Raw genomic sequence first — 230686 nt, 5'->3', positions numbered from 1 at the left:
TGATTTCGCTGCCTCTGCTTTGATTTCGTCATTTAATGGTGAATCAAAGGATACGAGCAGCAAATAAGGAGCCTTTTTTCCTGAATTTGATCGAATCGTCCATTTTCCAGGAACGGGTTTATTGATTTGCACATGGTGCGAAAATGCGCCTTCATATGGGAAAGATGCTTCCGATGTCTTCAGATTTGTTAAGACGTCTCCATTTGGGGCGATGATTTCCGGCCGCGCCTCATGCCTTTCATTTAACCACTGAATCGATAAGCCATTCGTTCCTTCCTCTACATAGAACGCTTCTGTTTTATCCTTTTCACTTTCACCGCCTTTCACATAAACATCTGTATTCAGCTCAGTAGAGTTCGGGCTCTCTTTATTTTCTTTTTCAGCGCTTGCGGCATTTGCCAGCAGCTGATGCTGAAACACAGGGAACATGCTTGTGCCGTTTTTAATGGAGTTGTGATCCCATTTCCCTGTTAAAATATTGTTTGCATATGATAGTCTTGTGCTGCTTACTGTGACGGCGCCATCGTTTGCGCCAAAGCTCTTTAAATACATGCCGCCTAAGTACAGCACCCCGCCAAATGTTCCCCATTCCGATCCCGAATACGTGATGTATTTTTGAGGAAACTTCTCCAGCTTGTCGGTTTCACTTCGAAAAGCCGCCATGAGCCCCGTTTGCAAAGAATAGAGCGCGTCGCTTTTTTGTCCAAGAATTTCTGCGAGCCAGCTTCCGCCCTTGCTATACGCTAAATCTGCCAGCGGCGTCCCGTAATGAGGGGAGCCGAGTGTGATGACTTTCTCTACATATGGATGGGCATCGTGATACACGAGTGCGGACTGGGTATCCACCCCGCCTTTACTATGACCAATCACAATAAGTTTTCGACCGAACACATCATAAATTTCTTTTAGCTTTTCTGCTAATAGTTTGCCATTCTTTTTCGTATCCTGATCTGGATACAAATCTATGAATGCGCTTTCGTATCCGTTCAGAACAGCTTGCTTTGCCATGTCGTTTCGGTCGAACCATGTGGAGGAGGAGCTGTTAATGCCGTGAACAAAAACAAGTGGTGGTTTTGACTCGTCTTTTTGAACCGGCTCTTCTCCTTTAAACCACTTTCCTGGTGTCCCAGGTTCATCTCCAATTGATCCTGCATACGCATAACTTGCAAAGGAAAAAAAGAGCATGACAGCAGCGAGACAGATGAGTTTTTTCAAGATCATTCACCTCTTCAAATGATTTAAGTTGTTGGCAGCACCAATCTATTATACTTCCAAAAGATGTAAGATTAAATAAAATGTTAAAATATGGTATTTGAGTTGTAGGTTTGCCTGAGTGACATTCACATGGGTCATTGCATACGATGTGGGTAAATACACAAGTAAAGGGGCAGGTAGGATGGCACAACAAGGAAGTCCGCAGCTTGTTTCATTAGTTGATCCATATGTTTATCAAACATTGCAGAAAGTGATCGGTATGAGATTGATTGTTCAAACAGTGAAAGATACAGTGCGCGGAAAATTGAAGGAAGTCATGCCGGATCATATTGTCATTGAGGCGGGGACAAAATCAGTTTTTTATGTGCGGATCCAGCAAATTGTATCGGTGATGCCTGATCACAGTGAAAGAGTGTAACAAGCAGACGCAAAGGTGTCTGCTTTTTTCACGCTTATAGAATGTATATCTGGAAAAAGTGCATGATATACCAATTGTTCTTTTTTTTACAAAAAATAAGGTTCTAAAACAAGAAGCAGTTGACAGAAGGTGGGTGGAATAGTAGTTTTTTAATAAGATCAATACGTAACAGGAGGAGCATCTTTGTTAAAATCTAAAGTTCATTTTTGGACATTCCAAATATTACTTGTTTTACTCATTGTTTATGTATCTACAAAGGTTTCGTTTTTATTTCAGCCAATTATTTTATTTGCATCTACCTTGTTTGTTCCCATCTTGCTGGCTGGAATTCTCTTTTTCATCTTTAATCCAATTGTTCGATTTTTGTCCAGGAAAATTCCTAGGACACTTGCTATCCTGATCATTTATCTTTTGTTCATCGGACTCATCACGTTCATTGTGAATGCTGCGGGACCGGTTATTGTCACGCAGGTTGGTGGACTTGTCAAAAGCTTCCCTGGTTATGTGACGGATATGCAGAAATTTATCAACGACTTCTCGCATTCTAAAACATTTACTTGGATGATGAACCAAGATTATGTCTCCGTCTCGAAGTTTGAACAGACAATTGTTTCGACATTAAAAGGTTTGCCGGAAAATATTGCTTCAAGTATGTCTGCTGTGTTTGGTGTGATTGCCAATATTGCTTTAGCTGTGATCACAGTTCCGTTCATTTTGTTTTATATGTTGAAAGACGGACATAAGTTTCCGGACAAGCTCGTTCAATTTTTGCCAATGCCTTACCGTAAGGAAGGATTGAAAATCTTTAAAGAATTAAACGATACGCTTGCAGCTTACATACAAGGGCAGATTGTTGTCTGTTTGTTTGTTGGAGTGGCTTGTTTTATCGGATACTTATTAATCGGTGTGAAATATGCGCTCATTCTCGGCATTATCATTGCGGTCACAAATGTGATTCCGTACCTTGGGCCATATCTTGGCGCGGCACCAGCTGTGCTTATTGCGTTTCTTGATTCGCCTGGAAAAGCGGTGGTGACAGTCATTGTCATTCTTGTCGTTCAGCAAATTGACGGAAATGTCATTTCTCCATTGATCATTGGGAAACGCCTCAACACACATCCTTTGACCATCATCCTGCTATTAATTGGGGCAGGAAGCTTTGGCGGAATCCTTGGCATGATTTTTGCGGTCCCTGTCTATGCACTGCTCAAAGCCATCACCTTGAATATTGTCAGATTGGTGCAGCTGCGTCAGCGATCTCGCAAAGAACAGCATTTAAACGTCTAGGACAGATGCACACCTTTTCCCTTCTTGCATAAGATGATTGAGATAAGCAGATAGGGGGAGATTCTGATGCCTGCAATCGTTGGACCTATTCATATCGAGTCGTTAGGAGGAAACGGTGCAGCTACTTTCGGTGATGTCCTGGCCATTGCTCCTTTGGCTGTAGACCACTCTACTGGCGGTGCGGGAGCCTTTAATTCAGGTGATTATATGTCACTTACAAGTGATCCGAATGCCACGATGCTTTGGGACTTTACATTGTTTGGCCAGCCTCAATCATTTAACGCATAGAAAGGCAGCTGATGGTCACAGATCAGCTGTCTTTTTTATTTTTCATACACGTATTTTTGAGCTGGGCATATGATGTGGGGAGAAAAGGTGGTGGAAAGATGCCAGCGATTGTTGGGCCTATTCATATTGACCGTGTGATTGGAAATGGTTCTGCACATTTCGGTGATGTTTTTGCCATTTCGCCAAAAAGTGTCGATCACTCCGCCGGTGGATCAGGTACCTATAATGCAGGGGACTTTGTCCAATTTTTTAGCAGTCCAAACGTTACGTTTATGTGGGATATAGACCTGATCAGCCAGCAAAAGAGCTTTAATGCATAGCCAGCTTTGAAAGAGAATTCCTTTTCAGAAGCTGTCTTTTTTTATGGTACAATGGATATGGATGTAAGAAGAAAAAAGAGGTGTGAACTGAGTCAAATGAAAATTAGAAAAGCACACATCACAAGCGGACAACCAAAGACCTACAATGTATATTTACATGAAAATAAAAAAGAATATAAAACGCTTGTAGCCGTACCTGACATTGAATGGAGTATGTCCATTGCGTATGAGGACGAAAAGGAGCAGCTCAACCATACGCTTGAACAATCCTTAATGGAAAGAGTAGAAACAGACGAAGCCCGTGACCTCGCACTCAAGATTGTGCACTGGGTCACAGAAATGTAAATTTAGAAACCAGGAGTGAACACAGCGATGAAAGAAGAATCCGTAGACTTTTATTTGCAGCAAGGGATATTTGGACATGCTGAAACAAAACCTGATGAACGAAGAATGTTTCTTGGTTCATTAAGGGAACGAGCGCTTCTCGCCCTGACAAAGGGACAAGTATCAAGAAATAAACCGTATCAAGAAGTCGAACAAATATTGAAGGCCAATCGCCAGGCCACAGTTCTATTAAATGGTGAACTTTCCTATGCTTCTTATTCTCAATATGTCAAAATGGCAAATGCCGCTGGATGTTCCTTTAAAGTGGTGAATCATCACGAAGCGCACTCTCCTTTTGGTCTTGTCATAGAGATGCCTGATGCGGTCAATCAGGAGCATATCTATATAGAGGATGAGCTGTTTCAAAAAGCTTTTTCTCATGAATCTGTTGAATAGGTTTCCCTAGTGAAATGAATAAGCTATAATGATTCAAAAGAGCATATGGGAGAGATGCGGATGGGCAAAGCGTTGATTTGTATAGATTATACAGTTGATTTTGTTGCAGACGATGGAAAACTGACATGCGGAAAGCCTGGACAGGCGATTGAGTCTAAGATCACAGAAATCACTTCTTCATTTATTGATGAAGGCCACTTTGTCGTCTTTGCTGTCGATCATCATGAAGAAGAGGACCCTTATCATCCAGAGACAAAGTTATTTCCGCCCCATAATATTCGCGGAACAGAGGGTATTGAACTTTATGGACAACTAAGTTCACTATTTCACACGTCAAAACATTTAAAACATGTCTACTATATGGAAAAAACAAGATACTCTGCTTTTGCAGGCACTCAATTAGAAATGAAACTGCGCGAGCGCGGCATCACGGAACTTCACTTAGCCGGCGTATGTACCGATATTTGTGTACTTCATACAGCTGTTGATGCGTACAATAAAGGCTTTGAACTTGTGATTCACCAAAATGCTGTGGCGAGTTTTAATGAAGCGGGGCACGAGTGGGCACTTTCTCACTTTGAGCAGTCGCTTGGTGCGAAAGTGGTTAAGTAAGGGAAGGAGAATGGAAGTTGGAGCATCGGTTTAATGACGACAGTTTATCACTACATACAGATCTTTATCAAATTAACATGGCAGAAACGTATTGGAGAGACGGCATTCATGAGAAGAAGGCAGTCTTTGAACTCTTCTTTAGAAAGCTTCCATTTGACAATGGCTTCGCTGTATTTGCTGGCTTAGAGAAAGCGATTGAATATTTATCGGACTTTTCCTTCACCGAAAGCGATCTAGCGTATTTAAAAGATGAACTCGGTTATAAAAGCGATTTCATTGACTATTTAAGCGGATTGTCCTTTACAGGTACACTTCATTCAATGCGAGAAGGGGAAATTGTCTTTGCGAATGAACCGATTATGCGCATCGAGGCAACGCTTGTTGAAGCTCAGTTAATCGAAACGGCATTGCTCAATATCGTGAATTTCCAGACGCTGATTGCAACAAAAGCGGCCCGGATTAAAGGAATCATAGAAGATGAGACAGCATTAGAATTCGGAACAAGACGTGCGCATGAAATGGATGCAGCGATGTGGGGAGCAAGAGCGGCACTCATCGGCGGCTTTCAGGCGACAAGTAATGTTCGTGCTGGGAAACGCTTCAACATACCAGTATCAGGAACGCATGCCCACGCACTTGTACAAGCATACCGCGATGAATATACGGCATTTAAAAAATATGCTGAAACACATACAGACTGCGTCTTTTTAGTCGATACGTATGATACCGTCAGATCAGGTATTCCGAATGCGATTAAGGTAGCGAAAGAATTTGGAGATAAAATCAACTTCATTGGTGTCAGACTTGATAGCGGAGACCTTGCATACTTGTCTAAAAAAGCTAGAACAATGCTTGATGAAGCAGGTTTCCATGATGCTAAAGTCATTGCATCAAGCGATCTTGATGAACACACCATTATGAATTTAAAGGCACAGGGCGCCAAAATTGATGTGTGGGGTGTTGGGACAAAACTGATCACAGCATTCGATCAGCCAGCCCTCGGTGCAGTATATAAGCTGGTGTCCATTGAAGAAAACGGCAAAATGAATGATACCATCAAAATTTCATCCAACCCAGAGAAAGTGACAACACCAGGCCGTAAACGTGTGTACCGGATTATCAATCAATTGAATCATCATTCTGAGGGCGACTACATTGCACTTGAAGAGGAAGATGTTCATAGTGAGGATAAACTAAAAATGTTCCATCCTGTGCATACGTTTATTAGTAAATTCGTGACAAACTTTGTGGCGAAAGATCTTCACGTCCCGATTTTTGATCAAGGAAAACTTGTCTATGACAATCCAGATATTCAAACGATTCAAGCCTACGTGCAGGACAGTCTTGGACTCTTCTGGGAGGAATACAAACGAATCAGCAAACCAGAAGAATATCCAGTCGATTTGAGTCAAAAATGCTGGGATAATAAAATGCAGTTTATCCATGATGTGAAAAATAAAATCAAAAAAGAGCTTTATGAAAGCGAATGATTTGAAGAAAGGGAGACCATCAAGCCAGGTGGTCTCTTTTTTTTATTTTGACCGATTGAAATTGAACTAAAACCGCAATCATTTGGTATACTGAAAGCACATCTTGTTTGTCATGGCATAAAGGAGGATTGGAGCAGTTGAGGGTGTTTGTTGCGAGACAGCCTATTTTTAACAGAAAAGAACAAGTCGTATCATATGAGCTGCTTTATAGAGATAGTGAAACCAATACATATAGCGCTGAAGACGGTGATCAAGCGACAACGGACCTCATTATCAACAGTTTTCTAAATATCGGCATCGAAACACTGACAGAAGGAAAACGATGCTACATTAATTTCACCGAAAGCTTGCTTTCATCTGATCTGCTCACCTATTTTGATCCGCATCAGCTTGTGATCGAGATATTAGAAAATGTACCGATTACCCCGGCACTTATTATGAGATGTAAGCAGTTAAAAAAATGGGGATATACGATTGCACTCGATGATTTCTTCCTAAACGGAACACATTATAGTGACAAGCTGCTTGAGGAACTCCTCTACTGCATAGATATTTTAAAAATTGACTTTCTGAAAACCACAACGCAAGAACGAAGAGATATTCTGCATTCGTATAAAAAGTATCGCCTTCGATTCCTAGCAGAAAAGGTAGAAACGAGAAGAGAATATGAAGAGGCGCTTGAAGCGGGCTTCCACTTGTTTCAAGGGTATTTCTTTAGTGAGCCGCATGTGATATCGGGACGAGCATTATCGACCAGCTTCCATGCGTACCATCAGCTTTTAAATGAGTTAAGCAAGGACCAGCCGAATATCCAGACCGTGACCCATTTTATTGAAAGTGACCTTTCGCTATCATATCAATTATTAAAAATGCTGAATTCAGGCGGCATGAGACGTCTTTATCAAATTAAAAGTATCCGGCAGGCGATTATCCTGCTTGGGTTTAATGAAATTCGGCGCTGGATCTTTATCCTTTCATTTAAAGAACTGAATGTCCAAGCTAATTCTAGCCAAAAAGAAATCATCAAAATGTCATTCATTCGTGCCAAAACGTGTGAACTGATTGCTTCTCGTACTGAACGAGAGCACCCCGCCTCTTATATGCTGACAGGTATGTTTTCTCTGATTGATACGCTTGTCAGGGCAGATATCACAGAACTTGTGAAGGAACTGCCGCTTTCTGATGAAGTTGGCGAGGCACTGCTTGGCTATGAAAATGATTATTCTTTTGTACTAGGTGTGGCCAAACGTATTGAACGAAATGAATGGGATGATGAGATGTTAGATGGAAATCTCTCGAAACAGGAAGCCTATGGCTGTTATATAGAAGCCATTGAATGGTGCCATAAAATGTTTGAATCTTAAGAAAAGCCGCTCGCGTGAGAGCGGCTTTTTCTTTGTCATGCCCACTTTAAAAGAAGGAAAAGTCTGCTGGAGGCAAGAGACAAGTAGATTCGAATCCCTTCTGGACTAAAGCGGATATCAATGCCGCTTTTCACACCGATTTGCTTCAGCATTCGGATGACACTTGTTGAATCAGAGCGCTCAGCAGCCTCCATGATGCGCTGCGCAAACGGAAGGGAGCTGGAAATTTGCTGTGTGATGAGTGAAGCATCAGCAACGAGGCGGGCTGATTCTTTTGCGGCTCGTTGAAATGAGTGGGCATCTACTGGAGGAAAAGTCATTGGCGTGCGCGGCGGGTATGCGCGGCTCATTGCGGGAACCTGCAAAGCAGGATAAGGAACATAGTAAAACACATGGTCACCTCTTCTCTCATTGACGTGAAATTGGACGGATATCTGTTCTAAATGTATGTAGAAAATCAGAATAAAGAATCAAAATGATCTTTCTATCTTTGTAATTCCAGCATAAAAATAGGTACTTTTGCGGTCAATTTCGGTGAATGTCGCCAAAAAATTGCGGTGTCCACAATAGCATCTGTCGTCTGACCTATGACACGCAAAACCGAAGATACAGAGGGGATCGTACGTTCTACCGGGAGAGAAGTGTGACGAATGATGCCTATTCCTGTCGCAAAAATGACGCAATTCCTTTGAAATTGAGATAAAAGTATGATTTGAAAAGTCAGAAAATGATGAAAAAAGACCTATTGAATTTTGCGGTATCGCGCACACGTTTTGTGCATACTTTTCGGTGAAAAAATACTCAATTACATTTACACTGTTAGTAACAGATCAAATACTTATGACCCAATCACCATACACAAATACATTGATCTTCCAAAAAAGGAGAGTGGAATCGATGGAAAAGTATGAAATCGAAGAACTTAAACAATTATTATGGAAACTTGAAAACGAAATCAGAGAAACAACGGCTTCTCTTCATAACATTAACAAAAGCATTGATCAATACGACAAATATGAATATGTGAAAATTTCTTAAAGACTTGATAATCATCAAGTCTTTTTTTTATCCAAATACATACAAAAAAAGGATATATTATTATATAATTGTTAAATAGTGATGTCAGTGGACATTTGCTCATGTCTTTTTAGTAAAATAAAAGGCGGAAGGGTGAGGTACAAGATCGAGTATGCTAAACTATCTAGAGAATACAAAAATCAAGCAGAATATGTCTGATTTTATTCAACATGCAGTCAGGCAGAATGATTTACAAAAGCTGCTTTTGAAATTTACAGATAGAAAAAAAGAATTTCCTCTTGGTCAATTAGCTTATCAGCATTATGAGGCATTTGACGGACAAGACAAGCAAGCGATTACAAAACTGGCAGCAGGGATTGAACTTCTCATCTTATCTGCCGATATATTAGATGATATTGAAGATCAGGACAATGATTCGTATCCTTGGATGAACGTCGACCAAGGAGTGGCCATCAATGCTTCTACGTATTTGTATACGGTGAGTATTCAATTCATCACGTCAATATGTGAAAATAATTCTCAACTAGTAGAGAAACTGTTCCATTTCATCAAAATGTCAATGGAAGGTCAGCACGAGGATTTGCGACATTTGCATGGAACAGAAGAAGAGTGTGTAGAGGTTTTAAGGAAAAAATCAGGATCTTTAACAGCTCTTTCTAGCGTACTGGGTGTTTATTTAGCGACAGGAAAAATAAACGCTACTGTGGAATCTTATTCGATATATTATGGTGTTGCTGAACAGATCAGTAACGATTTTTTTGCGTTATTTTCAAAATCAAACGGAGATTTTCAAAAAAAACAAACACTGGCATTCAGTTATTTACAAAGACGTTTTAACGATGCCAGTCAAGAGCTTCTTTCCTTCTTTTCTAACCGGCTGGAAGAGTCAGAGCAAAAGCCGTTTCAATTGAAGCAGAAGTTACTTGAAGCTGGTTTGACTCAGTACATGGTATCGATGAGAGAGATTATGCTGTTAAAAATGAAGCGTGGAATGGAACAACTTGATTTACCTGGGAAGAAGAAGGAACAATTATGTGCATTTATGACAAAGGAGGGCAATGATTGAACATTCAAAATGTTATTGCATATTTAGTCAAAAATCCTGGTGTTGTGAATGAATTGGACTTAGGGAATGCAAGTTTAATTCACACAGATGAGCAAACCATGCAAGCAATCATTCAGGGGATTAAAAAAGGGCAAATGTCTGCAGATTATATATGGTACTATAAATGATACTATTCATTTAAAAATGATTTAAAAGTTCTCCAGTTAAGGATGTTTTATACATGAAGATAACTTATACGAAACTATCTGCTTTTTTGGTTTTTCTGTCTTTTTTATTTGTGATCTATGTTTCATATATTTATGTATTTGATATTTTTAATGGAGCACGTGTAGCGGAGAACAAGAACGGTCAAGCAGAAGTTGTCAAAGTTGAATATCTTTCTTTAGCCTACACATCAGGATTAGAAGAAGGAGATATTATACTTAAAATCAATGGGGAACCTGCTAACAACAAAGATCATTTGATCAATGGTGAGCTTAGGAATGTGCAAAGAATTGATATTCAAAGAGGCAACCAAATGATCACCCTAAAAAATAAGACATTGATTGGTCAAGAGAGTTTATTTGTCTATATAATTCCTCTCATCCTGTATTCAATTTGTTTATTTTGTATCTTCTTTATCATTCGAATTAACAAAGAGGCTCAACGAAAATCAGCATTTCTTTTAGTTGTATTTTTATTAACGATTTGTATCGGATATCTTAGTGCAGGTACTTCAGGTATTGGTGAGAGATTTAGCCATTATGTGATCGTATTTTGTTTATCAAGTGTATTTATCTTTTATATTCACTTCATTTATCAATATTTCAAAGAGTTTGACCTGCATATTACGACTCAAAAAACGATTCGCTTTTTATATAGTCTTCCTATAATTAATCTAGTAATAGAGTTATTTGTTCCAATTGATTCGGCGTTAGCCAGATACATGCCAAGTTTAAATCTTTTATTCTTTTTCGCTTCTATTATCATGTCATTCAAAGTGATTATCAATGGAATGCGGAAATATAAAGAGACAGAGCAGGGGTCTGTTTTAAAGTTTTTTGTCATGATAAACATCATAGCATTTTGTCCATTTATCTTTTTGTTTGCAATTCCATATGTTTTGTTTCGTATTTATGTGGTAGATCCCTTTTTCTTAACTTCTTTTGTCTTGCTCATTCCTTTTTCACTCGTGTATCAATTTATGACGAACAAGCTTTACAATATGGATTTTTTGATAAGCAGACTGAAATACTATGGGTTTCTTGCCATTACACCGACCGTTTTTGTTGTTGTCACGTTTTACATTCTGCAAAAGCCAGAAGATTTGAAGTACACACTGAAGCTCGCATTAATCACCTATACACTCATGCTGGCTGTATTCTATTTCAAAGAAATTCTAGATTTCCGCTTCCGTCTGAAGCGTTTTTCAGAAAAGTATAATTACCAAGACAGCGTGTTTAAATTTACACAGCTTATTCGTGAGGCGTCATCACTTCATCAAGTGCTGTATCATTTGAAATACACCATTTTAGAAGTGCTAGTTGTGAATAAAGCCTTTGTGCTTGAGGTGAAGGCTGATGGACAAATTATTGAAATTGATGAGTCAACAAATGATAGTAAGCTATGGAAAGAATACGTGGATCAATTTCAAGATATTTTAGGTGAAGTTGGTAAAATCATCGAGCTTGATAAAGGGTTTATGATGAAAATTGGCGAGCGGGGCGGTCACTCGTTTATGATTTGCTGCTTATCCAATATACAGACACCGAAATTGACCCGCGATGAAATCTCATGGCTGAAAACATTGGCCTTTTATACAAGTGTCAGTTTAGAAAATGTCGTCAAGATCGAAGAATTGATGGAGCACCTTGACGATTTGAAACAGCGCGAGGCCAATCCTGCATGGTTGAAGAAAATCATGTTTGCTATGGAAGAAAAGCAGCGTTCAGATTTAGCGAGAGATCTTCATGATTCCGTGCTGCAGGACTTGATATCACTAAAAAGGCAGTCGGAGATGTTTTTAACGAATTTCCAAAACAACCAATGCCCGACATCTATTGAAAATTCGCTTATCTCATGGAATGATCAAATGTCCAAAGTGATTCAAACGACGAGAGAAACGTGTCATGAGCTTCGGCCGCAGCTGCTGTATGATTTAGGTTTAGTAAAGGCGATATCGAAGCTGACTTCTCAAATCCAAGAGGAAGCACCGTTTCATATTAGGCTGAATACGACACGCTTTGATAAAGAATTGGACATTGATATTGATTCACAGCTGAATATTTACCGAATTGTTCAGGAGCTGTTATCCAACGCCCTGAAGCACTCAAAAGCCACTCAAGTGTTAGTGATGCTGATTTGTATTAAAGATCAGGTTGTTCTTCACTATGAGGATGATGGAGTCGGTTTTGATGCCAGTCATCTTGATCAGCATACAATGAGCATGGGTCTGTCGGGAATTAGAGAAAGAGTGAAAGCGTTAAATGGAAAGCTTCAAATTCACACAGCCCCGGAAAAAGGGCTCAAGGTGAAAATTGAAATGGAATTGTAACGATTTATTAAGGATTAAGACTTGGCATCAGCCAAGTCTTTTATATAAAATGGAAGTGAGTGATTTAAAGGGAGGAAGACATGAAGAAGATATTGGTCATTGATGATCATCCGGCTGTCATGGAAGGGACAAAAAGCATATTAGAATCAGACCAGCAGCTATCAGTCGATTGTTTAAGTCCTGATGCAGAAGCCGCTTTTTTAAAGACGCATGACTTTTCCATCTATGATGTGATTTTAATGGATTTAAATCTCGGGGATATCAATGGAATGGACATTGCGAAACAAATTTTAGAAACCAACCATCAAGTGAAAATTATCATTTATACAGGGTATGAAGTAGATGATTATTTTGAAGAGGCTATTCGGGCTGGATTACACGGTGCAATTAGTAAAACAGAGACGAAAGACAAAATTATTGAATACATACACCGCACATTGCAAGGGGAAGTTGTCATTCAGCTGTCCTATTTAAAGAAATTAATTTCACAGCAGCAAGAAAAGCCAGAACAGGCGCAGCAGACTGATCACGAGCTCTTAACCGAACGGGAGTGTTTGATTCTTAGAGAAGTGGAAAAAGGATACACGAACCAGGAGATTGCCGATGTGCTTCATTTGAGCAAACGGTCAATTGAGTACAGTTTGACATCCATCTTTAATAAACTGAATGTTGGATCTCGTACAGAAGCGGTGTTAATTGCCAAGTCTGAAAGTGTGCTGTAAACGTGTGAAGGGAGAGGGCCTTAATGGATGTGAGCGGATCAAATACACTGCTTGAGGCACTAGGCATTGAGATTGTAGAGTGCAATAAATCACGATGCGTTGCAACAATGCCAGTCGATCACAGAACAAAACAGCCATTTGGACTGCTGCACGGAGGAGCATCTGCTGCTCTAGCAGAAACAGTGGCGAGCATGGGGGCTGCTGCTCATTTGGACTTAACGCAGCAAGTTTGCTCAGGTATTGAAATCAATGCCAATCATTTAAAATCTGTACGCGATGGAGTGGTGACAGCGACAGCTGTTCCAGTACATGTAGGACGGCGTACAATGGTATTTCAAATCGATATAAAAGATGATCGAGACCGGCACATCTGTACGTCAAGATGCACACTTGCTGTCATTGATCGCATATAAAAAAGCTCCCGGTGCAGCGGAAGCTTTTTTTGTATGCTGTTGCGCGATAAAAAAAGAATGGCCCAACATGGCAGGCCATTCTTTTTTTGCTTTTTATAAATAAGAATCTTCTTTTCGCTTAATCACAAAGTTACGGAAACCGCCATAATCATCTTGAACACTGCGTTTGTCGAGCTTAACACCAGTATTGTAGGCGGCTCTTCCGATTAAGTGTGCGCCGACTGGTGCTGTCAGGAAGATAAATACGATGCCGAGAAGGATTTTTGCAGAAATAACGCCTGCAAGAAACCATTCGTGAAAAAACACACCTACTAAAATCAGAACAACGCCAAGGGTCGATGCTTTTGATGCAGCATGCATACGTGTGTAAACATCCGGCAGGCGAAGGACACCAATGGCTGAAATCAAACAGAGGATAGCGCCTAGCAGGATAAAGAAAATCACGATGGCTTTAGCGATGACGATCATTTTCAATCACTTCCCCTTTCTCAAGGAATTTGGAAAAAGCGACAGTACCAATAAAGGCAAGGATGCCGAGCAGTAAAATAATCTCAAAGAATGCAGTGGTTTTCAGTAAAATTGAAACGATGGCTGTCATCCCAATTAAATTGATTCCTATCGCATCAAGTGCACTTACACGATCAGGAATAGAGGGACCTTTGATCACTCGTATCACAAAAAGCAAAGTAGACAGTGCCAGAATGCCAAGTGACATTTGCAAAATGAGTTCCATTACTTACCGCTCACCTCCTGAATCGCTTTTTCAAATGAAACCCGGATATCGTGAATGGCTTTTTCAGCATCTTCAATATCCATCGCATGAATGTATAAAATGGACCGATCATCGGAAATATCAATCACTAGTGTACCTGGTGTCAATGTAATCATATTTGCTAGTATGGTGATTTCCCAATCTGTTTTCAAGTCCGTACGAAAGGCGAAAATACCGGGCTTAATCGTGAGCTTTGGAGATAATACGGTCTTTAATACACTTAAATTGGCAAGAAGCAGCTCGCGAATAAAAATGATGATCAGCTTGAAAATCGCATAAAGGGCATAGCCGTAAAAACGCTGCGGGAAAAATCGACGCAGCATGAAAATGGCGATCATCCCTAATGCAAAACCTGATACAAAGTCTGCGGCTCTGTATGTATCATTCATAAACATCCATGTAAAGGCGAGGAGTGCGTTTAGTAATATTTGAAAGGCCATGTTCATCTACTCCTTCAGCACAGCTTGAATATATTTTTCTGGTGTAGAGAGCATTTCCGCTGCTTGATTGATATAAGGGGCAATGAACTCTGTCCCTAACCCAATGGAAAGCGATAGGACGACAAGCAGTACGCCAGGGTACACCATTCCTTTAATTGACGGCTTTCTTCTTCGCATATCCTGTTCCTCGCCCCAAAATGCGGACATGAAAATCTTCATAATAGAGTAGAGGACAAGGAGACTGGACAGTAAGACCAGGATAGAAAACGTCATGTGTCCAGCAGAAAATCCACCTTCCACAATTTTTAGTTTTCCAACAAAGCCACTTAGCGGCGGAATTCCTGCAAGCGATAAAGCCGATATGAAAAACATCCATCCTAATAGAGGCTGGGATTGAATCAGTCCGCCCATTTTTTTCAGTTGATTTGTACCAGCATACACAAAGAGGGCACCTGCCAGCATAAATAAAGCCCCTTTGATCACCATGTCGTGAATGAGATAATAAATGGCACCTTGGAGTGATGCAGGTGTGTTGGCTGCAAATCCAAACAAAATGACCCCAACAGCTGTGACAATGTTATAAATCACGATCTTCTGCACATCAGAATAGGCGATCGAGCCTATCACACCGAATATCACCGTCAGTGCGGCAAGCCACGCCATGAGTGTATGGGTGAAGCCTGTATCGTGTATAAAAATTAATGTAAAGACTCTTGCAATCGCATATAAGCCAACCTTTGTCAGCAAAGCCCCAAATAGAGCTGAAATCGCTGCTGGCGGCGCATGATACGATCCTGGCAGCCAGAAATAAAGCGGGAAGATCCCAGCTTTTAAGCCGAATACAATGAGGAACAGGATGGAAATAACAGTGATTAATCCTGTTTGCCCTGATTCAGCTATTTTCACACTTAAATCAGCCATATTGAGCGTACCCGTCACTGCATATAAACAGGCGACTCCGACAATAAATAATGCCGACGAGATGATATTAAACACAATATATTTGAGTGATTCACGAAGCTGAGGCTTTGATCCTCCTAATACAATAAGCATATAAGATGCCATCAGCAGTAATTCAAAGAATACAAACAGGTTGAAAATATCTCCCGTTAAAAAGGCTCCGCTCACGCCAGCTAACAAAAACTGTACGCCAGAATAATAGAAGAGCTGCTCTCTTTCTTTCCCAATCGTTTGAAAGGAGAAGAGGACTGTCACAAGCCCGACAACGGAAGCGGTCAGCACAAGGAGTGCAGCAAATTGATCGGCCACAAGGGCAATCCCAAATGGCGCTTTCCAGCCGCCCAAATAAAGGGTTTGTATCCCATTTGTGAAAATCGTTTGAACCAAATATGCATTACATATAATGGCTGAAAGAGATGCCAAGACACTAAAGACTCTTGACAGCATGATGTTTTTATTCATAAAGATCAATAGTGTAGCAGCTAGTAATGGAATTAATATAGGCAGGATCACGAGATTATTCATGCTGATCATTTCCTCTCATTTGATCCATGTCATCTGTTCGCAGCTCTTGGAAGGCACGGAAGGCCATGACAAGTAATAAGGATGTCACACCAAAAGCAATGACAATGGCTGTTAAAATTAATGCTTGTGGCAATGGATCCACATAGGATGTGATCCCCTCTTTTAGAACGGGAGGCGCTCCTTTTTTTAAACCGCCCATTGTTAAAAGAAGCAAGTGGACGCCGTGACTCAAAACAGCAGTACCGACGATGACCCGCAGAAGGCTCTTTGACAGCATCAAATAGGTCGCCGCCATAAAAATAATTCCGACGATAATAGACATTAGAAATTCCATTATTCCTTCTCTCCAATCATTTGAATAATGGTCATGGTGACACCGACAACAACCAAATACACACCGATATCAAACAGGACAGCTGTCGCCAGTTCTGTTTTCCCTAAAAACGGTAATTGGAAATAATCAAATGCATGGGATAGAAAAGGTGCACCGAATAGAAAGGATCCCATACCTGTCAGGATCGCAACGAGCAAACCGGCTCCAGTTACATAAATAAAGTCAAATGGCAAAATGCGTCTTACTGTCTTCAGATCATAGGCTAAAAGCAGAAGAACGACAGCCGCAGCACTCATCAGGCCGCCAATGAATCCGCCGCCAGGATTGTTATGTCCCGCAAGAAATAGGTGAAGGGAGAAAAGCAAGATGATGAATGCTGTGATTTTTGTTGTGACTTGCAAAAGCATATCATTCGTATCAATCTTTCTCATCGCCGCACACCTCTCTTCCGTTTTGCTTGTGTTTTTAATAACCCATAAATACCAAGTGCCGCAATGGCGAGCACGGTAATTTCAAAAAGGGTATCAAAGCCCCTGAAATCTACTAGAATGACATTGACAATATTGTCACCGCCAGCAAGTTTGTAGCTGTTTTCAATAAAGTAAGTTGAGATGGTGTCAAGTGACTGCTGACTTGTGGAAGCGAAAGCTAGACAAGTGACAACAACCCCAACGCCTAATGAAATGATGAAATTGGTCATTTTGAATCTTCTTGTTTTTTGCTTTAAGCTCAGCTTCGGCAAATGATAGAAGCAAAGCAAAAACAGTGCGACAGAAATCGTTTCAATAATCAGCTGCGTCAGCGCAAGGTCAGGTGCTCTGAAAATCACGAAGAATAATGACAGCGTGTAGCCCATGACACCTAGTGCAATAATAGCTGTTAATCGTGAACTTGCGAATACTGTGGCAATCGTCGCCGCCACCATCACAAGTGAAAGAATCACCTCATACGTGCCAATTGAGGCAGCCTGATCAGTTTGAAATGAAAAGGCCTGCTGATAAAACATCACGCCGCCAATAACGATAATCATGAACCCAAACACATAGACAAGATAGTCACGAAGAAAACCAGTCATATAACTGTTTGTCAGGCGGTATGAACCTTTTTCTAAACCGATAAGAGAGCGGTCGTATAAAGCATTAAATGACCACTTTTCCTTAAAGATGTTGTACATTGGACGCCATTTTGAAAGCGTCAAGTAGCCGATTGTGCCGAGTACAACAACACCTATTGTCATATAGAGTTCTGGCTGGAAGCCATGCCATGCTTCAATTTTCACAGAAAAACGGCTTCCTGTTTCAATCGCTTCAGGAATGATCGCCGCAATTGCAGGTTCAATGACAGAATAGGCAAGAATATTAGGGAAAAAGAAGAAGGTGACCACAAGTGCAGCTAGAATGATGGGCGGAATGAGCATGCCGATCGGTGCTTCATGCGGTTTTTTCTCCAATTGGTCTATATTCAGACGGCCTCTAAAAGTTTTAAAGAGGAGCATCATACTATAAATAAACGTAAAGACACTAGCGAGCCAAGCGAGTGCTGGGAAGATGGCACCCCATGTTGAAACGTCCGTAAAGCTGATATCAGAAATCCGTATCATACTTGTGAAAAATAGCTCTTTACTTAAGAAACCGTTAAATGGCGGTAATCCGGCCATTGAAAATGTACCGATTAACGTAATTGTGAAGGTAATCGGCATGATCGTCATTAATCCGCCTAATTTCCGAATGTCACGAGTTCCTGTTTCATGATCGATAATACCAGCTGCCATAAAGAGACTGCCTTTAAACGTAGCATGGTTAATGAGGTGAAAAATAGCTGCAAGAACGGCTGCGCCAAAAAAGGCAGGATTGTTTTCATGAATCGCAGCTGCGCCGACGCCAAGCATGAGCATAATCATGCCGAGCTGACTCACTGTCGAGTAGGCCAGAATGGCTTTCAAATCGTTTTGCCGGACGGCGTGGAATGATCCCCAGAATAATGTGACAAGTCCCACGATGGAAATGGTCCAGAACCATACCTCTGATATAGCAAAGATTGGACTGAAGCGGGCAACAAGATAAATACCGGCTTTCACCATCGTAGCAGAATGCAGATAACTGCTCACAGGGGTCGGTGCTTCCATTGCATCAGGCAGCCAGATATAGAATGGGAACTGCGCTGATTTCGTAAAGGCACCTAGTAAGATTAGGATCATGGCAGGGATAAAATAAGGTGATGCCATAATGAGCTGAAGCTGATTCACTGCTTCACGAATACTGAATGAATCAGTAATCAGGTAAATGAGGATGAAGCCGCCAAGCATAGCTAATCCGCCAAAAACAGTAATAAGCAGTGATTTTGTTGCTCCATACCTAGAGCGGTCCCGCTTATACCAATACCCAATTAAGAGGAAGGAAGAGATACTCGTTAACTCCCAAAACAAGTATAGAACGACCATGTTGTCAGAAAGAACGACACCCAGCATCGCGGTCATAAACATGAGCAAATACGTGTAGAAAGAGCCAAGCTGTTCTTTTTCCTTTGATAAGTAGAAAATACTGTACAGCACCACTAGTGAGCCGATACCTGTAATTAATAAAGTAAATAACAGGCTGAGACCATCGACATACACAGTGAAATTCATCCCTAAAGATGGAATCCATTCAGCCTGTGAGAAAAGCGTTCGTCCATTCGAAGTGATGTGTAACATTTGGATGAAATAGGTAAATAAGAGAATCGGCAAGATGAGAACAAACCATCCTGTATGTATACGTCTCACATATTTGTAAAGGAAAGGTACAACAAAAGCGAGTAAAAAAGGTGATAGGATGGCGAAGTGAATAAGCTGCAAGAAAATGAACCTCCTTTGATCAATATAAATTCACGTTCTAAAGAACTGGTAATTAAAATTATAGCGTAAATACAGCCATAGTGCATTGGTTTGAAACGATTTCAAGCAAACTGTATTTGTTTTAGGTTCTTTTGACCACAAAATAATTTTATCAAAAATGATACTCATTGTATATTGTTTTGTTTTTCGTACATGCTTTTCTTAAAGGAGCTGATCAAATGAAACGAAAGATCGCCATCAGCTTAAGCCTATTCTGCACGATTTTAGGAGGAGCATTCTTGATCGACCGAAATGATCAAAAAAGGTGGCAGGCCGGGAGTGAATGGCCGCTGTTTTCTGAGCATCTTCTTCACATGAGCTATCAAGAAACCAAGCTGTATCCTTTTCAGCCCAGGGAATATTTACGAATTGTATTAGCTGATGAATAAGATCCTATAGGATAAAAGAAATATAAAAAAAGCATGGGTCCATGTGAGAGCCCATGCTTTTTATGTGTGAATGTTTAACTAAACATTCTGAGTAAGATCGTTGCACAGATGACTGTTGCTGCTCCGCCAAGTCGTGTAGATACTTGTGCGAAAGGCATAAGACCCATTCTTCCAGAAGCTGAAAGAATGGCAACGTCACCAGTACCGCCAAGTCCGCTGTGACAGCCAGTGACAATAGCTGATTCTACTGGATACATGTTCATTAGTTTTCCAACGAAGTAACCAGAACCAACCATTGCGAGTACAACAGCGATACATACGCATACGAATGGAATGGAGATGACAGTTGCTACATCATCAAGTGGAATGTACAGAATACCAAGACCAACCATTAGCGGCCATGTAAAGCTTCTTGATACAAACTTGTAGAACTGCTGTGAGCCATTTTGAAGATGCTGAGGCATCACGTTTAAGTATTTGATTAAAGCGGCAAGAACAATCATCAAGATTGGACCTGGAATATGAACAAAGCTTTCTAACAAACCACCAAAGATGAAGGTTGTACAAGCAACGAGTACACCAGCACCCATTAACCCGAAATCAACTTTTGCATCCAGATCTGGCTGTTCAAATATTTCGTTTGCTTCTTTTGATTTCACAAGACGGCCATTTCCGTTTAGTTCAGGACGTTTCTCACCAAGCTTCTTCATTGCGCCAGCACAGATAATGGCAATGACGTTCCCAATGACAGCTGCAGGAATTAATTGAGAAATTAATGACTCTGCTGACACATCAAGAATTTGTGAATAAGCGATAGATAATGGCAAAATCCCTTCACCAACACCACCGGCAATAATCGGTACAATAATAAAGAAGAATGAATGATGCGGTGTGTAACCAACTAAAAGGCCAACAAGGATACCAGCACTCACAGCTGCAATTGTACCTGCAACTAGAGGAACAAACATACGAATAAGGCCTTGTACTAAAACAGTTCGCTGCATCCCAAGAATACTACCTACTACAAGAGCAGAAATATAGAAGTAAAGGAAGTTCGACGTTTTCATAAGAGACGTAACCGCTTCCAATGAGTTCGGATTCAGAACATTAAAAAAGACCAGGAACGATGGTACGAATAAAGAAAGAATCGCCGGTCCACCAATATCTTTTAAGATTGGAATACGTTGTCCTACATCTCCAAGGAAAATCCCCAAAATCATAATAACAGCGAAACCACCAAGCATATTTGCTGGAATTTTATTAAAATAAGCGGCAGTTAAAATAATCGCTGCAAGTACTAAATACACAGGTAGATCAATAACACCAATTTTCCAAGACATGATCTTACGGAAAACGCTTTTATTATTGTCAGAATCGTCTGTAATCGATTTCAATTGTTGTGCATTAGCCACATAAACACCCCCAAATGCTATTTGTCTCAATTGTAGAAGATTCAATGACACTCTTCTATTTATTAAACTAAAATAAGTGTAATAAAAGTAAAATAAACAGGGGTTTTTGAGTTTTTTATCATACAAAAATCCCCTGAAGGTAGTTTGTCCTTCAGGGGATTGATCATACATCGTATTTATCGTTTTCCTTTTAGATAAGGCGTACCAAGTGCTTTCGGTGCATCGGCACGTCCGATGAAGCCAGTAAGTGCTAAAATGGTGAGCACATATGGTGCTATGAGCATATACACATTCGGTATATCTTGGAACAGCGGCAGGAGAGAGCCAATGATGCTTAAACTTTGAGCAAATCCAAAGAATAAGGCGGCGCCCATTGCGCCAAATGGATGCCATTTACCGAATACAAGCGCAGCTAGTGCGATGAAGCCTTGTCCAGTAATGGTGGCATGTGAGAAATCAAGCGCGATCGTTGAGGCATAAACAGCTCCGCCAAGACCGCCAAACAGTCCACTAATGAAAACAGCGATATAACGCATCCGATACACTTTGATACCCATTGTATCAGCTGCCATTGGATGCTCTCCGACTGCACGAAGACGAAGACCAAACGGCATTTTAAATAAAACAAACCAAGCAACAACCGCAAGAGCTAAGGCGAGTATAGACGTATAATAAACATCTTTAAAGAAAATATCACCAATGATCGGAATGTCACTTAAAAGGGAGATATCTCCTTTATAGAAAGGCTCTGTAATTTTATCAGTTTGTGCTTTTCCATAAATCAGTTTGACGACAAACAATGTAGCGCCAAGTGCCAGCATGTTAATCGCCACACCACTGACCGTTTGATCAGCTCGGAAGGTAATGGTCGCCACTGCATGAATCAGTGAGAACAAACCGCCAACAGCCATTCCGACGAGAAGCCCAAGCCACGGGGTCAAGGCTCCAAACGTATCAGCAAAAAATAAGTTAAAAATAATGCTTGAAAATGCTCCGACGACCATCAACCCTTCAAGACCGATATTGACGACACCTGATCTTTCTGAAAAGACGCCTCCAAGAGCGGTTAAAATAAGTGGTGCAGCATAAACAAGTGTAGCTGGGACGATGATTTCAAGTATTTGCAGAAATCCCACTTATTTTCCCCCCTTTTTCTTCATTTGTTGAATCACAAGACGGATAATATAGCTTGAGGCGACGAAAAGAATGATGATCGCAATGACAATATCAACAACCTCAGTCGGTACGCCTGATTCAAGCGGCATATTTAATGCACCGACCTTCAATCCACCAAGCAATAATGCAGCAAGGACAACACCAACAGCCGTATTTCCACCTAATAAAGCGACGGCAATTCCATCAAAACCTACGCCTGTAAACGAGCCTTTAATAGAAGCATATTCAAATGTACCAAGGCCTTCCATAGCGCCTGCAAGACCTGCAAAAGCACCTGAAATGAGCATCGCATAAATGATATTGCGGCGAACGTTCATACCAGCATATTGTGATGCCTGCTGGTTCATACCAACTGCTCGTAATTCAAACCCTTTAGACGTTTTTTGAATAATGATCCACATTACGACCGCAGCAATAATGGCAACAAAAATACCGTTATGCATTCGGGAAAAATCAGTGATCTGCTCAAAAAATCCAGAGCGGAGCGACGCAGTGGCATCGATTTTATCTGTTTTATCTTTATTATCTGTTAAGACATTTGAGATTAAATAGTTTGTGACATGAAGGGCGATGTAGTTCATCATGATAGTAACGATGACCTCATGCACATAAAAACGAGCTTTTAAAAATCCAGGAATAAAGCCCCATAAAGCACCTGCAGCAGCTGCGGTGATGAGTGCAAGCGGCAGATGAATATACATAGGTGCATGGACAGTTGTTCCAATCCATACAGCGGCTACCCAGCCAACAAGCATTTGACCTTCTACACCGATATTAAACAGGCCTGTCCGAAATGCAAAGGCAACAGCAAGCCCTGATAAAATATAAGGTGTTACTTGTCTGATGGTTTCTCCCATATAATAGGTTTCACCGAAAACGCCATTCCAAAGGGCGCTATAGCCTTCGATGACACTATAACCGCTTGCCATCATAATAATGGCCCCAACCAAAAGACCAAGTACAATGGCTATAAGCGGAATCAGCAGATTTGTTAAGCGATTAGACATTTGCTTCTTTCCCCACTTCCTGTTGCGTACTTCCAGCCATTAATAGACCAAGCTCTTGCTCTGTTGTTTCTTTTGGATCAACAATGGCGACAATGCTGCCTTCGAAAATAACAGCGATCTTATCACTGACATTGATAATTTCATCAAGCTCAAAGGAGATGAGCAAAACGGCTTTGCCTGTGTCTCTTTGCTCGATTAGACGTTTATGAACAAATTCAATCGCACCAACATCAAGTCCACGTGTCGGCTGAGCGGCAATTAATAAATCAGGATTGCGGTCAACTTCACGGCCGATAATGGCTTTTTGCTGGTTACCGCCTGACAGAGCGCGCGCTTCTGTATATTCACTCGGTGTTCTGACGTCATATTCCGCAATGATTCGTTTTGCTTTTTGATAAATATTTTTCATATTCAATAATCCGAATTTTGAATAAGGACGCTGATAATACGTTTGTAAGGAAATGTTTTCTCCAATTGAAAAATCGAGTACAAGTCCATGTTTATGACGATCCTGAGGAATATGTCCAATCCCGGATTCGGTCACTTTACGAGGCGGGAGATTTTGAATGGCTTTCCCGTTTAGCATGATCGTGCCAGATTCTGATTTCTTTAGACCGGTAATGGCTTCAATTAATTCAGACTGGCCATTGCCATCTACCCCAGCAATTCCGACAATTTCGCCAGCCTTCACTGAGAGGTTCAACTGTTTGACCGCTTCAATTCCTCTGGCGTCTTTTACTGTGAGGTCTTGAATTTGAAGAACCTCCTCAGCAGGAGAAGCCGCTTTTTTATCTGTTTTAAATGACACTTCACGGCCAACCATGAGGCTTGCCAGTTCGTCTTTATTTGTACTTGCCACATCAAGTGTACGAATGCCTTGGCCTTTTCGGATAATGGTCACGCGATGACAGGCATCCATAATTTCTTTCAGCTTATGGGTGATTAAAATAATGGATTTGCCTTCATTAATTAAGTTTTTCATAATTTGTATGAGTTCTTTGATTTCTTGAGGTGTTAAAACGGCCGTTGGTTCGTCGAAGATCAAAATGTCAGCGCCGCGGTAAAGTGTTTTTAAAATTTCTGCACGCTGCTGCATGCCGACAGAGATGTCAGATACTTTTGCGGCAGGATCTATTTTCAAACCATAGCGGTCAGAAAGCTCTTGTACTTGCTGTATGGCTTGTTCTTTGTCAATCTTTCCAAACTTCTTTGGCTCTTTACCTAAAATGATGTTTTCAGCGACAGTGAAGGTATCGACAAGCATAAAGTGCTGATGCACCATTCCGATGCCTAAATCACTAGCATCATTTGGACTAGAGATGGTCACAGGTTTTCCGTGTACCTTGATTTCACCTTTTTCAGGCTGGTACAGTCCAAAAAGCACGTTCATGAGCGTTGATTTTCCAGCGCCGTTTTCACCAAGCAGCGCATGAATTTCGCCCTTTTTTAGCTGCAGCGTAATGTTGTCGTTTGCTACAATGCCAGGGAATTCTTTGCGTATATTCAACATTTCAATGACATAATCCACAGGTTTAACCGCTCCTTTTTTAGGGTGCTGATGAAGATAAAAACTAGCAAAAGAAAAGCTGCAAAACGAGGCTGCAGCTTTTCTTTTACCACCTTTTACGAATAAAGAGGAGGTAAAGGAGAGGCAAGGGGATAAGGCGCGCTTATCCCGATGCTCAAATTAAGCTTTAAAATCTTTTAGTTCATCACGTGTTGCAGGGATTTTCACTTCACCCTTGATGATTTTTTGTTTCCATTCTTCAACTTTCTTTAATACATCTTTATCAAGGTTTTCCTTAGATGGAGAGATGTCAAGAGCGCCTTCTTTCAGACCGTATGTGATCACTTCACCGCCAGGGAACTTACCTTCTTTTGCTTTCGTTGTTAAGTCTTGTACCGCTGTGTCTACTTTCTTAACCATAGAAGTAAGGGTGACACTTTGTTTTGTTCCAGGTACTTTTCCTTCGTCATACTGGTCTTTATCTACACCGATAACCCAAACTTTACGGTTAGGATCTGCTTTTTTCAGGTTTTTCGCTTCTGTGAAGACACCAGTTCCAGTGCCGCCAGCAGCATGATAGATGATGTCGACGCCAGATTTGTACATGCTTTCAGCTGTTGCTTTCCCGATGTCAGCCTTATCGAATGCACCGGCATATTTCACTTCAACTTTTGCTTTCGGATTAGCTGCTTCAACACCTGCGCGGAAGCCAACTTCGAATTTTCTGACTAATTCAGAATCAACGCCGCCTACGAATCCAATTTTGTTTGATTTTGTAGAAAGAGCAGCCGCAACACCCACAAGGAATGATCCTTCGTTTTCGTTAAATACAATGCTGGCTACGTTGTCTTTTTTCACGACTGCATCAACGATCGCAAAGTGGTTTTTCTTACGTTGATCCGCAATTTCAGAAATAGCATCTTCCATTAAGAAACCAATTCCGTAAATCAGGTCGAATTTCTCACGAGCAAGTGTGTTTAAGTTTGTTGTATAGTCAGCATCTGATTTAGATTGTAAGTAATCAAAGCCGTTTTTACCTTTTTTTAGATTGTTGTCTTTCCCAAATGCTTGTAAACCTTCCCAAGCTGATTGGTTAAACGATTTGTCATCGACACCACCGACATCAGTTACCATTGCAACAGTGAATTGATCTTTATCTTTTTTGCTTTCACCGCTGTTTGAGCCAGAGTTGCCGCATGCTCCAAGGATGGTTCCTGCTGCTACGACTAAGGACAATGCTAGTCCAATTTTGCGCTTCTTCAAAACATAACCCCCTATAAAATTTAAAAGTTTCAGAAAAGTCTCGCGAAAAAAGACCGATCTATCTCTTCTCACCCTTCTGAAGAGGGTATTTTATCCTGCTTTCTCATGAAACTTATGGAGGGCAGGAGAGAAGATGTGAGACATCAGACTTATATCTCGTTGAACTAATCAATCATAATTTATCATTTCCGATCGAATAAATAAATAGAAATTTGTTTTATTTTTAAAAAAATGTTAAATGGGTTTATTTGATGTCTTTTTATCTGCTGAAATATGATATAATGCCGCTTTTGTGATGTGCTTCGCTACAGCAGAACTACTGATATCAAGGGGTTTGTTACATCGTATGCCATAAAAAAACATCTGGCCTTTGTGAAAGGTCAGATGTAGCAGTTTAAAGATATTGCTGAATCAAATTCATATTGCTCGTGTTCAATTTATATTGGAAAACAGGACGTCCAATTGTCCCATACGCCATTTCAACATCCACCACTTCGATATCCTCAAGGAACTTCAAGTATTTTCTAATGGAGACTTGAGAGATTTCTGTATGATTGGCTAGGTCTTCGGTTGTGAAAGCCTGCTGGCCAAATGATTGAATGCTTGTCCAGATGAGTTTAAGTGTGCTTTTGGTCAGTCCTTTTGGCAAGAGGACTTTTTCCGCCTCTGCTTTTTTATGAAAAAGCTTCGCATCTAAATCATTTTGCGAAATGCTGTTCATGGATTGATACAGGGCGTGTTTCCGTTTGTACTCTGCCAGTGCTGATTGGAATCGTTCGAACTCAAAAGGCTTAATTAAATAATCAACTGCTCCGTTTCGCATCGTTTGCTGTACAACATCGACTTCATTTGCAGCCGAAATGACAATGACATCAACGGCATGATTTTGCTGGCGAATTTCTGTTAGTAATGCCAGTCCATTTTGACCAGGCATATAAATATCGAGCAGGACGAGGTGTATGACTTCTGTTTTTAACACTTCAAGTGCCTGCTGAAAGGAGGTGGCAATCCCCTTTAACTCAAAGCCGTCGATTTGGGTCAGATAGCGTTTGTTCAGCTCCCCAACCATTGGATCATCTTCTACTATTAACACATTAATCATGTGAATCCTCCTTTTGTTTATATGGAATGCGGAGACTAAAGGTCGTTCCTTCTCCTTTTTCACTCGTGACAATCATATGTCCGTTCAATTTCTTGATGCTTTGGTCAACGAAGTAGAGTCCGAACCCTCGGTCTTCTCCTTTAGTTGAAAAGCCTTGATCAAACATGATGTCTTGTTCTTCTTTCGTGAGACCAACACCTGTGTCCGTGATTTCAATGTGAAGCTGCTCATGGACGTATCTGAAGGAGATCGAGATGTTTTTCGTGTCAGTATGTGAAACAGCATCGAGTGCGTTATTTAACAAGTTGCCAATCACGGTAATGAGATCATGCGTCACTGCCGGGTCCTCCGTATTTGGCACTTGTGTGCTGCAAATAACCTCCAAGGCAGCGCCTTGTTCCCTGATATAGCTTTGTTTTCCTAGTAAAAATCCTGCTAAAACAGAGTTTTTCACATGGTTGATGATTTCATTTGTTTCCGTTTGCTGATAGATCGCAATATCTTTGATATAGGTGCCAAGATCATCGTAGTTTTTGAGCTGAACCAATCCTAAAATGACATGCAGCTTGTTCATAAATTCATGTGACTGGGCACGGAGCGCATTCGCATACATTTTGACCCCGCTAAGCTGTTCAGCCAGATGTTTCACTTCTGTTTTGTCACGGAAGGTGGCGATGGCTCCGACAATTTCACCTTTTACCGTAATTGGCACTTCATTAAAGACGAGCTCCAGTCCATTCATTCTCACGTCACGATCAAGCAGCGGCTTGCGTGTTTCAATGACCTGTTTTAAGCCGCTTGAAGGGAGGAGAGTTTGAACATCTTGTTCTCTAGGATCAACCATAATGCCCATATTATGAAAGAGCCGTTTTGCCTCTGCATTGGCCAGTTTGATTTTACCGTGCTGATCGACGGCAAGAATCCCTTCTTTTGTTGATTCTAGCATGGCGCTTCGTTCTTTTAACAATGTGGCGATCTCATCCGGCTCAAGTCCAAACATAATCTTCTTCACTTTTCTTGCCACAATGAGTGCTCCAATGATGCCAGATAGAAGGCTGAGTGATGTGACGAAGTAGAGTGGAAGTAAGCTTTGATGAATAATCAAGTCAATTTCCTTTAACGTAATCCCGACGGCCACAGCCCCAAGCTGCTTTCCATTTTGATCATAAACAGGAACAAAAGCACGCATGGATCTGCCGAGTGTTCCAGAAGCCGTACTTATATGTTCTTTCCCCTGTAATGCTGCTTTTTCATCACCGCCGGCAAACCGCTTTCCAATCTTCTGCGGATTCGGGTGTGTTTTGCGGATACCGTTCATATCCATGACGACAACGAATTCGGTTTTGGTGATTTGCTGAACACTTGTTGTATATTTTCGTAATGCGGAATATGAATGATTTTCTAATGATTGTGCGGTGATCGGTGCCTCTGCGACCATTTTGGCAGTAGAGAGAGCAATGTCACGTTCCTGCTGATGGATGTTCTTGGCTGTTTCCGACCATATCGTAAAGAATGTGATACAAAGGGAGATCAGGACAACGATGCACACAAAGATCGTCAGCCGTGTTTGCAGTCTTAAAGTTTTTTTCACGAGTATACCCCTAACGCACGATTTTTTTCGTAACAGTAATACTTTAACGGGAAAATGTAAGTTTGTGAAGGAATGTACGTGCAAAATCATAAATTTGATTTTGCTGTCAGTTTACTTTGAAAGCATCTTGTCAATCCGTTTTAAGTGAGCCATAATAAATGTGAGCTTATGAGAAAGGATCTATTTATGAAAAATACATATTTGACTGGATATTTTCCGCTGATTTCAATTTTACTATTCAGCTCTGCTTTTTCGATTTTCACAGTAGGTATCACGACTGATTTCTTGACTCAAGCAGGTATTTTAAAAGGAATGCTGGAATTTTTCTCTGAACAGGGCATTCGTCTTGCTCTCTTTGCTGCTTTTGCACTTGTTTATTTTATGATCTTATCTGCCTTAAAACTGATTGCAGATACGGTATTAGAGCTGGCGCTGCTCTTTTTCGCTAAGGACCCTGAAGGGGAGAACTTAAAGAAAATTCGGATTGCATCCGTTGTTTATTTATTTGCCAGCTTGCTAGCATTTCTGTTGACGCAGCAGCTCATTCTGCTTGTTGGACTTTTTGCATTAGCAAGTCTTGTCTATTTTATCTGGGTTGTGGTTCGCATTTATCAATCGCTTTCTATGCTGAATTTGATTGGGTTTATGATGTTTATTCTGCTGTTTTGGGCGACGTTTTTGATCGGTATTTTGTACTTATTTATTAAGCTTTATAACAGTGTGATGGCAAGTCTGCCTTCATAAGCAGACAAAGAAAGCATCCTCCAATGATGAGGATGCTTTTTTTATGAAAGAAACCGCTTTTGAATATCGGGTGTAGGCATCATACAAGATGTTTTTTGACCAAACCATTTATAGCGATTTTTTGCCATCAGCTGATAAAACCAATCACGGATTGGGCGAGGTATGGCAAGGAGTAAAAAGCTCCATCTGTAGATTCCTTTTAAATGCCGCGCGGCTTTTAAGATGCCTGTCGATTTCGTATAAAGGGTCCCTTTTTCGATATAAATGAATGAATTGAACTCATCTAAAGGCAAACCGTTTTCCTTTAAAATACGCTGCCCTGTATCTGATTGTAATGAAGCGAACATCATCCGTTCATTCGGATCGCGCTTAATCACAAACTGAACAGCGCCGCTGCACACGTTGCAGACACCGTCAAATAAAATTAAATGGGGTGGATGTGTTGAATGCATCGCAATCAAACCTCCTGTTTATCTGGCGTATTGCATCGTATTTTTCCAAATACGTAAGTGCGGGCTTGAATTGTAAATCGATTCGACCGTTCCTCTATCTCTTCCGACCCAGACACCCATTGTGTACTGATCTGTCAGTCCCACAAACCAAATATCTTTGTAGTCATTGGATGTCCCTGTTTTACCACCGATGTAAGGGGCATTGAAATTCGCTTTTTTCCCTGTCCCACTTTTCACAACGGAGGTAAGCAGCTTACGCATCGTTTCATTTGTACGCTGAGAATATACTTGCTTTGGCGACTCTTTCCACTTGTAAAGGGTCTTACCGTTTAAGTCTGTCACTTTTGTGATCGAATGACTTTGTGTGTAGGCTCCTTGGTTGCCAAAGACGGTATATGCATCTGTTATTTCTAGCGGTGAGAAGCCTTTCGTAAATCCGCCAAGTGCAGAAGGAAGGCGGTAATCATCCGCTACAATATGCTCAAATGAGAACTTCTCTAAATAGCTGAAGCCTTTTTTGACACCTACTGTATCCAGCATTCGGATCGCAGGGGTATTGTAAGAATGTTTAAAGGCTGTTTCAAGTGTGACTGTTCCATACGTTTTATGATTATAGTTCTGAGGACAGTATCCGCTGCTGCAAAACTTGCCGGCACTGATGGTGCTTGAAGCCGTTGCGCCGGTTTGATCAATATAAGGTGCATAGTCTAAAAGCGGTTTAATTGCAGAACCAGGCTGTCTTTGCGCTTGATAAGCGTAGTTAAAATCAAATTTCTTATAGTTTTTCCCGCCAGCAAGTGCAACAATTTGATGCGTTTCATGATTAATGACGGCTGATCCGCCTTCCACACCTTGGTAAGGCAATTGAGCATTGAGCTGATAGACGGCTCTTTGCTGTAAGGAAGGATCAAGCGCCGTATAAATTTTCACACCATCCTGGAGCAGGGCACTGACCTTTTCAGATAATTCCTTTTGAATCGCCTTTTTCGCTTCAGTTGTTTTGGCTTTCTTCAATCGTTTTGTAAAGCCCTCCTGATCAGACACAAGATCGGTAAACTCTCCATTGGCATATGTCACATAGTCAGGGTATAGGTTTTTCTTTTCACTTAAAGAAAGGCTGATTTTTTCTTTGACGGCTTTTTTGTATTGCTTTTTGGTGATGACGCCATCTTTCTTCAAAATACCAAGCAGTCGTTCTTGGCGTTTCTTTGTGTGCTTGAACTGCTTTAATGGGTCATACAGTGTTGGGTTGTTTGGAATAGCAGAGATAAATGCCATTTGTGCAAGTGTTAAAGAACTAAGCGGCTTATCAAAATAGTAATTAGCCGCAGAACCGACACCGTAAACACCATTACTGAAATAAATCGTATTTAAATAGCTTTCGAGAATTTCATCCTTCGAGAATTTCCGCTCAAGTTCATAGGAATAGAGCAGCTCCGTAAACTTTCGGCTGAACGAACGTTCATGGCTTAAATATAAGTTGCGGGACAGCTGCTGTGTGATCGTACTCGCTCCTTGGCTGATGCCATGGTTTTTGACGTTTGCAGCAAGGGCACGAACAACCCCCATAAAGTCAATTCCCTTATGGTCATAAAAGTTGCGGTCCTCTGAACGAAGGAACAGCTCCTTCACAGGTTCAGGGATTTTATCGTATTTCACGAACACCCGGTTCTCATCGTTTGAGACGATCTCGGAGATAAGAGAACCATCCCGGTCATACATATAACTGTTTTGGGAAAAATCTATCTTTTCCAGCTTGATTTTTTGATCAAGCACTTCGTTAACAGGCTTTACACTTGCAGCTTCTTCCTTTGATAGATAAAAAGTCAGAACAAATAGTGGGATGAGGGCAGCAAGTAATAACCAACCAATGATTGCACGAAACATGAGGTCACTCACTTTCTTCAATTTTCTAGCCATATCGTACCATTGTTTTGCGAATACGAGAAGGTTATTTTTAGAAAAGAATGGGCGTGAAGTCTAGTGAATAAGGCTTTTACGCAAGAAAAAAGAGTATCTGAAGATGATCAGACACTCCTTTCATTCGTCTTCGCATGCGAGCGGACCGCCCATAAAAATAACGCACCAAACAGAAAAATGCCGGCAGTGACATAAAAGACAGCTGGAATCCCGTAATGACTCGCCACAATGCCGCCGATCACCGGACCGACGACATTCCCAAGAAAACGGAAGCTGACATTGTATCCGAGCACTTCCCCTTGCATAGAAGCAGGTGCTTTGATCCGGATATACGCCGTCGTACACGGAATAATTCCGCCAAGTGCCATCCCGTATAGGAAACGGAAAATGACTAACATGACGTATGAATCCGCCATCGCTTGCGGGATGAATAAAATAGAGGAGAGGATGAGAAGGGCAAGCAGCACCTTGTCGTGACCAATTCGATCTCCGAGATCCCCCCATTTTCGCGTGAACAGCAAATTGCCAAGTCCAGTTGCAGAAAAAGCAAGCCCCGCATAAAAAGCGAGATTGACAGGACCATGTAAATCATGAATGTATAAAGCCAAAAGCGGCTGTATGCTAAAGTTCCCTACCTGCGTAATAAACGTTAAAAGCATCGTGACCACAAGCAAAGGCTGTTTGAAAATGTGAATGAGTACATCCTTCCGTGAGTAAGAAACTCGCTTTGCTTCATTTGACCGGATCGGCTGTTCCTTTACTCCGAAGATAATCACAATAGCTGACACATAAATGACAGCCGCTGTGAGGAAAAACGTATAAATAAATCCGACGCTGTCTGCCATGAATCCGCCCATTAACGGACCAAACAATCCTCCGGCGACATTACTCATCTGCATCGTTCCGAGGGTTTTACCGGCAGTTGCCTTTTCAGTCTGTGCAGAAATCAGTGCCATTGAAGTCGAGATAAAGCCTGTGACAAGCCCCATGAAGAGCCTTAGTGCAAATAGCTGATACACGGTGTGCACAAGCCCCATTAATAGAATACTTGTGGCGATGCCAATACCGTTAATTAATAATATCTTTTTATAGCCATGCCGGTCGCCAATCCGCCCCCAAATCGGAGAAATCAGGAAGGCTGTTAAAAACGTGACCCCAAAGACATAGCCGCTCCATCTTTGAACAAATTCATTTGAATAGCTGCTATCAAGAGATTCTATGTAAAGTGATAAAAAAGGGACGATCATTGTAATACTCGCAGATACAAAAAAGTTCACAAACCACATGATGTACAAGTTTTTCTTCCTGTTTGTGATAGAGACCACCTTCTTTATTTATTTCGTGTTCCTTAATAATTATAAAGGAAAATAAACGATCTTTCATCAGATGAATAGGTTGGGCATAGTGAATCTGCATTATTTTCACGAAAATGAAGTGATTTCAAGGTCCGTCTTAATATAATGGTATGAGAATGAAAAGCTGACGAAAAAGTGAGGTGAAACTGGTGGAACAGAAGACGGTGCTTGTGGTCGATTTTGAATTTACGATGCCTGATGGAAAATATCATCCACAAAACTTTTTTCCTGAAATTATTGAAGCTGGGGCAGTGAAAGCAGCAGATGAAACGATCATAGACACATTCTCTAGCTACGTCAAACCGAAAAAGTTCCCGAAGCTGACGAAGCGCTGTAAATCTTTCCTCGGAATTACGCAGGAGGATGTAGAGAGCGGGATTTCATTTGAGGCGTTTATCGAGAAGCTCGTGTCACTTGATGGGGGAGAGAATTGTGAGATTATTACGTGGGGCAACATGGACATGAAGGTACTGAAGCAAAATTGTATGCTCAATCATATTACCTTTCCTTTTAAGGGGAAGCTGAGGGATCTGGCTTTTGAATATAAAACCTTTTTTGGTGACCGCACACTGACAGGGCTTCGAAAAGCGGCAAAGGAATACGGCAGTGAAGGAGCTGGTAAGCATCATAAAGCACTCGATGATGCCATGACGACTTATCAGCTGTTCACCCTTTTTGAAAAAGACAGAGCCTATGTGGAAAATCCGCAAACAACCAAAATTGGTGAGCTGATCGATTTCTCACATTTTTTTGATTCGGCTGATTAGCGGATGTCTTCTGGAAAATAATCTTTTTCAAGAGAAGATAGGCACGCTCTTGATTTTTCAGCCCATTTAGAATCATCCGCACGGAGTGCTTGTTTCAATTTATCTACAGCTTCTTTCAGTGACTCTTCATAATCAGGTATATCGCCATCATAAGGCTTCACCATATGATGAGGGATATTTGTCTGTTCTCTATAGGCCAAAGCCCGCCTCTCTTGGAAAAAAGGCACGTCTGCTTCTTTCGGATGATGCAGGTCGCCTTGAGTGGGATGTGTCAGAACGGCTTTTACTTGAACGAGATAGGTCGATGGTTTCACTGCTGTCACTTCCCCAACATATACACCTGTTTTATAAAAACCTTTCACAACTTGTCCAATTTGAATGTCTGTCATGTGAAATTCCTCCATTTCCTTCTCATCGGAAGGTATTTCATTTCTTTTAGCCAATATAGTGAAGTAAACGAGCAAAAGGGGGGGAATGGCGAATGATGTCGTTCATCGTACTTTTTCTACTATATTTTCCTGAAGATAAAAGGGAGTACATCCCAGCGGCTATCACCACGGTGATTTTCTTTATTGCTGCATTTATTTGTTTTCGGCTCATCGTTCGTGCATCTAAGAAGCAGGAGCGCATAGATGAAAAAAGAACAAAAAAAATGGATTAATCATTTTCTTCTTGTATCTTCAGGAAATTTCACGGTGACGGTTGTTCCAGATTGCAGCGAGCTTTTGAAACGAATGGTTCCATGGTGATTTTCAATAATAGAAAAAGTCACTGTCAGCCCAAGCCCAGTCCCTTTATTTTTCAAGGTGTAATAGGGTTCGCCAAGCTTTTTCATTTGGCTTTCTGTCATACCTACACCGTTATCAACGAAATAAAGGCAGATCTTATGATTTTCTTTTGAAGCAAAAAGTTCTATTTTCCCTTCATGTTCAGGAGCCGCTTCTATCGCATTTTTGATTAAATTAATCATGACTTGCTTGATCTTCGTTACATCCCCTTGAATGTATAAGTCAGGTTCAATGGATTGATGAATTGTGACCGATTTAAAATTCGCATAGGATGTCATCAGTGATGCACATTCCTCAAGTAATTTAGAGAGATTAAGAGATTCAATTTGATAATAGTTTTGTTTTGCAATGTCAAGATAGCTCGTGATAATGTCCTGCGCACGGTCTAACTCGGACAGAACGAGATTCTTATAATCTTTATTAGCAGGTGGTTCTTTTGTATTATCACTCGAAAAGAGCAATTGAATAAAGCCTCTCACAACTGTCAGCGGATTGCGTACTTCATGGGCAACGCTTGCAGCAAGTTCACTTACAATGGTCAGTTTTTCTGACTGGACAAGCTGTGATCTCATTTCCGCATTTTCTTTCACGAATTCAATGGAATAGATACTGAGCACAAGAAAGAATATGTAGTAAAGAGTTGAGAAAAATAACTCAAGGAGCTTTTGCTGCATAATAAAAGCTGGGTTGTATGCCATTAAGCTGACCGCAAGCAGGCCAATGTAAATAAAGAATCCTTTGGATAAACCGATAAGCACTCCGTAAAACAGCTTATTTGGCTTCGAATATTGATGCCATTTTCGGTAGAACAGGAATGGGATGAAAAAGTAAATTGGGACAACGATGAGCCCAATCCATAAGAAAGAGCCGTACATCACGAATTTGACAATGATGCTTATCAAGATGGCAACGATCCCCGCCATGTATCCTCCGTATAAAATAGCAAGCACAAGGGGAATGGATTGAAGCCCAGTCTGCAAATCTAAAATCGAACCAACTGGATACATAATACATAGTGCTGAAGAGATGGATGCGAATACTGTGATGAGCAGTTTATTCGTTTTTGGGAAATGAGCAGGGGTCCGGCTTAGCCATAGCGCATGATATAAAAAGATTGGAAATAGAATAAAAGATACATGGAGCAGAAAATCCTTGAACATTTCCATTTAAATGCTCTCCTCGTAAATAATTGTAATTCCTCTCATTATATCATTTCATGTACAAAGTAGATATGATAAAAGGAGGGTTTTTTTCTTTAAAAAGAACACCCGTTAGGATGTTCTCAGATTGTTGACAAAGGGCTAAAATGATCTTGATTTTAGCCCTTTGTCTTCTTTTCAGCGTGATAGAAAACCTTTGCAGTCTAGGAAGGACGAGTACTGGCGCGGAGCGAATTTGACATTCGTGGGCACCAGCACGCAGGACTGACAAAGAATGCGAGGGTTTGTCTACGCGCTGAGAACACCCGTTAGGATGTTCTTTCTATCGTATAGGTCTTATTCAGCTGATAGCGTGAACGCTTGGTGGAGACGTTTCAGTCCTTCTTTGACTGTTTCAGCAGGACAGCCGAGATTCATCCGAATAAAGCCGTCTCCTTCGTGTCCGTACACGTGGCCAAGCTCTAGGATCACTTTCCCTTTTTTCAGCAGATTCCGTTTCAATTCCGCTTGACTGAATTGATAATCCCGAATGTCCAGCCACAATAAATACGAAGCATCTGGTTTCATATAACGCATATTTGGAAGATTTTCGTCGATATAGTCCATCGCCGTTTTCATATTGCCTTCGAGATAAAGAACAAGGGCATCAAGCCACTCATCCCCGTGGCGGTATGCTGCTTCCATCGCTGGAATCGCAAAGGCATTCAGTTTGGAAAGTCCGTTTCTTTGCACTTCATTCGTGAAAAGGGTTCTTTTTTCTTCATCTGAAATGATAATAGCAGATGCCTGGAGCCCTGCTAGATTAAAGGTTTTACTCGGCGCAATACACGTTACCGTGATATGTGCAATGTCGTCAGAAAGGCTGGCGAAGGGCACATGCTGCTTCCCGTAAAGCATCAAATCCGAGTGAATCTCATCTGAAACGACTGTGACTCCATGCTTCACACATAGGTCTCCGACTCGCTTTAATTCCTCTTTTGACCATGCTCTTCCGGACGGATTATGCGGATGGCAAAGGAACATGAGCTTTGCTTGTGGTCTGCTCAGTTTTTTCTCTAAATCATCAAAATCCATCATATAGCGGTTGTTTTCTATTTTTAAAGGATTGGTTGAGACTGTACGTCCATTTCGTTCAATCATTTGATAAAAAGGTGTATACACTGGTGACTGTATAACTACTTCGTCGTGCGGTGCTGTAAAGGCTTGAACAGCAAAACTAAGTGCCGTTACGATTCCTGGTGTGAAGGTGACGGCATCTGTCTGAATTGTCCATCCATGTCTTCTTTTGAGCCATCCAGCGACTGCCTGCTGCGTATCCTGATCTTGAAATGCATAGCCAAATACACCGTGGTCTAATCGCTCTTTCAATGCATCAAGGACGACCTGCGGCGCTTTAAAATCCATATCAGCCACCCACATCGGGAGGGCATCTGTTGTCAGGAACAAAGACTCTGCTTGATCCCATTTCACTGATTTTGAACCTTTACGTATGATCTGTTCGTCGAAATTCATGAAACCCACCTCTAGCTGTTTTTCAACCATTCTTGGTTGTGCTAAAATAAACATCACAAAATTTATTATAAGCGGTGATACCGATGAAAGATAGTCAAGCTGTAGAAGAGATGATTCAATTCATTAAGGCATGGGACCCTTTTCATTATGGAGAGGATTTTTATGAAACGGAGCCTGCTGACGTCATCAGTGCATTATACGACGCAGAAGACCCATTATCTTTAGCAAAAGAGATTCAAGCCATCTACCATCACTCATTTGAACAGCTTCTTCCGATAGAGAGCTGTCAGCATACAGCGAATCAGCTTTTTGCCATAAGAGACAGCAGCTCCTGTTCACGCTAAGACAGGCTGAACTGTCCGATTTGATCAGACACAAAGACCGGATTTTCCTCAGGAATGAGGTGCCCGGTTTTTTTTAATGCATGCAAGGTTGAATTTGGCAGATCTTTGTGCAGTCTTTCGCCTATTTGAATGGGAACAATTCGATCTTCCTCGCCCCAAATGAGCAGCACGGGTGTTTCCATTTTCTTTAAAACGTCCGAGGTCAAATCTCCTTCCCGGTGCCGAATCAAACGAAATATCCCCCGAAAGATTTGATCATCTGAAAACGGCTTTAAATAGCCGTCGACCATCTCTTGATCAATGATGGAATGATCATGCACAACAGCCGTTAAATTTTTCATAATGCCCTGTTTTAAAAGCTTTCTTTTTAGATACAGATAAAAATAAGGAATATATGTGCTGTAAACAAGTGATCTTTTTGACTTATTCAAATAGCCAGAGCTGCACAATAGAACCGCCTTTTCAAATAGGTCCGGCCGTTCAGATGCAGCGTATAAGGCGATTTGTCCACCCATTGAATGACCCACTAGAATCGCATGCCGAATCTGTAAATAACCAGCTAGCTCTATAATAATTTTTCCCATGTTGCGATAGCTGTAAATAAACGTTTTCGACTTCTCGGACTGTCCAAATGGCGGCAGATCAATTGCAATTAAATTGAAGTCCTGTTTCAGAAGCGGGATGAGCTTTCGATAGCTGAAGGTAGAAGAGAAGAGACCGTGAATTAAGATCAATGTCTTTTTGCCTTCATTTGGATAGTGCTCGTAATAGATATCTAAACCGAATGTACTTTTCATATAAGCTGGCTGAACAATGTCCACATTCTTCACTCCGATACTTGATACTCTCTCTGTTAGGTGACTGTATTGTACCCTAAAAAGTGGATTTTAAGCTATTAATAGAATCTTTTCCCTGCTTAGCATAATGGGAAAAACGTGCTATAATGTTCAGAAGATTTTTTAAAACTAGCTTTTATAATCTGAGGTGTGAAATCAAATGAAACTAACAGAAAAAGAAACTGAAATATTAGAGATTTTAGATGAAAACAGCCGCGCCGATTTAAATACAATTGCAAAAATGGCAGGCGTGACAACAGAAGAAGCCGAAGCCATCATTCAAAAACTTGAAGATCAAAAAGTCATTATTGATTATTCAACCATGATTGACTGGCGAAAAGTGGATGGTCATGAAGGCGTTACAGCAATGATTGATGTAAAAGTGACACCAAAAAGAGGCGTCGGATTTGATGAAATTGCTGAACGGATTTATCGGTTTCAGGAAGTGGAGTCTGTCTATCTCATGTCAGGTGTTTACGATCTTTCCGTTGTGATCCGCGGAAGATCAATGTCTGATATTGCCCGCTTCGTATCTGAAAAATTATCGACACTTGATTCCGTTGTTTCAACAACTACCCACTTTATTTTGAAAAGATATAAACATGATGGGAAAGTGTTTGAAACAGGAGACGATGACAAAAGAATCGTGGTGTCTCCTTAAATGAAAAAGTCTTATTTATCTGAAACGGTACAAAGCATTCAGCCGTCAGGTATTCGGAAATTCTTTGATTTGGTTGCCACAATGGAGGGGGTTATCTCCCTTGGTGTCGGCGAGCCAGATTTCGTGACAGCTTGGAATGTCAGAGAGGCAAGTATTATGTCATTAGAACAAGGGCTGACCTCTTATACGGCGAATGCAGGTTTAATTTCTTTGCGAAAAGAACTGAGCCACTATTTATATAAGCGGTTTCACATTAACTACAGTCCAGAAGAAGAACTCATTATCACAGTTGGCGGAAGCCAGGCACTTGATTTGGCCTTTCGTGCGATTTTAAACAGCGGGGATGAAGTGATCATTCCAGAGCCTTGTTTCGTAGCATACGGGGCACTTACGACACTTGCAGGCGGCGTGCCTGTCTATTTAAGTACAACCGCTGAAAAAGATTTCAAAGCAGATTCTGCTGATCTTCGCACAAAGCTGACGCCGAAGACAAAAGCCATTTTGCTTTGCTCGCCATCAAATCCGACTGGGTCTGTTTATTCAAAGGAAGAGCTTGAAGATATTGCTCAATTTGCGAAAGAGCATGACCTGCTCATTATTACGGATGAGATTTATGCAGAGCTGACATACGATGAAACTTTTACAAGCGTGGCGGCTATTCAAGATATGAAGGAAAGAACGATCTTGATCTCAGGCTTTTCTAAAGGGTTTGCCATGACGGGCTGGCGTTTAGGATATGTGGCAGCACCACCTGTACTGCGCGATGCCATGCTGAAAATACATCAATATTCTATGATGTGCGCGCCGGCGATGGCACAATATGCGGCAGAAGAAGCATTAAAAAATGGACTTGAAGATGTGGAGAAAATGAAAAAAAGCTACAGAAGGCGCCGTAATTTGTTTGTCGGCTCCCTTAATGAACTAGGACTCACATGCCACCAGCCAAATGGAGCGTTTTACGCGTTCCCATCGATTAAAAGCACAGGCATGACGTCAGAACAATTTGCTGAGGAGCTGCTCCTAAGCGAAAAAGTGGCCGTTGTTCCTGGGAATGTATTCGGACCGAGCGGTGAAGGTCATATCCGCTGTTCATATGCTTCGTCACTTGATCATCTTCAGGAATCACTTTCAAGAATTCAGCGCTTTTTGCAGGCTCGACAAGTGAAGGAAGAAGCATCAGCCATCTTAAAATAAAAAAAGGCATCAATCCAAATGGACTCATGCCTCACAAATTAGGGGGGAATACTAGAAAGCATTCTTGTTTTCAGGTATTCCCCCTTTTGATCTCATCTAAACCCATTTAAAAAATATTTTGCGTAACTGCCTGTTCTGTGATATAGTTTTTAATTGCGTATAAACGAATATTAAAACATTTATTTAGGAGTTGTTATCATGGCGACAAAGTTTGAAGTAGGCAGTGTTTACACTGGTAAAGTAACAGGATTACAAGCGTATGGTGCGTTTGTTGCATTAGATGAAGAAACTCAAGGACTTGTGCATATTTCTGAAGTAACACATGGCTTTGTAAAAGACATCAACGAGCACCTTTCAATTGGTGACGAAGTACAAGTAAAAGTTCTTTCTGTTGATGAAAATGCAGGTAAAATCAGCCTTTCTATCCGTGCGACACAAGATGCACCTGAAAGAAAAGAAAGCAAACCAAAGAAACAAAGACCACAGCAAGTGAAAGAAGAAGCTGCTGCACCACAAGGTTTCAATACGCTTAAAGATAAACTTGAAGAGTGGATTGAGCAATCAAACCGTAAAGACCTTATCAAGAAATAATAAAAAAGCACCGCTTCAAACGGTGCCTTAGATTGTTGACAAAGGGCTAAAATGATTTTTATTTTAGCCCTTTGTCTTCTTTTTCAGCGTGATAGAAAACCTTTGAAGTCAAGGAAGAGCGGCTACTTTTGCGGACGAATTTAGAATTCGTGAGCACCAGCGCGCAGACCTGACAAAGAATGCGAGGGTTTGTCTACATGCTGAGGCTGCCTCATGTAGGCAGCCTTTTTTATGTCTTTTTATTTAACGAACTTCTGGGTTCGGCTCGTCACGGCGAACAGCTTCTTCGCTTGGTTTGAACAACAGACCAAGGTTGACAAGACCTGCAATTCCAACAAGACCATAAATAATACGTGATAATGCAGAACCTTGTCCGCCAAAGATCGCTGCTACTAAGTCAAATTGAAAAAAGCCGATTAGTCCCCAGTTAATAGCACCGATAATCGTGAGCACGAGGGCAATACGCTGAATAGCACTCATCGTGATTCCTCCTTTCGCTACAGCATCAATACATTTATATTTTGCAGATTTTTAGCCAAACTATGCGTAAGAAAATGGATGAAAGCAAATTACTTTACTTTTGGAATGAATGAGGCGCATAATGTAGCGCGAGGAGGAGATCACATGGATCGATTTACTTATTGGAACCCAACGAAATTAATTTTTGGAAAGGGAGAAGTATCAGCCCTTTCAGATGAACTCAAACACTACGGAAAAAACGTATTACTTGTATATGGTGGAGGCAGTATTAAACGAAACGGCCTTTATGACCAAGTTGTCAGCATCCTAAAAGAATCAGGAGCTGCAATCACTGAACTTGCTGGTGTGGAGCCTAACCCGCGCTTAACAACAGTAAGAAAAGGGGTCGAACTTTGCAAAGAGAACGACATTGATTTTATTTTGGCAGTTGGCGGCGGCAGTGTCATTGATGCGACGAAAGCAATCGCAGCTGGTGCGAAGTACGATGGAGATGCTTGGGATATCGTGACACGCAAGCACGTCCCAATGGAAGCTATTCCGTTCGGTACTGTGTTAACACTTGCCGCAACAGGCTCTGAAATGAACTCTGGATCAGTCATCACAAACTGGGAAACAAATGAGAAGTATGGCTGGGGAAGTCCAGCAGTTTTCCCGAAATTCTCTATTCTTGATCCAGTCAACACATTCACTGTGCCTAAAAATCATACGATTTATGGCATGGTTGACATGATGTCACATGTGTTCGAACAATATTTCCATCACACAGAAAATACACCTTACCAAGATCGTATGTGTGAAGGACTTCTTCGCACTGTCATTGAAACGGCACCGAAGTTGATCAACGATCTAGAGAACTATGAGCTCCGTGAAACGATTTTATTCACTGGCACAATTGCGCTTAATGGCATGCTTTCAATGGGGGCACGTGGTGACTGGGCTTCTCATAACATTGAGCATGCAGTATCAGCTGTTTATGATATCCCCCATGCAGGCGGTCTTGCAATCTTGTTCCCGAACTGGATGAAACATGTGATTCAAGAAAACCCAGGCCGTTTTAAACAATTAGCGGTCCGTGTATTCGATGTAGATCCTGCGGGCAAAACAGATGAAGAAGTCGGCTTAGAAGGAATTGACAAGCTGTCAGCTTTCTGGACAAGTCTTGGTGCACCAAGTCGTTTAGCGGATTATGACATCAACGATGAGAAAATTGATTTAATTGCAGACCGTGCAATGGCACGCGGTGAATTTGGTCAATTTAAAAAGCTGAACAAAGAAGATGTTTTAGCCATTTTGAACGCTTCTTTATAATTGAACAATAAAGGGATAGCTGCTTGCGGGCAGTTATCTTTTTTTGAGTTCATCGTGTACATATGTTACAGTAGTCTTTCATGTTTTTGGATATATTCGTTGTAAGGAGATGTTTCAACAGATGGAGAATTTTATTTACTATAATCCAACAAAATTGATGTTTGGAAAAGGACAGCTAGAAGGACTCAAAAGCGAACTCGCTCGTTATGGAAAACGAGTGTTACTTGTATATGGCGGAGGGAGCATTAAGAAAAATGGTCTTTATGACAATGTCATCAGAGCGTTAAATGAAGCAGATGCAGAAGTGTTTGAGCTGTCTGGCGTTGAACCAAACCCGCGCCTCACAACAGTGAAAAAGGGAATCGATATCTGCCAAAAGGAGAACATTGATTTCTTATTAGCCGTTGGCGGCGGAAGTGTGATCGACTGTACAAAAGCAATTGCAGCCGGAGCAGAGTATGACGGTGATGTGTGGGATATTATTTCAAAGAAAACAACCGCTCAAAAAGCACTGCCGTTTGGCACAGTGCTGACACTTGCAGCAACTGGTTCAGAAATGAATCCAGACTCTGTCATCACAAACTGGGAAACGAATGAAAAATATGTGTGGGGCAGCTCTGTCACTCACCCTGCTTTTTCAATTCTAGACCCTGAGCATACGTATTCTGTGCCAGAAAACCAGACGGTGTATGGTATGGTCGATATGATGAGCCACGTTTTTGAGCAATACTTCCATAATGTGAAAAACACGCCTTTACAGGACCGGATGTGTTTTGCTGTTCTTCAAACAGTCATCGAGACAGCACCAAAACTGCTGGAAGACTTACAAAACTATGAGCATCGTGAAACGATTCTATATGCAGGAACGATTGCTTTAAATGGCACGCTGCAAATGGGTTACTTTGGCGACTGGGCGTCCCATACGATTGAGCATGCTGTATCGGCTGTCTATGACATTCCGCATGCAGGCGGGCTTGCTATCCTCTTCCCAAACTGGATGCGCCACACGCTCGATCATAATGTAGAACGTTTTAAAAACCTTATGCTGAACATGTTTGACATCGAAACAGACGGAAAGTCAGATCGTGACATCGCATTAGAAGGGATCGACAAACTGTCAGCGTTCTGGACAAGTCTCGGTGCACCAAGCCGTTTAGCGGATTATGATATTGGTGAAGATCAGCTGGACAAAATTGCCGACATTGCAGCAAAAGAAATGGAATACGGTGGTTTTGGTAACTTTATGAAACTTAACCGTGATGATATTCTATCCATTTTGAAAGCTTCTTTATAATTCAGATTGCCGCTTCTCATCAAGAGAAGCGGCTTTTTGCCATGCCAGTGACGATCACTTGATTTCAAAAGCTAGTTCCGCTAAAGTGAAAGGGACAGAACTAACGTAATGGAGGGCTTACAAGCGATGACACATATTCAATTTGACTACTCGAAAGCGTTACCTTTCTTTCAAGAACATGAGCTTACATATTTAAAAGATTTTGTGAAGGTAGCCCATCATAATATTCATGAACAAACGGGTGCAGGCAGTGACTATTTAGGCTGGGTGGACTTGCCGAAGCAATATGACCGCGAAGAATTTGCCCGCATTAAAAAAAGTGCAGACAAAATTAAATCTGACTCTGACGTCCTGCTCGTTGTCGGAATCGGCGGGTCATATCTAGGGGCACGTGCCGCGATTGAATTTTTGAACCATTCTTTCTATAACACTTTGCCAAAAGGCAAGCGCAAGACACCGCAAATCATTTTTATTGGAAACAACATCAGTTCTTCTTATTTAACAGATGTAATGGATCTATTGGAAGATGCAGATTTCTCCATTAACGTGATTTCAAAATCTGGTACAACAACAGAGCCAGCCATTGCGTTCCGCATCTTTAAAAAGCTCCTCATTGAAAAATACGGTGCTGAAGAAGCGAAAAAACGTATTTATGCGACAACTGACAAGGCACGCGGTGCACTTAAAACATTAGCAACTGAAGAAGGCTACGAATCATTTATCATCCCGGATGATGTTGGTGGACGCTATTCAGTATTAACAGCAGTCGGTCTTTTGCCAATCGCTGTGAGCGGTGCAGATATTGATCAGATGATGGAAGGTGCAGCAAAAGCAAGCGAAGACTTCGCTTCATCGGAGCTTTCTGAAAATGCGGCTTACCAATATGCTGTCGTCCGCAATGTCCTTTACAATAAAGGCAGAACGATTGAAATGCTGATTAACTATGAGCCAGGTCTGCAATATTTCGCAGAATGGTGGAAGCAATTATTCGGTGAAAGTGAAGGGAAAGATGAAAAAGGAATCTATCCTTCATCTGCTAACTTCTCAACAGATCTTCATTCACTTGGTCAATATGTTCAAGAAGGAAGAAGAGACTTGTTTGAAACAATCGTGAGTGTAGACAAGCCTCGACATGAGCTTGTAATTGAAGCAGAAGAACAAGACCTTGATGGCTTGAACTATCTGGCAGGAAAAACGGTTGATTTCGTCAATAAAAAAGCATTTGAAGGAACGATGCTTGCCCATACAGATGGAAAAGTACCGAACCTTATCGTGACAATTCCTGAGATGGATGCTTATACATTCGGATACCTCGTGTACTTCTTTGAGAAAGCATGTGCGATGTCAGGATATTTACTAGGCGTCAATCCATTTGATCAGCCTGGAGTAGAAGCTTATAAAGTGAATATGTTTGCTTTACTAGGAAAACCAGGCTTCGAAGAGAAAAAAGCTGAGCTTGAAAGCCGTTTAAAACAATCATAAGAACAAAAAGCACACCTTTTCATAAAGGTGTGCCTTTTTTGTTTTCTTCAGGTTCCTGTGCAAGCTTTCCTGTGTGCTGTACATAGAATAATGAATGGAGGAGGGTGAAAAATGAGGACGAATCATATATATATTCATGATATTTCTGGGCAGGCGATCGTTAACTTTGGCAATGTCGGACGCATTTGTTCTAAGAGTGCTACGAAGGAAACAGCGGGTTCCGGCAGTGATAACGAGACGAATCAATCATCCAATCAAAGCCTGTTTGATGCCGCGTTTACAAACAATGTACAAATCACGAGGGGGAAATGTATGAATTCCTCTCTTTAACGAACCCTATACAAAAAGGAGGGTTTCGTATGATTCATGTACCATCCAGGCTGCCTGGTGATAGCTTTTCACTTTACCATTTAGAAGAAACGATGAAGCCGCTCGGTTATGTCATTAATGGCAACTGGGATTATGATCACGGGTATTTTGATTATAAAATTGATAACCGTGATGGCTATACCTTTCTCAGAGTTCCTTTTACAGCCGAGAAAGGCCAGCTCGATCAGCCAGGTGTTGTGGTGAAAATGGGACATCCATTTCTCTTAAAGCATGTCTATCAAGATAAGTTAGATGATCATGCGATGGTTGGAAATGTGGGTGCATCCTTTAATCAATTCCAAGAACCAAAAGAGAAAGATGGGGATGTATCAAAGGCTTATGCTGAGATTGGCTTTTCGCTCGTCAAGGAATTAGAAGACGCACTGCTTTAAAGGCTGATCAATTCATCCTCTGGATGAAGCTCATAGCCAAAGGGAGGATTCATCATGGGTCCTTCTTTTTTTTGTACGCCAACGATAATTACATGATGCTCTAGAAAGTGATGGAGCGCCGTTAAGAATGTTTCTCCAGCCAATGAAGCCGGTACAGGTATGATGGTGACGTGTTTATGCAGCGTCATATGTCGTTTTTTCTTAAACGCCGTAAGCTGTTCCTTTATCAGAAAATGTTCAACCATTAAATGATTGACAGCATCAGAGGTATGAATGACTTGGTTGGCGCCAGCACGCTCGGCATTCTTCACGTAACGATCTGTTAAGATTTCAATTAAACAATATAGAGAAGGGTTTAATCCTTTTGCTGCAAGTAAGGTTAAAACACTCTGCATATCGGCTGTCACTTCATTTTCATGCTGATCTGCGGTAATCATGATTGCATCTGCACCGGTAATGTTGGCTTTACGAAGTGTGACATCTTCGGTCCCATGTCCTTTAATAAAATGAACATTTTCCAAAAGAGGCCCTTCTTTCAAGGAGTCATCAATCAGCACAATCGGCATGGCTGGATCAATCGTTTGAAACGACTGAAGCAGTTTGTTTGTCTTCTCATTCCAGCCGACGATAATGAGGTGTCCATTCCCCTTAAAGGCTACCTTGCCCTCAACATAATGGTGCTGCTTGCTGAATACAGCGGCGGCAAGTGTGGCGAAATAAGCGGTGACAAAGCTGGCTCCGATAAAAATGAGCGCCATACCTGCCACCTGCCCTGGCATGGTTTGCGGCACAAAATCACCGTAACCAACCGTAGAGACTGTAATAAGCGCCCACCAGATCCCATCAAAGATCGTATGATATTGCTTCGGTTCAAGTAAAACGATTAATTGTCCAAAAAAGAGAAGCAAGAAACAGATGATAATGGCAATTCGAAGATAAAGTGGCCACCTTAGCCAAGCGATAAAGATACGGTTTGATTTCATCGGACTCTTCCTTTCAGGAGGCTGCTAATGTCAGTATGCCCGATTGAGGAAACATTTTTTCATCTTCGTCATGTATTGAAATAGAACCCATATCTTAAAATAAGGGAGAAGAAGGAGGGAATTCGAATGTCGTTTGTTCAAAAGACCGTACTTCTTTTTATTGGTGTGCACTTTTTATCATCAGCTGTCATCTTACTCGTGTTTGATTTAAATGCTGTGAATCATTTTATGAATGATTTTTCATGGCTGCACTTTTTTCAAGACCTTTATGGTACGGGAACCTTTTATACAGCTTGCTTAGGTGTGTTCTTCTTTTTCGTTGGTGCGGTTATCCCCCTAAAAAAGACCTAGTGCTTTTTGCTGTACATGGTACATAAAAGTCATTAAAATTGTAAATAAATATATAAAATAAAAGGAAGCTGATGAGCATGCTGTTTTTTTATTTTTTAACATTTGCCGCATTGGGATTATCATTTTGGGCACAATTTAAAGTGAAGAATAATTTTGAAAAGTATTCAAAGGTGGAAGCATCCAGTATGAAAACAGGTGCTGAAACCGCTCGATATATTTTAGATCGCAACGGGTTATACGACGTGCCTGTTGAACCGGTAAGAGGAACTTTGACTGATCATTACGACCCGACGCAGCGTGTGGTTCGTTTATCTGAACCTGTGTACTACGGCCACTCCATTTCGGCCATTTCAGTCGCATCACACGAGGTTGGACATGCCTTGCAGCATCAGGAATCCTATGGTGCGCTTGTTTTGAGACATAAGATCTTTCCTGTCGTGAACTTTGCATCTGGTGTTGCTCCGCTTCTTTTCCTTGGTGGAATTTTGCTCAGCAGCCTTAACTTAATCGGGCTTGGGATCATTTTGTTCTCAGCAGCTGTATTCTTTCAGCTTGTGACATTGCCTGTCGAGTTTAATGCAAGTTCTCGTGCAAAAGATATCATTGTTTCAGAAGGAATCATTAGAAGCAGTGAAGAAAGAGGCGTGAACAAGGTGTTAAATGCTGCAGCTCTGACATACGTAGCAGCGGCCCTTGTCTCCCTGTTTGAATTGCTCCGTTTTGTAATGATCTTCCTAAATGGCCGTAATGATTAATTGATGCCAGAGGAGGTGAGCCCTTACCATTGTTAGGTAAGGGTTTTTTTGTACATTTTAAACGTATTTTTAGTCATATTACTCATTGCTGCGACAGCATTTTTTGTTGTCACTGAATTTGCGATTGTGAAAATTAGAGGCTCTAAAATCAACCAGCTGATCGAAAGCGGGGATAAGAGAGCCATTCATGTTCAAAAGCTAATATCAAATCTTGACGAGTATTTATCCGCCTGCCAACTTGGCATTACGATCACGGCTTTAGGTCTAGGGTGGCTGGGTGAGCCGACGGTGGAGCATTTTCTGCATCCGCTGTTTGAAAAAATCGGGCTTCATTCTGCATTGACTGACATCCTTTCGTTTATCATCGCATTTGTGATCATTACATTTTTACATGTCGTTGTGGGAGAACTCGCGCCTAAAACAATTGCCATTCAAAAGGCAGAGGCGGTCAGCCTTGTGACAGCAAAACCACTCATCTTTTTCTATAAAGTCATGTACCCGTTTATTAAGGCATTAAATGGGGCTGCACGAAGCATCGTGAAATTATTTGGTTATCATTCTGTCAAAGAACATGAAGTGGCGATCAGTGAGGAAGAATTGCGTCTCATTTTATCTGAAAGCTATGAGAAGGGTGAGATTAACCAATCTGAGTACAAATATGTGAATAAAATCTTTGAATTTGATAACCGAGTGGCAAGAGAGATCATGATTCCGCGTACAGAAATTTCAGCTATAGAGATTGAACAGACCTTAGAAGACGTGACCCATTATATGCTGAACGAAAGGTACACACGCTACCCTGTTATTAAAGAAGACAAAGATCATGTGATTGGTGTTATTAACAGCAAAGATGTATTTAAGGCCAGCTTTCTAAATCAAGATGTATCGATTGAAGACTTAATGCGTCCGGTGATCCGAGTGATTGAAAGCACCCCTGTTCAAGAATTGCTCATTTTGATGCAAAAGGAACGGATTCATATGTCAGTGCTCGTAGACGAATACGGAGGTACAGCGGGACTTGTCACAGTGGAGGACATATTAGAGGAAATTGTCGGAGAGATTCGAGATGAATATGATCAGGATGAAACACCTCACATCGTTAAAAAAGGTGATTTTCATTATGTGATGGATGGGAAAGCATTGATTGATGAAGTAAATGATTTATTGGATTTAGCCATTGAGAATGATGATGTTGATACAATTGCTGGCTGGATGATGACGCATAAATTTGATTTTGACATTGGGGATACGATTGAAGCAGAAGGCTGTGAATTTACGATCATTGATGCTGAAGACCACCATATTCGAACCATTGAAGTCAAAAAGGTTCACTTTTCTTAAAAACCTCGCATTGCTTGACGAGGTTTTTTTGCTTGGTAAACTTTAGATAAGAAGATTTGTTTCACATAAAAAGGGTATGGTTTTTATAGAAACGTGAAAAAGGAGCAGCTCATATGAAAAAAATCAATCTACAAACAGACAGACGCGATGATATGATCGACGTCACACATGAGGTTCTCCAATATGTCAGGGAAACAGGCATACAAAACGGAACTGTCATCGTCTATTGTCCACATACGACAGCAGGGATCACCATTAATGAAAATGCGGATCCAGATGTGAAACGAGATATGCTTCGCCGGCTTGATGAAGTTTTTCCGTGGGAACATCCAAAGGATCGCCATATGGAAGGAAATACGGCTGCACATATGAAAGCGAGTTATATGGGGGCGTCTCAGCATGTTCTCATTCATGATGGAGATCTTGTGCTTGGCACGTGGCAGGGAATCTATTTCTGTGAGTTTGACGGGCCGAGGCATCGTCATTTTTATGTACAAGTGTCGTCAAACGAGTAAGAGATGGGGGAAATAAATGGGGGACATCAAAAAGTTACTGCAAATCGAACATGGAATCATCCAAGCACCAATGGCAGGAGGAGCTGTGACACCGCAGCTGGCAGCCGCTGTTTCAAATTACGGAGGGCTTGGCAGCTTGGCAAGTGGATATGTGCAGCCTGACGATTTGAGACAGCAGATTAGACAGGTCAAACAGCTGACATCTCGCCTGTTTCAGGTCAATGTGTTTGTACCAGAGCCAATTCCAGATGTGAAAAAAGAGGATGTGGCGTTTTGGGAGAAGAGACTGCCTGTATGGCCCGAAGCTCATAGGATGCCAAGCGAAGAAGAGTTGTGGGATGATTTTGAACGGAAAATCAACATTCTTCTGGAAGAAGACGTTCCGATCGTTTCCTTTACATTCGCCTGTCCAATTGAACAAACGATTCACCACCTAAAACAAAAGGGAATCTTTTTAATCGGAACGGCGACAACAAAAGAGGAAGCACTGCTTCTAGAGGAAAAAGGAATGGATGCCATTGTGCTGCAAGGAAGTGAAGCAGGGGGACATCGCGGCACATTTTTACGTGCAAAAGGAGACGCCTTGGTGGGGCTGATCAGTCTGATCTCTGACGTCAAACCGCTCTGCCGTGTGCCTTTGATAGCAGCAGGAGGCATCACGGACCGATTAGGTATGAAAGCAGCGCTAGCGCTTGGAGCGGATGCGGTTCAAATCGGCACACGATTTTTAGCCAGCCAGGAAAGTGCTGCGGCAGAGGTATACAAGAAAGCCATTTTACAGGCAGAAGGCAGTGAAACGAGGGTGACAAGGCTTTTTTCTGGGAAAAGAGCGAGAGGTATTGTGAATCAGTGGATGGAGGATGAAAGTCTGCATGAAGATAGGGTTCTTCCCTATCCAGTTCAGCATGTATGCACAACACCGATGCGAAAAGCAGCTGCTGCCGGAGGTAACCCTGATCAAATGGCTCTGTGGGCAGGACAGGGCGTTGGACGTATTCACTCGATTTTAAGCGTTGAAGACATTATGCACGAACTGACGCAGACATAAAATCATGATGGGTGGTGTGACAGGATGGACATCTTAAAACATTCCTACCGAAAAAAAGGCCAGATTGAATTTTGGTTTGATGATTTCCCTCATTCTCCTGCTGTCCTTACGCCCATTCGTCATTACTATTTTGTTCGATACGTGAAATGGAGCCGGCACGACTCGCCGGTCACAAGAAAAGATTTAGAAGAAATGGAGGTCCTTGCGAACACGATGCTTGGCACACTCCAAAATTATCGTAAACGCAAGGCATACAGAAGCCCCTTGTCATAACCAATAGACAAGAGGCTTTTTTTAGCTGCCAAACATTTGCCTGAGATAAATTACATCCATCCGGGTAGTCTGCGGTAATAAATAAGCGGATTGAACCGCACCTGGCCGTCTTCTCTTATTCAGTTTGTCGATAATTTCTGCTGCTGTTAAAATTCCAAGTCCATGACCGTAATATTGATCTTCTCCTAAGTAAATCACATTTTCCCCGCGCCATTGCGACTGCTGATAGCTAAACTCTGGATTTTCGAAATATAAACAATCCCCATAGATAAAATCATTCCCGCGCTCTGTATAAATCGACAAAGTATCATAGTGCCAGTCATACAGTGTTAAACTGCGAAGTCTTCGATTAAACTTCTCCTCTCCTACTGTTTGCAAAACCCCCATATAAAACACAATGACAATCGCTGTTGCGCATTCAAATGCATATTTTGAACCATTTTCAAAAATGTCTTTAATGCCTCTTGATGGCTCCACTTGATAACGCAGCTCTAGTGCTCCTGCTTCCGACACACGCCAAAACGCATCATTTGCACGCGACCTTTGAAAGATGGCGAATGAGGCACCGCTTTTATTCAAATCTCTTGCAGCATTCATAATGTTCGATCTTAAAGTGACCTCAAATAACAAATCAGATGCTTGCCTATAGCGGAACGTATCATTCGAGGCCTGTAACTGCATCAAAATGATCCGCTTTTGTCCCTCTAGCTGAAACGATGCCAGCTGCTCATTTGTCACTGGCTGTCCTGAAAGGATAATCATATGAAAAGCGCCCCCTTTTGTATTAGCGTATGCAGGGTGCTTGGGCAAGGAATCAATTTGTGAAAATAAACAAAATAGCATCCTTTTTATTTGAAAAACATGAAAATACTATGAAGATGTCCGATATAAAACATATCGTTTAAAAGGAGGAAAAACATGAAAAGTGCAATAAAATGGTTGAAAAAACCATCGATTTCCAAAAGACTGATTATTTCATTCACACTTGTTCTCGTCTTGCCAATCATTACACTCAGTACGATTTCATATCAGATTGCCAAAGAAGAATTAGATCATGAAATCATGTACGGAGCAAAAGCAAGAGTCAATGATATGAATGACATGATCGAGCAAAAGCTTTTGAATAAAGAAAACGCGGTGAAACTTTTTACTCAAACAACAACTGCTGCAGACTTTAAAAAGAAAAACCAGGACGAACTGTATGAGCATTTTGAAATATACAGCAAAATCAACGAAGATGATGTAGTTGGATTTTATGCAGCAAGTAAAAATCGTGATTTCATTCAGTTTCCTAAAGTAGACATGCCAAAAGGCTATGACCCAACAACACGCGATTGGTATCAGCAAGCGATGCAGGATGAAAAAGGTGAGCCAGTTGTCACCAATCCATACATTTCTGCTACAACAAACGGCATGGTGGTCACGATTGCCCAGCGCCTGAAGGACGGGTCGGGAGCGATCGGAATCGACATTGATGTGCAAGACATTGTTGATAAAATCAAAGAAATTAAAATTGGACGAGAAGGATATCCAATTATTGCAAATAAAAGCAAACAAATTGTAGCCCATCCAGAAGAAAAGTCAGGATCTGAGGTCACAGGAAATATTTCATCAATCCTTTACAGCGGCAAAGAAGGAACATCAACTTATGAGAATAAAGGAGAACAAAAACGTATCGTTTTTGTCACAAATGATTTAACAGGTTGGAAAATTGCTGGAACGATGTTTGTATCAGAAACAGAAGAAGCAGCACAGCCAGTTTGGAATTCTGCCATTATTCTTTTAATTTCTTCATTTATCCTTGGCGGTGTCGCTATCTTCTTCATTGTTCGCTCGATTACCATTGGACTGAGAAGGCTTGTTGATTTCTCAGAAAAGGTGAGTGAAGGGGATTTAACAGAAACCCTCGAAACCAAATCGAAGGATGAAATAGGAGATCTCACAAGAAGCTTCAGCAAGATGAGTGAATCTCTTCGTGACGTCATTCGCGCTGTACAGCAATCTGTCGACAACGTGGCTTCGGCTTCAGAGGAGCTGACGGCAAGTGCCAGCCAAACGAGTCAAGCAACAGAGCATATCACGATGTCAATTGAACAATTTTCAAATGGAAATGAAGCACAAAACGAGAAAGTCGAATCTAGTACGAATCAGCTTGTGGCAATGAACGAAGGATTACAAGATATGTCACAAACCTCATCTGAAGTGGCTGCTGTCTCTATTCAATCAACAGAAGCTGCTGGTCAAGGCGGCCGAATTGTTGAAAGCACAGCAAGCCAAATGAAACATATTGATACATCTGTACAAGAAGCAGAGCAGGTCATGAAAGAATTAGAATACAAGTCTAAAGATATTACGAGTATTTTAAATGTCATTAATGGCATCGCGGATCAAACGAATTTACTTGCGCTTAATGCAGCAATCGAAGCAGCAAGAGCAGGTGAATCAGGACGCGGCTTCTCCGTCGTTGCAGAAGAAGTGAGAAAACTAGCTGTCCAATCCGCAGATTCAGCGAAAGAAATTGAGAAGCTCATCCAAGAAATTGTACTAGAAATTGCTAAATCTCAAGATATGTTCAAAGCAGTCAATCGAGAAGTAAACGCAGGACTCGGTATGACAGAGGAAGCAAAAGAAAGCTTCCAGCACATTTATGAGGCAGCAGAAGGAATGTCGAAAAAACTGTCGCAATTAAACGATACAGCCATTGACCTATCAAGCGGTTCAAAGCTTGTTTCACAAGCGATGCAGGAGATGCGCCAAGTCTCGAGAGAAAGCGCAGCAAACATTCAGGACATTGCGGCTTCTGCAGAAGAGCAGCTAGCATCTATGGAAGAAATTACGTCTTCTTCTGTGACACTTGCCAACATGGCAGAGGAACTAAAAGAGCTCACAAATCAATTTAAAATTAATTAAATAATGATGAAAAAGTATCCAGAATTGTCTGGGTATTTTTTTTATTTTTAAACGTCATTTCCAGCCTCTAAAAATACACCTTTCATCCGATAATAACTTTAGAGAAGTAAAGGGGGAAAGTTAAAATGGGAAAAATGATCCAATGGTTCAAAAAACCATCCATTTCAAAGAAATTAATCATTGCCTTTTTGGTCGTCCTTATTCTGCCAACTGTGGCACTGACAATTAGTGCGTTTTTTACATCAAAGACAGAGCTAGACAAACAGATTATGGGCAGTGCGATGAGTCAGGTTAATGCATTTGATACCTTAATCAATGAGAATATTGGCAACAAATCAGATGCTGTGACACTGTTTTCAGATTCACTCAAAGCGTCTAATCTTCAAGAAAAAAATAGAAATGCGACCATTAAAGAATTACAGCAATTTGGAAAAATTAATGAAAAAGATGTATCCGCAATCTATGCAGGCTCTGAAAAGGGATTGTTTATGCAATATCCAGTTCAAAAGATGCCAGATGGCTACGATCCAAGAGAACGTCCATGGTATCAAGAGGCATTGAAAGCAGAAAACGGCAAACAAGTCATCACAAAACCATATGTAGCAGCATCCACAGGCAAAATGGTTATCACAATTGCCCAAAAAATGAAAGATGGTTCAGGTGTCATTGGTCTTGATATGGAAATTGACAGCCTGCTCCAAAAACTAAAAGAAATCAAAATTGGGCAAAAAGGCTATGCTTTCATCATGGAGAAAGATAAAACAGTTTTAGCAGATCCAACCCAAAAGCCAGGAAGTCAAGTCAATGAAAATCTAGCCAGTATTATTTTTAAAAATAAAGAAGGAAGCGGCAGCTATACCCTCAAAGGAACAGATAAAAAGGTTGCATATGTCACCAATGAATTAACTGGCTGGAAAATTGGTGGAACGATGCTCGTATCTGAAGTAGAAGAAGCGGCAAAGCCCGTTTTCAATACAGCCATTATCGTATTCAGTGTCACACTCATTGTTGCAGGAACCCTCATTTTCTTTATCGTCCGCTCTATTTCAAAAAGATTATCCAATCTTGCCCGCTTCTCGAAAAAAGTCAGCGAAGGTGATTTACGCGATAAGCTTCAGATCCAGTCAGATGACGAAATTGGACAAGTTGGTAAAGGCTTTAATACGATGATTGACTCATTGCGATCTCTCATTGGAGCCGTTCAAACTTCAGTCGAGAATGTCGCATCTTCATCAGAAGAACTGACTGCCAGCGCAGGACAAACAAGTAAAGCAACAGAGCATATTACACTAGCCATTGAACAATTCTCCAGCGGAAATGAAAGCCAAAATGATAAAGTCGAATTGAGCTCAGAAGAGTTAGAGGAAATGAACCGCGGTCTTCAGAATATGAATGAATCGGCTGAATCCATTACTGCTTCATCGATCAAATCAACAGATATCGCAGGGGAAGGCGGCCAGCTTGTTGAAAAAACCGCTTCTCAAATGAATGTCATTGATCAGTCCGTGAAAAAAGCAGAGAATGTCATCAGTGCACTTGAAAGTAAATCGAAAGACATTACCCAAATTCTGGGTGTCATCAATGGAATTGCCGATCAAACGAATTTACTTGCGCTAAATGCAGCGATTGAGGCAGCAAGAGCTGGTGAATCTGGCAGAGGCTTCTCCGTTGTAGCAGAAGAAGTAAGAAAACTGGCGGTTCAATCTGCCAACTCGGCAAAAGAAATTGAGAATTTGATTAAAGAAATCGTGCAAGACATCGACGTATCACAGGAAGTATTCACTGCGGTGAATCGAGAAGTTCAATCAGGCCTAAGCTTCACTGAACAAACGAAAGTAAGCTTCCACAATATTTTCGAAATGACAAAAGAAATTTCTGACCAGCTTCAAACAATGAATCAAACCGTTGTTCAGCTTTCAAAAGGCTCGGCACATGTGTCAGAGGCTGTTCGTGAGATCGCAGACGTATCACGTGAAAGCTCGGCAAATATTCAAGACATTGCTGCTTCAGCAGAAGAACAGCTGGCATCAATGGAAGAAATCAGCTCGTCCTCTGCCACACTCTCTTCTATGGCAGAAGAATTACGCGATTTAATTAGCAAATTTAAGGTTGAATAGACAGGAAGAAAAGAGCCTCCAGATAGAGGCTCTTTTTCATTGAGTAAATCAAAAGAAATGGGTAATTATACTTATTTTTTGGATTTTTTGAACATTATTCCTTGAAAAATAATTCATATTACCTAAGAATAGAAGAGGAAGACCACAAATCATAAATCAAAAGGAGTAGAGTCATGAAAAAAATCAACTTTTTTAAGCACTTTACGATGTCGAAGAAATTAATTACTGCATTCTTAGCGATTCTCCTAGTGCCAATTCTCGTATTGGCTGCATTTTCTTATGAAGTGGCATCAAAGTCTCTTAATGATGAGATTATGTCTAGTGCTGCAAATGGTGTTCAACAATTAAACGAACTCATTAATAAAGATATACAGCCTAAAATTGACATGGTTTCATACTTATCTAAATCGATCAAAAAGGGTGAATTGACTGCTAAAAACAAAGATTTACTCAAAGTGAAATTAGAGCAATTATCGGAAACAGATGACGATGTAGTAGAAGTATTTGTTGCAGATCAAAATGGTAAACTAACTGAATATTCGGAGATTCACAAAGGTAATGCAAAGAGCGCAAAAAATGAAACTTGGTTTCAGAAATCGATGGAAGAGAAGAAACTCATCATTTCAGATCCTTTTGCCGATAAGTCATCAGATGACCTGCTCATCACAATATCAGAACAGCTAGCAGATGGATCTGGTGTGATCGGGGTGAATGTACGCTTAAATACGGTTGTAAAAGATACAAACAGCATCAAAATTGGCCAAGAAGGCTATGCGTTTATCGCCACATCAGATCAGCGTTATGTGGCCCATAAAACCGATAAGGCTGGGACAAAGCTGACTGGTGACTTCATCTCAAAACTATATGATAAAAAAGAAGGCAGCTTTGAATATGAATACAATGGCCAGCCGAAGCAAATGTTTTTTGACACAAATGAAGCAACCGGCTGGAAGCTTGCTGGAACGATGTATGTGAATGAAGTAAAAGAAGCCGCACAGCCAGTGCTCGACTTAACAATGATCATTCTTGCGGCTGCGATTGCCATTGGCGGAATCGCGATTTATTTTATTATTAAATCGATTCGAAAGCCACTGATAGAGCTCTCTGAATCGGCTGAAAAAATCAGTCAAGGTGATTTGACCCAGCATATTGAAGTTCGTACGCACGATGAAATTGGTAAGCTAGCGCAGAGCTTTAACGACATGTCAGCAAAGCTGAAGCAAGTCATTCAAGCTGTCCAAAATTCCATTGAAAATGTTGCTGCTTCGTCTGAAGAGTTAACGGCAAGTGCAGGACAGACAGCTCAAGCGACCGAGCATATCACATCATCTATTGAACAGTTCTCAAACAGCACTGAACATCAAAATGATATGATCGAAAAAAGCTCAGTTCAGTTAAACGAAATGGATCGGAGCTTATCGCATATGGTCGACACAACCTCTCATATGATGGAATCGTCGATCGAATCGAGCAAAACTGCTCAGGCTGGAGGAGAACTCGTTCAAAAAACAGCAGGTCAAATGCAAACCATAGAGCAGGCAGTAAAAGAAGCAGAGCTTGTCATTGCAGGCTTGGAGCAGAAATCAAAGGATATTACAAACATTCTTGGGGTCATCAACGGTATTGCGGATCAAACGAATCTCCTTGCTTTAAATGCTGCGATCGAAGCCGCACGAGCAGGTGAAGCAGGCAGAGGTTTCTCTGTTGTCGCAGAAGAAGTCCGCAAGCTGGCAGAGCAGTCAGGAAGCTCTTCAAAAGAAATTGAAAGCCTGACGAACGAAATTGTGGAGGAAATAGAAAAATCGCAGAAAATGTTTAAACAAGTAGCAGGTGAAGTACAATCTGGATTAAACATTACAGATGAAACGAAAGTGAGTTTTGAGAAAATCACTGATAAAACATCAGAAATGACAGAACAAATGAAACAAATGAACAGATCAGCCGAAGAGCTATCGCATGGCTCAAATGATATTTCTCATGCGGTGAATCAAATCAAAGAGCTCTCAAGAGAAAGCTCAGCAGGCTTCCAAGATATCGCGGCATCAGCAGAAGAACAGCTTGCATCTATGGAAGAGATCAGCTCATCCTCTGCCACTTTATCTCAGATGGCAGAAGAACTAAGGGAGCTTATTAAACAATTTAAAATGTAAGAGAGTAGCGAAACACCTGACGGCAAAACGTCAGGTGTTTCAGCGTGTAGACAAACCTTCAAATTTGGTGTCAGGTCTGCGCGCCGGTGCTCACGAATCTTTTATTCGCTCCGCTCCGGTACTCGTCCTTCCTAGACTGCAAAGGTTTTCTATCACACTGAAAAAGAAGACAAAGGGCTAAAATCAAGAACATTTTAGCCCTTTGTCAACAATCTTAAGCACCTGACGCCAAAACGTCAGGTGTTTTTCCATTCGATGCATATAAATTGGGTAATTTGGACTTATTTAGACTTTAATAAGTTAAAAAAGTAAAGAACCTAGTAGTACTTCCGATATATATACTATCTTACTAAAAGGAGTTTTCTTTTTTATGAAATTCATACAGTATTTCAGAAAGCCATCTATTTCAAAAAAGCTCGTATTCTCTTTCTTATTTATTCTTTTATGTCCAATCATTGTATTGGCATTCTCTTCATACCATACGGCAAGCACCTCATTAAATGATCAAATTATGCAAAGTGCAAAGGAAAACGTAGAGCAGCTAGATAAAAATATTACGAAGGTTGTCAAAGTGAAAACAGACGCAGCCGATTTCTTTAGCAAATGGATCACGGAGAAAAAGCTCAAGCAAAAAGGAACGACCGATATTCAAGGACGCTTTGAGCAGTTCATGAGTATGAATGATGACACAGAAGGCATTTTTGTCGCTTCAAGTGACGGCAAAGTGTTTTCAAGATATCCTAATCAAAAAATGCCTGCAGGTTATGTCGCAACTGAGCGGGATTGGTACAAAGACGGCTGGGCGAAAAACGGTGAGCTGTCTGTTTCAGCCCCATATGCAACGGCTTCAACCGGTACACTTGTGGTAACCATTTCTAAAAAACTAGAGGATGGATCAGGCGTCATCGCGATGAACCTAGACATTGCGAATCTAGTTAAAGAGTCCAATAGCATTAACATTGGGAAACAAGGCTATGCCTTTATTGGAAGTCCAGATCGTACATATGTGGCACATCCAACGAAAAAAGCGGGAACAAAATTATCTGGTGAATGGTTAGAAAAGCTGTATTCACAAGATAACGGATCTATGAGCTATATGTTTGAAGGTAAAGAAAAGCAAATGGAGTTCACCACAAACAAGGCGACTGGCTGGAAGATTGTCGGGACGATGTTTGTCAGTGAAGTAGAAGAAGCTGCACAGCCAGTCTTTAACATGGCCGCCATCATTTTAGCCGGCGCGCTTATCATTGGCGGGATTCTGATCTTCTTTATCATCCGTTCCATTACAAAACCACTTTCCACTCTTGTCTCTTCTTCGAAGAAGATCAGTCAGGGAGATTTAACAGAAAAAATTGATGTCCGCTCAAAAGATGAAATTGGACAGCTTGGCACAAGCTTTAATGAAATGAGTGAGTCCCTAAGAGATGTCATTCAAGCAGTACAAACATCTGTTGAGAATGTTGCTTCATCATCTGAAGAACTGACGGCAAGCGCAGGTCAAACAACTAAAGCAACCGAACATATCACATCATCTATTGAAACATTCTCAAACGGCAACGAAAATCAAAGCGAAATGGTGGAACAAAGCGCGGTTCATTTAAAACAAATGAATGAAGGACTGAACGAAGTTGCCGAAACGTCTGATGTCATCACAGCGTCATCTGTTCAATCAAAAACAGTCGCAGAAACAGGCGGACAGCTTGTGGAGCAGACTGTTGGCCAAATGAAGACGATTGACCATTCAGTGAAAGAAGCTGAAGGCGTGATCAACGGGCTAGAGCATAAATCAAAAGATATCACAAACATCCTAGGCGTGATTAACGGCATTGCGGATCAAACGAATTTACTTGCACTAAATGCTGCCATTGAAGCAGCACGCGCAGGTGAATCAGGCAGAGGCTTCTCTGTTGTTGCGGAAGAAGTGCGTAAACTAGCGGTTCAATCATCGGATTCAGCAAAAGAGATTGAAAAGCTTGTGAATGAAATCGTTACTGAAATCGAAACATCTCAAAATATGTTCAAAGCAGTGAATGAAGAAGTGAAAAGTGGTCTTACTATTACAGATCAAACGAAAGAAAGTTTCTCACAAATAAATGAGCAAACAGCGGAAATCGCAGCAAGAATGAATGAAATGAATACAACGGTGCGCGAGCTGTCGAAAGGATCTGAGCAAATTTCTAAAGCAGTAAATGAAATTGCAGATGTATCAAGAGAGAGTTCAGCAAGCATCCAAGATATCGCAGCATCTGCTGAAGAGCAGCTTGCTTCTATGGAAGAGATTAGTTCTTCATCCACAACTCTTTCCCAAATGGCGGAAGAATTACGTGATTTAATTAAAAAATTCAAGATCAGCGAATAAGGTCAAGTGGTTCTCCTCAAGGGGAACCGCTTTTCTTTTTAAGAGGACATCTCGTACAATAGAGGAAATCGAAAGAAGAGGAGAGATAGTATGCGTTTATCAGATAAGAAGGTCATTGCATTTGTCAGCGATGATTTTGAAGATTTAGAGCTATGGTATCCGGTTCTGCGTTTAAGAGAAGAAGGGGCGACTGTCCATCTTGTAGGTGAAAAAGCAAATCATGAGTACATCGGGAAGTATGGTGTGCCGGCGGTATCTGATGCAGATTTTTATTCCATTCAAGCTGATGATTATGATGCTGTGCTAGTCCCTGGCGGATGGGCGCCTGATAAACTGCGCCGTTATCCAGAAGTATTAGACATCGTCCGTACATTTGATGCGAAGGCAAAACCAATCGGACAGATTTGTCATGCCGGCTGGGTGCTGATATCAGCAGGAATCCTGAAAGGCAGACAAGTGACAAGTACACCTGGTATTAAAGATGATATGACAAATGCTGGTGCGGACTGGTTCGATGAGGCAGTTGTCACAGATGGCCACCTCATCTCCAGCAGACGCCCGCCGGACCTTCCGCCGTATGTGAAAGCATTTGCGGATGTGTTAGCCGCAAAATAAATGACTGACACGAAACGTAAAAAACAAAGGGCGAACAAAAAAATTTCGCCCTTTGTTCATCATTTCATGCCCTATACATTTTGTCTGTCGGCAGGATACAACACGCCCATTTGTCTTCTCGCTTCGTCCATGACGGACATGGTTTGAACAGATAGGGCAAATGTATTGACAGGAGACTGCCCCATTCCTTGCTGAATACACTCAATAAAATGATTGATTTCATAAGACATAGCTGGCTGATCATCTTTGAGAGAGATGTCAGTTTGATGTCCGTCACGGTCGTGTATCGTGATTCGTGAAGGACGGTGGAATTGATCAATCACCATGGTGGCATCCTCGCCTTGAATTTCAGCCGATAAATGAGACGTTGAAATTTTAGAATGAAAAAGAAGTGCTTGATGCCCGTCATACTGTAAAAGGACTGAACCGTTCCCATCCACACCAGAAGAAAGCTTATAGCCTCTTGCGGTGATTTGATTCGGCAGACCAAATAAGTATATGACTGGGTAAACGAGGTACACCCCGATATCCATTAAAGAACCGTTGGATAGCTCAGGCTTAAAGGCATTTGGAAGCTCGCCGCTTCGATAATCATCGTATCTTGAAGAATATTTACAGTAATGCGCGACCACTTGCCTGATAGGTCCAAGCTGATCAAGATGCTGTTTGATTTGAAGGAAATTAGGCAGAAATGTCGTTTTCATCGCTTCCATCAAACACACTTGATGTTTTTTCGCTGCGGCAATCATTTCTTCCACTTCTTTTCGATGAGAGGCGAATGGTTTTTCGCATAAAACATGCTTTTGATGCCCCATCATCAACATGGCTTGCTCTTTATGAAGGGCATTTGGACTCGCAATATACACGGCATCAAACGTATCACTTTCCGCCATTTGTTGTAAGTTCGTAAAAACCGTATCAATCCCATATTTTTCGGCAAAGGCCTGTCCTTTTTCAGCGGACCGTGAATAGACGGCTGTACATGTAAAATCAGCTAGTTCTTCACCAGCTTGTAAGAACCGATCTGTAATCCAGTTCGTTCCGATGACAGCAAATCGAATCATGTGATTCCCTCCTTCTGCTTTTCTCTGATTATACATGCTTTGAAAGCGTTTGTATGAAAGAATATTCTTTTTATTGCAAAGCGGATGAAACCTTTATATAGGCTGATGCGTCTTACATAAAGGATATAAATGTACGAAAAGTGGGTAGTTTCTTCCTTCTTCGGGTAATACTCAGGATAGAAGGGAGAGGAGGAAACATGAAGCGCGTCCTGCATATAGGAAGTACATACATCTTTGCGCTTTTATTCATAGCGGCTGGTATTTTTCATGTGATAGAGCCGAGCGGCTTTGCCCGCATGATGCCAGGCTGGCCATTTCCATATGTAATGGTCTATGCGACTGCATGTCTTGAATGGCTGCTGGCCGTGCTGCTGCTTTTGCCAAATGTCAGGATTGCAGCGGCAAAATCCATTGCTGTCTATCTTGTACTCATTTTCCCTGCAAACTTATTTGCTGCTCGTGAGGGAGTACCATTTCCAGGTCAAGAAAATACAGAACAAGCCTTGCTATGGATAAGGCTTATTGGACAGCCGATTCTCATTGTATGGGCAATGTCCATTGCAAAATGGGAAAAAAAGCTCAAACAATGACGACCATAATCATGATCAAGTAGTGTACAATTTACTCATAAAATAGCCCGTGTTTGGAGGAACAATATGAATTCTATGCAAATGTGGAGCAGTCGATTTAGAAAATTTTTTCTTGATAACAAGTTTGTTCTCTTTTTACTCGTCCTGTTATTAATTGGATTGAATATCCTTGTTTTCATGAAAACATCATTTATTTTCACACCGCTCATTGTACTCGTCAAAACCATTGCCTTACCGATTATTTTAACGGGAGTCGTGTATTATTTATTAAATCCAATTGTTAACTTGTTAGAGAAAGCAAGAATCAAGCGGATCTATTCCATTTTGCTTTTATATATTGTCATTATTGGGATTATTACAGTGACCATCGTGTCCATTATTCCTTTTTTACAAGCTCAAACCATGAGTCTATTTCATAATCTTCCGAAATACGTCGATACGGTAGAAGATCAAATTAGACAATTAACAGGAAGTAACTTTATTAATCAAGTGCAAAACTCGATGAACTTTAACGTGTCTGAATTGGTAAGTAAAGCATCCAGTCAAGCGACGAAGATTTTGGAAAGCACCTTTACCGGTGTAGGAACATTCTTAGGGGCGCTCACAGAAGTCATTATCTCGATCGTGACTGTGCCGTTTATTCTGTTTTATCTATTAAAAGACGGCAAAAAGCTGCCTGACTATCTATTGAAATTTTTCCCAAGTAAAATGAGGGAACATACACATATCATGCTTCACGAAATGAACCACCGTCTAAGCTCGTATATTCGCGGACAGATCATTGTCAGCTTCTGTATCGGTGTTCTTCTGTTAATCGGTTATATGATCATTGGACTTGACTATGCGCTGCTGCTCGCTATCATTGCTGCATGTACAAGCATAGTGCCTTACCTTGGTCCAACAATTGCGATTACACCAGCGATTGTGATTGCACTTGTGACGTCACCAGTAATGCTGCTAAAACTTATTATAGTCTGGACAGTGGTTCAGCTCGTTGAAGGGAAATTCATTTCTCCTCAGGTGATGGGGAAAAACCTTCATATTCATCCCATTACGATTATTTTTGTTATATTAACAGCTGGTAAATTGTTCAACGTGGTCGGCATCATTGTCGCTATTCCGACGTATGCCGTTCTGAAGGTCATCACGACTCACTTATTTGATTGGTTCAAAATGCGGTCCAATTTGTATAAAGAAGAAAAGGTTTGATGTCATAATCTTTTTTTGAAAAAAATATAGTATCATAAAGACGAGCTTTCGATGAAGGAAGCTTGTCTTTATGTGGACATAGATGTTTGGCGTGTTCAAAAGATCAGAATTGAAAGGAAAGAAAATCATGAATCTATGGGATTTATTCGTGGCACTGGTTTTAGGAATTGTCGAAGGATTAACAGAGTACGCACCTGTTTCATCTACAGGTCACATGATCATTGTCGATGATCTTTGGTTAAAATCAAAGGAAATTATTACGCCAGAAGCGGCCAACACATTTAAAGTCGTGATTCAGTTAGGCTCAATTTTAGCTGTCATGATCGTGTTTAAAGATCGTATTTTAAACTTATTGGGCTTAAAGAAAAATATCACCGAAGAGCAAAAGCGCAGCGGGCATAAACTGACCATCGCCCAAATTGCAGTTGGACTTGTTCCAGCCGTCATTTTAGGATTTCTATTTGAAGATTATATTGATAAATACTTATTTGACGTCAGAACAGTCGCTGTCGGTTTGATTTTAGGGGCAGTTCTGATGCTTGTCGCTGACTGGATCAATAAACGGAAATCAGAAACAAGCTCTGTCGATAACATGACTTACAGACAGGCGCTTTATATTGGACTGTTTCAATGTTTAGCATTATGGCCAGGATTTTCGCGCTCAGGTTCGACGATCGCAGGCGGGGTTATTCTTGGTTTGAATCACCGTGCTGCGGCAGACTTTACATTTATCATGGCGATGCCGATTATGGCAGGAGCAAGCTTGTTAACCCTTGTGAAAAATGCCGAATATTTAACACCGGATATGTTGCCATTCTTTATCGTCGGCTTTGTGAGTGCGTTTGTTGTGGCTCTCTTTGTTGTTCGATTCTTCCTAAAACTGATCAATAAAATCAAACTGGTGCCTTTTGCGATATATCGAATTATCCTAGGTGTGATTTTATTTATCCTGTTCATGTAATACTGTAAACTACTCTTTTATAAGAGTAGTTTCAGCGTGTAGACAAACCCTCGCATTCTTTGTCAGTCCTGCGCGCTGGTGCTCACGAATGTCAAATTCGCTCCGCGCCAGTGCTCGTCCTTCCTAGACTGCAAAGGTTTTCTATCACGCTGAAAAAAAGACAAAGAGCTAAAATAAACATCATTTTAGCCCTTTGTCAACAATCTGAAAAAACTACTCTTTTATAAGAGTAGTTTTTTTGTGATTTCGCCTAATTAAACAGTAAAAATACCCTCTTAATTGGTAGAATAAGAATTTTTTTCATAAATTAGTGTTTAAGAGACAGATGAAGGGGTAGTACATAAACATACCAATTAAAGGAGGAGTTAGAAATAATGAGAAAAACAAGCAAAATGTTTGTTGGTTCTGTCATCGCTACGTCAATGATTGCTGCCCCTCTATCTCTTACGACTTTTGGTCAAACGGCTGAAGCTGCTACAACAACAGGTGTTGATGGAAGTGTCTCAATTGATCCAGTAGCCATTGCCGATAAAATTGAACAAGCAGTAAAATCATCTCAAAATCGTGATGGATTCGTAAAAAATGCGGCATACAGTGCGTTCTATGAAGCAGGTCAAAACTACAACGTAGTTGTCCAAAACTTAAGCCAAGACCACGACTTTAGCGGTCTGAACAATGTTGTCTACTATGATAGTGTTGAATATGATGGTATTACGTTTGGTATTTGGGTATTTGAAGATGGTACGTTTGTCAATAATGGAGACGGTGGATATATTAACTGGACGTTTGTGGGCAGCTTTGACCGAGAAGATGGAAGCGGAACTGTCGATTTTCATAAAAGATTCTAATCTTAAAAGTCTGCCGGTGAATCGGCAGACTTTTTTTATAACGCACATTCTTCTATTTCAAACCCTAAATCCTCAATGATGTGATGATCCGTTTGGACTTGCTGGCCTTTTGTTGTTAAATAATCACCAACAAAAATGGAATTTGCGGCATACAGTGCGAGCGGCTGGAGTGTCCGTAAATTAAACTCTCTGCCTCCAGATACCCGAATTTCTTTTGTTGGGTTGACAAATCTCATCATTGCCAGCACTTTCAATGCTTTGATCGGGTGTGTTCGTTTTTGATGCTCAAGCGGTGTTCCTTCGATGGCATGAAGAAAGTTGACTGGAATTGAATCCGCATCAAGTGCTCTGAGCGCAAAAGCCATTTCAACAATTTGCTGATTGGTTTCACCCATTCCAATAATGACCCCTGAGCAAGGTGACATGCCAGATTGTTTGACCTGCTCAATGGTCGACACGCGGTCATCGTATGTATGAGTTGTCGTAATGTGAGCATGATGATCATGATGTGTATTGATATTGTGATTATACCGATGAACACCCGCTTCCTTCAGCCGCTTCGCTTTTTCTTCATTTAATAACCCAAGACAGGCACACACTTTCAAAGGCATCGTTTCAGTGATTTCCTTGACTGCTGCTGTGACTTCATCTAATTCCCTATGAGAAGGCGCTCTCCCGCTTGCCACAATACAATAAGTCCCGGCTTTTCTTTTGAGAGCCTCACGCGCACCAGCTACAATGGTCTTTTGATCAAGCATTGTATATCTTTCAACTGGTGCTTTTGAAATCATCGACTGTGAACAATATCCACAGTTCTCAGGGCAATATCCACTTTTTGCGTTAAAAATCATATTTAATTTCACCTTTTTTTGAAAAAAATGAAATCGCACTTGATAGGCTGCATGCATAATAGGTAACAATTCTCTATCGTCAGCTTCAAGAATGTCTAGACCCTCTTGCACCGTGATCGGTTCATTTTTCATCGCCTTCTCCGCTATTGCTTCCCAAGACAAAGACAGCTGCTCTCTCATCATTAATGCCTCCTTAATATGTTAACTTATTTTTATTAAAAGTTAACATATCGGGCGGATGTTGGCAATCATGATTCAGATGAAACCAACTCTAAACACCAAAAGGCGATGACTTCATGTCATCGCCTTTAGATATGTAAAGCTAGATTACTTATCGAACAGTAATATAGTTAATCACAAGCTCGCCTAGTGAATTATAGTAGGAAACTGTCACAGAACCGCGTTGTACAGCGCGAATCCAAGTGAAGTTTGGAGCCGTTTGATCTAATTGAATCGCATACGTTGCACCCGACACAGAAATTTGGCTTGCTGGAAGAGAGACGGCGATTGAAGAACCTACAGAAAGCGTACGGTTCACCGTAATTACTTTATTCATAATAGGAGCTTTTGCTTTGACTGGTTCTTTTGGCTGTGCAGCTGCATGAGCACCTTCAGTTTGAGAGAATGTAAGAGCACCTACAGCAGCTAAAGACAATGTACAGATTTTCATGAATTTTTTCATCGGTAACACTCCTTTTTTTGGTATATACATATATTAATAATAATAGAATTATTTGTCAATTAAAATATGTGAAAAAAAGAGTAATTATGGCGAAAATTGTCACATATTATGTTGGAAAAGACATGATTTTTTATTCATATGCTATTTCTTTTTTAAGGGAAAAAGAGGTATAAAAAAAAGCTGGGTTCGTCCCAGCGTAAAGCAGATGAAAAGAGATGATCAATTGTCGTCTCGCTTTTTTGGCTGACGACCTTTTTGCTTCTCTTTCTCTCTAATGTAGTTAATAAAATCGATGGTTTGTCTTCGTGCTTCTTCGGAAAAATCTGATGCTGCTTTAAACGCAATTTGCAAATCAGGATCGTCTGCAAGATCGTCATCGGGCCTGCCTTTGTCCTTACCTGTGAGAAGATAATCGGTTGAGACCCCATATAATTCGGCAATTTTCACAATCATTTCACCGTCGGGTTTTCTCAAGCCGTATTCCCAGTTTGCATAAGTGGACATCGCCTTTAATCCGAGTTTTTTAGCAACTGTTGACTTGCTCCATCCATTCTTCTCTCTTAATTCAGTTAGAATCTTCCCAGTCAAATTATCCATCAGAAACACCTTTTTTCATGTTATGAGTAAATTTTATCATGAATTACACGGAAAAGATAAATAAATACACAAAAAGAATAAAAATGTGGTTGACTTACTCGTTTTGTGTATATTATCATAATGAATATAACTTACACATATTGAGTAAGAGGTGGAAAGATGAAACTTGAAAATTTACGAGAAGAGCGCATATTGCAAGGAAAAACACAAACCTATATGGCGAAAAAATTGGGATATAAGTACACAAGCGGCTATGCGAATATCGAAATGGGCAGAACGAAGCCTAGCTTAGAAATAGCAAAGCATATTGCAGATCTGCTGAATACCGGGGTTCAAGAGCTTTTTTTTGGCCAAAAGTTACACGAAAAGAGTAATTGTTTAAGAGAAGATCGGTTCTTAGAAAAGGGGAGACGAACAGAATGAATATTGAACATCCAATGGTGACTCAGATAAGTGACTTTGGTTATCCAAAAAGTTATTGGTTATATGACATGAAACGATATGGATACCAAACAGAAATTGAGGACAGCTTGGAGGGAGCTGAAGAAGATGAGACATCAGCTGACGTTTGATGCTAGAAAAGAAGCGCAGCTTTGTTTAGACCGAGCTGGCGGCTGGATCGCCTTTCATCATCAGACACCGATGTTTGTTTTTGCCACATCAGAAGAGAAAGAGACATATATGACCCTCCTGGAAGCTAAGGTTGATGATACAAAAAAGGAGGAATCAGGTCAACGTGAAACGATGGAAGCAAATCATGACATTTTTGAAATGCTTGCTCAAAGCGAGTAAAAACGAACAAGACATCCGCCAGTGGGCAAAGGATGACGGGAGATCATAACATGGTCATCCATTTAATCATTGAACATGAGCATTTGTTAACAAAAGAGACATTGATGAAAAGAATACGATCAGCTGCAAAAGGGCAATGCCCGCAAAAATTAAAAGGCGCACTATCACTTGAAATTCGTTTATTTGATCACATGCCGTTTGACATAGCTGACTGCCAAAAAAAGCGTACATACGCAGAAAAAGGGTTGATACGCCCGGTACACGTCAGCATCTTACAGCCAAGTCTACAGCATATTCAAGAAGCACTTCATTCTATAGCTGATGAAGTCCCTCTGCAGATGGTCGATTTAAGAGTTTCTCAGTTTTATAGTATGTGTCCAAGAGTTGAAATCATTATCAATACGGTAGGTGGTGGCACGAGGCTATCACCAAAAAAGGAGACAAGCATATGAACGAGCCAAAACAACTATTCATTCAAGAAAACCAAACATTTGTCGGTGAGATGGAAAAAGGAAAAATTCAAGTCATCGTGTTAGATGGGAATGTAGGAACGGCTTATAAAATGGATGTACCTGAACATGGAAAAACCATTATTCAAACGGCAAAAGGTCATTTTGCAAGAGTAGATCACGAGATTGGTTTTAAAATCAGCTAACTGACTGAACACATCAAAGCACAATATGTCCAAGACGGAAAGCCTGCGGACACTGATCAAGACCCTGCTAAAAGGGGACTTGATTGGTGTCCGTTTTTTATTTTCTTAAAAAGGGAGAGAGCCAATATGCAAGATTTACTCATTGAATATAAAAGAGCTTTAAAGAATGCTAGAAAACAATATGAACCATTTAAAGAAAAAGAAGAACATCAGCTGTCCGTTCAAGACAAGCATGATAAAAAAATGATTGCCAGTATGGTAAGCGATCTGGAATACGTAGTAGAATGGCTTCAAATCGGAAGAGAGCCAGGCGCGCGCAGAGGATTAGACAGACGTTCAGTCTATCAGCGTACCATTCTCGCAAATCCAGAAGTGTTAGAGGCTTTATCACATGAATATACCCTTATTCAAGAGAAAGAAAGAGAAGTCAGTGAGAGAGACAAAAAAAGAATTGATGACGCTTTGTCTGTTTTAACAGATCGAGAAAAGGACGTATTCTTTATGCACACAACACAAGCGTTATCGTTTAGCGAGATTGCGGACATGCTGGATGTCAAAAAAGGAACTGTGCAAAAACATATGGAAAGAGCGCGGACGAAAATGTCCAAAAAAGTACAAGAACGCCTATTCAGAGCTGCTGAATAGGTGTTTTTTCTGTTCAAAAATAAATCAGCTAAAGCTTGTCTTACAGTTGCCACCTATAGTTAGAAAGACCAAACGAATGTTTGCTAGCCCTACACAAATGATTCCTTCAGAGGGAATCATTCGAATTAAAAGGAGGCGGCAGGTGAATGTAAATGAAAGATAAACGGATAGAGGCCAAGCAGGATTATATGAAGGGGATGACGTACCAGCAAATTGCTGATCATTACAATGTCTCGATCCATACCGTCAAATCGTGGAAAAGACGATACGGATGGCAAAGACAAAAAACTTCGTCAAAGCAAGCACACTCGATTTTCAATCAATTTCTTTCAGATGAAACGATTGAAATCATGGAGAAAATGGATGGACGCACATCGCTTGATTTAATCTGGGACCAAATTCAAATTCAATATGCAGCCATTATTCGGGCGCAGCGAATCATGTATGTAGCAGATCAAGAGGACATGATCAAAGAGGTGAAAAAGGCGGCATACATGCCTTCTTCATTAGAAGAAACAGGCGAAGGCATTCAGACAGAACTAGACATGACCTCAGAAGAATACTCGTTTCAATTTTCATGGGATCGGCATGCGACGTTTTTAAATGCACAATCCCGTGCAATGGGTGAACTCAGGCGTTTAATAAAACAGTTTGAAGAGCTCGCACATGCGAAGGATGAACGAAGATTAAGGCTGAAGCAAATTGAACTGACGATCGAAAAAACAAAAAAAGCAGTGCGTGAAGAAAAAGAGGAAGATCTTCAAATCATGATCAAGCGAAAAGAGGAAGACTCATGACGCCATTGATTGAAAAAGAAGTCAATCCTCACTTTGAACACTTTCTATTCGATTGGAATCAAAAGTTTCAATTTTTAGTAGGAGGCTATGGCTCATCCAAAAGCTATCACATTGCTTTAAAGCTTGTCTTAAAACTGCTGGAAGAAAAGCGGACAGCACTTGTCATTCGAGAGGTGTATGATACGCACCGCGAATCAACCTTTTCTTTATTACAAGAAATCGTTAGCGACCTCGGCATCGACCACGTGGTGAAGTGCCGAAGTTCGCCGCTTGCACTAACGTTTCGAAACGGCAGCAGCATCTTATTTAAAGGACTGGACAAGCCTGAAAAATTGAAATCGATCAACAACATCTCGATCATTTGGATTGAGGAATGTTCAGAGGTTTCTTATGAAGGTTTTAAAGAGCTGCTTGGAAGGCTGAGGCATCCATCCTTACCGCTTTATATGATGTTATCGACGAATCCCGTTGGTCAGGATAATTGGACGTACAGACATTTTTTTCGAGATGAACAGCTGAAGCGATTTGTTTTAGATGACGAAACATTATACAAAAAGCGAACCGTTGTCATCAAGGATACGTATTACCATCACTCCACGGCGGAAGATAACCTATTCCTTCCTAAAAGCTACGTGAAGCAGCTGGATGAGCTGAAAGAGTATGACCCAGATCTCTATCGTATTGCGAGGAAGGGGTATTTCGGCATTAATGGCACAAAGGTTTTTCCTCAATTTGAGGTGAGAAGCCATTCTGATGTATTAGAAGCCATTCAGCAGATTGACAGACCGCTGAAACGAGCAGGCATGGATTTTGGATTTGTTGAATCATACAATGCGCTCATTCGGTTAGCTGTCGATCATGAAAAAAAGTACTTATATATTTATTGGGAATATTACGACCGCGGGAAAACAGATGATGAAACAGCCACTGACCTGCAAGAGTTCATTGAATCACAGGAACTGATTAAAGCTGACGCAGCCGAACCTAAAACCATTCACTATTTTCGGCAGCGCGGATTTCAAATGGTAGCGGCACATAAGTTCCAAGGCTCACGTTTGCAGTATACAAAAAAAATCAAACGGTTTAAGAAAATTATTTGTTCTGATGCTTGTCCATATACCATCTATGAACTTCAATCACTAACCTATAAGGCAGATAAGGATGGACGTCTAGAGGAAGATGAATTTCAAATCGATCCGCACACTTTATCAGCCATCTGGTATGCGCTGGATGATTATGAAGTGACAGATTTGAAACAGACCGCCTCAGAGCGTGTCCGTCCAAACAGAGAGAGGAGGTCCATACAATGAAACAATTGAAAGCAACCATTATGAAGGCAAACATGTCTGATCATACAAAACAAATGTATGCAGATGAATTTTCCTACGAAAAAGATGACATTGTTCCCCCGCCTTACAATATCAATGAATTAAAAAGCATGGCAGAATATTCAACCATTCTTCAGCAATGTATTGATGCGTATAAGACCAATATTTTAGGCTTTGGTTTTGGCGTAGAATATGCCTTTGACTTTAATGCAGAAGGTGTGAAACCGGCAAAAAAGAAAGCAGCAGAGAAGGAATGGACAAGACTTGAAGAGTTTACGAAATACATGAACTATGATGAGTCTGCTGATGTGGTGCTTGGCTATGTCATCGAAGACCGGGAGAAAACGGGAAATGGTTTTTTAGAGGTTCTCCGAGATGGTCAGGGAAAGCCGGCAGGAATCGAGTATTTAGATGCGCTCCATATCCGTATTTGCAAGCTTAGTGAGCCAGTTGATGTTGAATTCCGGTATACAGAAAACGGCGAATTGAAAACAATGAATCGAAAGAAACGATTCCGTAAATATGTGCAGGTGATCAATGAAAAGAAAGTCTTCTTCAAGGAGTATGGTGATCCGCGCATTTTACATTGTGAAACAGGCAAATACGATGACACCACCCCAGAACCGCTGCGCGCAACAGAAGTGATTCATTTTAAAATCGGCAGTGGAACGTATGGGATTCCCCGCTGGATTGGCAACATCGTCAATATGTATGGGGCACGCAAGGCAGAAGAGTTGAACTATCTTTATTTTAAACAAGGGCGGCATGTACCTGGTGCCATCATTGTCGAAAATGGAATGCTCTCTGAGTCTTCCTATCAGCAGCTTCAGGATTATATGGACGATATCGAAGGCTCTGATCATGCACATAAATTTCTATTGCTTGAAGTCGAAGGTCTCCCGACGGAAAAAGGATTAACTGGAGAAGAAGATGTCTCAAATGTCAAAGTGAACTTCAAATCTCTAGCAGAGATCTTGCAAGAAGATGCACTCTTTTTAGAATACGATGAAAAAACAAGAAACAAAATCCGCTCTGCTTTTCGCCTGCCGCCTATTTACACAGGTGAGTCTCAAGACTATAACAAAGCGACAGCCGATACGGCGCGAAAAACAACAGAAGAACAGGTATTTCAGCCTGAACGGCATCTCATCACAGGAAAGCTCAATACCCTTTTCCTGCCGGATCTTGATATTTGGCATGTTCGTTTCCTATTAAATGGTCCTGACTTTAGAGATCCATTAGAGATTGCCAAGGTTCTGACACCGTTTATTCAGGCTGGGGCAGTGTCACCAAACGATTTGCGAGATCTAGCAGGACGTATCCTTGGGAAAACGTTAGAGGAATGGCCGGAGGATCTCTATCACAGACCTTTAGAAAGCCGCATGACATCAGCCGAACAAGAGCCTCAACGAGAGGCGAATCAGCTGAAGAAATAAACCGAAGCGCATGCGCTTTTTTGAAAGGGGGTGAACATATGCCAAGAGAATTAAAAAACGCAAAAATTACGCATGTTTCCTATGTGGACAGAGCCGCAAACAAAAAGAAATTCTTTTTGATGAAGGCAAAGAAAAGCCAGCCTGACTTTCAAAAGGAGGTTAGTGTGCTGACAAAGGCAGAAGATGCTCATCGTCTTGTGTATGGTGTCGTGTATGAACCGAATACACCTGATGCACACCAAGACTTTATGTCTGCCAAAGAAATTGAAAGAGCGGCACATGGTTTTATGAAGGATGCCCGCCACATTGACAAGCAGCATGATTTTCAACATGGTGTGGGCGAGGTTGTTGAATCATACATTGCCCCCGCTGATTTTGAGGTAGGCGGTGAGCTGATTCGAAAAGGATCTTGGGTACTTGTAACAAAGGCTTCCCAAGAGATTTGGGATCAAATCCAGAAAGGCCACATTACAGGGTATTCAATGGCTGGAACGGCGGACATCGTAGCAATAGAAGAACAAGATCAGCTCCTATCTCAAAGCACAAATGAGAGAGGGCTTTTTTCTTTGCTGAAAAATTTCTTTTTGAAAGAGGAAGGTGCAAACATGTCACAACAATTTTGGAGCGTTTTAGACCATCTGCTGGAAGCCTTACAGTCAAGTGATGGTGATGAGGCGGGTGTAAGATCAGCGCTTGAGCAATTGCTGCCAATCGTGCAGGACATTTTGAAGACAGAGGATGTGCTTCAAACGATTGGTGAAAGGCCAGCCTCCGTACAAAAACAAGATGCCGCTCTGACAACGGAGCAAGTACAAGAGCTTGAAAAAGCAAAAATGGCCATTGAAAACGTCTTACAGCAGGCAGAACAGCAGGAAACAGATCAAACAGAGGAAGAACCTGTCCAAAAGGTGCTTGAGCAAGTCGTTGCACCGATTCGTCATCAGCTTTCTTCCTTAGAGAAATCAGCCAGCAGAGAAAAAGCAGCGCTTGAGCAAGTGCTTCAGCAGCAGCTTTTGCCTATTTCAGAGCGGATTCACATGCTTGAAAAAGCGCGCGGTATGTCAAAACAAACAATCCACGATACACAAAATGACAGTACAAAGCCCATATGGGATGGCTTACTATAAGCCTAAATAAGGAGGAACCAGTGTGAGAAATCAAGAGTTGATTCGCAAGGCCGAAATGACACTTGCCAGCTTAAAAACCGGCGGTCTCATGAACGCAACCCAATCCAACACATTCATTAGAATGATGCAAAATACACCAACCGTTTTAAATGATGCACGTATCATTCCAATGGAAAGTGATTCACAAAAAATCGAAAAAATCGGCTTTGGCCAGCGTATTTTGCGCCCAGCAGAAGAAGGCAAAGCACTTGATGCGAAAGACCGTGTTGTCCCAGCGACAAGCACTGTCCAGCTAAATGCGAAAGAGGTCATCGCAGAGATTCATATGACCTACGACAGCATTGAAAACAATATTGAGAAAGACGGAATTCAGCAGACGATTATGCAAATGCTAGCTGAACGAGCAGCCGTTGACATTGAAGAGCTCATCGTCAATGGCGATACGACTTCAGCAGATCCATTTTTAGCTCAAATGGATGGCGTGAGAAAACAAGCAGTTTCTCATATCGTAGATGCAAACGGAGCGGAAATCAGCCGCCAAATGTTTAAGCAAGCCTATAAAGCGATGCCGTCAAAATATTTACGTGTACCTCAGGATTTCCGTTTCTACACATCCCCAAGCTTAGAGGTTGAGTGGAAGGATCAAGTAGCAAACCGTCAGACAGGCCTTGGAGATGCGGCCATTCAAGGCGGACTTTCTTCTGCATTTGGTGTGCCGGTCAAAGGTCTTGCCAATATGCAGCCATATGACGAAGCGGGAACAGACGTATCAGATATTTTGCTGACACACCCTAAAAATATTATCGTAGGTTTCTCTCGTAATATTCGAATTGAAGTAGAAAAAGATATTCGCAGCCGTAAATTTATTATTGTCCTCACAGCGAAGCTAGACAGCAAATTTGAGGAAGAGGATGCTGTAGCAAAAGTGATGAAAGTGAAAGAGTAGGTGACGGCAGGCCATGATCATTTCTGCTGAAGAACTGCAAGCCTATTCTGTCTTTGATCGTGTGAAAAATCGATCTGTGGAAAGACTGACAGCAGATATTATCGAAGCAGAAGCTGCGGTATTTCAGATCGTAGGTCACGATTTCTCAAGCGAAAAATATCAGCCCCTCCCTGAAAAAGCAAGAATCGCATTATTAAAAATGGCCCAATATTTTGCCATGCTGAATGATGACGAATCTATGATGAAAGGCTTTACGTCAGAGAAAATGGGCGATTATTCATATGCGAAGGCAGCTGATCAAGTGAAAGGCAGACCCTATGTATATGCCCTGCTTGTAGATTACATTGAACCAACATTGACCGGCGGTAGTGCCAAGTTAAAGGTGAGGTCATTATGAGCTATCAATCTCTATTAACAGATCGCTGTGATCTTTTTCACCTTGAGCATAAGGAGTCTGCCCGCGGGAAATTTGGAATTCCAGCTGATGATTTACAAATAACACTTTCCTATCCCGATGCTCCCAGCCTGACCGATCTTGCTTGTTATGTCATAGAAAAAAACCAGTCACTTGTGCAAGAAGAGCCGAATACAGTCATTTATCAATCCTATCTTGTCCATTTTCCTTTAGCAACTGATATTCGTTTGCATGACAAAATGGTGTGGAATGGCGTGTCACTCAAATTACAGCAGCCTAAAAAAGTGAAAAATCATCACATCGAAGTGATGGCAGTCAGGAAGGAAAATCTATGAAAATTGATGGACTTGACCGGCTGATTTCACAGCTGCAGACAGCGGGTGATGGCGGCTTAAAGGCAGAATATCAAGATTGGCTGAAGGACATGGGCCTGCAGTTTTTAGACATCATTCAGGATGAATTAATCAAGGAGAATGCTGTTGATACAGGCTGGCTTCTAAGATCCTTTACACAAGGCGATAAGGAGAATCATTTTCTCATTTCAAAAGGCGGTCTCACACTTGAAGTGGGAACGCAGCTTGAATATGCCTCCTATGTCAATGATGGACATGCCACTTCTTCAAGTGGAGAGCGAAGATGGGTGCCTGGCAGATGGACTGGCAGCCGCTTTGAATATGATCCGAATGCAAGTACAGGAATGATGCTTGCCTCTCAATGGATTGATGGCAATGGCTACTGGGATCATGCTGTCATGCTCTATGAGCAAATGTTTGACCAGTCGCTGGATCGAAAGCTGCAAAGCTGGTTCGATCGACATTTTGGGAGGTGATGGAATGAATCAAGAAGTCGGGGCAATCATGCATTATATCTACACACACTTTCCTGTGACAATGTATGATCGTCTTTTGCCAGAACGCTTTCAAGTGCCATCCGTTTACGTGCCGCCTGTGACAGTGATCAGTGGTCCAGATACGGTCTCTACCTTTATGAAATCTTATTCGCTGCAAGTGAAAGTCTTTCATATTGATACAGAAAAAGCACATGATGCGGCAGAATCAATCGTTGATGCATTGCTTGCTGATCGTCAAATCATTCAGATGATGAGTGAAGACGGAGAGGTGCTTGATGATTATGTCCGCATAAAAAGAGTGGAAACAAGAATGATAGATCAAGGCGTAGCAGCGATTGTCCTGACGTGGGATAGCAGCTATTGGTATAACCGTGACAAACAGGCAAGCCTTGAAGATATCAACTTTTCAGATGGGGTGATCAAACGTGAGCAAGACTAAACATGCTCAGCCCGCTCAAACAGCCGGCGAAGAAAAAGAATTTGGCTTTTCATTTGAAGCCTTAAAGGAGCACAGTAAGGATCTTTTTGGGGTCAAACCAGAAATCCTTGAAGGGGCTCTTTTTTATATCAAACATCAACCAATTACAAAAACAGAAGCGAAAAAGCACATTGATGCTTTTTTGTCCAAGGAGGTTTAAAGGATGAACGGAGGCACTTTTACACCAGGTACAGAGAAAAAGCGTCCTGGTATTTACTTTAATTTTAAAACAACAGCAGAGCAGCGAATTACTTTAGGCGATCGAGGTACAGTGGCACTTCCCCTTGTGATGAGCTGGGGAGAACCCAAAACCTTTATTTCCGTTTCAAACATGGAAGATTTAAATAAAAAGGTTGGACTCAACATTGATGATAAGTCACTTCTTCTTTTCCGTGAAGCAAAGAAAAAAGCCCAAACGGTCTTGCTTTACCGCCTAAATGAAGGAGAGCCGGCCAAAGCCGAAATTGCTGAAAATTTTGTCGTCACAGCAAATTATGGCGGCCTAAAAGGAAATGAGATCACAGTACAAGTCGCAGAAAATGTACTTGATAGCACAAAACGCGATGTGATCACTTATCTTGGAACAGATATTGTGGATAAACAGGTCGTCACTGATGTCAAAGACCTTGTGAAAAACAAATACGTTCAATTTTCTGGTGAAGGTGAAGCCGTCATCACAGCAGGTGTGGCACTAAGCGGCGGGAAAAACGGCGTGGCAAGTGTCGCAGATTATACAGCTTTCCTAGAAGCAGCAGAAACAGAATACTTCGATGTCATTGCCCTTCCAGTCGATAATAGTGAGCAATTAAAAGCAACCTTCGCTTCATTTATCGAGCGTCTACGTGATAAGCAAGGACGTAAGGTGCAAGGGGTTGTGGCGAATTATGCAGCGGACCAAGAAGGAATCATCAATGTGACAAGCGGCGTTGTCCTCGAAGATGGAACAGAACTAACACCTGCCCAAACAACAGCATGGGTCGCAGGTGCAAGTGCCGGAGCAAATTTCAATCAGTCATTGACCTTTGTTGAATACGAAGGAGCAGTCGATACATTAGAACGCCTTGACAATGATCAAGTAGAATACCGATTATCACAAGGGGAGTTCCTTTTCACCTTTGATGCGAGAGATCGTACCGTGAGTGTTGAAAAAGATATTAACTCCTTGACTAGCTTTACAGCTGAAAAGAACCAGCAATTGGCGAAAAATAAAATCATTCGTGTGCTTGATGCGATCAACAATGATTTAACATTCGAATTAAAAAATCTGATTAAATTACGTAAAGCCAATGGCAATGACATTCCAGCATCAGATGATGGTGTGCAGCTTGTGAAAACACTGATTACTCAGTATCTTACACAGCTTCAAGATGGCAGCGGCATTACAGGCTTTAATTCAGAAACAGATATCGTGATCGGTCTCAATGAAGATCGTGATGGATTTATCATCGATTTAGCGGTTCAACCAGTAGATGCAGCAGAAAAATTCTATTTCAATGTGGAGGTGAAGTAAGATGGCTTTTAAAGCGCAAAATACAATTTCAGGTAAAGAAGGTCGTCTTTTCTTAGAAGGTGAGGAGCTTGCATTTATTAAAACCTTCGAAGCAAACGTGGAGAAAAACAAATCAGAAGTCAACGTCATGGGCCGCCGAATGACTGGACATAAAACAACTGGAGCAAACGGAACAGGAACGGCAACATTCTATAAAGTTACGTCCCGTTTCGTTCAATTAATGCTCAATTATGTGAAAAAAGGAGAAGATCCATATTTCACTCTTCAAGCTGTCATTGACGATAAATCATCAGGCCGTGGCACTGAGCGTGTGACATTATTTGATGTCAACTTTGATTCTGCTAAAATCGCTGGATTGGATGTTGATTCAGAGGCGCTTGAAGAAGAAGTTCCTTTCACATTCGAGGACTTTGATCTGCCTGAAAAGCTGAAGAATACATTCTAAGAAAAGTGGAGGAAATTAGCTAATTAATTAGCAAAATAATAACTGAATATGCTATAATGCAGTTGTAATACAACCGTCTTGAAGCCGTCTTCATTTCTTCTGGTGACGTCTTGTATTCGATTCATTAAAATATGTTTACATGCAAAGCGATTTGCATAAAATAAAAAGAAGCCAGGATGCTCTAACATCCCGGCAATGTACAATGAGGCCCTTCAAGGGGCTGGCTTTTCGAATAGGTTCTTTAGGTAGACTTCCCTTTAACCTTCCACAGCTCAAGGGGAGTCTATTTTTTGTCTATATACGTCAACAAAGTAAAGATAAACATCCCGAATAAAAGCATAAGGGAAATCGCTTCAAATGTTGACATATGCATCACCCCCTTCCTATCGGGGATGAGCCAGACGCCCTTGAGCAAGCCGTTCAATTGTACAATTTAAATTATACATGAAAAGATTGGAAAGCACATTCAAAAAATGGATGTGCTTTTTTGCATTCAAAAAAACATAACAAAGGGAGTTTTTAAACATGAGTGAAAAACAAACATTTGATCTTTCATTTTTTATGCCGGGACAAACAGTAGAAGCGGAAGAAGTCAAAGTACCGATTTCTAAGCGTTTTGTTGATAAAAAAGGGAATGTCATTCCTTTTGTCTTTAAAGCCATTACAACTGAACGTATTGATGAATTGGAAAAAGAAAACACAACCTTCAAAAATGTCAAAGGCAGAGGACGTGTGAAAGACTTAGACAGCCAGCGCTTCTACGCACGTATTGCGATTGAATCGACGATTTATCCAGATTTCCGCTCAAAGGAATTAAGAGAAGCCTACAGCACACAAGATCCAGTTGAAGTAGCAAAACGTGTTCTGTCAGTCGGCGGTGAATATGCGAACTGGTTAAACAAAGCGATCGAAATCAACGGATTCGAAGATGAAATTGAAGATTTAGAAGAAGCAGCAAAAAACTAATAAAAGATGGGGATAAAGAAGCGGTGTTTTTATATTACGCGATGCACGAACTTCACTACTCCCCATCTGAACTCCTAGAATTATACGAATCACCAAGACCGTTCAAAGCATTCCTTTTCGGACTCATCAGCTACAAGCTAGACATGCTAGAAAAAGAAGCAAAGAAAGGAGGTAAATAAATGGCGAAACTTACAGCGCGATTTGAATTAGAAGACCGGGTGTCGAAGAAGTTATTACGCATTCAAAAACGATTTCAAACGTTTGAGAAGCAGCTCAAACCATTTAGAAAACCAGTAAAAATAAGTCTGGAAATGGATGAAAAGAAGTTAAGAAACTTCACTTTATCTCTACGGAAAATGTCAGTATTTTCTATGAGGCTGGATCAAGGAATCTATCGTGATCTAAAAGCATTGAACAATCAGTTAAATACGATCCCGAATCATTTCGTCATATCCATTCAAGCGAAGGGGCTGGATGTCATTAAATCCAGCATAGATCGTTTGAAACAAATGGGGACAAGTCCCATTATGCTGACGTTTAAACTAAACGATCAATTGTCAGCGAAAATGTCATCGATCAAAAAATCAATTCTTCAGCTCATCAACAGAACGTACTATATGAAATTAAACATGGTTGACCAAGCCACCGCTGCAATTCAACGAATCAAAAAGACACTCAAAAGCTTGACGATGTCCAAACACGAAATCAGAGTGTCTGTTCAAGACAATGCAAAAAGTAAGCTGAAAAAACGAGATCAGGCAGAGTCTGTTGTGAAAGAAAAGAAAGTAAAAAGGCAACCTAATGCAACAGCTGCTACAAAAACGAATGAAAACAAACAGAGCTGGTTGGGTAATTTGAGAAATAAGGCCCTAAAAGAAATTGAAAAATATGCAGGTGACGTTTCAGATAAATTGAAGGAAAAATTGAGTCCTAGAAACTTTTGGGATAATAATGCACTCCCTTGGATTGAAACGAAAATCGACGCATACAAACAAGAAGTGATCGGACGAATTAGTGAGAAGATTAAAATCAATCCTGAGGAGTATTTAGATAAATGGTTTAACAAAGGCTTAGATTTGATCCTTGGCCCGAAAAATCCATCAAGCGAGAACAACAGTAACTCTTCAGCTCAAAGTCCAACGACTGAAGCATCAACAAATCCAACTCCTAATACGCAGCCAAATAAACAAAAAGGAAAAGGTTTGTTTCGTAATAGCTGTTGCCCTTGTTGTGCTCGAGGTTTAAGCAGGCGTGGTTCTAATAGAACTAGAAATAGAAATGGCCGTGCTCAAAGGCAGCCCACAAATCCTACCGCCACTTCTAGAGCTGAAAGAAATAGAAGACCTCCAGGTAGACTAGGAAAACTGAAAACAAATGCAGGTAAGATTTTTGAAAAAATCCCTAGTGGATTGAAGAAAACTACAGGCATAGTAGCCTCCGTTGCGGGACTTGCTGGACTGATGAAAGGTAGCGGCGGGTTAAGTAGTTTAGGCGATTCATTAAAAAATATAGGTAGAGGAAGTAGTAAGTTATTAAAAAGAGTGCCTGTATTAGGGAACTTATTAAGTGCAACAGATTTAATAGGAACAACCAAAGAAAACGTTGGGGAAAAAGTAGGTGGTTTCTCTGGAGGTCTTGCAGGAGGAGTTAGTGGAGCTGCAATTGGTCAGGCTCTAATTCCAATACCATTTGTAGGAGCTGCAATCGGTGGTGTTGCTGGAAGCATGGCTGGCACTTATGGTGGATCAAAATTAGGGGAGATATTTGATACTTCAAAACTTAAAGAGAATATTTCAAACACTTTATTTAATGGCGAATGGTGGAGTGAAAAGTGGGGGAGTGTTAAAACTTCTGCAGAAACGTCTTTAGGAAACTTAAGTGAGAAATGGGAAGATATAAAAACTACAGCATCGAATACACTGTTCAATTCAGAATGGTGGGCAGAACAAGCTGGATACGTTACAGGAGTTTTAGAATCTACTGTCTTTAATGGCGAATGGTGGAGTGAAAAATGGGATGCTATCAAAGACTGGACTCAAGAAAAGTGGGATAGTGCAGTCGAAATATGGGATTCTATTAAGGGGAAACTTAGTGAGACCGTTTTCAACGGAGATTGGTGGGAAGAGAAGTGGGATAATGTAAAGGAATGGACCAAAGAAAAATGGGATGGTGCAGTCGAAATATGGGATTCTATTAAGGGGAAACTTAGTGAGACTGTTTTTAACGGAGATTGGTGGGGAGAGAAGTGGGATAATGTAAAAAAATGGACCAGAGAAAAATGGGATGGCGCAGTCGACATATGGAATTCAATTAAAGGGAAAATTCGTGAAACGGTCTTTAACAAAGATTGGTGGGGGGAAAAGTGGGATAACGTAAAAAGTTGGTCAAAAAGTAAATGGGAACAATCAAAAACAATTTGGTCAACTGCAAAAGCAACTATTTCTTCAACTCTATTTAATAAAGACTGGTGGTCAAGAAAGTGGAGTAATGTTCAATCTTGGGGTAAAAATATTTTAGGAGATTCATGGGATTTAATCAAAAGTGAAGGCGCAAAATTCGTTGGTAGGCATATTGTGAAATTTGAAAAAGGTCGAGAAAACGGGAAAAAAGATTTTAAACCTGGTAAAAAAGCCACAGGCGGTTATATCACCCAGCCAACCTTATCATGGGTCGGTGAAGCTGGTAACGAATTTGTTATTCCAACTCAAAATAACCGAGGACGCGGAAAAATGCTGTTGGCACAGGCAGCTTCTCAACTTGGAATGTCTGTTGTACCAAGCGGAGCGGCAGGAAACTCAGTGTCAAGCTCTCCAGCTCCTACAGCAGTAGCTTCATCATCTTCTGTCGGTTCAATAGATGGATCGGTCTCGATGACTGGGGACATTCAAGCCTCTAGCATTGGCGAGCAATTTAATAACGATTTTGAACAAGGATTAAATCGTAAAGTCATCTCTCTTGATCAATGGAAACAAAAGAATATTCAGCAGCCTTTTGGTCAATTGACATCAGACTCAGGAAAGTATGGTCAGCAAACGGTTTCTGCCTTTGCAAACGGTCAGCAGATGACACCAACTGGAACAGATAGCTTCTTGCAAAGTCGTGTAAAAGCACCCTACCAACAAGTGATGACAGCATCACCCACTTGGGGTTCTGGAACGGTTAGTGATTTTGCAGCAGGCCAAAATGCCACATCAATTGGCACGAGCCAATACGTAGATCAAAACATCAAACAACCATTCCTGCAAGCAAAACAAGAATCACCAGGCTGGGGTTCTGGAATGATTGACGCCTTTAACAGCGGCATGCGTTCCAAAGGAAGCGAAGTCACGCAAGCAGCCAAAGAAATGGCGAAGAAAGTAGAGCAGGCGTTTAGAGAGGAATTAGACATTCATTCCCCTTCACGCGTCATGATGAGTCTTGGGAAATTTGCATCGATCGGTGTCGTCAAAGGGCTCGACTCAGTTGATGTGAAAAAATTTGCTGAAAATCAGGCTGGTTCATTAATCGGTGCCTTCAGCGGTATGGGAGCTTCAGGTCTTAGTGTTCAGCAATGGCTCATGGCAGCTCTCATGGCAACTGGCACATCTATGAACTGGCTTCCAGGTCTGATGACTATCGCGCAACATGAATCAAATGGAAATCCGAGAGCAATCAACTTATGGGATTCCAACGCCAAAAAGGGAACCCCTTCTAAAGGCTTAATGCAAACCATTGGAACGACGTTTAACGCCAATAAAGGCAAGGGCATGAATGACATTTGGAACCCAATTCATAATGCCGTAGCAGCCATTAACTACATTAAGGGAAGATATGGAACAGTCTTCAACACACCGGGATTACGAAGTATGAGAAGAGGCGGACCTTATAAAGGCTATGCAAATGGCGGATTGATTACTCAAGAGCAGGTGGCTAGAGTCGGTGAAGGAAATAAACGCGAATGGATCATTCCAGAGGAAAGAGGCATTCGCGGAAGGTATTTATTGACGCAGGCAGCCAAGGCACTTGGGATGCAAGTATATGATCCATCAAATGCATCTGCTCCTTTACCGAAAGCACAGATGCAGCAAGTTACCTCAGCTCAGTCTACTGGCAGTACAACATCGCCAGGTAATAAACAGATTACGATTCAATTCAATGGAGATCAGCATTTCCATAATGGACAAGATCAGCAATCGCTAGTCGAAAAAATTAAACAAATGCTTGTAGATGAACTAGAAGTAGAGCTTCATACAGGAACGAAGGGGGTCGTAATTGATGGGTAAATCAGTGTATCAATTGTGGATTTCCCAAGGAAAGGACAAGTTGCGATTCCCTGTCCTTCCCTCCGAACTCGAAATCACTAACAACGTACAAAATGAAACAGTAAAGGTCGCCTCTTTTGGAGAACTGACCTTTATTGACGTACCATCGGCGAAACAAGTATCATTCACCTCATTATTTCCTAAGAAATATTCGCCGATTGCTGAATATAAAAGCATTCCATCACCAGAGAATGCGATCGCGAAAATTGAACGAATGATGCGTTCAAAGAAATCCGTGCGGTTGATTGTAACTGGAACAAAAATCAATATGACGTGCAGCATTGAAAGCTTCACCCACAAGGAAGGGTCATATGATATTGGAGATCGTGAATTTACGATCGAGTTAAAGGAATACAAAACTGCATCTCCTAGGAAAATAAAACGTAAGAAAAAAGCAAAACAAACGAAAAAGAAACGACCTTCAAAAACACCACCAAAAATGTACACCGTCAAAAAAGGGGATACGCTATGGGCCATTTCTGGCAGGTTTTATGGCGACAGTACAAAATGGCGGCGTATTTGGAATGCCAATAAATTAGCGATGATTAAACGTAGCAGACGCAATATTAAGCAGCCGGGGCATTGGATTTTCCCTGGACAAAGGTTGAAAATACCACAATAGGGGGGCTGGCATTGATCGAGCTTTTTGCCATCAGAAGCGGCACCATGTATGAGCTTGTCACAGAGAGTGTGACACTTCAGGGGCAAAGGTATCAAGCCCCTCGCTCAATTCAGGCAAATATTATCACAAAACAAGGCAGTCAAACATATTACCGTGTCTCGGAAGGGGACACGGTTCTTTTTAAATGGAAAGGAAAAGAGCTGTTTAGAGGCATTGTTTTTTCGCGGACGCCGGTTGAAGGAAAGCTGACGTTTACTGCATACGATATGCTCCAATATTTGGTGAAAAACCAAGATGTCTATGTTTTTTCAAATCAAAGAGCAGATCAAATCTTAAGGCGGATTGGAGCCGACTTTCAAATTCCAATGACTTCTATCTCCAATACAGGACATGTCATAAAATCACTAGTCTTTAAAAATGACACGAGCCTGTATGACATGATATTGAAAGCATTGAAAGAAACGAAGCGGCAAACAGGAAGAAACTATCAAATCTTTTCTGCTAAAGGCAAGATGGGGCTGAGAGCCTGGCCTGATCCAGAGGACGTCTGGGTCATTGAATCAGGCGTCAATCTCATCAGTTATCAATACAGCACCTCGATTGAAGAGACAGCCACTCGAGTCAAGATGCGTACGTCTGCTGATGAACAGGGGAAGAATAAGAAAAAAGGCAGTAAATCCGAGATTGTGGTGATTGAACAGGATAAAGCCGGTCAGAATAAATACGGTATTTTACAGCATGTTGAGACAGTCACAGGGCAAATCAACCAGCCGCAGCTGCAAAAAAGAGCCAAAGTACGGCTGGCAGAGAAAAAAGGCGTCAAACAAGAAGTCAAAAGCATACAAGCGTTAGGAATTCCAGAGCTGCAAAGCGGTCTCCCAATCTATTTGAAAATTCCTGAAATCAACGTGAAAAAAACTTACTGGATCGATCAAGACAAACATGAATTCAGTGGGGTGAAACACACCATGACCATTGATGTTGTTGAGAAAAATTCCATGCCAAAGGGTGATCAAGCGTGAGATTAAGTGAAGCGATTAAACGATTGGCAGTGAATGCAGTAGACGCAGAATCTCCAATTGATCTTGTCATCGGAGAAGTCACGGCAGTTTCCCCTCTGAGCATCCGATTAAATGAAAATCATAAGCTGATCATTCCAGAAGAATTACTGATTTGGCCGAAGCGCTTAAATAAGGGTGAGGATGATGAGCTGAAAAGGGGAGACAGTATTATGGTGCTTGCAATGGCAGGAGGCCAGTCCTTTTACATCATCGACAAATTGTAAGGGAGGTGATGAACGTGGCACTTTCACCAGAGGAAGAAATCGAGGAAACAGAAGAAGATGAAGAAGTCGAAACCTCGACGACGTATCGAATAGATTTTGAAACTGGCAGGCTGACAGGCGAAACCATTTCAGGCATCGAGGCAATTCGGCAATTCGTTTATATGACACTTAGGACAGAGCGGTATGCACATCCTATCTACAGCCACGACATTGGTACTGAAATTCAGGAGCTGTTGACGGATACAGAAGCCACGGATGAATACAAAGAAATGGAAATTCCAAGGCTGCTAGAGGAAGCACTGCTCGTTGACGAGCGGATTGACCATATTGAAGAGTTAGAGGTCACAAAACAAAATGCCTCGTTTCATGTCAAACTAGCGATTGTCACAGATGAGGGCACATTAGAAATAGAGGAGGTGATGGAGGGCGATGTTTGAGGAACAGACGTACGAAGCATTAATGGAAAGAATGCTGGATAGACTGCCAGATGATATAGATAAAAGAGAAAACAGCGTCATTTGGAATGCCTTGGCACCTGCTGCCGCTGAATTGGCCCAGTCCTATATTTGGCTTGATCAAGTGTTTGAGCTGGTCTTTGCAGACACAGCACAAGGAGAGTTTCTAGATCGGCGGGCTGCTGAAGTAGGGATCGAAAGAAAACCAGCCACTAAAGCGGTTTGGTCAGCGGTCATTCAGCCAAACAATATCAACATTCCAGCTGGCTCACGTTTTTTTATTGAAGACGTTTATTTCCAGTATTCGAAGGATGGTACGCTAGAATGCGAGACACCTGGTAAAGCCGGCAATGTTCAATTAACAGATCAGCAGCTGCTGTCACTTGATACAATTCCAGGACTTGAATCGATTAAGATGAAAGAACTGGTGATACCAGGTCAAGAGGAGGAAGATGACGCTTCTTTATATGATCGATATTTAATACGTGCGAGGCGGGAGGCTGTCAGTGCCAACAGGGCGCATTATAAAAAATGGGCTGAGGAAGTGCCCGGTGTTGGCAGAGCGAAAGTGTTCCCGCTTTGGAACGGAGAAGGGACAGTCAAAATTGTCATCACAGATGGCAATCTAGATGTTGCATCAGACCTTCTTGTCAAAAGGGTACAGGAATATATCGACCCAGTGCCAGGTGAAGGAGAAGGACAAGCGCCTATAGGCTCGAAAGCAACCGTTGAAAGCGCCAAATGGCTGGATATCGACATAGAAGTGGCTGTCGAACTTCAAATGGACTGGACCCTTGAAGGAGCTCAGAAAGAAATAGAAGAAAAGGTCAAGACGCTGTTGAAATCCATCGCATTCGAAAAGAGTACCATTCGAATGTCCGGCTTAAATGATATTCTGTACCATTCAGAAAGTGTGTCAGATTATGCAGATGTGTTATTGAATGGCGAGTCGAAAAACTTAGTATTACAGGACATTGAGATTCCGCGTCTTAGGCAGGTGAAGGTTATTGAGCAAACAGGATGAAATGAAAAACTATTTGCCGCCATATTTTACAGAAATTTATGAAGTGGATCACCTGCTCAAGACAGAGGCACCGGAATTTGAGCAATTGGACGAATCTATTTTCGACTTAACGGATCAGTTCTTTCCTTTAACAGCGACATGGGGATTGAATAGATGGGAAAGAATGCTGAAGGTGCAGCGGGAATCAGATGATTCAATTGAACTGCGCAGGGCACGCTTACTCAATATGATGTCAAATATTCCCCCAATCACGTATCTTTCATTAGAGAAATCAGTGAATCGCTTTCTCAAGAATCCAAGTGCTGTCATCCGTCTCACAACCAATCGCTATCACTTCGCTTTACGTGTGAACCTAGATGATCTGCAAAACACGAGATATATTGTAGAAATACTTGAAACGTTAAAGCCCGCACACTTGGCTTATACGTTCACAGCTTTTCATCATACCGACGTACATGAAAAAAATGATCATCACGGGAGGCTCACACTGCGCAGCAGAGTGGGTTTTTTCGATCATATCCCGATTTTACTCAATGGTGAATTTGTCTTAAATGGTACGTTTTATCTCAGCGGAACACGAGGTACAACGGATGTGCCTGCTCGTTTTCGGCATTCATTAAACATGAGAATGCGGCTTCAACATCAGTCAGAAACAGCATATCGCATGAACTATATCATGACTGGAGCGGTACATGAAACGAAGCAAGGAGCGGCATTGACTTTACGCACAAAAAATCAGCTCCAGCATCAAACCAAGAAGAAGATGACGTTCCGTCTGCCAGTACATGTCCAAACTGAGCAGGGTGGAAGCTTACTGATCAAAGATCATTACTGGATTCTCGATGGATCTGTTCCGCTGGACGGATCAAAAATGCTAGCAGCAACTTCTAAAAAAATAGATTTATAAGGAGGATCACAATGGCTGATCAATTAACCGTAACAACACTGTATGCACGTCAACAAATGGCAAAGGCAAGAGCCGAAGGAACAAAACTCACAAAAGTCGTCAAAATGGCATTTGGAAATGGGGGAACGAAGGATGGAAAACCGATCTCACTAGACGGCACTGAACAAAAACTCAAAAAAGAACTAGTCCAAAAAAATATTGATTCGTTTACCTTCATGGAACCAGCAAAAATCCGCTACACCTGCACGATCGCCGAAGGAGAACTGGCAGGAGAAGTGATCAACGAACTAGCACTTGTCGACGAAGACGGCAAATTCACCGCCATTCGCACCATGACAGACAAACAAAAAGACGGCGACATCGAATTTGTTTTTGAGATTGATGATATTTATTAATGGAGGGAAAAGAAGTGGAGATAAAATCACCTTTACCGTTTGAAACCACTGACAAAGCCCATGCCAACTTGTTTAACCAGATGGTCGACACACTTGTAGAGAATGACAATGCGCTGAGTAAACAAATTGCAGGGATCACAAATGAAAGCTTCTTCAAACTAACAGGGGATCAAGCCATTCAAGATGCAACAGTCAGCGGCGAGGAATATCCAATAGGTATTACATTCATGGATATTGGTCAAGCCAATGATACGGGATATCCTACAAGATTCGGCTTTGTGAAAAATGAAAAATATAGCAACTTTCGATTTGTTCAATATTACTATGGGACTGGAAACGAAGCAGGCAGCTATTTTGATAGCACAGGGACGTGGTGCCGTCATTGGTGGACAGGATCGGGTTGGACCGACTGGCATAAACTCTCTGGGTTCTGTCATGCCAATATAGGTACAACTGGGAAGCAGTTATTAACCAAGGGAGAGTATCAAAAAGTCCTTTTTAATCGAAAGATAAAAGACAGTCATAACAATTTTGATATTAAAAATAATCGCTTCATCTGCCCTGAAAACGGAATGTATTCAGTGAATGCTGGTGTGTATATTGAAAGCTTTCAACGGTATGCAAACTTTGAATTATCGATCTATTTAAATGGAAAAAGATATAAAAATATTTCACATCAAAGACAAAGTCCGACAAGCCCCTCTGATACGTTGAGTTTTAGTATGGGACTTTATGGTTCTGCCAATGTACCGGCTAATAAAGGGGATTATTTAGAAATTTACATGTACGCAGGATATGATGGAGACGTTAGTCGTTATATATCAGATAACTCAGGCTGGTACAACTATTTTGACATTACAGAAGTAGGCGGCCGAAATTTCCCGCGAGTATAGGAGGGTTTTGATGATTTTATATGAAGCCATTAAATATAAATATCCCGATGCGGATCCGCAAAAGGATTTTGAACTAAGAAATGACGGCGCTGGTTCGTATATAGATGAATGGTATCTTGATGTGCCCAAACCAACAGAGAAAGAGTTGAAAAAATGGTGGGAGGAATCACAAGCCAATCCAAGGTATCAACCACCGCTCCCGCTAGATTATCTAGCACAAGAAGTAGCAAAAGAAAAGCTGATGAGAAAACAGCTTGAACATCAATGTGATCTTCTATCAAACGAACTAAAAGCGCTAAAAAATGACATCCTTTTCATTAAAGGAGAGAGTACAACATGAATTATTGGGTAATGGCATTATATTTCCAATGGATAACACCTGAGTTGGTCAAACAAGCAGTTGAACTAGATGATTGTTCGATGGAAGATCTAAATGCAGGATACGAGCAAAGGATACTCACTTTAGAGCAGCTGCAAGAGATTGAACCAAATTTCAAGGCAAGGGAGTGAAAACCGAATGGAAATAAAAGAACCAAAACTTTTTAACGTGAATGATAAAGCGCATGCAGATCTGTTTAATGACATGGTCAGAGTACTACTTGAAAATGATACTGGATTATTAGAGCATCTCTTAAAACATACAAATGATGGCGGAGTACACGCATCTGAAACAGAAAAGAAAAAATGGAATGAATCCCAGAGTTATAAGATCACGGCTGATAGTGGAAGACAGCTTATCAATGTGTCAGCCGGGGGAAGTATATTTGATGCGATAAAAGACAAAGGAACATGTACATTTTATGCAGCTGCTGGTGTGGAGGATTCACCTGCCTTACCGAATGTATCAATAAGAGGGCTGCAGACAGTAGGCCAAGACAATATTGGCTCTGGCTTTGCAATTGATATGTCAGGTAATGCTTATTTTTTCTATTATGATGCCGGACATACGTCGATTACATGGACAAAGCTGCCTACAGAAAGTGATAGGAACAGATGGGATAACGGTCAATTAGTAAAAATCACACAAGATAATGGAAAGCCCATTTATCATGGATTTGCTAGCGAAACAGACTATAACACCCTCACTCAGACAGGAATGTACCTCATTTATAACCAAGGTATAAACGGTCCATCATCCTTTAATCGAGTGTTTTTATTGGTCATGAGTTATGGCAGTACATTAGTGCAAATAGCATACGAATCTGTTTATGGGAAGAACACATACTTTAGAGTTCTTAAACACAATGCAGAATCATGGACACCATGGGAGAAGCAAATCACGCTATCAGATCTATTAGAAGGATCTTGGGAAACACCTAAAGAGATTAAAAGCAATTGGAAGGAATATGACCCTATTAATTTACCAGTAAAATATCGCAAGAATCTCCTAGGTGAAGTTGAGATAGTAGGAGCTGTAAAAGGTGGGACATTAGGAAATAATGCAGTGTTTAATTTGCCTGAAGAATATCGGCCGAAACAGGCAATGCATTTTGTAGGAGTCGCTTCTAGTATAGGGACGCCAGGAGTACCACAATTCCATCGTACCTTAATAGATAAAGAGGGTAATGTATGTGTACAATCATCTTCAAATAACGCCAATCCCACTGAGTTTATTACATTTGGTTTTAAGTTCAGCACAAGGTGAAACTAATAAAACCAATATTTAGAGCTGAAATATAAAAGGAGAATGTTCATGGAGATAAAGACATCTCGTTCTTTTAAAGTCAGTGACAAAGCCCATGCAGATCCGTTTAATGACATGATCAAGGTTATTCTTGAAAATGATGTTGGACTTTTGGATCAAATCAATCAACACAAAAATGATGCAACATCTCATGCATCTGTAACAGAAAAGCAGAAATGGGATCAATCTCGGTTATATAAAATGACAAATGATAACGGGTCCCAGTTGGAGAATATCCCTGCTGGCGGCAGTATTTATAACGGGATTAAATCGTTAGGTGCCTGCTCGTTCTATGCTCCGGGAGGTTCTGGAGTAGTCGATTCTCCTGCTATAGGTAATGCTGCATTAAGAGGCTTTCAGCTTGTAGGTCAAAATAATATTGGCGTAGGAATCGCGATTGACACATCAGGCAATGCATTTTGTTTTTCCTATCATGTGAATGACGTCGGAATTAACTGGCTCCAATTGCCGACACAAAATGAAAAAAACAAATGGGACGCAGGACAACTATCTAAAATCACTGCTGACGATGGAAAAGCTTATGAAAGAATTAATGCAAACGATCCTAGTATTTTAGATAAACTTATCAAATTACCTGGCGTGCATTCTTGGTATATTCATGAAGCACACCCCGATCTGCCTACAAAAAGTTCTATGAGGGCCTTATCAGTCTTTAGTGAAAATACTTATGGTTGGATCATTGGGGCGAATAATACAGGCGATGTATACATCAATCGATCGACGACAGATGTTACCGGTACTCAGCAAGAATGGAGCGGCTGGAAGAGGTTGAACGAGCACCCATTATTGAAAGCGAATGGAAATAGAATGCTTATTCCTACTGGTACAGATATACTCACTCTGCCTTCTGGTTTTTATTATGTCTCTGGAACGAATGCAGTAAATATGCCATCAACGACCGATGCTTCTTGGTTTAATGTAGATATTTTAGAAACGGGAAATAACCGCAAAACTTTTCATGTGAGTCGAAGCTATGATAACAGCCATTGGTACGGAACTACTCATACTGATGGAATCTTCAGGGGCTGGAAACAGCTAGTGACAAATGCTGAGTTTGAACATGTCACGTGGCTTAGTGTTACCTTAGACAAAAGTTCATCTATAGGGGATAGACCCGTTGAATATGTGAAATGGGGAAATTTGTTGTTGCTGAGAGGTCATCTAAAAGCAAATAGAGAAATCATCTGTGGACGGATTCCAGCCGAAGGTTTACCAGAGAAAGGTCTTGTGGTGTCAGTTCCCGTATCAGGTACAACGGGTCATAGTAAATTACTTATATATAAGACAGGAGAACTAAAGCTAACTGGTTTACTGGCAGCGAATGAAAGTGCAGTAACTGGCTACTATTTAGACACAGTCGTCCCATTAAATTAAGGAAGTGATAGTATGATACAAGTTTATGAGTACACTCATCAAAATGAATTGGTCAGACCTATAGTAGTGTTTGAGAGGGATGATGAAGGAAATTATATCATTCCAGATCAATGCACAACAATTGCTCCACCCAATAATCCTTCTTTTTATAAAGCAGCTTTTGATGTGGAAAAACAACAATGGTATGAATCTGCGACACAGGAGTATATAGATAGCCTAAAACCAGCCCCTCGCCCGCCAAATGATATAGAACTATTAAAGAAACAAAATGCTTTATTATCAAAACAATTAACGCAGCTATTTGCTATCTTTAAAGGAGCTGAATCAAAATGATGTTTCCAACTGTAGCAGATATCAAACAATTTTGGGACTGGCAATGTTACGGCCCAGAGGACATTGCATTTTATGTAAGCATCGGCTGGATCTCAGCAGACGACTATCAAGACATAACAGGAGACAAATACGAAGCCTAATGGCTTTATTTTTTTGTCGGAAAGAAGGTGATTCCAATGGAAGTAGATGTTGTTCAAAACTTAATGACCCAAGGCCCATTTGCCGTTCTCTTTTGCTGGATTCTGTTCTATGTTCTCAACACCACAAAGGAACGAGAAAACAAGCTCAATGAGCAAATCGAGGCGCAAAATGATGTGTTAGCAAAGTTTAGTGAGAAGTATGATGTCGTGATCGACAAGCTTGACAAAATTGAACGGAATTTAAAATAGGAGGTAAATATCATGAAAACATTCGACAAAGGCACTGTGATTCGCACAGTGCTTCTTTTTATTGCTCTGATCAATCAAACGCTTGTCATGTTTGGACAGACGGTGCTGCCGATTAGTGAGGAGCAAGTACAAACCGCAGGTGAGGCACTATATGTGGCAGGTTCTACAATTTTCACTATGGTCACAGCGGTAATAGCTTGGTTTAAAAACAATTATGTGACCTACAAAGGCCAATTACAAAAAGATGCTCTGAAACAAAGAGGGCTAACAAAATAATACTTGAAGGAGAAACGACATGGTAAAAATCATTCAAGCATTGATTCCAAAACAACATCGCAACAGACCAGGAAACACGATGAAGCCGCTCTATATTACAGTGCATAATACGTCTAACAGTGCAAAAGGCGCTAATTCGGCCAGTCATGCAGCGTTTGTTGCACGTTCAAGTACCGGGGTGAGCTGGCATTACACCGTTGATGATCAGGTGATTTATCAGCATTTACCGTTAAACGAAAACGGCTGGCACGCAGGGGATGGCAGAGGCACCGGCAATATGAAATCAATTGGTATTGAAATTTGTGAAAATGCAGACGGCAGCTTTGAACAAGCAGTCGAAAATGCTCAATGGCTCATTCGAAAGCTGGTGGAAGATTTCGGAATTCCTTTATCAAATGTAGTGCCTCATAAACATTGGAGCGGGAAAGAGTGTCCAAGGAAACTTCTCGGACGATGGGATCAGTTTAAAGCTGGAATAGCCACAGCGTATACCGGCAGCAAAAGCACAAGAAAACCAGTTCAGACAGAAAGCTTGAACCATAAAGCACCCATTTCCAAAAAGAAATCGTCAAATCTGCCATCTGGCATTTTAAAAGTAACCAAGCCCTTAACAAAAGGCCCTCAAGTCACAGCTGTGCAAAAAGCCTTATCTTCTCTCTTTTTTTACCCAGACAAAGGGGCAAAAAATAACGGGATTGACGGCTATTATGGGCCAAAAACGGCGAATGCGGTCAAGCGGTTTCAGCTCATGAACGGCTTAGCTGCAGACGGAATTTATGGACCGAAGACGAAGAACAAAATCGAACAACTGCTGAAGAAGTAATGATTTGATAAAAAGAGCTATCAGCAAGTGAGGAAATGCTTCCTTGCTGATAGCTAACTAAAATTGACTTCATTTGTGATATAATCGGCCAAATCACTATTATGAAAAAAGAACTGTTCCAGATCATCATGCTGTCAGTGCTGCTCATCTATTTCATTTATCACGGAATGACGAGCGACTTCCCTGTGTCCTATACAATCATTCTCATCCTAACTTATCTTTCTGTGATCACATACCGCATCATAAAGTTATTAAGAAAAAACAAAGAACAAACAGAACTGTAAGAGATATGTACATAAAAAAACCATCCTTGATTTTACAAGAATGGTTTTTCGTATGGAGCATAGCGGGATCGAACCGCTGACCTCTACGCTGCCAGCGTAGCGCTCTCCCAGCTGAGCTAATGCCCCGGGATGTTTCAACAAATATTATTATATTTAATTCCCCCTTAGAATACAAGGGGGAAGGCTATTTTTTTATTTTTGATGAAAAATCTCTCAAATTTGTATTATGCATTATTTTTAACCTTGGGGACGACTTGGGGACGGAAATTTCCTATCTCTGTTTTTGTGTTTCTCAGATGTTTAGGATCAAACTTGTTAAAGTGATTCGCTGCACTCTTTTTCATTTCATCTGTTACATGGCCATATATATCAGATGTTGTTCTGGCGCTAGCATGTCCAGCACGTCTTTGAATAGCACTTATGCTTTCACCAGCTTCCATCAATAAAGCAACCATAGTGTGACGCAAATCATGTAAACGGATATTTTTTATTTTATATTTTTGTGTGATTCGTTTCCATTGGGTAGTTGGTGTTGTGTAATAATAGGGCTTTCCAAACCCACTATGAAAAATGTATTGGTGATCCCCACCCTCCCAGGCATCCTTTAGCTTTTCCTTTTCTCTTTTCCACATATGATAATAAAGAGACAATTCATTCATATACCAATCTGGCATCTGCACAAATCGTTTTGAACTTTTGGACTTAGGTTCTTTCACATGTGGTTTGCCATCAACTGTCTTTGAAAGTGAACGATTAATTTTAAATCCACCAGCATCCCAATCTACATCTAAATGCCATTCGAGTGCAAGACCTTCACCGCGTCTCAATCCTCCTATCATCGCTGCTAAGAAATAAAGTCTCCATTTGATATCAACTTCTTCATATAGAACCTTGATACATTGAGCAGCTTCATCAGCTTCAAAATAGTTCATTTCCTTCTTCTCGTTGATCGGCAAGGGCAATCCCTTCATTGGATCAATCTTGATAATCTTCCATTCTTCAGCTGCGGTTTTAAAAACCACCTGTAGTAATTTAAAAATATCTAATATTGATCTTTCTCCTAATCCTCCTGGCTTACCATCTTTTCTTGCACCATCCTTTGATAAATCATCTAAAAAGTCTACGATATGTAAACTCTTTATTCGTTCTATTCTCATATGTCCAAAAACGGGGAGAATGTGATTTTTTAAGAGACTCCAATAAACATCCGATGTTGTCAAAGAATAAGGTTTTCCACTCTTTTGGTAGAGCTTTTTTTCTTTCCACTTATAGATGAAGGATTCGAAGGTTAGTTTTTCTGGTTCGATATATTCTCCAGAATTCACTTCCATCTTGAACTGATAGAGTTGATCTGAGAGGTAGTCCTGTAATTTTCTTTTTGTTTTTAACAGTTTATGATCTTCTATACGAATAGTTTTATATTTTCTTAACCTTTTGCCATTAGCATCATATCCAATTTCAACAACTAATCTAAAAGAATTACTGCCTCTTTTTTCAATGCTAGCCATATAAAACGCTCCTTGTCTGAGAAAAAACTTTTTGATTGTAAAGGTTTAATCGATGCTTCGCAAATGATGGAGTAACTTTAAAAGTTTTAGTTAAAAATTGAATTGCTAGGTCAGGGTCTACAGGTATATTTACTGATCTCAACATAAAAGTTGGTACTGCAAAATGGTACATAAAATTATTCGACTTCCATTCTTGATATAACCTAAATGAATCGGGCATCATCAGTTGATTTCCTTTATGAAAAAGAATGTGGCCAACTTCATGACAAAACTTTTCCCATCTAATGCTTTTATTCAATCTCTTATCTAAGATAATAATTTGGCTATCCTGTGTAATTATGGCTCTTGATGAAATTTCTTTATAACAAACTTCAATCCCTAATTTTTCAGAAATAGTATCAATAGATTGTTCAGAAGGATTTAAGATTTTCATTTCTGCATATAGTCTATTAACGTTATCTTCTAAATGAGTATAGTTATATTTCAATTTAATAAGCTCCTTCAAGTTAGTTTTAGGAACTGGTGTTCTGTTTTTGGGTAAAAATAAATACTCTTATCGAGCATTTATTTTAAATTAACTGTTAATTCTTTTGGTTTGGAAACGCTATTCAAATTTTCGTCAAATGGTGCACTCATAACAATTCTAACGCTTTTTATTTTAGAAACATCAGATTCTATGGGTACAGCGATTTGATAATCTCTTTTCGCATTACCAAAAAGTTTCATATCATATTGTTCAATGTCAGTATAAAGGTTATTACTACTGACCTTAATTTGTTCTTTATTGTCTAAAATTAAATGACTAATACCAGAAAAATTCATAGTTTCTTTATCAGTATTCTCTACAGAAAATTTTATATCAATAAAATGAAAAGGATTTGATAATTCAATATCCGTTAAACTTTGATAGTCACTTAGGCGATCATCAGGAATATTTGACAACTTCATTATGTTGACATGTTCAAAATTTATATTGAGCGGGCCCATTTTCTGTGATTCAATTTTTTCTTGGCTTTTTAAGTAATTAAATAATTCTCCTGTTTCATCATCTTTATAACTGTCATTTGTCTGTTCTTCATTAGTTTCTTTTTGCCTTTTCTCAGAAACTTTTTCTTGTGAGTTTGCCGAAGGTTCATCCGTCGTCTTAGTTGAGTTACATCCAGCTATGAGAACGAATAATAATAGGCAAATTACAAATAATGTTTTCTTCCCCATAATTGCCCCCTAAAGAAATCATTTATTCTGTTTTTTCTCTCTCTCTTTTCTCTTTTTAAACAACTCGTAGACCACTTCAAATTCTTCAATTAATTCTTCTACATCTTCTGGTTTGCTATCAAAGAATAATCCGTCATGGGATTTTGCCCACTCATAAATCTTTCTTTGATGCTCAGTAAGTTTAGGACCTTCAGAATTACTTGTCTCATTCTCATCGATGTAACCAGCTTTGATCATTAATTCTTCGTAATCACATTGATATGCTTTAGAAATTAATTTGAGTGTTTCGGGAGTTGGTTTGATGTCTTTACCTGTTCTTGGGTCTTTTCCGTTTTCAATTTTTCCAAGGTAGGTATGACTTATGCCAATTCGTTTGGCAGCTTCTCTTTGAGACAGTTTTCCTCTTGCTTTTATCAAATATTCTCCAAGTTTGGACATTAGCATCACCTGTAATACGTAGTTTACATTATATTTAAATTCTTTAAAACAGAAAATGTGTAAAACATGATTGACACTACTGTAAACCTTGTGTTACTATTTGTTCAAGGAGGTGTAACATATGGTTTTCACTAACAGATTACGTGAGATCAGAAAAGGTGTTGGAATGTCAATATCTGAATTAGCAAGAAGAACTGAAATGTCTCGCGCAAACATTACAAAAATTGAGCTTCATGGACAAGAGCCATCTGGTTTCACTATGCTGAGAATTGCAAGTGTTTTAAATAAAGATCCAAGGGATATTTTTTTTGAGTCTAGTGGTACACAAGAGTTACAAAATGAAAAAGAGAATAGCGGCATGAGATCAAAAGGAAGCGAAGTGATACAACCAGCAATAATGAATTCATCACAGTGCCTGAGCAAGCAGCATTTTTCCGCGGCTTCTCACCTTGGAATGTCTGTTATGCCAAGCGGTGAGCACAGGAAACGAGTTTCCGAGCTTTAGTAACGGCATTGAAGAAAGATATGCCGAACTACAAAAGAACAAGAGGTCATAATGAGTTTCCGGGCTATTCTTGGAAAGCGTGTCCTGTCTTTGATTATAAGGCAGTTTTAGCTGGTACAGTAAAGCAAACAATTACAAAACCAACGAAGGCATCACCAGCACCATCCAAAAAACCAGCTTCCAAGCCTTCTAAAAAGACATACAACCTGCCTTCTGGCATTTTAAAAGTGACAAAGCCTCTTACAAAGGGATCAGCAGTAAAAGCCGTACAGCAAGCCCTAGCGGCGGTTTACTACTACCCGGACAAAGGAGCGAAAAACAACGGTGTTGATGGCTATTACGGACCGAAAACAGCGGATGCGGTCAAACGGTTCCAATTGATGCATGGACTTGCTGCCGATGGCATCTATGGTCCAAAGACTAAAGCGAAGCTCGAAAAGTTATTAAAATAAAAAGGGCAGGCGGTTATGCCTGCTCATTTCCAAAAAGTTTTATATCTTTTTTACCATTACTTTCTCGCCGTTAAAGTCCAGTTCACCATTAAATTGAAATCCGAATTTTAAATATAGATTTTTAGCAGGTTTATTTTCTTCATATATACTTAAGTAAATTTTATTGCATTTATAAATTATAGTAAGGTGTCGAATCAGGGCATCAAGCATTTTCTTACCCAAACCTCTTCCTTGAAAACGTTCATCAATAAAGAACCGATCAAGCCAAACTCTCCCATCTTCGTTTGTTTTTGAATCCCCTGGAAATAAACCATACATCGCAAAACCGATTAGATCACCTTGATAGTAAAGTGCTGCTGGTTGATAATATTCACATTTTACAGCATCTTCTAAACAAACTTTTGATGACTCGACATAAGATTTTTGTTGTCCACTTACTTTTAAATCCAATACTGCCGCACGATTATGATCAGTTACCGGCTTTATTTCTATATTCATTACATATTCCTCCAATGTTGTTGTGTTTAGTATCGACTAGCGACTCTTAAAATTTTCTTATCCAAGTACATAAATCATAAAGTATACTGTTACCATATAGTCAAGGAGGATGTTATTTTTGAATAAAGATTTAAAGAAGTATTTCACAACAGGAGAGTTTTCAAAGCTTTGCGGCATAAAAAAGCAAACTCTTTTTCATTATGATGAGATAGGCTTATTCTCACCAGAAATTAAAAGGGAAAACGGTTACAGATATTATTCATATCATCAATTTGAAATTTTTCAAGTCATTAGTCTATTCAAAGAACTTGGTGTTCCATTAAAAGAAATAAAACGATTAATAAAGCAAAGAACACCAGTAAAGATATTGGAAGTTCTTAAAGAAAAGTCTATTGATATTGAAAAGAAAATTCATAAATTTAATCAGTTGCAAAAAATTCTAAAAACTAAAATGCAATTAATTGAACAGGCACTTGAAACTGATTTTTCATCGATTTCTTTAAAATTTTTACCCGAAGAAGAATTTATGTTAAGTAGAAAAACATTAAATTTATCTGAACGAAAATACGTGGCAGCAATTTCAGAGCTCATCCATCTTGCTCAACACTATGAGCTAGATGAAGGATATCCGATAGGAGGTATCCTTTCGCAAGATCAAATTCTAGGACAAGACTTTTATAATTACAGCCATTTCTATATGAAAATAAAGGGTTATTCAGAGAAAATAAATTATTTTATACGCCCAAAAGGTATGTATGCTGTAGGTTATGAGATTGGTGGTGAAATTGAAGATGCGTACCGTAGAATAATGGAATTCGTTGAAAATAAGGGATTAAAGATCGGTAAGAATGCATATGAAGAATATATGTTAGATGAGATGACAGTAGATGGTTACGAAAATACTTATGTTAAAATTCTTCTTCAAATTGAAGAGAGATAAACAAATGCAATTCAAACTCAATACGTCAAACAGATTAATAAATAAGAATTATGCAATGTGAAGTGCATGAAAATATTAAACCCCTTTCCTTAGTGGATTGGGGCTTTTTTATTTGTCTTAAATTACATACTTTACTACTAATACACCATTTGACATTCGGTCATTTGTAACTATGGAAATTACTGTATATTTTAAGTTATGCTTGATGGGATTAAAAAGGGGAGGGTTTGATTTGAATAAAAAATGGATAACAAGAGTTTCATTATCCATTGTAGCTGCGTTGGGTATCTCCTGTACGCTTGGAGAGTTTGCAGATGCAAAAGCTAATCAGCCACAATATGAACAAAAAACACCGTCTGAATCATTTACAAAAAACGATGCTGAATTATATCAAGGCGCGTTAGATCTTGGTCTAACTGACAATGACATCTTCAAAATCGACAGTCTTTTCGACAAAGAAGATAAAGCCACAGTACATAATGCGTTTGTTGTAGTGATGAGTATAATCACAGGCATAGCTGCGGTTATTGGTACCGGTTACGGTGCAGGTCGCTATATTGCAAAACAACTGTACAAACGTAAACAGCTTTCAAAGGCATATTATAAAAAACATAGATGGAAATTCAGAGCCGCTTTGGTGCCGGTCATCGGCATTCCTGGAACGTTTGGCTTTGATGACTACTACATGGACATATGATTATGTTTGAATATATTTTGATTTTACTTATAGTTGCAACTTTGTTACTAACCGTCGTAGAGGTTTCAAAACTCAAGAAAGAAAATAAAATCCTCAAAAATGAAATTGAGGATTTAAAGAAAAACATTAACAAATGAAATTATTGGCCGCCTAGAAGGACGGCCTTTTTATTTAAAGTATTTTTACATTAAGTATATCTGCAAATTTTATTAAATTTGTATCAGAACGGCTATCTTTTACATGAAACAGTTTCTTTATGTGGTCCACGTATACAACTCGCCCCGAAATTTCTCTGGAAAACCCATTATCGAATAACTCAAAATTGAGGGGCATGTCCTCTCTCATTGCGGTTGCAATGGTGTATTCAAATTCTTCTAATTGCTCAGGACTTAGAATCGGCTGTTCAATTTTCTTTTTTGAAAGATGCAGTTGTCTTAATGCCTCATTATGTTCAGGCAAGATGAATTTCATTTTCCACCTGTTTTGATCCTTCCGATCATCCCACATACTATCACCTCAAAAGGAATTATAACCGAATGTTTGTTCTGTGTCTAAGTTTGAGTTATAATAAATTTATATACGGTTTACCCTGCGGAAACAGGGGAGAAAAATTCGTATATTTCAATGATTTACTTCTTTATCAATCCACTATTACTCATGTATTACTCACACGGCTCCTTTGCAGGAGCTCTTTTTTTGTTATTTTTGCGGTATCTTTTCGGTGCTTTGTAAATTTCTGTATGTAATAATATATGTAATATAAGGGAAATTCGTGGAAGGGGAGTAAGGGATGGAGAAAGTTCTTTCTTCACATGTTGGTGTGAAAATAAATGAATGGTATAAAATGATTCGGCAATTCAGTGTTCCAGATGCTGAGATTTTGAAAGCAGAGGTAGAACAAGAAATTGAACGAATGGAAGAAGACCAGGATTTACTGATTTACTATCAATTGATGTGCTTTCGTCATCAGCTTATGCTTGATTATATTAAACCCTCAGAGCAGCGCTCTATATCCATTGCAGACTTAGTTGATAAAATAGAAAATTCCAACCATAAATTGTCCGGCATGCTGCAGTATTACAACGCGTTTTTTCGTGGGATGTATGAGTTCAGTATAAAAGAATATGTACAGGCCATCCAATACTATAAAATGGCCGAGAAACAACTTACGCTAGTTATAGATGATATTGAGCAAGCCGAGTTTCACTTCAAGGTGGCTGAAGCCTACTATATTATGAAACAAACTCACGTTTCTATGCATCATATTTTAAAAGCGCTTGAAATCTACGATCAATACGATCTGTATAAAGTGAGAAAAATTCAATGCTTATTTGTAATAGCAGGAAATTATGATGATTTGGCTCGACACGATAAATCAATTCCTCATCTAAAGAATGCAATTAAAATTGCAGAGGAAATTGGAGATCAAAAAATCCTAACTAAAGCATTTTTGAATATTGGCCATACATTTGATAGAGATGGTCAATGGGATGAAGCTATCAATTATTTTGAGAAGGCTATTCAAAAGGCAGATGATGATTCTGAGCTTCTTACCAAATTGTATTTTGCGATTAGCTGTACGCAATTTAAAGCAGGAAGACTTAAAGAAGGAGAAGCATCTTTAAAACAAGGAACTAATATACTTGAGGAAGCCCCTAATAAGCTTTATGAAAATCTATTTACCTTCTTAGAAGCGGTTTATGTTAATAATATAAATGAGGAGCAGCTGGCCGAAGTGTTTCAGTATCTAGAACAGAAACAGCTTTTCGCTTACGCTGAGGCATGCTATATAGTGTATGCAGATGAGTATGGGAAACAAGGTCAATTTGAAAAAGCAACAGCTGCTTATCAAAAGGTATTAGAAACACAACTCAAAATTCAGAGAGGGGATTGTTTGTATGAGTTTTAAGAAGGGTTTTACGATGATTGCTCTTACTGTGGTTGCAGCTGCAGGAGTGTACACTATTGCAACTGATCGAAACACTACATCGATAGAAATACAAAAAATCGATCGAAACACGACTATGATCGATCGAAACACAACTTCTCAAAACGTATAGGCAAAATTAAAACAGACCCTGCATGGTCTGTTTTTTTATGGGGACGGATTGGGGACCAACCCTTTCAGTTTTGTTCAGAAATGAAAATATTTATTCAGAAAGGCTCATCATAGAACCTTGTTAAATCAGTCTTTTTCAGAGAACGTCTGTTTGCTTCGGGTGATGTCGTTCACCCTGCCAGCGTAGCGCTCTCCCAGCTGAGCTAATGCCCCGAGGTATGACGACATAATTTATTATAATCAATCCTCCTGTGAAATTCAAGCTGTAAAACATAAACACATCGTCTATTTTTCTTTCTGTTCAATCGGAATATAGTCAAATATTTCACCAGAATGAACGGAATGGGCTAATCGTCTCAGCCAGTCATAATAGGCCTTTGAGCTTTCAAGCTGCTCAATGAGCTGCTGCGCTTCTTCTCTTACATGTTCCTCCAGCTGATCATCACGCGACACCTCTTGAAGCCGCTCTTGCGCTTCTTCGATTGCAGCTAAATTGACCTCGACCTCACGTTCCCATTTTTGCGGAAAGAAGTTCGTGAAAAACTTAAAAAAGTCTTTTTCCGCAACAAAGCTGTGTTTTCTTCGGCCACGGTGAAACGTCTTTTTGACAATATTCATGTCTTGCAGCTTTTTCACACCCGTGCTCATACTTGGCTTACTCATTTGCAGCTCTTCACGCATTTCATCCAGTGTCATTTCCTCATTTAAATACATCGTTCCATATAGAATACCTGCACTTCGTGTAATGCCATAGAGATCCATCGTTTCAGCTATGGAATCAATGACTAGATCTTTAGCAGCTAAAATACGATCTTCTGCTTGCGGCTTTTCCTGCTTTTTCATTTTGTCCCTGCTTTCTATTAAGAAAATTCAATCCGTTCAAAAAAATCTTTATGGACTATATGTTAACGAAAGAATACAAAATGTCAAAATAAATGAAGCATATCTCCCTTTGACAGAAAAATTTGAACATGATAAGTTAATTATGTTCAAAACGTTAAATTTTTATTTAACAAACTTACCAAAGAGAATCAGAGGAGGTTCCTTCTATGAGTCAAACACTATTTATAGACGGACATTGGGTTGGCGCTAAAAGTAGCGACACACGGGATATCATCAATCCGTTCAATCAAGAAGTGATCGCGACAGTCAGCGAAGGATCTAGAAATGACGCGCAGCTAGCCATTAAAGCAGCGAGAAAAGCCTTCGATCAAGGGGACTGGGCAAACATGCCTGGACTTGAAAGAGGAAATATTGTGTTTAAGATAGCTGAATTGATTAGACGTGATCTTGATGAACTAGCCAAATTGGAATCGCTTGATACAGGCAAAACATTAGAGGAAAGCAAAGCAGATATGGACGATATTGCGAACGTGTTCCAATATTACGCAGGTCTGGCTGATAAAGATGGCGGGGAAATCATAGCATCGCCAATTCCAAACTCGAAAAGTGAATTAGTCAGAGAGCCTGTCGGTGTATGCGGACAAATCACTCCTTGGAACTATCCATTGCTTCAAGCAAGCTGGAAAATCGCTCCTGCACTTGCGGCGGGAAATACAATCGTTTTAAAGCCAAGTGAAATCACACCACTCACCACAATAAAAGTATTTAAACTCATGGAAGAAGCGGGCGTTCCAGCAGGCGTTGCAAACCTAGTGCTTGGACCTGGGGCAACCGTTGGAGATGAGCTTGCTGTAAATGATCAAGTAGATCTGATTTCATTTACAGGCGGTATTGAAACAGGGAAAAAAATTATGCAGGGAGCCAGCGGGAATGTGAAAAAAATAGCCCTTGAGCTCGGCGGAAAGAATCCGAATATTGTGTTTCAAGATGCTGATTTAGACGTAGCGGTTGACCAGGCGATGAATGCTGTGTTTTTCCATGCAGGGCAAGTGTGTTCAGCAGGTTCACGTTTGCTGGTGGAAGAATCCATTCATGATGAATTTTTAGAAGAACTGGTGAAGCGTACGGAAAAAATCAAGCTAGGCAACGGCTTTGATGAACACACCCAGAGCGGGCCGCTCATCTCAGCTGAGCATCGAGAAAAAGTCGAAAAATACGTCAGCATCGGTTTAGAAGAAGGCGCTAAGTTAGAGACAGGCGGAAAAAGACCTGACGCAGAGGAGCTGCAAAATGGGTTCTTCTACTTGCCGACCATTTTCTCAGGCTGCACGTCAGATATGCGGATTGTACAGGAAGAAGTCTTTGGACCTGTCCTGACAGTCGAATCCTTCCGTACAGAGGAAGAAGTCATCAAGCTGGCAAATGATACGATTTATGGATTAGCAGGAGCTGTGTGGTCTTCTGATATCAGCAAAGCCGAAAGAGTGGCTCGACAATTAAGATTGGGCACGGTTTGGATCAATGACTTCCATCCTTATTTCGCTCAAGCACCTTGGGGTGGCTACAAGCAATCAGGCATTGGGCGCGAATTAGGACGCACGGGACTTGAAGAATATACCGAACTGAAGCATTTATATCGAAATACAAAACCTGAAGCGGTTCATTGGTTTAAATAAGCATTTGGAGGAGATTCTTTATGACACTAAATATGAAAATTGAAAGCATGCAGAAATTCCATACATTTGAAATTCCAACTGTCATCAAACATGGCATTGGTGCAGTGAAACATGTTGGGGAAGAAGTAAAAGCATACGGCGTTTCAAAGGTATTGCTTGTAACAGACCCTGGTATTTATCAAGCCGGCGTGGTGGACCCAGTAATTGCTTCATTAAAAGAAGGACAAATCGATGTCGTTCTATTTGATAAAGTAGAGCCAAATCCGCCAGTCCGTCTAGTGAACGAAGGATCTGCTTTATATGAAAAAGAAGGCTGTAATGGATTAGTCGCAGTAGGCGGCGGCAGTTCAATGGATACAGCAAAGGCAATCGGAGTAGAGGCGACTCATGAAGGCTCAGTCCTTGATTACGAAGCGGCAGAGGGAAAAAAAACGCTAGAAAACAGAATCCCTCCTTTAACCACTATTCCGACAACAGCTGGTACAGGTTCAGAGGTAACGCAGTGGGCGGTCATTACTGATGAAGAAAGAGAATTCAAATTCAATACTGGTGGACCTCTCATTGCAGCTCATCTAACAGTCATTGATCCAGAGCTTCATGTGTCCATGCCGCCTCATGTGACAGCAATGACTGGAATTGACGCGCTTGCTCACGCGATTGAATGCTATACGATGAAATTTGCTCAGCCGATTACAGATGCGGTAGCGCTCATGGCAATTGAATATGCAGCTCATTATATTCGCCGTGCCTTTGCTGATGGTGAGGACTTAGAAGCAAGATATGGAATGGCACAAGCTGCGATGCTTGCCGGGCTTTCTTATGGAAGTGAATCAGCTGGAGCTGCACATGCGATGAGTCAAACACTCGGAGGTATTATTCCTGTCGCTCACGGTCAGTGTGTTGCAGCGATGATGGGACCAGTGATGGAGTATAACTGGAAAGGGTATCCGGAAAAATTCGCTCGAATTGCGCAAGCGTTTGGGATTGATACAAGCAGAATGACAACAGAGGAAGCAGCCAAAGCAGCTGTGAACTGGATGTATGATTTAGTAGAGGATTTAGAAGTTCCTTCATTAGAAGAACAAGGTGTATCAAAAGATATGATTGATCGTTTATCTAAAGAAGCAATGAAAGATCCGCAAACAGTTGGAAACCCAAGAGATTTAAACGAAAAAGCGTACAAATGGATTTATGCTCGCTGCTTTGAGTTAACACCTAAAACGGTGTAACAATGAAAAAAGGCTCCCAAAAGGGAGTCTTTTTTATGCCTATAGTTGTTCTTTAATTTCTTTGATTTGATGAATATGGCGTTTTTCGTGTGCGCCGATAAAATCAAGGTATTGCTTAAGGGATAGCTCTTTAAACACAGGATGTGCAATGACGCGTTTGAAATCTTCCTCAGTAAATGTTGATAAAATTTGATTGAGCTGCTCACGTGCAGTATCGAGCTCATCCTTTAAATGTGTAGGTGTTACATGCTTGCGTTCAGGCTCAACAATACTAGGCGCAGTGGCTTTTTTCGAACGGTCCTCTGCCATTTCTACCGGCTTTGGTTCATATTCTTTAATCGGTGCTTTTTTACCCTCAGCAGCTAGATGTTTTGCTGCAACTAGGTCCATTTTCTTTAAATGATCTGCTACCTCTTGAATACTCCAAGTATCATCAGATAATTTTTGGTTCAATTGTTCTTCGCTCAAACCTTGCAGCTCGTGCCACAATTCTTGTCTCGCTTCATGTAATATACTCATTTTCTCATCACCTCAAGATCAAATTTTAACATAATGGTACATGACAATCATTCTTGAGCTATCCGAAAATCCCTTTGAAGAATTGTGATGAAATATGAAACCTTTACAAAAGTGGTTCGTATTACCTGTTAGAAGGAATACATTGGAGGTGGGTGTGGTCTAAATGAAACAAAAGATGTTCATTTCATGAAGAAAGGATGAGGAAGATGGATGTGTTCGGGCTGCCTCTTCAGACGCTGTATTTATACATATTAATGATATCAGGAATCCTGACACTTGTTTTCGTCTTTTTCGGCGATGTATTTGATGGATTATTTGAAGCGATCCCTGTTCCATTCCTTCAACCAACATTGATCCTCGCATTTCTTACCTTTTTTTCGGCTGGAGGGTTTATTTCTGAAAAAACAGCAATTGTAGGAAGTGGACTTGGCGCAGGATTATCTGCCGTCCTCGCAGTGATCCTTGTGACCTGTTTGAATGTATTTGTATTAGTCCCGCTTTCCTCTGCTGAAGAATCTCTCTCTTATACGGAGGCCGATTTAAAAGGAAGAACTGGGGAGATCATTGTATCTGTTCCAAAAGACGGATTTGGAGAAGTGCTGTTAATCAGTAATAGTGGGAAAATCTCAAAGCCAGCTGTCAGTTTCGACCAAGAGGAGATTCCATATGGAACCCGTGTGCTAGTTGTCGAAGTGAACAAAGGCGTCTTATCTGTTATACCAAATGAAGAAATCTAGGAGGGAATGCTATGCCAGGAACAACTATTTTAGTGATCATTGGAATTGTGCTTGTGATTCTTATTGCACTTATTGGTGTATTTGTTTCTAAATACCGGACAGCAGGTCCAGATGAAGCATTAATCGTTACAGGAAGTTACCTAGGAAGTAAAAATGTCCACGTGGATGAAGGTGGAAACAAGATTAAGATTGTAAGAGGCGGCGGTACCTTTGTACTTCCAGTCTTTCAACAAGCAGAGCCGCTCAGCTTACTATCTAGCAAGCTAGACGTTTCAACACCTGAAGTCTATACCGAACAGGGTGTACCGGTAATGGCGGATGGAACAGCCATCATTAAAATTGGCGGATCGATTGAAGAAATCGCGACTGCTGCAGAGCAATTTTTAGGGAAAACAAAAGAAGACCGCGAAAACGAAGCAAGAGAAGTATTAGAAGGCCATCTTCGTTCCATCTTAGGATCAATGACAGTTGAAGAGATTTATAAAAACAGAGAGAAATTCTCTCAAGAAGTACAACGTGTCGCTTCTCAAGATTTAGCGAAAATGGGTCTTGTCATTGTATCGTTTACGATTAAAGATGTTCGTGATAAAAATGGCTATTTAGAATCTCTAGGTAAACCAAGAATTGCCCAAGTAAAACGCGATGCAGATATTGCAACAGCTGAAGCAGATAAAGAAACACGTATCAAACGTGCCGAAGCAGATAAAGATGCGAAGAAATCTGAGCTTGAGCGTGCTACTGAAATCGCTGAAGCAGAAAAGATCAATGAGCTGAAAAGAGCAGAATTTAGACGTGAACAGGATACGGCGAAAGCAAGTGCTGACCAAGCGTACGATCTAGAAACAGCTCGTAACCGTCAGCACGTAACTGAACAAGAAATGCAAGTCAAAATCATTGAGCGTCAGAAACAAATTGAATTAGAAGAAAAAGAGATTCAGCGTCGTGAACGTCAATACGATTCTGAAGTGAAAAAGAAAGCAGATGCGGACCGTTATGCTGTTGAGCAGTCGGCTGCGGCGGAAAAAGCGAAACGCCTTGCTGAAGCAGATGCGAAGAAATACAGCATTGAAGCAATGGCCAAAGCAGAAGCTGAGAAAGTTCGTATTGACGGACTTGCCAAAGCGGAAGCGGATCGTGCAAAAGGGGAAACAGAAGCGGAAGTCATTAGACTAAAAGGACTTGCAGAAGCGGAAGCGAAAGAGAAAATCGCTGAAGCATTCGAACAGTATGGTCAGGCAGCGATCCTTGATATGATTGTGAAAATGCTACCTGAATATGCGAAGCAAGTATCTGCACCACTTTCTAACATTGATAAAATTACTGTTGTGGATACGGGCGGTAACGGGGAAGGCAGCGGTGCCAATAAAGTTACAGGCTATGCCACAAACCTCATGTCCAGTCTGCAAGAAAGCCTGAAAGCATCCTCTGGAATAGATGTGAAAGAAATAATTGAGAACTTTTCCGGCAAAGGAAATGTGAAGCAAAGCATTCAAGAGCTGACAAACGAAATCAAACAGCCAAGAAAAAAAGAGATCGCTGATACTCAAATAGAAGAATAAAATCAATAGACACCTTCCAGCAGAAGGTGTCTATTTTTTATAGAAGAAGTTTTAACCATTGAAATACAGACCATTGAATTCTACGTAATAGGAATTTATGATAATGAAGATAGGGTGTAAAAAACTAAAAGGAGTGGTGCGGATGAAGGTGAGACATGCTGTACATCAAGATATTCCTAAAATCGCCGAAATACATGTGAAGAGCTGGCAAACGACTTATCAAGGCATTATTAATCAGGATTATTTGGATGGTTTAAATATAAAAGGTCGGAAAGAGAGCTGGAGAAAAAGATCGCTTGAAGGCACGTTTGTCGCAGAAGATGCGGATGGCGTATTTGGTTTTGCTTCTTTCGGAAAACAACGTGACGAACGTTATTCTACATATGATGGAGAGCTGTATGCCATCTATTTATTACAACAGAAACAGAAATCAGGTGCGGGTATTGCTTTAATTGCTAAAGGTGTCGATTATTTAATAGAAAAAGGGTATCAGAGGTTGATGCTATGGGTGTTTGAACAAAATTCGGCAAAACAATTTTATCAAAAACTTCAACCTAGTTTTGTCGTTACCAGCCAGTTCGAGCTGGCTGGCGAGAACCATAATGAAATAGGGTATGGATGGGAGCTGTCTATATTGAATAACCGTGTACAGCGGATTAAATCGTCAGCTTCCAGTAATAATGAGAGAAAAAAGTGAAGAGCACAGCAAGCAGCATGTAAGAAATAAACGGTGAAGCTTCTACTTTTCCTTTTACGCCTGCTATTTTTAAAGCTTCATAGAAACCTGCCAAAAAATAAGCAAGACTGAGAATATAGCAGCACAGCATAATGGAGTAAGGGCTCATTGTCGTACCTCCAGCATGAAATCTTCTATTATTAATAGATTCCATAGAGCAGCAAATTATGCATAAAAAAATAACCAGCTGAAATCAGCCGGTTATTTTTGACGAGGGAAAACCAAACGAGATGCACTTGGGATGAGTATACAAAGAACGATACTGCAAATAATAAATGAAGGAACCATATATGTGCTGTTATAAATTAAAGAGTAGACCCATCCTGGTGTTCCTTTCGGTGCATATTGAGAGAAGAAAACGACGCCAGAAATAAAGAACGTCAGCAGCCTGAATAAACTAGCAACAAAAACAGCTAAGGTAATATAGAAGAATTGCTGTTTTCGCTTTTGATCCTGAATGGCTTTTTTGATCAGTCCAGAAAACAGGCCGCTTAAAGAAATGACAACAGATGCAACGAAGTAATCGAGGAATCCTTGAACAGGTGTAGCGATGATCGGGCTATTCATCAGCTGAAGACCTGCGATTAACACACCGATGATAAATCCGGTAGATATCCCCCATCTAATAGACATGAGAATAACGGGAATCATAATCAGCGCAAGAGAACCGCCATTGGGCATTCTTAAAAAGAGACCTGATAAGTAATCTAATACAAGAGCAAGTGAAGTCATAATCGCGATTTCCATCAGTCGTACCAATTGATTTGATTGCTGCATAAAAAAATCTCCTTTTTCATGAATTGAGCAAGGAGAGACCGTGTAAGGATGAGTATGTTATTCATAGAAAAACATATCGATTTGAATACACCGTATGTATTCAAGTGATGCCACATTCCTACTTCAGTATTAACTGACAGGTTCAAAGGGTCAGAACAACGAATGTTCACTCTCAGCACAAAGCTCCCCCTGCGGTTATTTAGTTTCAATCTATTATAAATATACTAAAGACCTGCAGGATCAACAATAGACAATTCCCGAGATAAGCAGCATTTGTATCAATATATAGGAAGAGATAAGGAAAAATAAATTATTTAGAAAAAATACTTGTTTCTTCTTTCAAAAGGTGTTATATTTGTATTCGCCGCTGAAACAGCGCGGTTGATAAATAACATTAAGAAAAAAGTTGTTGACTTTATCTTGATAGAATGTTATATTAATAAAGTCGCCTCTGAGAGACGACGAAGATGATCTTTGAAAACTAAACAAGACAAAACGTACCTGTTAATTCGAGTTTTAAAAAAAATCCTATGATACTTCATAGGTAGTCAGTCAAACTGGCGAGGCAGGAAATGATCACATGCTAAGTTCGCTACATCGTGTAGCAACGCATGTGTGATATGCATCCTGCATACCTCGGAGAGTTTGATCCTGGCTCAGGACGAACGCTGGCGGCGTGCCTAATACATGCAAGTCGAGCGGACAGAAGGGAGCTTGCTCCCGGATGTTAGCGGCGGACGGGTGAGTAACACGTGGGTAACCTGCCTGTAAGACTGGGATAACTCCGGGAAACCGGAGCTAATACCGGATAGTTCCTTGAACCGCATGGTTCAAGGATGAAAGACGGTTTCGGCTGTCACTTACAGATGGACCCGCGGCGCATTAGCTAGTTGGTGGGGTAATGGCTCACCAAGGCGACGATGCGTAGCCGACCTGAGAGGGTGATCGGCCACACTGGGACTGAGACACGGCCCAGACTCCTACGGGAGGCAGCAGTAGGGAATCTTCCGCAATGGACGAAAGTCTGACGGAGCAACGCCGCGTGAGTGATGAAGGTTTTCGGATCGTAAAGCTCTGTTGTTAGGGAAGAACAAGTGCGAGAGTAACTGCTCGCACCTTGACGGTACCTAACCAGAAAGCCACGGCTAACTACGTGCCAGCAGCCGCGGTAATACGTAGGTGGCAAGCGTTGTCCGGAATTATTGGGCGTAAAGGGCTCGCAGGCGGTTTCTTAAGTCTGATGTGAAAGCCCCCGGCTCAACCGGGGAGGGTCATTGGAAACTGGGAAACTTGAGTGCAGAAGAGGAGAGTGGAATTCCACGTGTAGCGGTGAAATGCGTAGAGATGTGGAGGAACACCAGTGGCGAAGGCGACTCTCTGGTCTGTAACTGACGCTGAGGAGCGAAAGCGTGGGGAGCGAACAGGATTAGATACCCTGGTAGTCCACGCCGTAAACGATGAGTGCTAAGTGTTAGGGGGTTTCCGCCCCTTAGTGCTGCAGCTAACGCATTAAGCACTCCGCCTGGGGAGTACGGTCGCAAGACTGAAACTCAAAGGAATTGACGGGGGCCCGCACAAGCGGTGGAGCATGTGGTTTAATTCGAAGCAACGCGAAGAACCTTACCAGGTCTTGACATCCTCTGACAACCCTAGAGATAGGGCTTTCCCTTCGGGGACAGAGTGACAGGTGGTGCATGGTTGTCGTCAGCTCGTGTCGTGAGATGTTGGGTTAAGTCCCGCAACGAGCGCAACCCTTGATCTTAGTTGCCAGCATTCAGTTGGGCACTCTAAGGTGACTGCCGGTGACAAACCGGAGGAAGGTGGGGATGACGTCAAATCATCATGCCCCTTATGACCTGGGCTACACACGTGCTACAATGGACAGAACAAAGGGCTGCAAGACCGCAAGGTTTAGCCAATCCCATAAATCTGTTCTCAGTTCGGATCGCAGTCTGCAACTCGACTGCGTGAAGCTGGAATCGCTAGTAATCGCGGATCAGCATGCCGCGGTGAATACGTTCCCGGGCCTTGTACACACCGCCCGTCACACCACGAGAGTTTGCAACACCCGAAGTCGGTGAGGTAACCTTTATGGAGCCAGCCGCCGAAGGTGGGGCAGATGATTGGGGTGAAGTCGTAACAAGGTAGCCGTATCGGAAGGTGCGGCTGGATCACCTCCTTTCTAAGGATATATGGAGCAGCGTACGTTTTCGTCTTGTTTAGTTTTGAAGGATCATTCCTTCAAAACATGTCTCTAGCGAGACAGGATTGTTCTTTGAAAACTAGATAACAATAAGTAATACATTCACATTGAATGCAATGCAAAGTTCATCACACATAGTGATTCTTTCTAAAGTAAGAAATGGTTAAGTTAGAAAGGGCGCACGGTGGATGCCTTGGCACTAGGAGCCGATGAAGGACGGGACGAACACCGATATGCTTCGGGGAGCTGTAAGCAAGCTTTGATCCGGAGATTTCCGAATGGGGAAACCCACTGCTCGTAATGGAGTAGTATCCATACTTGAATACATAGAGTATGAGAAGGCATACCCGGGGAACTGAAACATCTAAGTACCCGGAGGAAGAGAAAGCAAATGCGATTCCCTGAGTAGCGGCGAGCGAAACGGGAACAGCCCAAACCAAGAGGCTTGCCTCTTGGGGTTGTAGGACACTCTATACGGAGTTACAAAGGAATGATATAAGCGAAGAGGTCTGGAAAGGCCCGCCAAAGAAGGTAACAGCCCTGTAACTGAAATGTCGTTCTCTCCAGAGTGGATCCTGAGTACGGCGGAACACGTGAAATTCCGTCGGAATCCGGGAGGACCATCTCCCAAGGCTAAATACTCCCTAGTGACCGATAGTGAACCAGTACCGTGAGGGAAAGGTGAAAAGCACCCCGGAAGGGGAGTGAAATAGATCCTGAAACCGTGTGCCTACAAGTAGTCAGAGCCCGTTAACGGGTGATGGCGTGCCTTTTGTAGAATGAACCGGCGAGTTACGATCCCGTGCAAGGTTAAGCAGAAGATGCGGAGCCGCAGCGAAAGCGAGTCTGAATAGGGCGCATGAGTACGTGGTCGTAGACCCGAAACCAGGTGATCTACCCATGTCCAGGGTGAAGTTCAGGTAACACTGAATGGAGGCCCGAACCCACGCACGTTGAAAAGTGCGGGGATGAGGTGTGGGTAGGGGTGAAATGCCAATCGAACCTGGAGATAGCTGGTTCTCTCCGAAATAGCTTTAGGGCTAGCCTCAAGGTAAGAGTCTCGGAGGTAGAGCACTGATTGGACTAGGGGCCCCTACCGGGTTACCGAATTCAGTCAAACTCCGAATGCCGATGACTTATCCTTGGGAGTCAGACTGCGAGTGATAAGATCCGTAGTCGAAAGGGAAACAGCCCAGACCGCCAGCTAAGGTCCCAAAGTATACGTTAAGTGGAAAAGGATGTGGAGTTGCTTAGACAACCAGGATGTTGGCTTAGAAGCAGCCACCATTTAAAGAGTGCGTAATAGCTCACTGGTCGAGTGACTCTGCGCCGAAAATGTACCGGGGCTAAACGTATCACCGAAGCTGCGGACTGTTCTTACGAACAGTGGTAGGAGAGCGTTCTAAGGGCTGTGAAGCCAGACCGGAAGGACTGGTGGAGCGCTTAGAAGTGAGAATGCCGGTATGAGTAGCGAAAGACGGGTGAGAATCCCGTCCACCGAATGCCTAAGGTTTCCTGAGGAAGGCTCGTCCGCTCAGGGTTAGTCGGGACCTAAGCCGAGGCCGAAAGGCGTAGGCGATGGACAACAGGTTGATATTCCTGTACCACCTCCTCACCATTTGAGCAATGGGGGGACGCAGGAGGATAGGGTAAGCGCGGTATTGGATATCCGCGTCCAAGCAGTTAGGCTGGGAAATAGGCAAATCCGTTTCCCGTAAAGGCTGAGCTGTGATGGCGAGCGAAATTTAGTAGCGAAGTTCCTGATTCCACACTGCCAAGAAAAGCCTCTAGCGAGGTGAGAGGTGCCCGTACCGCAAACCGACACAGGTAGGCGAGGAGAGAATCCTAAGGTGATCGAGAGAACTCTCGTTAAGGAACTCGGCAAAATGACCCCGTAACTTCGGGAGAAGGGGTGCTTCTTAGGGTGTTAAAGCCCCGAGAAGCCGCAGTGAATAGGCCCAGGCGACTGTTTAGCAAAAACACAGGTCTCTGCGAAGCCGTAAGGCGAAGTATAGGGGCTGACGCCTGCCCGGTGCTGGAAGGTTAAGAGGAGCGCTTAGCGTAAGCGAAGGTGCGAATTGAAGCCCCAGTAAACGGCGGCCGTAACTATAACGGTCCTAAGGTAGCGAAATTCCTTGTCGGGTAAGTTCCGACCCGCACGAAAGGCGCAACGATCTGGGCACTGTCTCAACGAGAGACTCGGTGAAATTATAGTACCTGTGAAGATGCAGGTTACCCGCGACAGGACGGAAAGACCCCGTGGAGCTTTACTGCAGCCTGATATTGAATGTTGGTACAGCTTGTACAGGATAGGTAGGAGCCTTGGAAACCGGAGCGCTAGCTTCGGTGGAGGCATCGGTGGGATACTACCCTGGCTGTATTGACCTTCTAACCCGCTGCCCTTATCGGGCAGGGAGACAGTGTCAGGTGGGCAGTTTGACTGGGGCGGTCGCCTCCTAAAATGTAACGGAGGCGCCCAAAGGTTCCCTCAGAATGGTTGGAAATCATTCGCAGAGTGTAAAGGCACAAGGGAGCTTGACTGCGAGACCTACAAGTCGAGCAGGGACGAAAGTCGGGCTTAGTGATCCGGTGGTTCCGCATGGAAGGGCCATCGCTCAACGGATAAAAGCTACCCCGGGGATAACAGGCTTATCTCCCCCAAGAGTCCACATCGACGGGGAGGTTTGGCACCTCGATGTCGGCTCATCGCATCCTGGGGCTGTAGTCGGTCCCAAGGGTTGGGCTGTTCGCCCATTAAAGCGGTACGCGAGCTGGGTTCAGAACGTCGTGAGACAGTTCGGTCCCTATCCGTCGCGGGCGCAGGAAATTTGAGAGGAGCTGTCCTTAGTACGAGAGGACCGGGATGGACGCACCGCTGGTGTACCAGTTGTTCTGCCAAGGGCATCGCTGGGTAGCTATGTGCGGACGGGATAAGTGCTGAAAGCATCTAAGCATGAAGCCCCCCTCAAGATGAGATTTCCCATTCCGCAAGGAAGTAAGATCCCTGAAAGATGATCAGGTTGATAGGTCTGAGGTGGAAGCGTGGTGACACGTGGAGCTGACAGATACTAATAGATCGAGGACTTAACCTATATTCTAATGTGAAGCATGAACATTGTTATCTAGTTTTGAGAGAACATTCTCTCCATCAGGTTTGGTGGCGATAGCGAAGAGGTCACACCCGTTCCCATACCGAACACGGAAGTTAAGCTCTTCAGCGCCGATGGTAGTTGGGGGTTTCCCCCTGTGAGAGTAGGACGCCGCCAAGCTTCTATTAGGATCAGTTCCAGTCGGAACTGGTCTTTTTTGTGCAAGTTGAGGGTACATACATTCACTTGTTTGATAAAAGATCATGGCTTCATTTTATGTCCACAAGCAGCGTGTAAAATACTTGGATATAAAGAGAAAATGAGCCTATCGCATAAAACATATCTATAAAAAACAATAGAGAGACAGAGTATCAGCTTATATAGGGAAATTAAAGATGTGTAAGCCACTATGATTTTTATAAATGCTTACGGCTAAAGAGATACATATATCATTAAAGTATAAAAATGAGGGACTGCTAATATTTCTGAAGGAATCGAACGTTTTAAAAGAGAATATAGAAGAGAGAAGTTCAGCTGCTGAACGTGGAACAGCAGCTGTTTGAATAGGAGAAATGACGATCATTTGTTAAAAGAAATACGCAATGAAAATTGAAATAAAATTTTTTTAATATAGCCTTTACAAATGATTAAAACCTGTATATAATAATCTTTGTCGGATCGAGAGATTCCTACATAGTGGAGGATTAGCTCAGCTGGGAGAGCATCTGCCTTACAAGCAGAGGGTCGGCGGTTCGAGCCCGTCATCCTCCACCATATTTATTCTTACATAATGTTAGGATAGATAAAGCCGGTGTAGCTCAACTGGTAGAGCAACTGACTTGTAATCAGTAGGTTGGGGGTTCAAGTCCTCTTGCCGGCACCACTTTCATATGGTAAGATAGACAAGTCGCTTTTAAAGCGAGCCATTAGCTCAGTTGGTAGAGCATCTGACTTTTAATCAGAGGGTCGAAGGTTCGAGTCCTTCATGGCTCACCATGTTTCATGCGGGTGTGGCGGAATTGGCAGACGCGCTAGACTTAGGATCTAGTGTCTTTATGACGTGGGGGTTCAAGTCCCTTCACCCGCATTGCCAAATAAAATAAAGAAATCCTGTAATGCGGAAGTAGTTCAGTGGTAGAACACCACCTTGCCAAGGTGGGGGTCGCGGGTTCGAATCCCGTCTTCCGCTTATACCATCCACGCCGGGGTGGTGGAATTGGCAGACACACAGGACTTAAAATCCTGCGGTAGGTGACTACCGTGCCGGTTCAAGTCCGGCCCTCGGCATTATAAATAAGCGCCCGTAGCTCAATTGGATAGAGCGTTTGACTACGGATCAAAAGGTTAGGGGTTCGACTCCTCTCGGGCGCGCCATTAAGATCGGGAAGTAGCTCAGCTTGGTAGAGCACTTGGTTTGGGACCAAGGGGTCGCAGGTTCGAATCCTGTCTTCCCGACCATCTTTTATGGGGCCTTAGCTCAGCTGGGAGAGCGCCTGCCTTGCACGCAGGAGGTCAGCGGTTCGATCCCGCTAGGCTCCACTTTTTAAAAGATTATTTTGATCATGGCGGTGTAGCTCAGCTGGCTAGAGCGTACGGTTCATACCCGTGAGGTCGGGGGTTCGATCCCCTCCGCCGCTATAAAGGACCTTTAGCTCAGTTGGTTAGAGCAGACGGCTCATAACCGTCCGGTCGTAGGTTCGAGTCCTACAAGGTCCACCATCTATACGGAGGAATACCCAAGTCCGGCTGAAGGGATCGGTCTTGAAAACCGACAGGGGTGTCAAAGCCCGCGGGGGTTCGAATCCCTCTTCCTCCGCCATATTTTTTAAAACCCATATCATCGCGGGGTGGAGCAGTTCGGTAGCTCGTCGGGCTCATAACCCGAAGGTCGCAGGTTCAAATCCTGCCCCCGCAACCAAAATGGTCCGGTAGTTCAGTTGGTTAGAATGCCTGCCTGTCACGCAGGAGGTCGCGGGTTCGAGTCCCGTCCGGACCGCCATTTTTCAAAAGAATACTTGGCTCGGTAGCTCAGTTGGTAGAGCAACGGACTGAAAATCCGTGTGTCGGCGGTTCGATTCCGTCCCGAGCCACTTTTATCAAAATATTCATAGTATGGCGGTTGTGGCGAAGTGGTTAACGCACCAGATTGTGGCTCTGGCACTCGTGGGTTCGATTCCCATCAATCGCCCCATACATATTTTTGCGGGTGTAGTTTAGTGGTAAAACCTCAGCCTTCCAAGCTGATGTCGTGGGTTCGATTCCCATCACCCGCTCCATTTGTATATCTGTTCATGGGCCTGTAGCTCAGCTGGTTAGAGCGCACGCCTGATAAGCGTGAGGTCGGTGGTTCGAGTCCACTCAGGCCCACCATGATCTTCCGCAGTAGCTCAGTGGTAGAGCTATCGGCTGTTAACCGATCGGTCGTAGGTTCGAATCCTACCTGCGGAGCCAAATGGAGAAGTACTCAAGTGGCTGAAGAGGCGCCCCTGCTAAGGGTGTAGGTCGCGTAAGCGGCGCGAGGGTTCAAATCCCTCCTTCTCCGCCATTGATCTGGCCCGTTGGTCAAGCGGTTAAGACACCGCCCTTTCACGGCGGTAACACGGGTTCGAATCCCGTACGGGTCATTTTTAAAAGAGATCTTGTCAAAGATCTCTTTTTTATTTTCTCCAAAACGAAAGACCGCATCATGGCGGTCTTTTTTTACATATTCATGGAATAGATCGTATAAGACAAGTATGTGGCAAAGAAGCCCCATAAGACATAAGGAATCAGTAAAATTGGAATGACTTTGCTTAGTTTACGTGAGACGATGACAAGTGCAAGTGCTGTCAGTGCGACGAGCAGGCAGTCGATTGTAGCTGCAAACAAATCCTTTTGTGTAAATTGAAAAAAGCTAAAGGCTTGATTGAAAACATAATTTAAAAGGAAAAGAATCCAAAATGGTAAAGTGATTTTTTGGAACCCATATTTTCCATAAATGATCGCTGCGGACAATGAGATGAGTGCAAATAAGACAGCCCACACAGCAGCAATGACACCGCCACCAGGCGTCCATTCTGGTTTATTCAATGCGTCATACCATTCTCTGTCGATCGGGAACAAGAATCCGGCAATAGAGAATAGTGCGTATGTAATAAAGAAGACGACAATCGCCCAAATGATACTTTTTCTAGCCATCAAGAATCTCCTCCAATCAAATTCACTCTTAAAATGATTTCCCAATAATTACATGATATAAACATAAAGCCCCCAATATGAGGGGACTAATGATTTTCTTCTGTATAAGGTTCTTCCTCGTACGGTTTCAAGTCACCAAATACCGTCATGACACCTTCTTCGTCTAATGCTTCTTCATAGGCCTCGTGTGCTTTGTTCGGATACACCTTGCTGGCTTTTCCTTCAATATCAGCAGCTGCGAATCCTTCGTAGTCCTCCACATAATCTTCATCTTCTGATTGTGTATACACATCATCGTATGTTAGAGGAGGGAATTCCATATCAGACGGGGTCTCAGAGTTTCCGTAGCGTTCTACGTCTTGGTAGGCATCCTCTCCATCGTACGCAGCACTTTCTTCATTTTCAAATTGTCCCGCGGGAGGACTTAATAAATCCTCTTCAATCGGACGGTTTTGTGAAACGGTCTGTCCTTTTGAATGCTCTGTGCATGTGACGGCAGTAGGCAGGGCTTCTAAGCGTTCCTTTGGAATAGGGGCTTTACAGACCTTGCACAGACCATAAGAGCCGTCTGCAATGGCTTGGAGTGCTTCATTGATGTCTAACATATGTTCATGTTCCAAGCTGTTTAAAGCAATATCTTTCCCCCGCTCGAACAGCTCTGTCCCTTGATCACCCGGGTGGTTATCATAGGCAGACAATTCACCGATCGAATCGTAAGGAAAGGATACTTTCTGTTCATCGTCATGGCTTTTGGCTTCAAGTTCTTTCTTTTCATCGAGAAGGCGCTGCTTCAAATGATGTAATTCGTCTTTAGACAACAAAGCGATCATCCTTTCATATCAAACATATTGTTAGTATGAGCAATTTTGTATGTAAGACTAGTTCCAATTTGAAGCAATTCCTTATTAAAAAAACGCCTGCGGCTGCAGGCGTTCTTTGTTACGCGATATAGTATTGTAAGATCAAAGCGATCGTCAGCAGAAAACCAAAAAATGTATTGGTTTGAGCTGTAGATTTCATGGCATTCATTAATTCAATCGGTTTTTCTTTTTGTTTAAACTCTTTAATGGCTGTATAGGCTTTTGGCACACTGAGTAAAACAAGAAGACTCCAAAGGCCGACGATATCTGTGAAGATATAAACAAAAATGAGTACATATGATACCAAAAACATGGAAAGTAAAATGTTCACTGCAGCTTTGCGTCCAGCAAGAATGGCAAGTGTTCTTCGTCCATTTTCCTTGTCCCCGTCTAAATCACGGATATTGTTCGACAGTAAGATGGCACCAACTAAAATAGAAATTGGTAGTGAGACGAGAACAGCTTTAGACGTCAGTGTGCCTGTTTGGATATAGAAACTAATCAGGATGATTCCTAATCCCATAAAAGCACCTGAAACAAGTTCTCCAAACGGTGTATATGCAATTGGTACAGGGCCGCCAGTATAGAAATAGCCTGCTGCCATACAAATAAGACCTATTAGTGCAATCCACCAGCTAGACATCATGCAAATATATACCCCAAGTAATAAAGAAACCGCAAATAGTGCATAAGCGAGGGTGAGGACTGTCTTTGGCTTCACACCGTTTCTTACAATGGCTCCGCCGATGCCGACAGATTTCTCGTTGTCCAGCCCGCGAACATAATCAAAGTACTCATTAAACATGTTTGTTGCGATTTGGATAAACATAGATGCAAACAGCATGGCTAAAAATAGCCCAACATGTATTTGACCACTTGGAAGTGCTAAAACAGTTCCTAAAGTAACGGGAATAAATGCCGCTGTTAGTGTATGCGGTCGTAGTAAATTCCACCAAATTCGCCAGTTTTTATCAGGCTTTATTGGTGAAAGCTGATCTGATATCGATTGATGCTGCATAAAATATACTCCTTTAAATAAAAAAATACGTACACGTCCAAATTCCAGTTTAGCAAAGTTCAAAAAGGTGTCAATATATTGATGCGATGAATCGGGAAAAAGATGTTTGCTAATCGTTGCCATATCGAAGGAAAGCTTGATTTTAGAAACAGGTCCTGCCATTTTACCTTAGATGCTCTCGTTTCAATAAGCAGGAGCGAAAAAATCTTGAAAGCGTGATATAATAAGGATTCGAGGTTTTAAAAGCTGTTTTCTTTACTAAGTTCATCTGTTAAGGTTTATAATAGAAAAGCAGGTCATTCGACATATTCGAATGTTCATGTATTTTTTCATTATGGGTTTTATTTTTTTATGTTATTTCATGGATTTTGGAGGAATGTATCATGGTGACAACAGTGCAAAGTACTTTCCGGCAGGAAGCGCTCGCGACATTAGAAGAAGCGAATAACGTCAACCATGCTGTTTTGATAAGCTACTCCAGAAGAGTTGACGATCTGGATCCTCTTGCCTTTTTCCAAAGCGGCGAAGCGGATTTTTTAGGCGAGCGGTTTTTTTGGTCTGATCCAGAAAGCCAAATGATATTTTCTGGACTTGGCAGAGCGGCCGTCATTAAATCATCTGAGCAAGACAAGGAACGATTCGATATAGTCCATCAAGAATGGGAACAGCTAAAGCAGCACATGTTCCATTTTCATGATGAGAAGGAGTTAAAGCAAGCGGCTGTTGGTCCGCTTTTATTTGGAGGATTCTCGTTTGATCCGCACGAAGAGAAGGCGCGTCATTGGGAAGCATTTGGCGAGGCTCATTTTTTTGTGCCATCGATCATGCTGACTGTTTCAAAAGAAGGCAGCTTTCTTACGATCAATGAGTGGAAGCAGGTGGACGGGAATGTTCATCAGCTTATTCAAGAATTAGAACAAAAGGCCTCTCGTTTCGAGACATTACCAGTACGGACTGGTGGACAAGCTGAACTTGTTCATATGGAAGAGCTGGATGTGAACGAATGGATGAAGGCGATCCAAGAAGCGACAGACCACATTCGTGCAAACGAATATGAAAAGGTTGTTTTAGCAAGAGAAGTCTTGCTTCACTATAAAAATCAAATTGAACTTGCTCCACTATTAGCAGAATTATTAAAGCATCAAACAACAAGTTATGTATTTGCGGTTGAACAGGGAAGACAAGCATTTGTCGGAGCAACGCCGGAACGCTTAGTGAAAAAAAGCGGCGGAGAGGTCTTTTCATCCTGTTTAGCAGGTTCCATTGTTCGCGGAAAAGATGAAGCGGAGGATCACGCATTAGGCGAGGAACTGCTGCATGATGAGAAGAATTTGATTGAACATCAAATTGTCGTCAATATGATTGAGCAAGCATTTAAAGCGAATTGCCTTCATGTGCATAAACCAAATCAACCAATTCTTTATAAAACAAAAAACATTCAGCATTTGTTTACACCGATTGTGGGAGAAATTAAAAGCAGCTGTTCCCTTTTTTCATTAATTGAGCAGCTTCATCCGACGCCGGCACTAGGCGGATATCCGAAGGAAAAGGCTATAGAAGTGATTCGTGAAATCGAACCGCTTAAGCGCGGCTGGTATGCAGCGCCGGTAGGCTGGATTGATTCTCAGGATAATGGAGAATTTGCTGTAGCCATTCGGTCAGGTCTTATTGAGGAAGATCATGTTCGTTTATTCGCTGGCTGCGGAATTGTAGAGGATTCCCTTGCAAAGCAGGAGTATGAGGAAACACAAGTGAAGTTAAGACCAATGCTGTCTGCTCTTGGAGGTCATCCTATTGAATAATCACATCATGACAACATATATAGGCAGATTGATGGATGAATTCGTCCAAGGTGGTGTGAAAGAGGCAGTTGTCTGTCCAGGTTCTCGTTCAACTCCGCTTGCGATGCTGGCTCTTGCTCATCAAGACATCCATGTCCATGTTTTAGTGGACGAACGGTCTGCTGCTTTTTATGCGCTTGGTCTTGCAAAAGCAAGTCAATCACCAGTGCTGCTTATTTGTACATCAGGTACAGCAGCTGCTAATTTTTATCCAGCCATTGTAGAGGCGCATTATTCTCGTGTACCTCTTATTGTTTTAACTGCTGATCGGCCGCACGAATTGAGGGAAGTTGGAGCACCTCAAGCGATTGATCAGCAATTCTTATTCGGTAAGTTTGTTAAATGGTTCACAGACTTAGCTCTGCCAGAGGAAAGTCAAACAATGCTGCGATATGTTCAGACAGCAGCTGCGAGAGCAAATCACATGTCGATGCAGGAACCAAAGGGGCCTGTACAGATTAATGTACCTCTGAGAGAACCATTGCTTCCTGATCTGTCTATTGATCCTTTCGCGAGAGAAGAATCAGACACGAAAAAGGTATTAGCATCAGGTCAGACTTTCCCAAATGATCGAGTGATGTCTGAAATCGTAACCGTCATGAACCATTCCAAAAAGGGACTGATTGTGGCTGGTGAACTTCATACACAGGAAGAAAAAGAGGCAGTTTTACGCCTTTCGAAAGCTCTGCATTTACCTATTTTAGCTGACCCGCTGTCTCTTTTGCGCAACGGACATGAAAATGAAGATCTGATTATCGATGCGTATGATTCTTTATTAAAAGATGAAGCATTACAGCAGCACCTCTTGCCGGATATGGTCATTCGCTTTGGACCGATGCCTGTATCTAAGCCCTTATTCAAGTGGCTGGAAAACCATGCGGAAGTGAAGCAGATTGTTGTAGATGCAGCCGGAGGTTTTCGTGATCCTGGGTTAAGTGCTTCATACGTCATTGAAAGTACTGTGTCTGCTTTTGTAGAAGCAGCATTAAATCAAGCAGTACAACGTAAAGAGACAAGCTTCTTAAACTGCTGGCAGAATGCTAATTCTTCATTCAGAACGCATGCAGCCCGCTATTCAGATGAGGATTTGTCCTTTGAAGGGAATGTGTACCGTCAGCTTCAGCACCTCTTGCCAAAGGAGAGTGTCCTTTTTATCGGAAATAGTATGCCGATTCGTGATGTAGATACATTTTTTGAAACTCAGTCCAAGCCTTTTCGAATGATGGCCAATCGCGGAGCAAATGGCATTGACGGCGTTGTGTCCACAGCACTTGGCACGTATGCAGCATTGAAGCAGCCAGTCACTTTAGTCATTGGAGATTTATCATTTTACCATGATATGAACGGTCTGCTTGCAGCTAAGCTGATGGACATTCCGCTGACAGTTGTTTTGATAAACAATGATGGGGGAGGTATCTTTTCTTTCCTTCCGCAGGCGTCTGATGAACCGTATTATGAAAAGCTCTTCGGTACGCCGACAGGACTGAATTTTGAGTATGCATCGAAGTTATATGGGGGAACCTATTCGAAACCGGCAACGAAACAAGAGTTACATGATGTGTACAAGGCGCATATCGATGAACCTGGTCTTCATTTAATTGAAATTGAAACAGATCGTCATTCCCGTGTAGACAAGCATCGTCAAATGATGGATGACATATTGGAAGAAGTGAAAAAAGAATGCCTTCTCTCATCATAAGAATGCGTGATGGGGTAGCGTACGAAGTGGTGGACCAGAACCCTTCGGCAGCAAATGCTACACTATGCTTACACGGATTCACTGGAAGTGCAGCGTCTTGGACGTTCTTGAATGCTTATTTGGAGAATACAAGACTGATTCAGGTCAGCTTGCTCGGACATGGGCGTACGGACTCGCCAGAAAGTGTGAGAAGATATGCAATGTCTCAGCAGCTGGCAGATCTTGTAGAGATTTTAAACCAATTAAAGCTTCACAAAGTGAATATTCTCGGATATTCTATGGGAGGACGTATTGCTTTATCATTTGCCGCTCGTTATCCAGATCGTGTCAATAAATTGATCCTTGAGAGTACGTCTCCTGGGCTTCGCACTTTTAAAGAGCGGATGGCAAGACTAAAGCATGATCATCAGCTTGCTCAAAAGATTAGACATGAAGGCTTAGTGAAGTTTGTGGATTTTTGGGAAAGCATTCCTTTGTTTGCGTCTCAGAAAACTTTATCAGCTGAAAGGCAGACTGAGCTGAGAGAGGGAAGACTCAAAGCCAATCCTCTTGGACTGGCTCGCAGCTTAGAAGGAATTGGAACAGGTTCACAGCCGTCTGTTTGGAAGGCGTTAAAGCATATTCATTTGCCTGCTTTGTTCATTTGCGGAACGCTTGATGAAAAGTTCTGCCATATCGGCAAACGTATGCAGCAGGAGCTGAAAGGAAGTCAATTCATTTTGGCTGAGCATGCCGGGCATACAGTTCATGTGGAACAACCACATTTTTTTGGTAAAATAGTAAGTGAGTTTATTTTAGAGCAAGATTAGAGGAGGAAATATTGATGGCTATTGAATGGCAAACAGAGCGTCAGTATGACGAAATTTTATATGAAACGTACAATGGGATCGCAAAGATTACGATTAATCGTCCACACGTACATAACGCGTTTACCCCAAAGACTGTTAGTGAATTAATTGATGCATTTTCACGGGCTCGTGATAATTCAGAAGTTGGTGTAATTGTTCTTGCAGGTGCTGGCGGAAAAGCATTCTGTTCTGGTGGAGACCAAAAAGTTCGCGGCCATGGCGGTTATGTAGGAGACGATCAAATTCCACGTCTAAATGTATTAGATTTGCAGCGTTTGATTCGTGTCATTCCAAAACCAGTTATCGCAATGGTAGCAGGTTACGCGATTGGCGGAGGACACGTTCTTCACGTTGTGTGTGACCTGACGATTGCAGCAGATAATGCGATTTTTGGACAAACAGGTCCAAAAGTAGGCAGCTTTGATGCTGGTTATGGTTCAGGCTACCTTGCACGTATTGTTGGTCATAAGAAAGCAAGAGAAATCTGGTACTTATGCCGTCAATACAATGCACAAGAAGCGCTTGATATGGGACTTGTTAACACAGTTGTCCCATTAGATCAGCTTGAAGAGGAAACGGTGAAGTGGTGTGAGGAGATGCTAGAAAAGAGCCCGACTGCTTTACGATTCTTGAAGGCTGCATTTAACGCAGATACGGATGGATTAGCTGGAATTCAACAATTTGCAGGAGATGCGACACTTCTTTATTACACAACAGATGAAGCAAAAGAAGGACGCGATTCCTTTAAGGAAAAACGCAAGCCGGACTTCGGCCAGTTCCCGCGTTTCCCTTGATTCAATGATATCAATGAACAACAGCTTAGTGCATCAGACTAAGCTGTTTTCTTTTACAAAAAGGAGGTGTCATGATGAAGCAACCTAATTGGCTGCTGCACCGTGCCTATTTAACGCCAGATCGAGTCGCACTCATTTATCAAGAGAAGGAGTGGACATTTCACGAATTAGCTCAAGAAGCGGAAGTGCTTTCAAATAGACTTGCTCAGGCATCATTGAAAAAAGGGGAAACGGTTGCGCTTTTGATGAACAATCATCCTCATATGGTGATGCTTGTACATGCCTGTTTTTTATTAGGGTTAAAAATTGTGCTATTAAATAATAAGCTGACAAAAGCTGAAAGGCGCTATCAGCTAGAAGATGCAAAAGCCGCGGCGTTATTAACAGAATCTAGTTATGCAAGCGATCATGAGGGTGATTTACCCGTTTATACAATGGAAACTTTACCTGAACCAGGGCAAGGCCATATCAACAAGATCGAGAGTGAATTTGATTTGAATGAAACAGCAACCATCATGTATACATCTGGGACAACAGGACGTCCAAAAGGGGTAGAGCAAACGTATGGCAATCATTTTCATAGTGCTGTATCCTCTGCACTGAATCTGGGTCTCAGAGAGGATGACCGCTGGCTCATTGCCCTGCCTCTTTTTCATATTAGCGGCTTATCTGCTTTATTTAAGTCTGTGATATATGGAATGACAGTCGTGCTTCATCAGAAGTTTGACGTCGATGAAGTAAAGGATTCTATTGAAAGGCATCGTGTGACGATGATTTCCGTTGTGCAGACGATGTTATCTCGTTTATTAAGCAGATTGGCAGAATGTCCATCTTCTTTGCGCTGTCTTTTATTAGGAGGAGGCCCTGCGCCTTATGCGATGCTCCAAGAAAGCAAAGAGAAGGGCTTTCCTGTCTTTCAATCGTACGGGATGACGGAAACCTGTTCACAAATTGTGACCCTTGCGCCCGAATTTAGTGTAGAGAAGCTTGGTTCAGCGGGAAAACCTCTTTTTGGGTGTGAGCTGAAAATTCAAGACGGTGATCGCATTTGCCGTCCTTTTGAGCATGGCGAAATTATGGTGAAAGGTGCAAATGTGATGAAAGGATACCTTTACCGTGAAGAAGCGACCGCGGCTGCCTTTGATGAGGGCTGGCTGAAAACGGGTGATATTGGCTATGTGGATGAGGAAGGGTTCTTATTTGTGCTTGACCGCCGTTCAGATTTAATTATTTCTGGCGGAGAAAATATTTATCCTGCGGAAATTGAAGCGGTTCTGCTAACACATCCGCATGTAAAGGAAGCCGGAGTAACGGGTATGTATGATGATAGATGGGGAGAGGTACCTGCTGCTTTCCTTGTAACAGATGATAAGATACCGGAGAATGAGCTCTATGCTTTATGTGGGTCGCATTTAGCCAAATATAAATGGCCCGCCGCTTTTCACTTTGTGGACGAGCTGCCAAGAAATGCGTCGAATAAATTGCAAAGGCATAGACTCAGATCAAAGGGGTTTTCAAATGATTCAAATTGAACGAGTAATTTTATATCATGTCACGATGAAGCTTAAACAGCCATTTACAACAAGTCTTGGAACCATTTCAGAGCGTGAGTTTATTATTGTTGAAGTCAAAGATCAGACAGGATTGACTGGATGGGGAGAAGTATCTGCTTTTTCTTCTCCGTGGTATACAGAAGAAACAATTGAGACTTGCTATCATATGCTGAGGGCTTTCTTTATCCCGAACGTGCTGACGCGCACCTTTACACATCCTTCAGAAATCCCTGACAGTCTGTATCATTTTAAAGGCAATAGGATGGCGAAAGCAGGCATTGAAGCGGCTGTTTGGGATATTTATGCGAAGCGTGAGAATAAGTCTTTACGCGATGTATTAGGCGGTACAAAAGATAGAATACCATCTGGTGTTGTGGCGGGGTTAGGCCCTATTGACGATATGCTTGAGCAAATTCAGCAATTTGTTGATCAAGGCTATCAGCGGGTGAAGGTGAAAATTAAACCGGGACAAGATATTGGACTTCTTCAAAAGATCAGAGAGTCTTTTCCTGATCTGCCATTAATGGCAGATGCAAACTCTGCTTATGAATTAAAAGATATTAGCAAGCTTAAGCAGCTCGATGATATTCGTTTATTAATGATTGAACAGCCTCTAGCTGCAGATGATATTGTGGACCACCGCCATTTGCAAAAGCATTTAAAAACGCCGATTTGTTTAGATGAAAGTATTTGTTCTTTAGATGATGCTAGAAAAGCTGTAGAGCTTGGCAGCTGTCAAATTATTAATGTGAAGCCTTCACGAGTTGGCGGACTGACAGAGGCTCTTAAAATTCATACGTTTTGTAAGGAGAATCAAATTCCATTATGGTGCGGAGGGATGATTGAAACAGGTATTTCCCGAGCGCAGAACGTGGCACTTGCTTCGCTTCCTCAATTTACGATTCCCGGTGATATTTCAGCTTCGTCAAAATTTTGGGAGCAGGATATCATTTTTCCTGAAATTAAGGTTGAAAATGGGTTTATTGAGGTGCCTCGCTCCCCAGGAATGGGCGTGGAAGTTGATTACCAAGCGCTCCGTTCGTTTTCAGATAAAATCGACGTGTTTACAAAACATGATTTTGTGAGATAAAAACGAAGGAATCACCTTTTGCATCCACAATAGAATCTAGGTATAGTGAGAGAAAGTTTTTCCTTCCTGTCTGAACAAAAAAGAAAGAGCGGTGATCCGCTCTTTCTTACTCTTCAACCAGCTCGCTGTCATAAGCAAGCTGTCCGATATACTGATGAATTTCATTTGGCATGTTTGATGCATGTCCATATTCATAATCCCAAAGATTTAAAAAGGAGTGAGCGGCTTGGTGGAATGCGTCTTCATCCGCGTCATGAATTTCGTCAAAAAACGTTTGAAGCAGCCGATCATGTTTCAAAATGAAGCGCCTCCTTTAATGAGACTTAAAGGTCTTGTGGTTTAAACGTTTTACAATCCGTTTCTTCGCTTTTCTCAGCCGTATTTCCTGTGTGGCTGACGACATAGATTGCATCTGCACCACAGCGGTTTCCAGCATTCCAATAGGAACAGTTATTGACTTCACAAAGGATTTTTTGACTCATACAGATGACCTCCTTTTGAGTATGTCTTTCATCTATAATGTAACCGAAATGAAGCTCGTCCATTCATGTTAATCTTCCTGACGAATATAGCGCTTATCCTTCATAAATAATTTCCAGAAGAAATAAAATCCGGGAAACAAGATGATAAAACCTACAATATAGGTGATAAATAATGCCCTAAATGTGACAGGGTCTGTAAATCCAGACATGATTGTAATATCTGGATAAGCCATGTAAGGCAAATGGGCACGTCCATACACATAGCTTGCTAAGAAATATTGAATGGTAATCGCAATGACGGCAAGGCGTGGTCTTCCTTTCCGGTGCTTAAACCGGCTGTTTGGTAAAAATAGAGCCAGTCCTGCGAGCAGAAACATTAGGAGAGATACAAGAAGAATAGGGATGTTCTGCATCATTTTTGTGAACAGCCAATTGGCCTCGCTTCGTAATGTCAGCATGATAAAAAAGGCCATCATAAGTGAAAGTGGACCCGTAATGAGCGCTCCTCTTCTATAAATGCTGTAAGCTTCATCTTCATCAGCTACATTAGAGAAATCAGCTAAAAGCAAGGACGAAAGGAAAAGGGTGCTGAAAATGGCAAAGCCGACAAAAGAATAGACATTTGCACTTGTAAAGACCAGTCCAAGATCTAATGAGTAGGCGTTGTTCTCCTGAAAGATAAAGCCACCATGGGTGATTGGGAGAACCATGATCAGGATGGACGGAATGATAAAGCCGCTGATCCCTGAAATATACGTCACCGCTTTTCGGTATTTCTTAGGCAGTGAATGAGAAAACACGAGAAACCCGCTTCGCAGTGCAAGAAGTAATAATATGATGCTGCCGGGTATTAATAAAACGGTGCCAAGTACAAAGGTCGCACCTGGAAACAGGCTGAACAATGCGACAACGATGGCGACAATAAAGACGTTTGTCACTTCCCATGTTGGAGAAAGGTACTTATTTGCGATATTAGCGGCTTTTGTTTGTTCTCTATTCATATAAATCATCGACCAAAATCCTGCTCCGAAATCCATTGATGCCATCACTGCATAGATAAAAACGAATCCCCATAAGATGGTGATTGCAATGAGCGCATCAGTTGTAACATCCATTTGCATCAAGATCGCTCCTTTTTTAAGATTCTGTTAACCGTAGGTCTTCTTCAATCGTATTTTTTCTAAAGTAGTACGTCAGCACAATAACGGTTGCTATGCCTAAGATGAGATAGACAATGGCAAAAAGGATAAAAAGTGTTCCGATCGAGCCAGATGATGTGACAACCTCGGAGGTTTTGAGCATTCGATAAATGACCCATGGCTGGCGGCCTGTACAAGCAAAGATCCAGCCAAATTCAATAGCCAAAAGACTAAGAGGCCCGCCGAATAAGTAAAGAAAAAGAAGCCACTTCGGAAATTTGTCCCGTTTTAAAATTTTACGGTAAAGCAGGGCTAATACCGCAAATAGAATGAGCACCGATCCAATAATGACCATGCCGTTAAATAATGTGTGTATAAATAAAGGCGGCCACTCGTCACGAGGAAAATCATTTAAGCCTTTGACCACTGTATCAAAGCTATTTCCTGCCAGAAAACTGAGCGCCCAAGGAATTTCGATCGCACCTTTAATTTCCTGCGAATCAGCATCCGTAAAACCACCTATTGCAAGAGGCGCATGTGATTGCGTTTCAAATAAACCTTCAGCTCCAGCCAGCTTTTCAGGCTGATATTCATACAGAAGCTGAGCGGATTCGTGGCCATTTAAGGCTGTTAGAAAGGAGAAAAGTCCTCCTACAATGAGTCCAAGAAAAAGGGCTTTTCGATGAAATGTATAGAGCTTCTCATTTTTTCTCGTTTTGAGCATTTTAAAAGCTGCAACTGAAGCAATCACAAAAGCACCTGTTGTAAAAGCAGACAGCACAACATGTGTAGCAGTTACAGCAAAGCTTGGATTGAAAAAGGCCTTCCAAGGCTCGATATTTGTGATTTCTCCATTCACCATCTGAAAGCCAGCAGGTGTCCCTTCAAAAGCATGTACGTTTGTAATTAGAATCGCTGATGCAGCTGCACCAATGACGATAAAAATAACGGTAATGATGCGCATTGCATTTGATAGGCGATCCGCTGCGTACACATAAATAGACATAAATAATGCTTCTATAAAGAACGCATAAATTTCAATCTGGAATGGCAGTGACATGACCTTTCCGATAACCTCCATAAAACCTGGCCATAAAAGGGCAAGCTGCGTACCAGCAATTGTACCTGTTGGAATGGCGACCCCTAACAGAACAGCCTGTGCTTTTGTCCACCGCTTGGCCATGATGGCATAATGAGGGTCCTTCGTTTTTTGAAAGATGAGTTCAGCTAACAAAATCATTAGCGGGATGCCAACGCCAAGCGAGGCATAAATAATATGAAAGCCCATGGTTGTGCCGAACAGGCTTCTAGCTAAAACGAGATCAGTCAATTTTTTCTCCGCCTTTCTTATCGCTTCTCTTTTTCATGATGCTTATTATTCTCCACCATTTTTAGATTATTCTTCCTGACTAAGAAAGCTTGTTTTTTGACAAGTTGTAAAAGAGGGAGTAGAATATAAATATAAAACGTAACCATTACGTTTTATTAACGAAAGGAGTTTTGACATTGAAAAGAGATATTCATCCAACCTCACATGAAGTTGTATTTATGGACGTAAACAGCGGTTACCGCTTCTTGAGTAGATCAACAAAGACATCAAACGAGACAGTAGAGTGGGAAGATGGGAAAACGTATCCTGTCATTAAAGTAGAAACAAGCTCTGATACGCATCCTTTTTATACAGGGCGCCAAAAATTCGGAGAAAAAGGTGGAAGAGCCGAGCAGTTTAAGAAAAAATATCAAATGTAATCAAAAAAGCACGCCTGATAACGGTGTGCTTTTTTTGACAGTAAAAAACCCCGGGTGATCAGCCGGGGTTCAAAGCATTAATCATTTAAAGCGGTGTTTAAGGTCTTTAAGTTTTGTTTCATTAAGCTGACGTAGCTTTCGCCGTTTTTGGCATCATCTTCAGTAATGGATTCTAGATTTTTAAGGGTCAAGCTTTTTGCCCCAATTTCACTGCGGATTGTATCTGATACTTTGCTGCTGACGTTGTTTTCAAAAATAACGTATTGAATGTGATGCTTTTCCGCTTTTTGTACAATGTTTTCGAGCTGTTTTTGTGATGGCTCTTCAGAAGCGGATAACCCTAAAACACTGATTTGCTCAATGCCATAGCGCTTTTCCCAATAACCATAAGCTGCGTGAGAAACTAGGATTTCTTTATGTTTCGCTTTAGATAACGTTGTTTTGAATTCTTGATCTAATGATTGTAAATCTTTTTTTAGATGTTCATAGTTTTTTGTGTATTCATCTTTATGATCTGGATCTAATGAGACGAGTGTGTCTTTAATGTTTTTCGCCATTTGCTGCGCATAAACCGGGTCTAACCATGCATGAGGGTCCTTATCTCCGTGATCGTGCCCGTCATGATCATGGTCTTCAGCTTCATGGTCATGATCTTCGCCTTCTTCATGTGCATGTTCTTCATTTGTCGATAACAATTTGATGCCTTCGGCTGCTTTGACTGTTTTCACACCTTGGTCTTTTAAAGTGGCAGCAGTTTTGTCTGCGAATGCTTCAGCCCCTGTGCCGCTGTAGATAAAGGCATCACCTTCAGCCATTTCAACCATTGTTTTTGAACTTGGTTCAAAGCTGTGAGCATCTGCATTTGCAGGATACACGCTTTGAGCATGAACGTGAGAGCCGCCAATTTTTTCAGTAAAATCTTGGATTGGGAAGATCGTGGTGTAAATGATTAGTTTCCCGTCTGCCTTACCTTTTGAAGCATTCGTGCCCGCACTGCTTGAGCAAGCGGCAAGACCGATCGCGAATAAAGCAGCTGTTAAAATAAAAAAGATTTTTTTCATGTAGAAAATGTCTCCTCTCAATCTAATAGATAGAAATGATTACGATTTAATGTCCTGAGTTATTGTATCGTAATAATTACGATTTGAAAAGAGGAAAATAAAAAATTTTCGTCAGCAGATGTTTCCTCTAAAAAAAATAAGCTGCAAAACGTGACGAAATTTCTTACATTGTGCTATATTTATTTTTAAAAAAAGATAAAGGAATGGACAAACGTATGAAACTTTTAGATGAAATCATCGAATATAATCAACAATTTATTGAAGAAAAGAAATACGAAGAATTTACAACAACAAAGTTTCCACAGAAAAAAGCTGTCATTCTATCGTGTATGGATACAAGACTTGTTGAACTGCTTCCGCGTGCCATGAACATGAAAAATGGTGATATTAAGATTGTCAAAAGTGCTGGGGCGCTTGTTTCTCATCCATTTGGAAGTATTATGCGAAGCATTTTAGTTGCTGTTTACGAATTAAATGCTGACGAGGTATATGTCATTGGGCATCATGATTGCGGGATGAGTAAAATAGACAGCCAGACACTTTTAAATAAAGCCGTTGAGCGCGGTATTCCAGAAAAACGTATTGAAGTACTGGAATACTCAGGAATTGATTTTAAACAGTGGCTCAAAAGCTTTAGTTCAGTCGAAGAGAGCGTGAAGGACAGTGTGTCCGTAGTGAAAAATCACCCGCTTCTTCCATCAGATGTACCTGTACACGGGCTTGTCATTGATCCTGGAACAGGGAAGCTTGACTTAGTTGTCAACGGATATGAAGAAAAGTAAGTTATTTTTCCTTTTTAGGCGGAACAGGATCGATGCCGCCAGGATGAAGCGGATGACATTTCAAAATCCGTTTTATGGTGAGCCAGCCGCCCTTGACCGCGCCATGCGTTTTGATCGCCTCTAGTCCATAGTTTGAGCATGTTGGATAAAACCGGCAGCTTGGCGGTGTAAGAGGGGAAATACATTTTTGATAAAAGCGTATTATGCCGATAAAAATTTGTTTCATAGAGGTTCCTCCTTGTCTGTCTTCCACAGTATAAGAAAAAAGAACAAGGAAGGAAAGTTTTATAAACTAAACTGGTCGGAGAAATATGTTATAATATAGGAAATTGCAATTATAGGAGTGGTGATTATGCCTTCAGTCGAAAGCTTTGAACTTGATCATAATGCTGTAAAAGCGCCATATGTTCGTCATTGCGGCGTTCATAAAGTGGGATCAGATGGGGAAGTAAATAAATTCGATATTCGTTTTTGTCAGCCCAACAAGCAGGCGATGAAACCTGATACGATTCATACATTAGAGCATTTGCTTGCGTTTAATATTAGAACACACTCAGAGAAATATGATCATTTTGATATCATTGATATTTCTCCAATGGGCTGCCAGACAGGCTACTATTTAGTTGTCAGTGGTGCACCAACTCCAAAAGAGATCGTTGAACTTCTTGATGCAACATTCAAGGATGCGGTTGAAGTAACAGAAATTCCTGCTGCAAACGAAGAGCAATGCGGACAAGCGAAGCTTCATGATCTTGAAGGGGCAAAACGTTTAATGCGTTTCTGGCTTTCTCAGGATCAAGAAGAGCTTTTAAAAGTATTTGGTTAATAGAATGATGAACCGGACATTTAGATGTCCGGTTTTTTATTTGAATTTAAACAGAGATGTCAAAATAGGGGATATTTGTTAAAATGGACATGTCAGTAAAAGAAGGGGGAAACGCAGGATGCGAAAAATGTTGGGAATGATTCTGATGCTCACGTTATTGAGTGCATGTGGAAACTCTGCAGCAAATAGCGGCAAAGGGGAAGTGCCTGAGCTATTAGAAGTAAAGCTCACAGGACCTGAGCAAGTGGAGAAAAATGAAAGCGTTATAGTAAAAGCAGCTGTCACATATGGTGATACGCCTGTTGATGATGCAGATGATGTTCAATTTGAAGTGTGGAAAGATGGCGACAAGGATAACAGCAAGATGATTCAGCCAAAGAAAGAAAACAAGGGTGTATACGAATTGCACACAGCCTTCAAAAAAGATGGCCTTTATATCATACAAGTCCATGTGACAGCTAAACAGCAGCATAATATGCCGAAAACGAACATCCACGTAGGTGAGGTGAAAAAAGAGAGTTCATCTACTGAAGAAGAAGAAACCTCACATCATTAAAAGCGGATTTATTTTGGATTAGGACGTTGATTTGGTTCTGCATCCTGTGGTGAATCGACTTTATGCTTATATTCATAAGCCTTCGATGTCGTCCACAATGATAAAAAGACAACGATTGAGATAATGATAAAGCTGATAATCCCAAGTAACAGCATCTAACTCCCTCCTTATTTCCATATTAACATATATTTCATGCAGTCAAAATAGAAGAAATTGACGGCAGGTTTCAGTATAATAAGAAAAGGGTATTCTCATACTAAACGCAATTACATAAGGAGGAATAAATATGTCTGAACAATTATTAAACGTCGTCAATAAACAAGTAGCTGATTGGACTGTGCTTTACGTGAAATTACATAACTATCATTGGTATGTAAAGGGGAAAGATTTCTTTACACTCCATGAGAAATTTGAGGAACTATATACAGAAACAGCTACATATATTGATGATTTGGCTGAGCGTATGCTTGCTTTAAATGGACAGCCTGTTGCGACAATGAAAGAGTGCTTAGAAATTTCCAGCATTCAAGAAGCAGAGGGCAAAGAATCAGCGGAGCAAATGGTGAAAAATCTATATGATGATTTCTCCAATATCGCTGAGGAATTAAAGCAAGGAATGGAGCTGGCTGCAGAGGTTGGCGATGAAACTACAGGTGATATGCTGCTTGCGATTCATCAATCCATTGAAAAACACAACTGGATGCTTAAAGCATATTTAGGATAATACACGTATGTGAAAAGAATGTCGGTCATAAATAGACCGACATTCTTTTTTATTGGAATCGGGACAGACAGCCCATTGAAATCATAGGGCTTTCAGCCGAAGAGAAAAGAGAAGGGAGGGAAGAAGATGTCTTCTATTGCAGGAATGATGAGTCAGCAAGTAGCGAGCATTCAAAAGACACTCAATATTAGTTTGTTGAATTCACAGCTTGCTACGAATACAGCACAAGCTATGGTGATGCTGGATCAAGTGCAGCAGCAGCCTCAAGCTGTTCAGCCAAAGGATTCAGATGCTTCATTTATTGATGTCAGAGTCTAAAAAGAGAAGCCGCCTCATGGGGCGGCTTTTTTTGGTTTCATTCGTCTCCCTGAGGACATAACAGCGCCTTTATTTTTTGTCGTCCAAGCTATTGCGAGAATTCGGCATATACTATTGAGGTAAGGAGTTCCACTTTGAAAGGATGTTGATGCCAAGTGAGCAAGGATTTAGGCATCTTTTCGTTGGTTACAGTGAGTTTGTCGGCGATGGGCTTTCTGTTTGGTGGAGCAGGATATTTACTGATGATTTTAGTGACGTTGATGGCTATTGAATTAATTTGTTCAAGCCTAAGAGAATCTTTGACTGGGCAGCTCACAATGAAGCGGTTTTTTACGCGGCTTGTTCGAAAGATCGTGACAGTTTCCTTAATATCGATGGCGCATTTCTTCGATGTCATGCTGAAGACAAATGGGACGATTAAGGATTTAGCGATCATCTTTTATATTATTTATGAATCTTACCAAATCGTCTCGACAGCCAGAGCCCTTGGAGTTCCCATTCCACAGTTGTTTATTGATGTATTGGACATGTTGAAAAATAAATTGCGCAAAAAGCCGTAATTTCCTCATATCTGGTCATACTAAAGGAAAAAGGATGATTCAGATGGCGAGACACACGTACTATGTATCCGTACAAGATGGATCGATATCGCAGCATAGAGATGCAGCGGCTTGGCAATTTCAAATAGAAGCAGATGATGATCAAATTTTGCAGCTGAGAGACTATTTCGATGAACAGTATATGACAGATTGGAAAGGCTTCTTTCGGGCGCATGTTCCGTTTCTTGAATATCATTATGATAGTCCAAATGATGAAATGGATAGAAAAAGAAAAGAGATTTACACAATGATTTATGAGCTCGGCAATGAAGAGACAAGGAGCTTTATTGAGACAAATGGTTTGATGAATTGAAAAAGCATGTAGAGAATCTCTACATGCTTTATTTTCGCGGTTGTAAAATGCCTCCGATCAAATCGCTGATCCCGCCGCCTCTATTTTCCTGCTGTGAATTGGTGAACTCATGAGAGGAGCTCTGGCTCTGAGGTTTGTAGCGATTATCATCTAAGCCCACCCGTAACCCAGATGTGCGCTCAGATGGCTGGATAATGACGATTTGATCTTGTTCCTGGAACTCAAATAAGTAGGATTCGCCAGATGTTTGTCCAATGAAAGTCTTCCAGTTCACATCTAGTTTGACCTTCGGTGCTTTGCCTGTCCAAGCAACAATTGCGTCAGGGTCTACACGGCAGGGGGCTTTTAAAATGAGCGGATTTCCATTCGTTTTAATGGCGACCTGCGCTCCGTGCCCTTGATAAGAGAGTTTTGATGTAAACAGTCCTTTCTGTGATAAAATACCAACGCCTACTGGTGTGACGCCGTAATGGCATTCCTCAGTAAAGGCAAGTAAATCTTCACTTTCTACACTTACATGCTGCCAAGGACCGCTTGGCTCAAGGTTAATCACTGTTACATGCTCGCTTGCATCCGCCAAGTAGCAAGTACCTTGTCCACTCACTTCCATCATCTCAAGGTTTTCACCTGTGAATTTCCTGCTGATATGGTTAAATACTTGGCTGACCATATTTCCTTTATTCGTTCCAAGTAATCGCTTGCGGTATTGGAAACTTCCTTGATCCGCAATCATGGCGCCTTTTTTGGCAAAAAAGATTCCGCTGCCTTCTGCTTGTAAGGTAAGTTCTTCTATTGTGTTGAAATGAAATCCCATAGGTGCCGGCTCCTTTCCTGCGTCAAGATGTAAATTTGTAGATGCGGCATAAATCATTTAAATCTAGAGTAGTCCCTTGCCCGGTCGCGGTGATTTTCCATTCCTCCTGATCTCTCGTGAGTTCAGCGCATATAATGGATGTACAATACGAATAATCCTCTGTTAACTGAAAGGTACAAATTTCTTGCTGCGAGATTTGATCCGTAAGTCGCACGTAGGCATTGGTGACTTGTCCAAAATGATGCTGGCGTTCGTGTGCATCATGTATCGTGGCTGTGACGACAATTTTATGAATGTCAGGTGAGACTCTGCTTAATTGCATAATAATCATTTCATTGTCTCGATACCCTCCGCCAAATTGATGATCACCAAGATGACGCACAGCTCCATCTAAGCTTTGCTGCTGGTGATAATAGATCAGATGCTTAGGAGACAACAGCTTGTCCTCTTCATTTAAAAGAAACACTTGCGTATCTAAATCAATTGGCTGACCAGCAAGGTCCCAGCCAAGCCCGATATGAATTTGGTCGACCGCTGGATTGTCTTTTGTTAAATCTAACTTTTGCCCTTTCACGAGGTGTTTCTTGATCACCTCATGGGGTGCGTTTTGTTTTGACCCATTTTTTATACTCATGCTGATTTCCTCCTCGTTGTCATAGGACAAACACTGATTCATTTACGTCATATAGGGATAAAAGGTTTCATGATTAAAATTGGGTGAAGTTGGAGATGATAAAAAGGTTTTAGAAACAATACCTCATTTTAGATAAAGACGAGTTGGAACCACTCGTTTGTTTCACTTTTGATAAAAATTCTTCAGATAAATGTGATCTGTGGTATGATGTTTTACAAGAAGCAAGGACAGGATATGAGGGATTTCACATGCATGTATTTAAAGACTATTATCATAATACGGTCAAGCTCTCTTTTGAGGAGAAGCCTTTTTCAAGTCATCCTAAGCATGTTTGGGCCATCTGCCGCTACCAAGGGAAATGGCTGCTCACTGAACATGAGGATCGGGGCTATGAGTTTCCAGGGGGGAAAGTTGAGCCGGATGAAGAAGCAGATCAAGCCGCTATACGGGAGATTCAAGAAGAGACGGGTGCTGTTGTTCGTGAATTAACGTATATTGGTCAATATCAGGTGCTGGGCAGAGAAAAGGTCATTGTCAAGAATATTTATTTCGCTGATATTGAAAAGCTAGTGAAGCAAGACACGTATTTTGAAACGAAAGGACCCGTTCTTTTCGCAGACTTGCCAAGATCCATCGCAAAAAATAAGAATTTCAGTTTTATTATGAAAGATGATGTGTTAAGACAAAGTCTTGCTTATTTAGAAAAGAACGGTTTGATTCGTTAAAAAAAGCGCAGGGTGACAATCCCTGTGCTTTTTATTTTTGAAGAAAACGGCGTTCGAGCCATTCCACAAGCTGGTACATGATGGTCGCAAATACGGCAATAATGAAAAGACTTAAGAACACGAGTGTAAAGTTGAAGACTTGAAAACCGTAAATGATCATGTAGCCGAGCCCTTTTGAGGAAACAAGAAATTCCCCTACAATAACCCCAACCCAAGAAAGGCCGACATTGACTTTGATCGCAGAAATCATCGTTGGAATACTAGCTGGCAAAATGACCTCGCGAAAGACGACGCTTTTTTTCGCACCAAAGGTTTTCATCACCTTTAAATAATTCTCATCGACCTCTTGAAAGGCTGTATAAATGACGATTGTCGTAATGATCACACTAATGATTGCGCCCATGGCAACGATGCTGATCATGCCAGGCCCAAGGGCAACAATTAAAATCGGGGCGAGGGCAACTTTTGGCATGGCATTTAAAATGACTAAATAAGGATCAAGAACGTTTGCCAGGCGGGTGGACCACCATAAGGCGGCAGCAAGCAAAATGCCGCAAAAGGTACCAAGTAGAAATCCGAGCACCGTTTCAAATAATGTAATACTCATATGATTCACTAAAGACCCATCGGATATTTTTTGTACAAACAATTGGCAGACTGCTGATGGTGAACTAAATATCAGTGGATCGATAAGGCGAAAATGACTGGCAAGCTCCCAAAGCGAAAAGAAGCTGGCGAAAATAATGAACTGATAGATTCGGGTCATGCGTTTTTCCATTCGGTATTTTTTGCGATAGGCTTCATGTAAAAGATCACTGTGTTTCAACTGTTTTCAGCTCCTTCCAAATCGTTTGAAAGAGCTCTTGGAAACTCTGGGTCTGTCTCGCTTTGAAAGGAGAAAGAGTCCTCAGATCATCTGGAACGGTAAAGATTCGCTGGATCGAGCCAGGATGCTTTGAGAATAAGAAAATGCGATCACTCATCGCAATGGCTTCGCCGATGTCATGTGTCACAAGAACCGCTGTTTTTTGATAGTTTTTGAGTGTATGAAAGACGAGATCCTCTAAAGTGAGTTTGGTTTGGTAGTCTAGAGCTGAAAAGGGCTCATCTAGTAAAAGCAGACCGGGATTCACTGCAAGCGTTCGGGCGAGAGCCGCACGCTGCCTCATACCGCCTGACAGCTCCTTCGGGTATTTTTCCTCTACATCATGAAGGCCAAGCTTAGGCAGTAAGCCAAGAGCGGCGGAGGTGGCTTCATGTGAATCTTGCTTAGTAATTTTTAACCCGAGAATGATATTTTCCTTGATGGTTTTCCAAGGGAACAAATAATCTTGCTGGAGCATGTAGCCGATTTGATGCTCCTTTTGATTCGGTTCTTTTCCTTCGATTAAAATTCGGCCTTCAGAGGGCGGCGTTATTCCTGCAATGATAGACAGCAGGGTGGTTTTCCCGCAGCCGCTGGGACCAATAAATGAGATAAATTCTCCTTGGTCTATCTCCATATTGATATGCTGTATGGCCGTTGTTTTTTCTTTTAAAGAGAAGTACGTGTGGGTCACATGGTCAATTTGAAGGAAAGACATGTGCTACCTCCTATTCTATTTGTGTTCTGTGACCTTCTTTGCAATGGATGAATCGACAAGTTGTTTGTACGGGATAAATTTCGGCAATTCATCGCTCTCCTTCATGATTTCCTGCAATTTGTTCCATTCCTCTTCATTCAGAAGGGGATCTGCTGCATAGGAGTCCTGCTGTTTGTAGCGTTTAATGGCAGTTGATAAAACATCAAGTTCTGTGTCAGGAAAATGAGATTGAATGGTTTTGGCAATCTCCTCAGGCTGCTTGGATTCTACCCATTTCTGCGCTTTGTAAATGGCGCGAGTGAAGGCTTCAGCTGTCTCTTTGTTTTCCTCTAAGTAACTCTTCTTTGCCATGAAGGTGGTATACGGCACCTTTCCGGAAGCCTCTCCAAAGGAGGCGGTAATGTACCCTTTGCCTTCTTTTTCAATTAAGGATGCTGTCGGTTCGAATAACTGCACAAAATCGCCAGTTCCAGAGGAGAAAGCACCTGAAATGTTGGCAAAATCAATATTTTGAATCATGCGGAGGTCCTTTTTTACATCAATGCCTTCCTTTTTCAGGACATATTCACCGACCATTTGCGGCATGCCGCCTTTCCGCTGTCCAAGAAAGTCTTTTCCTTTTAATTGATCCCAAGAGAATTCACTCACTTTCTCCCTTGAAACAAGAAATGTACCGTCTGTTTGTGTCAGCTGTGCAAAGTTGATGACAGAGTCTTTTGTGTCTTGAGCCTCTACATAGATAGAGGATTCAGATCCGGTCAGGGCGATATCTGCACCGCCGGATAAGAGAGCTGTCATCGTTTTATCGCCGCCCCAGGTCGTTTTTAATTCAACCTCTAGCCCTTCTTCTTTGAAGAAATTCTCAGATAAGGCAACATAGAGCGGAGCATAAAAAACCGAATGGGTCACCTCGGCTACTTGTACGGTCTGCTCTTGTTCTTTTTTACAGGCGACAAATGGAATAAAGAGCAGGACAACGACGATGAATGCCAGTCTGACTTTGATGGAACGATTCAAGAGTAATTCGCCTCCTTTGTTCTAGATCACTAATTAAAGTATGTCAAAAGGGATTTTTGGTGAGTGCCTAGATGAAAATAAGAAGCGCATTGTTTATTTATAGAACGTGTCTTTTTTTCTATACTAGAAGCATGAATACTTTCTTGAATTTGGAAGAAATAAAGGGGCGGTTTCGTGTATAGAGTGAGTTGGGTATTTCTTGGCTGGTATTTAGTAGGGCTCATATTAATGGTCTCTTTTGAAGTGCCAGCATGGCTTCAGTTTGCAAATGGCATTTTCCTTGTGCTGTATGCCTGCTGTGTGATAGAGATTGGGCGAAATATTTATGGGGCATGGGTTGGTGTGATCAAAAGGGCAGCCATTGTCGGTGTGCTGACATTTACGGTTGAATGGATAGGGATCACAACTGGCTTTCCTTTCGGGGCCTATGACTATTATCCGACGTTAGGTTTTCTAGTGGCAGGAGTGCCTTTAACCATTGCTTTTGCATGGGTTGGTGTGTTTTTAAACAGCCTTTTTTTATCCACTCAGCAGTCGAAATGGAAACGAGCTGTCGAAACGGGGATATGGATTGTCTTGCTTGACCTCATATTAGACCCAGTAGCGGCTGAACGGAAATTTTGGGTGTGGTATGACGGCGGTGGTTTTTATGGTATTCCTTTTGAGAATTTTGTGAGCTGGGGTATGATTGGAGCAGGACTTTCCTTTCTCTTCCCGCTTGTTCAGGTTGGTCAAAAGGCCCTCAGCTGGACGAGCCGTATTTATCAGGCAATGGTGTTCTTTTTTGGTGTGCTGGCATTAAAGGGCGGGCTCGATGTCATTTTTTATTTAGCGCTAATCATTGTTATTTTGTGTGAAGGAAGGGTTCAATTTGAAAGAAAGCGACAAAAGCCGATCGTTTAGACGTATATTTTCTCTTTATCTTGAGCGGTATTTACTTCATAAACATTTCCGCTGCGTGATGATGAAAGGCGCTGTGGACCCAAACGAGAAGCTGCCTGTTCTTTATCTCGCTAATCATAGCTCCTGGTGGGATGGACTGATCATCTTTCTTTTAACAGAAAAAGCATCTGGGCTCGATCACTATATGATGATGGAGGAGAAACAGCTGAAGCAATATGCCTTTTTCCGAAAGCTTGGAGCGTTTCCGGTTCATAAAGAGAATCTGAAAAGTGTGAAGCAAGCATTAATGATGGCAAAAGAGAACATGCAGGCTGGCAGGGCTGTATGGCTTTTTCCACAGGGGAAAATCATGCATCAGGATGTGCGGCCGCTTGAATTGGAGGGCGGGGCTTCTTTTTTAGTGAGACAATTTGAGCAAGTCGTGGTGAAGCCTGTGACCTTGCATTATACATTTAATCAATTTCAAAAGCCGACAGTATCTGCTGTGTTTGGTGAAGATACCTTTGTATCTGGCGGAGAACTTCGAAGCAAGGACGTGACGCATCTGCTTAGGGATCTCCTTGAAACGCAGTTAAACGCACATCAAGCACAGGTCATCGCTGACCCTGATTTTTCAACCAATCAAGAATTTAGACAGATGACAAGGACAAGTCAATCAACAAGTGATGCGTTTGATTCCTTTAAAAAGTGGGTGAAAACATGGCGGTCTTCTTAATCGTGATCAGTGTACTCTTGCTCTGTCAGTTTATTTTCACCATATGGAATATGAGGCAGCTTCCTGTTTTAAAGCCAGCATTCTTTTCGCCGGGTGAACCTATTTCGTTATCGATTCTGATTCCAGCGAGAAATGAGGAAAAAAGGATAAAAGCCTGTCTTCAGTCGATCGTTGATCAACGTCTTTACCCGAAAGAGCTTATCGTACTTGATGACCATTCGACAGATCAGACAAGAGCGATGGTGGAGCGGTTCGCAGAAACATATCCGTGGATCCGTGTCCAGTCAGGTCAGCCATTACAGCGGGGCTGGCTTGGTAAATCATATGCCTGCTCTCAGCTCGCAGAGGCAGCAGCTTCTGACTGGCTGCTATTTTTAGATGCGGATGTCCGGTTAAAAAAAGGGGCAGTTGAATCAGTATACAAGCAGTTATGTATGCAAAAAACGGGCATGCTGTCAGGTTTTCCAGAACAAAAAACAGGCACATTGTTTGAGCATCTTGTGGTTCCTATGATGATGTTTACCATTGGCTGTCATCTGCCAGTGAAATGGATAAGAAAATCTAAGAACCCCGCTTTTGCCGCAGCACATGGCGGTTTTATTGCCATTGAAAAGAATTGTTATCACGACATTGGCGGGCATAAAGCGATCAAGGATTCACTCGTTGATGATATGGCTTTGGCTAAACGGGTGAAGGAAAAAGGTTTTCCGTTCACACTTGCAAGCATTCATCCATTTGTGTATATGAGAATGTATGAAAGTGGACAAGAGGTTTGGGAAGGTTACCGGAAAAATTTGTTCCCGGGTGTGAATCGAAGCATTCCTCTGTTAAGCACTGTCTTTTGTTTATACACCCTCCTTTATTTGGTTCCTGTCATTTGTTTCATGATCGCATTGTTTCAGCTGGATGTTTTGAGCATATGCTTAGCCATTCTTTGCTATGGGCTGGGTGTGTCGATTAAAGCGGCAATTGATATTGAAAACGGGCGGACATCTGCGATGGCTTTTTTATTGCCGGTCAGTATTTTAAGTCTGATCGCCATTGGCTTTGCTTCTATGAAAATCGGGCTGAAAAAAGAAGGGTATGAATGGAAAGGGAGAAGGTACGAATGAAAAAAGTGATCATCATCGGCGGCGGATTTGGCGGATTATCAGCCGCGATCCGTCTACAGTCACGCGGGGTTCAGGTCACCATTTTAGAAAAAGAAGCGACTTTAGGCGGGAAATTGCAGCGCCATCACGGAGCAGGCTACTCTTTTGATTTAGGACCGAGTACCATTACAATGAAGACATATTTTGAAGAAGTGTTTACAGCCTGTCATAGACGGATGGAGGATTATGTGACCTTTTATCCGATTTCTCCGCTTACCAAAAATTTTTTTCCAGATGGACATACGGTCGAGTTTACGCCGAATATGGAGCAAATGGAATCACAAATTGCTGCATTCAGTCCTGAAGATGCGAAGCAATACCGTGCATTTTTGCAGGAATCAAAGGCGCTTTTTCAAAAGGCAGAGGAGCAGTTTTTAAATCGTCTGTTATTGAGCTGGAAGGATAAGGCGGATTTAAAGCTGATGAAAGCACTTCTCGCTGTCAAACCGTTCACATCCGTTCAGCGCCTGCTGCGTCAATATTTCCGTCACCCCCATACATTGGCGATGTTTGGACGGTATGCTACTTATATTGGCTCCTCTCCCTACGAGGCACCGGCTATTTTTAATATGATGGCGTATTTAGAAGGGGAGAAAGGGATTTATGGAATACAGGGCGGTACATATCGTTTAGTTGAGGCATTTGAGATACTGGCAAAAGAATTAGGTGTTCAGATTCACCTCAATGAACAAGTGAACAAGATTCATGTGAAGGATCGGCAGGTCAAAGGAGTGGAAACGGATCAGCAGATGTATGAGGCAGATCAAGTCATTGCAGGAGCAGATGCGCTGACTGTATACCGTCATCTCATAGATGAAAAAAACCGTCCTCGTTATTTAAATCAAAAACTGTCTGGCATTGAACCGTCGTTGTCGGGCTTTGTTCTCTTATTAGGTGTACCTAAAGTCTATGAACAGCTGGCCCATCACAATGTGTTTTTCCCTGAGGATTATGAGCAAGAATTCAAGGATATTTTTCAGAAAAAACAGCTGCCTCAAGACCCAGCGCTTTACATATGCTATTCAGGTTATTCAGAACCAGCTTTAAGCGGAGGACCGGGAAGAAGCAACCTGTTTGTACTGGCCAATGCACCTTATATGACAAAAGAGCAAGATTGGGACATGCTAAAGGAGACATATCGTCAGCATGTAAAAAACAAATTAATGGAAAAAGGTCTTTTTGATTTGGATGAGCTTATCGAATATGAAGCGGTTCAAACCCCGCTCGATCTGCAGCAGAAAACGGGGGCATATCGTGGAGCCATTTATGGCATGTCTTCAAACTCGTTCAAACAGGCGTTCTTTCGCATCAATAATCAGTCAAAGGATATTGAAGGACTTTGGTTTGTTGGGGGAACAAGTCATCCTGGCGGCGGCACGCCGATGGTGACAAAATCAGGCCAGCTTGTCGCAGAAGCGATGCTGAAGCAATGGACGTAATCAAAGATGAAAAGGAGAGAAATCGAGTGATTGTGGAAAAAAGAAGGTTTCCGTCGCCCCATCCGCATATTCACTTATATACAGTGACCTATGAGGCAGATGGACTTCGGATGAAAGGGCTGCTCGCTGAACCGGCCGGAGAAGGTTTCTACGACGGCTTTTTGTATTTACGAGGCGGCATTAAAAATGTGGGGATGGTCAGACCAGGCCGGATTGTGCAATTTGCCGCGCAGGGCTTTGTCGTCTTTGCTCCCTTTTACCGGGGAAACCAAGGAGGCGAAGGGAACGAAGATTTTGCCGGAGAAGATCGAAAAGATGCGTTCGCTGCCTTTCAGCTTTTAAAACAGCACAAAAAAGTGAAGAAGGACCGCATTCATATCTTTGGTTTTTCGCGAGGCGGTATTATGGGCATCTGGACCGCTGTTGAAATGAAACAGGAGGCAGCTTCCTTTGTCACATGGGGAGGCGTCAGTGATATGAAACTGACTTATGAAGAGCGTGTGGATATGAGACGGATGATGAAGCGTGTGATTGGCGGCCCGCCGCATAAGGTGCCAGAGGCATATGAGAACAGAACCCCTTTAAATGATGTGGACAAAATTGAAGCACCTGTCCTTATCATCCACGGAGAAGAGGATCAAAATGTATCGATTGAGCATGCGTATTTGTTAGAAGATGCGCTGCGCCAGCACGGGAAATCCGTGGAAACATGGTATTTCCACGGATACAACCACTATTTCCCGCCGCAGCATAATCGAGAAATTGTGAGAAGGCTGACCACATGGATGCACAGCCGAAAAAGCGGAAATGTGGTAAAATAAGCAGTATAACGAAATATAGAAAGTAGGGGGATTTTCATTATGGGAATGCCTGTTGAATTTAATACAATGATTGTCACAAAGGGAAAAGAGACAAGAATTGAAGAAAATGTATTTGAACTCATGAAGGATGGATACCGCATTTATCCATTAAATATTCCACTTGAGGTGCGCAAAACGAAAGACGGAGAAAAAACAGGGACTGCACATGTTGAAAAGCTGGAGCTGACAGACAATGTCACGAAGGTGACGTACCGTCTTGTGTCCCTGCATTCAACAAACTAAAAAAGCTGAGGGATTTTATTCTCCTCAGCTTTTTTCATTTGGTTATACGAGTGGACCGCCTTTGGCTTCAATGTCACTTGCCGCGTGGCTGAATTTTTGGAAGTTCTTTTTAAATTCATTGGCAAGGAAGTGTGCTTTTTCTTGATAAGCCTCTTGGTCATCCCATGTTTTAGCAGGTTGAAGCACTTCATCTGGTACACCAGGAATATGAAGCGGGATGTGTAAGCCAAAGATGTCATCAGTAATCATCTCGGCATTGTCAAGGTCACCTTCGATTGCTGCCTGCACCATTGCTCTTGTATGAGCGAGATTCATTCGTTTGCCTGTACCGTAGCCTCCGCCAGTCCAGCCTGTATTCACAAGGAATACTTTTGCACCGTGCTCATCAATCTTTTTGCCAAGCATTTCAGCATAGACGTGAGCTGGAAGCGGAAGGAATGGTGAACCGAAGCAAGTAGAGAATGTCGTTTCTGGTGATGTGACACCGCGCTCAGTTCCAGCTAATTTACTTGTGTACCCGCTCAAGAAATGGTACATTGCCTGCTCTTTTGTTAAACGGCTGATTGGAGGTAAGACGCCAAACGCATCCGCTGTTAAAAAGACAATGGCAGATGGATGTCCTGCGATACTTGGTTTCACGATGTTATCAATCATTTCGATTGGGTAAGCAGCGCGTGTATTTTCAGTAAAGAAAGTATCATCATAATCCGCTTCACGTGTTTCTTCATCAAGCACAACGTTCTCAAGAACTGATCCGAAGCTGATCGCTTTGTAGATCTGAGGTTCTTTTTCTTCACTTAAGTTCACACATTTCGCATAGCATCCGCCCTCGATATTGAAGACCCCTGTGCCAGACCAGCCGTGTTCATCGTCTCCGATCAGCTTGCGGCTTGCGCTTGCAGAAAGCGTCGTTTTCCCCGTACCTGAAAGTCCGAAGAATAGGGCCACATCGCCTTCTTGACCTACGTTTGCTGAGCAGTGCATGGATAAAATATCTTGCTCAGGAAGCAGGTAGTTCATCACAGAGAAAATGGACTTTTTCATTTCTCCTGCATATTCTGTTCCACCGATAAGAATCGTGCGTTTTTCAAAAGAAACGATGATAAACGTTTCAGAGTTTGTGCCATCTGTTGCAGGATCTGCTTTAAAGTGCGGTGCAGATAAGATGGTGAAAGGTTTTTCGTTTGAAGAAGGTGTTGACCCGTCAGGTCTGATAAATAGCTGCTTGGCAAAAAGATTGTGCCATGCGAATTCGTTTACAACTGTAATCGGCATACGATATCTTTCGTCAGCGCCTGCAAACCCTTCAAAGACGAATAGTTCATCACGTTCTTTTAAGTATGACACAACCTTTGTATATAAACGGTCAAATGCTTCTTTGGAGATCGGCTGGTTTACTTGACCCCAATCGATTTTATGTTCAGAGCTTTCTTCTTTGACGATAAATTTATCTTTAGGCGAACGTCCTGTGTAGGCTCCAGTTGTAGCGCGGACAGCTCCAGTTGATGTTAAAACGCCTTCATTACGTGCCAAAATCTTTTCAACAAGTTTCGGAACAGATAAATTTTGGTGCGTATTTTCTAATGAGAGCAATGACTGCAAATCTTCTTTTAAATCCACTGAGTTCATAAAAAAACCCTTCCTTTACCGTTGAATTTGTTTGTTTCGATTAGTATAACACATTAATAATAATAGTCTATACTATTTAAAAATTTTTGTGTGTGTTTTTTCATTTCTGCTATGAAAATATGCTTTTTGGTGATGCTAATGGTGAGGAGAAAAAAGAGGGAGATAATTCTTATGAAGCATTGACATGACGCAAGGGTTTAAGATAAGATATCTTATTGAACGGATACTCTTATCCCGAGTTGGTGGAGGGACAGGCCCGATGAAGCCCAGCAACCGGTTTCTTATTTAAAAGGCATGAAAATGCTGAGAAACCAAGGTGCTAACCTGATGCAAGGTACAAGAACACCTTGAGCGATAAGAGTGAAAGGCATGCGATCTCAGACCCTTTCCTCGCAATGAAGGAAATGGTTTTTTTATTTTTGGGATATCATATGAACAAATTGCCAATAACATCTCTAATATAAACGTTTTCAAATATAAGAGGGAACGAGTTCCGTATCATATTGGAGGCCTCATCTTGGGATGATGTGGTCTTGTACAGGAGGAAATAGCCATTATGAGTCAAAATCGTCGTTTATTTACTTCAGAATCAGTGACAGAAGGACATCCGGATAAAATCTGTGATCAAATTTCAGACAGCATTTTGGATGAAATTTTAAAGAAAGATCCAAATGCACGTGTTGCCTGTGAAACTTCTGTTACAACCGGTCTCGTATTAGTAAGCGGTGAAATTACAACGTCTACTTATGTCGATATTCCAAAGACGGTGCGTGACACAATTAAGGAAATTGGCTACACACGTGCGAAATATGGTTTTGATGCGGAAACATGTGCTGTACTTACATCAATTGATGAACAGTCTGCTGATATTGCGCAAGGTGTAGACAAAGCGCTTGAAGCACGTGAAGGAACAATGACGGAAGAAGAAATTGATGCGATTGGTGCAGGTGACCAAGGATTGATGTTTGGTTTTGCCAACAACGAAACCGAAGAGCTCATGCCGCTGCCGATTTCACTAGCGCATAAATTATCTCGCCGTTTAACAGAAGTACGTAAAGATGAAACACTTGCATACCTTCGTCCAGACGGAAAAACACAAGTCACAGTTGAATATGATGAGCAAAACAAACCAGTTCGTATTGACACAGTGGTTATTTCTACGCAGCATGCACCAGAAGTGACGCTTGAACAAATTCAAAGTGACTTAAAAGAGCATGTCATCAGTCCTGTCGTTCCAAGTGAACTGATTGATGAACAGACAAAATACTTCATTAACCCAACTGGCCGTTTCGTGATCGGAGGACCTCAAGGGGATGCTGGTTTAACTGGACGTAAAATCATCGTTGATACGTATGGCGGATACGCTCGTCATGGAGGCGGTGCTTTCTCAGGTAAGGATGCAACGAAGGTTGACCGTTCTGCGGCATACGCTGCTCGTTACGTAGCGAAAAACATCGTAGCTGCCGGCCTTGCAGATTCTTGTGAAGTACAGCTTGCTTATGCAATTGGGGTTGCACAGCCTGTATCGATTTCAATTGATACATTCGGGACAGGAAAAGCTTCAGAAGAAAAATTAATTGAAGTGGTTCGTGCAAACTTTGATCTTCGTCCAGCTGGCATTATTAAAATGCTAGACCTGCGCCGTCCGATCTACAAACAAACAGCTGCATACGGACATTTCGGCCGTCACGACTTAGATCTTCCGTGGGAAAAAACGGATAAAGCCGATACACTTCGCAAAGAAGCATTGGGACAATAACAACATAAAAAACCGCTTATTTTAAGCGGTTTTCCTTTTGATTAAAAAAAAATCTTCAAAAAGCGAAAAAATGTGAAACAAAATCGGACAAAATACTGTCTAATTATAGGTCTACTTTTAAGAAATAACATAACGTGGAGGCAATAATATGTGTGGGTTTGTTGGTGTATTTAATCACCGTCCATTGTCCGAAACTACTGAACAGGAAGAGCTAATTAAACAAATGAATCGTCTCATCGTTCATCGTGGTCCGGATGATGAGGGTTACTTTCATGATGAGCATGTAGGATTTGGATTTAGACGTTTAAGTATTATAGATGTTGAGCACGGAAAGCAGCCGCTTTCTTATGAAGATGAAAAGTATTGGATTATTTTCAACGGAGAAATTTATAACTATGTGGAGCTGAAGGAAGAGCTTGTGAAAAAAGGCTATACGTTCAGCACAGATTCTGATACGGAAGTACTTCTTGCTACATACCGTCATTATAAAGAAGAAGCGGCTTCTAAGCTTCGCGGTATGTTTGCATTTTTAATTTGGGATAAAGAAGCGCAATTATTATATGGCGCAAGAGATCCTTTCGGCATCAAACCGCTTTATTTTACACAAATGGATGAGCAAGTGTACTTTGCATCTGAACGCAAAAGCTTGATGGCAGTGAACGAGAACATTTTATTTGATGAGACTGCTTTGCAGCAATACATGTCATTCCAGTTCGTACCTGAGCCAAATACACTTGATCAAAAGGTGCACAAAGTAGAGCCTGGTCATCAGTTTACTTTACGCCCAGGACAGGAGATTGAATTTAAGACTTACTGGAAGGTTCAATTCAAGCCTGAGCAAACACAAGAACAAAAGCTGATTGAAGAAGTCCGAGATGCAATCTATGATTCTGTGAAAGTTCATATGAGAAGTGATGTTCCTGTTGGTTCATTCCTATCAGGTGGTATCGATTCTTCTTTCATCGTATCTGTTGCAAAGGAATTTCATCCTGAGCTGAAGACGTTTTCTGTTGGTTTCCAGCAGGATGGCTTTAGTGAAGTTGATGTAGCGAAGGAAACGGCTGATAAGCTGGGCTTACAAAACTTTAGCGCGGTGATTTCTCCTGAGGAATATATGAATGAGCTTCCGAAAATTGTTTGGCATTTAGATGATCCTTTAGCTGATCCGGCGGCGATTCCATTGTACTTCGTGGCAAAGGAAGCGAAGAAACAAGTGACGGTCGTTCTTTCTGGTGAGGGAGCAGACGAGCTGTTCGGTGGATATAATATTTACCGTGAGCCGCTTTCTCTTAAACCATTTGAATCTGTTCCATCTATGCTGAAAAAGCTTCTTCTTCGTCTGGCGCGCTTAATGCCAGAAGGAATGAAAGGAAAAAGTTTTATCGTCCGCGGCTGTACACCATTAGAGGAGCGTTATATCGGTAATGCGAAAATCTTTGAAGAGCCAGTAAAGAAAAACCTCTTAAAGCAGTATGATCCGAACATTACGTATCGTGATGTGACGAAGACATACTTCGAGGAAAGTGCAGGCTACAGTGATATTAACAAAATGCAATATGTTGATATTCATACGTGGATGCGCGGGGACATCTTACTGAAAGCAGATAAGATGACAATGGCGAATTCTCTTGAGCTTCGCGTTCCTTTCCTTGATAAGGTCGTATTTGAAGCGGCTTCTAAAATTCCAGAAGAGCTGAAAACAAAAGATGGCACAACGAAATATTTATTGCGTAAAGCAGCAGAAGGCATTGTGCCTGATCATGTGTTAAACCGCAAGAAGCTTGGCTTCCCTGTTCCAATTCGTCATTGGCTGAAAAATGAGATGAACGCTTGGGCGAAAGACATCATTAAAAACAGTCAAACTGACGAATATATTAACAAAGCGTATGTGCTTGATTTATTAAATGAACATTGTGCTGGTAAAGCAGATCATAGCCGTAAGATTTGGACCGTCCTGATTTTTATGATTTGGCACAGCATTTATGTCGAGCGCAGTATTGATCCAGAGCAATTGAATCATCAACCGAAAGAAGTCATCTTCAGTTAATGAAAAAAGGTTTTCAGCTTTGTGCTGAAAACCTTTTTTGTCATGATAGAAAGTGGCGGAAAAGGGTAAAATAACAAGCGGTTCATAGTTATTGCTTAATATCCTGAAAAAAACATGATAAAGTGAAGATACACGTATGATGTTAACGAGATAAAAGGGAACGATAGTATTGTCCTTTTTCTACATATTCTCTGCGGATTCGGTCCATGTCTTGGATATCTTCATCTGTTAACAGCCGAACGACTTTGGCTGGACGGCCAAAAGCGAGTGATCCTTTTGGGATGACCTTTCCTTGAGGGACAAGACTTCCTGCACCGATAAAGGCGCCTTCGCCAATCTCCGCACCATCGAGAATGATAGACCCCATGCCAATGAGGGCATTTTTTCGAATGATTGAGCTATGTAATGTGACTTGGTGTCCAATGGTAGCACCATCTTCAATAAGAAGTGTTTTTCCAGGACTTTGATGCAGGCACGATAAATCTTGAATGTTGACGTTCTTTCCAATTCTCACAGGTGCAACATCGCCTCTGATGACGGTTTGGAACCACACGCTCGAATATTCTCCAATTGTGACATCACCGGTAATGGTGGCGTTATCTGCGACAAAGACCGATTCATGAATCTCAGGTGTAAACTGATGATATGGATAAATCACTTTTTCGACTTCCTTTCTTAATACAACATTTGTGAGGTGTTTACTTTGTGGACTTGGCATGCTGAAAGACCAGTTGGTACAATTGTCATTGTACATGGTGCGAGTGAATATCACGGCCGATATAAATGGCTGATTGAAATGTGGCGGAATGCAGGCTATCACGTCGTTATGGGTGATTTGCCTGGGCAAGGCACATCGACACGTGCGCGAGGCCACATTCGTTCGTTTCAAGAATACATTGATACAGTCGATGAATGGATCGAGCATGCGAAATCATTCAGGCTTCCTACTTTTTTACTTGGACACAGTATGGGTGGACTCATTTCAATTGAGTGGATGAAGCAGTATACCCATACGAAGTTGAATGGCCTTATTTTATCATCACCTTGTTTAGGTCTGCAATTTAAACCGAAGAAGCTGATGGATTTTGCGTCAAAAGGTCTAAATGTGCTGGCACCGTCTTTTAAAGTGGAGTCAGGGCTGTCGATTGAACTAGCCACACGAAATCAGGCGGTCATTGAGGCAGACTCAAATGATTCTCTTTACGTAACAAAGGTGTCGGTTCGCTGGTATCGAGAGCTGATCAAAAATATCGATGCGGCGATGCAGCCGACGAATGTCTTTAAATCGATCCCGCTCCTTTTAATGCAGGCGGGCGATGATAAGATCGTCGATAAAACGAGGGTGATTAAATGGTTCAATGGCATAGAATCAACCAATAAATCATACCGTGAATGGGAAGAGCTGTATCACGAAATTTTTAATGAACCAGAAAGAGAAGATGTGTTTAAGGCGGCAAGAGCCTTTACAGATCAATATATTTGATTGTGAGCTTTAAGTTGGGGGTGGAGTGATTTGTCAGTACCAGAGCGTCCTTTTGCACTGATGACAAAGGTGTATAAAGATATTTTTCCGCTTGTTCATCAGGAGCTGAAAAAGTGGCGGGCTCATGCCGAAATGATTGAAAATGAAGAACTGAGAACGCAGGCACTAGCGAGCATATCGAGTAAAACGTTTCACTGTGAAGGCGGAGGTATTTTATCTCTTCTGGCAGGTGAAGAGAAAGAAACGTGCATTGAATTCATTGTGGCGTATCAAACCATCAGTGATTACTTAGATAACCTTTGTGACCGCAGCACGTCGCTTGATCCAAAGGATTTCCATATGCTGCATCAAGCGATGAGAGATGCGCTTGATATTCATGCTGAGCTCAAGCCATACTATCAATTCCGTGATGATCAAGAGGATCATGGATATTTACATGCGCTTGTCCGCACATGTCAAGATGTGCTTACGCGTGTTCGACATTATCCGATCATTCAGCCATATTTACACACGCTGTGTGATTACTATAGTGACCTGCAAGTACATAAGCACGTTGTTCCCCATGAGCGTGTACCACGGCTAGAGTCATGGTTCCGCCAGTATGAAAAAGATTTGCCGAAGATGGAATGGTATGAGTTTTCAGCTTGTGCGGGATCAACGTTAGGGATATTCTGTCTTGTGGCGTATGCGCTGCAGCCTGATTTTACAGAAAAGCAGGCGAAGCAAATTTACGAAAGCTATTTCCCTTATATTCAAGGTCTGCACATTTTACTCGATTATTTAATAGACCAAGAAGAGGACAGGCTTGGGGGAGATCTGAACTTTTGCTCATACTATGATTCTCATCATGAGATGATGGATAGACTTCAGCATTTTATTGAAAAAGCGGATGAGCAGCTGAAAGGCATTCCGCATGAAAACTTTCACAAATTGATTAACAGAGGATTACTGGCGGTCTATTTGTCCGATGAAAAAGTGACAGCCCAAAAAGAGATGAACAAGCTGGCAAAAAGGCTGATCAAATCAAGCGGGAAAACATCGTTCTTTTTCTATATTAACGGAAGAGCCTATCGGACTTATCAGAAAATGCCTTGGATGAAATCATCATAAAAAAGCTCAAATCCATTAGGATTTGAGCTTCAGCGTGTAGACAAACCCTCGCATTCGGTGTCAGGTCTGCGCGCCGGTACTCACGAATGTCGAATTCGCTCCGTTCCGGTGCTCGCCCGTTCCTAGACTGCAAAGGTTTTCTATCACGCTGAAAAGAAGAAAAAAGCTAAAATGCACATCATTTTAGCTTTTTTTCAATGGCGACCACAAAAGGCGGGTCGTTTTGAATATTCATGTATTGATATGATAAAACTTGTACCTCTTCATGAGGGAGTGATCTGCAATAGTCGAGAAGCACTTCTTTTTCTCTTTTACCTTCGGGATGTCCATGGTAGATCACAAGGACGATCAGTCCTCCGGGTTTGAGCCATTCGAGGAGCTGCTTGATGGCTTCAATGGTTGTATGAGCCTGAGTGGTGACGGTTTTATCGCCTCCGGGCAGATACCCAAGGTTAAACACTGCACCGGCTATTTGTCCATAAGCATCCTTCGGAAGATGATCCGCCAGTTTTTCATGCCCATCATGGATGAGGTGAACGTAAGAATATTGACCGCCAAGTCTTTTGCTTGTCTGCTGCAAGGCTTCCTCTTGCACGTCGAATGCAAACACTTGTCCATCAGTTCCTACAAGGTCAGCTAAATAGAGTGTATCGTGGCCGTTGCCCATTGTTGCATCTATAACGATGTCGCCTTTTTGACAAGCGCGTTCTAACAGCTCTTTACTAAAAGGAAGCATGCGTTTCAAAATCATTTGGCTGCTTCTTCCAATCTGACGAAACGTTTCCCTTGGTAGCTGTTACGTCTTTCGAGCTCAGCATTAATGGCATTGAGTACTTCCCACTTATTTACACTCCACATTGGACCAACCATTAATTCAATTGGGCCGTCGCCTGTAATACGGTGAATAATCATTTCTGGCGGCAGAATCTCCAGCTGATCACAAACAAGCTGAACATATTCCTCCTGGCTTAAAAACTCAAGCTTTCCTTTTTCATATTGCTTGACCATTGGAGTCCCTTTTAAAAGGTGAAGCAAATGAATTTTAATTCCTTGCACATCTAAATCCGCAACAGCTTTTGCTGTTTCCATCATCATGTCCCGGTTTTCAAGAGGCAGTCCATTGATGATATGTGAGCAGACACGAATTCCGTGTTTTCGCAGTTTTTCTACACCTTCAACGTAGCATTCATAATCATGAGCACGGTTGATGAGCATAGCTGTCCGTTCGTGTACTGTTTGAAGACCAAGCTCTACCCATAGGTAAGTGCGTTCGTTTAATTCGGCTAAATACTCCACTACGTCATCCGGCAGACAGTCAGGTCTTGTTGCAATGGATAGACCTACGACACCATCCAGATTCATAACGGTTTCATATTTTTCTTTTAGGACAGGAAGCGGTGCGTGTGTGTTTGTATACGCCTGGAAATACGCCATGTATTTTCCGTCTTTCCATTTTGTATGCATCCGGTCTTTGATTTCGTTAAATTGAGTGATGAGATCATCAGCCCGGTTTCCTGCAAAATCACCAGATCCAGCGGCACTGCAAAATGTACAGCCGCCGTGGGCTACAGTACCATCACGGTTTGGGCAGTCAAAGCCGCCGTCTAAGGCTACTTTAAATACTTTATGACCAAAGTGTTCACGCAAATGGTAGTTCCACGTGTGATAACGTTTTTCGCTGTTTGAATATAAAAAAGGGTTATGCTGATCCAAGTCAGTAACCTCCTTGCATAATAGGCATCCTTAAAGTTTAACAAAAATCACGAAGGAGGACAATTGAATCTGTCCAACATTTTCTTTAGTGAAAAAGCTTTACATGGGCAAAATAGGCGGGAGCGATGATGAAATGGAGGGAATGTAAGATGGCAACAAGGCAATCGATCGATGAATTTATTCAAAAAAGTACGGAAACCCTTGAGTTTGCAAGTGAACAATTTGATTTGAGCTCACGTCAAGAACATTATAATGAGGAAGAGTTTTCTAAAGCACAGCTCATGCTTGAGAATACGGTCAACGAATTAGAAAAATTAAAAGATGTCGCCAATGACCAGCAAAGAGAACGATTAGACAGGGCACGTGTTCAAATTCAGAGCTTACAAAATCAAATGATTTTAGGGATTTCTTACGATAATGAATGATGAACAGATCCTTCTTTTAAGGGTCTGTTTTTTATTTTCTTAATTAGTTATTGACTTTTATGCTGGGTGTCTATATTGTATTAAGTGTACTACATCAACTAATACACTATAGACACTTAAAGTGAAGAAAGGTGTTCAACCATGAAAAAAGAAAAAAACCCAATTAATTTGAAGTGGATGGTGCTGGCTGTTGCGTTAGCATGTACATTTTTTTTCGTTCTTGTTTTCATTGGTTTTGAAGTTCAAAAAGATTTGATACCCAATTCAGTTCCTTTAATGCAAGGACATGAACAAGCGATAGGACTGCAAAAGCATGAATGAGGAAAGAGGGAGTCATCATGATTCAAATAGATCCAAGAAGCGCTGCGCCAATATATGAACAAATCATTGAGCAGCTCAAAATTTTATGTTTAAAAGGCGTGATGAAGCCAGGTGACAAACTGCCCTCTGTCAGAGAGCTCGCCACCATTATCATTGCCAACCCAAACACCGTCAGTAAAGCGTATAAAGAGCTAGAGCGGGAAGGGATTATTGAAACTCTGCGGGGCCGCGGTACGTATGTAACAGAAGGTGCTCAGTTAAAGCTGAATGAAGGGAAGGTGCTCCAGATGAAAGAACAGTTAAGACAACTCATCATAGAAGCTCATCATGCTGGTATTGATATTCATCAGCTCAAGGAATGGCTGGAAGAGATCGGCTCAAGTCTAAAAGGAGGAAAACAAGTTGATTGAGGTTAGAAATGTATCAAAGAAATTAAATGGACGCGAAGTACTCAGCGACGTTTCCTTCAAAATAGGCGAAGGTGAGATCTTCGGTCTGCTTGGCCGGAATGGCTCTGGGAAAACAACACTTCTCAGATTGATTCAGCAAATTCTTCTTCCAGATGAAGGAGAGATTTATTTTAAAGATGTGCTGGTGAAAGACCACCCTTTAGTAAAGCAAAATATTGTATTCATGCCGGTCGTGAATCCTTACTTTGACAGATACAATTACGGACAGCTTGTCCAACTGTTAAAGCATATATATCCAAAGTTTGATGTGACCTATGCCAATGAGCTTGTGAACCGCTATGAAATTCCGGAAAAAGTAAAGTATCGTGAATTGTCGACAGGGTTAAAGAAACAGCTGTCATTAATTTTAAGCTTTGCCATCAAACCAGCTGTCATTTTATTAGATGAGCCGACTGATGGAATTGATGCCGTCACAAGAAATGACGTTCTTCAGCTGATGATTGACGAGGTGGCAGAACGACAAACAACGATTTTAATTACATCTCACCGCTTAGAGGATATTGAGCGCATGTGTAATCGAATTGGATTTTTAGAAGGAAATCAGCTCACAAGTGTCATGGATTTAGATGAATTAAAGAATGACTATGTCAAAATCCAAATGGCCTTTGAAGAAGATATGAACTTAAGTATTCGAAAAAATGGCGTGGCGATTTTGGATCAAGCGGGCGTTTTCTATACAGCGCTTGTTCTAAAAACCGACGAAGAAGCTAAAGAGTACTTGAAGTCACTGAAGCCAAAAGTATGGCATGAACTGCCTGTGAATTTAGAAGAAGTATTCATTGCAAAGTTTGGAGGGAAACGCAGATGGTAAAGCGGCAATTATTATATAAGGAGTGGAAGCAATCTGAGCTGACATTCATTTTAGTGATGCTTGTTGCTGCGCTTGCGACGCCCTTCGCATTCTTAATGGAATATTCGTCTTTTCAAACGTGTCTAAACGATACAGAGTGTATTACGGATGCACCACGTTTTTCTTATATCTTTAAGACGGATCCATTCCTCTCTCTTTCATGGCTAATGGGAATTTTCTTTGCTGTCATGCAGCTTGGATTTGAGAGAAATAAAGGGCAGATGGATTTTACCTTATCCTTACCATTTAGCAGGAGTACAATCTATCACACAAAGTTTTTCTTAGGTGCTGGAATCATTGCAGTCGCTCATGCCGTTTCTTATGTTCTTACTTATTTACTTATTTTAGGACTTGACCCACTAGAGACACCTGGCTTTCATAGCGTTTATATCATTTCGCTTGTGTCCTCCTTGATGTTTTATAGTTTATTTTTTGCAGCGGGTACTTTAACCGGAAGTTCCATTGCGCAAGCAATCGTTGGGTTCAGCACAGCTATTTTACCCTTTTTAGTGATCGGATTACCGCTTGTTCATGTAGATTTTATCATCAAGACAAGTGGGAGTTGGTTAGATAAGAGCTTCGCTTATTTGATATCGCCTATATCTCCAATCAACTATATTATAGATGAACCTTTCCGATCTGATTATCCTCTTTGGTTCTCAGGCGAAAAAATCATTATACCTATTGTCATGGTGGTTCTGTTTTATCTAATTGGCTTAATTAGCTTTATAAAACATCCAATTGAAAGAAATGGCCGCTTCTTCCTTTACTCAAGTATGGATAGACCTATTCAGATTATGGTCATCGTCTTCGGTGTTCTAGGGTTTGGATGGTTTGGTTTTTCTTCAGATAATTCCATATTTGGTTATATCGTTGGCATGCTCATCGGTGGAGTCGTAGGCGCCTTAACGAGTTATTTCTTAATCTATAGAAAAAGATAAACAGAGAGCAGGGGAGTAGAGATGATTCAGATTCAAGCATTAGATCATGTATTTAAAATTGGTAAAAAGGGCAGGGAAAATGAAATTCCTGTGCTGAAAGGGATTGACCTGTCCATCAAAAGAGGCGATATTGCTTGTATTGTTGGACGAAGTGGTTCGGGGAAATCGACTTTATTGAACTTAATATCAGGCTATATTACGCCAACGAGCGGAAAAATTGTCATTGATGGCACCGATGTGACCGGCTTTAATGAAAAAGAATGGGCAGACTTTCGCTTAGATCACTTTGGCTTTATCTTTCAAAGCTTTCAATTGATCGGGAGCTTAACAACGTATGAGAATGTTGAACTTCCGCTCACTTTAAAAGGGGTGAAGCCGTCTGAACGAAAAGTGAAAGTAAAAGAAATGCTGAAACGAGTAGGACTCGAACACCACGCAGGACATTACCCAAATGAGCTGTCAGGCGGACAGCAGCAGCGTGTGAGTATTGCAAGAGCCTTGATTTTAAATCCATCAATTATTTTAGCAGATGAACCAACAGGCAGTCTGGATTCAGAAACTGAAGGAGAAATTTTAGCCTTTATCCAGCAGCTCAATCGCGAAAAAGGAATTACATTTGTCATCATTACACATGACGATGAAGTCGCTTCAATCGCAGACACAACGTTCCAGCTTCACGACGGTGTATTAAAGAAAGGGGAACAATCCATTGAAATTTAGAGATCAGGTCAAATTCATTAGAAGAAATATGAAGAAAAATAGATTGCGTGTGTTTATGACCATTCTTGCGACGACAATGGCATGCTCTTTCTTAATCGTTCTAGCGTCTGTCGGTTTTGGTTTGCAAAAATCAGCTCAAGATGAAATTATGAAGCAGCAAATCATCACAGAAATTAAAGTGTTAGGAAAAGAAAAAGGAGACGTTAAGATTGATGATTTAAAGAAATATGATCATGTGAAATCTGTCGTCTCAAGAACGGCAATCAATCCTTCGGTTAACGTCGAGCTCGATAACCGTTCAAGTGAAACGCAGGCTGCTTTGACTGATATGAAAGAAGAAAAAGAAGCAGGTCTTGAACTAGACCGAGGAAAAGTCCCAACATCAGCGAACGAAATTGTGGTTGGGTATCATATGGCGCAGCAACTGTGGACAAAAAAAGAACGCGAAGCCTATGAAAAAGAATTAAACCAGACGTCAAATGGGGAAGAAACACCGAAGGAGCCAAAAGGCTACACGAAGGATATTTTAAATAAAGTGATTCAAATCAAAGTGCCAAAACTAAATGAAGAAGGTGAAGTCGTTAAAGAAAAAACATTTGATTTCCGTGTAGTAGGCGTTTTGAAAAAGCCGAATTTGGAGTGGCAGGAGGATCATAAAATTCTGATTCCGAATGCTTATGAAAAAGAATTTGGTCAAATACTCGATCTGTCTCCTGAAGCAGGAAATGTCGAGAAAATGACCTCTGTTTATGCAGATAAATTCGACAATGTCGGTACGCTCACGAATAAACTGACAGATGAGGGCTATCAAGTCATCTCTGTGACGAACCAGCTTGAAGGAATGGATATGTTCTTTACGGTCTTCAAAATTGGACTCATTTTTGTCGGATGTATTGCAGTCATTATTTCTGCCATCGGAATTTTCAATACGATGACCATGGCGGTAACAGAGCGAACACAAGAGATTGGGATTATGAAAGCCATTGGCGCGAATCCATCCATTATCAAGCGGATGTTCCTAATGGAAAGTGCTTATATTGGAGTAATCGGATCAATCATCGGTATTATCATCTCATATTTGATTAGTTTCGCCGTTAATTTAATCATCCCAGCCATTTTGTCGTCCATGTCTGAGGGAGGATCAAGCGATCAATTCTCGATTACTTTTTCCTATATTCCACTCAGCCTTGTCATTACAGCGACAGTGATCAGCGCAGGGGTAGCGATCATTTCAGGGCTTAACCCGGCACGTAAGGCAACAAAAACGAATGTATTAGCAGCTTTAAGAAGAGAAATCTAAAAAAGAACCTCCTGTAAACCCGATTGGGCGCTCAGGAGGTTCTTTTTTATCTTAATTAAACATCGCTATTGCTTAGGTGCCCTGTATCCGGCACGCTCTGCCTCTTCAACAGAGCAGAACATTTTGGTTATATTCTTTGTTCTAGAGTAGTATCTGCTGCTTGGTGTGTGGTAAATACCGTTGACACTCCCTTTAATGTTACAGGCAGCCGATTCTTTTTTTGTTTCCTTTTGTGATTCATGACCGCCTGTGCTTTTTCCTTCATCTTTAGGTGCGGAGCGCTGGACGGTGGAAGACTTCGTATCGCTGCTGCTATTCTTGATTTCTTGTTTGAGTGTTTCATTGCTGGAGGTGAGCTTGTCTATTTTCTGTTCAAGCGATTGAATGGTCTTTTCTTGCTGTTTGACCGTTTCTTTTTCTGAGGTGATGGTTTCTAGCTTTTTTTCCAGCTTTTCTTTTTCCTTCTCCGCATCTTCTAAAGAGGAGGTAAGCGACTCTTTAGAAGCTGTTAAGCGCGAAATGTCAGAGGAGAGTTCCTTTTGATCCTTTAACAGCTGTTCGGAAGATGGATCGGCTTGTGCCTTTGGCGCATTTCCAGCAGTAAGCGGTAATGACATAATGGAAAAGAAGAGACCAATGATCAAAAAAGGATAAAAAAGTTTCTTTGAAAAAATCAGCTCGTTCTTGCGTTTGAGTAAGAAGAAATTGACAGCATATCCGATGGCAAAACAAATACATAAAAGACCTAATATGAGTAACAGCATATCTAACAGCCCCCCTAAATTGCTATTTACACCTATCATACCTCATTTTTCCATTTTGGGGAGCGGTTCAATTAAAAAAACCTGTTTACACAGGGTTTTCCAGCGTGTAGACAAACCCTCGCATTGGTTGTCAGGTCTGCGCTCCGGTGCTCACGAATGTCGAATTCGCTCCGCTCCGGTGCTCGCCCTTCCTAGACTGCAAAGGTTTTCTATCACGCTGAATAGAAGACAAAGGGCTAAAATAAAGATCATTTTAGCCCTTTGTCAACAATCTGAAAAACCCTGTTTACACAGGGTTTTCAGCTAATGGTAATCCTTTTATGGCTTCTTTTACTGTCAAATAAGTGATTGTATTCTGGAAATCTGTATCGAGGTCTTTCATTTTCAGCGCAAGCTGCGGCTTAATCCCAGTGATGATCAGTTCGGTTCCAGTAAGATTGAGAAGATGATGCAGTTTGAAAATACGTGCTGCAACGGAATCATCGACTTCGATTAAACCAGAAAGGTCGACAATTAAATAATCATCCTTTGAATCATCTAATATACAGGTTAACTTAGCGACAATAGCATCAAAGCGTTCTTCAGATAATTTCCCGATAAGCGGAAGAGCAGATACACCATTTTTGATTGGGACGATTGGCGTCGAAAGAGAGGTGACTTCCTGTAAGGAATCTTCTAGGAGCTGTTCATATTCTTTCTGTTTCGTAATATCCTTTTGAAAACCAATGAAAAATGTTTTGTCATCTTGTTCAATGTATAGAGGATCTATATTGAGTTCATTCCAAAAAAAAGTGCCGTCTTTTTTATAATTTTTTAGCTGTGTGGTAATAGGTGTTTTGTTTTGAATTCCATGACGAATTAAAGCAAGCTGCTTTTGATCCGTGTCTTTTCCTTGAAGGAATCGACAATTACGACCAAGAATTTCATCTGGTTTGTATCCAGTCATTTGTGTAAAGCCGTGATTCACATAAACGATAGGGTTATCCTCTAAGGAAGGGTCTGTAATGACAACACCGATCCGCGCATGATCCAGCGCTTTTTTGATGAGTTCAAGCTGTTTTTGCAAGCCGAAAATGTTCGAGCTGACCATATTACCCTCCTTTGCTGCTATAAGACATATCAAATGGTTGTCTTTTCAACCAAATGAATCCTTTTAAACGTAACATAACATATGTTCTGTTTCAACGATTGCAAACGCTTTGTTAAATTTGTCATCATAGTTTGTCCTCCATTAGAATAGAGTAAGTAAGGAGACTTTTCATTAGAAAAAGAAGGAATCAATTACTCATCATTCATAAAATGACAAAAATAGTTAATATGGATTAGGTAAAAATGATTCCAATGCATCAAGATTGTTTTTAGGTCATTCACATATAATGGAAGAAACAAGCTTTTTTTCTTCGTTAGAGAGAATAGACCTTTTACATGGATTATGACGGAACAGCAGAATGGCATTACAGGGGGCTGGACAGCCTGAAGTCGCTTTACTATTCTAAGGGCTTTAGGAAGGTGATGAAAATGCTGCAACAAGTCATTATTGCTTGCGCCATTGGAGGGGTCATGGGCATTCTCGGTCACGTAAAGAAAAAAGGCAGGCTAGAGAAGCCCAGAATGACAAAAAAGTTTATTTACTTAGGGTTTATTGAAGATTGGCTCGTTGGGATGATTGCCGCTACACTGCTTGTCTTATCCTCAAATCCCGAATCTAGTCTGCACTTGATCATCTTATCCATTATTTCAGGTTACGGAGGAGAAGCAGTTCTGCGAAGCTTCGATTTTGTGAGAGAAGAACGTTCACAGGATGCAGGCTCCAACCGTCATAACCGATCTCCACACGAATAATATCCTCTACTTTACCCTAGTCTAGGGTACATTCCCATTGTATACAAACCTGCTTGCACTTATGATCATAATTCTATAAAATACTACTTAGATGACGGTTACGATAAGAACAGTGAAGAGGAGTAGTAGGAAAGCAGTATTTGTCTTTAGAGAATTGACGGCTGGTGAAAGTCAATCAAATCTGCTTCTGAACTCGCCTCAGAGTTGCAGTTGCGTTAAAGCTTCTGTCGCATGTCTGCGTTAAAGATATTAAGTGAGCGTACGAACAGCATGTTACGCTAACAAGGGTGGTACCGCGGGAACCAAAAAATCTCTCGTCCCTTTCCAGGGATGAGGGTTTTTTGTTGATTTTAGAAAAATCTGAATTCTTGCAGTGGTCATCTAAGCAGATAAAGCCGTACATATTAAAGGAGGTTTTCACATTGAGTTTTCAGCATCGGGAAATTGAAAAGAAGTGGCAGGATTATTGGCTGACACATAAAACATTCGCCACATCTGACTCGGAAGATAAACCGAAGTTTTATGCACTTGATATGTTTCCATATCCATCAGGAGCAGGGCTTCATGTCGGGCACCCTGAGGGCTATACAGCAACGGATATTTTATCACGCATGAAACGCATGCAGGGATATGATGTTCTTCATCCAATGGGATGGGACGCATTTGGTCTCCCAGCAGAACAGTATGCACTTGATACAGGAAATGATCCGGCGGCTTTTACAGAAGAGAACATCAATAACTTCCGCCGCCAAATTCAATCACTAGGGTTCTCGTATGATTGGGATCGAGAAATCAACACGACAGATCCGAATTACTACAAATGGACACAATGGATTTTCTTAAAATTGTACGAAAAAGGATTGGCCTATATCGATGAAGTACCAGTGAACTGGTGCCCAGCGCTTGGCACAGTGCTTGCAAATGAAGAAGTCATTGATGGAAAAAGTGAACGCGGAGGGCATCCTGTTGAAAGACGTCCTATGAAGCAGTGGATGCTAAAGATTACAGCATATGCGGACAGGCTGTTAGAAGATTTAGAGGACATTGATTGGCCTGAAAGCATCAAAGATATGCAGCGTAACTGGATCGGACGCTCTGAAGGTGCGCACGTTCATTTTGAAGTAGAAGGACATGACGAACAGTTTACGGTTTTTACAACGCGTCCTGATACACTATTTGGCGCAACATATGCAGTGCTTGCACCAGAGCATGCACTTGTTGAAAAAATTACATCAGATGCTCAAAAAGAAGCTGTCAAAGCGTATATCAAAGAGATTCAATCAAAGAGTGACTTAGAGCGGACAGATCTTGCTAAAACGAAGACAGGTATTTTCACAGGAGCGTATGCCATCAATCCTTTAAATGGTGAAAAGATGCCGATTTGGATTGCCGATTACGTGCTGGCGACTTATGGAACTGGAGCCATTATGGCGGTTCCTGCCCATGATGAACGTGACTATGAATTCGCCAAAACCTTTGATCTTCCAATTAAAGAAGTTGTAGAAGGCGGAGACATTGAAAAAGAAGCCTACACAGGTGATGGAAAGCACATTAACTCTGATTTCCTAAATGGCTTAGGAAAAGAAGAAGCGATTGAAAAAGCGATTGCATGGCTTGAAGAACATCAAAAAGGTGAAAAGAAAGTCACATATCGTTTAAGAGACTGGCTGTTCAGCCGTCAGCGCTACTGGGGTGAGCCGATTCCAATCATTCATTGGGAGGACGGAACATCTTCAGCTGTTTCAGAAGAAGAGCTTCCACTGATCTTGCCTAAGACGACAGAGATTAAGCCAAGTGGTACAGGTGAATCACCATTAGCCAATATTAAAGACTGGGTTGAGGTTGTAGATCCTGTTACAGGTAAGAAAGGCCGCCGCGAAACGAATACAATGCCGCAATGGGCAGGCAGCTGCTGGTATTTCTTACGTTATATTGATCCTCATAACACAGAAGAGCTTGCCTCTCCTGAGAAGCTGAAGAAATGGCTTCCAGTTGATGTGTATATCGGTGGAGCAGAACACGCTGTACTGCATCTTCTATATGCACGCTTCTGGCATAAGTTCTTGTATGATATCGGTGTTGTTCCAACAAAAGAACCTTTCATGAAATTGTTCAACCAAGGTATGATTCTTGGGGAAAACAATGAAAAAATGAGTAAATCAAAAGGAAATGTGGTCAACCCGGATGATATCGTAGAATCTCATGGTGCGGATACATTACGACTTTATGAAATGTTCATGGGACCTTTAGATGCGTCAATTGCTTGGTCTGAAACAGGACTTGATGGCGCTCGTCGTTTCCTTGATCGTGTATGGCGTCTCTTTACAAATGAAGATGGCTCACTCAGTGATAAAGTGACAGAGCAATCTGGCGGCGCATTAGAACGCAGCTATCATGAAACAGTCATGAAGGTAACGGATCATTATGAAGGCTTGCGTTTCAATACAGGCATTTCACAATTAATGGTGTTTATCAACGATGCCTATAAAGCTGATACACTGCCGAAAGAATATGCAGAAGGCTTTGTAAAGCTTCTTTCTCCAATTGCACCGCATTTAGCAGAAGAGCTTTGGAATAAACTTGGTCATGAAGGATCTATTTCTTATGAAGCATGGCCTCAATATGATGAGTCAAAACTTGTCGACGATGAAGTAGAAATTGTCGTACAGCTTAACGGTAAAGTAAAAGCAAAATTAACCGTTCCTGCTGATGCAACAAGGGAGCAGTTAGAAGAGCTCGCGAAAAATGATGCACGCGTAAAAGAACAGCTTGAAGGGAAGACCATTCGTAAAGTGATTGCGGTTCCTGGGAAGCTTGTCAATATTGTTGCGAACTAATGATGACACCCATCGGTATAAACCGGTGGGTGTTCTTTATTTCCCGGGACATAATTTTGTCGAAAACAAGGTGATTCCCGCATCGGTCTCGTATTTTAACAGGTGACCAAGAAAATGAGGAGTGACGTCAATGGAAAAGGAAAACAAACGTGAACAACTGCTCAGTCTGTTAGGAGAAATGCCAGAACGTCATCGCGTGGAGGCTTATACGTTAAAAATGGAAGAACGTGAATCATATGTAGTGGAAACACTCATTCTCTCCATGAATGGTGTAGAGGAACTCCCTGCTTATTTCGTGAAACCGAAGGATACAGTGAAAAAAAGACCCGTTGTGCTGTTCCAGCACTCTCATGGCGGGAATTACGTGAATGGGAAGGACGAGCTGTTAAAAGGTGCTCATTATTTGCAAACGCCTTCATATGCAAAAGAGTTTACGTCAAAAGGATATAGTGTACTGGCCATTGATCATGCAGGGTTCGGCGAGAGAAGAGGAAGAACAGAAAGTGAAATTTTTAAGGAAATGCTTTTAACAGGAAAAGTGATGTGGGGCATGATGCTGTATGAAAGTATGTGTGCGATTGATTATTTGCTGTCTCGATCTGATGTGCTGGCGGACAGGTTAGCTGTCTTTGGGATGTCAATGGGCGGTCTTCTTTCCTGGTGGACGGCTGCACTTGATGAGAGGGTCAGTGTGTGTATTGATCTTTGTGCACAGGTGGACCATCATACATTAATTGAAACGAACAATTTGGACAGACATGGCTTTTATTACTATGTACCGAGCTTGGCGAAGCATTTTACAGCAGCGGACATTCAAGAAATGATTTTTCCAAGACCGCATTTAAGCTTAGTTGGAAAACTTGATCAGCTCACGCCTGCTGAAGGCGTTGGAAGGATTCAAAAGGTATTGAGTCAAACCTATGAAGCTGCTTCATTGAAAGAACGATATCAGCTTACCCGTCTTCATGCAGGTCATTTTGAAACAGCCGCTATGCGTCACGAGGCGACACGATTTTTGAAAAAGTGGCTGTAATCAAGAAACGCTTGGACATACTACGTCAAAAGAAAGGAGGAGACAGATGAAAAAAATCACCATCATTGGCGGATGCGGTGTGATTGGACGTCTTTTAACAAAAGCGCTCTCTGATGAGTACAGCGTCACGATTATTGATCTAACGAGCTGTGTAGAAGGAGTCATTTTAGCCGATGCAGCGAATGAACAGAATGTATATGAGGCAATTCCGCGGGATACAGATGTCATCTTGCATCTTCTAAACATGGACATGACGCATGATGTGATGGATCATGAAGAATTTGCAAAAATGACTGATATTTTTTGGAGGAGTACCTATTATATGTTTCGTTCAGCCGCGCGGCATGGCATACGAAAAGTCATTTTTGCAAGCAGCAACCATGTGACGGATCGTTATGAAGAGGATGGACGCTCCTTACTTGGGCGGCAGATTACAACTGACGATGTGCCTGCGACTAAAAATGTCTATGGCATTTTAAAATTTGCTTCCGAACAGCTAGGGGGTTTGTTCCACGATCAAACGGGAATGTCTGTCATCAATTTAAGAATTGGAACAGTGGTGACAGATGAGATGACGGCATTACACAAAAAACAAAGAACAAAAAGAACACTGCTGTCACATGAAGATCTTGCAGGTATGATAAAGGCAGCGATTGAAACGAATATCTCCTTTGGGACCTATTATGCTGTATCAGAGAATGAAGAAAAGCCGTGGTCTACTGAGAAAACGAAGCTGGAGTTAGGCTATGAACCAGATGTCAATACGACGGAAATCCTCGAAGAAAATGATCGAGCATAAGGCATAATCATGTCATGAGCTAATGATCTTATTCTTTTGTTTCATGAGCATAAAAGCACGGCTGACATGATCTATCCAGTTGGTCTGTCAAAATGATTATAGACGCTTTCTTCCCCCGTTTGTTACATTTTAATCACGATATCGTCACAGGCTGCAGCTTACTTTCAGATGAAATGATAACGCTTTCAAAGAAAGGGCGTGATGAACATAGATCGTTCTATTAAAGGCCGATTGTTCAATTTATTTAATTACTCTTTTCTACTCATGTTCGCATTAATATGTGTGCTTCCGTTCATCCATGTCATTGCGGCCTCTTTTGCAACAGTAGAAGAGGTCATCACGAAGAAGTTTATCTTGTTCCCGACGACGTTTTCTTTAGAGGCATATCGATATATTTTTTCTACAGATATTGTGTATCGCAGCCTCATTGTGTCCATTCTTGTGACGCTCGTTGGAACAGCTGTCAGCATGTTTTTGTCCTCGCTTATGGCATACGGGCTGTCTCGCCAGGAGCTAAAAGGCCGAAGAACACTGATGTTTCTCGTTGTTTTCACGATGCTGTTTAGCGGAGGGATGATTCCGACGTTTATTGTGGTGAAAACACTTGGTCTGCTTGATACGTATTGGTCACTTATTCTACCGGTTGCAATCAATGCGTTCAATTTAATCATTTTGAAAAATTTCTTTCAAAACATACCGGCAAGCCTTGAGGAATCAGCGAAGATGGACGGCTGTAACGATTTAGGGATTTTCTTTAAAATTGTGCTCCCACTTTCTTTGCCAGCCATTGCAACCATTTCACTTTTTTATGCCGTGACGTATTGGAATACGTATATGACTGCCATTCTGTATTTAAATGATTCAGTGAAGTGGCCGATTCAGGTGCTGCTGAGACAGATTGTCATTGTCTCAAGCGGAATGCAGGGAGATATGTCGGATATGGGCTCATCCACACCACCGCCAGACCAGACGATTAAAATGGCTGTGATCGTTGTAGCAACCATTCCGGTTCTGCTTGTCTATCCATTTATTCAAAAGCATTTCAACAAAGGGGCATTACTAGGTTCTGTAAAGGGTTAAAAAGATGGAACAACGGAGGGATCTTATGGGGAGAAAGAAATTATGGCTGATTGCGTTTGTCCTGTTATTTGCAGCAAGCGGTATTCTGTCAGCATGTTCAAGTAAAGGGGCAAACTCATCAGATGAGAAGGTTGATCTAGACAAAAAGGTAAAGCTGACATGGATGGCGATTTTATATCATCAGCAGCCGCCGAAGGATTCCGTTTTAAAAGAGATTGAAAAACTCACAAATACAGAGCTTGATATTACATGGGTGCCTGATGCTGTGAAGGAAGATCGGTTAAATTCCGCACTTGCAGCAGGGAATTTGCCGCAAATTGTGACGATTCAAGACATTAAAAATTCGTCTGCGATTAATGCGTTCAGATCAGGCATGTTTTGGGAAGTCGGTCCGTATTTAAAGGATTATCCAAATTTAAGTAAGATGAACGAATTGATTAATAAAAACGCCTCTATAGACGGGAAGCTTTATGGCATCTATAGAGAGAGACCACTTTCAAGACAAGGGATTGTCATTCGAAAGGATTGGCTTGAAAATTTAAATTTGGATACACCAAAAACATTGGATGATCTATATGAAGTAGCCAAAGCCTTTACTGAAAAAGACCCGAATCAAAACGGAAAAGCGGATACAATTGGCTTTACGGATCGGAACGATTTAATTTATGGCGCATTTAAAACACTTGGTTCATATGAAGGAATGCCCACAGACTGGAAAGAAGAAAACGGGAAATTCACGCCAGACTTTATGACAGATGAGTACATGAATACAATGAAATACATGAAAAAGCTGCGCGACAATGGCTATATTAACAAAGACTTCCCAGTGACAAGCAAAACACAGCAGCAGGAATTATTCTCACAAGGAAAAGCAGGCATCTATGTTGGAAATATGGTAGATGCCGTGAACCTGAGAGATGATGCGACAGATAAAAACATGAAAGTAGATATTATCAACCGAATCAAAGGCCCAGATGGCAAAGAACGTGTGTGGGCATCAGGTGGTCATAATGGCATCTTCGCATTCCCTAAAACAAGCGTGAAATCAGAGGCAGAATTAAAGCGGATTTTGGCCTTCTTTGACCGCATTGCCGAAGAAGATGTATATGGTCTCATGACGTACGGTATAGATGGCCAGCATTATAAGAAAGAAGAAGGAAATACATTTGTCAGGGAAGAAAGCCAAGTGAAAAGCTGGCAGACAGATGTACAGCCGCTTGTCAGTCTTGTAGGAATTGATAAACGTTACTTGAAAAATAAAGGGGATGCAGTTCGTTCTAAATATGAAGAGCTAGAAGAAGACAATCAAAACATCATCGTTGCCAATCCTGCTGAAAGCCTGTATTCAGAAACAGCATCAGAGCGTGGAAACGAATTGAAGAAAATCATCGATGATGCGACGTATAAGTTCATTCTTGGAGACATCAGTGAAGATCAATTTCAGAAGGATGTAGAGAAGTGGAAATCCAATGGTGGGAATAAAATCATAGAAGAATATGAAGCTTCCTTTAAAAAATCAAAATGACCAATAGGAACACCCCCGCAAAGCAAAAAAGCGGGGGTGTTTTCATTAAAAGTCGAAGTTATCTGGATCTGGACCAATACGTTTGTTTTCATTTAAGTCAGAAAGACGTTTCATATCTTCATCAGTTAAGACAAAATCAAATATATCAGCGTTTTCCTTTAAACGATGTGCTTTCGTTGATTTTGGGATGGTGATGACACCTTTTTGTACATCCCAGCGCAAAATAATTTGAGCAGGTGTTTTACCATATGTGTCTGCGAGCTCTGTAATCAGCGGGTGATGCAGCAGTTCACCCTGCATCAGCGGTGACCAAGCTTCCATTTGAATGCCATGAGAGTTCAAATACGTAGAGAGTGTTTCCTGCGTTAGTTTTGGATGAAATTCTACTTGGTTAATCGCTGGTTTGATGTCTGCATCTTTTAATAGTTCGTCTAGGTGATGCGGCTGGAAGTTGCTCACTCCGATGGCTCTGACCTTTCCTTCACGATACAAGGTTTCCAGTGCACGCCAAGCTTCTTTGTATTTTCCTTCAACCGGCCAATGGATTAAATACAGATCAAGGTAGTCAAGCTGAAGCTTTTTTAAGCTTTCTTCGTATGCATTTAGGGTAGATTCATATCCTAAATCGGCATTCCACACTTTTGATGTGACAAAGATATCCTCGCGGCGCAGTCCTGTTTCTGCTAAACCAAGCTGTATGCCTCGTCCAACACCTTCTTCATTTCCATAAATAGCCGCTGTATCAATACTGCGATAGCCTAATTGAATGGCTGTTTTGACAGCATCAATTAATTCTGCTCCATCTTCCACCTTGAATACACCAAGGCCAAAGCCTGGCATGAGCACCCCATTGTTTAATGTTTTTGTACTTTGTAAATGTTCCATCATAAAAACTCCTTTAAATGGTTTGTGTTTGTTCTTTTTGTTCCATTTGATAACTGATCATCGTAAGAATGGCTGCGATGAGGACCATGATGCCGCCGACCCAGCCTGTATGCACAAGACCAAGTGTATCAGTCACGATGCCGCCTAAAAATGAGCCAATGGCAATACCGGCATTAAAGGCAGCGATATTCATTGCAGATGCGACGTCGACCGCTCCGGGTGTGTATCTTTCTGCAAAATCAACGACGGCTACTTGCAGTCCAGGCACATTCATGAAAGCAAACAGTCCCATCAGCATGACGGTTCCAATGCCTAACACTGTGAATCCTGCAGTGAAGCTAAGGATAAACAAGATGATGCTTTGGATAATAAACATATAGATCAGTGCTTTCATTGGCTGTTCATTAGCAGCTTTTCCGCCAATGACATTTCCGGCTGCGATCGTGATTCCGTATAAAAGAAGGATCAAGGCCACAGCCCCAGGCGCAAGACCTGTCACATGCTGCAAGAGAGGAGATAAATACGTGAAGACGACAAAGGTTCCTCCGTACCCTGTGGCTGTAATGACGAATAAAAGCAAAATTCTTTTTGTTTTTAATAGGACAGCTTGATCTTTAAAAGATGTTTTCACCCCCTGCTTTAATTGAGACGGCACAAGAAAATAGTTGGATATCAGTGCGATCAGACCAATGATCACAATCACACCAAATGATGTCCGCCAGCCGAGCTCATGACCAAGAAATGTCCCGAATGGCACACCTGTCACAGTCGCTACTGTTAAACCAGTGAACATAAAGGCAATGGCGCTTGCCCGTTTTTCTTTCACGACAAGGCTTGCAGCAATCGTAGAGCCGATAGACATGAAGATTCCATGGGACAAGGCTGAAATCACCCGGCCGATTAACAGCAATGAAAAAGTCGGGGCAATGGTGGCAAGTGTATTACCAATCAAAAAGACGAGCATAATGAGCAAAAGCAATGTCTTTCTTTTCATCGTGGAAGTAAGGGAAGTCAATATAGGCGCGCCAAATGTCACACCAAGTGCATATAAAGAGACAGTCCAGCCTGCCTGACTGACGCTCACTCCAAAGTCCTCTGAGATCATTGGCAAAAGACCGACACTAATGAACTCAGTTGTTCCTATAGCAAAAGCACTAATCGCTAGTGCGAGAAGAGCAAAATGGTTTTGCTTTTTCTTCATAAGTAAGTTCACATCCTTCTGTGATGACATTTTGATAGACGAAGCCGATCGGCAAGAGTTATTATCTAACATAGATGACGAAAAAAAAAGTACGTACTTTTTTGTAATATAGGTACTAAAAAGTGCCTGTTCGTACAAAGAGGAGTGAACATTCGATGGAAAAGAAAAAATATAATATCTCTGTGGAAGCAACGCTTGAGGTCATAGGCGGGAAGTGGAAGTGTGTGATTTTATGTCATTTGACACACGGGAAAAAACGGACGAGCGAATTGAAGCGGCTCATGCCAAACATCACACAAAAAATGCTCACGCAGCAGCTGAGAGAGCTTGAAAGTGATGGGGTCATTAACCGGATTGTCTATGAACAGGTGCCGCCTAAAGTGGAATATGAATTAAGTGAATACGGACAGTCGCTCGAAAGAATTCTCAATGCGCTATGCGATTGGGGGGCATCTCATATTGAACGTGTGTATGGAGAGCCGCTTTCCGTGCTGGAAGACAGCATCTTAAATGAACAGTTTAAATAAAAGAGACCCGCTTTCTTGTGAGAGCGGGACTCTTTGTCTTACATGCCTTTTTTCTGGTCGCGGTATTTCCCAGGAGTTGTACCTTCCAGCTTTTTAAAGGACCGGATGAAATTTTGCGGGTTTTTATATTTCAGTTTTTCCGAAATTTCTTTGACGGACATATCGGTTTCTACAAGCCAGTTTTTAGCGACATGGTGTCTGTAGGAAGAGAGATATTCACTAAAGGAGATATCCATTTCCTTTCTGAAAATACTGCTTAAATAATTTGGATTGTAATGGAGACGTGTGGCGATTTCATCCAATGTGAGATCTGAGTCGAATTCTTGATGAATGATATGAATGATTTTTTCTGAGATGTTTTTGTATTGTGAGTCTTCACGTGCAGCAAGCTGGTCAATAATTGGCCGAATAATTTCATGTTTCAGCCATGCTTCCGTATCTTCAAAGGTTTTAAATTCAAAAATCGTATCATAGAGCATTTTGTTATCTTCAACCTCAAATAATTCAATGCCCAGCAAATGCATCAGCTCAATTAAATTGTTTAAGAAACGAGCGAGGGCGATATGGTATTCGTGCGGTCCTGCATTTTTAGAAAAAATGGATTGCAGGAGCACATGTAAATAGTGATCCGCCTTGCCTTGATCGCCAGCTTTCATCGCATCAAATAAATCATGCTGCAGCTGCTTTGGAAAATGGGTTTTGAACGTCTTTCCTTGCTGAATATGCTCATATAAGATAATGGACTTTTTCTCTGCTTTAAGTCTGTATTTTAAGGCTTCTTTTCCTTCAATGTAAGCATGTTTTGCCATCGTGAGTTCTTTAAACTGGCGGCTGATTCCAATGCTGATCGATAAACCAAGCTCTTCTTCAATACGCTGCTGAATGCTTTCTGCTAATTGATTTAAATATTCAGTAAACTCTTCAACTGACTTTGAATGGTTGAGGATAATCGTTGTTTGATGCTGATTGACAACGGTTGGCTGAAGGTGCTCCTCTTGCTGAATAATCTGCTCGATTAGTCCATTGATCGCAAATAAAAGCAAGTCAGCATCTTTTTTTTCATAAGGTGTTCCTTTTAATGTATCGATTTGGGTCACAAGCATGGACAAATGAGACCAGCCCTGAGGAAAGCCTAAGCTTTGGAACCGGTTGTTAACTTCTTCATCTGTCAGCTTTCCAAGCAGCAGCCGTACCATAAAGTATTGCTGTAAGTGTGTCACTTGCTGCTCAATCCGTTCCTCTAAATCATTGTTTTGATCTTTCATTTGTTTAATACTCGATTCAATCAACTCAAATTCATTTTGAAAAGGCTGTTTTTGCAAAAATGATTCATTGCGTGCAAATGACTCGTATAATAAGCGGATTGGTTTATAAAAGTGTCTAGAACCGAACCATGAAAATAGCAATGAAAGCGCTAACAAAACAGTGCAGATAATAAAGGTAATCCATCCGATTGATTTCGTTTGCTGCTTAAGTTCTGGAATAGAAACAAAGGATAGGTACGTCCATTCATTATAATCTGATTTTTGAAATGTGATTTGATAGTTGAGTTCGTCGATCTTCATATCAAATTGGCCTGATCGTTTTTCAAGTGAGAGCACATGTTTGACGATATCTTGATGTTTCAGCGATTCACCAATTTGTTCTTTGCGATTATGTAGCAGCACTTTTCCGTTTGTATCGATCACAAACATACTATCCGATTGAGAGAAGTCAGGCATGTTATCAGCAATGACGCAGCTTGGAATGCTGGCGACAGCGATTCCCTTTTTTTGAACGCTGTTCATAGGCAGTTGTTTGATTAAATTCACATTGTACTTACAAAAGGATGCTTTTCCTTCTTTTGTCGCAACAAGTGGATTATTCTCTTCAAGTGCCCAGCTGGAGTGACTTGGTATATTGAGGTAAGAGGTCAGCGCTTTTTCTTGGTCTTCGCTTGTGACATGATAAAGCCCCGAATTGTTCATGTACCAGTCTTCCATTTTACTGACGAGTGTAATATTGGAAAGATCGGTGTCAAAGGTTTGCAGGTAGTTCAGTTCCTGCTGTACTTGATTATAAAGCTGGAATTGGTCTGGATTTAAAGGTTCTGCCAGTGTTTGAAGGAGAGGCGGCGAACTGACATAGTGAGTGAGAGAATGATCAACAGTTTTTAAAATATGCTCAATATTGGATTGCGTTTGTTTAACGCTGTCGAGCTTTTCATTTGAGATATTTTCAAGTGCTGTTTTTTGTGAATGCTGATAAGAAAAAATGCCGACAATGATAACAGGAATCGTACTAAGTATGAAAAAAAACGTCACTAGCTTGTAATAAAATTTGTACTGCCTTCTTTTCATAAAACCCCCCATTTCAAACAAAACAATCTTTTCCCCTTAATTTATTAATCCAAAAATCTGGTAGGTTTGTCAATAATCATTTTCTGAGATTAGGATCATTTTCTTATGTTTTATGTAACGTTTTGATCAGCATCACCTATGAAAATATGATCTGTTGATATGATTGTAGACGGATTTTTCATCCTTAAGATACAGTTAACACATGCATTAGCATGAGGGGAGGCTTTATCAATGAAAACAGAGGATGTCACTGCCAAGGGTGTGCCTGCGGCAGCTTTGAAAAGTGAAAAAAGAAAGCGCTTACTTAATCAATTGCTAAGTCAAAAGTTTTTGTATTTAATGATTTTGCCGGGGCTCATTTATTTTATTGTTTTTAAATATGTGCCAATGTGGGGGCTCATCATTGCCTTTCAAGATTACCAGCCGTTTCTCGGCATTCTTGGCAGTGAGTGGGTTGGCTTCAAACACTTTATTCGATTGTTTACAGAACCAACATTTTTCATCTTATTAAAAAATACACTGATTTTATTTGCCATGAATGTCGTGATTTTCTTTCCAATTCCGATCTTATTAGCGCTTCTTTTAAACGAAGTGAGATTGGCATTGTTTAAGAAATTTGTACAGACGATGATTTATATTCCTCACTTCATGTCATGGGTGATTGTCGTGTCCTTATCTTTTGTTTTGTTAACAGTAGATGGCGGGTTAATGAATGAATTGATTGCTTTCTTTGGTGGAGAAAAGATTAACTTCCTTCTTAGTCAGGAATGGTTTAGACCGATGTACATTTTACAGGTCATCTGGCGGGAAGCAGGATGGTCAACAATCATTTACCTTGCGGCGATTACCGCGGTAGATCCGCAGCTATATGAAGCAGCAAAAATGGATGGGGCCGGAAGACTGAGACAAATGTGGCACATCACACTTCCTGCCATTAAAAGTGTCATTGTGGTTCTGCTTATTTTAAAAATCGGTGATACGCTTGAGCTTGGCTTTGAGCATGTCTATCTATTACTGAACGCAACGAACCGGGAAGTAGCAGAGATTTTTGATACGTACGTTTATACAGCAGGTCTTAAGCAAGGGCAATTCAGCTATAGTACCGCTGTTGGTTTATTTAAAGCAGCTGTTGGACTTATTTTGGTCATGCTGGCAAACCGTTTAGCGAAGAAATTCGGGGAAGAAGGTATTTATTAAAAAGGGAGATGAGGAAGAATGACTTTATCGATTGAAAAGGGATCACCGCTTGAGCATGCAGAGAAATTAGCACAAACCATTATGAAAGCGTATACACCAATTGAGCTGCCGCCAGCTGGAAGATGGCATTATCATCAAGGCGTTTTCCTTTGCGGCGTCATGAAGCTATATGAGGCAACAGGGAACGAGGCGTATTTCGATTATGTGAAAAACTATGCGGACTCCCTCATTGATGAGTACGGTAATCTGTTATTTCGCAGGGATGAGCTTGATGCCATTCAAGCAGGACTCATTTTATTCCCTCTTTACGAACGAACGAGAGAGAAGCGGTATGTGCTGGCGGCGGAGAAGCTGCGCGGACTATATCGTACGCTAAACCGCACGTCTGAGGGCGGATTTTGGCATAAAGACAATTATGCTTATCAAATGTGGCTCGATGGTCTCTACATGGGCGGTCCTTTTGCCTTAAAGTATGCTCAGCTTAAAGGTGAAGAGTCACTAGTGGATATGGTCATCCATCAAGAGCATCTCATGAGAAAGCATACGAAAGATGAACAAACAGGTCTGTATTATCACGCGTGGGATGAACGAAAAACGATGCCATGGGCTGATCAAAAGACCGGCTGTTCCCCAGAGTTTTGGGCAAGATCGTTTGGCTGGTATGTCCTTGCATTAGCAGATATGATCGAGGACTTGCCCGAGCATCATGAAAGGCGGAAGGTGTGGAAGGAAACGCTGACAGACATGTTGGAAAGTGTGGCAAAGTACCAGGATCAAAAGACAGGTCTCTGGCATCAAATCATTGATAAAGGAAATCACAGTGACAATTGGCTTGAAAGCTCGGGATCGTGTTTATTCATGTATGCCATGGCAAAGGCCATGAATGAAGGGTATGTGAGCCTCCGTTATGTTGATCATGTGGTCAGAGCATATCAAGGCTTGATTCAGCATAAGACGGCTGAGAAAGAAAATGGTGATTTTACTATCAATGATATTTGTATTGGAACATCTGCGGGATTTTATGATTACTACGTTGGAAGAGAGCGGAGCACTAATGACTTGCACGGGGCAGGCGCTTTTATTATGGCGTTAACTGAGCTAGAAAAGCTGTCTGTTTTTCAAAAGGCATGAGGAGGCAAAAAAGAGCCGCCGTATGGCTCATCAGTTTCATCGCTGCCATTTGTTTATCTGCTTGTCAGGGGAAAACAAACGGGATCGATGTCCTGATTTTTTCTGATATGTCAAAGGGGATGAAGGATCAATTAGTGGAGAAGGCTTTTCAGCCGGAACAAGAGACGTATAGCGTCCACATCTTTCCGGCGATTCCTGAAAAGCTTCTTGTTGAAATTACCTCAAAAGAGGGGGACGTGATGCTTGTTCCAGAAGAAATGTTTAGAACATATGATGATCCTGAAAGCTTTCAGCTGCTTGAAGAGATGGAAATAGGCGGTCAAGCAGCAGGACCATATACGGTCGATGACAAAAAGACAGGGAAAACGGTCGATTATGCGGTTCAAATCAATAAAGGAAAGAAAAAACTCAACGGCTATACCTTTCAATTACACCGGGATATGGTCGCTTTCATTCCCATGTATGCTGATAAGACGGAAGAGGCGCTGTCTCTTATGAAACAGCTTCGTGAAAACCAATAGAAAATGGGGTGGGGAATGTGAAACGGGTCGTGATTTGCGGGCTGAGCCATCGTGCGTTCAATATGTTTATTAAACCGCTCACAGAGGATTTCAATGAGCATTATCGGATTACAGGACTCCTAGATATAGATCATCAGCGGTATACACTTTGTCAGGAGCGTTTTCCATCACTCCGGGGCGTTTCGTTTTTTCATGAAGATGCATTTGATCAGATGGTCAAGGAAACAAAGCCAGATATCGTCATTGTGGCAGGCAGGGATGACACACATGTCACATATATCATGCAGGCACTTGACCATGATCTAGATGTCATCACTGAAAAGCCGATGGTGACAACAGCAAAAGACGCCAAAAAAGTGGTGGAAAAAGAGGCGGAAAGTAAAGGGAAGGTCACGGTCACCTTTAATTATCGCTACAATCCTTTCCATCGAAAAGTAAAAGAACTTATTTTAGACGGGAAAATTGGGAGGGTCACATCTGTTGAACTGAGCTGGCTCATTGATACGTACCATGGTGCTAGTTATTTCAAAAGGTGGAACCGCACACGTCAATTTTCTGGCGGGCTGTCCATTCATAAGTCGACGCATCATTTTGATTTGGTCAACTGGTGGATTGATCAAAAGCCGAAGCAAGTATTTGCTTACGGGGCGCTGAACTATTACGGCAGCGAAAGCCCTTGGAATCCCTTGCAGGGGGAGGAAAAAAGATTTTGCGGAACATGTCATGTGAAGGATATATGTCACTATGAAGCAAGGTGGAATCCGCGGGTTGAGCGCTCGAAGGTGGAGGACGACCATATTGAATCCGGTCAGGAGCAAACGCAGCAGTACTCAAACTATCGCCCTGATGCCTGCATTTTTGATCAGGAAATTGATATTGAGGATACATATGTGGCGTCAGTCGCTTATGACCAAGGGGCTTTGCTCAGCTATTCGATTCAATTCTCAGCCCCATATGAAGGCTATCGTCTGGCCATTAATGGGACGAAGGGGCGTATTGAAACAAATGAGTTTCATGTGCCATCAAGAATTCCTTTTCAATTCCCAGAACAAACAATTTCTTATTACCCGATGTTTGGATCAAAGGAGACGATTGAAGTCGTAAAGCAGCCAGGCGGACATGGCGGAGGAGATCCTCTGCTTTTGGCTGATTTATTTATAGGAAAAGATCCCTTGATTCACTATGACATCTTAGCAGGAGCAGAGGCTGGTGCTTATTCGATTGCTCTTGGGGAAGGCATGTGGCGCTCTGTCGCAGAAAAGCGCCCAATTGAAATCGATAAATTGTTTCATAAAGAGACGGTGTAAAGAGAAAGAGAGGAGGGGAAAGAGATGGATCATGATGGTTCAATGAGCAGAATGCTGAGGATGTGTGAGTGGGTGATGAGGCTCGCCTATACGAATTTGTTATGGCTTTTATTCACCATCCTGGGGCTTGGCGTATTTGGCTTGATGCCTGCGACCACTGCGTTATTTTCCGTGATGAGAAAGTGGATTCAAGGGCATGAGCAGGTCAATGTATTCCGCACTTTTTGGAAGGTATTCAGGGAGGAGTTTATACGCTCTAACATCATTGGAGTGGTGCTATGCATCATTGGAACGATTATTTATGTCGACCTTGCTTATATCTATCCGGCGAGCTGGCTCTTACATGTGCTTCGCTTTGCTATATATATTTTCGGTTTTCTGTTTATTGTGAGCTTATTTTATATTTTTCCGCTGCTTGCGCATTACGATTGGAAAAAACGTCTCTATCTGAAATTCTCTCTTCTGCTCGGTATCTCATATTTGCAATATACACTCTCTATGCTTGTTTTCTCGGCTGTGCTGTTTGTTCTGTTTGCTTATTTACCGGGAATCGTGCCGTTTTTCAGTGTGAGCATAATCGCCTATGGTCATATGTGGCTGGCCTATCAAGTTTTTAAAAAGGTAGAGTTTGAAATTGAGCACGAGACAGCCGAAGTGAAGAAGCGGCTGCCGTCTTTCCTTCAATCAAAGCGGGTGAATACGCAGTGAAGTGAATCATTTGCTATAATGGTGTCACCGTAATGAAAAGGAGAGATGAGAGTCGTGTCAGTGAAAGAAATTTCAATAGAAGAATTAAAACAAAAGCTGGAGCAGGAAGACGCCATTCAGCTTATCGATGTACGTGAGGATGAAGAGGTAGCAGAAGGGATGATCCCGGAAGCCATTCACATTCGAATGGGCGATATCCCTGAGAAGCTGGATGCATTCGATCAAACGCAGGAATATTATATTATTTGCCGCTCTGGTAAACGTAGTGAAAATGTCTGCTATTACCTAGAAGATCAAGGCTACCAAGCGACAAATGTCGTTGGCGGGATGCTTGCTTGGACAGGAGAAACAAAACCGAAGCTGTAAATAGAAGGCCTTTCATCTTAACGATGAAAGGTTTTTTTGTTCATATGCCTCTTTCTATTTGCATAAAGATAGAGTAGCGAGAGAAGGGAGAGTGGCATAGGTGCTAAAGGTAGCTGTATTTGATGAAGAGCATGAGAAAGATTTGCAGAGTGAAATCAATCATTTTTTAAAAGGAATGGATGACGACCAAATCATTGACATCAAGTACAATGTAGCGGTGATCTGTGAGCAGGGAGGGGAACAGCTCTACTGTTTTTCTGCACTCATTTTATATAAAAAATAGACGGCTTCAAAAAAGGACCTGCTTGAAGGGTCCTTTTTCTTTGGTTAGCTGGCGTCTCTTTCTTTCTCACAAACAGGACATGTTGTATGCTCTTTTTTGATCACGTTTAACGAAACTGGATCTGGGTTGTACTTGAACGTAGGTAACGTCATATAAACCTCCATTATGTAGAAGGTGATGATTCATCACTATTTTAAAGGAATCCTCAAGCTCGCGACAATCTTAAATTGTATATATAGAAAAAAGCCGTTCGGATAAGGAACGGCTTTTTCTCGCTTGCGATTATGCTTTTTTTACTCTTGGACTTCTTGGTTTATTGACTTGATTGGTTTGTTTGATGATTCTTCGTTCATCATTTAGTGATTTATACAGCGAGACAATCATCAATATAATGACAACGGAGAACGGTAAGGCTGCGAGCTTGGCTGTATTTTGCAGGGCTTCAAGTCCCCCTGAAAATAAAAGCACAGCAGCAACAGCCGATTGGATAATGCCCCAGCTGACTTTGACACTGCCAGAAGGGTTCAATGATCCGTAGGTTGTCTGCATTCCAAGCACAAATGTAGCTGAATCAGCCGATGTAATAAAGAATACGGCGATTAAAATAAGTGCCAGTATCGATGTAATCATCGCCAGCGGATATTCATGCAGTACACCGAAGAGCATCGTTTCAGTTGAAAGACCTGCAACATCGACAATATTCTTTTGCTGTAAGTCCATTGCAGATACACCGAAAATCGAGAACCATAGGAATACTAGGATGGAAGGAGCGACTAAGACACCCACTAAAAATTCGCGAATTGTCCGCCCGCGAGACACTCTAGCGATAAAGATCCCGACAAATGGAGCCCAAGAAATCCACCATGCCCAATAAAAGATCGTCCATCCATTAATCCATTCTCTCTTTTCAGGATCATTGGGAGATAGACGAAAGCTCATTTGAACGATATTGGATAAGTATTGTCCAATCGAATCAGTAAAAGAATTTAAGATAAAAACAGTTGGACCTACCAAAAGTAAGAAAAACATCAGAACAGCTGCTAATACCATATTGATATTACTTAAGTATTTAATGCCTTTTCCAATCCCGCTTAAAGCAGATGCAAGGAAAAGCACTGTCACAATGATAATAATGATCAATTGTGTGCTAAAGGCAATTGGAATATGAAAAAGGTAATTCAATCCACCATTTATTTGTGCCGCGCCTAATCCTAGGCTTGTTGCAACACCAACCACAGTTGCAAATACCGCAATACAATCGATGGTTTTACCGATCCATCCGTGAATTTTATTTCCTAAAACGGGTTGCAGCGTTGCACTGATTAAGCCAGGTGCATCTTTTCTAAATTTAAAGTAAGCAATGCAAAGTGCAACAATGGCATAAATAGCCCATGCATGAAGCCCCCAGTGGAAAAATGTATAGCGAAGGGAATCGCGGAAGGCCTGAGCTGTTTCAGTCTCCCCTGTTGGTGACTGAATAGCATAGTGGCTGATCGGTTCAGCTGCTCCGTAAAAAACAAGACCAATTCCCATACCGGCACTAAATAGCATAGCAAACCAAGAAAATAAACCAAATTCAGGCTCTTCCCCGGGTTTTCCTAGCGTAATCTTACCGATTGGGCTAAAGATAAAGAATAGACAAAAGCCGACAAGCAGTGATACCACTAACAAGTAATACCAGCCAAAGTCATTTGTAATGTATGTTTGAATTTGATCTGTGACATTTTGCAATGTGTCTGGAGAAAACGCTCCCCACATCACGGCAACAAATGTGATCGCAATCACAATCCAAAATACACTTGATACGTTTTTCACACCATCTCACTCTCCTGTTGTTCTACACGTTTAAGCAGAGGACTTCGCTTAATATCCCCTAACTCAACTTATTTCAAACAAAAAGAGGCGAGCTTCTCACTCGACCTCTACTTTACCGTAACATGTTTTGCTTTCATTTATCAACTATCGATATGGGAAGACGATTTTTCCTCAATTCGTTTACGAAGACGGTAGACATATTCTTTTAAACATACTGCGAAAATGGTAAACGCCAAAACAATGGCGACTTTTAACGGGGTAATGGACAGCTTCAAGAAAACAGCAGCTGTCAAACTGATAACGACCGCAAGAACAATCGGTAATGCACGTCTGATCATTGATCTCTCTCCTTTGCTTCTAGTGCAGCATTCATGCCGGCAAGCCTGCCTGTCACAAGTGCTGATGTGATATTGTAGCCGCCTGTGTAGCCATGGATGTCTAAAATTTCTCCGCAGAAATAAAGACCGGGCATTTTTTTAGACGCCATTTTCTTCGGTTCAATTTCCTTCACAGAAACGCCGCCTCCTGTCACAAACGCTTTGTCCAAGGATAGCGTACCATTTGCATGCACAATAAAATGTTTGCAATCATGGGCAAATGCACGCAGTTTATCCTTGGCTAGACCAGAAAATGTGTCTTGTGGATCAATCCCGTTCCGTTCTAACAGAAACAATAAATAGCGTTCTTGCATCCAAGACTTGAGGACATTTTTAATGGCTTTCTTTGGTTCATCTTTTAGGTCGCGATGAAGCTTTTGGAACAGCTCTTCGTCATTCAGCTTCGGATATAAGTCAATTTGCAGGCGGACTGCCGGCTGCTTTTTCAATTCTTTCACAACAAATCCACTGCATCTAAGAACAGCTGGACCGGATAAACCAAAGTGAGTAAAGATCATATCCATGACATGTGTGACGACGGGTTTCCCTTTTTTATTTAAAACACTGACAGCCACACTTCTTAAAGAAAGACCTTGAAGCACTTTTTCTTTAATAAATCGTTCATCGGATGTGACCGGTACCTCTGTTGGGAAGAGCTCTGTAATGGTATGACCGGCTGCTTCTGCCCATGCATAGCCGTCACCAGTAGAGCCGGTATGCGGCACACTTTTTCCGCCGACAGCAATGACGACAGACTTACTTGAAATTTTTTCATCATTATTTGTAACAATTCCAGCTGCTTGTCCGTCTTGATACAGAACTGTTTTAATTTTTTCGTTCGTTCGAATGGTGACATTGAGGGCTCGGAGCCTGTCTAGAAGGGCATCCACAACAGATTGTGCTTTGTTTGAGACAGGGAACATACGTCCATGGTCTTCTTCTTTTAGTTCAATGCCAAGGTTTTCAAAAAACGAAATAATATCCTCGTTGTTGAACTCAGAAAATGCACTATATAGAAAACGGCCGTTTCCGGGTATATGCTTGATGATTTCTTCTACTGGAAGGCGATTGGTGACGTTACAGCGTCCGCCGCCAGAAATGGCCAGCTTTCTGCCAAGTTTGTTTCCTTTGTCAATTAACAGAACAGTCGCACCGTGCTCTGCTGATGCAATCGCGGCCATCAGCCCAGAAGGTCCGCCGCCAATGACAATGACATCATAATGTTTCATGTTACATTCCTCTTTCTACTTTCAGTCATTTTTCTATTATAACGAAGATTAGGGAAGGCTGAAATATGAATTGATTGGTTTTGTGACTTCCGTATTGGATTTGTTACCTGTGTGTTGAATTGATGTGGTAAAATAGTTAAGTTGAATATTCATTAGAAAAATGGTGGTTAAGCGCATGTCTAATAAACTGCTTCGTGGTACGTTGGTTTTAACGATAGGGACGTATCTCTCTCGTATTCTGGGTATGATTTATTTAATTCCATTTAGCGCAATGGTTGGAGCAACTGGTGGAGCGTTATTCCAATATGGATACAATCAATATACGATCTTTTTAAGTATTGCTACGCTTGGTTTTCCAACAGCGGTATCAAAATTTGTTTCCAAATATAATGCGATCGGCGATTATGAGACAACAAGAAAAATGTTTAGGGCGGGTATGTCGGTCATGCTTGTCACCGGGATTATCGCCTTTTCTATTTTATATTTGTCCGCACCGATTTTTGCCAAAATTCAGCTTGGCGGATCAAATGAAACAGGCGGTTTGACTGTCGATCAAGTAGTATATGTGATTCGAATGGTCAGCTTAGGTCTTTTGGTTGTACCGATCATGAGTCTTGTACGTGGGTTCTTCCAAGGACACTCCATGATGGGACCGACAGCTGTTTCCCAAGTGATTGAACAGCTTGTCAGAATCATCTTCCTATTAACGGCGACGTTTATTATTTTAAAGGTGCTTGACGGCGGGCTTGTCATTGCTGTCGGATATGCAACATTTGCCGCACTGATCGGTGCATTTGGCGGTTTATTCACGCTTTATTTATATTGGCTGAAGCGGAAGGATCGGCTCTTAGCTATGCAGCCGAATACAGGTGCTCACTCTGAATTATCTTATAAGCAAATGTTTACAGAGCTGTTTAGCTATGCAGCGCCGTATGTATTTGTTGGACTTGCGATTCCAATTTATTCTTATATCGATACAAACACAATTAACAGAGCCATGATTGCATCAGGACATCAGGATATTAGTACAGCGGTATTGTCCATTGTGACGTTATATTTACCGAAGCTCGTGATGATTCCTGTGTCACTTGCAACAGCGTTTGGCTTAACCTTGATTCCGACGATAACGGAATCATTTACAGCACGTAATTACAAGCTGCTCAATAGACAAATTGATCAGACGATGCAAGTCATTTTATTTTTCGTGCTGCCTGCTTCATTTGGTATCTCTGCATTGGCTGGACCGGTTTATTGGTTTTTCTATCCGTCTGTTCATCCTGAGATTGGGATCTCCATTTTGTTCTGGTATGCACCTGTTGCATTATTGTTTTCTTTATTCACCATTAATGCAGCGATTCTGCAAGGGATCAACAAACAAAAATTTGCCATCGTCAGTCTTTTGTTAGGGATCATTATTAAAACGGTTCTGAACATCCCGCTGATCAGCTGGCTGCAAGGAAATGGTTCTGTACTTGCAACAGCATTAGGCTACAGTGCGTCCATCTTGTATATGTTTATCATGATTAAACGCCATGCCGGCTATTCGTTCCGTAGAATTTTCAAACGTTTTATTCTCATTGGTATTTTAACGGCGATCATGGCTGTCGTGGCATATGTGACAAGTCAACTTGTGAGCCAAGTGATTTCTTATGAAGGCGGAATTGTACAAGCGGGTATCGTCATTTTGATTTCCATGATCACTGGCGGCGGTGTGTATATGTTCTTGTCTTATAAGGTGGGATTACTAGAGCGTGTACTTGGCAGCCGTATGCCGAAATTTTTAAGAAAAAAGAGTTAAGAAGAGGTAGATATTCATGAGGCTTGATAAATTACTTGCTAACAGCGGCTTTGGTTCAAGAAAAGATGTGAAAAAGCTTGTCAAGGCCCGGGCGGTCACAGTGAATGGAGAAGTGGCAAAGCAGGTGAAAGATCATGTTGATCCATCAAATGATGAAGTGCTCGTACACGGAGAGCGTGTAGAATATAAAGAATTCATTTACTTAATGATGAACAAGCCAGACGGGGTGATCTCAGCAACTGAAGATCTGCGGGATGAAACGGTTGTCGATTTACTTGAGCCGGAGGATATCGCAAGGGAGCCATTCCCTGTGGGGAGACTGGATAAGGATACGGTCGGTCTCCTTCTCCTCACAAATGATGGACAGCTTGCTCATCAATTACTTTCTCCAAAAAAGCATGTGCCAAAAACGTATGAGGTTCATTTGAAATATCCTTTAGGAGATCAAGACATTAAGCGTCTTGAAGAGGGCGTTGTCATCTTAGATGATTATCACACGAAGCCGGCGAAGGTGGAAGTAGATGCGAATGAAGACGAAGATACACGCATCCGTCTAACGATTACTGAAGGGAAGTACCATCAAGTGAAGCTGATGGCGCAAGCGGTGGGAAATGAAGTGATCTTTTTAAAAAGGCTCTCGATGGGGGCTGTCTCTTTAGATGAAGATCTAGCACCTGGAGAGTACCGTGAATTGACGGATGAAGAATTAGACAGCTTAATGAATCGCGAATAACATAAGAACAAAAGAAAAGAACCGGCATATCGCCGGTTCTTTTTGTTATATGGACAATTCATTATACGCTTAAGATGATATTTTTACTTTTTTTCTCGTTGTTTCCCATTTGCCTCTGCTTGGACTATGAACAAGATCGTTATAGGCAAGCACGTTTAAGTCTCTTTGAATGGTTCTAGGTGTGATCCCGAATTCATCAACCAGCTCTTGTGTCGTCACAAGACCTTTCTCTTGAATGAACATATAGACTGATTTGATTCGAGTCATCATACGGTTTGTTGAAGGTTTCAAAAAACCACTCCCTATCAATAAGATCGGATGGACTTGACTAACCACAACTTACTACACTAAAACTGCGAAATAAGGACATGCAACAATGGTAAATGTTCGTGTTTGTTAATGTTTTATTCTATTATACACGTTATTATGCATCTAGTTCCACCAAAAAGTCAACTTTACGTGTTTTTAAACTTGTCTTCATGAAATGAAATATGGTATATATCATGATTTGAATCCGGTTACAACCCAATAATGATAAGGGATGCGATTGGAGCTGACATTTTCAAATGTCCAAAAAATAAACACAGAAAATTTACAAAATAAAAAATTCAGTGAAAAGCAAAAAGACACATTCCATGTGAGGATGTGCCTTTTTTGTTTCTGTTATCCTTCTAAGAAAAAGAGCTGAATGAAAAATAAGACCGCAAAGATGAGAACAAGCACATGTACTTCTCTCCATTTCCCTTTAGCCAATTTCACAAGCGGATATGAAATAAATCCAAGTGAAATCCCTGTAGAAATACTAGAAGTCAGCGGCATCGAAAGAATGACAAGAAAAGCAGGGAATGCTTCGTCTAGTTCGTTCCAGCGAATGCGTGACACTGAGTTCATCATCAAACAGCCAACAATGATTAAAACAGGTGATGTGATGGATGGTAAAGAAGAAATCGCTTGAACGAGCGGGCCAAAAAATAATGCCACAATAAACAGTGCAGCGACCGTTAGAGACGTCAGCCCAGTTCTTCCGCCAGCAGCAACTCCTGATGATGATTCAATATAAGCAGTGGTTGGGCTTGTTCCAAACATAGAACCAACCGTCGTTGCAGCCGAGTCAGCGAGCAGGGCTCTGCGCACTTTTGGCAGCTGGCCATTTTTCATTAATCCGGCTTGTTCTGCAACGCCGATCATCGTGCCTGTTGTATCAAAAATCGTCACCAGTAAGAAGGAGAAGACGACGGCATACAAATGATGAGAGAACACGTCACCAAAGGCAGAGATCGGATTTGTAATCAGCATGCCTTCAGGCAGTGCAGGGATGTCCATCAGTGTTTTAGGGAAATGAAGCTGGCCAGTTGCGAGCGCAATCAATGTGGTCGCTAACATACCGATAAACAGTGCACCATTTATTTGCAGAACCATTAAAATAACCGAAATCATTAAGCCGACAAGCGTTAAAATGACAACAGGCGAGCTTAAATTGCCAAGCTTCACAAGGTTTTCTGGATCAGCAGCGATGATCCCAGACTGACGGAGGCCGATGAATGCAATGAAAAGCCCAATTCCTGCTGTAATGCCGTACTTTAAATTGTCTGGAATGGCTTGAATCAGTTGTTTTCTAAGGGATGTTAACGATAAAATAATAAAGAGTATACCAGCAACAAATACCGCACTAAACGCTGTTTGATAGCTGATGCCGCCACCGCCGACAACGGTAAAGGTGAAATAGACATTCAGCCCCATGCCTGGTGCAATGGCAATCGGATAGTTTGCAAATAGTGCCATCCAGAGCGTACCGACAACAGCAGCGATGATTGTTGCAGTAAAGACTTGGTCAAAAGGAATACCTGCTTTTGAAAGAATTCCCGGGTTGACGGCAACAATATAGACCATAGTAAAGAATGTCGTCATACCAGCGATTATTTCTTTCTTTATGTTGGTTTGATTTTCTTTTAACTGAAACATAAAATCCTCCATTTACGAACATTATTACAAAACAATTAATATAATATTCGTTTTAAGGGTGGATTGCAACCTTTTTTCAAGGAGGAATGGAAAAATGAATTGGGAAGCTGAAGTAATACGAAAAAAAGACGATTTGATCAAGGACACACAATCTTTTTTACAAATTGAAAGTGTCCTTGATGAAGAAGGCGGCAAAGAAGGAAAACCATTTGGTGAAAAAGTCGATGATGCCCTGCAGTATATGCTGAAAAAAGGAGAAGACGAAGGCTTCACAGTCAAGAATGTCGACGGCTATGCGGGTCATATTGAATATGGGGAAGGCGATGACATTGTAGGTGTGCTTTGCCATGTGGACGTGGTGCCTGCTGGTGACGGCTGGACAACCCCGCCATTTTCAGCTGACATCAGAGAAAATAAAATCTTTGCACGCGGGGCTATTGATGACAAAGGCCCAACCATGGCGGCATTTTATGCGCTGAAGATCTTAAAAGATTCTGGTCTGCAGCTGTCGAAAAAAATCCGAATGATCATTGGAACAGATGAAGAAAGTGATTGGCGCTGTGTGGATCATTATTTCAAGCATGAGCCAATGCCGCAAATTGGATTTGCACCAGATGCCGATTTTCCGATTATTCATGCGGAAAAAGGGATCATTGATGCGGTTGTGTCATTTACATATCAACAAACAGCGAATCATCAGCGCTATACGCTGAAGCAATTTACATCGGGTATGAGGCTCAATATGGTACCGGATGAGGCAGCTGCTACTGTAACTGCTGCACAGGAACACGATGCTGAATCATTAAAAACAGCCTTCGAAGCCTATCTTGCTGATCACCAATTATCTGGTGAGGTAAAGAACACGGCGGATGGACTGCATTTTACATTAAAAGGGGTATCCGTTCATGCCATGGAGCCGGCGCATGGGACAAATGCGGGCATTCATATGGCGAATTTCTTATGCGGACACGAATTAGATGAGCAGGGACTTGCCTTTACTTCCCAAATCAACGCTTTATTTGATCAAGATACAAGAGGACAAAAGCTGGGAATTGCTTGCAAAGATGAGATTAGTGGAGATTTGACGTTGAATGTTGGGACAATCCGCTTTAAACAGAATGAGGAAGCAAAGCTAGGGTTAAATGTCCGCTATCCAGTAACAGCAGACGGCAAGGACGTCAAAAAAGGAATTGAAAGCATAAAAGGGGCGTCCGTTCTAAAATTCGAAGACAGCCCTCCGCATCACGTCTCAAAAGATCATCCGCTTGTGAAAACCTTGCAGCGGGTATATGAGGAACAAACGGGAGATCCTGCAACCCTTATTGCCATTGGGGGAGGAACGTATGCAAGATCTTTAGAAGCAGGCGTTGCCTTTGGACCTTTATTTCCTGGCAGGCCAGACTGCGCCCATCAAAAGGATGAATATATTGAAATTGATGACTTACTGAGAGCAGCTGCTCTTTACGCACAAGCCATGTATGAATTAGCAAAATAGAAATGGAAAAGAGAAGAGGGGATTCATAGTGAAAAAAATGTTCTTATGCTCTTCATTCAAAGACAGCTATTCTCTCTTATCTGACTTTGCGGGGGAATCATTAAAAGGAAAGCACGTGACTTTCTTTCCAACGGCAAGTGCTGTAGAAGAAGTCACGCACTATGTAGAGGCAGCGAAGGAAGCCTTTCAGCAATTAGGGATGCAGCTTGAGACTGTGCAGATAGATGAACAGTATGCTGAAGAGATCTCGCAGATGATCAAACAAAATGATGTGATCTACGTGTCAGGAGGCAACACGTTTTATTTATTGCAGGAATTAAGAAAGCATCGTCTCGATGACGTGTTGAAAGAAGAAATCAACAACGGCAAGCTGTACATCGGAGAGTCTGCTGGGAGTATTATCATGGCGCCAAGCATTGAATATATCTCTCTGATGGATGATCAAAAGAAGGCACCGGAGCTTTCATCATATCAAGCTTTCAATGAAATAAGCCGCTATCCAGTACCGCATATGCACAATACCTATTTAGGCGAGGCTGCGCAGCAAATCACAGAGAAGCATCAGCAGACGCTTGATTTATGTCCGCTTACTGATGAACAGGCTTTACTTATCAGAGGGGAACAGGCTGAAGTGAAATCTGTCAAAGCATCTTAACCATGAAACGAAGAAAAAGGAACAGGGATTCATCGCTCTGTTCCTTTTTAATCTTGAAAAACATCACTTGATAAGTATCGTTCGCCCGTATCTGCTGTCATACAGATCACAATTTGATCTGCCGGCAATTGCTTGGCTGTTTCAATGGCTGCATAGCAAGCCGCCCCAGAGGATGGGCCTACTAAAATTCCTTCAAGCTGAGCGAGCTGCCGTGTGATGTGATAAGCATCTTCGTCACTTACCTGAACGATGTCATCATAGACGTGCTCGTTTAAAATATGGGGGATAAATCCTGGGCTTGTGCCAACGAGTTTATGCTTCCCAGGTTTCCCGCCAGATAAGACAGGGGAACCCTTAGGCTCTGCCACACGGATGGTTAAATGAGGGAATACCTTTTTTAATTCCTCTCCAGTTCCTGTAATAGTACCGCCAGTTCCAGCTGTTGCGACAAAGGCTCCAAGTGGCTGTCCAAGTTGTTTCACAGCTTCCATAATTTCGACTGCTGTTGTGCCTCTATGTGCATCTGGGTTCGCTCTGTTGTCAAATTGCATGGGAATAAAGCTGTGAGGAATTTGAGCAGCCAGTTCCTCAGCCTTGCGGATGCAGCCTGGCATTTTTTCTTCTCCTGGGGTTAAGACGACCTGCGCCCCGTATGCCTTCAAAATATTGATTCTTTCCTTTGTCATCGTATCAGGCATGACAAGGATGGCTTTGTAGCCTCTTGCGGCGGCATTCATGGCTAAACCAATCCCTGTATTCCCGCTCGTAGGCTCAATAATGGTTGCTCCTTTTGTGAGCTTCCCTTGTTTTTCTGCTTCAATGATCATATTGTAAGCCGCGCGGTCTTTTACACTTCCGCTCGGATTAAATGATTCCAGCTTTAAGTAAACAGCCGCCGCATTTTCTGGCTGGAGCCGCTGTAATTTGACAAGCGGTGTATCGCCAATCAGCTCAGCTATATTTTGTGCAACTTTCATCAGATGACACCCTTTCTTCTCATTCCGCATTTCTTTAGTTATACTATCATCAATGGGGATTCGTAAAGTTTGTTAAAAAAGGACAGGTGATATTGTGTCAGAAAGCCGTCATTATTTTATAGGGATTCACATCCCTGAACAACTTGCGCATCAAATCAAACAAGACATTGATCAAAGGAGCGGACTGTTCTTTCAAAAATGGACAGCACCACATGATTATCATGTGACCCTTATCTTTTTAGGCGCCATTCCAGAAGAGCGTTTAAAAAAGATCATCCAGCTGCTTGACATCCTTTCAAATGAAGCGTCTGCATTTCCACTAGAGCTGAATGAGGTAGGGCAGTTTGGTGCGAAGGAACGCCCAAGAGTCTTTTTTGCAAAGCCTCATGAAAGTGAGCCGCTCATGCACTTAAGAGAAAAGGTAAAGGAAGCCGTCTTGTCAGCAGGACACCCTGTTGAAAAGAGACCGTTTCATCCGCATATGACGATTGCGCGCAAATGGAATGCGGATGGCCCTTATGAAAAGCAAGCACCTTTACGCAAAGAGTCATATGTGATGGAGGTTTCTCGTATCACTTTATTTGAAATACGTCCGAAGGAAACCCCTCGTTATCACGCAATCAAACAATTTACACTACATAAATGATTCTAGAAGTTGGAGTGAGCAGCAGATGGCGCAAATTATCAAAATTCAAGATTATATATCACGATATGAACAAGACCCGCATCACTACATCAATCAATTCAATCGGTTGAAAAAACAAAGATGGGACGAGTTAAAAAAGGCTTCAAAAGAGGAGGCGCAGCAACCGTTTGATCAAATTCCTCAACAAGCGCCAGAACAAGAGGAAGAAAAGAGAAAGAAATTCTCCTTAAAGAGAAAGCAAAAAGAAGCCGATATGAAAAAGGAACGGGACCTGAGTCTTTTTAACGAGCCGACAGATATAGAGCAAGGGGTTTTCAGAAACGTTCCTACCGATGAAACGAAGCTGATTCACTTTTTTAAGGATCATCTCTTTGAAGTGCAATTAAAATGGGCGAGTTCGACGATTTCCCATATTTCAACCGTTTCCCATCATATTCGGTATGATGAAAAGCTGCGGATGCTTGCAAGGCAGCTTCCGGATTCTTATTTTGTGATGTACAAGCCGGTGCTGCTCATTCAAAAAGCTGAGATGGAATTATGTCCGATACTCATCACGCCGCTCGAAGTGATCTGTTTATCTTTCTTAGAGGCTGAGCCAGACAGCGTCTATATCGGAACGAAGGAACGTTTTTGGGAAAAACGGGCGACTGGGAAAGCTGTTCAGTCCGTCTTGAATCCTTGTGCAAGCCTTTTGCGATCTGGCACCGTCGTGTCAAAGATCTTACAGCAAAGTGGTGTAGACCTTCCTGTGAAAAAAATCCTCATCAGCCGAACCTCTTATATTGATTTACCTGAAGTTCCATATGGGATGGAGGTTATCGATAAGAAGAAGGCAGAAGAGTGGTTTGAAAAGCAGCGGAAAAATACGGCGCCGACAAAGCATCAGCAATTTAAGGCGACAAAGGCATTGCTTGCTTATGGTGAATCAGACAGCAAAAGAAGACAGGAATGGCTCGATTAAAGGCATGATGGAAGGTCACGAAAAATGAGACCTGAGTGGAGCTAATATATGAATGAATGGTACTTTATCGTTAATCCAGAAGCAGGACATGGAAAAGGACTCCGCACATGGAGGAGCATAGAGAAAGAATTACAAAAGGTGGAGGTCTCTTATCGATCATTTCTCACCCAGCATGAAGGCCATGCAGAAGTTTTGGCAAGACAAATCAGTGCCATGCAGGATGACAGGCTGAAGCGCTTGATTGTTATTGGCGGTGACGGCACCATTCATGAAGTACTGAATGGCTTAAAGGAAATCGATCATGTGCAGCTTAGTTTTGTCCCTGCTGGTCATTGGAATGATGCTGCGAAGGGTCTCGGTATCCATCGTCATGATGTCCTAAAAGAAGTGAGAAAGCAAAAGAGAATGCTCACCAAAACATTTTCTCTCGGCTCCTTTCAAGATCATGCCGAAAGTCCGCAATCTGTTCTCTTTCTCAATCATATCGGTGCGGGGTTTGACGCACATGTACTGAGGAAAACGGTGCATTTTAGAGGGAAAAAGTGGCTGAAACGGCTGGGGCTTGGCTTTATCATCTACCCTCTGTCATTTCTCCATTCTTTATGGTCGTTTAAGCCGTTTGATCTTGCGTTATTTATTGAAAATGAGAAGAAAGTCTTTCGCCAAGTGTGGTTTGTGATCGTCTGCAATCACCCGTATTACGGGGGAGGGCTGGAAGCGGCACCGGAAGTGAGTGCGAGGCAGCCAGGTTTTCAAACGTTGGTTGTCACAGATTTGAATCCATTCAAAGTCCTCTTGTTTCTAAGCGCGATGGTGTTCCGAAAGCACCTTGGGATGAAGGGGGTTACCCTGTTTCAGCATGAGGAAGCGTTTTTAGAAGCAGATGAAAAAATCTTATTTCACGCAGATGGAGAAGTGATCGGCGCAACGCCTGTCTTTGTAAAGGCAAGTGAACGATCCTTAAAATTACGTGCTTAAATAACTTGCGGTATATCCTTAGTCAAAGAACCATGAAAAAAGCCTTCTTTTTCGTAAGGTTCTTGTCCTGATTTTTTAGTTTTGCTTGACGAGTATAAGAAGGTAACGATAAAATCTATAGGACGGCTATTGTTTAGCATCTCATTCTCAATAGCTGTCCTTTTTGTTTTTATGATCATATAAATAAAAAAAGAAACAGCCAATTGATCCTCAATCGGCTGAATTTTGTCGACTAAAAAAGCAAGATTTAAAATATTTTAAGAAATGATGGGTTGAAAATTGATATGAACTGGTTGGGACAAATATTAGGTAGCGAATGGCACATCTCTCCGGCTGGAGGCGCTACGGGAGATGCGTACTTCGCAACACACAATGACCAAAAGCTATTTTTAAAACGCAATACGTCACCGTTTCTTGCGGTTTTGTCAGCTGAAGGCATTGTGCCGAAGCTTGTCTGGACAAAACGGATGGAAAATGGAGATGTGATTACTGCACAGCACTGGCTGAGCGGCAGAGAGCTGAAGCCAAAGGACATGAATGATCGTCCTGTAGCAGAGCAGCTAAGAAAAATTCATACATCAAAAGAATTGCTCGATATGCTGAAACGATTAGAGAAGCACTCTCTAGACCCAGAATCCATTCTGATGCATCTGAAACAGTCCATATTAAACGAGCAAATTGATTCACAAGACATTTCGCGTGCCATCCAGTATTTAGAGAAGCATGTGGAGGCTGTCCATTTTGAGGACAAGGTCGTCTGTCATTGCGATCTCAATCATAATAATTGGCTGCTGACAGATGAAAACCAGCTCTATTTGATCGATTGGGATGGGGCGATGATTGCAGACCCAGCGATTGATCTTGGACCGCTTTTATACCATTATGTTGAGGAAGAGAACTGGGAAAGCTGGCTCTCTATGTACGGCGCCCCGCTGACGGACAATTTGCGAAAGCGCATGGCGTGGTACGTGCTCGCTGAAACCGTATCGTTTGTCGTTTGGCATAAACGAAAAGGGAATGAAAAGGCGCAAAAAGAAGTGCAAGCGGAGCTAAATGCACTCTTAAAACGGTTAAACATCCATTAAGACAGTGGAATGTTCTCGACCCACTCAGACAGATGTGATTGATGCTCCTCAATATGTGCATCAATTGAACTGACAGAGGTGCCCTTTTGGCTGTAATCATAAATATCTGTTAACAGCTGACGAATGTCGGCATCCAGATCTTCTTTTGCCAGCATTAATTGAATCACGCGTCCCACCTGTTCATATTCTGCAACAGTCCCGCAGCAATCCAGCTGGTGATCGGTTAAAATATCTTTGATTAATTGAAGCTGATGTTGACGGTTTAAACCCATACAAATGCTCCTTTCCTGCGTGTCATTTATGAGGTTAAACTGTGCATTCAGCGTCCAATTTATACATGCGGCAGACCAGCTCAAGCGAAGGGCTGGTCTTTTTATATGGACATAGAAGATGCTGTCTTGCGGGTCTTTATGTTTCATGGTATCTTGATAAAATGTAAAGAAAATAGAGGTGTATCAAATTGAGAATGCGACATAAACCATGGGCGGATGATTACTTAGCTGAGAATGCTCATATTGCTTTAGCAAGTCCCGAGCAATATAAAGGGAAATGGCATGAGCTGTTTGGAAATGATCATCCAATCCATATCGAAGTTGGGACAGGAAAAGGGAGCTTTATTGCTGGAATGGGCAAGCTTCATCCTGATATCAACTATATTGGCATTGAATTATTTAAAAGTGTTATTGTGACGGCAGTAGATAAAATCAAAGAGACAGATGTTGAAAATGTAAAGCTTTTGAACATCAATGCTGAGACGCTGACAGATGTGTTTGCGGAAAATGAGATTGACCGGGTGTATTTGAATTTCTCTGATCCGTGGCCAAAAGCAAGACACGAAAAGCGCAGATTGACGTTTAAAACCTTTTTAGAGCGATATGAACATATACTCCGTCCAGGCGGTGAGTTACATTTCAAAACAGATAACCGCGGGTTATTTGAATATTCCTTAAAAAGTTTTTCTGCATATGGCCTTCTTTTAACGTATGTCAGCCTAGATTTACATGAGGACGGCTTAGAAGGAAACGTGATGACTGAATATGAAGAGAAATTCTCGTCTATGGGACAACCGATCTATCGATCAGAAGTCAAATTCCCAGAATAACAAGTGATATCAAGCTGGCTGCAATAGAAAAATGGCAGTCAGCTTTTTTTATGAAAAGATTGGTGCATGCGATTTTTGGCTGTATTTGCTACGATAGAAAAAGGAGGGATGACAGCAATGGAGACAATGAAAATAGGTGAAATGGAACTGTTTTGGTTAAACGGGGGAGATACGCACATGGACGGCGGAGCGATGTTTGGTGTCGTGCCAAAGCCATTATGGTCAAAAAAATACCCGGTAAATGACCGCAATCAAATTGAATTACGATGTGATCCAATTCTCATTCGGTGGAAGGGTCTTCACCTGTTAGTGGATTCCGGCATCGGATCAGGGAAGCTGACAGATAAACAAAAACGCAATTACGGCGTGACAGAGGAAACCAAATTGGAAGAATCTCTAGCGGCGCTTGGCCTGCGCCCATCAGATATTGATTACGTATTGATGACACATCTGCACTTTGATCATGCCAGCGGATTAACAAAACGTGAAGGCGATAAGCTCGTGTCTGTTTTTCAGCAGGCAAAAATCATCACATCGAAAATCGAATGGGATGAAATGAGAGCGCCAAACATTCGCTCAAGAAATACATATTGGAAAGAAAACTGGGAGCCTGTGGCAGATCAAGTCGTCACATTTGAAGAAAGCATCGAAGTGACAGAAGGAATCGAGCTGCATCATACAGGCGGCCATAGCAATGGTCATAGCATTTTAACGCTCACAAGTGAGGGCGAAACAGCGATTCATTTAGCTGATATCATGCCAACACATGCTCATAAAAATCCACTTTGGGTTTTGGCATATGATGATTACCCAATGACCTCGATTCCAGCCAAGCAAAAGTGGCAGGCATTTGCAGAAGAAAAAAATGCGTGGTACTTGTTTTATCATGATGCCATTTATCGTGCTGTAAAATGGGACGAAGACGGGCAGATCACACACGAAATCAAAAGAGAAACAGGAAGATAAAAGATCATCTGTATGTTTTTTTCGCCTTTCACACAAAATAACGACAAAATGAACTTGTGAAAGGAAGAGTGCAGGTGAACCAATTTTATCGTGTGCATGGTGATGTGATCGAAACACCATTAAGAGGAATGGAAGTCATGTCAGTCCCTTATTTAAACAAAGGGGTTGCATTTACAAAGGAAGAGCGGGAGGAGCTCGGTTTAAAGGGATTCCTTCCGCCTAAGGTCTTAACCTTAGAGGATCAGGCAAAGCGTGCATATGAACAGTTTAAGGCACAGCCTGATGAACTGGGGAAAAATGTGTATTTAACAGCGCTTCATGACAGAAATGAAGTGCTTTTTTACAAACTGCTAAATGAGCACTTGGCGGAAATGCTTCCGATTGTCTACACGCCGACTGTAGGAACGGCTATTCAGCGTTATAGCCATGAGTATCGAAAGCCGAGAGGGCTGTATTTATCGATTGATGATCTGGAAGGCATGGAAGAGATTTTTGCCTCTTATGGTGTCGATGAATCAATCGACTTAATCGTTGCAACGGATGCAGAAGGCATTTTAGGCATTGGAGACTGGGGCGTTGGCGGGATTGCCATTTCAGTTGGAAAACTTGCTGTTTATACAGCTGCAGCAGGCATTGATCCCAGCCGCGTGCTGGCAGTAGTGCTTGATGCCGGAACGAACCAAGAAAGTCTCTTGAATGATCCGCTTTATGTTGGAAACCAGCACTCCCGCGTTCGAGGAGAGCGCTATGATCAGTTCATTGATCAATATGTCGAGCTTGCCCGCGCTACTTTCCCAAATGCACTCCTTCACTGGGAAGACTTTGGGACAAAGAATGCCCGTGCGATATTGGAAAAATATAAGGACCGTATTTGTACATTTAACGATGACATTCAAGGGACTGGCGCCGTTTCACTTGCTGCAGTTCTGGCATGTGCAAAAGCTTCGAAGGTTCCGCTGAAAGATCACCGTATTGTCATTTTTGGAGCGGGTACGGCAGGTATTGGCATAGCCGAGCAAATCCGTGATGCCATTGTCAGAGATGGAGTCAAAGAAGAGGAGTCCTATGATCATTTCTGGTGTATTGATAAAACGGGGCTGCTCACAGATGATTCACCTGACATTCAGCCATTTCAAAAGCCGTATGCAAGGCGCTCTGACGAAGTAAAGAATTATGCCCGTAATGGTCCAAAGCATTCGATTGATCTATTAGAGGTCGTCAAGCAGGCGAAACCAACAATCTTAATTGGCACTTCGACGGTCGGAGGAGCATTTACAGAGGAAATTGTAAAAGAAATGGCGTCACACGTGGAGCGTCCTGCGATTTTACCGATGTCGAATCCGACACCTCTTTCAGAAGCAAAGCCGCAAGATCTGATCGAGTGGACTGAAGGACGTGCCCTTGTGACAACGGGAAGTCCATTTGATCCTGTCGAATATGGCGGCGTCACATATGAAATTGGACAAGCGAATAATGCCCTTGTCTTCCCAGGCCTTGGTCTAGGCACAATTGTGTCAAAAGCACGCCTCATGACAGATAGTATGTTTGTTGCGAGTGCTGAAGCCATTGCAAGCATGGTCAATGTTGGGAAGCCGGGTGCAGCGATGCTGCCAAGTGTCGATCAGCTTCGAACCGTTTCAGCGACAGTAGCCGTCCGTGTGGCGCAGGCAGCAATTGATGAAGGAATTGCAGAAGAAACGCCTGATGATCTCATTCAGGCTGTGCAGGACGCTATGTGGCATCCTGTCTACAAAAAAATCAAAGCCATATAAAAAAAGCTTCGCAAGGACATGTCTTTGCGAAGCTTTCTTGATCAAGCAACAGAATCAATTACATCCACGATCATGCCAGTTTTGGCATCAATCATCACTTCATACTGTTCAAGCTCACCAAATGCAGAGCGGGTAATGCCAGATTTGTATACATCAATCGTTTCGCCATTTACGGTATACGGTTCTGGTACAGTATAAATCCAAGAGCCATCAATCGGGCCGCGCTGTTTAAAAGCAGATTTCACAATTTTTAATGCTTTTTCAGATGAGATATACGTAGGGAAAAATACTTTCTTTGCAACAATTGCAGCGGCTACGCCAATACTCGCACCAATCAGAACATGTTTTAACTTCAACGTGCTGCACCTCCGTATTGCTGTTTTTTCCATTATACAAAACTTGTCCAACGATGTTAAGGAATCCGAGTACTTGAAAGCATATTCAAAATTTCTGGAGAGATACTTGGAAAACCGAAAGAATTCTTATAGTATAAAGTGAGTGTTATTTTTATAGGAATATATATGGTCATTACATAGAAACGAGGTAAACTGTAGAATGAACGAAGAAACATTGTCGCTTTTCCGAAATTTAACAGAATTACAGGGAACTCCAGGAAATGAGCACCATGTGCGTGCTTTTATGAAAAAGGAACTTGAGAAATATTCTGATGAACTCATTCAAGACCGTCTTGGCGGAGTGTTTGGCGTACGCAAGGGACCGGAAAACGCACCGAAAATTATGGTAGCGGGTCATATGGATGAAGTCGGATTCATGGTCTCATCGATTACGAAAAACGGGATGATTCGTTTTCAAACACTTGGCGGCTGGTGGAGTCAAGTCATGCTGGCGCAGCGTGTGGACGTCCATACCGATCACGGGCCAATTCCTGGTGTCGTCTCTAGTACACCTCCTCACCTTCTTACGCCAGAACAAAAAAGCAAACCTGTGAAGCCGTCAGATATGCTTATTGATATTGGTGCAGACAGTGAAGAAGAGGCAAAAGAGCTTGGCGTTCGTCCAGGACAGCAAATCGTTCCTGCAACGGTTTTTACCCCAATGGCGAATCCAAAAAAGATTTTAGCGAAGGCTTGGGATAACCGCTATGGCTGTGGCCTTGCAATTGAATTATTAAAAGAATTAAAAGACGAATCACTTTCATGTCAGCTGTACTCAGGAGCAACTGTTCAAGAGGAAGTTGGGCTTAGAGGAGCTGAGGTAGCTGCGAATATGATTCAGCCAGATCTTTTCTTCGCTTTAGATGCGAGTCCTGCAAACGATGTGACAGGTGACAAAACACAGTTCGGCCAGCTTGGAAAAGGTGCACTTCTGCGTATTTTTGATCGGACAATGATTACGCACCGCGGAATGAGAGACTTTGTGCTTGATACTGCTGAGACAAACAACATTCCATATCAATATTTCGTATCACCGGGTGGTACGGACGCTGGACGTGTTCATATTTCAAACCAAGGTGTGCCTTCTGCTGTGATTGGAGTTTGTGCACGCTACATTCATACAAGTCATTCTGTTTTGCATGTGGATGATTACGCAGCGGCAAAAGAGTTAATTGTCCGCCTTGTTAAAAATTGTGATCAAAGTACAGTGGATTCTGTTTATCAACAAGTATAAATAGAATAGAGAAAAGGCTGCCTCTTCAATGAGAGCAGCTTTTTTTGTTATTGCTGTTCAAACACATAAGATAACGCCTTGATCGCTTGGTTTACGGTTTCCACAGTGATATTTGCTTTGTTTGATAGTTCCTTTAACGGATGGTGCAGCTCTTTTGGACGGATTAAAATAAGAGGTTTACCTTTTGCAATCGCAGCAGATGCATCCATGGCTGTGTTCCACTGCTTATATTTCTCACCAAAGCGAGCAATGACGACATCTGCTTTGTTTAATAAAATTTCAGTACGGAAATTATTCAAATCAGAAGCTGCATCATCTTTGAAAATGGCATTCGGCTGCTCACCTAAAATATCCTCACCGATGTTATCTGAGCGGTCATGATTTTCCATTGGACCGACAAATGTCACCGGCAGCTTCAAAGATTGGCTTTTCTCCTTGATTTCATCACGCCACTGGCTATGAATTTCTCCAGCTAAATAGACAGTTAATTGCATAACGATCTCCTCCTTTTGTACAAACTTAGTAAAGGTTTGTCCTGTTTCTTTTCATGTTACACAAGAAGTGCTTGATAAAGCAAAAAAAATATGATTATGATATTCATGGTAGAGACTATTTTTCATCGCAAGAATACTACATATAATGGGAAGGACAGGCCTCTTCGTCTTTCCTATGAGAAAGCAGGAAGACGACGTTGATGACTTATTTAAAAAGAAAGGGGATCTCCCTTTCGCCAAAGGTGTATTTCATTGATGCACTTTCTTATATGGCTTTAGGTCTATTTGCTACATTAGTGGTAGGACTGATTTTAAAAACAGCAGGCGGTCTGTTATCACTTCCACTCATCATTAAAATGGGAACCCTCGCCATGGGGCTCATGGGACCGGCGATCGGCGTAGCGGTTGCGTACCGTTTACATGCATCTCCTTTGATCATTTTTGCAAGTGTTGTCTCAGGCGCTGCAGGAGCAGAGCTTGGGGGGCCTGCTGGAAGCTTTGCCGCAGCATTAATTGGTGTGGAACTTGGCAAGCTGGTCAGTGGTGAGACAAAAATTGATATTATTTTAACGCCGCTTGTCACCATTATCACTGGCTTTTTCACCGCTGCCCTAATCGGACCTGGAATTGAAGCCATGATGACAGGGCTCGGCAGGCTCATCATGTGGGGGACAGATCAAAGCCCGCTGATCATGGGCATGCTGGTAGCGACCATTGTTGGACTTGCTCTCAGTTCTCCGATCTCAAGTGCTGCACTTGCGCTCATGCTTGACTTAAGCGGGACAGCTGCTGGTGCTGCAACGATTGGCTGCTGTGCTCAAATGGTCGGCTTTGCCGCTGCAGGCTTTAGAGAAAATCGCTTTGGCGGTCTTGCGGCTGTCGGCATTGGAACGTCAAAGTTGCAGCTTTCGAACATTGTGAAAAATCCCCTCATCCTGATTCCGCCGACAATTGCTGGTCTGATTCTCGCGCCAATTGGTATTATTGGCTTTGGGATGGTCAATAATGCGGCAGGAGCGGGGATGGGAACGAGCGGGCTTGTTGGACAACTCATGACCCTGACCGTCATGGGATTTCATCCATCTGTATTTCTGGCGATCGCTCTCTTGCATATCGTTGGCCCGGCAGTGATTAGTTTGGTAGTATCAGAATGGATGAGAAAGAAAGGCTATATACAATTCGGAGATTTAACCATACAAACTGGAGGAATGAAACATGAAAAAAATTGAATCAAATGAAGAATTACAAAAAGTGATTCAAGAAGACTTAACGGTATTGCTATTTTCAGCTGACTGGTGCCCGGACTGCACATTTATTGAGCCATTCTTGCCAGAGCTTGAAGCAAACTACCCAGAATTTGAGTACTTCTATGTCGATAGAGACAAGTTCATTGATACTTGCTCAGAGTGGGAAATTTACGGTATTCCAAGCTTTTTAGTTTTTAAAAACGGACAAGAGATTAACCGCTTTGTCAGCAAAGATCGTAAGACAAAGGAAGAGATTGAAGCATTTTTAACAGATTCTCTTTCTAAATAACGAAAGGAGAGTCTAAAACGATGGCAAAAATGACATCAAGGCAGCTTGCGAATGAACTCAAAAGCCGTCTGACGAACGACAGCTGGTCACACGAGTTTGACCGGGAAAAAGATACGCTTCGTATTGAAGATAAACAAACAGGCAAAGGCATCACACTAGAGCTCCCGCCAATTATTGCAAAGTGGGAAGTAAAGCCTGATGAAACCATTGATGAGATCGTCTATTATGTGAAAGAAGCGCTGAGTGCCATGAAAGGCGAAGCGCAGCACATTTCAGGAAAAGAAAAGCAGATCTATCCGGTCATTCGTTCCACTTCCTTTCCTGAGGCATCAAGTGATGGGATTCCGCTCGTGTTTGATGAGCATACAGCAGAAACGAGAATCTACTATGCGCTTGACCTTGGAAGCACCTACCGATTAATTGATGAAAAGATGCTCCAAAAGGAAAACTGGACAAAAGAGCGAATCAGAGAAACTGCAAGCTTCAACGTCCGTTCTCTAGAAACAGTAGTGAAAATGGATGAAGTGGCAGGCAACCGGTTTTATTTCTTCCGTGCAAATGACGGGTATGACGCCAGCAGACTTTTAAATGAATCGTTATTACAAGAATACGCGCAAAAAATAGAAGGACAAATGGCGATTTCTGTTCCCCATCAAGATGTATTCATCATTGCTGATGTTCGCAATGATTCAGGCTATGATATTTTAGGACAGATGTCGATGAGCTTCTTCGCCAGCGGCACGGTTCCGATTACCGCATTGTCATTTTTATATGACGAGGGTAAGCTTGAACCGATCTTTATACTTGCAAAAAGCAGACCAAAACAGCAGTAGAAGGGAATTTTGAAGAATGAACGTTTTTTATAATGCAGAAGGTGTAGGCGACACACTCCTTATCTCATTGAAAGATGTGACGAGAGAAGAAGTAGGTCATGAGACGTTTGGAGATGTTGTACGAATCTTCAATCAAGAAACAAAAGAAACAACAGGCTTTAATATCTTCAATGCATCCACTTACATGAAAATTGAAGAAAACGGATCTGTTCCGCTTTCTGAAACCATTGTTCAAGATATCAATGAAATTTTAAACCGTAACGGTGTCAGTGAAACGTTGACTGTGGATTTATCACCAAAATTTGTTGTCGGTTATGTAAAGGAAAAAGAAAAGCATCCGAATGCAGATAAATTAAACATTTGCCAAGTTGATGTGGGCGATGAAACCTTACAAATCGTGTGCGGTGCACCAAACGTTGACCAAGGCCAATATGTTGTGGTGGCGAAGGTCGGTGCAGTGATGCCAAGCGGTATGGTCATCAAAGATGCTGAGCTAAGAGGCGTTCCATCAAGCGGTATGATTTGTTCTGCAAAAGAGTTAGATCTTCCAGACGCACCTGCTGAAAAAGGGATTCTTGTTTTAGATGGAAGCCATCAAGCTGGCGAACCCTTTAAAGCGTAACCTCCCATAAACGGGCACATAGGAGCGAAGAATGTGTTATACCAAAAGTCACTAAGTACGTACTTAGTGACTTTTTTTCATCTACAACAGCATGAACAGCATAAAGCGGCACTTTTCTCGCTTTTCTGCATGAAAAAGCAATGGTATACTAAAAATCGCCCAAGAAAACGTAAGGGGAGTTAAAGTGAGTGATAAATGATGAGTTGGTTAGATAAATTTTTCAGTGTATTTTTAGGAGAAGAAAAGAAAGAAGAAAAAGCTGCAAGACCTGAAGAAGATCTAGCTGCACCAAAGCAGCCAGCTTTTGAACCGCATAAAGAATATAAAAAAATCGAAGATACGAAAGTGTATTATGAATATCCAAAAGGGAACTTTCGCTTTCCGCTCGTTCCAGATGAACCCCAGCGTGATGGAGTGAAGCAGGAGAGAAGACGCGTGAAACCAAGCCAGCCAAAGGCAAAGCAGAAAACCTATCAGCCTAAACAAATGCTTCAGCCTGATATAAATAAAAAGCCATTCAAGCCAGAGCAAATTCCATCACCGATCTATGGCTATCATCAGGATATGCGTCCAAAACGGGCAGATGCAAAAGAAGAAACAGCTTCAGTTCAAAGGAAATCAGCAGAAGAAACGGCGCAGCGTGTCACACTGTTATCAGAAGAGGCAGAGCGTGAACGAAATGTCAGACAGCAAATGAACATCCCGTCTATACAGAAAGAAAAACGTATCGAGGAAATGGCTTCAGCGTCAGCAGAAGAGAGAACGGACAAAGAGCCAGCAGTAACCCCGCATACATTGCAAGAAGAACTCGCTTATCAAGATCATGTTCAAACGACGATGGAACGTTTAACTGACGAGCCGTTCGTCCAGCAAGAAGAAAACGAGCCAGAAGATCATCATGAAGCTGATGTACATAAGCAGCAAGCAGAAGTCTATCAGAAGCAGCCCGTTGAGTCTGAGCCGGAACAGACTGTCTCCGGTGATGAAGAAGAAATAAAGGACGAGCCTGTCCATCAGTTTGAAGATCATACTGAGGAAATAGACATGTTGACCTTCGAAACACCGGAACCTTCGCAGCCAGCGATTGAAATGGAAGTAGACATGCCATCAGAAGAAGCGGCGTTAACAGAAAACATTTCAGCAGAACCGGTGGAAGAACTAGCGGCTGATCCAATAGAAGACAAACAAGAAGAAGCGCCTGCGGCAGCATTTGAAGAAGCTGAGCCAGTCAAACATGACCTGCAGGAAGATCAGCTGGTCCAAGAAGCTGAAATTGAAGAAGATCAAGTGATGCCAGTAGAACAAGTAACAGAGGAACAAACTGCATCTGAAGCGGCAGAAACGGTTATAGAGCAGACAGAGCAGCAAGAACAAACGCATGAAGTCAAGAAAGAAGAACCAAAACAGACATCCCCGCAGCCACAACGCACAAGCGGGCAAACCTCTACGGTTCCGTTTAATGTCATGATGTTAAAAAGCGATCAGCGCGTGCAAGGACAAAAGAAAGCAGCCGATACACAAGGGTATGTTTTTCCAAGTCTCGCCCTTTTAGACGTACCGCCAGCTCAAAAAGAAGAGGACGGCACATGGGTGAAAGAGCGGGCTGAGCTGCTCAATGCGACACTTAAAAATTTCAACGTAAGAGCTAGTGTTGTTCACGTCACACAGGGACCTTCTGTGACAAGGTTTGAAGTACATCCAGAACCAGGTGTCAAAGTGAACAAAATCACGAACCTGTCAGATGATATTAAACTTAGTTTGTCCGCAAAGGATATTCGAATTGAAGCCCCGATTCCAGGGAAAAACACGATCGGGATCGAAGTGCCAAATCTGCATAGTAAAATGGTGTTCTTAAGAGAAATGATCAGAAGCAGTGCGTTTAGAGACAATCCATCTCCTTTAACAGCGGCACTCGGATTAGATATTTCAGGCCAGCCTGTCGTGGTTGATCTGCAAAAAATGCCGCATGGCTTAATTGCCGGAGCCACTGGTTCAGGAAAAAGCGTCTGCATTAATACGATTTTAGTGAGCCTCATGTTTAAAGCATCACCAGATGAAGTGAAAATGCTCTTAATTGATCCTAAAATGGTTGAATTAGCGCCGTATAACCACATTCCGCATCTTGTGAGTCCAGTCATCACCGATGCCAAGACAGCAACTGCTGCTCTGAAATGGGTAGTGGATGAAATGGAAAGACGCTATGAACTATTTGCACACTCTGGCGTGAGAGAAATTAAACGATTCAATGAGCTTGTGAAAGAAAAACAAATGGGAGAAAAACTGCCTTATCTCGTCGTGGTGATCGATGAGCTGGCTGATTTAATGATGGTCGCACCAAATGAAGTCGAAGAAAGCATCTGCCGAATTGCACAGAAAGCAAGAGCATGCGGCATTCACTTATTGATTGCGACACAAAGACCTTCTGTTGATGTCATTACAGGTCTCATTAAAGCTAATATTCCAACAAGAATTGCGTTTTCTGTTTCAAGTCAGGTGGATTCAAGAACGATCATTGACATGGCAGGTGCAGAAAAGCTTCTCGGAAAAGGAGACATGCTCTTCTTAGAAAATGGCTCCGGCAAACCGACAAGGCTGCAAGGGAACTTTGTATCAGACCGTGAGATTGATCAAGTGGTGGCACATGTGAGAAAGCAGCGCAAGCCAGTGTTCCTTTTTGAACAGGAGGAACTCATGCTGCAGGGCTCTGCGATTACAGACGAAGATGAATTGTTTATGGATGCCTGCCGTTTTGCCATCGAGCAGAATAGCGCTAGTACATCAAGTTTGCAGCGAAGATTTAGAATTGGCTACAACCGTGCAGCCAGGTTGATTGACATGATGGAGCGCGAGGGGATGATCTCTGGTGCGAAAGGCAGTAAGCCAAGAGAAGTGCTCATGACACTGAGTGACTTAGAACAGTTGATCTAAACAAACCACTTCATTTTTTTCATAAACATGGTATGATAGCACATAGGTGCAATTTTGTAATTGGACGCTTTTCGCATGTCTGTCAGAGCGCTTTTTTATGTAAAATAAGCGGAAACAGGTGTTAGAAATGGGAAAGTTGTCGGATACTAATCATAGTTAATATTGATTAGAATAGGAAGATCGGAAAAAATCTTTATTTGGAGCTGCGATCTGTGATCAGCTAGAGGCAAAATCACAAGTTGCAAATTGAAATGAGCGTCATATACTGTAAGTCAGATAGACGTTTGTTGGAGGTACAATTATGACTGTTTATCATTTTGTTGGAATAAAAGGGACAGGTATGAGTCCACTGGCCCAAATTCTTCATGATACTGGGTATACTGTCCAAGGATCGGATATCGAAAAACATATCTTTACACAAAAAGCATTAGAAGAACGAAATATTAAAATTCTACCATTTGACCCAGATAATATTCAGCCAGGGATGACGGTCATCGCAGGAAATGCATTCCCTGATACACACCCTGAGATTGAACGCGCCCTTTCTGAAGGGATTCCTGTCATTCGTTACCATAAATTCCTTGGAGAATACATGGATTCATTCACAAACGTTGCGATTACTGGTGCTCATGGCAAAACATCGACAACAGGACTGCTTGCTCACGTCATGCAGGCAGCCAAACCTACTTCGTACTTAATCGGTGATGGATCTGGAATGGGGAAAGAAAACAGCGAGTATTTTGTTTTTGAAGCATGCGAATACCGCAGACACTTCCTCAGCTATCATCCAGATTATGCGATCATGACCAATATTGATTTTGATCATCCTGATTATTTCTCGGATATTGATGACGTGTTTGATGCGTTTCAAAACATGGCGCTTCAAGTGAAAAAAGCCATTATTGCCTGCGGTGATGATGAGCATCTGCCAAAGATTCAAGCGAAGGTACCTGTTGTGTACTACGGTTTCAACGAAGAAAATGATTTCCAAGCACGCAATGTTGTGAAAAATACGGAAGGTACCACATTTGATGTATTTGTACGCAATACGTTTTATGATACCTTCTACATTCCTGCCTACGGAAATCATAATGTCCTCAACTCGTTAGCTGTCATTGCATTATGTCACTATGAGTCCATTGATGTAGAGCTTATCAAAGGCGCATTAACGACATTTGGCGGTGTGAAACGACGCTTTAATGAAAAAGTGGTCGGTGAGCAGGTCTTAATTGACGATTATGCACATCATCCAACTGAAATTGAAGTCACGATTGAAGCAGCTCGCCAAAAATATCCGGACCGTGATATTGTGGCTGTCTTCCAGCCGCATACGTTCACACGTACACAGCAATTCTTAAGTGAATTTGCTGACAGTCTAAAGAAAGCCGACTATGTCTACCTTTGTGATATTTTCGGTTCAGCCCGTGAAAACATTGGAAAGCTGAGCATTGAAGATTTACGAGAAAAAATCCCGCAGGCCCAATTAATTGAGGAAGAAGATACATCTGTGCTGAAAACGCACGAAGATGCGATTCTGATCTTTATGGGAGCAGGAGACATTCAGAAGTATTTGCGTGCTTATGAAAAAGTCGCTGTATAAATGCTTTAAAAAAGTGCCGTTTCACACGGCACTTTTTTTATTTTGAATAAAATGTGACAAAAGGGCTAAATGTGTCAATATGCGGCGCTTTTTTTCGTTCGCTGTGGACAGGAATTAGCGAATAAGTGTAGAATTATTATTCAATCGGTCATTCTAGGCGATGTTTGAATGATACAACGAGAGGGTAATGAATTGAATATGCCCGCAGCAAAGGAGGTATCAGATGATTATTATTCTATATCTAAGCGTTGCACTGATCGCAATTGCTTTCCTCATTCTTGTCATCTATTTGTCCAAAACATTAAAATCCTTACAGCTGACATTAAAGAATGTTGCATCAACTTTAGAAGGTCTTGAAGGTCAGATGCAAGGCATCACCACAGAGACAGCACAGTTGCTACATAAGACGAATCAGCTTGCTGAAGATATTCAAGACAAATCAGCAAAACTTAACACAGTTGTGGATGCGGTGCAGGGAATTGGCGGCTCGATCAACCAATTTAATACAAGCATAAAGCAGGCAGCTGGTGCGGTTTCTTCATCCGTTGAAAGAAATCAAGAAAAAGTGACGGATGTGGTAAGCTGGAGTAACGCAGCACTTGAAATTTATAAAAAATGGAAACAGCGTAAACATCAAAAATAAACCATATTCGCATAGGAGGAATAATCATGAGCAAAGACGGAATCAATAGCAAAGACTTTTTGATCGGAACACTTATTGGTGGAATTGTTGGTGCAACAACAGCATTATTTTTAGCACCGAAGTCAGGGAAAGAGCTTCGCGATGATTTGAACACCCAAGCGAATGCGTTAAAAGAAAAAACAGACCGGCTCACAACAGATGCAAAAGAAAAAGGCACTGAATATGTGACGATTGCAAAAGATAAAACGTCTGAATTGTCTCAGCTTGTAGCAGAGCAGTCAAACCAGATTTTAGACAAAGTGAAAGACATAAAAGAGCGTGCGGCTGGAAAAGCTAATCATGTGAAAAATGAAGCAGAAGATGCGGCAGCGGATTTGGCAAGCGAAGCATCTGATGTAGCAGATGAAGCAAAAGTAAGAGCACAAGAAGCAAAATCAGAAATTGAAGACGGCATCAAAGATGTCAAAGAAAAAGTAGAACAATCTACTAAAGGCTAACTCTCACTGCTCAAAGTGAAGAAGGAGAACATCATGTCAAAACAACTCATTGAAACAGAAGAACAGTTTGATCAACTAACGAATCAAGATGGGACCTTTGTCTTTTTTAAGCACAGTTTGACATGTCCAATCAGCAAAGCGGCTTTTCAAGAGTTTGAAGCATTTGCGTCTGAACATGAAGACGTGCCAACGTATTTCTTGCAAATTCAAAACACGAGAGAGCTTTCATCCTACGTGGCTGAAAAATCAGGTGTAAAGCACGAAAGTCCGCAGGCACTCGTCTTTAGCGGTGGAAAAGTAAAATGGCATGCTTCTCACTCAAGTATTACAAAAGAAGCGCTTGAACATAATCTGTAAAAGAAAGAAACGTCAGCAGCGGCTGACGTTTTTTTTATAAAAAAGGTTTACTTGAACGAAAAGTATGCTATAATCTTACATACAATACTTTATCGCTTAAAAGCGTTTGGGTAATAAAGAAAATTTTCGTGACAATTCCGAAATCTTTGTTTATAATAAACCCTATCATGCAAGAATGAAAAAATAAAAAGCGAGAGCAGGCAGAGGAAAGGATGACAAAAATGAGCAACAATGAACTAGAAAAATTGAGGCAGCAAGCAGATGAACTAAATCTTCAAATTCTAAAACTGATCAATGAAAGAGGAAACATTGTCAAAGAAATTGGAAAAGCAAAAGAAGCGCAAGGTGTCAACCGTTATGATCCTGTCAGAGAGCGCACAATGCTGAACCAAATTCTTGAAGAAAATGATGGGCCATTTGAAAACTCAACGATTCAGCATATTTTCAAAGAGATTTTCAAAGCAGGTCTAGAGCTTCAAGAAGATGACCACAGCAAAGCACTTCTTGTTTCTCGTAAGAAAAAGCCAGAAAACACAATCGTGAATATCAATGGGGAAGCGATCGGTGATGGAAAGCAGCGTTTCATCGTAGGACCATGTGCCGTTGAAAGCTACGAGCAAGTCGCAGAAGTAGCGGCAGCAGCGAAACAGCAGGGATTAAAACTACTTCGAGGTGGCGCATTTAAACCTCGCACAAGTCCATACGATTTCCAAGGACTTGGTGTAGACGGTCTAAAGATTCTAAAGCGTGTAGCGGATGAATACGGTCTTGCTGTCATTAGTGAAATTGTCAATCCTGCTCATATTGAAGAAGCGATTGAGCATATCGATGTCATCCAAATTGGGGCACGTAACATGCAAAACTTCGAGCTATTAAAAGAAGCCGGTTCCGTGAAGAAACCAGTTCTTTTAAAACGCGGTCTTGCAGCGACCATTTCAGAATTCATCAATGCAGCTGAATACATCATCGCCCAAGGAAATGATCAAATCATCCTTTGCGAGCGCGGTATCCGCACATACGAAACAGCGACAAGAAATACACTAGATATCTCGGCAGTGCCAATCTTAAAACAAGAGACACATTTACCAGTCTTCGTTGATGTGACGCACTCAACTGGACGTAGAGATCTTCTCCTTCCAACAGCAAAAGCAGCTCTTGCGATTGGAGCAGACGGTGTCATGGCAGAAGTACATCCAGATCCATCTGTTGCACTGTCTGACTCAGCGCAGCAAATGGACATTCCACAATTCGAAAAATGGTTAGATGCGTTAAGACCACTTGTGAATATTCACGCGTAATCATAGATAGAAATAGCCGCCGGATAACTGCCCGGCGGTTTTTTGATGGAGAAATACCATGAAGTTTGGGAATGAAAGGAAGAAAGCACATTGCAACCCTAAAAAGTGCTTGTTCACAATGTTTTCATTTTTAAAATTCGATAGAATCTGCTAAGATCATTGTCATAGCTGGCGTTCTCAATGTTTTTTTATGAAATATGATTCAATTTACAGGTAACAAGCTGATTAAAGTTTGTTTAATTTAGTTATAAAAAGAAAGGGAACGTTTTCATATGACAAAAAAACGTGTATAATTTCATAAAAGAATGTCATTTTGATGTAGATTGAAAAATTATGTGTCTCTTTTCATCGTTTTAATGACAAATAGGATATTATTTTCCTCGTATCTGACATGTCTCTATCCAATTGGTGAATGCTATAGATATGAAGTGTATTTGAAGGAGTGATTTATGTGAATAATGTTACAATATATGATGTAGCAAGAGAAGCAAATGTAAGTATGGCAACGGTATCACGCGTAGTTAATGGTAATCCAAACGTAAAACCAACAACAAGAAAAAAGGTGCTTGAAGCGATTGACCGCCTTGGCTATCGTCCGAATGCAGTGGCTCGAGGCCTAGCAAGTAAAAAAACAACGACAGTCGGGGTCATCATCCCTGATATTTCTAGTATCTTCTATTCGGAATTAGCACGCGGTATTGAAGACATCGCTACGATGTATAAATACAACATTATTTTGAGCAACTCAGACCAAAATACAGATAAAGAGCTTCATTTGTTAAATACGATGCTCGGCAAACAAGTAGACGGAATTGTCTTTATGGGCGGAAATATCACAGATGTGCATGTGGAAGAATTTAAGCGCTCTCCTGTACCGATTGTTCTTGCAGCATCTGTTGAAGAGCAGGCTCAAACACCATCCGTCAACATCAACTATGAGCAGGCCATTTATGACTCAGTTCAGCTGTTAGTTGAAAAAGGGCATAAACGAATTGCATTTGTTTCTGGTCCAATGTCAGAACCAATTAATTCCGTGAGAAAGCTTGCAGGTTATAAGCGAGCACTTGAAGAAGCGGGCATAGCGTTTGACGATACGCTCGTTGCTGAAGGCGATTACTCGTATGATTCTGGAATTGAAGCACTTGCTCATCTGCTTGAGCAGTCTGACAAGCCGACAGCTGTTATCGCAGCTACAGATGAAATGGCTCTAGGTGTCATTCATGGAGCACAAGACAGAGGGGTATCTATTCCTGAAGACTTAGAAGTGATTGGCTTTGATAACACAAGACTTTCTCTCATGGTGCGTCCTCAGCTGACAACAGTTGTACAGCCGACATATGATATTGGTGCTGTTGCGATGAGATTGCTCACAAAGCTGATGAACAAAGAACAAGTGGACGATCAAATTGTTGAGCTTCCGCACAGAATTGAAGAAAGACAATCAACAAAATAAAACAAAAAAAGCAGGCTTACCTCATGAGGGAAAGCCTGCTTTTCTTATGCCTTTTTCTTTTCTCTTCTAACAGGCATAAGTGCTTTTTCTACTGTTTGTGCATTTTTTTCTGTGATTTCTGCTTTTCTTGGGATCGGTGGATATAAATCGTCAGGATCTTTCCATGTAGGTGGAAGGGTAACAGGCGATTGCTTATTCCATGCCTGAATCCAGTCCTGAGGGAGCTCATCTGGCGGTGTAATGCCTTTCATCTCAAGCCAAATGCGGCTCCACGCTCTTGGAACGACGCGCCAAATATCATATCCCCCTCCGCCAACAGCGATCCACTTGCCGTCACAATATTGATGTGCAAGCTCATGAGCAAGTCTAGGAATTTCTTCATATATTTTCATGGTGGCAGATAAATGAGTTAACGGGTCATAGTAGTGTGCATCTGCCCCGTTTTGCGTCAAAATCACATCTGGTTTAAAAAAAGCAGCAATCTCAGTCACTGCTGTTCGGTATGCTTCGAGAAACGATTCATCTTCCGTAAATGCATCTAGTGGAATATTATAAGCATAGCCATAGCCTTTATCGTGGCCTCTTTCCTGTACTTGTCCGGTTCCAGGGAATAAGTAGCGTCCCGTTTCATGAATGGACACCGTACATACCTCTGGGTCGTCATAGAAGCTGAACTGGACACCATCGCCGTGATGAGCATCCGTATCAATATATAAAATTCTAGCGCCATATGTCTTTTGAATATATTGAATCGCCACAGAGCTGTCATTATAAATACAAAAGCCAGATGCACGCCCTTTGAATCCGTGGTGAAGCCCGCCGCCGAGATTGAGGGCATGCTGCGAATGACCGAGCATCACTTGGTCAACCGCTGTTAATGTTCCGCCAACAAGGAGAGATGCCGCCTCATGCATGCCTGCGAACATCGGTGTATCTTCAGTGCCAAGACCGTACCGTTCACCCTCTGCCGTAGACAGCTTTCCTTCACTTGCCCGCTGCACAGCCTGGATATAATCTGCTGTATGGACGAGCTTTAATTCCTCCAGAGTAGCCATACGCGGTGCAACGATTTCATCCTCTGTTAACGCCTTCATTTTTTGAAGTAGATCATAAGTTAAGTAGACACGAAGCTGATTGAAGGGATGATCTTGGTTAAATTGGTACGTTTGAAAAGATGGTGAAAAAACAAAGGTCGCTTCCTTCATTTGATCGTCTGCTCCATAGGCCAGAGCACTTTATAGCCTTTTGCGCGAATCAGCTTCGTCACATGATCTGCATGAATGGTTTGAAGGCGGAATACGAGCACTTTAGATGCCTCATTGGCATGCGGGTACACGAGCACACTCAGCATTTGAATATGCTGCTCCTTTAAAATGGCTGTAATATCTGCGAGGCTTTCTGTCATCTGCTCCACTTCAACCTCTAAGTGCGACCCAGGCTGATCTGCACCTGTCAGTCTTACAAACGTACGAAGCAGATCTGTTTTTGTGATAATGCCTACAAGCTTGCCGCGTCTCACCACTGGAAGACAGCCAATTCCGTGCTCAAAAAAGACACTTGATATCTCCTCAACGAAATCAAGCGGGTGAGCAGTGATCGTCTCTAATACCATGATCTCTTCTACTGGCCGCTGAATAAAGAGCTTCCTTTTCTCTGTTTCAAAAATACTTGGACTGGCATTTTTAATATCCCGATCTGTCACCATCCCAATGACAGACCCTTGATCAGATACGATCGGGATATGCCGGATGTGGTGTGCACTCATTTTTTGAATGGCTTCTTCAATCGTATCGGTTTTTCGCAGCGTGATCACATCACGCTCCATAATTTGTTCAATCATCATTGTTTACCAATCCCCTTTGCCAAAAAAACGAATTGAACGTTAATACATAAAACGCTGATGGAAGCGAAGACGATCGAAACGCTCGATCGAATCAGGACTCACATGTTTCCCAATTCTGGCCATTAAACAATTGGCTGGATGTGAGCTGATTTCTGGCTCGTCTGTTGCAAACCAGACAAGACCGCCTGCGTTCATCATTTTCTCCATCATTTTGCGGTACTCCCAAACGTTTTTCTTTGTCCCCTTTAAATCCCAATGCCAGTAATATTCAGTTGTAATGATGATGTAATTCTCCATTTGCTCATCCATCATGCTCACATCAAGCAAATGCTTGCCAAGTGAGCATCCTCTAAATGGAGGAGCGACCTCAATCGCGCCAAGCTCAATTAAATTGTCCATTTTGCCCTCTGACCAGCGCTCAAGTGGATCAGGATACAAATACGTGACATAGCCTACGACAAGCTCATTCGCTCTTGCAATGATAATACGTCCTTCTGGAAGATCTGCTATTTCAACAAGTGCTTGTTTCTGTTCCTCAGGCGTGCGAAATGCCGTTAGTCCTTCATGAAACGTATAGTTCGCAAGCTCTGATGCAGGTACCGGTCCTTCAACCAGGATGGAACCTGTTTCGCGCTCAATGGTTTTTGAATAATAAGTTTTAGGATGCTCCACGTATCCACCGCCCCTAATTCTAGTGAGTCGTCTCTATTCTATCTTAAAACTTGCAATAATTAAAACGGTTTCATCAGAAGTTTTTTAAAAATTGAGAAAAAAAGTCATCTATACTATAATGGTCATTGTAAACGTATGCAAAGGGGGACTGTTTGATGAAATTGGAAACGCTACCATCAGTAAAAGGGGATTATCATTTAAATGATTATGAGCAGGCATACAAAGATTTTTCATGGGAGGAAGCTAGAAAAAACTTCTCCTGGTATGAAACAGGAAAAATAAATGCAGCCTATGAAGCGATTGACAGACATGCGGACTCGTTTCGTCAGAACAAGGTGGCGCTTCACTACAAAGATTCACAGCGGGATGAAAAATATACGTTCAGGGATATGAAAATCAACACAAACAAAGCGGGGAATCTATTCAGAGAAAAGGCACATGTAGAAAAAGGGGATCGCGTGTTTATCTTTATGCCAAGATCACCTGAGCTCTATTTTCTTTTGCTTGGTGCAGTTAAAATTGGAGCGATCGTTGGCCCATTATTTGAGGCATTTATGGAAGGTGCCGTCAAAGACCGTTTAGAAAATAGTGAGGCAAAGGTGATCGTGACAACACCAGATTTGCTTGAGCGAATTCCATTTGCAGAGCTTCCGAAGCTTGAATCTGTCATCATTGTCGGCGGTGAAAACGAAGACGTCGATGGCGTGCGGACAATTCACTATGAAAAGGCGTTTGAGGAGGCAGCAAAGGAGCTTGAGATTGAATGGATGGATGAAAAAGACGGCTTTCTGCTTCATTACACATCAGGATCTACTGGTACGCCAAAAGGTGTGCTTCATGTCCATGGTGCAATGGTCCAGCAAGGTCAGACTGGTAAATGGGTGCTAGACTTGAAAGAAGATGACGTTTACTGGTGTACAGCTGATCCAGGCTGGGTTACAGGCACAGTGTACGGTATTTTTTCACCGTGGTTAAATGGGGCAACGAATGTGATTTTAGGCGGCCGGTTTAATCCTGATACGTGGTATGAAACCATTGAATCACTCGGTGTAACCGTTTGGTACAGTGCCCCGACCGCCTTTAGAATGCTCATGGGGGCAGGGGATGATCTCATTCAAAAATATGACCTCAGCTCGCTCCGCCATGTCTTAAGTGTGGGAGAGCCGCTTAATCCAGAAGTCATCCGCTGGGGAGATGCTGTTTTTGGCAAACGGATTCACGACACTTGGTGGATGACAGAAACCGGAGCACAGCTGATTTGTAATTATCCATGCATGGACATCAAGCCAGGTTCGATGGGAAAACCGATTCCAGGCGTAGAAGCAGCGATTGTTGATAATGCAGGAAATGAACTTCCGCCATACCGGATGGGCAACCTTGCGATTAAAAAAGGCTGGCCTTCTATGATGCATACGATCTGGAACAATCCTGAAAAATATGAATCTTACTTTATGCCGGGAGATTGGTATGTTTCAGGAGATTCAGCTTATATGGACGAAGACGGATACTTTTGGTTCCAGGGACGTGTCGATGATGTCATCATGACGTCAGGAGAGCGGGTCGGTCCATTTGAGGTGGAAAGTAAACTGGTCGAACATCCAGCTATTGCGGAGGCTGGTGTCATTGGAAAGCCAGATCCGGTCCGCGGTGAAATTATTAAAGCATTTATAGCGCTTAGAAGCGGATATGAGCCGACAGATGAGCTGAAAGAAGAGATTCGTACATTTGTGAAAAAAGGACTCGCAGCACATGCGGCACCGCGAGAAATTGAGTTCAAAGACAAACTGCCGAAAACGAGAAGCGGAAAAATTATGAGACGTGTGCTAAAGGCGTGGGAGCTGAATTTACCTGCTGGCGACCTTTCGACAATGGAAGATTAAATTTTTTCATCAGTTGACTTGATATCAAAAGTGTGTTAAAAATGACATTAGTTGAATATGAAAAGGTTTTGACTGAGATTCAGTAGAATGATCTTTCCCTGTTGAAGAGAGCTGACGGCTGGTGCGAGTCAGTACAAAGAGATATTCGAATTACCCTCACGAACCGCTTTTACGAAAAGGAGCATGCCCTGATTAGTGAAAGAACGGATCTGTCCGTTATCAGTGTAAGTGAAAAGACGAGATTTTTTGTCTTTTAAGCAGGGTGGTACCGCGATATATATCGTCCCTTCGTTCATTCGAAGGGGCGTTTTTTTGTTGAATTGTAAAAAAAGGAGATTTGGAAATGAGTCAATTGATGGAAGAGCTATCGTTCAGAGGATTAATCCAGCAGCAAACAGATGAAGAAGGTTTAACAAAATTATTAGCAGAAGAAAAAATCAAACTATACTCCGGCTTTGATCCGACAGCTGACAGCTTACACATTGGTCATCTATTGCCAATTTTAACATTACGCAGATTCCAAGAAGCAGGTCATCATCCGATTGCTCTTGTTGGCGGCGCAACTGGACTAATCGGCGACCCTAGCTTCAAAAAAGCGGAACGTTCACTCAACCCAGCAGAAATCGTCGAACAGTGGTCAGAAAAAATCAAAGGACAGCTGTCTCAATTTCTTGATTTTGAAGCAGGCGAGAATCCAGCCGTCATCGTGAATAACTACGACTGGATCAGCCAAATGAATGTCATCACGTTCCTTCGTGATATTGGAAAGAACTTCGGTGTAAACTTCATGCTGGCAAAAGATATCGTGAGCTCACGTATCGAAACAGGGATTTCTTACACAGAATTCAGCTACGTCATCCTGCAGTCTTTAGACTTCTTAAACCTTTACAGAAATGAAAATTGTAAGCTGCAAATCGGCGGTAGTGACCAGTGGGGAAATATCACATCTGGACTTGAGCTGATCCGTAAGTCTGAAGCAGAAGGGGCAAAAGCATTTGGTCTGACGATGCCGCTTGTCACAAAAGCAGACGGCACAAAGTTTGGTAAAACAGAAGGCGGCGCCATCTGGTTAGATAAAGAAAAAACGTCTCCATATGAGTTCTACCAATTCTGGATCAACACAGATGACCGTGATGTCGTGAAATACTTAAAATACTTTACGTTCTTATCAAAAGAAGAGATCGCATCGTACGAAGAAAAAGTGAAAACAGCACCTGAAAAGCGTGAAGCGCAGCGCCGTCTAGCAGAGGAAGTGACAACACTTGTACATGGCCGTGAATCACTAGAACAGGCTGTTAACATCTCAAATGCACTATTCAAAGGTGAGATCAAATCTCTTACAGCTGAAGAAGTGAAAGTAGGCTTTAAGGATGTTCCATCAATGGAGAAAAGCAGCACAGAAGAATTAACACTAGTCGATATCCTTGTGGAATCAAAGCTGTCTCCATCAAAGCGTCAAGCACGTGAAGATATCACAAATGGTGCTGTCTCCATCAACGGAGAGAGACAAACAGATAAAGATTATGTTCTTTCCGCTGACGACCGAATTGAAAACCAATTTACCGTTTTAAGAAGAGGGAAAAAGAAATACTTCCTCGTGACGTATAAATAAAGTATGAAACAGTAAGCATCATGGAAAAGCACCTCAAATGTTCGTATACATTGAAGTGCTTTTCTTTTTTATGTAGAAGTAGCTCATTCGTCTGCTTCTTGTTCAAGGAGAGAATCTTTGTTTGTATAAGCATGTTCTACCTTACAAATTCGGGTTGTATAGGATTCATACCAATCTTTTTTCCCCTTTTTTTGAACACGCTGATGTGCTGTATGTGCTTTCCATTCTTTGATGGCTTCTAATGAATCCCAGTAAGAGACAGTGATTCCAACACCATATTCATCTCGTACACTTTCCATTCCAAGAAACCCATCTAGATCTTTCGCTAATTCTTCCATTTTTTGAGCAGCAGCAGCGTATTCTTTCTGCTCGACATTTGTTCGTTTTGATGTGAAAATCGCGGCGTAGTAGGGTGGTGCAGGTGTTTGAGTAAAAAGCATCTAGTAGAACCTCCTTTTGTCTATTGACATTATATATGAAAGAAAGTGGGTCTCGTAGTCTTTTTGTTTTAATTTAAAAAAGTCCAAGGTGCTTTTTGATTATTTATATTTTTGTAAAATCATCTCATAAACATTACCTTGTTCACTTTTCTGACATATTTTTCTTGTATAAAATAGAGTCGTATAAGATGAATAAGGGGGAATGAAAGTGATTTTTGTTAAGAAAAGGAGTTTGCAAATTCTCATTGCGCTTGCATTGGTGATTGGTTCAATGGCGTTTATCCAGCCGAAAGAGGCGAAGGCGGCTGAGCATAATCCGGTTGTGATGGTGCACGGCATTGGCGGTGCCTCTTATAACTTTTTTTCTATTAAAAGTTATTTGGCCACACAAGGCTGGGATCGAAACCAATTATATGCTATTGATTTCATAGACAAAACAGGAAATAACCGCAACAATGGTCCGCGTCTATCGAGATTCGTCAAAGATGTGTTAGACAAAACGGGTGCCAAAAAAGTAGATATTGTGGCTCATAGTATGGGCGGAGCGAACACGCTATACTATATCAAGAATCTAGATGGCGGCGATAAAATTGAGAACGTTGTCACAATTGGTGGAGCAAACGGACTCGTTTCAAGCAGAGCATTACCAGGCACAGATCCAAATCAAAAAATTCTTTACACATCCGTCTATAGCTCAGCAGATCTTATTGTCGTCAACAGCCTCTCTCGTTTAATTGGCGCAAGAAACATCCTGATCCATGGCGTTGGTCATATCGGTCTATTAACCTCAAGCCAAGTGAAAGGGTATATTAAAGAAGGACTGAACGGCGGAGGACAAAATACGAATTAAAAAACGAAAAAAGACAGCGGCATATGCTGTCTTTTTTGATGTCAGCTGGCATATGGCAGCTAGAGATATTGAAAAGGGTGGCAAAATGATGATACAGAAACAGACCATCGTACATAGCTGAATAAAAACATGTACAAAACGATCGCCATTCCTTACACTACATGTAGTGAATGTGAATATTCGGAGGTGGGCGTTTGTGAAAACGAATCAAAAGGCTTTCATCATTGTAGATGTACAAAAAGCGTTCGAGCATGAAAAATGGGGAGAACGCAATAACCTAGAGGCAGAGGAGAATATTAGCCGGCTATTAACGTTTTGGCGAGAGAAAGGCTGGAAAGTGATTCATATTCAGCATACATCCGACAATCCGGACTCTGTATTTCATCCAGCAAATGAAGGGCACCTTTTCAAAGATATGGCTAAACCGCTAGAGGAAGAAATGGTGATACAAAAGAAAGTCAACAGCAGCTTTATTGGTACTAACTTAGAGGAACATCTAAGATCAAACCAGATTGACACGGTCGTCATTGCAGGATTAACAACCCCTCACTGCGTATCAACAACCACAAGAATGAGCGGAAATCTTGGCTTTGATACGTATCTGATCTCAGATGCAACAGCCGCCTTTGGACTAACAGATCAAAATGGTACATATTTTGACCCAGAAACGATCCACCGGCTCTCACTTGCAACCCTGCATGATGAATTTGCGACTGTCATGACAACAGAGCAGCTCATCGCAAAATGGACAAGTCAAGAATAAAAGTTTGAAAGCTCCTAGAAAGAGATCTAGGAGCTTTTTTCATGCTAAGTATATGTGTCCAGCGATTGTTTTCGTTGTTTCTTACGTGAGTAAACGAGATCAATTTCAATAAATAAAAAACTGACAAAGAATGATAAAATCAATACGCCGTAATCCCCTATCGATACATTCATTAAATTTAAGTAAAGGACATACTTGATAGAGAGATGTAAAACGATCCAAGAACTAACCCATTCCAAAGCATAAGTGAGCCATATAGGAAGTTTAAGGAGATAAGCCAGTCCTTTTCCTATGAATAGAAGGACAGGTGACCAAAAAACGACGATAACACTCACTAACAAAGAGAAAGAGATCAAAGAAAAAAACGAATCATACGTGATGGTTTCTCCAAAAAGAAAATTCACGCCTAGAACAGTGATGTATAGCAATAGACTTGGAACCGCGATCACAAAGCAGATAGAAAAAAAGAGCAGAAAGATAAACAGACTTGCAGCAAATCTATTGGGCGGCTCATCGATAATCTGTTTTTTTCTTAGAAGAGAATAGGCAATCACTGATAAGGTTAAAAGTAAGAATAGAATGATCGTGATACTATACATGGAACTCCTCCATCTAAGTACTATAGAAGACCATACGACTGATGTGTCATCTATCATGATTGTACCAATAGATAAAAGGCACTTCAATGAAATGTTTCCTATATTTGTATATAAAAATAGAGACAGGTTTGATTGAAGTAAGAATGGAGCAGGCAGCCGGGGAAAATAAGTGTTGAAAATGGAAGATGACTTCAAATGATTTCATGTATAATTGAGAACATACAACAAACCCTAGAAATCCTTGAACAATCAAGGGATCTAGGGTTTGTTTGCTCTCTCTTAGAGAAGTAATGAAATTAACGAGAGTAGAACTCAACGATTAGTTGTTCGCTGATTTCAGGCGCTAATTCAGAACGCTCTGGAAGACGAGTGAAAGTTCCTTCAAGCTTTTCAGCATCGAAAGAAAGGTATTCAGGAACGAAGTTGTTTACTTCAACTGATTCTTTCACTACTGCAAGGTTTTGAGATTTCTCACGAAGAGCAATCGTTTGACCTGGTTTCACAGAGAAAGATGGGATGTCTACACGGCTTCCATCAACAAGGATGTGACCATGGTTTACTAGCTGACGAGCTTGGCGGCGAGTACGAGCAAGGCCAAGACGGTATACTAGGTTGTCAAGGCGAGTTTCAAGAAGAATCATGAAGTTTTCACCTTGTTTACCAGGAAGTTTAGCAGCTTTGTCATATAGTGTACGGAATTGACGTTCGTTGACACCGTACATGTGACGAAGCTTTTGTTTCTCTTGTAATTGTAAACCGTATTCAGATAGTTTTTTGCGTTGTCCTGGACCATGTGGGCCTGGAGCGTAAGGGCGTTTTTCAAGTTCCTTACCTGTTCCGCTTAATGAAATGCCTAAACGGCGGGAAATCTTCCAACTTGGACCTGTATAGCGAGCCATAATGTGACTCCTCCTTATTGTTTTTATTTGTGAAAAATAAAAACCGTCTGTTCTTCCTCTTTTTCGTCATTATGTTTTCATGCATCCTCGCTCCAGCAGCAGGGAGTTACAAGATGCACCTTCATAATATAGAAGGAACAAAATGATACAAAAAAGCCGAACAAAAAGGCTGCCATATTTCACACAAACTCTATTATATGACGCTGGGTAGGAGAAGTCAACCTATTTAGAGGCAGAGGTGACGTTCTCCATTATATAAAGAAACATAAAAAAGCAGACAATGTGCCTGCTTTTTCTGCATGATTACGCATCCGTAGAGACGGATAACGCCTGTTGGAGAATTTCTGTAAATTGAATAAGGTAGGACTCATCTACTTCACTGAAGCGGTCTTTCACAGGGCTGTCAATATCGAGCACCCCAATGATCTGTCCATTGACCTTGAGCGGAATGACTATTTCAGATTGCGATGCGGCATCACAGGCAATATGTCCAGGGAATGCATGGACATCAGCGATACGCTGCACTTCACCTGTCGCAAACGCTGTACCGCAAACGCCTTTTCCAGAAGGGATGCGCACACATGCAGGCAGTCCGTTAAATGGTCCAAGCACAAGCTCGCCGCCCTTTGCTAAATAAAACCCTGCCCAATTGACTTCAGGAAGTGAGTGATAGAGCAGCGCAGCTGCATTTGCCAAGTTGGCAATCAGATCAGGTTCACCATCTGTAATGGCTTCTACCTGTTTGACAAGCAATTGATAGTCTTTTGAAGGATCGCCAGACTGTTTTTCGACATGAAACATGAAAATCTCCTACTTTCTATCTTAAAAATACATAACTTGCGTCTCGCATGTGGGATTTGTCGAGCAATTGTAAAAGGAACTTCCGCCTTCATCTTGAAGTATGTACACATGAAGAGGGGTGAGCGGATGAAAACATCAACAACCGTGCAAACAAAAGACCGTATTATGGATGCTGCCATCAGACTTTTTAACCAAAAAGGATTTTCTGGAACCTCTGTCCGTGAGATTGCGAAGGAAGCAAACGTCAACGTTGCCCACATTTCTTATTACTTTCAAGGAAAAGGAGGGCTGCTTGAGCAGCTCGTATCCGATTTTTATGAAGGTTACATTCACATGATTGAATCACATCTCCATCACATGGAAACCCGTCATGCAAAAGAATGCTTACTACATGTGGTTTTTGATATTTTATCTTATCAGCACAAGCACCGTCAATTAACCCGTTTCGTTTATCGGGAGGTGACGATTGATTCGACACTCATCAGAGAAATCATGTCGACATATTTAACAAAAGAAAAGTATTTGTTTCAGCTTATCATTGAAAAAGGAAAAAGCACCCATGTCATTTGTGAGCAGCTTTCACTCGCATCCTTTATGATTCAGCTAAAATCACTTCTCATGATGCCATATTTACAGCCGCAATATTTAACAGAGGTGCTTTATTTGAACCCAAGTGAGCCGTATTTCTATCAAATGTACTTTAAGGAGCTGAGCCGCTCGCTTCATTATCTGTTAGAACCAAAAGAGCCGGCACTAGATTCTCATCTGAACCTCATGATGTCCTCGAATTGATCATACGCATATCCGAGATCTTCCGCTTGATGGGCATCAGAGCCGAATATGAGCGGAATTTTTTTCTTTTTTGCAAGGTCTATCATCCATTGATCTAAATAGATACTTCTGGCATATGTTTTACGAAGACCTGATGTATTAAAATCTAAGGACATGCCTTTTTTTGCCGTTTCTTCAAGGCAAAGGGTGACCTTTTGACAAAGTTCAGGTGACATTTCATATGGAAAAAGCTGTTTGAATTTCTGGACAAGGGTGATATGACCGATTCTCTTTGGCTTATATTGGCCTAAAGATGATAGAATAGAAGAATGAATTTGGTCATAGTAGCTTTGATAGACCTGTTCGATGCTGCCATAGATGCTTATTAGCTGCTGGAAGGCATGCTCGTCAAAATCAAGGCAAATATAATCATCGCCAGCAGGAAGAAAGTGAACAGATAAAATGGCGTCGTCTAGTTCCGGACCGTAGCAGTCTAAAAAGGTTCTTGTTTCCTCTTCATACTCTTTGATAAAGTCAACCTCAAGCCCAGTTTTTACTATTAATTGTCCTTTGTATTCTTGTTTCAGCTGAGCCAGTTTCGTTATATACGCTTCAAGGTCTTGGAGCTTCATGGCACTATCCTGCTCAGGTGTTGGATCTTGAAACGATGGAGGCAGCGGGGCATGCTCGGTAAAGGTTATGGAATCAAATCCCTTTTTAATGGCTTTTTCAATATAAGAATGAAAAGAATCAAGCGAACCGTGCGGGCAAAACGGTGTATGTAGATGTGCATCTTGTTTCAGCATGTCGTCACCTCTTGTCGATATTTTGAAAAACGTGATGTTTATCAGCGAAAATAATGAAAAATCATGACCAAAAATGCTGGTTACATGGTATCATAATAACAATGAAAACGACAGCTTCCGCATACATAAAAGCAGGTCACATTGATACGTGTGATCAAATGATAGAAAGCGCACAAATACTTTCTTGAAAAAACATACATAAAACCGTGAATGGATGGTATTGGAAAACATACGATCCTGCTTATAAAAAAACAAATGCAAAGCGGACACGAAAGGGTTCTCAGGTCTACTCGGGACACTTTTACCCTGACATCACTTAGATCACAACAAGGGGGCTCATTATGGAGTTAATCATCGGTTTAATTGTCATTTTGCTTGCTTTGTTTTCAGTCGGTTATTTTCTGCGAAAAAATATATATAAAGAGATTGACCGATTGGAAGCATGGAAAATTGAAATTTTAAACAGATCAATTGTAGAAGAAATTTCAAAGATCAAACATTTAAAAATGACCGGAGAAACAGAGCAATTTTTTGAAAGATGGCGTGCAGAGTGGGACGATATCGTCACAGCCCATCTTCCAAAGGTAGAGGAGCTATTATATGATGCAGAAGAGTATTCTGATAAATATCGATTCTCCAAAGCCAAGCAGGTTCTTACGCACATTGAGGACTTGCTGAGTGCTGCTGATTCGAACATTGAAGACATTTTAAAAGAGATTGCAGACCTTGTCACAAGCGAGGAGCAAAATCGCAGGGACATTGAAAAGGTCAAAGAACAATATCAAACAGTTCGAAAAAATCTGCTTGCGTACAGCCATTTATACGGCACCCTTTATGACAAAATGGAGCAGGACTTAGATGAGGCCTGGGAAGGGATCAAGCAGTACGAAGAAGAGACAGAAAACGGCAACTATATGAAAGCAAGAAAGATTTTGCTTGAGCAAGACCGCAGACTCGACCAGCTTCAGCTGTATATCAATGATGTACCGAAGCTCATTGCAGACTGCAAACAAACCGTACCAGGCCAGCTGACGAAGCTGAAAGACGGATATAAAGAAATGACAGACAAAGGCTACAAGCTGGAACACATTCAAATGACAAAAGAGCTGGAGAACTTAAACAAACAGCTGACCCGTGCGGAAAAACTACTGATTGATGAACTCAATCTGGAAGAAGCATCAAGCATTTTGCAAATGATTGATGATGCCATTCAGACGCTGTATGATCAGCTGGAAGCGGAAGTAGAAGCAGGTCAGGAAATCAAAAGTAAAATGCCTGAGCTGACGGAAGCATTTGAAAAGCTCGAGCAGGATCACACCCAAACAAAGGCAGAAACAGCTCTTGTAAAAGAAAGCTACAAACTGACAGCCGGAGAGCTTGATCAACAGAAGGCGTTCGAAAAACGCTTAGAAGAAATTGAAAAGCTCATGAAACAAATTCGCGAGAAGCTTGATCGTGACCATGTCGCATATTCATTATTAATGAATGAAATCAATCAGCTTGAGACCTTTATCGATGATGCAAAAGCATTGCATGATACATTTAAGGATCATCTTCAATCATTAAGAAAAGAAGAGCTGCAAGCGAGAGAAACGCTGGCTGAGCTCAAAACGATGCTGACAGATACAGTGCGTCAGCTGCAAAAAAGCAATATTCCAGGTATACCTGCTGATATGAAAGAGCAGGCTGAAAAAGCGCAGGAGATGATTCAGCAAGTGCACGAGCAGCTGGAGAACCTGCCGCTCAACATGCCAGCTGTGAATGGGCAATTAAAAGAAGCGTC

General features: G+C 41.6%; 247 protein-coding genes, 22 tRNA genes, 3 rRNA genes, 1 pseudogene, 2 riboswitches and 2 other annotated features (2 of these 277 running past the window's edge). Of the genes and pseudogenes, 190 read left to right on the top strand and 83 right to left on the bottom strand.

Going from position 1 to position 230686, the window contains the following annotated elements; all coding sequences use genetic code 11:
- On the bottom strand, positions 1-1221 hold the 5' portion of the coding sequence (locus NSQ34_RS14565; RefSeq protein ID WP_242025997.1) for an alpha/beta hydrolase. It extends 267 nt beyond the left edge of the window; only the first 1221 of its 1488 coding nucleotides appear in the window; the start codon lies at positions 1219-1221; its stop codon lies off the left edge, out of view.
- Positions 1222-1396: 175 nt separating this feature from the next.
- Between NSQ34_RS14565 and NSQ34_RS14560 the strand changes: the two genes are divergently transcribed.
- The 9 genes from NSQ34_RS14560 (at position 1397) to NSQ34_RS14520 (ending at position 7774) form a co-directional block, all read left to right on the top strand.
- Complete coding sequence (locus tag NSQ34_RS14560) at positions 1397-1633, top strand: YuzF family protein (protein WP_034282580.1); 237 nt, start codon at positions 1397-1399, stop codon at positions 1631-1633.
- A gap of 183 nt (positions 1634-1816) precedes the next feature.
- Complete coding sequence (locus tag NSQ34_RS14555; protein ID WP_034282578.1) at positions 1817-2920, top strand: AI-2E family transporter; 1104 nt, start codon at positions 1817-1819, stop codon at positions 2918-2920.
- Between the two features lie 66 nt (positions 2921-2986).
- Entirely contained in the window at positions 2987-3208 is a 222-nt protein-coding gene (locus NSQ34_RS14550) for a spore germination protein (RefSeq protein WP_003213446.1), read from the top strand.
- Between the two features lie 98 nt (positions 3209-3306).
- Positions 3307-3528 carry a spore germination protein gene (locus NSQ34_RS14545; RefSeq protein WP_024425952.1) on the top strand — a complete coding sequence of 74 codons (222 nt, stop codon included), beginning with the start codon at positions 3307-3309 and terminating at the stop codon, positions 3526-3528.
- A gap of 96 nt (positions 3529-3624) precedes the next feature.
- The gene (locus tag NSQ34_RS14540; RefSeq protein ID WP_061110359.1) at positions 3625-3873 is read left to right on the top strand and encodes a YueH family protein; all 249 of its coding nucleotides are present in this window, start codon (positions 3625-3627) and stop codon (positions 3871-3873) included.
- A 27-nt stretch (positions 3874-3900) separates the two neighbouring features.
- Positions 3901-4308 (top strand): YueI family protein, encoded by a 408-nt coding sequence (locus NSQ34_RS14535; protein WP_034282575.1) that lies wholly within the window; start codon positions 3901-3903, stop codon positions 4306-4308.
- Positions 4309-4368: 60 nt separating this feature from the next.
- Positions 4369-4920 (top strand): isochorismatase family cysteine hydrolase, encoded by a 552-nt coding sequence (locus NSQ34_RS14530; RefSeq protein ID WP_024425949.1) that lies wholly within the window; start codon positions 4369-4371, stop codon positions 4918-4920.
- Between the two features lie 17 nt (positions 4921-4937).
- Positions 4938-6410, top strand: a complete 1473-nt coding sequence (locus tag NSQ34_RS14525) for a nicotinate phosphoribosyltransferase (RefSeq protein ID WP_041115814.1) — start codon at positions 4938-4940, stop codon at positions 6408-6410.
- 137 nt (positions 6411-6547) lie between these two features.
- Complete coding sequence (locus tag NSQ34_RS14520) at positions 6548-7774, top strand: HDOD domain-containing protein (protein WP_176967282.1); 1227 nt, start codon at positions 6548-6550, stop codon at positions 7772-7774.
- A gap of 35 nt (positions 7775-7809) precedes the next feature.
- Here the strand turns inward: NSQ34_RS14520 and NSQ34_RS14515 are convergent, their stop codons facing one another.
- Positions 7810-8166, bottom strand: coding sequence for a hypothetical protein (locus NSQ34_RS14515; RefSeq protein ID WP_041115816.1), 357 nt, complete (start codon positions 8164-8166; stop codon positions 7810-7812).
- Positions 8167-8671: 505 nt separating this feature from the next.
- Between NSQ34_RS14515 and degQ the strand changes: the two genes are divergently transcribed.
- The 6 genes from degQ (at position 8672) to NSQ34_RS14485 (ending at position 13546) form a co-directional block, all read left to right on the top strand.
- Positions 8672-8812, top strand: coding sequence for a degradation enzyme regulation protein DegQ (degQ, locus tag NSQ34_RS14510; protein ID WP_003213123.1), 141 nt, complete (start codon positions 8672-8674; stop codon positions 8810-8812).
- A 151-nt stretch (positions 8813-8963) separates the two neighbouring features.
- Positions 8964-9878, top strand: a complete 915-nt coding sequence (locus NSQ34_RS14505; protein WP_176967247.1) for a polyprenyl synthetase family protein — start codon at positions 8964-8966, stop codon at positions 9876-9878.
- On the top strand, positions 9875-10045 hold the full coding sequence (gene comX, locus NSQ34_RS14500) for a competence pheromone ComX (RefSeq protein WP_073207246.1): 171 nt from the start codon (positions 9875-9877) through the stop codon (positions 10043-10045). The genes NSQ34_RS14505 and comX overlap by 4 nt, the downstream gene beginning before the upstream one ends.
- Before the next feature lie 53 nt (positions 10046-10098).
- On the top strand, positions 10099-12411 hold the full coding sequence (locus NSQ34_RS14495) for an ATP-binding protein (RefSeq protein ID WP_034282568.1): 2313 nt from the start codon (positions 10099-10101) through the stop codon (positions 12409-12411).
- 80 nt (positions 12412-12491) lie between these two features.
- On the top strand, positions 12492-13133 hold the full coding sequence (locus NSQ34_RS14490; protein WP_034282566.1) for a response regulator transcription factor: 642 nt from the start codon (positions 12492-12494) through the stop codon (positions 13131-13133).
- Between the two features lie 23 nt (positions 13134-13156).
- Positions 13157-13546 (top strand): hotdog fold thioesterase, encoded by a 390-nt coding sequence (locus tag NSQ34_RS14485; RefSeq protein ID WP_024423321.1) that lies wholly within the window; start codon positions 13157-13159, stop codon positions 13544-13546.
- Between the two features lie 93 nt (positions 13547-13639).
- On the opposite strand, the gene mnhG is transcribed toward NSQ34_RS14485, so the two are convergent.
- The 7 genes from mnhG to NSQ34_RS14450 are packed head-to-tail and all read right to left on the bottom strand — an operon-like array spanning position 13640 to position 19410.
- Complete coding sequence (mnhG, locus tag NSQ34_RS14480) at positions 13640-14014, bottom strand: monovalent cation/H(+) antiporter subunit G (protein ID WP_024423320.1); 375 nt, start codon at positions 14012-14014, stop codon at positions 13640-13642.
- Positions 13998-14279 carry a Na(+)/H(+) antiporter subunit F1 gene (locus NSQ34_RS14475; protein ID WP_024425942.1) on the bottom strand — a complete coding sequence of 94 codons (282 nt, stop codon included), beginning with the start codon at positions 14277-14279 and terminating at the stop codon, positions 13998-14000. Before NSQ34_RS14475 ends, mnhG begins: the two co-directional genes overlap by 17 nt.
- Positions 14279-14758 (bottom strand): Na+/H+ antiporter subunit E, encoded by a 480-nt coding sequence (locus NSQ34_RS14470; protein ID WP_024425941.1) that lies wholly within the window; start codon positions 14756-14758, stop codon positions 14279-14281. Before NSQ34_RS14470 ends, NSQ34_RS14475 begins: the two co-directional genes overlap by 1 nt.
- 6 nt (positions 14759-14764) lie before the next feature.
- Positions 14765-16243 carry a Na+/H+ antiporter subunit D gene (locus tag NSQ34_RS14465; RefSeq protein ID WP_176967248.1) on the bottom strand — a complete coding sequence of 493 codons (1479 nt, stop codon included), beginning with the start codon at positions 16241-16243 and terminating at the stop codon, positions 14765-14767.
- Positions 16236-16577, bottom strand: coding sequence for a Na(+)/H(+) antiporter subunit C (locus NSQ34_RS14460; RefSeq protein ID WP_048237322.1), 342 nt, complete (start codon positions 16575-16577; stop codon positions 16236-16238). Before NSQ34_RS14460 ends, NSQ34_RS14465 begins: the two co-directional genes overlap by 8 nt.
- Entirely contained in the window at positions 16577-17008 is a 432-nt protein-coding gene (locus NSQ34_RS14455; RefSeq protein WP_024423315.1) for a Na(+)/H(+) antiporter subunit B, read from the bottom strand. The genes NSQ34_RS14460 and NSQ34_RS14455 overlap by 1 nt, the downstream gene beginning before the upstream one ends.
- The gene (locus NSQ34_RS14450) at positions 17005-19410 is read right to left on the bottom strand and encodes a Na+/H+ antiporter subunit A (RefSeq protein WP_176967249.1); all 2406 of its coding nucleotides are present in this window, start codon (positions 19408-19410) and stop codon (positions 17005-17007) included. The genes NSQ34_RS14455 and NSQ34_RS14450 overlap by 4 nt, the downstream gene beginning before the upstream one ends.
- A gap of 218 nt (positions 19411-19628) precedes the next feature.
- Here NSQ34_RS14450 and NSQ34_RS14445 point away from each other — a divergent pair, with 218 nt between their 5' ends.
- Complete coding sequence (locus tag NSQ34_RS14445; protein WP_024423313.1) at positions 19629-19838, top strand: hypothetical protein; 210 nt, start codon at positions 19629-19631, stop codon at positions 19836-19838.
- 74 nt (positions 19839-19912) lie between these two features.
- Here the strand turns inward: NSQ34_RS14445 and NSQ34_RS14440 are convergent, their stop codons facing one another.
- The 7 genes from NSQ34_RS14440 to malK all read right to left on the bottom strand — a co-directional run bounded on the left by NSQ34_RS14440 (position 19913) and on the right by malK (position 28896).
- Positions 19913-21250, bottom strand: coding sequence for a 2-hydroxycarboxylate transporter family protein (locus NSQ34_RS14440; RefSeq protein WP_046313348.1), 1338 nt, complete (start codon positions 21248-21250; stop codon positions 19913-19915).
- A 176-nt stretch (positions 21251-21426) separates the two neighbouring features.
- Positions 21427-22386, bottom strand: a complete 960-nt coding sequence (locus NSQ34_RS14435; RefSeq protein WP_046313350.1) for an ABC transporter permease — start codon at positions 22384-22386, stop codon at positions 21427-21429.
- Positions 22387-23433: an ABC transporter permease gene (locus NSQ34_RS14430; RefSeq protein ID WP_081124742.1), complete on the bottom strand. Its 1047-nt coding sequence runs from the start codon at positions 23431-23433 to the stop codon at positions 22387-22389.
- A complete protein-coding gene (locus NSQ34_RS14425; protein ID WP_046313354.1) occupies positions 23426-24961 on the bottom strand; it encodes an ABC transporter ATP-binding protein in 1536 nt (511 codons plus the stop codon). Before NSQ34_RS14425 ends, NSQ34_RS14430 begins: the two co-directional genes overlap by 8 nt.
- A gap of 159 nt (positions 24962-25120) precedes the next feature.
- The gene (locus NSQ34_RS14420) at positions 25121-26203 is read right to left on the bottom strand and encodes a BMP family protein (protein ID WP_024425935.1); all 1083 of its coding nucleotides are present in this window, start codon (positions 26201-26203) and stop codon (positions 25121-25123) included.
- 394 nt (positions 26204-26597) lie between these two features.
- Positions 26598-27305 carry a response regulator gene (locus tag NSQ34_RS14415; protein WP_024423307.1) on the bottom strand — a complete coding sequence of 236 codons (708 nt, stop codon included), beginning with the start codon at positions 27303-27305 and terminating at the stop codon, positions 26598-26600.
- Positions 27298-28896 (bottom strand): malate sensor histidine kinase MalK, encoded by a 1599-nt coding sequence (gene malK / locus NSQ34_RS14410; RefSeq protein ID WP_024425933.1) that lies wholly within the window; start codon positions 28894-28896, stop codon positions 27298-27300. Before malK ends, NSQ34_RS14415 begins: the two co-directional genes overlap by 8 nt.
- Before the next feature lie 186 nt (positions 28897-29082).
- On the opposite strand from malK, the gene NSQ34_RS14405 reads away from it, so the two are divergent.
- Positions 29083-29640, top strand: coding sequence for a YufK family protein (locus NSQ34_RS14405; RefSeq protein ID WP_024423305.1), 558 nt, complete (start codon positions 29083-29085; stop codon positions 29638-29640).
- A gap of 41 nt (positions 29641-29681) precedes the next feature.
- On the opposite strand, the gene NSQ34_RS14400 is transcribed toward NSQ34_RS14405, so the two are convergent.
- From NSQ34_RS14400 to NSQ34_RS14390, 3 genes are all read right to left on the bottom strand, one after another.
- Positions 29682-30092, bottom strand: a complete 411-nt coding sequence (locus NSQ34_RS14400; protein WP_024425932.1) for a thiol-disulfide oxidoreductase DCC family protein — start codon at positions 30090-30092, stop codon at positions 29682-29684.
- Positions 30093-30110: 18 nt separating this feature from the next.
- Positions 30111-32012 (bottom strand): transglycosylase domain-containing protein, encoded by a 1902-nt coding sequence (locus tag NSQ34_RS14395; protein ID WP_268455972.1) that lies wholly within the window; start codon positions 32010-32012, stop codon positions 30111-30113.
- A gap of 107 nt (positions 32013-32119) precedes the next feature.
- Positions 32120-33298, bottom strand: a complete 1179-nt coding sequence (locus tag NSQ34_RS14390; protein ID WP_286072006.1) for an MFS transporter — start codon at positions 33296-33298, stop codon at positions 32120-32122.
- Positions 33299-33516: 218 nt separating this feature from the next.
- Here NSQ34_RS14390 and kapD point away from each other — a divergent pair, with 218 nt between their 5' ends.
- Positions 33517-34134, top strand: coding sequence for a 3'-5' exonuclease KapD (kapD, locus tag NSQ34_RS14385; protein WP_061110011.1), 618 nt, complete (start codon positions 33517-33519; stop codon positions 34132-34134).
- Here the strand turns inward: kapD and NSQ34_RS14380 are convergent.
- Positions 34131-34523: a kinase-associated lipoprotein B gene (locus NSQ34_RS14380; RefSeq protein WP_061110010.1), complete on the bottom strand. Its 393-nt coding sequence runs from the start codon at positions 34521-34523 to the stop codon at positions 34131-34133. The two genes, kapD and NSQ34_RS14380, sit on opposite strands and share 4 nt — an antisense overlap.
- 92 nt (positions 34524-34615) lie before the next feature.
- Here NSQ34_RS14380 and NSQ34_RS14375 point away from each other — a divergent pair, with 92 nt between their 5' ends.
- Positions 34616-34795, top strand: a complete 180-nt coding sequence (locus NSQ34_RS14375; protein ID WP_034282549.1) for a hypothetical protein — start codon at positions 34616-34618, stop codon at positions 34793-34795.
- On the opposite strand, the gene NSQ34_RS14370 is transcribed toward NSQ34_RS14375, so the two are convergent.
- Both NSQ34_RS14370 and NSQ34_RS14365 read right to left on the bottom strand, forming a co-directional pair.
- On the bottom strand, positions 34796-36088 hold the full coding sequence (locus NSQ34_RS14370) for a HAMP domain-containing sensor histidine kinase (protein ID WP_070325962.1): 1293 nt from the start codon (positions 36086-36088) through the stop codon (positions 34796-34798). It lies immediately after the preceding gene.
- A 330-nt stretch (positions 36089-36418) separates the two neighbouring features.
- Entirely contained in the window at positions 36419-37594 is a 1176-nt protein-coding gene (locus NSQ34_RS14365) for a MalY/PatB family protein (RefSeq protein ID WP_046313363.1), read from the bottom strand.
- An 83-nt stretch (positions 37595-37677) separates the two neighbouring features.
- Here NSQ34_RS14365 and NSQ34_RS14360 point away from each other — a divergent pair, with 83 nt between their 5' ends.
- The gene (locus tag NSQ34_RS14360) at positions 37678-37938 is read left to right on the top strand and encodes a DUF1871 family protein (RefSeq protein ID WP_081124738.1); all 261 of its coding nucleotides are present in this window, start codon (positions 37678-37680) and stop codon (positions 37936-37938) included.
- On the opposite strand, the gene NSQ34_RS14355 is transcribed toward NSQ34_RS14360, so the two are convergent.
- The gene (locus NSQ34_RS14355) at positions 37935-38735 is read right to left on the bottom strand and encodes an alpha/beta hydrolase (protein WP_268456034.1); all 801 of its coding nucleotides are present in this window, start codon (positions 38733-38735) and stop codon (positions 37935-37937) included. The genes NSQ34_RS14360 and NSQ34_RS14355 overlap by 4 nt on opposite strands.
- Before the next feature lie 199 nt (positions 38736-38934).
- Between NSQ34_RS14355 and NSQ34_RS14350 the strand changes: the two genes are divergently transcribed.
- The 3 genes from NSQ34_RS14350 to yugI all read left to right on the top strand — a co-directional run bounded on the left by NSQ34_RS14350 (position 38935) and on the right by yugI (position 41220).
- Complete coding sequence (locus tag NSQ34_RS14350; RefSeq protein WP_003213765.1) at positions 38935-39435, top strand: Lrp/AsnC family transcriptional regulator; 501 nt, start codon at positions 38935-38937, stop codon at positions 39433-39435.
- Positions 39436-40629 carry an aminotransferase gene (locus NSQ34_RS14345; RefSeq protein WP_342500955.1) on the top strand — a complete coding sequence of 398 codons (1194 nt, stop codon included), beginning with the start codon at positions 39436-39438 and terminating at the stop codon, positions 40627-40629.
- 198 nt (positions 40630-40827) lie between these two features.
- On the top strand, positions 40828-41220 hold the full coding sequence (gene yugI, locus NSQ34_RS14340; protein WP_007500519.1) for a S1 domain-containing post-transcriptional regulator GSP13: 393 nt from the start codon (positions 40828-40830) through the stop codon (positions 41218-41220).
- Between the two features lie 243 nt (positions 41221-41463).
- On the opposite strand, the gene NSQ34_RS14335 is transcribed toward yugI, so the two are convergent.
- The gene (locus tag NSQ34_RS14335) at positions 41464-41700 is read right to left on the bottom strand and encodes a DUF378 domain-containing protein (RefSeq protein ID WP_003212952.1); all 237 of its coding nucleotides are present in this window, start codon (positions 41698-41700) and stop codon (positions 41464-41466) included.
- A 144-nt stretch (positions 41701-41844) separates the two neighbouring features.
- Here NSQ34_RS14335 and NSQ34_RS14330 point away from each other — a divergent pair, with 144 nt between their 5' ends.
- From NSQ34_RS14330 to NSQ34_RS14310, 5 genes are all read left to right on the top strand, one after another.
- Positions 41845-43008, top strand: a complete 1164-nt coding sequence (locus NSQ34_RS14330; protein ID WP_034282535.1) for an iron-containing alcohol dehydrogenase — start codon at positions 41845-41847, stop codon at positions 43006-43008.
- Between the two features lie 121 nt (positions 43009-43129).
- The gene (locus NSQ34_RS14325; RefSeq protein ID WP_065215235.1) at positions 43130-44302 is read left to right on the top strand and encodes an iron-containing alcohol dehydrogenase; all 1173 of its coding nucleotides are present in this window, start codon (positions 43130-43132) and stop codon (positions 44300-44302) included.
- 126 nt (positions 44303-44428) lie between these two features.
- Positions 44429-45784 (top strand): glucose-6-phosphate isomerase, encoded by a 1356-nt coding sequence (locus NSQ34_RS14320; RefSeq protein WP_041107612.1) that lies wholly within the window; start codon positions 44429-44431, stop codon positions 45782-45784.
- Between the two features lie 111 nt (positions 45785-45895).
- Positions 45896-46114 (top strand): spore germination protein, encoded by a 219-nt coding sequence (locus NSQ34_RS14315; RefSeq protein WP_046313371.1) that lies wholly within the window; start codon positions 45896-45898, stop codon positions 46112-46114.
- Positions 46115-46143: 29 nt separating this feature from the next.
- Positions 46144-46545: a YugN-like family protein gene (locus NSQ34_RS14310; protein ID WP_268455966.1), complete on the top strand. Its 402-nt coding sequence runs from the start codon at positions 46144-46146 to the stop codon at positions 46543-46545.
- Here NSQ34_RS14310 and NSQ34_RS14305 read toward each other — a convergent pair.
- On the bottom strand, positions 46542-47528 hold the full coding sequence (locus tag NSQ34_RS14305) for a potassium channel family protein (protein ID WP_034282528.1): 987 nt from the start codon (positions 47526-47528) through the stop codon (positions 46542-46544). The genes NSQ34_RS14310 and NSQ34_RS14305 overlap by 4 nt on opposite strands.
- A gap of 126 nt (positions 47529-47654) precedes the next feature.
- Here NSQ34_RS14305 and NSQ34_RS14300 point away from each other — a divergent pair, with 126 nt between their 5' ends.
- From NSQ34_RS14300 to NSQ34_RS14275, 6 genes are all read left to right on the top strand, one after another.
- Complete coding sequence (locus NSQ34_RS14300) at positions 47655-47879, top strand: hypothetical protein (protein WP_070325959.1); 225 nt, start codon at positions 47655-47657, stop codon at positions 47877-47879.
- Positions 47880-47959: 80 nt separating this feature from the next.
- Positions 47960-48634 carry a zinc metallopeptidase gene (locus NSQ34_RS14295; protein ID WP_024423288.1) on the top strand — a complete coding sequence of 225 codons (675 nt, stop codon included), beginning with the start codon at positions 47960-47962 and terminating at the stop codon, positions 48632-48634.
- A 48-nt stretch (positions 48635-48682) separates the two neighbouring features.
- Positions 48683-49975 (top strand): hemolysin family protein, encoded by a 1293-nt coding sequence (locus NSQ34_RS14290; RefSeq protein WP_024423287.1) that lies wholly within the window; start codon positions 48683-48685, stop codon positions 49973-49975.
- Between the two features lie 113 nt (positions 49976-50088).
- Positions 50089-50490 (top strand): secondary thiamine-phosphate synthase enzyme YjbQ, encoded by a 402-nt coding sequence (locus NSQ34_RS14285; RefSeq protein WP_034282527.1) that lies wholly within the window; start codon positions 50089-50091, stop codon positions 50488-50490.
- 16 nt (positions 50491-50506) lie between these two features.
- Positions 50507-51538: a nitronate monooxygenase gene (locus NSQ34_RS14280; RefSeq protein ID WP_268455964.1), complete on the top strand. Its 1032-nt coding sequence runs from the start codon at positions 50507-50509 to the stop codon at positions 51536-51538.
- A 24-nt stretch (positions 51539-51562) separates the two neighbouring features.
- A complete protein-coding gene (locus NSQ34_RS14275; protein ID WP_034282525.1) occupies positions 51563-51811 on the top strand; it encodes a hypothetical protein in 249 nt (82 codons plus the stop codon).
- Between the two features lie 21 nt (positions 51812-51832).
- On the opposite strand, the gene NSQ34_RS14270 is transcribed toward NSQ34_RS14275, so the two are convergent.
- The gene (locus tag NSQ34_RS14270) at positions 51833-52573 is read right to left on the bottom strand and encodes a protein-glutamine gamma-glutamyltransferase (protein ID WP_034282523.1); all 741 of its coding nucleotides are present in this window, start codon (positions 52571-52573) and stop codon (positions 51833-51835) included.
- 156 nt (positions 52574-52729) lie between these two features.
- Here NSQ34_RS14270 and NSQ34_RS14265 point away from each other — a divergent pair, with 156 nt between their 5' ends.
- From NSQ34_RS14265 to NSQ34_RS14245, 5 genes are all read left to right on the top strand, one after another.
- Positions 52730-54721: a methyl-accepting chemotaxis protein gene (locus tag NSQ34_RS14265; protein ID WP_268455961.1), complete on the top strand. Its 1992-nt coding sequence runs from the start codon at positions 52730-52732 to the stop codon at positions 54719-54721.
- 125 nt (positions 54722-54846) lie between these two features.
- Positions 54847-56838 carry a methyl-accepting chemotaxis protein gene (locus tag NSQ34_RS14260; protein WP_041115843.1) on the top strand — a complete coding sequence of 664 codons (1992 nt, stop codon included), beginning with the start codon at positions 54847-54849 and terminating at the stop codon, positions 56836-56838.
- Positions 56839-57011: 173 nt separating this feature from the next.
- Positions 57012-58988 (top strand): methyl-accepting chemotaxis protein, encoded by a 1977-nt coding sequence (locus NSQ34_RS14255; RefSeq protein ID WP_254001421.1) that lies wholly within the window; start codon positions 57012-57014, stop codon positions 58986-58988.
- 370 nt (positions 58989-59358) lie between these two features.
- Positions 59359-61347, top strand: coding sequence for a methyl-accepting chemotaxis protein (locus tag NSQ34_RS14250; RefSeq protein ID WP_065215240.1), 1989 nt, complete (start codon positions 59359-59361; stop codon positions 61345-61347).
- A 90-nt stretch (positions 61348-61437) separates the two neighbouring features.
- Positions 61438-61962, top strand: coding sequence for a type 1 glutamine amidotransferase domain-containing protein (locus tag NSQ34_RS14245; protein ID WP_024423278.1), 525 nt, complete (start codon positions 61438-61440; stop codon positions 61960-61962).
- 71 nt (positions 61963-62033) lie between these two features.
- On the opposite strand, the gene NSQ34_RS14240 is transcribed toward NSQ34_RS14245, so the two are convergent.
- Positions 62034-63026, bottom strand: coding sequence for a Gfo/Idh/MocA family oxidoreductase (locus NSQ34_RS14240; protein WP_251232467.1), 993 nt, complete (start codon positions 63024-63026; stop codon positions 62034-62036).
- 197 nt (positions 63027-63223) lie between these two features.
- Between NSQ34_RS14240 and NSQ34_RS14235 the strand changes: the two genes are divergently transcribed.
- The 4 genes from NSQ34_RS14235 to NSQ34_RS14220 all read left to right on the top strand — a co-directional run bounded on the left by NSQ34_RS14235 (position 63224) and on the right by NSQ34_RS14220 (position 66634).
- The gene (locus tag NSQ34_RS14235; protein ID WP_251232468.1) at positions 63224-63616 is read left to right on the top strand and encodes a DoxX family protein; all 393 of its coding nucleotides are present in this window, start codon (positions 63224-63226) and stop codon (positions 63614-63616) included.
- 66 nt (positions 63617-63682) lie between these two features.
- Positions 63683-64825: an AI-2E family transporter gene (locus tag NSQ34_RS14230; protein WP_024423275.1), complete on the top strand. Its 1143-nt coding sequence runs from the start codon at positions 63683-63685 to the stop codon at positions 64823-64825.
- Between the two features lie 127 nt (positions 64826-64952).
- Positions 64953-65786, top strand: coding sequence for an undecaprenyl-diphosphate phosphatase (locus NSQ34_RS14225; RefSeq protein WP_046313507.1), 834 nt, complete (start codon positions 64953-64955; stop codon positions 65784-65786).
- A 374-nt stretch (positions 65787-66160) separates the two neighbouring features.
- The gene (locus NSQ34_RS14220; protein ID WP_024423274.1) at positions 66161-66634 is read left to right on the top strand and encodes a hypothetical protein; all 474 of its coding nucleotides are present in this window, start codon (positions 66161-66163) and stop codon (positions 66632-66634) included.
- A gap of 35 nt (positions 66635-66669) precedes the next feature.
- Here the strand turns inward: NSQ34_RS14220 and bioB are convergent, their stop codons facing one another.
- From bioB to NSQ34_RS14205, 3 genes are all read right to left on the bottom strand, one after another.
- A complete protein-coding gene (gene bioB, locus NSQ34_RS14215; RefSeq protein ID WP_041107600.1) occupies positions 66670-67665 on the bottom strand; it encodes a biotin synthase BioB in 996 nt (331 codons plus the stop codon).
- A 151-nt stretch (positions 67666-67816) separates the two neighbouring features.
- Complete coding sequence (locus NSQ34_RS14210) at positions 67817-68167, bottom strand: hypothetical protein (protein ID WP_342500954.1); 351 nt, start codon at positions 68165-68167, stop codon at positions 67817-67819.
- A 219-nt stretch (positions 68168-68386) separates the two neighbouring features.
- Positions 68387-68764 carry a helix-turn-helix transcriptional regulator gene (locus tag NSQ34_RS14205; RefSeq protein ID WP_065215243.1) on the bottom strand — a complete coding sequence of 126 codons (378 nt, stop codon included), beginning with the start codon at positions 68762-68764 and terminating at the stop codon, positions 68387-68389.
- Between the two features lie 159 nt (positions 68765-68923).
- Between NSQ34_RS14205 and NSQ34_RS14200 the strand changes: the two genes are divergently transcribed.
- The 38 genes from NSQ34_RS14200 to NSQ34_RS14015 all read left to right on the top strand — a co-directional run bounded on the left by NSQ34_RS14200 (position 68924) and on the right by NSQ34_RS14015 (position 95936).
- The gene (locus NSQ34_RS14200) at positions 68924-69187 is read left to right on the top strand and encodes a helix-turn-helix transcriptional regulator (RefSeq protein WP_098677625.1); all 264 of its coding nucleotides are present in this window, start codon (positions 68924-68926) and stop codon (positions 69185-69187) included.
- A complete protein-coding gene (locus NSQ34_RS14195) occupies positions 69184-69336 on the top strand; it encodes a hypothetical protein (protein ID WP_169737554.1) in 153 nt (50 codons plus the stop codon). Before NSQ34_RS14200 ends, NSQ34_RS14195 begins: the two co-directional genes overlap by 4 nt.
- A complete protein-coding gene (locus tag NSQ34_RS14190; RefSeq protein ID WP_098677626.1) occupies positions 69314-69556 on the top strand; it encodes a hypothetical protein in 243 nt (80 codons plus the stop codon). The genes NSQ34_RS14195 and NSQ34_RS14190 overlap by 23 nt, the downstream gene beginning before the upstream one ends.
- Before the next feature lie 50 nt (positions 69557-69606).
- Positions 69607-70008 carry a hypothetical protein gene (locus NSQ34_RS14185; RefSeq protein ID WP_041115853.1) on the top strand — a complete coding sequence of 134 codons (402 nt, stop codon included), beginning with the start codon at positions 69607-69609 and terminating at the stop codon, positions 70006-70008.
- Positions 70005-70211: an XtrA/YqaO family protein gene (locus NSQ34_RS14180; RefSeq protein ID WP_024423268.1), complete on the top strand. Its 207-nt coding sequence runs from the start codon at positions 70005-70007 to the stop codon at positions 70209-70211. The genes NSQ34_RS14185 and NSQ34_RS14180 overlap by 4 nt, the downstream gene beginning before the upstream one ends.
- Before the next feature lie 126 nt (positions 70212-70337).
- Complete coding sequence (locus tag NSQ34_RS14175; RefSeq protein ID WP_176967257.1) at positions 70338-70856, top strand: sigma-70 family RNA polymerase sigma factor; 519 nt, start codon at positions 70338-70340, stop codon at positions 70854-70856.
- A gap of 152 nt (positions 70857-71008) precedes the next feature.
- Positions 71009-71653: a phage terminase small subunit gene (gene terS, locus NSQ34_RS14170; protein WP_034282496.1), complete on the top strand. Its 645-nt coding sequence runs from the start codon at positions 71009-71011 to the stop codon at positions 71651-71653.
- A gap of 8 nt (positions 71654-71661) precedes the next feature.
- The gene (locus NSQ34_RS14165; protein ID WP_162176180.1) at positions 71662-72963 is read left to right on the top strand and encodes a PBSX family phage terminase large subunit; all 1302 of its coding nucleotides are present in this window, start codon (positions 71662-71664) and stop codon (positions 72961-72963) included.
- A complete protein-coding gene (locus NSQ34_RS14160; RefSeq protein WP_024425905.1) occupies positions 72960-74417 on the top strand; it encodes a phage portal protein in 1458 nt (485 codons plus the stop codon). The genes NSQ34_RS14165 and NSQ34_RS14160 overlap by 4 nt, the downstream gene beginning before the upstream one ends.
- 38 nt (positions 74418-74455) lie before the next feature.
- Positions 74456-75544 (top strand): XkdF-like putative serine protease domain-containing protein, encoded by a 1089-nt coding sequence (locus tag NSQ34_RS14155; protein ID WP_081124730.1) that lies wholly within the window; start codon positions 74456-74458, stop codon positions 75542-75544.
- Between the two features lie 22 nt (positions 75545-75566).
- A complete protein-coding gene (locus NSQ34_RS14150; protein WP_024425904.1) occupies positions 75567-76490 on the top strand; it encodes a phage major capsid protein in 924 nt (307 codons plus the stop codon).
- 13 nt (positions 76491-76503) lie between these two features.
- Positions 76504-76887, top strand: coding sequence for a DUF3199 family protein (locus tag NSQ34_RS14145; protein WP_024423261.1), 384 nt, complete (start codon positions 76504-76506; stop codon positions 76885-76887).
- The gene (locus NSQ34_RS14140; protein WP_268412767.1) at positions 76884-77240 is read left to right on the top strand and encodes a YqbH/XkdH family protein; all 357 of its coding nucleotides are present in this window, start codon (positions 76884-76886) and stop codon (positions 77238-77240) included. Before NSQ34_RS14145 ends, NSQ34_RS14140 begins: the two co-directional genes overlap by 4 nt.
- Positions 77237-77734 (top strand): HK97 gp10 family phage protein, encoded by a 498-nt coding sequence (locus NSQ34_RS14135; RefSeq protein ID WP_081124727.1) that lies wholly within the window; start codon positions 77237-77239, stop codon positions 77732-77734. Before NSQ34_RS14140 ends, NSQ34_RS14135 begins: the two co-directional genes overlap by 4 nt.
- 4 nt (positions 77735-77738) lie before the next feature.
- Positions 77739-78194 (top strand): hypothetical protein, encoded by a 456-nt coding sequence (locus tag NSQ34_RS14130; RefSeq protein ID WP_034282479.1) that lies wholly within the window; start codon positions 77739-77741, stop codon positions 78192-78194.
- Complete coding sequence (locus NSQ34_RS14125; RefSeq protein ID WP_034282476.1) at positions 78181-78393, top strand: hypothetical protein; 213 nt, start codon at positions 78181-78183, stop codon at positions 78391-78393. The genes NSQ34_RS14130 and NSQ34_RS14125 overlap by 14 nt, the downstream gene beginning before the upstream one ends.
- A 3-nt stretch (positions 78394-78396) precedes the next feature.
- Positions 78397-79743, top strand: a complete 1347-nt coding sequence (locus NSQ34_RS14120; RefSeq protein WP_034282473.1) for a phage tail sheath family protein — start codon at positions 78397-78399, stop codon at positions 79741-79743.
- 1 nt (position 79744) lies between these two features.
- Complete coding sequence (locus NSQ34_RS14115; RefSeq protein ID WP_024423257.1) at positions 79745-80188, top strand: phage tail tube protein; 444 nt, start codon at positions 79745-79747, stop codon at positions 80186-80188.
- Between the two features lie 525 nt (positions 80189-80713).
- Positions 80714-81154 (top strand): phage portal protein, encoded by a 441-nt coding sequence (locus NSQ34_RS14110; protein ID WP_012011040.1) that lies wholly within the window; start codon positions 80714-80716, stop codon positions 81152-81154.
- 41 nt (positions 81155-81195) lie between these two features.
- Entirely contained in the window at positions 81196-81333 is a 138-nt protein-coding gene (locus NSQ34_RS14105; RefSeq protein WP_095357030.1) for a hypothetical protein, read from the top strand.
- Entirely contained in the window at positions 81334-85416 is a 4083-nt protein-coding gene (locus tag NSQ34_RS14100; RefSeq protein ID WP_342500953.1) for a transglycosylase SLT domain-containing protein, read from the top strand.
- A complete protein-coding gene (locus NSQ34_RS14095) occupies positions 85409-86077 on the top strand; it encodes a LysM peptidoglycan-binding domain-containing protein (protein WP_034282467.1) in 669 nt (222 codons plus the stop codon). Before NSQ34_RS14100 ends, NSQ34_RS14095 begins: the two co-directional genes overlap by 8 nt.
- An 11-nt stretch (positions 86078-86088) precedes the next feature.
- A complete protein-coding gene (locus tag NSQ34_RS14090; protein WP_101676420.1) occupies positions 86089-87099 on the top strand; it encodes a phage portal protein in 1011 nt (336 codons plus the stop codon).
- Positions 87096-87362, top strand: a complete 267-nt coding sequence (locus tag NSQ34_RS14085) for a DUF2577 family protein (protein ID WP_024423253.1) — start codon at positions 87096-87098, stop codon at positions 87360-87362. The genes NSQ34_RS14090 and NSQ34_RS14085 overlap by 4 nt, the downstream gene beginning before the upstream one ends.
- 14 nt (positions 87363-87376) lie before the next feature.
- Complete coding sequence (locus NSQ34_RS14080) at positions 87377-87799, top strand: DUF2634 domain-containing protein (RefSeq protein ID WP_176967260.1); 423 nt, start codon at positions 87377-87379, stop codon at positions 87797-87799.
- The gene (locus NSQ34_RS14075) at positions 87792-88841 is read left to right on the top strand and encodes a baseplate J/gp47 family protein (RefSeq protein WP_176967261.1); all 1050 of its coding nucleotides are present in this window, start codon (positions 87792-87794) and stop codon (positions 88839-88841) included. Before NSQ34_RS14080 ends, NSQ34_RS14075 begins: the two co-directional genes overlap by 8 nt.
- A complete protein-coding gene (locus NSQ34_RS14070; protein ID WP_176967262.1) occupies positions 88825-89748 on the top strand; it encodes a YmfQ family protein in 924 nt (307 codons plus the stop codon). The genes NSQ34_RS14075 and NSQ34_RS14070 overlap by 17 nt, the downstream gene beginning before the upstream one ends.
- A gap of 11 nt (positions 89749-89759) precedes the next feature.
- Entirely contained in the window at positions 89760-90143 is a 384-nt protein-coding gene (locus tag NSQ34_RS14065) for a phage tail protein (protein WP_024423249.1), read from the top strand.
- A 14-nt stretch (positions 90144-90157) separates the two neighbouring features.
- A complete protein-coding gene (locus tag NSQ34_RS14060) occupies positions 90158-91036 on the top strand; it encodes a hypothetical protein (protein ID WP_046313417.1) in 879 nt (292 codons plus the stop codon).
- A 10-nt stretch (positions 91037-91046) separates the two neighbouring features.
- Positions 91047-91376: an XkdW family protein gene (locus NSQ34_RS14055; RefSeq protein WP_041115877.1), complete on the top strand. Its 330-nt coding sequence runs from the start codon at positions 91047-91049 to the stop codon at positions 91374-91376.
- Positions 91373-91546: an XkdX family protein gene (locus NSQ34_RS14050; protein WP_176967263.1), complete on the top strand. Its 174-nt coding sequence runs from the start codon at positions 91373-91375 to the stop codon at positions 91544-91546. Before NSQ34_RS14055 ends, NSQ34_RS14050 begins: the two co-directional genes overlap by 4 nt.
- Positions 91547-91553: 7 nt before the next feature.
- The gene (locus NSQ34_RS14045) at positions 91554-92681 is read left to right on the top strand and encodes a pyocin knob domain-containing protein (RefSeq protein WP_176967264.1); all 1128 of its coding nucleotides are present in this window, start codon (positions 91554-91556) and stop codon (positions 92679-92681) included.
- A gap of 48 nt (positions 92682-92729) precedes the next feature.
- The gene (locus tag NSQ34_RS14040; RefSeq protein ID WP_176967265.1) at positions 92730-94115 is read left to right on the top strand and encodes a hypothetical protein; all 1386 of its coding nucleotides are present in this window, start codon (positions 92730-92732) and stop codon (positions 94113-94115) included.
- Positions 94116-94127: 12 nt separating this feature from the next.
- The gene (locus NSQ34_RS14035; protein ID WP_176967266.1) at positions 94128-94448 is read left to right on the top strand and encodes a hypothetical protein; all 321 of its coding nucleotides are present in this window, start codon (positions 94128-94130) and stop codon (positions 94446-94448) included.
- On the top strand, positions 94445-94588 hold the full coding sequence (locus NSQ34_RS14030; RefSeq protein WP_034624530.1) for an XkdX family protein: 144 nt from the start codon (positions 94445-94447) through the stop codon (positions 94586-94588). Before NSQ34_RS14035 ends, NSQ34_RS14030 begins: the two co-directional genes overlap by 4 nt.
- A gap of 36 nt (positions 94589-94624) precedes the next feature.
- A complete protein-coding gene (locus NSQ34_RS14025; RefSeq protein ID WP_017367922.1) occupies positions 94625-94837 on the top strand; it encodes a BhlA/UviB family holin-like peptide in 213 nt (70 codons plus the stop codon).
- A 12-nt stretch (positions 94838-94849) separates the two neighbouring features.
- Positions 94850-95113: a phage holin gene (locus NSQ34_RS14020; protein WP_019743388.1), complete on the top strand. Its 264-nt coding sequence runs from the start codon at positions 94850-94852 to the stop codon at positions 95111-95113.
- Between the two features lie 19 nt (positions 95114-95132).
- On the top strand, positions 95133-95936 hold the full coding sequence (locus NSQ34_RS14015) for an N-acetylmuramoyl-L-alanine amidase (protein ID WP_176967267.1): 804 nt from the start codon (positions 95133-95135) through the stop codon (positions 95934-95936).
- Between the two features lie 337 nt (positions 95937-96273).
- Here the strand turns inward: NSQ34_RS14015 and NSQ34_RS14010 are convergent.
- The 5 genes from NSQ34_RS14010 to NSQ34_RS13990 all read right to left on the bottom strand — a co-directional run bounded on the left by NSQ34_RS14010 (position 96274) and on the right by NSQ34_RS13990 (position 99381).
- Positions 96274-96346: transfer RNA gene (locus NSQ34_RS14010), tRNA-Ala, on the bottom strand.
- 98 nt (positions 96347-96444) lie between these two features.
- Entirely contained in the window at positions 96445-97728 is a 1284-nt protein-coding gene (locus NSQ34_RS14005; protein WP_034282446.1) for a site-specific integrase, read from the bottom strand.
- Positions 97721-98215 carry an ImmA/IrrE family metallo-endopeptidase gene (locus NSQ34_RS14000; RefSeq protein WP_034282444.1) on the bottom strand — a complete coding sequence of 165 codons (495 nt, stop codon included), beginning with the start codon at positions 98213-98215 and terminating at the stop codon, positions 97721-97723. Before NSQ34_RS14000 ends, NSQ34_RS14005 begins: the two co-directional genes overlap by 8 nt.
- Before the next feature lie 77 nt (positions 98216-98292).
- Positions 98293-98943, bottom strand: coding sequence for a hypothetical protein (locus tag NSQ34_RS13995; protein ID WP_034282442.1), 651 nt, complete (start codon positions 98941-98943; stop codon positions 98293-98295).
- 18 nt (positions 98944-98961) lie between these two features.
- On the bottom strand, positions 98962-99381 hold the full coding sequence (locus tag NSQ34_RS13990; RefSeq protein WP_034282441.1) for a helix-turn-helix domain-containing protein: 420 nt from the start codon (positions 99379-99381) through the stop codon (positions 98962-98964).
- 121 nt (positions 99382-99502) lie between these two features.
- Between NSQ34_RS13990 and NSQ34_RS13985 the strand changes: the two genes are divergently transcribed.
- Both NSQ34_RS13985 and NSQ34_RS13980 read left to right on the top strand, forming a co-directional pair.
- Positions 99503-99886 (top strand): helix-turn-helix transcriptional regulator, encoded by a 384-nt coding sequence (locus NSQ34_RS13985; protein ID WP_242025999.1) that lies wholly within the window; start codon positions 99503-99505, stop codon positions 99884-99886.
- A gap of 188 nt (positions 99887-100074) precedes the next feature.
- Positions 100075-100338, top strand: a pseudogene (locus NSQ34_RS13980) (peptidoglycan-binding domain-containing protein); the annotation flags it as partial.
- A 39-nt stretch (positions 100339-100377) separates the two neighbouring features.
- Here NSQ34_RS13980 and NSQ34_RS13975 read toward each other — a convergent pair.
- Positions 100378-100836: a GNAT family N-acetyltransferase gene (locus NSQ34_RS13975; RefSeq protein ID WP_176967268.1), complete on the bottom strand. Its 459-nt coding sequence runs from the start codon at positions 100834-100836 to the stop codon at positions 100378-100380.
- A 118-nt stretch (positions 100837-100954) separates the two neighbouring features.
- Here NSQ34_RS13975 and NSQ34_RS13970 point away from each other — a divergent pair, with 118 nt between their 5' ends.
- Both NSQ34_RS13970 and NSQ34_RS13965 read left to right on the top strand, forming a co-directional pair.
- Positions 100955-101776: a GyrI-like domain-containing protein gene (locus NSQ34_RS13970; protein WP_176967269.1), complete on the top strand. Its 822-nt coding sequence runs from the start codon at positions 100955-100957 to the stop codon at positions 101774-101776.
- Positions 101777-102008: 232 nt separating this feature from the next.
- Positions 102009-102473 carry a hypothetical protein gene (locus NSQ34_RS13965; RefSeq protein ID WP_176967270.1) on the top strand — a complete coding sequence of 155 codons (465 nt, stop codon included), beginning with the start codon at positions 102009-102011 and terminating at the stop codon, positions 102471-102473.
- 171 nt (positions 102474-102644) lie between these two features.
- On the opposite strand, the gene NSQ34_RS13960 is transcribed toward NSQ34_RS13965, so the two are convergent.
- On the bottom strand, positions 102645-102980 hold the full coding sequence (locus NSQ34_RS13960) for a YolD-like family protein (RefSeq protein ID WP_176967271.1): 336 nt from the start codon (positions 102978-102980) through the stop codon (positions 102645-102647).
- A 283-nt stretch (positions 102981-103263) separates the two neighbouring features.
- Here NSQ34_RS13960 and NSQ34_RS13955 point away from each other — a divergent pair, with 283 nt between their 5' ends.
- Positions 103264-104382 (top strand): tetratricopeptide repeat protein, encoded by a 1119-nt coding sequence (locus NSQ34_RS13955; protein WP_176967272.1) that lies wholly within the window; start codon positions 103264-103266, stop codon positions 104380-104382.
- A 435-nt stretch (positions 104383-104817) separates the two neighbouring features.
- Here NSQ34_RS13955 and NSQ34_RS13950 read toward each other — a convergent pair whose 3' ends face one another.
- Positions 104818-105375 carry a GbsR/MarR family transcriptional regulator gene (locus NSQ34_RS13950; RefSeq protein ID WP_034284303.1) on the bottom strand — a complete coding sequence of 186 codons (558 nt, stop codon included), beginning with the start codon at positions 105373-105375 and terminating at the stop codon, positions 104818-104820.
- A gap of 206 nt (positions 105376-105581) precedes the next feature.
- Between NSQ34_RS13950 and betB the strand changes: the two genes are divergently transcribed.
- Both betB and NSQ34_RS13940 read left to right on the top strand, forming a co-directional pair.
- Positions 105582-107051, top strand: a complete 1470-nt coding sequence (betB, locus tag NSQ34_RS13945) for a betaine-aldehyde dehydrogenase (RefSeq protein ID WP_024425885.1) — start codon at positions 105582-105584, stop codon at positions 107049-107051.
- A 20-nt stretch (positions 107052-107071) separates the two neighbouring features.
- Positions 107072-108280 (top strand): iron-containing alcohol dehydrogenase, encoded by a 1209-nt coding sequence (locus NSQ34_RS13940; protein ID WP_342500952.1) that lies wholly within the window; start codon positions 107072-107074, stop codon positions 108278-108280.
- A 39-nt stretch (positions 108281-108319) separates the two neighbouring features.
- On the opposite strand, the gene NSQ34_RS13935 is transcribed toward NSQ34_RS13940, so the two are convergent.
- Complete coding sequence (locus NSQ34_RS13935) at positions 108320-108799, bottom strand: DinB family protein (protein ID WP_024425883.1); 480 nt, start codon at positions 108797-108799, stop codon at positions 108320-108322.
- Between the two features lie 206 nt (positions 108800-109005).
- Between NSQ34_RS13935 and NSQ34_RS13930 the strand changes: the two genes are divergently transcribed.
- From NSQ34_RS13930 to NSQ34_RS13920, 3 genes are all read left to right on the top strand, one after another.
- On the top strand, positions 109006-109536 hold the full coding sequence (locus tag NSQ34_RS13930) for a hypothetical protein (RefSeq protein WP_024425882.1): 531 nt from the start codon (positions 109006-109008) through the stop codon (positions 109534-109536).
- Between the two features lie 11 nt (positions 109537-109547).
- Entirely contained in the window at positions 109548-111095 is a 1548-nt protein-coding gene (locus NSQ34_RS13925) for a flotillin family protein (protein ID WP_034284308.1), read from the top strand.
- A 142-nt stretch (positions 111096-111237) separates the two neighbouring features.
- The gene (locus NSQ34_RS13920; RefSeq protein ID WP_098677640.1) at positions 111238-111792 is read left to right on the top strand and encodes a GNAT family N-acetyltransferase; all 555 of its coding nucleotides are present in this window, start codon (positions 111238-111240) and stop codon (positions 111790-111792) included.
- Here NSQ34_RS13920 and NSQ34_RS13915 read toward each other — a convergent pair.
- Both NSQ34_RS13915 and thiT read right to left on the bottom strand, forming a co-directional pair.
- Positions 111752-111940, bottom strand: a complete 189-nt coding sequence (locus tag NSQ34_RS13915) for a hypothetical protein (protein ID WP_024423229.1) — start codon at positions 111938-111940, stop codon at positions 111752-111754. The genes NSQ34_RS13920 and NSQ34_RS13915 overlap by 41 nt on opposite strands.
- A gap of 92 nt (positions 111941-112032) precedes the next feature.
- Entirely contained in the window at positions 112033-112608 is a 576-nt protein-coding gene (gene thiT, locus NSQ34_RS13910) for an energy-coupled thiamine transporter ThiT (protein WP_098677641.1), read from the bottom strand.
- Between the two features lie 98 nt (positions 112609-112706).
- A riboswitch (TPP riboswitch) is annotated at positions 112707-112808 on the bottom strand.
- Between the two features lie 433 nt (positions 112809-113241).
- Here thiT and NSQ34_RS13905 point away from each other — a divergent pair.
- From NSQ34_RS13905 to NSQ34_RS13790, 24 genes are all read left to right on the top strand, one after another.
- Positions 113242-114790, top strand: a 16S ribosomal RNA gene (locus NSQ34_RS13905).
- A 182-nt stretch (positions 114791-114972) separates the two neighbouring features.
- Positions 114973-117903, top strand: a 23S ribosomal RNA gene (locus NSQ34_RS13900).
- 61 nt (positions 117904-117964) lie between these two features.
- Positions 117965-118080 (top strand): 5S ribosomal RNA (gene rrf, locus NSQ34_RS13895).
- Together the 16S, 23S and 5S rRNA genes form the textbook arrangement of a ribosomal RNA operon.
- 518 nt (positions 118081-118598) lie before the next feature.
- Positions 118599-118674: transfer RNA gene (locus NSQ34_RS13890), tRNA-Val, on the top strand.
- A gap of 33 nt (positions 118675-118707) precedes the next feature.
- Positions 118708-118783: transfer RNA gene (locus tag NSQ34_RS13885), tRNA-Thr, on the top strand.
- 37 nt (positions 118784-118820) lie between these two features.
- Positions 118821-118896 (top strand) — tRNA-Lys (locus NSQ34_RS13880).
- An 8-nt stretch (positions 118897-118904) separates the two neighbouring features.
- Positions 118905-118987, top strand: a tRNA-Leu gene (locus NSQ34_RS13875).
- Between the two features lie 30 nt (positions 118988-119017).
- Positions 119018-119089: transfer RNA gene (locus NSQ34_RS13870), tRNA-Gly, on the top strand.
- 12 nt (positions 119090-119101) lie between these two features.
- Positions 119102-119187: transfer RNA gene (locus NSQ34_RS13865), tRNA-Leu, on the top strand.
- A 10-nt stretch (positions 119188-119197) separates the two neighbouring features.
- Positions 119198-119274: transfer RNA gene (locus NSQ34_RS13860), tRNA-Arg, on the top strand.
- Positions 119275-119281: 7 nt separating this feature from the next.
- Positions 119282-119358: transfer RNA gene (locus NSQ34_RS13855), tRNA-Pro, on the top strand.
- A gap of 8 nt (positions 119359-119366) precedes the next feature.
- A tRNA-Ala gene (locus tag NSQ34_RS13850) sits at positions 119367-119439 on the top strand.
- Between the two features lie 25 nt (positions 119440-119464).
- Positions 119465-119538 (top strand) — tRNA-Met (locus tag NSQ34_RS13845).
- 4 nt (positions 119539-119542) lie between these two features.
- Positions 119543-119619, top strand: a tRNA-Ile gene (locus NSQ34_RS13840).
- Between the two features lie 7 nt (positions 119620-119626).
- A tRNA-Ser gene (locus tag NSQ34_RS13835) sits at positions 119627-119719 on the top strand.
- A 22-nt stretch (positions 119720-119741) separates the two neighbouring features.
- Positions 119742-119818: transfer RNA gene (locus NSQ34_RS13830), tRNA-Met, on the top strand.
- 4 nt (positions 119819-119822) lie between these two features.
- A tRNA-Asp gene (locus NSQ34_RS13825) sits at positions 119823-119899 on the top strand.
- Between the two features lie 18 nt (positions 119900-119917).
- Positions 119918-119990 (top strand) — tRNA-Phe (locus NSQ34_RS13820).
- Positions 119991-120015: 25 nt separating this feature from the next.
- A tRNA-His gene (locus NSQ34_RS13815) sits at positions 120016-120091 on the top strand.
- Positions 120092-120102: 11 nt separating this feature from the next.
- Positions 120103-120176: transfer RNA gene (locus NSQ34_RS13810), tRNA-Gly, on the top strand.
- 17 nt (positions 120177-120193) lie between these two features.
- Positions 120194-120270 (top strand) — tRNA-Ile (locus tag NSQ34_RS13805).
- Positions 120271-120276: 6 nt separating this feature from the next.
- A tRNA-Asn gene (locus NSQ34_RS13800) sits at positions 120277-120351 on the top strand.
- Positions 120352-120354: 3 nt separating this feature from the next.
- Positions 120355-120445: transfer RNA gene (locus NSQ34_RS13795), tRNA-Ser, on the top strand.
- Between the two features lie 7 nt (positions 120446-120452).
- A tRNA-Glu gene (locus NSQ34_RS13790) sits at positions 120453-120524 on the top strand.
- A 76-nt stretch (positions 120525-120600) separates the two neighbouring features.
- Here the strand turns inward: NSQ34_RS13790 and NSQ34_RS13785 are convergent.
- The 3 genes from NSQ34_RS13785 to NSQ34_RS13775 form a co-directional block, all read right to left on the bottom strand.
- Complete coding sequence (locus tag NSQ34_RS13785; protein WP_081124711.1) at positions 120601-121077, bottom strand: tryptophan-rich sensory protein; 477 nt, start codon at positions 121075-121077, stop codon at positions 120601-120603.
- An 86-nt stretch (positions 121078-121163) separates the two neighbouring features.
- Positions 121164-121898, bottom strand: a complete 735-nt coding sequence (locus NSQ34_RS13780; protein WP_098677203.1) for a TraR/DksA C4-type zinc finger protein — start codon at positions 121896-121898, stop codon at positions 121164-121166.
- Between the two features lie 118 nt (positions 121899-122016).
- A complete protein-coding gene (locus tag NSQ34_RS13775; protein ID WP_041117205.1) occupies positions 122017-122955 on the bottom strand; it encodes a 1,4-dihydroxy-2-naphthoate polyprenyltransferase in 939 nt (312 codons plus the stop codon).
- 383 nt (positions 122956-123338) lie between these two features.
- Between NSQ34_RS13775 and NSQ34_RS13770 the strand changes: the two genes are divergently transcribed.
- From NSQ34_RS13770 to menC, 6 genes are all read left to right on the top strand, one after another.
- A complete protein-coding gene (locus tag NSQ34_RS13770) occupies positions 123339-124757 on the top strand; it encodes an isochorismate synthase (RefSeq protein ID WP_098677204.1) in 1419 nt (472 codons plus the stop codon).
- A complete protein-coding gene (menD, locus tag NSQ34_RS13765; RefSeq protein ID WP_098677205.1) occupies positions 124750-126495 on the top strand; it encodes a 2-succinyl-5-enolpyruvyl-6-hydroxy-3-cyclohexene-1-carboxylic-acid synthase in 1746 nt (581 codons plus the stop codon). Before NSQ34_RS13770 ends, menD begins: the two co-directional genes overlap by 8 nt.
- Positions 126477-127304 (top strand): 2-succinyl-6-hydroxy-2,4-cyclohexadiene-1-carboxylate synthase, encoded by an 828-nt coding sequence (gene menH, locus NSQ34_RS13760; protein WP_034279373.1) that lies wholly within the window; start codon positions 126477-126479, stop codon positions 127302-127304. The genes menD and menH overlap by 19 nt, the downstream gene beginning before the upstream one ends.
- A 14-nt stretch (positions 127305-127318) precedes the next feature.
- Positions 127319-128137 (top strand): 1,4-dihydroxy-2-naphthoyl-CoA synthase, encoded by an 819-nt coding sequence (gene menB / locus NSQ34_RS13755; protein ID WP_024424937.1) that lies wholly within the window; start codon positions 127319-127321, stop codon positions 128135-128137.
- 71 nt (positions 128138-128208) lie between these two features.
- Positions 128209-129669 carry an o-succinylbenzoate--CoA ligase gene (locus tag NSQ34_RS13750; RefSeq protein WP_098677206.1) on the top strand — a complete coding sequence of 487 codons (1461 nt, stop codon included), beginning with the start codon at positions 128209-128211 and terminating at the stop codon, positions 129667-129669.
- Positions 129656-130780 carry an o-succinylbenzoate synthase gene (menC, locus tag NSQ34_RS13745; protein ID WP_046312180.1) on the top strand — a complete coding sequence of 375 codons (1125 nt, stop codon included), beginning with the start codon at positions 129656-129658 and terminating at the stop codon, positions 130778-130780. The genes NSQ34_RS13750 and menC overlap by 14 nt, the downstream gene beginning before the upstream one ends.
- Positions 130781-130886: 106 nt before the next feature.
- Here the strand turns inward: menC and NSQ34_RS13740 are convergent, their stop codons facing one another.
- The 4 genes from NSQ34_RS13740 to NSQ34_RS13725 all read right to left on the bottom strand — a co-directional run bounded on the left by NSQ34_RS13740 (position 130887) and on the right by NSQ34_RS13725 (position 133731).
- Positions 130887-131078, bottom strand: coding sequence for a hypothetical protein (locus NSQ34_RS13740; RefSeq protein WP_034279382.1), 192 nt, complete (start codon positions 131076-131078; stop codon positions 130887-130889).
- A gap of 25 nt (positions 131079-131103) precedes the next feature.
- Positions 131104-131262: a DUF1540 domain-containing protein gene (locus NSQ34_RS13735; protein ID WP_008360682.1), complete on the bottom strand. Its 159-nt coding sequence runs from the start codon at positions 131260-131262 to the stop codon at positions 131104-131106.
- A 68-nt stretch (positions 131263-131330) separates the two neighbouring features.
- Positions 131331-132377, bottom strand: a complete 1047-nt coding sequence (locus NSQ34_RS13730) for a cytochrome d ubiquinol oxidase subunit II (RefSeq protein WP_170825870.1) — start codon at positions 132375-132377, stop codon at positions 131331-131333.
- 22 nt (positions 132378-132399) lie between these two features.
- Positions 132400-133731, bottom strand: a complete 1332-nt coding sequence (locus tag NSQ34_RS13725) for a cytochrome ubiquinol oxidase subunit I (RefSeq protein WP_041116879.1) — start codon at positions 133729-133731, stop codon at positions 132400-132402.
- A gap of 176 nt (positions 133732-133907) precedes the next feature.
- Here NSQ34_RS13725 and NSQ34_RS13720 point away from each other — a divergent pair, with 176 nt between their 5' ends.
- Positions 133908-134150 carry a type B 50S ribosomal protein L31 gene (locus NSQ34_RS13720; protein WP_024424931.1) on the top strand — a complete coding sequence of 81 codons (243 nt, stop codon included), beginning with the start codon at positions 133908-133910 and terminating at the stop codon, positions 134148-134150.
- 77 nt (positions 134151-134227) lie between these two features.
- Here NSQ34_RS13720 and NSQ34_RS13715 read toward each other — a convergent pair whose 3' ends face one another.
- Positions 134228-135211 (bottom strand): zinc ABC transporter substrate-binding protein, encoded by a 984-nt coding sequence (locus NSQ34_RS13715; protein WP_081124706.1) that lies wholly within the window; start codon positions 135209-135211, stop codon positions 134228-134230.
- A 215-nt stretch (positions 135212-135426) separates the two neighbouring features.
- Here NSQ34_RS13715 and NSQ34_RS13710 point away from each other — a divergent pair, with 215 nt between their 5' ends.
- Complete coding sequence (locus NSQ34_RS13710) at positions 135427-135993, top strand: carbonic anhydrase (protein ID WP_024424929.1); 567 nt, start codon at positions 135427-135429, stop codon at positions 135991-135993.
- A gap of 1 nt (position 135994) precedes the next feature.
- On the opposite strand, the gene yidD is transcribed toward NSQ34_RS13710, so the two are convergent.
- A complete protein-coding gene (yidD, locus tag NSQ34_RS13705; protein ID WP_024425785.1) occupies positions 135995-136219 on the bottom strand; it encodes a membrane protein insertion efficiency factor YidD in 225 nt (74 codons plus the stop codon).
- 126 nt (positions 136220-136345) lie between these two features.
- Between yidD and NSQ34_RS13700 the strand changes: the two genes are divergently transcribed.
- Both NSQ34_RS13700 and NSQ34_RS13695 read left to right on the top strand, forming a co-directional pair.
- Positions 136346-136819: an S-ribosylhomocysteine lyase gene (locus NSQ34_RS13700; protein ID WP_003217624.1), complete on the top strand. Its 474-nt coding sequence runs from the start codon at positions 136346-136348 to the stop codon at positions 136817-136819.
- Between the two features lie 118 nt (positions 136820-136937).
- Positions 136938-137375, top strand: coding sequence for a FixH family protein (locus NSQ34_RS13695; RefSeq protein WP_034279393.1), 438 nt, complete (start codon positions 136938-136940; stop codon positions 137373-137375).
- A gap of 8 nt (positions 137376-137383) precedes the next feature.
- Here the strand turns inward: NSQ34_RS13695 and ytzI are convergent, their stop codons facing one another.
- Complete coding sequence (gene ytzI, locus NSQ34_RS13690) at positions 137384-137530, bottom strand: YtzI protein (RefSeq protein WP_003217544.1); 147 nt, start codon at positions 137528-137530, stop codon at positions 137384-137386.
- 131 nt (positions 137531-137661) lie between these two features.
- Here ytzI and NSQ34_RS13685 point away from each other — a divergent pair, with 131 nt between their 5' ends.
- The 4 genes from NSQ34_RS13685 (at position 137662) to NSQ34_RS13670 (ending at position 139329) form a co-directional block, all read left to right on the top strand.
- Positions 137662-138099 (top strand): Dps family protein, encoded by a 438-nt coding sequence (locus tag NSQ34_RS13685; RefSeq protein ID WP_024424926.1) that lies wholly within the window; start codon positions 137662-137664, stop codon positions 138097-138099.
- A 126-nt stretch (positions 138100-138225) separates the two neighbouring features.
- Positions 138226-138417, top strand: coding sequence for a hypothetical protein (locus NSQ34_RS13680; protein ID WP_024424925.1), 192 nt, complete (start codon positions 138226-138228; stop codon positions 138415-138417).
- 155 nt (positions 138418-138572) lie between these two features.
- A complete protein-coding gene (locus NSQ34_RS13675) occupies positions 138573-138977 on the top strand; it encodes a phage holin family protein (protein ID WP_034279395.1) in 405 nt (134 codons plus the stop codon).
- 43 nt (positions 138978-139020) lie between these two features.
- The gene (locus NSQ34_RS13670) at positions 139021-139329 is read left to right on the top strand and encodes a hypothetical protein (RefSeq protein ID WP_024425787.1); all 309 of its coding nucleotides are present in this window, start codon (positions 139021-139023) and stop codon (positions 139327-139329) included.
- 28 nt (positions 139330-139357) lie between these two features.
- Here the strand turns inward: NSQ34_RS13670 and NSQ34_RS13665 are convergent, their stop codons facing one another.
- Both NSQ34_RS13665 and NSQ34_RS13660 read right to left on the bottom strand, forming a co-directional pair.
- Complete coding sequence (locus tag NSQ34_RS13665; RefSeq protein ID WP_024424922.1) at positions 139358-140143, bottom strand: AIM24 family protein; 786 nt, start codon at positions 140141-140143, stop codon at positions 139358-139360.
- Positions 140144-140165: 22 nt separating this feature from the next.
- Positions 140166-140777, bottom strand: coding sequence for a TerD family protein (locus tag NSQ34_RS13660; protein ID WP_268414269.1), 612 nt, complete (start codon positions 140775-140777; stop codon positions 140166-140168).
- Positions 140778-141025: 248 nt separating this feature from the next.
- Between NSQ34_RS13660 and ytkD the strand changes: the two genes are divergently transcribed.
- Entirely contained in the window at positions 141026-141502 is a 477-nt protein-coding gene (gene ytkD, locus NSQ34_RS13655; RefSeq protein ID WP_025093666.1) for an RNA deprotection pyrophosphohydrolase, read from the top strand.
- Between the two features lie 31 nt (positions 141503-141533).
- On the opposite strand, the gene NSQ34_RS13650 is transcribed toward ytkD, so the two are convergent.
- Genes NSQ34_RS13650 through NSQ34_RS13640 form a run of 3 tightly spaced genes read right to left on the bottom strand, consistent with a single transcriptional unit; the run spans position 141534 to position 144102 of the window.
- Positions 141534-142328: an ABC transporter permease gene (locus tag NSQ34_RS13650; RefSeq protein WP_039180873.1), complete on the bottom strand. Its 795-nt coding sequence runs from the start codon at positions 142326-142328 to the stop codon at positions 141534-141536.
- Entirely contained in the window at positions 142315-143085 is a 771-nt protein-coding gene (locus NSQ34_RS13645; RefSeq protein ID WP_034279407.1) for an ABC transporter ATP-binding protein, read from the bottom strand. The genes NSQ34_RS13650 and NSQ34_RS13645 overlap by 14 nt, the downstream gene beginning before the upstream one ends.
- A gap of 15 nt (positions 143086-143100) precedes the next feature.
- Entirely contained in the window at positions 143101-144102 is a 1002-nt protein-coding gene (locus NSQ34_RS13640) for an ABC transporter substrate-binding protein (protein ID WP_098677209.1), read from the bottom strand.
- A gap of 174 nt (positions 144103-144276) precedes the next feature.
- On the opposite strand from NSQ34_RS13640, the gene NSQ34_RS13635 reads away from it, so the two are divergent.
- Genes NSQ34_RS13635 through NSQ34_RS13610 form a run of 6 tightly spaced genes read left to right on the top strand, consistent with a single transcriptional unit; the run spans position 144277 to position 149413 of the window.
- Positions 144277-145005, top strand: a complete 729-nt coding sequence (locus NSQ34_RS13635) for a carotenoid biosynthesis protein (RefSeq protein WP_046312165.1) — start codon at positions 144277-144279, stop codon at positions 145003-145005.
- Entirely contained in the window at positions 144974-145720 is a 747-nt protein-coding gene (locus NSQ34_RS13630) for a lysophospholipid acyltransferase family protein (RefSeq protein ID WP_041114915.1), read from the top strand. Before NSQ34_RS13635 ends, NSQ34_RS13630 begins: the two co-directional genes overlap by 32 nt.
- Positions 145705-146832 (top strand): glycosyltransferase, encoded by a 1128-nt coding sequence (locus NSQ34_RS13625; RefSeq protein WP_342500951.1) that lies wholly within the window; start codon positions 145705-145707, stop codon positions 146830-146832. Before NSQ34_RS13630 ends, NSQ34_RS13625 begins: the two co-directional genes overlap by 16 nt.
- Positions 146829-148310 carry a phytoene desaturase family protein gene (gene crtI, locus NSQ34_RS13620; protein WP_098677211.1) on the top strand — a complete coding sequence of 494 codons (1482 nt, stop codon included), beginning with the start codon at positions 146829-146831 and terminating at the stop codon, positions 148308-148310. The genes NSQ34_RS13625 and crtI overlap by 4 nt, the downstream gene beginning before the upstream one ends.
- A 26-nt stretch (positions 148311-148336) precedes the next feature.
- Positions 148337-149131 (top strand): prolyl oligopeptidase family serine peptidase, encoded by a 795-nt coding sequence (locus NSQ34_RS13615; protein WP_041107366.1) that lies wholly within the window; start codon positions 148337-148339, stop codon positions 149129-149131.
- A gap of 39 nt (positions 149132-149170) precedes the next feature.
- The gene (locus NSQ34_RS13610) at positions 149171-149413 is read left to right on the top strand and encodes a DUF2584 domain-containing protein (RefSeq protein ID WP_025092385.1); all 243 of its coding nucleotides are present in this window, start codon (positions 149171-149173) and stop codon (positions 149411-149413) included.
- A gap of 42 nt (positions 149414-149455) precedes the next feature.
- Here NSQ34_RS13610 and pckA read toward each other — a convergent pair whose 3' ends face one another.
- The gene (pckA, locus tag NSQ34_RS13605; protein WP_024424910.1) at positions 149456-151042 is read right to left on the bottom strand and encodes a phosphoenolpyruvate carboxykinase (ATP); all 1587 of its coding nucleotides are present in this window, start codon (positions 151040-151042) and stop codon (positions 149456-149458) included.
- 226 nt (positions 151043-151268) lie between these two features.
- Positions 151269-151403, top strand: a riboswitch (SAM riboswitch).
- A 195-nt stretch (positions 151404-151598) separates the two neighbouring features.
- Here pckA and metK point away from each other — a divergent pair.
- Together metK and asnB are read left to right on the top strand one after the other, a co-directional pair.
- Positions 151599-152801 carry a methionine adenosyltransferase gene (metK, locus tag NSQ34_RS13600; protein WP_034279424.1) on the top strand — a complete coding sequence of 401 codons (1203 nt, stop codon included), beginning with the start codon at positions 151599-151601 and terminating at the stop codon, positions 152799-152801.
- 148 nt (positions 152802-152949) lie between these two features.
- The gene (asnB, locus tag NSQ34_RS13595) at positions 152950-154848 is read left to right on the top strand and encodes an asparagine synthase (glutamine-hydrolyzing) (protein WP_046312154.1); all 1899 of its coding nucleotides are present in this window, start codon (positions 152950-152952) and stop codon (positions 154846-154848) included.
- A gap of 142 nt (positions 154849-154990) precedes the next feature.
- Here asnB and NSQ34_RS13590 read toward each other — a convergent pair whose 3' ends face one another.
- Positions 154991-155506, bottom strand: a complete 516-nt coding sequence (locus tag NSQ34_RS13590) for a gamma carbonic anhydrase family protein (protein ID WP_024426216.1) — start codon at positions 155504-155506, stop codon at positions 154991-154993.
- Positions 155507-155551: 45 nt separating this feature from the next.
- On the opposite strand from NSQ34_RS13590, the gene NSQ34_RS13585 reads away from it, so the two are divergent.
- Together NSQ34_RS13585 and NSQ34_RS13580 are read left to right on the top strand one after the other, a co-directional pair.
- Entirely contained in the window at positions 155552-156331 is a 780-nt protein-coding gene (locus tag NSQ34_RS13585; RefSeq protein WP_024424906.1) for an alpha/beta hydrolase, read from the top strand.
- Positions 156332-156361: 30 nt separating this feature from the next.
- Positions 156362-157441 carry a tetraprenyl-beta-curcumene synthase family protein gene (locus tag NSQ34_RS13580; protein WP_024424905.1) on the top strand — a complete coding sequence of 360 codons (1080 nt, stop codon included), beginning with the start codon at positions 156362-156364 and terminating at the stop codon, positions 157439-157441.
- Positions 157442-157619: 178 nt separating this feature from the next.
- On the opposite strand, the gene NSQ34_RS13575 is transcribed toward NSQ34_RS13580, so the two are convergent.
- Positions 157620-158192, bottom strand: coding sequence for a class I SAM-dependent methyltransferase (locus NSQ34_RS13575; protein ID WP_342500950.1), 573 nt, complete (start codon positions 158190-158192; stop codon positions 157620-157622).
- Positions 158189-159154, bottom strand: coding sequence for a TIGR01212 family radical SAM protein (locus NSQ34_RS13570; RefSeq protein ID WP_017358356.1), 966 nt, complete (start codon positions 159152-159154; stop codon positions 158189-158191). The genes NSQ34_RS13575 and NSQ34_RS13570 overlap by 4 nt, the downstream gene beginning before the upstream one ends.
- 149 nt (positions 159155-159303) lie before the next feature.
- On the opposite strand from NSQ34_RS13570, the gene NSQ34_RS13565 reads away from it, so the two are divergent.
- From NSQ34_RS13565 to NSQ34_RS13535, 7 genes are all read left to right on the top strand, one after another.
- The gene (locus NSQ34_RS13565) at positions 159304-159579 is read left to right on the top strand and encodes a YtzC family protein (RefSeq protein WP_024426214.1); all 276 of its coding nucleotides are present in this window, start codon (positions 159304-159306) and stop codon (positions 159577-159579) included.
- Positions 159580-159720: 141 nt separating this feature from the next.
- On the top strand, positions 159721-159900 hold the full coding sequence (locus NSQ34_RS13560) for a hypothetical protein (protein WP_024426213.1): 180 nt from the start codon (positions 159721-159723) through the stop codon (positions 159898-159900).
- A 17-nt stretch (positions 159901-159917) separates the two neighbouring features.
- Positions 159918-160310, top strand: a complete 393-nt coding sequence (locus NSQ34_RS13555; RefSeq protein WP_024426212.1) for a GntR family transcriptional regulator — start codon at positions 159918-159920, stop codon at positions 160308-160310.
- Positions 160303-161181, top strand: coding sequence for an ABC transporter ATP-binding protein (locus NSQ34_RS13550; RefSeq protein WP_024426211.1), 879 nt, complete (start codon positions 160303-160305; stop codon positions 161179-161181). The genes NSQ34_RS13555 and NSQ34_RS13550 overlap by 8 nt, the downstream gene beginning before the upstream one ends.
- Positions 161175-162161, top strand: a complete 987-nt coding sequence (locus NSQ34_RS13545; protein ID WP_211043045.1) for an ABC transporter permease subunit — start codon at positions 161175-161177, stop codon at positions 162159-162161. The genes NSQ34_RS13550 and NSQ34_RS13545 overlap by 7 nt, the downstream gene beginning before the upstream one ends.
- Positions 162162-162182: 21 nt before the next feature.
- Complete coding sequence (locus NSQ34_RS13540) at positions 162183-162881, top strand: ABC transporter ATP-binding protein (RefSeq protein ID WP_044332340.1); 699 nt, start codon at positions 162183-162185, stop codon at positions 162879-162881.
- Positions 162871-164181: an ABC transporter permease gene (locus tag NSQ34_RS13535; protein ID WP_024424896.1), complete on the top strand. Its 1311-nt coding sequence runs from the start codon at positions 162871-162873 to the stop codon at positions 164179-164181. The genes NSQ34_RS13540 and NSQ34_RS13535 overlap by 11 nt, the downstream gene beginning before the upstream one ends.
- 65 nt (positions 164182-164246) lie before the next feature.
- Here NSQ34_RS13535 and NSQ34_RS13530 read toward each other — a convergent pair whose 3' ends face one another.
- Together NSQ34_RS13530 and NSQ34_RS13525 are read right to left on the bottom strand one after the other, a co-directional pair.
- Positions 164247-164945 carry a hypothetical protein gene (locus tag NSQ34_RS13530; protein WP_342500949.1) on the bottom strand — a complete coding sequence of 233 codons (699 nt, stop codon included), beginning with the start codon at positions 164943-164945 and terminating at the stop codon, positions 164247-164249.
- Positions 164946-165231: 286 nt separating this feature from the next.
- Positions 165232-166035 carry an STAS domain-containing protein gene (locus NSQ34_RS13525; protein ID WP_024426208.1) on the bottom strand — a complete coding sequence of 268 codons (804 nt, stop codon included), beginning with the start codon at positions 166033-166035 and terminating at the stop codon, positions 165232-165234.
- 422 nt (positions 166036-166457) lie between these two features.
- Between NSQ34_RS13525 and NSQ34_RS13520 the strand changes: the two genes are divergently transcribed.
- The 6 genes from NSQ34_RS13520 to NSQ34_RS13495 all read left to right on the top strand — a co-directional run bounded on the left by NSQ34_RS13520 (position 166458) and on the right by NSQ34_RS13495 (position 174061).
- Positions 166458-166787: a DUF4257 domain-containing protein gene (locus NSQ34_RS13520; protein WP_008343006.1), complete on the top strand. Its 330-nt coding sequence runs from the start codon at positions 166458-166460 to the stop codon at positions 166785-166787.
- Between the two features lie 103 nt (positions 166788-166890).
- Positions 166891-167112, top strand: a binding site (T-box leader).
- A 97-nt stretch (positions 167113-167209) separates the two neighbouring features.
- On the top strand, positions 167210-169624 hold the full coding sequence (gene leuS, locus NSQ34_RS13515) for a leucine--tRNA ligase (protein WP_024424893.1): 2415 nt from the start codon (positions 167210-167212) through the stop codon (positions 169622-169624).
- 130 nt (positions 169625-169754) lie between these two features.
- Positions 169755-170657, top strand: coding sequence for a dienelactone hydrolase family protein (locus NSQ34_RS13510; protein WP_335370748.1), 903 nt, complete (start codon positions 169755-169757; stop codon positions 170655-170657).
- 46 nt (positions 170658-170703) lie between these two features.
- Positions 170704-171456: an NAD(P)-dependent oxidoreductase gene (locus NSQ34_RS13505; protein WP_327825874.1), complete on the top strand. Its 753-nt coding sequence runs from the start codon at positions 170704-170706 to the stop codon at positions 171454-171456.
- Between the two features lie 219 nt (positions 171457-171675).
- On the top strand, positions 171676-172536 hold the full coding sequence (locus NSQ34_RS13500; RefSeq protein WP_087976618.1) for a carbohydrate ABC transporter permease: 861 nt from the start codon (positions 171676-171678) through the stop codon (positions 172534-172536).
- A gap of 25 nt (positions 172537-172561) precedes the next feature.
- A complete protein-coding gene (locus NSQ34_RS13495; protein WP_120208840.1) occupies positions 172562-174061 on the top strand; it encodes an extracellular solute-binding protein in 1500 nt (499 codons plus the stop codon).
- 45 nt (positions 174062-174106) lie between these two features.
- On the opposite strand, the gene NSQ34_RS13490 is transcribed toward NSQ34_RS13495, so the two are convergent.
- Positions 174107-174949, bottom strand: coding sequence for an aldo/keto reductase (locus tag NSQ34_RS13490; RefSeq protein ID WP_342500948.1), 843 nt, complete (start codon positions 174947-174949; stop codon positions 174107-174109).
- 10 nt (positions 174950-174959) lie between these two features.
- On the bottom strand, positions 174960-176147 hold the full coding sequence (locus tag NSQ34_RS13485) for an MFS transporter (RefSeq protein ID WP_342489570.1): 1188 nt from the start codon (positions 176145-176147) through the stop codon (positions 174960-174962).
- Between the two features lie 155 nt (positions 176148-176302).
- Here NSQ34_RS13485 and NSQ34_RS13480 point away from each other — a divergent pair, with 155 nt between their 5' ends.
- Positions 176303-176674: a winged helix-turn-helix transcriptional regulator gene (locus tag NSQ34_RS13480; RefSeq protein ID WP_280806375.1), complete on the top strand. Its 372-nt coding sequence runs from the start codon at positions 176303-176305 to the stop codon at positions 176672-176674.
- Between the two features lie 38 nt (positions 176675-176712).
- On the opposite strand, the gene NSQ34_RS13475 is transcribed toward NSQ34_RS13480, so the two are convergent.
- Positions 176713-179013: a helix-turn-helix domain-containing protein gene (locus NSQ34_RS13475; protein ID WP_342500947.1), complete on the bottom strand. Its 2301-nt coding sequence runs from the start codon at positions 179011-179013 to the stop codon at positions 176713-176715.
- Between the two features lie 231 nt (positions 179014-179244).
- On the opposite strand from NSQ34_RS13475, the gene NSQ34_RS13470 reads away from it, so the two are divergent.
- The 7 genes from NSQ34_RS13470 (at position 179245) to NSQ34_RS13440 (ending at position 184526) form a co-directional block, all read left to right on the top strand.
- Positions 179245-180210 (top strand): sugar ABC transporter permease, encoded by a 966-nt coding sequence (locus NSQ34_RS13470; protein ID WP_024424886.1) that lies wholly within the window; start codon positions 179245-179247, stop codon positions 180208-180210.
- Between the two features lie 18 nt (positions 180211-180228).
- Positions 180229-181341, top strand: coding sequence for a glycoside hydrolase family 105 protein (locus NSQ34_RS13465; RefSeq protein WP_041107328.1), 1113 nt, complete (start codon positions 180229-180231; stop codon positions 181339-181341).
- Positions 181338-181862 carry a lipoprotein YteS gene (locus NSQ34_RS13460; RefSeq protein WP_098677217.1) on the top strand — a complete coding sequence of 175 codons (525 nt, stop codon included), beginning with the start codon at positions 181338-181340 and terminating at the stop codon, positions 181860-181862. The genes NSQ34_RS13465 and NSQ34_RS13460 overlap by 4 nt, the downstream gene beginning before the upstream one ends.
- Positions 181863-181879: 17 nt before the next feature.
- Positions 181880-183169 (top strand): Gfo/Idh/MocA family oxidoreductase, encoded by a 1290-nt coding sequence (locus NSQ34_RS13455; protein WP_111926271.1) that lies wholly within the window; start codon positions 181880-181882, stop codon positions 183167-183169.
- A gap of 24 nt (positions 183170-183193) precedes the next feature.
- On the top strand, positions 183194-183877 hold the full coding sequence (locus tag NSQ34_RS13450; protein ID WP_111926273.1) for a YesL family protein: 684 nt from the start codon (positions 183194-183196) through the stop codon (positions 183875-183877).
- Positions 183878-183931: 54 nt separating this feature from the next.
- Positions 183932-184243 (top strand): rhodanese-like domain-containing protein, encoded by a 312-nt coding sequence (locus NSQ34_RS13445; RefSeq protein ID WP_065214504.1) that lies wholly within the window; start codon positions 183932-183934, stop codon positions 184241-184243.
- Positions 184244-184343: 100 nt separating this feature from the next.
- On the top strand, positions 184344-184526 hold the full coding sequence (locus tag NSQ34_RS13440; RefSeq protein ID WP_024424881.1) for a sporulation protein Cse60: 183 nt from the start codon (positions 184344-184346) through the stop codon (positions 184524-184526).
- A 44-nt stretch (positions 184527-184570) separates the two neighbouring features.
- On the opposite strand, the gene NSQ34_RS13435 is transcribed toward NSQ34_RS13440, so the two are convergent.
- The 4 genes from NSQ34_RS13435 to NSQ34_RS13420 all read right to left on the bottom strand — a co-directional run bounded on the left by NSQ34_RS13435 (position 184571) and on the right by NSQ34_RS13420 (position 187947).
- Positions 184571-184678 carry a CbrC family protein gene (locus NSQ34_RS13435; RefSeq protein WP_242025934.1) on the bottom strand — a complete coding sequence of 36 codons (108 nt, stop codon included), beginning with the start codon at positions 184676-184678 and terminating at the stop codon, positions 184571-184573.
- Positions 184679-184808: 130 nt separating this feature from the next.
- On the bottom strand, positions 184809-186341 hold the full coding sequence (locus NSQ34_RS13430) for a BCCT family transporter (RefSeq protein ID WP_046312112.1): 1533 nt from the start codon (positions 186339-186341) through the stop codon (positions 184809-184811).
- 140 nt (positions 186342-186481) lie between these two features.
- The gene (locus tag NSQ34_RS13425; RefSeq protein WP_024424878.1) at positions 186482-186679 is read right to left on the bottom strand and encodes a hypothetical protein; all 198 of its coding nucleotides are present in this window, start codon (positions 186677-186679) and stop codon (positions 186482-186484) included.
- Positions 186676-187947 carry an NAD(P)/FAD-dependent oxidoreductase gene (locus tag NSQ34_RS13420; protein WP_111926275.1) on the bottom strand — a complete coding sequence of 424 codons (1272 nt, stop codon included), beginning with the start codon at positions 187945-187947 and terminating at the stop codon, positions 186676-186678. The genes NSQ34_RS13425 and NSQ34_RS13420 overlap by 4 nt, the downstream gene beginning before the upstream one ends.
- 175 nt (positions 187948-188122) lie before the next feature.
- On the opposite strand from NSQ34_RS13420, the gene NSQ34_RS13415 reads away from it, so the two are divergent.
- Both NSQ34_RS13415 and NSQ34_RS13410 read left to right on the top strand, forming a co-directional pair.
- Positions 188123-189745: a polysaccharide biosynthesis protein gene (locus NSQ34_RS13415; RefSeq protein ID WP_070326313.1), complete on the top strand. Its 1623-nt coding sequence runs from the start codon at positions 188123-188125 to the stop codon at positions 189743-189745.
- A 16-nt stretch (positions 189746-189761) separates the two neighbouring features.
- The gene (locus NSQ34_RS13410) at positions 189762-190478 is read left to right on the top strand and encodes a pseudouridine synthase (protein WP_046312109.1); all 717 of its coding nucleotides are present in this window, start codon (positions 189762-189764) and stop codon (positions 190476-190478) included.
- Between the two features lie 69 nt (positions 190479-190547).
- On the opposite strand, the gene NSQ34_RS13405 is transcribed toward NSQ34_RS13410, so the two are convergent.
- The gene (locus tag NSQ34_RS13405; RefSeq protein ID WP_008356419.1) at positions 190548-190769 is read right to left on the bottom strand and encodes a DeoR family transcriptional regulator; all 222 of its coding nucleotides are present in this window, start codon (positions 190767-190769) and stop codon (positions 190548-190550) included.
- Positions 190770-191141: 372 nt separating this feature from the next.
- Positions 191142-192440, bottom strand: coding sequence for an NCS2 family permease (locus tag NSQ34_RS13400; RefSeq protein ID WP_034279487.1), 1299 nt, complete (start codon positions 192438-192440; stop codon positions 191142-191144).
- A 94-nt stretch (positions 192441-192534) separates the two neighbouring features.
- Here NSQ34_RS13400 and pepV point away from each other — a divergent pair, with 94 nt between their 5' ends.
- The gene (gene pepV, locus NSQ34_RS13395) at positions 192535-193935 is read left to right on the top strand and encodes a dipeptidase PepV (protein WP_268417628.1); all 1401 of its coding nucleotides are present in this window, start codon (positions 192535-192537) and stop codon (positions 193933-193935) included.
- 28 nt (positions 193936-193963) lie between these two features.
- Positions 193964-194590 carry a Type 1 glutamine amidotransferase-like domain-containing protein gene (locus NSQ34_RS13390; protein WP_268417632.1) on the top strand — a complete coding sequence of 209 codons (627 nt, stop codon included), beginning with the start codon at positions 193964-193966 and terminating at the stop codon, positions 194588-194590.
- Positions 194591-194637: 47 nt separating this feature from the next.
- Here NSQ34_RS13390 and cysK read toward each other — a convergent pair whose 3' ends face one another.
- Positions 194638-195570: a cysteine synthase A gene (gene cysK / locus NSQ34_RS13385; RefSeq protein ID WP_268456639.1), complete on the bottom strand. Its 933-nt coding sequence runs from the start codon at positions 195568-195570 to the stop codon at positions 194638-194640.
- Positions 195571-195661: 91 nt separating this feature from the next.
- Here cysK and thpR point away from each other — a divergent pair, with 91 nt between their 5' ends.
- From thpR to NSQ34_RS13365, 4 genes are all read left to right on the top strand, one after another.
- The gene (gene thpR, locus NSQ34_RS13380; protein ID WP_268456614.1) at positions 195662-196213 is read left to right on the top strand and encodes an RNA 2',3'-cyclic phosphodiesterase; all 552 of its coding nucleotides are present in this window, start codon (positions 195662-195664) and stop codon (positions 196211-196213) included.
- Between the two features lie 25 nt (positions 196214-196238).
- On the top strand, positions 196239-197174 hold the full coding sequence (locus NSQ34_RS13375) for a hypothetical protein (protein WP_024424870.1): 936 nt from the start codon (positions 196239-196241) through the stop codon (positions 197172-197174).
- 48 nt (positions 197175-197222) lie between these two features.
- The gene (locus NSQ34_RS13370) at positions 197223-198152 is read left to right on the top strand and encodes a YegS/Rv2252/BmrU family lipid kinase (protein ID WP_034279500.1); all 930 of its coding nucleotides are present in this window, start codon (positions 197223-197225) and stop codon (positions 198150-198152) included.
- Positions 198153-198436: 284 nt separating this feature from the next.
- Complete coding sequence (locus NSQ34_RS13365) at positions 198437-199237, top strand: phosphotransferase family protein (protein ID WP_024424868.1); 801 nt, start codon at positions 198437-198439, stop codon at positions 199235-199237.
- On the opposite strand, the gene NSQ34_RS13360 is transcribed toward NSQ34_RS13365, so the two are convergent.
- Positions 199234-199509, bottom strand: coding sequence for a YtzH-like family protein (locus NSQ34_RS13360; protein ID WP_024424867.1), 276 nt, complete (start codon positions 199507-199509; stop codon positions 199234-199236). The two genes, NSQ34_RS13365 and NSQ34_RS13360, sit on opposite strands and share 4 nt — an antisense overlap.
- Before the next feature lie 188 nt (positions 199510-199697).
- Between NSQ34_RS13360 and trmB the strand changes: the two genes are divergently transcribed.
- The 3 genes from trmB to NSQ34_RS13345 all read left to right on the top strand — a co-directional run bounded on the left by trmB (position 199698) and on the right by NSQ34_RS13345 (position 203077).
- On the top strand, positions 199698-200339 hold the full coding sequence (trmB, locus tag NSQ34_RS13355) for a tRNA (guanosine(46)-N7)-methyltransferase TrmB (protein ID WP_024424866.1): 642 nt from the start codon (positions 199698-199700) through the stop codon (positions 200337-200339).
- 117 nt (positions 200340-200456) lie between these two features.
- The gene (locus NSQ34_RS13350) at positions 200457-201305 is read left to right on the top strand and encodes an MBL fold metallo-hydrolase (protein WP_024426185.1); all 849 of its coding nucleotides are present in this window, start codon (positions 200457-200459) and stop codon (positions 201303-201305) included.
- A 74-nt stretch (positions 201306-201379) separates the two neighbouring features.
- Complete coding sequence (locus tag NSQ34_RS13345; RefSeq protein ID WP_034279508.1) at positions 201380-203077, top strand: NAD-dependent malic enzyme; 1698 nt, start codon at positions 201380-201382, stop codon at positions 203075-203077.
- Positions 203078-203118: 41 nt separating this feature from the next.
- Here NSQ34_RS13345 and NSQ34_RS13340 read toward each other — a convergent pair whose 3' ends face one another.
- Positions 203119-203433, bottom strand: coding sequence for a PepSY domain-containing protein (locus NSQ34_RS13340; protein ID WP_003217759.1), 315 nt, complete (start codon positions 203431-203433; stop codon positions 203119-203121).
- 199 nt (positions 203434-203632) lie between these two features.
- On the opposite strand from NSQ34_RS13340, the gene NSQ34_RS13335 reads away from it, so the two are divergent.
- Positions 203633-204706 carry a M42 family metallopeptidase gene (locus NSQ34_RS13335; protein ID WP_098677224.1) on the top strand — a complete coding sequence of 358 codons (1074 nt, stop codon included), beginning with the start codon at positions 203633-203635 and terminating at the stop codon, positions 204704-204706.
- Positions 204707-204753: 47 nt separating this feature from the next.
- Here NSQ34_RS13335 and NSQ34_RS13330 read toward each other — a convergent pair whose 3' ends face one another.
- Entirely contained in the window at positions 204754-205200 is a 447-nt protein-coding gene (locus NSQ34_RS13330; protein ID WP_024426182.1) for a YtoQ family protein, read from the bottom strand.
- Between the two features lie 200 nt (positions 205201-205400).
- Between NSQ34_RS13330 and NSQ34_RS13325 the strand changes: the two genes are divergently transcribed.
- From NSQ34_RS13325 to ccpA, 11 genes are all read left to right on the top strand, one after another.
- Complete coding sequence (locus NSQ34_RS13325; RefSeq protein WP_034279513.1) at positions 205401-206429, top strand: PTS sugar transporter subunit IIC; 1029 nt, start codon at positions 205401-205403, stop codon at positions 206427-206429.
- The gene (locus tag NSQ34_RS13320; RefSeq protein ID WP_111926289.1) at positions 206416-206736 is read left to right on the top strand and encodes a thioredoxin family protein; all 321 of its coding nucleotides are present in this window, start codon (positions 206416-206418) and stop codon (positions 206734-206736) included. The genes NSQ34_RS13325 and NSQ34_RS13320 overlap by 14 nt, the downstream gene beginning before the upstream one ends.
- Positions 206737-206756: 20 nt before the next feature.
- On the top strand, positions 206757-207569 hold the full coding sequence (locus NSQ34_RS13315; protein WP_034279516.1) for a DUF1444 domain-containing protein: 813 nt from the start codon (positions 206757-206759) through the stop codon (positions 207567-207569).
- A 16-nt stretch (positions 207570-207585) separates the two neighbouring features.
- Positions 207586-208191 carry a YtpR family tRNA-binding protein gene (gene ytpR, locus NSQ34_RS13310; protein WP_024424858.1) on the top strand — a complete coding sequence of 202 codons (606 nt, stop codon included), beginning with the start codon at positions 207586-207588 and terminating at the stop codon, positions 208189-208191.
- A gap of 195 nt (positions 208192-208386) precedes the next feature.
- Positions 208387-211119 (top strand): DNA translocase FtsK, encoded by a 2733-nt coding sequence (locus NSQ34_RS13305; protein WP_326847828.1) that lies wholly within the window; start codon positions 208387-208389, stop codon positions 211117-211119.
- 301 nt (positions 211120-211420) lie between these two features.
- Positions 211421-212719 (top strand): UDP-N-acetylmuramate--L-alanine ligase, encoded by a 1299-nt coding sequence (gene murC, locus NSQ34_RS13300; RefSeq protein ID WP_025092288.1) that lies wholly within the window; start codon positions 211421-211423, stop codon positions 212717-212719.
- 223 nt (positions 212720-212942) lie between these two features.
- Positions 212943-213362, top strand: coding sequence for a DUF948 domain-containing protein (locus tag NSQ34_RS13295; protein WP_024424855.1), 420 nt, complete (start codon positions 212943-212945; stop codon positions 213360-213362).
- A gap of 26 nt (positions 213363-213388) precedes the next feature.
- The gene (locus NSQ34_RS13290; RefSeq protein WP_034279523.1) at positions 213389-213859 is read left to right on the top strand and encodes a YtxH domain-containing protein; all 471 of its coding nucleotides are present in this window, start codon (positions 213389-213391) and stop codon (positions 213857-213859) included.
- A gap of 33 nt (positions 213860-213892) precedes the next feature.
- Complete coding sequence (gene ytxJ, locus NSQ34_RS13285; RefSeq protein WP_342500946.1) at positions 213893-214216, top strand: bacillithiol system redox-active protein YtxJ; 324 nt, start codon at positions 213893-213895, stop codon at positions 214214-214216.
- Positions 214217-214437: 221 nt separating this feature from the next.
- Positions 214438-215514, top strand: coding sequence for a bifunctional 3-deoxy-7-phosphoheptulonate synthase/chorismate mutase (locus NSQ34_RS13280; protein WP_034279528.1), 1077 nt, complete (start codon positions 214438-214440; stop codon positions 215512-215514).
- 451 nt (positions 215515-215965) lie between these two features.
- Positions 215966-216967 (top strand): catabolite control protein A, encoded by a 1002-nt coding sequence (gene ccpA, locus NSQ34_RS13275; RefSeq protein WP_034279529.1) that lies wholly within the window; start codon positions 215966-215968, stop codon positions 216965-216967.
- Between the two features lie 44 nt (positions 216968-217011).
- Here ccpA and NSQ34_RS13270 read toward each other — a convergent pair whose 3' ends face one another.
- The 3 genes from NSQ34_RS13270 to NSQ34_RS13260 are packed head-to-tail and all read right to left on the bottom strand — an operon-like array spanning position 217012 to position 219482.
- Positions 217012-218172 carry an acetoin utilization protein AcuC gene (locus tag NSQ34_RS13270; protein WP_024424850.1) on the bottom strand — a complete coding sequence of 387 codons (1161 nt, stop codon included), beginning with the start codon at positions 218170-218172 and terminating at the stop codon, positions 217012-217014.
- Positions 218169-218810, bottom strand: coding sequence for a CBS and ACT domain-containing protein (locus NSQ34_RS13265; RefSeq protein WP_034279532.1), 642 nt, complete (start codon positions 218808-218810; stop codon positions 218169-218171). The genes NSQ34_RS13270 and NSQ34_RS13265 overlap by 4 nt, the downstream gene beginning before the upstream one ends.
- 39 nt (positions 218811-218849) lie before the next feature.
- Entirely contained in the window at positions 218850-219482 is a 633-nt protein-coding gene (locus NSQ34_RS13260; protein ID WP_034279534.1) for a GNAT family N-acetyltransferase, read from the bottom strand.
- 155 nt (positions 219483-219637) lie between these two features.
- Here NSQ34_RS13260 and acsA point away from each other — a divergent pair, with 155 nt between their 5' ends.
- Both acsA and tyrS read left to right on the top strand, forming a co-directional pair.
- Positions 219638-221362 (top strand): acetate--CoA ligase, encoded by a 1725-nt coding sequence (gene acsA, locus NSQ34_RS13255; protein WP_025092287.1) that lies wholly within the window; start codon positions 219638-219640, stop codon positions 221360-221362.
- A gap of 59 nt (positions 221363-221421) precedes the next feature.
- Positions 221422-221653, top strand: a binding site (T-box leader).
- Between the two features lie 52 nt (positions 221654-221705).
- The gene (tyrS, locus tag NSQ34_RS13250; RefSeq protein WP_034279538.1) at positions 221706-222974 is read left to right on the top strand and encodes a tyrosine--tRNA ligase; all 1269 of its coding nucleotides are present in this window, start codon (positions 221706-221708) and stop codon (positions 222972-222974) included.
- Between the two features lie 83 nt (positions 222975-223057).
- Here the strand turns inward: tyrS and NSQ34_RS13245 are convergent, their stop codons facing one another.
- Positions 223058-223414 (bottom strand): antibiotic biosynthesis monooxygenase, encoded by a 357-nt coding sequence (locus tag NSQ34_RS13245; RefSeq protein ID WP_268417669.1) that lies wholly within the window; start codon positions 223412-223414, stop codon positions 223058-223060.
- Between the two features lie 208 nt (positions 223415-223622).
- On the opposite strand from NSQ34_RS13245, the gene NSQ34_RS13240 reads away from it, so the two are divergent.
- Together NSQ34_RS13240 and NSQ34_RS13235 are read left to right on the top strand one after the other, a co-directional pair.
- Positions 223623-224264 carry a triacylglycerol lipase gene (locus NSQ34_RS13240; RefSeq protein ID WP_152031913.1) on the top strand — a complete coding sequence of 214 codons (642 nt, stop codon included), beginning with the start codon at positions 223623-223625 and terminating at the stop codon, positions 224262-224264.
- A 196-nt stretch (positions 224265-224460) separates the two neighbouring features.
- Positions 224461-225027 (top strand): cysteine hydrolase family protein, encoded by a 567-nt coding sequence (locus tag NSQ34_RS13235; RefSeq protein WP_268417675.1) that lies wholly within the window; start codon positions 224461-224463, stop codon positions 225025-225027.
- 44 nt (positions 225028-225071) lie between these two features.
- Here the strand turns inward: NSQ34_RS13235 and NSQ34_RS13230 are convergent, their stop codons facing one another.
- The 3 genes from NSQ34_RS13230 to NSQ34_RS13220 form a co-directional block, all read right to left on the bottom strand.
- Complete coding sequence (locus tag NSQ34_RS13230; RefSeq protein WP_268417679.1) at positions 225072-225626, bottom strand: hypothetical protein; 555 nt, start codon at positions 225624-225626, stop codon at positions 225072-225074.
- Between the two features lie 296 nt (positions 225627-225922).
- Complete coding sequence (gene rpsD, locus NSQ34_RS13225) at positions 225923-226525, bottom strand: 30S ribosomal protein S4 (RefSeq protein ID WP_024424838.1); 603 nt, start codon at positions 226523-226525, stop codon at positions 225923-225925.
- Positions 226526-226828: 303 nt separating this feature from the next.
- Entirely contained in the window at positions 226829-227326 is a 498-nt protein-coding gene (locus NSQ34_RS13220) for a GAF domain-containing protein (protein WP_061109481.1), read from the bottom strand.
- 126 nt (positions 227327-227452) lie between these two features.
- Here NSQ34_RS13220 and refZ point away from each other — a divergent pair, with 126 nt between their 5' ends.
- A complete protein-coding gene (refZ, locus tag NSQ34_RS13215; protein ID WP_024426169.1) occupies positions 227453-228118 on the top strand; it encodes a forespore capture DNA-binding protein RefZ in 666 nt (221 codons plus the stop codon).
- Here refZ and hisJ read toward each other — a convergent pair.
- The gene (hisJ, locus tag NSQ34_RS13210; protein ID WP_034279551.1) at positions 228088-228903 is read right to left on the bottom strand and encodes a histidinol-phosphatase HisJ; all 816 of its coding nucleotides are present in this window, start codon (positions 228901-228903) and stop codon (positions 228088-228090) included. The genes refZ and hisJ overlap by 31 nt on opposite strands.
- 341 nt (positions 228904-229244) lie before the next feature.
- Between hisJ and ezrA the strand changes: the two genes are divergently transcribed.
- A protein-coding gene (ezrA, locus tag NSQ34_RS13205; protein ID WP_176966872.1) for a septation ring formation regulator EzrA crosses the window boundary here: on the top strand, positions 229245-230686 show its 5' portion. It continues 262 nt past the right edge of the window; only the first 1442 of its 1704 coding nucleotides appear in the window; it begins with the start codon at positions 229245-229247; its stop codon lies beyond the right edge, outside the window.

The sequence above is a fragment of the Bacillus sp. FSL P2-0069 genome, assembly GCF_038593315.1.
GTDB classification, from domain to species: domain Bacteria; phylum Bacillota; class Bacilli; order Bacillales; family Bacillaceae; genus Bacillus; species Bacillus safensis.
This window is presented reverse-complemented; position numbering and strand designations above follow the sequence as displayed.

Bases quoted from the DNA above. Each gene is read 5' to 3' on its own strand.
- NSQ34_RS13545 (WP_211043045.1), top strand. From the start codon at position 161,175: ATGGTAAAGCGGCAATTATTATATAAGGAGTGGAAGCAATCTGAGCTG.
- pckA (WP_024424910.1), bottom strand. From the start codon at position 151,042: ATGAACTCAGTGGATTTAAAAGAAGATTTGCAGTCATTGCTCTCATTA.
- NSQ34_RS13925 (WP_034284308.1), top strand. From the start codon at position 109,548: ATGCCAGGAACAACTATTTTAGTGATCATTGGAATTGTGCTTGTGATT.
- NSQ34_RS13480 (WP_280806375.1), top strand. From the start codon at position 176,303: ATGGAAAAGAAAAAATATAATATCTCTGTGGAAGCAACGCTTGAGGTC.
- NSQ34_RS14155 (WP_081124730.1), top strand. From the start codon at position 74,456: ATGCCAAGAGAATTAAAAAACGCAAAAATTACGCATGTTTCCTATGTG.
- NSQ34_RS14395 (WP_268455972.1), bottom strand. From the start codon at position 32,012: ATGGCTAGAAAATTGAAGAAAGTGAGTGACCTCATGTTTCGTGCAATC.
- NSQ34_RS13325 (WP_034279513.1), top strand. From the start codon at position 205,401: ATGACTTATTTAAAAAGAAAGGGGATCTCCCTTTCGCCAAAGGTGTAT.
- terS (WP_034282496.1), top strand. From the start codon at position 71,009: ATGAAAGATAAACGGATAGAGGCCAAGCAGGATTATATGAAGGGGATG.
- NSQ34_RS13770 (WP_098677204.1), top strand. From the start codon at position 123,339: ATGGTGACAACAGTGCAAAGTACTTTCCGGCAGGAAGCGCTCGCGACA.
- NSQ34_RS14235 (WP_251232468.1), top strand. From the start codon at position 63,224: ATGAAGCGCGTCCTGCATATAGGAAGTACATACATCTTTGCGCTTTTA.
- NSQ34_RS14270 (WP_034282523.1), bottom strand. From the start codon at position 52,573: ATGATTATCCTTTCAGGACAGCCAGTGACAAATGAGCAGCTGGCATCG.
- NSQ34_RS13420 (WP_111926275.1), bottom strand. From the start codon at position 187,947: ATGAAACATTATGATGTCATTGTCATTGGCGGCGGACCTTCTGGGCTG.
- NSQ34_RS14405 (WP_024423305.1), top strand. From the start codon at position 29,083: ATGAAAAATACATATTTGACTGGATATTTTCCGCTGATTTCAATTTTA.
- bioB (WP_041107600.1), bottom strand. From the start codon at position 67,665: ATGAGAGAGCAGCTGTCTTTGTCTTGGGAAGCAATAGCGGAGAAGGCG.
- NSQ34_RS14280 (WP_268455964.1), top strand. From the start codon at position 50,507: ATGGGGGACATCAAAAAGTTACTGCAAATCGAACATGGAATCATCCAA.
- NSQ34_RS14390 (WP_286072006.1), bottom strand. From the start codon at position 33,298: ATGTGGTTTGTGAACTTTTTTGTATCTGCGAGTATTACAATGATCGTC.
- NSQ34_RS13335 (WP_098677224.1), top strand. From the start codon at position 203,633: ATGAACGAAGAAACATTGTCGCTTTTCCGAAATTTAACAGAATTACAG.
- NSQ34_RS13350 (WP_024426185.1), top strand. From the start codon at position 200,457: ATGGAGACAATGAAAATAGGTGAAATGGAACTGTTTTGGTTAAACGGG.
- NSQ34_RS13985 (WP_242025999.1), top strand. From the start codon at position 99,503: ATGGTTTTCACTAACAGATTACGTGAGATCAGAAAAGGTGTTGGAATG.
- NSQ34_RS13460 (WP_098677217.1), top strand. From the start codon at position 181,338: ATGAGGAGGCAAAAAAGAGCCGCCGTATGGCTCATCAGTTTCATCGCT.
- NSQ34_RS13950 (WP_034284303.1), bottom strand. From the start codon at position 105,375: ATGAAAAAGCAGGAAAAGCCGCAAGCAGAAGATCGTATTTTAGCTGCT.
- NSQ34_RS13915 (WP_024423229.1), bottom strand. From the start codon at position 111,940: ATGAGCCCTTACTCCATTATGCTGTGCTGCTATATTCTCAGTCTTGCT.
- NSQ34_RS13560 (WP_024426213.1), top strand. From the start codon at position 159,721: ATGAAAAAAGAAAAAAACCCAATTAATTTGAAGTGGATGGTGCTGGCT.
- degQ (WP_003213123.1), top strand. From the start codon at position 8,672: ATGGAAAAGTATGAAATCGAAGAACTTAAACAATTATTATGGAAACTT.
- pepV (WP_268417628.1), top strand. From the start codon at position 192,535: ATGAATTGGGAAGCTGAAGTAATACGAAAAAAAGACGATTTGATCAAG.
- thiT (WP_098677641.1), bottom strand. From the start codon at position 112,608: ATGCAGCAATCAAATCAATTGGTACGACTGATGGAAATCGCGATTATG.
- betB (WP_024425885.1), top strand. From the start codon at position 105,582: ATGAGTCAAACACTATTTATAGACGGACATTGGGTTGGCGCTAAAAGT.
- NSQ34_RS13495 (WP_120208840.1), top strand. From the start codon at position 172,562: ATGGGGAGAAAGAAATTATGGCTGATTGCGTTTGTCCTGTTATTTGCA.
- NSQ34_RS14230 (WP_024423275.1), top strand. From the start codon at position 63,683: ATGAATTCTATGCAAATGTGGAGCAGTCGATTTAGAAAATTTTTTCTT.
- NSQ34_RS13510 (WP_335370748.1), top strand. From the start codon at position 169,755: ATGGAAAAGGAAAACAAACGTGAACAACTGCTCAGTCTGTTAGGAGAA.
- NSQ34_RS14535 (WP_034282575.1), top strand. From the start codon at position 3,901: ATGAAAGAAGAATCCGTAGACTTTTATTTGCAGCAAGGGATATTTGGA.
- NSQ34_RS13610 (WP_025092385.1), top strand. From the start codon at position 149,171: ATGGGAATGCCTGTTGAATTTAATACAATGATTGTCACAAAGGGAAAA.
- NSQ34_RS14275 (WP_034282525.1), top strand. From the start codon at position 51,563: ATGGACATCTTAAAACATTCCTACCGAAAAAAAGGCCAGATTGAATTT.
- NSQ34_RS13685 (WP_024424926.1), top strand. From the start codon at position 137,662: ATGTCTGAACAATTATTAAACGTCGTCAATAAACAAGTAGCTGATTGG.
- NSQ34_RS14035 (WP_176967266.1), top strand. From the start codon at position 94,128: ATGATACAAGTTTATGAGTACACTCATCAAAATGAATTGGTCAGACCT.
- NSQ34_RS13575 (WP_342500950.1), bottom strand. From the start codon at position 158,192: ATGATTTTGAAACGCATGCTTCCTTTTAGTAAAGAGCTGTTAGAACGC.
- NSQ34_RS14355 (WP_268456034.1), bottom strand. From the start codon at position 38,735: ATGAAAAGTACATTCGGTTTAGATATCTATTACGAGCACTATCCAAAT.
- NSQ34_RS13415 (WP_070326313.1), top strand. From the start codon at position 188,123: ATGTCTAATAAACTGCTTCGTGGTACGTTGGTTTTAACGATAGGGACG.
- NSQ34_RS13375 (WP_024424870.1), top strand. From the start codon at position 196,239: ATGGCGCAAATTATCAAAATTCAAGATTATATATCACGATATGAACAA.
- NSQ34_RS13265 (WP_034279532.1), bottom strand. From the start codon at position 218,810: ATGATGATTGAACAAATTATGGAGCGTGATGTGATCACGCTGCGAAAA.
- NSQ34_RS14530 (WP_024425949.1), top strand. From the start codon at position 4,369: ATGGGCAAAGCGTTGATTTGTATAGATTATACAGTTGATTTTGTTGCA.
- NSQ34_RS13330 (WP_024426182.1), bottom strand. From the start codon at position 205,200: ATGCAATTAACTGTCTATTTAGCTGGAGAAATTCATAGCCAGTGGCGT.
- NSQ34_RS14285 (WP_034282527.1), top strand. From the start codon at position 50,089: ATGAAAAAAATCAATCTACAAACAGACAGACGCGATGATATGATCGAC.
- NSQ34_RS13735 (WP_008360682.1), bottom strand. From the start codon at position 131,262: ATGAGTCAAAAAATCCTTTGTGAAGTCAATAACTGTTCCTATTGGAAT.
- NSQ34_RS13940 (WP_342500952.1), top strand. From the start codon at position 107,072: ATGACACTAAATATGAAAATTGAAAGCATGCAGAAATTCCATACATTT.
- NSQ34_RS14550 (WP_003213446.1), top strand. From the start codon at position 2,987: ATGCCTGCAATCGTTGGACCTATTCATATCGAGTCGTTAGGAGGAAAC.
- NSQ34_RS14345 (WP_342500955.1), top strand. From the start codon at position 39,436: ATGAAAAAGTCTTATTTATCTGAAACGGTACAAAGCATTCAGCCGTCA.
- NSQ34_RS13625 (WP_342500951.1), top strand. From the start codon at position 145,705: ATGGCGGTCTTCTTAATCGTGATCAGTGTACTCTTGCTCTGTCAGTTT.
- NSQ34_RS13230 (WP_268417679.1), bottom strand. From the start codon at position 225,626: ATGTATAGTATCACGATCATTCTATTCTTACTTTTAACCTTATCAGTG.
- NSQ34_RS13700 (WP_003217624.1), top strand. From the start codon at position 136,346: ATGCCTTCAGTCGAAAGCTTTGAACTTGATCATAATGCTGTAAAAGCG.
- NSQ34_RS13450 (WP_111926273.1), top strand. From the start codon at position 183,194: ATGGATCATGATGGTTCAATGAGCAGAATGCTGAGGATGTGTGAGTGG.
- NSQ34_RS14250 (WP_065215240.1), top strand. From the start codon at position 59,359: ATGAAATTCATACAGTATTTCAGAAAGCCATCTATTTCAAAAAAGCTC.
- NSQ34_RS14380 (WP_061110010.1), bottom strand. From the start codon at position 34,523: ATGACAGACATTCAAATTGGACAAGTTGTGAAAGGTTTTTATAAAACA.
- NSQ34_RS13280 (WP_034279528.1), top strand. From the start codon at position 214,438: ATGAGCAACAATGAACTAGAAAAATTGAGGCAGCAAGCAGATGAACTA.
- NSQ34_RS13960 (WP_176967271.1), bottom strand. From the start codon at position 102,980: ATGTGGGATGATCGGAAGGATCAAAACAGGTGGAAAATGAAATTCATC.
- NSQ34_RS14350 (WP_003213765.1), top strand. From the start codon at position 38,935: ATGAAACTAACAGAAAAAGAAACTGAAATATTAGAGATTTTAGATGAA.
- NSQ34_RS13270 (WP_024424850.1), bottom strand. From the start codon at position 218,172: ATGAAGGAAGCGACCTTTGTTTTTTCACCATCTTTTCAAACGTACCAA.
- NSQ34_RS13365 (WP_024424868.1), top strand. From the start codon at position 198,437: ATGAACTGGTTGGGACAAATATTAGGTAGCGAATGGCACATCTCTCCG.
- NSQ34_RS14100 (WP_342500953.1), top strand. From the start codon at position 81,334: ATGGCGAAACTTACAGCGCGATTTGAATTAGAAGACCGGGTGTCGAAG.
- NSQ34_RS14545 (WP_024425952.1), top strand. From the start codon at position 3,307: ATGCCAGCGATTGTTGGGCCTATTCATATTGACCGTGTGATTGGAAAT.
- NSQ34_RS14120 (WP_034282473.1), top strand. From the start codon at position 78,397: ATGAACGGAGGCACTTTTACACCAGGTACAGAGAAAAAGCGTCCTGGT.
- NSQ34_RS14055 (WP_041115877.1), top strand. From the start codon at position 91,047: ATGATTTTATATGAAGCCATTAAATATAAATATCCCGATGCGGATCCG.
- NSQ34_RS13710 (WP_024424929.1), top strand. From the start codon at position 135,427: ATGAAACTTTTAGATGAAATCATCGAATATAATCAACAATTTATTGAA.
- NSQ34_RS13775 (WP_041117205.1), bottom strand. From the start codon at position 122,955: ATGCAGCATCAATCGATATCAGATCAGCTTTCACCAATAAAGCCTGAT.
- mnhG (WP_024423320.1), bottom strand. From the start codon at position 14,014: ATGATCGTCATCGCTAAAGCCATCGTGATTTTCTTTATCCTGCTAGGC.
- NSQ34_RS13715 (WP_081124706.1), bottom strand. From the start codon at position 135,211: ATGAAAAAAATCTTTTTTATTTTAACAGCTGCTTTATTCGCGATCGGT.
- ytzI (WP_003217544.1), bottom strand. From the start codon at position 137,530: ATGCTGTTACTTGGGATTATCAGCTTTATCATTATCTCAATCGTTGTC.
- NSQ34_RS13320 (WP_111926289.1), top strand. From the start codon at position 206,416: ATGAAAAAAATTGAATCAAATGAAGAATTACAAAAAGTGATTCAAGAA.
- NSQ34_RS14075 (WP_176967261.1), top strand. From the start codon at position 87,792: ATGTTTGAGGAACAGACGTACGAAGCATTAATGGAAAGAATGCTGGAT.
- NSQ34_RS14040 (WP_176967265.1), top strand. From the start codon at position 92,730: ATGGAGATAAAGACATCTCGTTCTTTTAAAGTCAGTGACAAAGCCCAT.
- NSQ34_RS14200 (WP_098677625.1), top strand. From the start codon at position 68,924: ATGAAACTTGAAAATTTACGAGAAGAGCGCATATTGCAAGGAAAAACA.
- NSQ34_RS14240 (WP_251232467.1), bottom strand. From the start codon at position 63,026: ATGATTCGATTTGCTGTCATCGGAACGAACTGGATTACAGATCGGTTC.
- NSQ34_RS13645 (WP_034279407.1), bottom strand. From the start codon at position 143,085: ATGTCTTTCCTTCAAATTGACCATGTGACCCACACGTACTTCTCTTTA.
- NSQ34_RS14025 (WP_017367922.1), top strand. From the start codon at position 94,625: ATGGAAGTAGATGTTGTTCAAAACTTAATGACCCAAGGCCCATTTGCC.
- NSQ34_RS13435 (WP_242025934.1), bottom strand. From the start codon at position 184,678: ATGACGTTACCTACGTTCAAGTACAACCCAGATCCAGTTTCGTTAAAC.
- NSQ34_RS14095 (WP_034282467.1), top strand. From the start codon at position 85,409: ATGGGTAAATCAGTGTATCAATTGTGGATTTCCCAAGGAAAGGACAAG.
- NSQ34_RS14175 (WP_176967257.1), top strand. From the start codon at position 70,338: ATGCAAGATTTACTCATTGAATATAAAAGAGCTTTAAAGAATGCTAGA.
- NSQ34_RS14260 (WP_041115843.1), top strand. From the start codon at position 54,847: ATGGGAAAAATGATCCAATGGTTCAAAAAACCATCCATTTCAAAGAAA.
- NSQ34_RS14045 (WP_176967264.1), top strand. From the start codon at position 91,554: ATGGAAATAAAAGAACCAAAACTTTTTAACGTGAATGATAAAGCGCAT.
- NSQ34_RS13975 (WP_176967268.1), bottom strand. From the start codon at position 100,836: ATGAATATAGAAATAAAGCCGGTAACTGATCATAATCGTGCGGCAGTA.
- NSQ34_RS13305 (WP_326847828.1), top strand. From the start codon at position 208,387: ATGATGAGTTGGTTAGATAAATTTTTCAGTGTATTTTTAGGAGAAGAA.
- NSQ34_RS13955 (WP_176967272.1), top strand. From the start codon at position 103,264: ATGGAGAAAGTTCTTTCTTCACATGTTGGTGTGAAAATAAATGAATGG.
- NSQ34_RS14180 (WP_024423268.1), top strand. From the start codon at position 70,005: ATGAACGAGCCAAAACAACTATTCATTCAAGAAAACCAAACATTTGTC.
- NSQ34_RS13920 (WP_098677640.1), top strand. From the start codon at position 111,238: ATGAAGGTGAGACATGCTGTACATCAAGATATTCCTAAAATCGCCGAA.
- NSQ34_RS14310 (WP_268455966.1), top strand. From the start codon at position 46,144: ATGATTCATGTACCATCCAGGCTGCCTGGTGATAGCTTTTCACTTTAC.
- NSQ34_RS13520 (WP_008343006.1), top strand. From the start codon at position 166,458: ATGAAAATGCTGCAACAAGTCATTATTGCTTGCGCCATTGGAGGGGTC.
- NSQ34_RS14375 (WP_034282549.1), top strand. From the start codon at position 34,616: ATGATGTCGTTCATCGTACTTTTTCTACTATATTTTCCTGAAGATAAA.
- NSQ34_RS14015 (WP_176967267.1), top strand. From the start codon at position 95,133: ATGGTAAAAATCATTCAAGCATTGATTCCAAAACAACATCGCAACAGA.
- NSQ34_RS14335 (WP_003212952.1), bottom strand. From the start codon at position 41,700: ATGAGTGCTATTCAGCGTATTGCCCTCGTGCTCACGATTATCGGTGCT.
- NSQ34_RS14495 (WP_034282568.1), top strand. From the start codon at position 10,099: ATGAAGATAACTTATACGAAACTATCTGCTTTTTTGGTTTTTCTGTCT.
- menB (WP_024424937.1), top strand. From the start codon at position 127,319: ATGGCTATTGAATGGCAAACAGAGCGTCAGTATGACGAAATTTTATAT.
- NSQ34_RS14265 (WP_268455961.1), top strand. From the start codon at position 52,730: ATGAAAAGTGCAATAAAATGGTTGAAAAAACCATCGATTTCCAAAAGA.
- NSQ34_RS14195 (WP_169737554.1), top strand. From the start codon at position 69,184: ATGAATATTGAACATCCAATGGTGACTCAGATAAGTGACTTTGGTTAT.
- NSQ34_RS13555 (WP_024426212.1), top strand. From the start codon at position 159,918: ATGATTCAAATAGATCCAAGAAGCGCTGCGCCAATATATGAACAAATC.
- ytxJ (WP_342500946.1), top strand. From the start codon at position 213,893: ATGTCAAAACAACTCATTGAAACAGAAGAACAGTTTGATCAACTAACG.
- NSQ34_RS13665 (WP_024424922.1), bottom strand. From the start codon at position 140,143: ATGGGATTTCATTTCAACACAATAGAAGAACTTACCTTACAAGCAGAA.
- NSQ34_RS14325 (WP_065215235.1), top strand. From the start codon at position 43,130: ATGGAGAATTTTATTTACTATAATCCAACAAAATTGATGTTTGGAAAA.
- NSQ34_RS13410 (WP_046312109.1), top strand. From the start codon at position 189,762: ATGAGGCTTGATAAATTACTTGCTAACAGCGGCTTTGGTTCAAGAAAA.
- NSQ34_RS14445 (WP_024423313.1), top strand. From the start codon at position 19,629: ATGAAACGAAAGATCGCCATCAGCTTAAGCCTATTCTGCACGATTTTA.
- asnB (WP_046312154.1), top strand. From the start codon at position 152,950: ATGTGTGGGTTTGTTGGTGTATTTAATCACCGTCCATTGTCCGAAACT.
- crtI (WP_098677211.1), top strand. From the start codon at position 146,829: ATGAAAAAAGTGATCATCATCGGCGGCGGATTTGGCGGATTATCAGCC.
- refZ (WP_024426169.1), top strand. From the start codon at position 227,453: ATGAAAACATCAACAACCGTGCAAACAAAAGACCGTATTATGGATGCT.
- NSQ34_RS14050 (WP_176967263.1), top strand. From the start codon at position 91,373: ATGAATTATTGGGTAATGGCATTATATTTCCAATGGATAACACCTGAG.
- NSQ34_RS14560 (WP_034282580.1), top strand. From the start codon at position 1,397: ATGGCACAACAAGGAAGTCCGCAGCTTGTTTCATTAGTTGATCCATAT.
- NSQ34_RS14210 (WP_342500954.1), bottom strand. From the start codon at position 68,167: ATGAAAAAATTCATGAAAATCTGTACATTGTCTTTAGCTGCTGTAGGT.
- NSQ34_RS14315 (WP_046313371.1), top strand. From the start codon at position 45,896: ATGAGGACGAATCATATATATATTCATGATATTTCTGGGCAGGCGATC.
- NSQ34_RS14360 (WP_081124738.1), top strand. From the start codon at position 37,678: ATGAAAGATAGTCAAGCTGTAGAAGAGATGATTCAATTCATTAAGGCA.
- hisJ (WP_034279551.1), bottom strand. From the start codon at position 228,903: ATGCTGAAACAAGATGCACATCTACATACACCGTTTTGCCCGCACGGT.
- NSQ34_RS13750 (WP_098677206.1), top strand. From the start codon at position 128,209: ATGATGAAGCAACCTAATTGGCTGCTGCACCGTGCCTATTTAACGCCA.
- NSQ34_RS14205 (WP_065215243.1), bottom strand. From the start codon at position 68,764: ATGGATAATTTGACTGGGAAGATTCTAACTGAATTAAGAGAGAAGAAT.
- NSQ34_RS13935 (WP_024425883.1), bottom strand. From the start codon at position 108,799: ATGAGTATATTACATGAAGCGAGACAAGAATTGTGGCACGAGCTGCAA.
- NSQ34_RS14185 (WP_041115853.1), top strand. From the start codon at position 69,607: ATGGTCATCCATTTAATCATTGAACATGAGCATTTGTTAACAAAAGAG.
- NSQ34_RS14505 (WP_176967247.1), top strand. From the start codon at position 8,964: ATGCTAAACTATCTAGAGAATACAAAAATCAAGCAGAATATGTCTGAT.
- tyrS (WP_034279538.1), top strand. From the start codon at position 221,706: ATGAGTCAATTGATGGAAGAGCTATCGTTCAGAGGATTAATCCAGCAG.
- NSQ34_RS14145 (WP_024423261.1), top strand. From the start codon at position 76,504: ATGATCATTTCTGCTGAAGAACTGCAAGCCTATTCTGTCTTTGATCGT.
- NSQ34_RS13425 (WP_024424878.1), bottom strand. From the start codon at position 186,679: ATGATCAGACGTGCATTACCGATTGTTCTTGCGGTCGTTATCAGTTTG.
- NSQ34_RS13360 (WP_024424867.1), bottom strand. From the start codon at position 199,509: ATGGGTTTAAACCGTCAACATCAGCTTCAATTAATCAAAGATATTTTA.
- NSQ34_RS13660 (WP_268414269.1), bottom strand. From the start codon at position 140,777: ATGAGTATAAAAAATGGGTCAAAACAAAACGCACCCCATGAGGTGATC.
- NSQ34_RS13465 (WP_041107328.1), top strand. From the start codon at position 180,229: ATGACTTTATCGATTGAAAAGGGATCACCGCTTGAGCATGCAGAGAAA.
- acsA (WP_025092287.1), top strand. From the start codon at position 219,638: ATGAAATTGGAAACGCTACCATCAGTAAAAGGGGATTATCATTTAAAT.
- NSQ34_RS14190 (WP_098677626.1), top strand. From the start codon at position 69,314: ATGAGACATCAGCTGACGTTTGATGCTAGAAAAGAAGCGCAGCTTTGT.
- NSQ34_RS14005 (WP_034282446.1), bottom strand. From the start codon at position 97,728: ATGGCTAGCATTGAAAAAAGAGGCAGTAATTCTTTTAGATTAGTTGTT.
- NSQ34_RS13315 (WP_034279516.1), top strand. From the start codon at position 206,757: ATGGCAAAAATGACATCAAGGCAGCTTGCGAATGAACTCAAAAGCCGT.
- NSQ34_RS14370 (WP_070325962.1), bottom strand. From the start codon at position 36,088: ATGGAAATGTTCAAGGATTTTCTGCTCCATGTATCTTTTATTCTATTT.
- NSQ34_RS14220 (WP_024423274.1), top strand. From the start codon at position 66,161: ATGAGAAAAACAAGCAAAATGTTTGTTGGTTCTGTCATCGCTACGTCA.
- NSQ34_RS13290 (WP_034279523.1), top strand. From the start codon at position 213,389: ATGAGCAAAGACGGAATCAATAGCAAAGACTTTTTGATCGGAACACTT.
- NSQ34_RS13245 (WP_268417669.1), bottom strand. From the start codon at position 223,414: ATGCTTTTTACTCAAACACCTGCACCACCCTACTACGCCGCGATTTTC.
- NSQ34_RS14465 (WP_176967248.1), bottom strand. From the start codon at position 16,243: ATGAATAATCTCGTGATCCTGCCTATATTAATTCCATTACTAGCTGCT.
- NSQ34_RS13485 (WP_342489570.1), bottom strand. From the start codon at position 176,147: ATGAAGAAAAAGCAAAACCATTTTGCTCTTCTCGCACTAGCGATTAGT.
- NSQ34_RS14415 (WP_024423307.1), bottom strand. From the start codon at position 27,305: ATGATTAATGTGTTAATAGTAGAAGATGATCCAATGGTTGGGGAGCTG.
- NSQ34_RS14245 (WP_024423278.1), top strand. From the start codon at position 61,438: ATGCGTTTATCAGATAAGAAGGTCATTGCATTTGTCAGCGATGATTTT.
- yidD (WP_024425785.1), bottom strand. From the start codon at position 136,219: ATGAAACAAATTTTTATCGGCATAATACGCTTTTATCAAAAATGTATT.
- NSQ34_RS13930 (WP_024425882.1), top strand. From the start codon at position 109,006: ATGGATGTGTTCGGGCTGCCTCTTCAGACGCTGTATTTATACATATTA.
- NSQ34_RS14320 (WP_041107612.1), top strand. From the start codon at position 44,429: ATGACACATATTCAATTTGACTACTCGAAAGCGTTACCTTTCTTTCAA.
- menC (WP_046312180.1), top strand. From the start codon at position 129,656: ATGATTCAAATTGAACGAGTAATTTTATATCATGTCACGATGAAGCTT.
- NSQ34_RS14030 (WP_034624530.1), top strand. From the start codon at position 94,445: ATGATGTTTCCAACTGTAGCAGATATCAAACAATTTTGGGACTGGCAA.
- NSQ34_RS13680 (WP_024424925.1), top strand. From the start codon at position 138,226: ATGTCTTCTATTGCAGGAATGATGAGTCAGCAAGTAGCGAGCATTCAA.
- NSQ34_RS14115 (WP_024423257.1), top strand. From the start codon at position 79,745: ATGGCTTTTAAAGCGCAAAATACAATTTCAGGTAAAGAAGGTCGTCTT.
- NSQ34_RS14300 (WP_070325959.1), top strand. From the start codon at position 47,655: ATGTCGTTTGTTCAAAAGACCGTACTTCTTTTTATTGGTGTGCACTTT.
- NSQ34_RS14105 (WP_095357030.1), top strand. From the start codon at position 81,196: ATGCACGAACTTCACTACTCCCCATCTGAACTCCTAGAATTATACGAA.
- NSQ34_RS14255 (WP_254001421.1), top strand. From the start codon at position 57,012: ATGAAAAAAATCAACTTTTTTAAGCACTTTACGATGTCGAAGAAATTA.
- NSQ34_RS13990 (WP_034282441.1), bottom strand. From the start codon at position 99,381: ATGTCCAAACTTGGAGAATATTTGATAAAAGCAAGAGGAAAACTGTCT.
- NSQ34_RS14455 (WP_024423315.1), bottom strand. From the start codon at position 17,008: ATGAGAAAGATTGATACGAATGATATGCTTTTGCAAGTCACAACAAAA.
- NSQ34_RS13670 (WP_024425787.1), top strand. From the start codon at position 139,021: ATGGCGAGACACACGTACTATGTATCCGTACAAGATGGATCGATATCG.
- NSQ34_RS13730 (WP_170825870.1), bottom strand. From the start codon at position 132,377: ATGGATGTTACAACTGATGCGCTCATTGCAATCACCATCTTATGGGGA.
- NSQ34_RS13695 (WP_034279393.1), top strand. From the start codon at position 136,938: ATGCGAAAAATGTTGGGAATGATTCTGATGCTCACGTTATTGAGTGCA.
- NSQ34_RS13400 (WP_034279487.1), bottom strand. From the start codon at position 192,440: ATGTTTCAGTTAAAAGAAAATCAAACCAACATAAAGAAAGAAATAATC.
- NSQ34_RS14020 (WP_019743388.1), top strand. From the start codon at position 94,850: ATGAAAACATTCGACAAAGGCACTGTGATTCGCACAGTGCTTCTTTTT.
- NSQ34_RS13525 (WP_024426208.1), bottom strand. From the start codon at position 166,035: ATGGTCAGCTCGAACATTTTCGGCTTGCAAAAACAGCTTGAACTCATC.
- NSQ34_RS13295 (WP_024424855.1), top strand. From the start codon at position 212,943: ATGATTATTATTCTATATCTAAGCGTTGCACTGATCGCAATTGCTTTC.
- NSQ34_RS14140 (WP_268412767.1), top strand. From the start codon at position 76,884: ATGAGCTATCAATCTCTATTAACAGATCGCTGTGATCTTTTTCACCTT.
- NSQ34_RS14365 (WP_046313363.1), bottom strand. From the start codon at position 37,594: ATGAATTTCGACGAACAGATCATACGTAAAGGTTCAAAATCAGTGAAA.
- NSQ34_RS14485 (WP_024423321.1), top strand. From the start codon at position 13,157: ATGGATGTGAGCGGATCAAATACACTGCTTGAGGCACTAGGCATTGAG.
- menH (WP_034279373.1), top strand. From the start codon at position 126,477: ATGCCTTCTCTCATCATAAGAATGCGTGATGGGGTAGCGTACGAAGTG.
- NSQ34_RS13565 (WP_024426214.1), top strand. From the start codon at position 159,304: ATGGCAACAAGGCAATCGATCGATGAATTTATTCAAAAAAGTACGGAA.
- NSQ34_RS14330 (WP_034282535.1), top strand. From the start codon at position 41,845: ATGGATCGATTTACTTATTGGAACCCAACGAAATTAATTTTTGGAAAG.
- ytkD (WP_025093666.1), top strand. From the start codon at position 141,026: ATGCATGTATTTAAAGACTATTATCATAATACGGTCAAGCTCTCTTTT.
- NSQ34_RS14065 (WP_024423249.1), top strand. From the start codon at position 89,760: ATGGCTGATCAATTAACCGTAACAACACTGTATGCACGTCAACAAATG.
- NSQ34_RS14305 (WP_034282528.1), bottom strand. From the start codon at position 47,528: ATGAAATCAAACCGTATCTTTATCGCTTGGCTAAGGTGGCCACTTTAT.
- NSQ34_RS14110 (WP_012011040.1), top strand. From the start codon at position 80,714: ATGAGTGAAAAACAAACATTTGATCTTTCATTTTTTATGCCGGGACAA.
- NSQ34_RS14400 (WP_024425932.1), bottom strand. From the start codon at position 30,092: ATGCATTCAACACATCCACCCCATTTAATTTTATTTGACGGTGTCTGC.
- NSQ34_RS13995 (WP_034282442.1), bottom strand. From the start codon at position 98,943: ATGGGGAAGAAAACATTATTTGTAATTTGCCTATTATTATTCGTTCTC.
- ytpR (WP_024424858.1), top strand. From the start codon at position 207,586: ATGAACGTTTTTTATAATGCAGAAGGTGTAGGCGACACACTCCTTATC.
- murC (WP_025092288.1), top strand. From the start codon at position 211,421: ATGACTGTTTATCATTTTGTTGGAATAAAAGGGACAGGTATGAGTCCA.
- NSQ34_RS14490 (WP_034282566.1), top strand. From the start codon at position 12,492: ATGAAGAAGATATTGGTCATTGATGATCATCCGGCTGTCATGGAAGGG.
- NSQ34_RS13490 (WP_342500948.1), bottom strand. From the start codon at position 174,949: ATGATGGAACATTTACAAAGTACAAAAACATTAAACAATGGGGTGCTC.
- NSQ34_RS13370 (WP_034279500.1), top strand. From the start codon at position 197,223: ATGAATGAATGGTACTTTATCGTTAATCCAGAAGCAGGACATGGAAAA.
- NSQ34_RS14470 (WP_024425941.1), bottom strand. From the start codon at position 14,758: ATGGCCTTTCAAATATTACTAAACGCACTCCTCGCCTTTACATGGATG.
- NSQ34_RS14225 (WP_046313507.1), top strand. From the start codon at position 64,953: ATGAATCTATGGGATTTATTCGTGGCACTGGTTTTAGGAATTGTCGAA.
- NSQ34_RS14460 (WP_048237322.1), bottom strand. From the start codon at position 16,577: ATGGAATTTCTAATGTCTATTATCGTCGGAATTATTTTTATGGCGGCG.
- NSQ34_RS13470 (WP_024424886.1), top strand. From the start codon at position 179,245: ATGAAAACAGAGGATGTCACTGCCAAGGGTGTGCCTGCGGCAGCTTTG.
- NSQ34_RS13505 (WP_327825874.1), top strand. From the start codon at position 170,704: ATGAAAAAAATCACCATCATTGGCGGATGCGGTGTGATTGGACGTCTT.
- NSQ34_RS14430 (WP_081124742.1), bottom strand. From the start codon at position 23,433: ATGTCTAATCGCTTAACAAATCTGCTGATTCCGCTTATAGCCATTGTA.
- NSQ34_RS13785 (WP_081124711.1), bottom strand. From the start codon at position 121,077: ATGGCTAGAAAAAGTATCATTTGGGCGATTGTCGTCTTCTTTATTACA.
- NSQ34_RS14160 (WP_024425905.1), top strand. From the start codon at position 72,960: ATGAAACAATTGAAAGCAACCATTATGAAGGCAAACATGTCTGATCAT.
- NSQ34_RS13475 (WP_342500947.1), bottom strand. From the start codon at position 179,013: ATGAAAAGAAGGCAGTACAAATTTTATTACAAGCTAGTGACGTTTTTT.
- NSQ34_RS14540 (WP_061110359.1), top strand. From the start codon at position 3,625: ATGAAAATTAGAAAAGCACACATCACAAGCGGACAACCAAAGACCTAC.
- NSQ34_RS13220 (WP_061109481.1), bottom strand. From the start codon at position 227,326: ATGTTTCATGTCGAAAAACAGTCTGGCGATCCTTCAAAAGACTATCAA.
- NSQ34_RS13530 (WP_342500949.1), bottom strand. From the start codon at position 164,945: ATGCTGTTACTCATATTAGGTCTTTTATGTATTTGTTTTGCCATCGGA.
- metK (WP_034279424.1), top strand. From the start codon at position 151,599: ATGAGTCAAAATCGTCGTTTATTTACTTCAGAATCAGTGACAGAAGGA.
- NSQ34_RS14135 (WP_081124727.1), top strand. From the start codon at position 77,237: ATGAAAATTGATGGACTTGACCGGCTGATTTCACAGCTGCAGACAGCG.
- NSQ34_RS14130 (WP_034282479.1), top strand. From the start codon at position 77,739: ATGAATCAAGAAGTCGGGGCAATCATGCATTATATCTACACACACTTT.
- NSQ34_RS14475 (WP_024425942.1), bottom strand. From the start codon at position 14,279: ATGGAACTCATTTTGCAAATGTCACTTGGCATTCTGGCACTGTCTACT.
- yugI (WP_007500519.1), top strand. From the start codon at position 40,828: ATGGCGACAAAGTTTGAAGTAGGCAGTGTTTACACTGGTAAAGTAACA.
- NSQ34_RS13540 (WP_044332340.1), top strand. From the start codon at position 162,183: ATGATTCAGATTCAAGCATTAGATCATGTATTTAAAATTGGTAAAAAG.
- rpsD (WP_024424838.1), bottom strand. From the start codon at position 226,525: ATGGCTCGCTATACAGGTCCAAGTTGGAAGATTTCCCGCCGTTTAGGC.